This is a genomic window from Flavobacterium sp. CAU 1735 (assembly GCF_039888695.1).
Lineage (GTDB): Bacteria > Bacteroidota > Bacteroidia > Flavobacteriales > Flavobacteriaceae > Flavobacterium.
Map to the genome: position 1 here is coordinate 397,982 of NZ_JBDQQQ010000001.1, position 230,686 is coordinate 628,667.

A 230,686-nucleotide genomic window follows, 5' to 3' on the forward strand; every position below is an offset into this window, starting at 1 on the left:
TGTGTTTTAATAGCTTGCCAGTCTGTTTCCGGCTTGGTTTCGGAAGTAGGTTTGATGAGGTCGAAAGTAACCGGTCCGAGAAGTGTTTCGTTCTGAACCATTATATCATCACTAGTAACACCATTGATTTCAATTTTAGCGGAAGGAATTCCCTGAGCAATAAAATAATTTTTGACATCATTAGCCCGCGCATAACCCAGATTTGGGAAAATGGAATTATTGATTTCGTCTTTACGGGTAAAACCGGTGATCTTTAAGGTAGCTGTATTCTTTTCGAAAAAAGCCTTTAACGAATTGGTGCCGAGCGTGATCGAATCGTCAATAGGTAGTAATTTTTTAAAATCGTTCTTTAAAAAATTAAAATTGTTCTGTGTGGTAAAATGAAAATCGTTGCTGTTCAGGGCAAACGGATAGGTCGGATGGAGTGCGGTACTGTCCGGGCTGAGAATAACTGTCTTGTCTTTTTTAAGACAGGCAGTGCCACAGGGGACGCAACAAAATTGATGGTATAAAAAACAACCGATAATTAGGGTTGCCAGTATACCAAGAAGGTAAGTAGCTTTTTTTGACATATCGATCAAATTTGATTATATTCTCAAATTTAACCAAAAAAGTCTTTTATTTATTTGTTTTTAGTTAAAAAATACAGTGTAATGTTAATTAAGTTGCCATATGCTTGCGTTTAACACGCCTGCAAAAGTAACCCAGGCGAGATAAGGAAGTAACAGGTAGCCGGCTATTTTGTTGATCTTTTTAAAAGAAAGATAGGTTTCATAGATGATCAGCCATAATAATACCAATTCGACCAAGGCTAATAAAGTATTGTGGAGTCCGAAAAACAAATACGACCACAAGGCATTTAATCCCAATTGAATGGCAAAGAACAATAAGGCTCTTTTAACAGCATCGCGTTCAAAATCGATACGATTCCAAACCAGTCCGGCGGCAATTCCCATTAAAATATAAAGCGTGGTCCATACCGGAGGAAACAACCAGTTGGGCGGATTAAACGATGGTTTTACCAAAGTAGGATACCAGGTTTCAATACTGCCGCGGGTTACAATTCCGGAAAAATAACCTACCACCAGACAGGTTACCACGATCATTAATATACGGGTGATGTTTTTCATACTCCAAAAATAAGCGAATTCCGGCAATTTTTTCCAATTGATCGCTATTTCAAAAAAAGTATCTTTGCGTAAATTTTTAAGGATATGTTTTTAGAAAAAGATTTTGTTTACAACGGAACGTTGGATGGTGTGAAAAACGGGAGTTTCGAATGGAGTGCGCCCAGTAATATCGCTCTGGTAAAATACTGGGGGAAAAAAGAACACCAGATTCCGGCCAATCCGTCGGTGAGTTTTACGCTTAATAATTGTAAAACCATCACAAAAATGTCTTTTTCTAAAAAAGAATCCACTACCGATTTTTCGTTTGATCTGTTATTTGAAGGGAAAGAAAAAGAATCCTTTAGACCGAAAATTCAGAAGTTTTTCGAGCGAATTGAGACGTATTGTCCGTATCTGAAAAACTACCATTTTGTTATTGATACCTTAAATACCTTTCCGCATAGTTCGGGTATTGCTTCGTCGGCTTCTGGAATGGCGGCATTAGCGATGAATATCATGAGTCTGGAAAAGACCTTACATTCACAAATGGAAGAGGCCTATTTTTATAGTAAAGCGTCATTTCTGGCGCGTTTGGGATCGGGAAGTGCCTGCCGAAGCGTAAAAGGGAATGTCGTGGTTTGGGGGATGCATAAAGAAATTGAAGGGAGTTCCGATTTGTTTGGAGTGGAATTTCCGGGAACGGTTCATAAGAATTTTGAAAACTATCAGGATACGATATTGTTGGTAGACAAAGGTGAAAAACAAGTATCGAGTACGGTTGGACACGATTTGATGCACAATCATCCGTATGCCGAAAAGCGATTTGAGCAGGCACATGTTAATCTGTCGCAAATCAAAAATATCCTGGAGACAGGTGATGTGGATAACTTTATTAAAATCGTAGAAAGTGAGGCGCTCACGTTACACGCCATGATGCTCACTTCCATGCCGTATTATATCCTGATGAAACCCAATACGCTGGAAATTATCAACCACATCTGGAAATACAGAAATGAAACCGGAACACCGGTGTGTTTTACACTCGATGCCGGAGCAAACGTACACGTCTTATATCCGGAATCAGTCAAAGAAAAAGTATTGGCATTTATTCAGCAGGAATTAGTTGGCTATTGTCAAAACAGTCAGTACATTTGTGACGAAATTGGAAAAGGAAGCGAAAAGATCAATTAAAACTTTTTTTCACTACCTTTATACTAGATTTAGCGGTAAACCGTTTCTAAAGCAGGAAATACGTATATGAAAGGACCACTTTTTTACTCGAAAATTTTACTCTTCGGAGAGTATGGTATTATCAAAGATTCCAAGGGGTTATCCATCCCGTATAATTTTTATAACGGAGCCTTAAAAATAGCCGAAAACCCAACTTCGGAATCGATAAAATCAAATGCGGCTTTACAACGTTTTACAGCCTATCTGGAAGATCTTCAGGAAGAAAACCCGGAATTGGTTACCTTTAATATGGAAGCCTTAAATGCCGATGTAGCTCAGGGTATGTATTTCGATTCCAGTATTCCGCAAGGATACGGAGTGGGAAGTAGCGGTGCTTTAGTGGCGGCTATTTATGATAAATATGCCAATCACAAAATTACTGTACTGGAAAACCTGACGCGTGAAAAATTACTACAGTTAAAAAATATCTTTGCCCAGATGGAATCCTTTTTCCACGGAAAAAGCTCCGGATTGGATCCGCTTAACAGCTATCTGAGCCTGCCTATATTGATCAATTCCAAAGATCATATCGAACCAACCGGTATTCCGTCACAAAGTACCGAAGGTAAAGGAGCGGTATTCCTGATCGACTCCGGAATTGTAGGCGAAACCGCACCGATGGTGAATATCTTTATGGAAAACCTAAAAGATCAGGGTTTCCGTAAAATGCTAAAAACACAATTCGTAAAATATACCGATGCCTGTGTGGAAAACTTCCTGCACGGCGATGTGAAATCCTTATTTTCCAATACCAAAAAATTATCGAAAGTAGTGCTGAACAACTTTAAACCGATGATTCCGGAGCAATTCCACCAGGTATGGCAAAAAGGGATCGATACCAACGATTATTACCTGAAATTATGTGGCTCCGGTGGCGGTGGCTACATACTTGGATTTACTCAAAATCTGGAAAAAGCTAAAGAATCCTTAAAAGATTATAAGTTAGAGGTCGTTTATCAATTCTAATTTATAACTTTTCGGTCGGAAAATTCCGCGGACGATAAATTAATAGCCTAAACCATGCTTACCCGTAAATCCAAATTGACTTTGATGAAGATCCTCAGTTTGTTTTCTGTGGTACGCGGGTATAATATTCCGATTATTGTATTGGCGCAATACCTGTCGTCGATCTTTATTCTGGCCAAAGATGAACGCGCATTGGATGTGATTCTGGATTGGCGTTTGTTTATTCTGGTGTTTGTATCGACGCTAACGATTGCTTCCGGATATATTATCAATAATTTTTACGATGCACAGAAAGACCTGATCAATCGTCCGAATAAATCGATGTTGGATCGATTGGTAAGTCAGCAAACCAAGTTAAAAGTTTACTTCGGACTAAATTTTCTCGCAACAGGTCTGGCATATATCATATCCTGGCGGGCGGCTTTCTTTTTTGCAGCCTATATTTTTCTGATCTGGTTTTATTCGCATAAACTTAAAAAATACCCGATTGTCGGAAATCTGACGGCGGCAGTCCTTGCGGTAATGCCGTTTTTCGGAATATTGCTGTATTTTAAAAACTTTTACCACGTAATTTTTGCCCATGCGGGATTTCTTTTTCTATTGATCCTGATTCGTGAAATGATCAAAGATCTGGAAAATATCAAAGGGGATTTGGCATCCGATTATCAGACCATTCCGGTTCGTTTCGGAACAAACGTATCCAAAAAAATGATAACGGCTTTAACGATAGCAACGGTTATTCCGGTGTTTATCCTGGTCGAAAAATACGATGTAGGCTATATGGATATTTACTTTTATATAGCATTGATCATCTTGATGTACTTTATCCGGTTATTATGGAAATCGGAAACCCGGGAAGAATATGTTCAGTTGCATATCATCTTGAAAACGCTTATTGTAGCCGGCGTTTTCTGTATTGTACTAATTGAACCTGCGGTTTTGGTAAACGGAAAAAAACTACTGGCCGGACTATAACAATCTTTCAAAATACTTTTTTAACACACAAAGAGATAAATAGTATCTTTGCAAAAATTTTTTAGCGAAATGAATAACGGAAAAGGAAATAATAAAAGAGGTTCTTCCAACGGCAAACCGGGTTTTGGACCAAAGAAATCAAATGCGGCAGGGAAACCGAATTTTAAAAAAGACGATAGAAAAAGTAATTTCTCAAAACCGAAACCGGACTTTGAAAAAAAGCCGAAAGCGCCTAAAACAGCAGCTTCGGATGATATCCGTCTGAATAAATATATTTCTAATTCCGGTGTTTGCTCTCGTAGAGACGCTGATATTTATATCCAATCGGGGAATGTAAAAGTGAATGGAGAGGCGATTACCGAAATGGGATATAAGGTAAAACCGGGTGATGTGGTTAACTTTGACGGTACGGTGATTACACCGGAGAAAAAAGAATACATCCTGCTAAACAAGCCAAAAGGATTTACGACGGCTGGCGATGGCGACGGAAATACAACAAATGTATTGGATTTGGTACGCAATGCGACCAAAGCAAAATTACAGGCAGTTGGACGTATGGATAAAAGTACAACCGGATTGTTATTGTTTACAAACGATTCGGATATGGTACGTAAATTTACGGCACCAAACCAGCGTTCGTCAAAAGTATACCAGGTAACGCTGGATCGTAACTTGAAGTTCGAAGATCTTGAAAAAATCCAAAAAGGACTTACGATCGACAATTTTAGAGTGTATGTAGAGGAGATTTCGTATATCGAAAACGAACCGAAAAGTGAAATCGGCTTAAAGATGAAAACGTCTAATGTAAAAGTTGTACGTTCTATTTTCGAGCATCTGGAATATGATGTGATTAAAGTAGACCGTGTTGTTTTTGCCGGACTGACCAAGAAAAATTTGCCTCGTGGAAACTGGCGTTTTCTGACCGATCAGGAAATTATAAACCTTAAAAATATATAAATCCACAATCCTGAAGCTTGCTTCGGGATTTTTTTACCGTACTAATGACACCAGAAACATTACAATCGATTGCTTTTCGTTGGTTTGAAGCGTTCAATACCAAACAACTTGACAAATTATTATCGCTTTATGATGAGGAAGCGCAGCATTTTAGCCCGAAATTAAAAATCCACCAACCGGAAACAAAAGGATTGGTTGTGGGAAAAGAGGCTATGCGTGCCTGGTGGCAGGATGCGTTTAACCGTTTGCCAAGTTTGCATTATAAAGTGACATCGTTAACGGCTAATTCCGATCGTATCTTTATGGAGTATATTCGTCAGGTAGAAGGAGAAGACGATATGTTGGTTGCCGAAGTACTCGATGTGAAAAATGGAAAAATAATCGCTTCGCGTGTATACCACGGATAAAATAAAAGTCCCGTCATTGGCGGGACTTTTATTTTATGCGGTCTTCAGATTTCCCATTGAATATATCATACATGGCAATGGCTACGATGCCTAATACATTTAGGGTTGTAGTTCCTAAAAGAATGGTTAAGACGTTGTCGGATAAACAGTAGCTGTTATTATTGGCTGTCAAAATCGAACCAACTTTCCATAACCAGTAGCTTACAATTAATGAAGACCAAATTGCTAAGTATATCCGAAGGTTGGTGTTAATCGAATACCTTTTGTTTTTTAAAGCATTACAAGTGTATTTGAGATAGTTTTTCTGATTCTTAAATGTTTCTTCTTCTTTTTTTGATTTATCATCGGTGTCGTTTGATTCCGAAACGATGTAATTCAAATTATTTTTTAAATCAGACGGCATATTTATCCAAGTTGTTTTTTCTGATTTTGTTTTAAAAGGTATTTATAGTGTTCTTTTATATAGGTATCGGGTATTTGCAAAGAAAAGTAATCATTGTTTTTTATCGTATTCCATACGCACGACCAGGGAGAGTCTTCCTGATGGGTTTTGGCACTTAGTTCGATACCGTTGTATTGACCGTAGACTTCCCATATTTTGTCGAGAAAGTTTTCATCTTCCTTGTTACCTAAGGTGGGGGTTCCGTTGTATTTTTCGATTGGAGCGTTTCCATATCTTTTGTAGCGATGGTAAAGGCTGGGAATTACCGGGCCATATTTCCAAGCTTCCGGGTTTTCGTCTATTAGGGCGTTGTCTGTAATTCCGAGATACCAGCCATGAGCGATGTAGACCAGTTTGATTAGTTTCATGGGAGTTATGTTTTTGCCATCGCTATAGTTGGCTAGGAAGTAGTTGGCTATTTGTTTTGGACTGTACATGGCTTATATAAGTTAGATAACTAAGGTACGATTTATGCTTAGGGCTATAGCATTATTAATCAATTTGACTTCCGTTTTACCTCACAAGACCTCAAAAATTAATAAGTATGGATTGATATAAAAAAGAGGTTGTCTTAAATAGACAACCTCTTTTCGTTTAGTTTTTCAATAGTTTGTTACCATTGTTCAAACCGCGTTTGTTGAGTAGCGGTGTGATATTGGGTTCCTCGCCACGGAATTTTTTATAAAGGATCATTGGATCTTCTGTTCCTCCTTTTTCAAGGATGTATTTACGGAAGGCTTTGGCTTTTTCCTGATTGAATAGCGAAGTGCTTTTAAAGGCTTCAAACGCGTCGGTATCCAAAACACCGGACCAGATATAGCTATAGTAACCGGCCGAATAACCACCGGCGAAAACATGGTTAAAATATGTACTTCTGTAACGTGGAATAATAGAATTGATCAATCCGATTTTCTTCATGGAATTGGCTTCAAATGCAGTAGCGTCCTGTGTAATGGCTCCGGTTTGCGTATGGTATTCCATATCCAGTAACGAAGCAGCCAGGTATTCTATAGTGGCAAATCCCTGGTCGAAAGTACCGGATTTTTGTAATTTTTCAATCAGTGCATCGGGAATTACAGCTCCGGTTTGGTAATGTTTGGCATACATTTTTAAAACTTCAGGTTCGGCAGCCCAGTTTTCCATAACCTGAGAGGGTAACTCTACGAAGTCTCTTGGAACTGCAGTTCCGGCCATACTCTGGTAATTTACGTTCGACAATAAACCGTGTAACGCATGACCAAATTCATGGAAGAATGTTGTCGTTTCGTCAAATGTTAATAGGGTAGGTGCGTCGCCAATTGGTTTGGAATAATTACAAACAATTGAAATTACCGGAGGAATACGTTTTCCGTTTTCCATTTGTTGCGCACGGTAGGATGTCATCCAGGCGCCACCGTTTTTGGAAGCACGCGAATAGAAATCCATATATAAAGTACCCACCTGAGTCCCGTCTTTTTCCATAACTTTCCAAACGGTAACGTCTTCATGGTATTTCGGAACATCTTTTAGCTCTTCGAATTTCAACCCATAAAGATTTTCAGTTACTTTAAAGATACCTTGTTGTACATTCTGAATGCTGAAATACGGTTTTACTTCCTGCTCATCCAGATTATAACGTTCCTTACGGATTTTTTCAGCATAATAACGCCAGTCATACGGTTGTACGTCACCGGAAATACCATCGGCAACCATCATTTTTTTGATATCGGCAGTTTCTAGTTTTGCTTTTTCAAGGGCCGGTTTCCAAAGCTTGGTTAACAATTCGGTTGCTTTTTCCGGAGTTTTAGCCATACTTTCTTCCAATACATAGGCCGCATGGTTTTTATAACCCAGTAAGCGTGCTTTTTCACCACGAAGGTTAGCCATCTGGATCAGATTTTGTTTGTTGTCGAATTCGTTATTATTGTTGCCGCGGTTTTGATAAGCCGTCCAAATTTGTTTGCGCAGTTCGCGATTGGAAGCATATTGCAGGAAGGGCATTACACTCGAGTTACTTAGTGTAAATACCCACTTTCCGTCCTTTCCGGAAGCTTTGGCTTTGGCCGCTGCGGCAACGATCAGTTCGTCGGGTAAACCGGCTAGATCAGTTTTTTTATCAACCACCAGTTCGTAGGCATTGTTTTCTTTTAGAATGTTGTTACCGAACTTTAACGATAATAACGATAAGTCTCCGTTGATTTTACGCAGTTTTTCTTTGTCAGCATCCGACAGATTGGCGCCACTACGTACAAAAGCCTTGTATTTTTTCTCCAGTAAACGGGATTGTTCCGGAGTTAATTTTAAGGTTTTACGGGCATCCCAAACCGCTTTTACCCGGGCGAATAATTTCTCATTCAGATTGATATTATCATTGTGCTTAGACGATATTGGTGCCATTTCCTGTGCGATCGCCTGTAGTTGGTCGTTGGTATTGGCCGAACTCATATTACCAAAAACAGTCGCAACCCGGTTTAAAAGCTGCCCTGCATTTTCAAGCGCCAGAATGGTATTGTCGAAAGTTGGTTTGGCCGGATTATTGGCAATGGCGTCAATTTCCTGTTGGTGGATTTTAATACCTTCCAGTAAAGCCGGTTTAAAATGTTCGTTTTTAATCAAATGAAAAGGAGGAACTTCATAAGGAGTGTTGTACGCGGCCAAAAGCGGATTGGTTGGATCGCCGTTTCGCTTGGACTTGTCATCGTTCCCCGAAAGTAAAGACATTCCCACAGTTGTAAGAATCAGAACAGTTTTTGTAATCATGATGTTATTTTGATTAATTTAGTTATGTAAAAATAACAGAAAAAGTGATTACCGTCGGTTATGGCACATTTTGTTAACGAATTTTTATGAGCCGAATACGGAATATTCTGTTAAAATTTGAAAATTAGATAGTACTTTTGTAGTATGAAGCGCTCCCCTAAAAATATAATCCTCAAGACCCTTAAGATCACTGGAATCACAATCGGTAGCATATTGTTGTTATTATTCCTGATTCCGTTGCTGTTTCCGGGAACCATTGCCGAACAGGTAAAAAAAGCCGCGAATCAAAAACTGGATGGCGAACTGAATTTTAAAGAAACGCATCTGTCGTTTTATAAGCATTTTCCGTCGTTAACGGTTTCGCTGGATGAATTTTCGTTAAAAGGATCGGCACCCTATCGGAACGATACGTTAGTGGCGGCAAAAGAGGTGGCCTTCGGGATCAACCTGAAGCGGCTTATTTTCGACAATCAGGTGAGTATTGACGAGATCTATTTATCCGATGGACAGGCGAATATCAAAGTGGACGAACACGGACACGCGAATTATAATGTCTATATTTCGAATGCACCAAAAACAGCCGATACTACAGAATCGGCTTCCATTCGACTGGATCGGATCGAAATTAAAAATGTCGATTTAAAATACAACGACCTTTCGGCCAAAGTAGCGATCGATGCCAAAGATTTTAATTATATCGGAAAAGGTGACTTGGACAAGTCTATTTTTGATCTAACGACTAAGGCGCGAATCGGATCGCTGGATTTCGCTTTTGACGGGGAAACCTACCTGAAAAACAAAGTGGTTAATGCCGACTTATTGACGCGGATCAATACGAATTCCCTGTCGTTTGTTTTTAGACAAAATAACCTGAAAATAAACAAGCTTCCGGTTAAATTTATCGGGAAGCTCAACTTCCTGAAAGATGGATACGATATCGATATTCACGTAGAAACCCAAAATAGTAACCTAAACGATTTGTTCACAGCAATGCCACCGGCTTATGTAACCTGGCTGGAAAAAACAAAAGTGCAGGGGCAAACGGATGTGTTGTTCACGTTTAAAGGAATCTATAACGCTTCTCAAAATAAAAAACCCGATTTAGGATTGGCGGTTAACATCCGCGACGGTTATATCGCTTATAAAGATACGCCGTTTCCGACTTCGAATATCTTTTTAAAATTTAATACCCGAATGCCGTCGTTAAATCCGGATTTATTGGAAATCGATATGGATTCGATCCACTTTAATGTTGGAAAAGACTTTTTGGCTGGAAAACTGTATTCCAAAGGAACCAAACATATCAACGTAAACACGGATATGAAGGCCAAATTGGATCTGGAAAAATTAAACCGTGCTTTGGGATTGGAAAAGGTAGAAATCAAAGGATTGCTAACTACGAGTATCAAGGCCAAAGGCGATTATGATGCGGCTCAAAAACTATTTCCGGTTACCGATGGATTTTTAGCGCTACAAGGCGGACGATTAAAAACGCCGTATTATCCAAACCCGATCGATTCCATCCGAATCAATGCACGCATCAAAAATACAACCGGTAGTTATAAAGATCTGATGGTAAAGGTAACGCCGGCCTCTTTTCATTTTGAAGGCAACCCGGTGTTTGTTGCAGCCGATTTATCGAATTTTGAAGACCTGGCTTATAAAGTCAAAGCTAAGGGTGAAATTGACGTCGCAAAAGTCTATAAAGTATTCCGTCAGGAAGGACTTGATTTAAAAGGATATATCAAAGCCGATTTGTTTTTACAAGGAAAACAAAGCTATGCCACTACGGGTCAGTATGGTAAAATGAATAACAAAGGAACCTTGGTGTTACGGGATATTACGGCAAAATCGCAGTTTTTCCCAAAACCGTTCCTAATCAAAGAAGGCTTGTTCCGATTTGATCGCGACAAAATGTTTTTTAACGATTTTAAAGCGGGCTATGGACAGTCGGATTTTAATTTGAATGGTCAGTTACAAAATGTGATCAACTATGTATTGAACGATAAAAGTGTCCTTTCCGGAAACTTCGCGTTACAGTCCGATTTTCTGAATGTTAACGAATTTATGGCCTACAATCCGGATGGTGTCAAAACAAATAATTCCAAGGTCAATGCGAAAAAAACAAAACCGAAAGAACCAACTGGTGTTGTTGTCGTACCTACGAATCTGAATGTTTCGGTTGTAGCCAATGCTAAAAAAATAGACTACGACGGTTTGGTACTGAATGACATGTCTGGAAAAGCAATGGTCAAAAAAGGAAAAATCATGTTGCGTAATGCCGGTGTAGGGATTATCGGAAGTCGGATGACATTGGATGGTGTATACGACGATGTAAGTGCCGATAAAGCGAACTTTAGTCTGCGTTACCAGGCAAAAGATTTTGACGTAAACCGCGCCTATCGCGAAGTAAAACTATTCCGCGATTTAATGACATCGGCCGAAAAAGCCGAAGGTATAATAGGTGTCGATTACCGTTTACGCGGCGTACTCGATCAGAACATGCAACCGATTATGCCATCGTTAAAAGGAGACGGTGTGGTAACGGTTAAAAAAGTAAAAATAAAAGGACTGAAATTGTTTTCGGCTATCAGTAAAAAAACAGGATCCGATGGTATTGATAACCCGGATTTAAGTGAAGTAGAAATCAATTCGAACATTAAAAATAATGTGATCACTATTGATGAAACATTGATCAAAGTGGCTTTATTCCGTTTAAAATTCAAAGGGCAAACCAACTTTGCCGGTCAGATGAACCTGAGAATGCGTTTGGGATTACCGCCATTCGGGCTAATCGGAATTCCGGTTGTGATTACAGGAAACAAGGACAATCCTAAAATAAAAGTATTTAGTAAAACGGGTGAAGAAGTTCCGGAAACCGAATACAAAGGTACACCGGCACCGGCATCACCGCCAACACCTTCGGAACCAAAACCAAAACCGGAACCGGCGGCAACACCTGCACCGGTAACTCCGAAAGAATAATAAAAAGGCTGTCTTATGAGACGGCCTTTTTTGTGGAATTTAAAATCCGGTGGATTTTGATCTTTTCGAATAAAAAAAGTAGTAACTTAATTCCTATATTCAAAAATTCCCAAAAGAAAACAGATTTCAGGTTATTTAGTATTCATCGATTCTAAAATCACGACGATGGAAAACACAACTGTAACAAAAAGCCTCTTTTTCTGGATGATCATAACCAGTACGTTCGTACTGACATCCTGTTCCGGACTTCAATCTACCCGGATGCGATCACAATTGTATACGAGTAATTGTAATCAGCAAAATGTATACAATTACACCGTTGCCGAAATGCCCAAACCAATACACACACTCACGGTTGATACCGTTTTGGCGGCACAGCTCAGTTTTAAAAGTCTGAACGTGGCCAATGCAATCGGTGTATTGAATTTGTTGTCGGATTATGTCGCGATTCAAAAGCAGTATAAAAAGAACCCGAATATTGAAAACCGGTTAACGCAACTGGAGATCGTTCAAAAACTAAATCAGCGGATTAATATCGCGTCACTGGAAGTTTCGGCGGTATCGTCGGAAATGGATTGTGAAGAAGAACGTACCAGTCAGATTGCCGATTTTCTAAAAGGGAAAGAAGACGAAACCGAAAGTAAGTTAACTGTTGGCGCGATCGTAATCGGAGCTACCGGGGCGATTGCTTCCGGATTGTTAATCAACAAAGGGAACACCGGCGATTATATCGGATTGGGAACCGGGATCACCGAAGCAACCTTAGGGATGCTGATTCTGCGAAACAAACGCAGCATTGAGTTTTATCATAACCGGAACGCCTTGCGTGATATCTGGGAAGGTCGGCCGACCTCTTCTATTTTTCCGCCTACCGTTTGGTATTATCTGAATTATAGCAATCCAAGCGAACCGGAAAAAGTATCTTTCCGTCGGGAGATTATAGAAAAATGGATGAATTTTGGTCAGATTGCGGATGAGAAATCCAAAAAGAAAACCCAATTACTGGAATTGTATTTTGGAAATGGCGGTAAATATTCGGCTCAGGAATTGGACAACCGGGCCAATATGTACGATCAGCTGGAATCGCAAATCAACCTGATGAAACAGGATTTAAAAGCGCTGTCGATGGAACTGGAAAACCTGAAAATATAAGTAGAATATCTTCCGGACAAAAACTTTGCCCGGAAGATAAAGTTGTATTACCAGCCTAGATAATACGCCGGATCCAGCCATTCCGGACGTTCTAGTCCAAAATGAGTTTCCAGCATTTTTTCGGCTTCACATAGTGCGCCTTCAACCCATCCCTGCTGATCGGAATAGGCTTCCCCGCAAATATGAATTTGTTCTGTTGGTTTTGGTTGTCGCATGTATGGCATGACATTTTTAACCTCATATCCGGCTTTCCAGGCGTGATATCCGGCACCAAACGGATCGTCAGACCAGTCTCTGAAGTAGGTTACATACGGATCCGGGATTTCGACATCAGGGCCGTGTAATTCGCGTAACTGGTTCATCACTTCGTTTACCATCATTTGGGAAGCCTGAACGCTGTCCAGTTCGTGTAATTCTTTTAATGACGCTGAATTGGACGCTTTTACTTTAAAAAGAATTTTGTCGTCCGATAATGCTTTCCAGAACGTTTCGGTTTCCATATCACCATAACTACCTAATAACATCGAATTATCGGTATGCGTATCGGTACCAAAATAATAGCACTGGCGCATTGGTAAATCGGTTATGGAATGCCCGGAATCGATGCCCAGTTTTTTCCACCACGGATGCGGGAATCCCATCAGGATTTTAAAAGCCGGTTCCATGATCACCGAACGAATATTATTATTTAGCGTACTGTCTTCATTCACATTAAAAAAGAAGTTTTCCTGATCCAGTAATTCCAACGATCTACGCGGCATCGCCAATACGATAGTATTAGCGTAAACATGCCATTCCTCGTTGGTTGAAATGTTTAGGAACGTCAGCTGGTATTTGTGTGAATGTTTAAAAGCGTGCTCTTTTGTAAAAGTAATCAATTTGTTTTCGGACCAGATACAAGCGCCCGGATTGTCCATGTAGGTGTTGGCAATGGCGTAGGCAATACTGTCAAAACCTTCTTCAATGGTTTTATAAACGGTTCCTTCGGAGAAATCGCCCACCATATACGGGAAGGCTTCTGCCGAATTCCAGTTAATCGTATTGGAATAATAACCGCCGGCATTGGCTAAAAAGGTATAACCTTCCTGTGATACCTGATCCTTGATCAAATTCCAGAAACCGATATCGTTTACTTTCCGGCCTTCGTAAGGCGATCCTTTAAAATTATAGCGCAATTTCGGTTTGATATCATCCCATTGACGACTGGTGATTTCGAAAGTATACTCGTATTCGGATGTTTTTTTAACAAAATCCGAATAGTTTTCCCGGAACCACGGATCGGCCATCAACACATCATAAATGATTTTATTGAATAACTGGTCGGAACTAAAACCCAGATCGTCGTCATTCAGATAATAACGGGTGATCAGTTTTTTACCGGCATCCTGAGCCACATTCCAGGCATCCTGTTTAAAGCGTTCTTTTCGCAAATACATCAGTAATTTTGACGTGTCACCCATTGGAAACGGAACCGGGTTCATTTTGTCGACTAGCACTTGCTTGCGTTTGTTTAGATCCGGCTCGGTTAGCGGATAGCCTTCGATAAGCGTGGTTACGATTTCCTGAGAGGTAAGGTAACGCATTCCGCCCATTTCGCCCCAGAAATCCATTCCGGGCATAATCACCGATTCCAGTCGGCCGCCCAAACGATCGTTCAGATCAAAAATCTGAACCTGATCGGCGGTGAATTTTTTATCGGCTACCAGTCGGTAAGCCGTATATAATCCGGAAGTACCGGCGCCAACAATGGCGACTTCAATTTTTAAACCGGGTTCCATCCCCGGATTTAAAGGTGTGTTTTTATTCATAATGGTAGGTTTTGGTTAGTGGTTTGAAGCGCTCTAAAGAATTTATAGCCCAATTGGAAATTGGAAATATCGTAATCGGATTTGCCATCCAAAGCCATATCGGATAAGATTTTACCCAATAGTGGCGTAAATTTGGCCGCCCATCCGGTCGCATAGACCACGATATCTTCATGATTCGGAACGTAGCTCGGAGCAAAATCGATGATCAATTCTTTATTCGGAATTTTACTCAGCGCGATCAGACAGGTTGAGGTAAAGCAAGGTTCGGTATCCAGTCCGGTCATATGATTTTTGACCCATTCGGACGTATAATTTAATTCTTTTTCGTTCGGAATAAAGGAACGGTCGTACGGTTCGTCCAACGGTTCGATTACAAAATCGGGTGCCACGCGGATATAGTCGGGATGATCCCAGTCGACTTCCGGGAAGCCATAAAATTGATTGCCATTGTCGCCTTCGGCATTCTGGAAGACAAACCAGGTCGGGTATTGTACTTTTTCATCCGTCTTTTTAAAATAGGCGGAAGCCATATTCCAATAGGTCGCTTCAATGGTAAAATCCAATAAGTTGATCACGCTATTGATATACGGGCCGGGCGTGATGACGATTTTTTTAGCGGCATAATAGCCATTCGGAGTCGTTAGGTGAAACAAATCGTCTTTGCGTTCGATATGTGTCACAGGAGATTGTTCCAGTAAAGTCGTATTCGCGTCTTTTTTACAAAGTTCCAGTAAGGTTTCAATGGTCGCTTTAAAGTTGATACTCGCACCGTCGGCCTGAAATAAACCGGTGTAGTTATCCGGTAGGTTGCGGAAATGGTATTGTTCTTCGACTTCCTTGGCGGTCAGTTTGGTATAGGGAACGTTGAGCTCTTTTAAGGCAATTTCGGCTTTTGCAATATTTCCTTCGGTAGAATGTACCTCCGGATCGCCAAACCAAAGAGTGCCGACTTTATCAAGTAGTTCGGTTTCGGTATGGCTTTGTAATTCTTTCCAATAGGGTAACGAATCCAGCGCCATCTGAACCATATATTTTTCAGGATACGGAATACGGAATTGTCGGGAAACTCCTGCAGAACTTCCTTGTTGGTTTACAAAAGTAAACTGTTCCAGTACGAGTGTTTTGGCATTTCTTTTTCCCGAATAGTACGCTGTGGCCAGTCCCATAGCGCCACCACCGATCACGATCACGTCATAAACGTCATTTGCAGTAGTCTCCATAATAAGATGTAGGTTGTCTTGGTTATGAAGCTAAAATTAGGCGCTATCCGGGTAGGATTTTACAGTAGAAACACCTGTTTTGGACACTTTCTGGCGAAGCGGAAATAGAGGTATTCTTTGCGTCTCGGTGCTGCGTTTTATAAGGTGTACAGGAGCTGTACCAGGAATTTATTTTCGGTAAAAGTATTTTTGGTTTTAAAGAATTGATTTTTGTCGTCACGCTTGCTAAAAAACAAATTGTTCGCTTTCCCGGAGCTAAAATGCAGTGCCACCGAAATGTGTTTTGAAAACGAATAATGCAGTTCGATGAGATAGCCCATTTGGAGTGCTTCGGCTTTAAAATCCTGTATTTCATCAAAGGTTAGCGGTAGGTTTCCGGAAGAACCGATAAATTGAGATGTATAAGTAGCGGTGTTCACAAAAGCTCCGATAGAAGGCGTGAATTTGTTGATGTTGTAGTACAATTGAATGGGAAGTTGTAATTGGAGATTTTTAGTATCGATCCCTTTAAAAAGCTTTGGCAGATTGTTGTTTGTGAAATAATAGCCATTAAGCGCACCTTCATTTTGTGTAGCATCAAACGAAAACGAACCCATCCAGTAAAAGGCGTCAAATCCTATTCCAACAGAAAAATCGGAATTAAAAAGCGCTTTCCGGGTCCAGATTCCAAGACCAAGACCGACGGTGTTTGGTGCGTTCAGTTCTTTAAACAGACTATTTCGGGCGATACCCAGATGTAGTTTTCCGCCAAAAAACCAACTTTGTGCTTGCTGTTTTTCGATTCTTTTTTTATCGGTCACCAAAACAAGCGTATCAATCGCGATCTGGAATTTTTTTCCGTTTTGAATTAATTCCAGTTTGTCTTTTTTATCGGTTTCAGAAGTAAAAACCACTTTGTCTATTTTGGTAAAAGGTTTTTCTACAAAAACCGTGTCGTATACGATGACTTCCTCATATACAAAAACAGTATCGGTCTTTTTTTCCTGCGAAAAAGCAAAACCGGAAAAGATTAAAAAAAAGAGTAGGAGTTTATCGCGTAACATAAATAGTGTCTTTTTTTACAATTTGTTTTTTAATGACAACTACTTTCTGAGGTTCTTGTGGTGTCGAATCTTTTAGTGTTGTAACCACTGAACTTGCAGTTGTTTTAGGTGTGTTATTTTGTAAAACCGTTGCTTTTTCCGGTGTAGTAATCGTTTCAGTTTTATTCGGATTTGGAATTGTAATCGTCTGATTTTTTACCGAATCGACGGTGTTTACAAGTGACTGACTGGTACTGCTATTTGTAATCGCTTTTGGTTTTACTTCCGGAGTTTCTTGCACCGGATTAGTGTTGTTACGATAGGTATACGCATAAACAAAAATGCTAAGTATGCTGATCAAAACCAAGCTTGCTGCGATCGTTTTTACGGCAAAAGAGGTTTGAGATAAGCCGATAAAATCTTTTGGCAATGGCAATTTACCCGAATTTAATTCTAATTTTTTTTGCGGTTGTATTTCAAAATCCCGGAACGGTTTTCTATAATAGTTGGCAAACATCTGATTTCCGAAACCTAAGAAAAGTAAAAAAGCAACGCGACGTTTTTTCTTTTCATCAACTGGTTTTTCCTTTATTTTTTCGAGTAAAAAGGTCTGAATGGCTTTTCGGGCGCGGAACAAATGCGATTTTGAAGTCCCGGTTGAGATATTGAGTATTTTACCGATTTCAACATGTGAAAACTGGTCGATCACATAAAGGTTAAAAACCGATTTGTGATGTTCCGGCAATTGGTCAATTGCTTCCAATATATCGTTCTTTTCCAAATCGGAACTCAGAAGTATGCTTTTTGAATCTATTTCTGCGGTGTTCATAAGGGTAGTGGCATCAGCAATTTCACAGTCTTGGTCGGTTGAAAAGTTTATCTTTTTGGTTTCTTTTAAATGATGGATGGCCATGTTGATCACAATTCGGCTTAACCAGCCATTTATAGCGTTGGCGTCTTTTAGGGTGTTTTCTTTTTGGATGGCTACAATAAAAGAATCCTGAATAATGTCTTCGGCGGTGGCCAGATCTTTTATATACCTGCGACAAATCCCCAGTAATTTTGGGGATGTCTTGCTATAAATTTCGTTCCAGTTAAAGGTCGCCATCGTTTAATTTTGAACCACAAAAACCGACATAAAAGTACCCTCGGAATCATTGATGTGCATGGCTTCAACACCGTTAACAACCAAATGGCTGGTATAACCATCTCCAACGGCTACCTGCGTTATTTTGTAGGCACCACTGTTTTGAATTTTAAAATCGATAATACCGCCCAATTCCGGCTGACTGTTGTCGAAAGAAATTCCGTTTTTGTAAATAGTATTCGAACCATTGGTAACATACATATCCGTTGCAAACTGCATTTTTGTAATACCGTTGATCGGAGCAGGAAGTGACGTTTCAGCATTGGTGTTGATGTTTTTATAATAACCGGCATTATTCAATACTCCGAAAGCAAACATATCGCTACCATTTGTCGTCAGACCGTTTATAATCGAATTTGGGATTTCGTTAAAAACACTGTTTGCATAATAGCCATTAATGGTTAGACTACCATTTGCGGATGCTGTGATATAAACGCTATTGTTTTGAATTTTAATTTTTGGAAGATTCTGAACATAGTGACCATAGTTACGAACGGTAGTTTTAACACCGTTTTTCCAATAGGCAAGGGTATAGTCGTCGAAAGTGATAATCGGTTTTTTGGTATAACCCACAAAGTAAACATCGCTTCCAATTACTTCCATATCAGTGATGGTCATGACTTGTTCTTCATCGGTGCTTAAAGCGGCTTTCAGATTGGTAAGCACTCCGTTTTTCCAAAACATCGGAACGTTTTCAAGAGCGGTTGTTGTCGCTCCGATCCCAATTCCTAAAACATAGACATCGTTATTGGATACGATTATTTTGTTTGCCGTAGGTCCCGTAAAACCGTTGGAATCCAAAAAAACAGGCTGGTTGTTTTTCCAATAACACGCCTGATTGTCCTTCTGACCGGCAACATATACATCGGCGGAGTTCGTTGCTGTGGAATTTGAAATCAGGTCTTCACTACAGGAAATTTGTAATAACGCGGTGGCCAGTGTTAGAACAAGTAGTATTTTTTTCATAATAAAAATAAATTAGGGTTAATATAGTTTAATTTTATTATAAGAGTGAAAAAACGATAAGGGTTGCAGTAAAAAAATAAAAATATTTTAAAGCTTACTTCCGCCGGAATGACAGTCGCTGATTTGTAGTTGTAAAGCTGTGATTTTTTTGGAAAGTATATAAATAAAAAAAACCACTCGAGATGAGTGGTTTTTTGTAAGTGGTGCCTCCAGGAATCGAACCAGGGACACATGGATTTTCAGTCCATTGCTCTACCAACTGAGCTAAGGCACCGTCCTTATTGCGGTTGCAAATATAGAATCATTTTTCGGTTTTCCAACACTTTTTTATGGAAAAAAGACACTGTTTTTGTAACTGACTCAATGTTAAGGAATTATTTTTAAAATTATCGTTTTGGCTTGTTACTTAAATAAAAAGTTAACTCGGCATTATCGTAAAGTTCGCCGTGTAACAGGTAATCGCGATCGATTTCTTTTCCGTTAAGGGTGATTTTCTGGACATATACATTTTTTGGTCCTTGGTTAACCGTTTTTATTTTTAGCGATTTGCCGTTTTCAAAATGTAGCGTAGCGGCTTTAACCAACGGACTTCCGATGGCATACTGATCCGATCCGGGAAGTACCGGATAAAAACCAAGCGAACTAAATACATACCAGGCACTCATCTGACCGGCATCGTCGTTTCCGCACAAACCATCAATGGAATTGGAATACATCGTATCCATGATCATACGAACGCGCTCCTGCGTTTTCCAGGATTTACCGGTCCAGTTGTATAAATAAGGAATATGATGTCCCGGTTCGTTACCGTGTACATACGCTCCGATGATACCGTCGCGGGTAATATCTTCGTTTTTCTCGATGTATTTATCATCCAGTTTGATCGAAAACACCTGATCGAGCTGCGCGGCAAATTTATTTTTTCCGCCCATCATTTCAATCATGTGATCAATATTGTGAGGGACATAAAATCCGTAGTTGAGCGCATTTCCTTCGATAAAACCTTGTCCGTGGGTATCCAGTGGATCAAAAGGTTCTTTCCATTTCCCATCGCTTAATTTCGGACGCATATAACGGGTCGACGGATCGTAAACATTTTGGTAATTTTCAGAACGCTTCATATACTCTTGGTAAGCACTCGGGTTATTGGCTTTTTTGGCGATCTGCGCGATACACCAGTCATCATAGGCAAATTCCAGAGTTTTCGAAACGGAATTGCCGCTTTTGTCTTCCGGAACGTAACCAAGGCGCATATAGCTATCCAGTCCGTCGAAATACGGGACGGTAGCTGTGTTTTTTCCAGCGGTAAGCGCGCGGTTAAGGTCGACATCAGTGGTGTTTTTAGCAATGGCATCCGCAATTACGGAGATCGAATGATACCCAATCATACACCAGTTTTCATTGGCATAATGGCTCCATACCGGCAACATTTTATGGACACTTTGATCGTGATGTGCCAACATGGATTTGATCATGTCGTTATTGCGTTTGGGTTGTATCAGGTTAAACAATGGATGTAGTGCGCGATAGGTATCCCAAAGTGAAAAAACGGTATAATTGGTAAATCCATCCGATTCATGGATGTTCTGATCCAGCCCTTTGTATTTCCCATCCACGTCTTCGTATACAATCGGACCAAGCATGGTGTGGTATAAAGCGGTGTAGAATGTCTCTTCGTCTTCCGGTTTTTGGGTTTCGATGGTGATTTTGGAAAGTTCTTTATTCCATTTATCGCGGGTTTCGTGTCGGGTTTTCTGGAAATCCCAATGCGGAATTTCGGTTTTCAGATTTAATAACGCGCCTTCGGTACTCACCGGTGATAACGCGAATTTAACCTGGATTTTTTCGTTTTCCTCGGTTTTAAAGTTGAAATACGCACGGATGTTTTTGCCGGCCATTTCCGGGAAGTTTTCTTCTTCATTAAAACGACGGTAAAACCCATTATACGGACTGTTGTCGTATTTTTTATGACCGTAGGAAAGGAACGGTTTGGAAAACTGCATGGCAAAATATACGGTTCGGGTTCGTCCCCAACCATTGGTTTGGCGGTAACCGGTTATGGTCGAATCGTTTTCTACGCGGATAAACGTCCAGACATTTTTACCGTCGTAATTATAGATGTTATACACCAGATCCAATATAATGTGTGCCGATTCCGATTTTGGAAAGGTATATTGATGGAATCCGACGCGATCGCTTGCAGTTAGCTCGGCTTTGATATTGTAACGATCGAGTTTGACCATATAATAGCCGGGTTTGGCAAATTCGTTTTCATGGGAGAAATTCGAAAAATAACCGCTTCCGGGTTCGCTGGCTTTTCCGGGATTTAAATCGAGTTTCCCGGTGGTAGGCATAATCAGAAAATCGCCCAGATCGGCATGACCGGTTCCGCTAAAATGGGTGTGACTAAATCCGAAAATGGTCGTGTCGTCATATTGATAACCGGCACAATATTTATAGGCGTCTGGATTGTATTTGCCATCGACAAACATATTGGTATAATTGGTTTCCGGACTTAATTGCACCATTCCGAATGGGGTTGTGGCGCCGGGAAACGTGTGGCCCATTTTATGGGTTCCGATCATCGGATTGACAATATCGGCCGGTCCGGCAACGCGTTTCTGACTAAAGCAGACTGTGGTAGCCAGCAAAAGAAAAAGGGAAAATTTTGTAGACATGAGCGATCTGATAACAAAAATGATAGCTCAAAGATACTTTATTTTCGATTTCGGAAAGTTGAAAGGCTTGGTGTGGAATGAAAAATACTCGTTTAGATAATTTTTACTTGCTTTATGTCAGATTCCATTCGGCAAGCGTCTTGGTAAAAATATTTTTAAACGTTCCATTGCTTTTTTTTCCATTTGAAAGATAGTATCCTATAAAATGACTCGGATAAAAATCGTGCTTGCCAATAGTTATTTTGCAAAAGTAGTAGTTATTTCCGATCCGACTTTTGTGACTGTAAAATGCTCCGCTCCAAAAACCATTTAAGTTTTGACACATAGTCTCACCGATATATGCGGTTAATTTTGCTTCAAGGTCACATTTCGCGTCTTGGTAATTAAGGGGGAAAGTTTTTAAAATACGATCGATTTCTGATTCCAAACTTTGAAGGCTAAAATCAAGTTTATAGCCTAATGCCTGCATTTCTTTTGAAAATAAATAGGCGGTTAATTTTGGATTGTCAGGTTCGTTATGGGGTGTCATATAGTTATAGTGTGAATACCAAAACTAAACAAAAAACCCTTGAAATCGAAAGAAATCAAGGGTTTTGTAAGTGGTGCCTCTAGTATATCTGAATAATACAATATCATGTATTATTGTGTGCAAAATTGGCAAGCTTTAAGGTTTTAGGTTCTTTTAAAAAATTAAATAAATACTCATAACCAAGTATAAATAGTTGACCATTTTTAATAAATGCTTACTGAAAACAGTTGTACGAGAATCCTGTAATTAGATGTTTTTAAGTTCTGTATCATTTTTATATCTTATCAAAGCAACTAATAGAGACATGATTTATTGTTATGGAGGAATTCTTCTTTTTTGTTTACTTTGTCAAAGTATTGTTCTAGCATGCCATTGATTTAAGATTGAAAATAGAGTGTTATTAAAAATGAATGTTATTTTCTTGTGCTGTTAGTTGTTGTATTTAATTGATAACTCTTAAGCATTGCTGAGAGCCAATATTGTTTTTAAGGTTTATTGTTGTTAATTGGTTTCTTCTGCAAATTCACCTGAATTAATCCTTACATTAATTTTTGAACATATTTTTTTAAATTCATCTTTGTATATATCTTCTATTCTCGCTTTTAATTGATCAAATTGAAGCTCATCTACTTGATAAAGTGTTGCATCATGCATAGGAATTAAAAAGTCAACATTTCTTATTTCTTTACGAACACGAATGAGTGCATTTTTATAAATCAAAGATGCTGTTGACTGAATTACATGGCTTAAGGACCAAACATGTTCATCATTGAATGAATATCTATAATTCCCGAATACGCTACCTATTTTCTTCTTTGTTGATATTTCCACATCAATCTTTTGTTTGTACTGTTCTAATTTTTTGAATTTTTTAAAGAATCTTTTAGAATTTTCAGATAAAGTATTGTCTCCGTACATGTATCTATAAAAAATTATCTTAGCGTCAGAACGTAGGGTTTTATTTTCTAATACATTTTCTGCCAAATTACTATATATGTCTGTGTTATATAGTTCAATTAGATCTTTGTCATCACTAAGTGATGCAAGAATTCCAGCTTCAAATTGTGAATAATCAACATACAATAATTTCATTCCTTTATCAGGAATAATTATTGTTCTATTGGATTTTCTAAAATTTTGCAAAGATGGTTGACGCAAAATAACTCTTGAAGTTATAGTTCCAAATCCATAATAATCTGGGTATGTTCTTTCTTTTCCTCCCCAATGTGACAGTATGTAAATGAAACTGTCTAAATCTTGCTGTTTTCTAATAAGTTCATATAATAATTTTGAAACTTTATCTTCATTTCTATGAACTTTAAAAGTATATAAAGATGATTTGATAATATTATAGCCTTTTGATTTTAAATAAATCAGTTGAAATTTTTCATCATCTGGAGAGAAGATATTATGTTCAAGTTGCAAATCATTTTTAATCTTGTAGATTTCTTTTTCTAATTCGGAACACTTCTGTTTGGCAAGATTAGAGTCAATTCTTATTCCTTTCAATTGTCTTTCATAAATTATTTTATTTACATGAGTTTCAATTTTTTCAAATCGTTCTTTTTCAGTATTATCTTTTTCAAGAAGCCTAAGATATAATGTCGCCAGAAGTTCTAGGAGCATCTTGAAATTGCTTTCTTTCAATTCAAATTTAGAATCAATAACTCTATTATGTCTAAGAAAGTTTAATACTCTCCAATTTTTGAATTCACGAAATTCTTTACCTTCTTGTGACATTTGTTTGTCAAATGATTCTAAATCTATTATTCCAGGGAGTCTTTTAGATTCTTTAGATTTGAATTCTCGAATTAAATCACTTGTTTGAAAAGTTATATAGGTATTTTGAAAATTGTAAATAAGCTCATTTTTGTAATCATTAAAGTCATGAACATTTAATGAATGCCATTGTGAACCAATTAACATAGTAATATATTTGTTCATAATTAAATCGAATATAATTGTTCAAAAGACTCTTCGCTAGCATCGTCTTCGTCAAATCCTTGTACAAAAACTAAATCTTTGTACTTATACTTATTAGTGAATTCATGTGATTTGCTTAAAGTCTTATGTATCTTATCCATTTCTATGTTCTCTTCATCAAACGCTCTTAAAGAAATTAAGGCTATTCTATTTTGAAAATATCCATGAGTAGTAAAACCATCATTAAATTTTCTTAATAATACCTTTCTATATTTGTTGTCAATTGAACACATATATATAATCATCGATGCTATAACGGCTTTATTTGTTTCGTCGTTTTTTTCTATTTGTCTAACAGCATATTTTCGGAGCTTCGGAGTAGTACACTTATGTTTTGCAAGTAATAACCATACTTGGTAGGTTTGAAATGAGTAAGTATTATATTTTTCCTCCAAAACTATTTTTTCGAGATATTCTATGTAGTCATTTTTTATTTCTTCGCTTGAGATTAAATTTAAAACTTTACAGAGTTGGGATGTTATCCAAGGCTTGTCTATAAGACTTCTTAACCCTGTGAGGATATTAGCTTTAAATTGTGATTGCTCAGAATATAAATTAATATCTTTTTTTCCCAATAAAGCTATTGTGTTCAAGGCATAATTTAATCTTCTTGCTGAATCATCAGAATCATTTAAATCTGCATCACTGAAATTATCCTGAAGTAATTTTAGACTCAAATGAAAAGCATCATTCAAATATGCGTAATTTTCAGATCTACGTAATCTTGAAATTTTGTTAAGCTCTAAATCGAATAAGTCGTTATACTTGTTTCTGTTGTTTTCGTCTATGTTTGGATTTTCATTTTCTGTAAAACTAATTATATTCGTTTTTTGTGAATTCACAGATAAATGACAACGACGCAGTTCATATTCAAATGTTTGAAGGATTTTTCTAGCCTCATATTTATCAGAACAAAAAATACGAATATCATCCATGAATCTATAATAGGCTGTTACTTGATGTTCCATAAAAACATCAACTTGATTAAGATAAAATGATGCCAACAAAGAAGAAGCATCACTATTTTGTGGAAGGCCTAAGTCTTTTTTAGAAAACTTAGATAATATGTGTTTAAGTAATTTGGCAGCATTCTTCTCATTTTGAGTTTCACAAATTCGCAAGATCTTTTTATACAATAAGTTTTTGTTTATGTTGTCATAAAAATTAAGTAAATCAATTTCAATAACACAGTTATAAACATAGTTTCCTTTGGCGTCTTTCAAATTGGCACATTCGGCTAATTTGTACTTCATCTTTTTCCATTGCTCAACCCCATTAATTATTAAATGATTTTCTGAATATCGGTTATATCTTGCAGAATAGACGTTTGAAATCATATCTGAATCAAGTTTTTCAGCCAATACGCCCACAGTTGCCATATACATTAATCTATCAATAAAAGGGGATGTTAAAGCTTGCCTCAGGGTAAGTTTCTTTTTAGGTGCATAAAATTCTTCTGCGCGACATGCTTCATAATTGTCTGTTTGAAAAAGGTCTTCAAATTGTTTGAAGAAGTAATCTTGATTTAATAAGTCAATATATTTTAATGGATCATGATACCAGTCATCTTCAATATCCGTTTTAAGTCTACGCCTCGCAGATTCTAAGTTAAGACACACATTGTTTATATAAACTTGATGAATATCTATTATAGAATCTTTTATTTCTCTTTTATGAGAAGACGCTTCTGTGTCTAACTCAATCCTTTCTAAAGATTTTAATTTTTTATTAATTTTAGAGAAAGAAATATCGGAACAATCAATTGTGTCATTTTCAAAATCTTCATTTGGATATTTACATATTATACCATTTAAGATATTTTTATTACCTATAAACATACCTGCACCCGACATACCTGGTAAAGAAGTATGAGTTAGATTGTCAGTTGATTTAAATCGTCTAACTTCAATATCGTCTCGTTTAAAATTAAACTTATGAAGTTTATCAAGATTTGCAGAGAATGTTGCCCAAGAAAAGAATTCAAGATCACTATCTTCTAAACTATCAGAAACCAATATTGGGCGAAATACTATATCCTCATTTTTATTTATTATTATGACAGCAAAATCTTCTTCAAAAGTGATTAAATTTTTCTGAACATCTTCCTTTTTAATGTATTGAAGTCTTTTGAATTCATCTTTTGTAGAATGAAGTATTTCAATGCTTAATACATCGTCCATTTGAAAACTAGTTATTGACTCCTCTTGGAATATGTGTTTTGCTGTTAAAACATAATTATAATTACAATAATTAGGTGTGACATAGACTACTCCAGATCCAACACTTGGAACTCCACAAACGGAAGCATTAATTTTTACCCCACAAACTCTAAGGTTCTCAGATGCTAATGCCATATTTTTGATTATTAGGGATGATTGAAAAATTATAATGCTTTTTTTCCTGCTCTGTTATTTCAAGCTTATCTAGTGTCTCTTCATAATTAAAGATAAAATTGACTTTTTCTTTATCTCTATTTAGGAATTTTAGAAGTTTTAATAAAGACCTTTTATTCGGTAAAAAATGTTTATTTCCATTAGTCGATATGATATAATTATGACATTTTATTTTTTCAATTATCCTTTTATTTAAGCTTCTATAACTACCATGATGTGGTAATTTTATGTAATCAAAATAAGCTAGATTATTTCCATTTTCTTCTACCAACTTATTTATAATAAGTTCTAATCTATTTGGCGTCACATCTCCTGTAAGTAGTATTTTTTTGTTTTCACATTCTATTTTAACAACTACACTGCTTTTGTTTGAAACAGATTTATCTTGACTTTTATCATGTAAGTAGCTTTCCAATAATTGCATAGGGGATTTCCAATCACACTTAAAATCACTGGAAAGATAAACTCTTTTATCGTCTACATATTCTTCTAAATCTTCCTCATATGGGGAAAGAAAATCTATTTGCAAATCTGCAAAAGAGATAGGCTCATTTTTATTAGTAAACTTTTCCCAATTTACTTGTGTTTTCAATAAAAGTTCTTCTAATTCATGGGCCTGTTTATATGATATTAGTCTATCTTTTTTGGGAACTATTTTTCCCAATATTATTCTTGGAGAATTAAAAATTACTCGTTTTATAAAATTTTTTTTATCTCCAAAATCCCCATTAATAATACATTTCAATAAATCAATAATTCCTTTTATATGGTCGTCATCATGATGTGTAACTATTAATAAGTCGATAGATTCATCCTTTTTGTATATTTCATTTACTTCATTAAGTAGATATTTACTGTCGTTTCCTCCATCAACAATAATGTTGAAATTATTATGGTGAATTAAAATAGAATCTCCAGTTCCAGCTTTTAGAATTTTTATTTCCATTTCCAATGATTTATAATATCTGTTTAAATAACTTTGTGGGAAAGAAGCCACTATCCAAATGTAATTAATAATAATTAACTCTGTGCTTTTTGAAAGTTGGATTTCTTTCAAAGTTTTAATCAATTAATGAGCGATATTTATATTTAGATTATGTCTACAAGATTTCTTGTCAAAATTTAAGGTTAAGTGAGTGGTTCTTTATTTTGAAGCACTTGAAATAAGATAAGTGATTTTGATTAGAAAAAGAAAGATAAAATGAAAATCGTACAATTCGATTCTTTAAGTCCGTTTAAATACTGTTATACGCAGCAATCTTAAAGATGAAAAAAAACTTTCAGTTTTTCGGTTAAAAGTGATTGTTTGTGACGAGGGAATCTTTGTGAAGTCTTGCTGGTATTGATTTGACGAACTAAGTTTGATCGTTTTTTAATTTGTAAAACAAAAAACCCTTGAAATCGTAAGAAATCAAGGGTTTTGTAAGTGGTGCCTCCAGGAATCGAACCAGGGACACATGGATTTTCAGTCCATTGCTCTACCAACTGAGCTAAGGCACCGTCCTTATTGCGGGTGCAAATATAGGGGCATTTTTTATTTATCCAAAACAATTCGGTAAAAAAAATCTATTTGTATCTTTGAATTTTAATCGGAAAAATAATGCTTTTAGCAATAGATGTAGGGAATACCCGGATCAAAGTAGCTGTATTTGAAAAAGATAGCCTGCTGGATCAGGATGCGTTTGATAAAACAGAAGCCGTAAATCGGTTGTCGAAAATCCTGGAAAAATATACGCAAATAGAAAATGCGATACTTTCCAGAGTGGGATTTTTGGACGAAACGGTTCTAAAATGGCTGGAAAGTCGGCTAACATTGCATGTTATTACCCCGGATAGTCCGATGCCGTTTTATAATCGTTATGAAACGCCAAAAACATTGGGAATCGACCGAATGGTACTGGCTTCGGGTGCGGTATTTCAGTTTCCGAAACAAAACCGATTGGTAATCGACTCCGGAACCTGCATTACCTACGACTTTATTGATGCCGACGACAATTACCTTGGCGGCGCTATTTCGCCGGGACTTCGGTTGCGGTATGAATCCTTACATAATTATACGGCAAAATTACCGTTATTAACCCTTGAAAACCCGTCGGGCTTGATCGGAGGATCTACAAAACAATCGATTCATTCCGGTGTTGTGAACGGTTTTTTGTGTGAAGTTGACGGGCTCATCGAACGCTATCGTCAACAATATCAAGTTTTAACAGTAATTTTAACAGGAGGTGATACGGATTTTTTGGCTAAAAGCGTAAAAAACACCATATTTGCCAATCCAAATTTTCTATTAGAAAGTTTGAACCACTTATATCAATATACAATCAACAAATGATTAAAAAGATAATTCTAGGCACTAGTTTGCTTTTTTCTTCCGTAATTTTTGCACAGGAAGGTACCGCTTCACCGTATTCATTTTATGGTATCGGAGATGTAAAGTACCGCGGAACCCATGAAAATAAAGCCATGGGAGGGTTGGGGATCATACCGGATAGTATTCACCTGAATCTTCAAAACCCGGCATCGTTAACGGCCTTACGATTAACGACATTTTCGGTAGGAGCGACAAACCGTAGCACGACTTTTAAAACGGCATCGGAAAAAGAAACAGCAAGCAGAACAACATTCGATTATCTGGCATTGGGATTTCCGATTACTAAAAAAGCGGGTGTTTCGTTTGGAATAATGCCATATTCCTCTGTTGGTTATAAGGTGGATCAAACAACAACTACGCAATTATCAACCGGAGACATTGTAAATACGAACAAACGTTTTACCGGTGAAGGTGGTTTGAATAATGTATTCTTAGGATTGGGATATAAAATTACTTCGAAATTAAGTATCGGAGCCGATTTTCAATATAACTTCGGACGAGTGGAAACCAAATCTGTTGTTTTCCTGGATGATGTTTACCTTGGAAAACGAGAGATTAATACGACCCGTTATAGCGGTGTGGCATTTAACACCGGTTTGATGTATCAGGAAAAAATCAATAAAAAATACGACTGGTATAGCAGTTTTACCTATACGCCACAAAGTAATTTAAAAGCCGATAATAGCGGTTCGGTAGCGGCCATTACCTATTCGGGTACCGGAGCAGAATTAGAATCTGATAATGTGGCTTATGAAGCAACACAATCTACCTATAAATTACCGGCTAAGTATGCATTAGGAACCGGTTTTGGAATCGCAAAACAATGGTTTGTTGGTGCTGAAGTAACTTTCCAGGATAAAAGCAGTTTTGTAAATCGTTTTGATCAGATTACAAATGTTGGTTTCGAAAAAGCACAGCGTTATGTAATTGGAGGGTATATTACACCAAAGTTCAACTCGTTTACAAGCTATTTGGAGCGTGTAACCTATAGAGCTGGTTTTAGATATGAAAACACCGGTCTTGTGATCAACAATCAATCCGTTAAAGATTATAGTGTGAATGCCGGTTTTGGATTGCCAATCGGTCGAAGTCTTTCGAATCTGAATGTTGGATTTGAATACGGAACAAAAGGAACGACAAGTAGTAACCTGGTTCAGGAAAACTATTTTGGGATCTATATCGGACTGTCGGTAAACGACCTGTGGTTTAAGCGAACTAAATACGAATAGTATTCTGATGAAGGTACACTTTGGAAAATATTTTCTAACATTAGTCACAGTTCTCGCTGTGACTGTGTTTTTTTCATGCGAAAGCAATTTTAAAGACGTACAGCGTATCAATGCGGTACCGTTTTCTCCCATTGGAGAAGCCGAACATGTGAATTTAAAATATACCGATTCCGGTAAGATCAAAGCGATATTGGTAAGCCCGTTATTGCTGGATTTTTCCAATTTAAAATATCCGTATACCGAATTTCCGAAAGGCGTATTTGTAACCCTTTTTGATGAGCGCGGCAATAAAAGCTATGTAGAATCCGATTATGCGATTACCTACGCGAAAACCGATATTATCGATTTGCAGGGTCATGTAAAGATAACATCCAGTGATGGTAAAGTGCTGCAAACGGAACAATTGTACTACGATCAGAAAAATGAATGGTTTTTTACCGAGAAATATTTTAAATTTACAGATGCGAACAGTTACCTTGAAGGAAAAGGTATCGATTTTAGCAAAGATTTTTCAGTTATGAATGCCCAACAAAACAGGGGCGAGATTTCAAAGATAGAGTAATTATGGGATTATTAAAGTACGTCCACTATTTGTATTTGGTTTTAGCAGTATTGTTTATTTATGAAGGCGTACGGCGACAACAGGCCGGAGAAAGTTACCTGATTAATTTTCTTTTTGCGGCAGTAGCCATTTTTATGTTCTTCTTCAGAAGGCATTTTTCAAACAAGATGAAACGATAGGAAAACAATATGGAAATAGCGATAATCATAACGTGTCTGATTTTATCCGCGTTCTTTTCCGGGATGGAAATAGCCTATATCGCTTCCAATAAAGTTTACCTGAGTATCGAAAAAAAACAAAACACTTTTTTTTCAAAAATACTAACCCGACTCACCGAAAAGCCGGCTCATTTTATAGCGTCCATGCTATTGGGGAAAAGTATCGTTTTTACGATTTACGGTTATTTTTCCAGCGCTTTGGTGGTGCAGTTGCTTCGGGAACACGGCGTTTTATTAAACCCTTTTCAGATGATCGTGATGCAGGTGCTTATCGCAACCGCGTTGCTATTGCTTACATCCAGTTTTCTTCCGAAAGTTATTTTTCAGATTTATCCGAATACGCTGATTAAAGTGCTGGCATTGCCGGCCTATTGCTTTTACCTGCTATTTTCCGGGATTTCCAAGATTGTCGTAGCGATTGCCGATAAAGTCCTGATCCATGTTTTTAAACTCGAACGTAATAAAGATGTGTTGTATTTTAACCGGGGCGAATTGGGAACCTATATCACCGAACAGGTTAATGCGGCCGAAAACCAGCAGGAAATCGATACCGAAATACAGATTTTTCAGAACGCATTGGAATTTTCCGATGTTAAAGTGCGTGATATTATGACACCGCGAACGGAAATCGCTTCGGTGGAATTGTGCGATAGCGTTACAGAATTGCGGGAATTGTTTGTCGAAACCGGTTATTCCAAAATAGTGGTATACGAAGGCACGCTCGATAATAGTATCGGATATGTGCATTCGTTCGAGTTGTTTAAAAAACCAGCCGACATCCAGTCGGTTATGATACCGGTGGAATATGTGCCGGAAACGGTATTGATTAAAGAGGTGTTGGATCTGCTTACAAAAAAGCGGAAAAGTATGGCGGTGGTTATCGACGAATACGGAGGAACTGCCGGTATTGTAACGGTAGAAGATATTATCGAAGAATTATTCGGAGAAATTGAAGACGAACACGATCTGGAAGAACTGATCGAGGAAAAGCGAAATGATCATTCGTTTTTGTTTTCGGCTCGTTTAAATGTAGAATATGTTAACCAGAAATATAATATTAAAATTCCGGTAAGCGATTCCTATGTGACGTTAGGGGGATTCATTGTGCATGCGACCAAGGAAATACCGCAACAGGGACAGCAATTGGAGTTGTCCGGTTACCGGATTGTCATACGTGAGGCTTCCAATAAACGAATTGAATTAATCGAAGTTCGTATCAAAGAATAAAGAAATATCCAAATAAAAAAGTAAAAATATTTGAAAATATAGTGGGACATCTTTTATTATTAAATAGATAATTGTATTTTCGCCCACTGAATAAAAAAAATAATATCATAAAAGATGGCAGTTTTATCAAAAATTAGACAGCGTTCGATCCTTTTAATTGGAGTTATCGGATTTTGTTTGCTAGCATTCGTAATTGGAGATGTTGTTCAAAGCGGAGGATTTAAACAAAGTACACGCAATGTAGGTAGTGTAAATGGAGTGGATATCTCAGCTCAGGACTTTTTGCAAAAAGTATCTATGGCAGAAAAAAACGGCCAGGGTATGAGCAATACACAAGCTTCAAACGGAGTTTGGGAGCAGGAAGTGAAACAAATCCTATTAGACGCTGAATTTGAAAAAATCGGTTTAAAAATCGGAAAAGAGCAAATGATTAACGTAATCAAACAGAATCCTAACTTTGCTCAGGATCCAAGATTTTTAAATGCTGCCGGTCAGTTTGACGTAAATAAATTCAATGAATTTGTGGCCAGCATCAAATCATCACAGCCGGATCAGTGGAATAACTGGTTGGCGTATGAAAAACAATTGCAGCAAATGGCTACTGAGCAAATGTATTATACTATGGTTAAAGCCGGTCTTGTAACGACTAAGAACGATGGTAAATTTGCTTACGAAAGAGAAAACGACAAAGTTAATTTCGACTATGTAGCGGTTCCATATACTACAATCAACGATGATGAAGTAAAAGTTTCGGATAACGAAATTTTGGATTATGTTAAGAAAAATCCTAAAAAATATAAATCAGACAACTCTCGTGAGGTAGAATACGTATTCTTCGAAAACAAACCGTCTAAAGAAGACGAGGATGAAATGAAGAAAACAATCACAGGATTATTATCCGGACGTGTAGTTTACAACGATAAAACGGGAACTAACGATACGTTACCTGGTTTTAAAGGTGCTAAAAACGTAGAAGAGTTTGTAAATGCAAATTCTGATATCAAATACGATTCGTCTTATGTTGCGAAAAAAGACCTGCCATTGGAAAACCAGGAGCAGTTATTTAACCTTCCAACAGGAGAAGTATTCGGACCATACATCCACAACGGTTACTACTGTTTATCTAAAATGATGGGTAGAAAAGGTGGTGCTACTGCAAAAGCAAGTCACATTCTATTGAGCTATGCCGGAAAAATGCCAGGTATTACCAGAACAAAAGAAGAGGCAAAAGCAAAAGCAGAAGAATTGTTAAAACAAGCACAGGCAAATCCATCAAGCTTTGCGATGTTGGCAATGACAAATACAGACGATCCGGGATCAAAACAAACCGGAGGTATGTATGATAACATCCAGCCAGGTCAAATGGTGAAAACGTTCAACGATTTCGTATTCAACAACCCGGTAGGTAAAATTGGAATGGTAGAAACAGAATATGGTTTCCACGTAATTAAAGTAGACGATAAATACGATGCCGTTCGTTTGGCTACGATTGCAGAAAAAATCGAACCGTCTGAAGCAACTGCTGATGCGATTTATGTAAAAGCTACAAAATTAGAAGCAGAAGCTGCGGATAAAGATTTTGACAAAGTTGCAAAAGAAATGGGATTAACGGTAGTTCCGGCTATGAACGTTAAAGCTACAGACGAAAGTCTTCCGGGACTTCAAAACCAAAGACAAATTGTACTTTGGGCATTTGGAAGAGATACAAAAGAAGGTGCTGTTAAGAAATTTGACAACCTTGAAGGGCATATCATCGCAAAATTAAAAGGGAAAAACGAAACCGGTTTGATTTCTTTAGAAGAAGCAAAACAAACGGTATTACCAATCCTGAAAAACCAGAAAAAAGCGGAGAAAATCAAAGCTAAAATGCAAGGCGCTACTTTGGAAGCGGTTTCACAAAAATCAGGTGCTGCTGTTAACGTAGCTTCAAATGTGACAATCGACAACCCAAGTATCCCGAACATCGGACAAGAGCCTAAAGTTGTGGGAACTGCTTTCGGATTAGGAAACGGAAAAACTTCAAAATTAATCGAAGGTCAAATGGCTGTTTTCATGATCAGAACGAAAGACGTAGTAAAAGCTCCGGCTTTACCAAACTATGCTTCTTACACTACAAAAATCAAAACGCAAACACAAGGCGCTTCTTCATACCGTATAATCGCTGCCCTAAAAGCAGCTGCTAAAATTGAAGATAACAGAGCTGCGTTACAATAGTATACCGACTGTAGTCAATAAAAAAAGGCATCCGATGAAAATCGGATGCCTTTTTTTATGATGTTATTTTTTTATAAAATCATTTCAGAATAGGGAATAACAATCGGAAAGCCTTTCTCTTTAAAATAAGCCGTAGGATCATTTGGTGCTATGGCAAGTATAAAATCGCCGCCCCAGGCGCCAAGACTCTTTAAAACGCCTTTAAAATCGTTGAAAAAGCGTTCCTTAACGGTTTCCATTTCCAAAATATCACTTAGAATACTTTCGTGCTGATTGATCAACGAACCGAATTGATACAGATCGTTGGAAACAAGAATCGCTTCCGTTAGCGCATCGATTTTAGGGATCATTTTGTCAATACGTTGTTGTTTGTCGTAATAACTCATAATCGCCGATTTGCTACTTTGCTTCTGATTGAGATACACAAAATACAGATTTTGGCGAAACGATAAATCCAACTGTAAAGGGGTTACCATTGGTCGTTTAAAACGCGTCAATTGGTAAATAATAGGGGTATTGTTTTGAGCGCAGGCAATGTCGTAACCGCTACCGCCAAAACTGGATTCCAGTAAACGATAGGCATCCACCTGAAGCCATTGTGCGATATTGTTGATCAAAGTAGAAGAGGTGCCAAGTCCCCATAATCGTGGAAACGTTAAACGCGTCGTTACACTATATCCGGTATCGGAACTAAGAAAATCCGGATTAAGCTGAGCGGCTTCATACAAAATTTCGACCAATGTATTTTTGATTCCGGCTTGCGGTCCGAAATTTTCCTTATTGCGAATACTGTCAAACGAAATTTGATCCTCAAACCAGACACTGGAATCGGCATCATAACTTTGCCAGCGTATTATTTGCTCCGGGCCTTTTTCAATATCGAGAAACTGACCGTATTTTGTGGGAAGCGCAATTGCCTTCGCACCGTCCAGAACGACATATTCGCCGGTGAGCAGGAGTTTTCCGTTGCTGTAAAAAGTCTTTTTCAAAATGAATTATTTACGTAAAGATGCTAAATAGTCAACTACAGCCGAATGACTCACGGTGTTGTGTTCAAAATGAGTTGTGACAAGCTGACGTTCGGTTTCGGTAGCCTGAAACTGATTCAGGATATTCATCAAATGCATTTTCATATGGCCCTGTTGAATTCCGGTTGTCGTTAACGAACGTAAAGCGGCAAAATTTTGCGCCAGTCCGGCTACGGCTACGATTTGCATCAATTCCTCGGCCGATGGATGTCCTAACATTTCCAGTGCTATTTTAACCAGTGGATGTAAGCCGGTTAGACCGCCTACTGTTCCCAATGCCAATGGAATTTCCAGCCAAAAGGTAAAAATACCGTTTTCGACTTTGGCATGCGAAAGACTCGAATATTTTCCGTTTCGGGAAGCAAAAGCGTGTACGCCGGCTTCTACCGCGCGGAAATCATTTCCGGTTGCAATCACGACGGCATCGATACCGTTCATGATTCCTTTATTGTGTGTTACGGCGCGATACGGTTCGATTTCGGCGATCTGAACGGCACGAACGAACTTTTCGGCGAACTCTTCCTGCGAAATGTGTTTGTCTTCTTTTAAATCGGCTACCGGGCAGGAAACTTCCGCTCTAACAAGACAATTCGGAACATAATTAGACAAAATGCTCATTACGACCTGGATTTGCTTTTCCTCTTCGGAAAACGCGTCGTACTGAAGCGCTTCTTCTTTTAAGGTTTTGGCAAATTGCTCCAGACAGGAATTGATAAAATTGGCCCCCATACTGTCTTTGGTATTAAAAGTAGCATGAAGCTGGTAGTAATGCTCCAGTTCGCCGGTTTTATCGCGCAGGTTGATATCGATAATTCCGCCACCTCTTTTTTGCATGTTTTTCGTAATGCTTCCGGTTTCGGAAAAGAATTTCGGTTTGATGGTGTGGAAGAAGGCATCCAGTTTATCGGCAGCACCTTTATACATAAAGTGTACCTGACCGATTTTTTCGGTACTGATTACCGTGGTTTTAAAACCACCGCGATTGGACCAGAATTTAGCGGCTTTTGACGCTGCTGCCACGACGGAACTCTCTTCGATAGCCATTGGAATGGTCACATTTTTTCCGTTGATCAAAAAATTGGGTGCCACACCAAAAGGCATATAGAAATTGGAAATCGTGTTTTCAATAAACTCATCGTGAAGCTTTTGAAGGGCTTCGTCGGAATTCCAATATTGGGTGATAACTTGTTTGGCACTGTCCGGATTGTTAAAATGGGTATTCACAATCCAGTTGATTTTTTCTTCTTTCGACAACTTCGAAAATCCAGCAATAGCTTTCGTCATTTTTAGGCATCTTGAATTCTACTGCAAAGATAAGATTTCGAAAATGCAATCGGGGATAATTTTTAAAATACGTTTTTTTAAGGAAAAAATTACAGTAAAAACTTATAAAATTGACTTTAAATGCGAAAATTGAATTTGCATTTAACACATAAAGTTATGGCTAATTGATAAATTTTCACTAAAATTGGAAGTTTTTTTACCATTTGACAAAATGAATTACTTTAAAAAATCGTTATTTCTACTGTTACTGACTTCACTGTCAGCGGTAGCACAACAAAAAATTACGCTCGAAGAGATTTGGAGCGGTGCTTTTAGAACGCAGGGAATGACTGCTTTAGAAGCGATGAAGAACACGAATCAGTATACCGTTCTGAATTATGACCGGAATACGCGGTCGTCACAAATCGATCTGTATGATTTTGCCACACTAAACAAAGTCACCGCGCTAATCGACTCTAAAGATCACAAACAACTGGACGGAATAGACAGTTATAGCTTTAGCCCGGACGAAAAGAAAATTTTAATTGCGAATAATTCCGATCAGATTTTCCGCCATTCTTTTGTAGCCGATTATTTTATCTACGATATTGCCAAAAAGACCCTGACCAAACTGGCCGACTATAAAATTCAGGAGCCAACCTTCTCACCGGACGGGACTAAAATAGGATATGCACACGACAACAACTTATACGTGTACGACCTGACTACTCAAAAACACACTCAAATCACTAAAGACGGAAAGAAAAACCACATCATCAACGGTATTACCGATTGGGTGTATGAGGAAGAATTCTCGTTTGTACGTGCTTTCGACTGGAATGCGGGAAGCGATAAAATCGGATTTATCCGTTTTGACGAAACCGAAGTGCCGGAATTCTCTATGGACATGTACAATCAAGGATTATATCCGACACAATACGTATTCAAATATCCAAAAGCAGGAGAGAAGAATGCCGTTGTATCGTTACATGTATATGATGTAAAAACCGGAGCGACTAAAAAAATCAACCTGGATAAATACAACGATTTCTATATTGCCCGTATCAAATGGACAAATGAAGCGAATACGTTAAGTGCGCAAGTGTTAAACCGCCATCAGAACAATCTGGATCTTTTATTTGTTGACGGAAATTCCGGAGCGACAAAAATCGTTGTAAACGAAAAAGACAAAGCTTATGTTGATGTAACGGATAACCTAACGTTCTTAAAAGACAACAGTTTTATCTGGACCAGCGAAAAAGACGGATTTAACCATATTTATCACTACGATAAAAACGGAAAGTTGATCAACCAAATTACCAAAGGGAAATGGGAAGTGACCAACTACTACGGATTCGATACTAAGACGGGAACAATTTTCTATCAGTCGGTAGAAAACGGTTCTATCAACCGTGATGTGTACAGCATCAAATTAAACGGAAAAGACAAAAAGAGACTAACTACGGAAACCGGTACCAATGCGGCGACGTTTAGTCCGAATTTTGAGTACTTTATCAATTCGTTTTCAAGTGCTAAAAGCACACCGCGCTATACGCTTAACGAAAGCAAAACCGGGAAGCTTGTAAAAACCATCGTTTCGAACGAAGCTTTGGAAAGCAAACTGGCAAAATACGACTTACCAACAAAAGAGTTTTTTGAATTAACCACTGAAAAAGGAAACCGTTTAAACGCGTGGATTCTTAAACCGAAAGATTTTGACCCGAACAAAAAATACCCGGTATTTATGTACCAGTATTCCGGACCGGGATCACAACAGGTAAACAACGACTGGAACAATACCGATGATTACTGGTTTGCGATGTTAACGCAACAAGGGTATATCGTAGCTTGTGTTGACGGACGCGGAACCGGTTTTAAAGGGGCGGAATTTAAAAAATGCACCTATAAAGAATTAGGAAAATTTGAGGTAGAAGATCAGATCGATGCAGCAAAAGTAATCGGTAACTACCCTTATGTTGACAAAGCCAGAATTGGAATTTTTGGTTGGAGTTATGGAGGTTTTATGTCGTCGAACTGTATTTTCCAGGGGAACGACACGTTTAAAATGGCCATTGCTGTGGCTCCGGTTACCAGCTGGAGATATTATGACAGCGTTTATACAGAACGATACATGCAGACACCTCAGGAGAATGCATCCGGATATGACAACAATTCACCGATCACCCATGTGGCGAAATTAAAAGGAAACTTCCTTTTGATCCACGGAACGGCCGATGACAATGTACACGTACAGAATACCATGAAAATGGTGGAAGCATTGGTACAGGCAAACAAACAGTTTGACTGGGCGATTTATCCGGACAAAAACCACGGTATCTACGGCGGTAAAACCCGTTTGCAGTTGTATACTAAAATGACCAACTTTATCAAAGAAAAACTATAATTAAACCAAACCAAAAACCAAAAACGAAGCAAATGAGCGAACAGAATGTAAAACAAGGACATCCAAAGGGACTTTGGGTATTATTCGGAACCGAAATGTGGGAGCGGTTCAACTTCTATGGAATGCGTGCATTGTTAACCTTATTCCTGGTTAACTCCTTAATGATGAAAGAGGAAGAAGCTTCCTTAATTTATGGTGGATTTCTTGGTTTATGTTATCTGACACCTATGTTGGGTGGATTTATTTCCGACCGTTTTTTAGGAAACCGTAACTGTATTATGTTGGGTGGTTCGTTAATGGCCATCGGACAGTTATTGCTTTTTGCAAGTGCTACGGTATTTCCAAACAATTTAGAATTAGCCAAAACATTAATGTATGCGGCTTTAGGGGTTATCATTTTTGGTAACGGATTTTTCAAACCGAATATTTCCAGTATGGTGGGAAGTTTGTATCCAAAACAGGAAAAAAGCAAATTGGATACGGCTTTTACCATTTTCTATATGGGGATCAATATCGGAGCTTTCTTAGGACAATTTATCTGTCCGATTGTAGGTGACGTAAAAGATGCCGGTGGAATGCGTGACATCCATGCGTTCAAATGGGGATTCTTAGCAGCTGCTTTGGCAATGACCATTGGTACAGCGGTATTCTTCTTCCTTAAAAATAAATATGTGGTAACGCCGGAAGGAAAACCACTGGGAGGATTACCATCAGGACATGATGCTTCCGATTTCGAAGAAGGTGAAGCACAAAAAGCGAATTTCTCAACGACTTCATTAATCGTTGCGGTTATCGCTTTTGTAGGATTAGGATTTTTATTCCATTATGCAGTAGGACAAAACGTAATTTACTCGATGATTTATGCGAGTGGTCTTACATTGGCCGGATTGATTTTATCGGATAAATCATTAACAAAAATTGAAAGAGACAGAATCTTAGTAATTTATATCGTTTCGTTTTTCGTAATCTTTTTCTGGGCAGCTTTCGAACAGGCAGGTTCTTCGTTAACGTTTATCGCCGATAACCAGACCGATCGTAACTTCTTCGGATGGCAAATGCCACCGTCAATGGTACAGATCTTTAACGGATTATTCGTTGTAATGTTAGCCGTTCCGTTCAGTATCTTATGGGATAAATTAAGAGCCAAAGGAAACGAGCCGATTTCACCAATGAAACAGGCTTTCGGATTGATGCTAATTGCAGTGAGTTATTTTATTATTGCTTACAATGTAAAAGACCTTGGAAACAGTGGCTTATTGGCAATCAAATGGTTAATCTTATTATATTTAATTCAAACTTGTGGTGAGTTGTGTTTATCGCCAATCGGACTATCGTTAGTAGGTAAATTATCACCAAAACGTTTTGCATCCCTATTATACGGTGTATTCTTCTTATCGAATGCTTCCGGATATGCATTAGCAGGAACATTGGGATCGATCTTACCGGCAACGGGAGATAAATTCAAAAAAGCTCAGGAATTAGGAATCGACCTTCAGGCAGTTTTAGACAAAACCGTAACACCAACAGCTGAACAATTAAAATTATTGGCCGATAATCAAATCAGTGCGCAATACCGTGTATTCGCAGGATTTGAAATCCACAACCTATTCGAATTCTTTATGGTATTCGTAGTATTGTGTGGTGCTGCATCAGTAGTATTATTCTTATTGACTCCGGTTCTTAAGAAAATGATGCACGGAGTAAGATAATTTTAATCCCTTTAAAAAGCAGCTATGTGGAATAAACATCCAAAGGCATTGCCATTTTTGTTCCTGTCCGAAATGTGGGAACGTTTCGGTTATTATCTGATGATCGGTATTTTCACGCTTTATCTAAAAGACGTGGAAGCCGGTTTTGCAATGACCGAAAAAGAAGCCTCCGATTTATACGGAACTTTTATTGCATTAGTATTCTTAACACCCTTTTTGGGCGGATTAATAGCCGACCGTTATCTGGGGTATCGCAAATCGATTGTATTGGGAGGAATCCTGATGGGACTCGGTTATTTCTTGATGGGCGTGCATTCGATTACCGTATTGTATATTGCAATGACGCTGGTTATTGTTGGTAACGGATTCTTTAAACCGAATATTTCGACCTTGTTAGGAAACTTCTATTCCAAAGAAGAATACAAAGACAAAAAAGACGAAGGCTACAATATTTTCTATATGGGAATTAACGTAGGTGCCTTTATCTGTAACTTCTTCGGAGCAGCACTGCAAATCCTGTTAGGATGGCACTGGGCTTTTATGGCTGCCGGTGTGGGAATGTTTATCGGAGTATTCGTATTCCTGATGGGAACCAAGCATTATGCGGGTTATGATCATAAAAAAGGCGTACAGGAAGGTGATATGCCTTTCTGGAAAATCGTATTATTCATCTTGGTACCGTCGGCGGTATTTGGAGTAATCGGATGGTTGCTAAAAGGAGTGGCTTCCGAGTCCAATCCGGACAGTTATATCTTCGGATCCGATAGTACCGATGCCTTTATCTTTGCCTGTATTCCGGTAATATTGTTTTATTCCAGCTTATATTTTAAAGCAAAAACAGAAGACAAACGACCGATTGCGGCCTTATTGGCCATTTTCGGTGTCGTAATATTATTCTGGGCCGTTTTCAAACTAAACGGTTCGGCATTGACAACCTGGGCCGATCGTTATACCGATCGTCAGACAACCGGTACCACTTCAAAAGTGTTTAACGGATTAAAACTGGCCAAGGAAGTTGAGTACAAAAAAGACTCCGTCGAATTATACGATGCACAGTTCCGTTTGCAAAAAGAAAACGGAGTGGTTAAAAAAGAAGTCAATTATCCGTTATATTTTAGAAACGTAGCACCGGAAAAATTACCGGCCGAAGGATCGAAAGTAAGTTTATGGGCCACCAATTTAAGTCAGTCGATTAACCCGGGTTGGGTGATCATCTTAACGCCTTTGGTAGTCGCCTTTTTTACCTTCCTTCGCAGCCGTCGTAAAGAACCGTCAACACCAACCAAGATCGCTTTCGGTTTACTGATTTCAGCTTTATCGGTATTGGTTATGGTTGCAGCGGTAAAAATGGGCGGTAACGGAACCGAAAAAGTTAGCGTATGGTGGTTGGTAGCCAACTATGGCGTGATCACGATCGGGGAACTGTTTTTAAGTCCGATGGGATTATCAGTGGTTTCCAAGTTAAGCCCAACCAATATTACCTCGTTAATGATGGGAGGATGGTTTTTAGCAACGTCAATCGGAAACAAATTAAGTGGTGTACTGGCCAGTATGTGGGATACCTACGAAGACAAAACAGATTTCTTCTGGGTCAATTTTAGCTTATTGCTAACCGCATCCTTAATGATGTTTGTGTTGTTGAAATGGTTAAATGCCATTATGAAAGAAAAAGGAATAAATTAGCATATGAATACAAGAGAAACTTTAGAAGAAATACAAAGTTTTAAAGGCAAGTACCCCAAACAATTGTGGTACTTGTTTTTTAGTGAAATGTGGGAACGTTTCAGTTTTTACGGAATGAGAGGAATGTTGGTGATCTTTATGGTAAGCCAACTAATGATGAATGGAAAAGTGGCCAACCTGCAATATGGCGCCACACAGGCATTCGTATATGCCTTTACTTTTATCGGAGGATTATTTGCCGATAAAATCTTAGGATATCGTAAATCCCTGTTTTGGGGTGGACTTTTAATGATCGTGGGAAGTGTTATTCTGGCGATCGATCCGAAGCAGTTTTTCTTTTTCGGAATCAGCTTTACCATTGTAGGAACCGGATTCTTTAAACCGAATATCTCAACCATGGTTGGGAAATTGTATAAAGATGACGATATCCGTAGAGATGCAGGATTTTCGTTGTTCTATGCCGGAGTTAACCTGGGAGCTTTAATCGGTGGTTATATTTGTATCGCAGTTGCCAACGGAAGTATGCTAAGTAGTATGGTGCCGGAACATTTGCGTTGGAATGTAGCCTTTGGTTTTGCTTCAGTGGTGATGTTTATCAGTTTGATCACGTTTACGCAAACGCAGAAAAGCCTTGGTCCAATCGGACTTTCGCCGCTATTGCATCTGGAAACATCCAAAAGAAAGCTATACGAATACGCAACCTATATCGGATCGTTAATCGTATTGCCAATCATCATGACGATGGTGTCTAAAACAGAATACACCGACATCTTTATGTATATCATCGGGCCGTGTTCGTTATTGTATTTGTTCTATGAAATGAAAAACTACTCAGTAGCCGAAAATAAAAAATTATTAGCGGCCTTGGTATTTATCATCTTTTCGATTTTCTTCTGGGCGTTCTTCGAACAAAGTGGCGGATCGTTAAGCCTTTTCGCAGCCAACAACCTAAACAATACCATGTTCGGAATGAAATTCGATCCGAATGGTGTCAACAACTCGGCAAACTCTTTTTTTGTAATTGTCTTTGCTGCTTTTGTTGGAATGATTTGGTTGTGGATGGCGCGTAGAAAAATCGAACCAAATACCATCGTAAAATTCGGATTGGGCTTCCTGTTTTTAGCGGGTGGTTTCTACGTATTTTACTATACCAAATTCTTTGCCGATGTAAACGGTATGACCGGATTAGACTTGTTTACCTTCGGTTGGTTTGTGATCACCTTTGGGGAATTATGCTTGTCGCCGATCGGAATGTCGGTGATGACCAAATTATCACCCGAAAAATTACAGGCGGTATTAATGGGGATGTGGTTTTTGGCCAGTGCCTATGGACAATATCTTGCCGGAATATTAGGTGCCAATATTGCCGAAGCTTCCGAGCACGCCACCAACCTTGAAAAATTAAATATCTATGCCGATGGCTACAAGCAATTGGCTCTTTACGCCCTGATTGCAGGGATCATACTGATTGTTATTTCACCACTCGTTAAAAAACTAATGCAGGGCGTTAAATAACACAATAAATAAGCATACCATAATGGCAACAACTTCAGCAAACCCCGATTTTTTTAAAACCAAAGTATTAGGACACCCTTCAGGATTATTCGTATTGTTTTTTACCGAAATGTGGGAGCGTTTTTCGTTTTACGGAATGCGCGTATTATTGGTAAATTTCCTTACAATGGCCATAGTCGGAGTCGATATGCCGGGTTGGGGATGGAGTAGTGAAAACGCTGGCGCCTTATTTGGAACCTATGCCGGATTGCTATACTTAACCCCAATTTTGGGTGGAATGATAGCCGACCGTTATATTGGTTACCGTTGGGCAATTGTAATTGGAGCCGCCATTATGACCCTCGGTCACGCCGCTATGGCTGTAGAAACCGAGTTTATGCTTTACCTCGGATTGGGATTACTGGTTATTGGAACCGGATTCTTTAAACCGAATATGACCTCGATTATTTCCCAGATGTACAAAGACCTGCCGGAAAAAAAGGACGGTGCCTATACCATTTTTTATATGGGGGTTAATGCCGGTGCTTTTTTCGGAATGATGCTTTGTGGTTATCTGGCGGAAAAAATCGGATGGAGTTGGGGATTCGGATTGGCCGGTATCTTTATGTTATTAGGAACGTTGCAATTCTGGATGGCCAAACCGCTATTCGGAACCATTGGCGATGTACCGGATAAAGCGAAAAAAGATGCCGAAATCGATGCCACCGAAAAACGCAACCCGTTCACCGCAATCGATAAAATCCTGATCGTGATCACATCGCTAATTGGTGTGTTGTATATTTTTAACGATCCGTTATCCAAAATCGGAAAAATCAATATTTTGCCACAGGAATTTTTAGTGTCAAAAGAAACATTGACTGGACCATTGGTTGTAATTATAATCGGACTGGTGTTGTTCCTGTTTTTGGCAATCAGTCGTATTGTACGTTACGAACGTGTGGTACGCGATCGTATGTTTGCGTTTATCGTGTTTGCTTTTTTTACCGTTTTCTTCTGGTTATCGTTTGAACAGGCGGCAACGTCACTGGTTATTTTTGCCCGTGATTTTACCGACCGTGCACTGGATGGAAATTCATTGGTGATTTTTAATATCGTAAACACCTTACTAACGGTAATCCCACTGGCGATTATCACATGGGTTTTGGTTTTATTGTTTAAACAAACACGATCTCAGATTTTACGTTCGAACATTACCCTGTTTATCTGTTTCGGATTAATGTGGGGCATCGTAATCTGGATGTTATACCGCGAATTCACAAGTACAGCATCCGAAGTGACGGTTTCCTGGTTTAGTATCCTAAACTCCTTTTTTATTATTGTTTTTGCCTCGTTATATACCCGTTGGTGGGATAGTAAATACAACCCAAGTGCGGCGGTTAAATACGGATTGGGACTGATCATTATGGGACTGGGTTATGCCGTATTGGCCTATGGTGCGTCGGTGATTCCGCAGGGAGCCGTAGCCGGAACCGTACGCGTTAGTATGATCTGGCTTATCCTGGCGTATTTATTCCACACTTTAGGCGAATTGTGTCTGGCACCGGTAGGACTATCCTATGTGAGTAAATTGGTACCACCGCGAATGATTGCTTTTATGTTTGGAATGTGGTATCTGGGTATCGCCATCGGAAACAAACTGGCGGCTAGTGTTGGAGGAATGATCGATGATGTGGTTCGGGATTATGATATGACAACCTTTTTCCTGATCTTTACGCTGGTGCCGATTGTAGCGGGTAGTTGTATCATGTTATTGAATCCGGTATTGAAAAAATTAATGCATGGTGTTAAATAAATGTTTTAGTACATGAAAAAATTAGTTTTTGTATGCATATTTGCACTGGTTTCGATGCTAACAAACGCACAGGAAACATCGTTGGAATGGCATACGGATGTTAAAAAGGCGGTACAGCTTTCGCAAAAAGAAAACAAACCCCTTTTTCTGTTTTTTACAGGAAGCGATTGGTGCGGCTGGTGCATCCGATTGCAAAAGGAAGTGTTTTTTCAGCCGGAATTTGTTACTTGGGCTAAAGAAAATGTAATTTTGGTAGAATTGGATTTTCCACGGAGAAAAGCATTGGCACCCGAAGTGCAACAAACCAACAACCAACTGATGCAGTTATTTGGCGTTAGAGGCTATCCGACGGTATGGTTTGTAAAAGCAACGGAAAAAGAAGGAAAAATTAATTTCGAAAAACTGGGAAGTACCGGATATGTCGCTGGCGGACCGGCAGCCTGGTTAACAGGAGCAAATCAAATAATCAAAAAATAAAATAAAAAGCAATGAAAAAAATACTATTACTATTGTTCCTAACCGTTGGAGCAATTGCTGCCCAGGCGCAGGAAATCAAATGGATGACGTTTGATGAGGCAATCAAAGCCCAAAAGAAAAATCCGAAACCTATTTTTATGGATGTCTATACCGATTGGTGCGGACCGTGTAAATTATTAGACAAGAATACATTTAGCGACAAAACCGTTGCGGATTATATCTCGAAAAACTATTATGCCGTAAAATTTAATGCCGAAGGAAACTCGGAAGTAAACTACAAAGGCAAAAAATATACGAACCCGACTTTCGATGCGAACAGAAGGGGAAGAAACGGAATCCATGAATTTACCATGTTTTTACAGGTTCAGGGGTATCCGTCGATGTTTATCTTAGATAAAAAAGGAGATGTACAGTCACCATTGGTGGGTTACAGAACTCCTGAGGAATTGCTAAAAGATTTAAAAGGTTAATTGATACTAGCAATTGAAAAAAATCCCTTTTTACCGGTAGCGTAAAAAGGGATTTTTGTTTTCCGGCAACTCACTTCCCAACGAGCTGTTTCGCGTTTATAATTGGTACCATCGGCCAGAATCAATTTTGGTTGTACCAAACCAATCAGTCGATCGAGATTGATTTTTGGATGATTGATCAACACGACGATGTCCGGCTTTTGAATTGTGTCGTATATTCCATCGCCATCAACAATCAGGATTTTCTGATCGTTATAAAAAAGCGTATTCCGCAAGGGGTGTTGTTGAATTTCAGGATAAAACAATCCACTCCGATAAGATTGCAGGTTGCGGTTTTTGGTGATACAACTGTCGTTCGAATACACCTTAATGTGATTGTTGGTTTTGATCGTGATCAGCGTGTGTTGTTGCTGATGAAAGACAACCAGTTCCTCCTTGTTTCTGATCATATATAGCGTAAACCAATAGGTCATTTGCAATAGGATAAGTGTCGAAAGCAATCCCATTAATCGGATCGGAGTTCGTTTTCGGAACCATAAAAACAAAGCGATCATTACGATATAAAGAACAAACAGCAATTCGGTATTAAAGGAAAGATTACGAAGCGTTAGCGAACGGAAAGAAGCGATCCAGCCGATATACGCGTTCATGGTTTCGATCAGAAACGACAGTGCTTTTCCTAAAAATAAGATAAGATTTCCCGGGATAAAATTCAGGATTGTCAGTAGGATGCCGAGTGTCAGAATAAGGGTTGTCATTGGTAGTACGACCAGATTGGATGCTATAAATAATAACGGAATCTGATGAAAATAGTAAAGGCATAACGGAAGCACGCCAACCTGAGCGGCAAACGAAACCCATACGATTCCTATAACATAACGGAGAATCGGATTTTTCGGTAATCGGATTTTCTGAAAAATAGTTTGCAGGGAAATAATAGCAAAAACAGCCATATAACTCAGTTGAAAACCAATATCGAAAATAAAATTGGGTTTAATAGCGACTAATAATAACAGGGAAACCAAAATACCCTGAAAACTGTTTGCAGAGCGGTTTAAAAAAAGACCAAAGCTCAAAAAACTCAACATAGTTACCGAACGAACCACCGAGGCCGAAAACCCGGTTAGCAAGGCATAAAACCAAAGAAGCACTATTGGGATCAGGAGTTGTAGTGTTTTGCCATTTTTAATCCTTTTTAGCGGTTTTGTCAGGAAAAGGAGGATTCCGTATAAAAGTGCAATATGAAGTCCGGAAATAGCCAGAATATGCGTGGCACCGGCATTAGCATAGGCAGAGACGGTTTGAGGATCCATGTCCTGTCGTTGTCCCAATACCAACGCATTGATAATATGTTGTGTTTCCGGTTTAAAATGATGCTTTTCAAAACCTTCGAGTAAGCGATCGCGATACGCGGCGATCCGACTCGTAATGGTATTGGAATGGCCAATTACTATAAAATTGTCCCGATTCAGATACATCTGATGGAACACATTCCGTTTGGCCATATAATCGGCATAATTAAACTGAAAAGGATTTCTGTTTTTCGGTACAGCGGCTACAGCATCGTATAGAAGTATTTCGGAGCCAATTACAGGTTTGGGAAGGACAATTGTTTTGGGAGCATATAGTAAAAGGGTTCCGTTTGCTTTTTGGTGATTGATCTCCGACACCCTAAAAAGATACTTTTCAAAAGAAGCACTGGTTTTTAAACGTTCCGTGATAACGCCCCGGATCGGATAATGTCCATCATTGAGTAAATAATGACTATAATGTCCGTGTTTATTTGGCGCATAATGGAGCTGATGTGCAAAACTTCCGCTGAGAAAAGACAACAGATAAACACTAAGTCCGAAATAGTTTTGTTGTATAAAATGCCGGTTGGAATAGCCATAACAAACACAAAACAGGACAAATGAAATCGCAAGGGCTATAAAAAGGATCGTTGTGTCCGGTTTTGTATAAAAATCGACTACAATTCCGGATACAAAGCAACACGTAATTCCGAATATGGGATATCGCAATACCTTCATGGAAATAATAAGGTATTGAAAAATTGCGAAAAATAAAAACCGGGATTAGTTCACCATTCGGTTGGCCTGAACAAAAGAACGCTCGTAGTATGGCTCTTTTGTTGATGAAATGATCACACCGCTGGAAGTCGACGAATGGATGAATTTTATTTCGTCTTCGGCCACTTCTACAACCAGTCCGACATGATTAATGATGCGTCTGCCATTGGTTTTAAAGAAAACCAGATCACCGCGTTTAATATCTTTAAATTCGAGTTTTTCGCCCACTTTGGCCATGTCGTTGGAACTTCGGGGTAATTGCATGTCAAACGAACTGAAAACCGCCGTAACCAATCCGGAGCAATCCATTCCTTCGCGCGTTGTTCCGCCACCGCGATAGCGAACACCAAGATAATCCATCGCACTGTTGGTTAACTGTTCGGCCAGATAACTTTCATTCTCGTTGCTCACAATGATATCGTTTTCCGGAACATCACTGTCTACAATTTTTCGTTTTTTCTTATCCGTTTTTTTAGATTCGGACGGTTTGGCGTTTTTATCGGAAACGGCTACAGTTTTGGATTTTGTTCTTTCGGAATAGGTGTAAACTCCTTTTTTTTCGGCTTCTTTTTTAGAGGTGATAATGGTAGGAGCGGCAGTTTTACAGGAAACCACCAGAAATAATAAAACCAATACTTGTATAACCTTTCTCATATTCTCAAACGCTTTTCAACAAAATTAGGGAAATAATTTTTTCGGCTTATGTTAAATTATCCATAATTAAACGGGCGGTTTTGTCGCTTGCGCCTTCTCCGCCGAGCTTTTCTTCCAGCAAATCATAAGCAGCCAATACTTTAGAACGATGATTCGGCTCTAATATTTTATGCAGTTCCGCTTTAATTTTTTTAGGGTTGCAATCGTCCTGGATCAATTCGGTTACGACTTCCTGATCCATAATAAGATTGACGAGTGAAATATATTTTAAGGTGATAATGCGTTTGGCAATCTGATACGAAATCCAGTTCCCTTTATAAAGGACAACTTCCGGTACTTTAAAAAGCGCGGTTTCCAAGGTTGCGGTTCCGGATGTTACTAACGCCGCATGCGCCACGCTTAACAGATCGTAGGTTTTGTTCGAAATAAAATGTACTCTTTTGTTGGTCAGGAATTGTTTGTAAAATTCAAAATCCTGACTCGGCGCACCGGCAATCACAAATTGATAGTTTGGAAAACTGTCGACCGCCGATAGCATTTCGGATAACATTTTGGAAATTTCCTGTTTCCGACTACCGGGTAATAACGCAATGATCGGTTTGTCGTCCAGATCATGCTCTTTTCTAAATTTTTCGGTATCGGTTTTTGGTCGGTTATGAATCGCGTCAATTAACGGATGGCCTACAAAGTCGACCGGATACTGGTGTTTTTTTTCGTAAAAATCCTTTTCAAACGGAAGGATCACATACATTTTATCGACATCGCGTTTAATGGCATGAATACGGTTTTCTTTCCAGGCCCAGATTTGTGGTGAGATATAATAATGCGTTTTCATACCAAGCGCTTTTGCCCATTTGGCGATACGCATATTAAAACCAGGGTAATCGATAAAAATCAGCACATCCGGTTGGAACGCCAGAATATCGGCTTTGCAAAATTTGATATTAGTAAGGATCGTTTTCAGATTCATAACAACCTCTGCAAAACCCATAAAAGCCAGATCACGGTAATGTTTGACCAATGTTCCGCCGGCTTGTTGCATCAGATCGCCACCCCAAAAGCGGATTTCGGCTGTGGGATCGTATTTTAAAAGACTTTTTATCAGATTGGAACCGTGCAGATCGCCCGAAGCTTCCCCGGCAATAATATAGTATTTCATGTTGGTACGATTATAATAGAACGGTTAGAATGGCCAAAAAAAACGTTGCCAGTACAACACCGCGTGCCATTTCTTCTTTCTGAAATTTTAATAAAACAAAGAAACAAATCAGGTTGGCGATAGCGCCCAAGGTGATCACTTTTCCGGATAAATGCTGTTGACGGATAAAATGCAATCCTTCAATACTGCGGATATCGGTAAATAGCAACAGAAAAATTCCGGCGCCAATACAAGCGGCCACGATACCGATAAGAAATCCGATGATAAGATCTTTTTTAGCCATAGTTTTTTAAGGATTAAGATTCCAGGTGTTCAGTTGCTGGATGGCATGGTGCGCCGTTAAGTCAAATTGAACCGGAACTACGGAAATATAACCGTTGGCCAACGCCCATTCGTCGGTATCTTCACCTTTATCCTGATTGATAAATTCGCCGGTCAACCAATAATAATCTTTTCCCTGCGGATTGGTTCTTTTGTCAAAACGCTCTTCCCACATGGCTTTGGCTTGGCGACATACTTTGATTCCTTTGATTTCGTCTGCCGGTAATTTCGGTAAATTCACATTTAGAATAACACTGTCGGGTAATCCTTTTTCCAGTACTTCCAACGTGATTTTTTTAACAAAAGCCTTTACCGGTTCAAAATCGGCATTCCAGCTAAAATCCAATAACGAAAAACCAATGGCCGGAATTCCTTCGATACCGGCTTCTACCGCGGCACTCATCGTTCCCGAATAAATAATATTAATAGAAGAATTCGAACCGTGATTGATTCCCGAAACACAAAGATCCGGTTTGCGCTTTAAAATTTCATGTACGGCAATTTTGACACAGTCTACCGGAGTTCCGGAACAGCTGTATTCCATATCCAGATCAGCATCGATTTTGACTTTTTCAATATGGAGTGTGTTGTTAATGGTAATCGCATGTCCCATAGCCGATTGCGGACTGTCGGGAGCCACTACAACCACATCACCGATTTCTTTCATAACCGCAATTAAGGCGCGTATTCCGGGTGCGACAATACTATCGTCGTTGGTTACCAGAATCAAAGGTTTTTTGTTCATTTCGGGCATTTTTTTAAGTTTCGCTAAAGTACGCAATTTCTAAATTTGTTCTGGTACAATTTTTGATTTTTGAAATTTTAAGAAAGGGCTGATGATTCACTAATAAAAAGAAACCTTTAACAAAAAATTATCCGTATATTAAGAGAGTGGCGTCCTTTTTTATGTAATTTAGTTGAAAAATAGTAATGAATACTTTTTGGCAGTTTATGAAAAGAAATTATAAGATTGTATTGTTGATAACCGCTTTGTCAGCAATACTTTGGAGTTTTATGCCCACTAAAAAATCAGATCCGGAAAAAGACCGTCTTTTACTGGAATTGCTGACATTCGTGTTGGAAAAAGGGCATTATGATCCGGTGCAGATGGATGACGCGTTTTCAAAAAGTGTTTATAAAGAATATATCTCGGCTCTGGATCCTTCGAAACGATTCTTTGTCCAGTCGGATATCGACGAATTTTCAAAATACGAAACACAGATTGACGATATGATCCGCAATAAGGATCTGACCTTTTTTGACCTTACATATACCCGTTTGATGGAACGAATGGGAGAAGCTAAAGGCGTTTACAAAGACATTCTTGCACGTCCATTTAACTTTAATACAGAGGAACAAATCAGTCTGGATTATGACAAACAGCCGTTTTCAAAAAACAAAACGGAATTAAAAAACCGTTGGGAAAAACAGCTGAAACTAAATGTATTGTCTTCTGTAACCGACAAGCTGAAATTACAGGAAAAAGAGAAAGAAGATAAAGGAACCAAAAAAGAAGGAACAACAGCCAAAAAAGAATCCGATTCCAAGCCAAAAACCATGGAGGAATTGGAGAAAAGTTCCCGTGAAACGACATTAAAATCGTTGGATGAGTATTTTGGATTTATTGAGGAATTGGATCGTGATGACTGGTTTTCAGTTTATCTGAATGCAATTGTAGAACGATTTGATCCGCATACTTTTTATTTTGCACCAGACGACAAAGAGAAATTCGACATCAGCATTAGCGGAAGCCTGGAAGGAATCGGAGCCCGTTTGCAAAAGAAAAATGACTATACCGAAATTACCGAACTTATACCGGGAGGACCAGCATGGAGAGGAAAACAACTGGAGCAGGGTGATGTGATCATGAAAGTGGCTCAAGGAAATGCTGAACCGGTAGATGTGGTTGGAATGCGTTTGGACGATGTCGTGAAAAAAATCAAAGGTAAAAAAGGAACCGAGGTACGTCTGACCGTTAAAAAAGTAGACGGAACGATCAAAGTGATTCCAATTGTCCGCGAGGTGGTTGAAATTGAGGAAACCTATGCCAAATCATCGATTGTGAAAAAAGGGGATACTACTTACGGTATCATCAATCTTCCGAAATTCTATATCGATTTTGAGAATAAAGATAAAAGAGACGCTTTTAAAGATGTGGCTCAGGAAATCGAACGCCTTAAAAAGCAAAACGTTCAGGGAATTATAATGGATCTTAGAGACAATGGTGGTGGATCGTTACAAACCGTTGTAGATATGGTTGGTTTATTTATTGATCAGGGACCAGTGGTTCAGGTGAAATCGGCTAACGGTAAAAAAGAAGTATTATATAACAAACAGTCAAAAGTACACTGGGACGGACCGTTGGTGGTAATGGTGAATAATTTCTCAGCTTCGGCATCCGAAATTTTTGCAGCAGCTATCCAGGATTACAAACGTGGAGTTGTGATTGGAAGTAAACATACCTATGGAAAAGGAACGGTACAAAATGTTATCGACCTGAACCAGTTTATCCGAAGCAACCCTTACGGTGACTTGGGTGCGCTAAAAACAACCACGCAGAAATTCTACCGTGTTAACGGAGGTTCTACACAACGCGAGGGTGTATTGAGTGATATCGTAATGCCGGATCGTTATTCGTATATCGATATGGGTGAGCGTGATATCGACAATGCGATGCCATGGGATAAAATTGACCCGGCCAATTACCAACCGGTAAAAGGATTGGATTTTGCGCCAGCCATTGCAAAAAGTAAAGAGCGTATGGCGACAAACGAGCAATTCAAATTGATCGACGAAAACGCTAAATGGATTAGTTCCCGTAAGGATATGAATACATTGAGTCTTAACTTTAACAAGTTCCGCGCTGAAGAAACAGCAGTTGAAAATACCGCTAAAAAATTCAAAGCACTAGCCGATTATAAAAACAATTTATCATTCGGATCCTTACCTTACGAAAAAGAAATGTTTAAAAACGACACCGTACTGGCTCAAAAAAGAGAGCGTTGGCATGAAAGCCTAAGTAGCGATGTATATGTAGATGAAGCGTTGAATATCCTAAACGATATGAAAAGTAGTGGAAAAGATGTTAAAGGTTCCATCACATTAAAAGACAAAAAAAATAAAATAGTTGATAAAGTAAATTAATGAGTTTATCAAATCAATCGCTTACTGCTTTAGCGCTCCAGAAATTCCGTAGGAATTTTTGGGGCGTTTTCAGTTTTGTATTTATAGCCGTTCTGGTATTCATTTCCATTTTTGGCTATTTTTTAGCACCGGATACTACACAATATGCCAACTGGGGTGATTTGGCAATTCGCTCGAAAGAACCCGGTTTTAAAGTGACGATGTTACAGGTTCCGTTGGAAAACCAACCCGAAAGTCATTGGTATGATTATTTCACGGGCCATCCGGAAACGGTTATGCAAAAACCGATCAATAGTTATAAAATAGCAAACGACAGCTTGTATTTTGACGAGTATTCGGAAGATAAGAGTATTGTCATTTCCGATAAAATTCCATTATCGGCTTTTGGAAAAGCGGTTGATAATAAAACGATTGAAAAAGAATTTATCTCCCAAAAGAAATTCCTTTTAGGAACGGATAATCAGGGACGCGATTTGCTTAGCCGTCTGATCATCGGATCACGGGTTTCGATAGCCATCGGATTTGTAGCCGTTTTGATTTCATTGGTGGTTGGGATTTTCTTTGGTGCTTTGGCGGGTTATTACGGCGGAAAGATCGATGCGATGGTGATGTGGCTTATCAATGTAATCTGGTCGATTCCGACTTTACTCCTGGTCATTGCGATTACATTGGCCTTAGGAAAAGGATTCTGGCAGGTTTTTGTTGCCGTTGGACTTACAATGTGGGTCGAAGTTGCCCGTGTGGTCCGCGGTCAGGTTATGGGGATTAAAGAAATGCAATATGTAACCGCGGCACGCGCCTTAGGTTATACCAACAGTCGGATTATATTCCATCATATATTGCCAAACAGTATGGCACCGGTGATCGTAATTTCGGCGGCCAATTTTGCTTCGGCGATTCTGGTCGAAAGCGGATTAAGCTTTTTAGGATTGGGTGCCCAGTTACCCGTACCGAGTTGGGGCGCTATGATCAAAGATAACTACAATTATATCATCCTCGGAAAACCGTATCTGGCGATTATTCCGGGTGTAGCCATGTTGCTACTTGTTCTGGCCTTTATGATGATTGGAAATGCATTGCGCGATGCACTCGATGTAAAGACGTAATTTAATGATCTCAAAATAAAGTCGTTTACCCTATTTAGCGTTCAATTTTGTCCGGATGCTGTTCCCTTTTTAGAAAGTTGAATTTACAAAATTTGTAAATTATTGCCTTTTTTTGTAACTTTAACTAGTACAGGGTCTTATGTGGGGAATTGTGGCGGTCAATACGAAAGTGTTTAAAGAAATAAGTATTGAACGGGTTACAGATCAGGATTACAAAAAGATAACAAAGGCACGATTTTTCTTTAACTGGAAAACGGAACGACAAAACTGCGTATATAAACTAAGAATTTTAGAAAGTGAAGTTATTTTAGGATTGATATCACTAACACATTATCCAGAAGAGAGTCGAATCGAAATCAATCTTTTAGCCGTTTCAAAAGAAAATAGAGGTAAAGAAAAACAATATGATGACATAGCAGGTAATCTTATTGGTTTTGCTTGTAAGGAAGCTGTAAACCATTATGCTGAAATAGCATGTGTGTCACTAATTCCTAAAACGAAATTAAAAAAGCATTACATTACTAAATATGGAATGGAAGATGCCGGTAAACATATATGTTTAGAAGGATTGGCATTGTTTAGAATTATAGAAAAGTATATAGATGAAAGCGGAGAAATTAAATAAAAAATATTCACCGGAAGAACTTGCTGATTCATTTGTTTTTAGAAATAACCTAACGGTTGAACAAAAAGAAGAAGCTGCTGATGAGTTAAAACGGTTTAGGAAAAAGAATGTAAAGCCATTAACAGATAGTCAATTGCTATATGCACGCGTGCAGCAATTACGCTTTCAGATAGAAGATTATTTAAAATCAGATATTTATGATGCTGAGCTTTCTCTTCCCTTTTTTTTGAAGAAGTATATAAACCTCAGATATAAAATTAACAAAGATTTTGCTGAAGACATAAAGGTATCGGAATCAGAATTAAATTCGATTCTGAATATGGGGAAACCTCCAAGTAAGAAAATAATTATTCGTTTAGAACTACACTCTAATAATTTTATACCTGCATTATATTGGTATAAATTGTTGGAAAAAGAAAAGGAGTACGAAATACAAATAGATAAGAAGATCAGAAAAGAAGAAGCTAAGTATGTTCAGAATCGTTTGATTCTGGATTTCTAAATTAAAGAGGGCTGTTTCAATTTGAAACAGCCCTCTTTAATTTTATGAATTAGGCGTTTGGATTTAAATTTTTCAGGTTTAATTGGGCTTCCTGTAATTCAATTTTACGCTCTTTATTTTTGTTGGTTAGCTTTAACAGCTTTTTCTTCCATTTGATATCCTCTTCGGCAGTAAGCTTGTCTTTATCTTTTAAGGTTTTATACTTTGAAGACTGCTTGTCCAAATCCTTCTGACTGTCGGCTAATCTGTCGGTCGCTTTATGAACGTTTTTCTGAGCCTTTTCGATATCTTTTTTGGCTTTTTCAGCCTTCTGTAATTCTTTGGCCAGTCGTTTTTGTTCTTTTTCGGCCGCTTTACGTTGCTTTTCGGCTTCTTTAAGTGCTAATTCGTGTTCTTTAAGCTTTGCTTTTTCCAGTCGCTCTTTTTCTTCGTTAATCTTTTTTAAATCTTCAAGGCTTTGCGAAAGGTGGGTTTCGGCATTGTTGCTAACGGTTTCTTTCGAAATTTCCTGTCCAAAACTAAACTGTGTTGAAATAACAGCTAGTGCAACCATCAATTTTACTCTCATAGATACTACTTTTATTAATTTTAAAAGGGTTATAACTATTTATTATCTTTACAAATGTAACAAAAATCAAGCCATGCCTGCAGTAATAGCGATGAAACGACCTGTATTTCTGATAAAACTCCTTTTGGTGTTTTTTTTCTTGTTTTCATGTGATAAAAAAACAACAACGGCAATAGAAACATCCTTGTCCGGAGTGCCTGAAAAGGAAATTGTGACCGATGTCGATAGTACATCCGCTACTTTTACGATGGCAAATTTTGACTATTTTCCCACTTCGACCACCGGAGTGGTGATCAACCATGATGCGTATTCCTTTTCCTATGCCGAACCCTATGAACAAGCGGAATGGGTAGCCTATACGCTAACAAAAGATGATTTGTCCAACCGGGATTTTAAACGCCCGTTGTTTACCGAAGATAAAGATGTGAAATCCGGATCGGCGAGCTGGCGGAACTACAAACAATCCGGTTATGATAAAGGACATTTGTGCCCGGCCGGTGATCGGAAAAAGAACTATAAAATGTTTGAAGAAACATTTCTGACGTCTAATATCGCTCCGCAATTGCATCATTTTAACGATGGTGTCTGGAACCGACTGGAGCAAAAAGTACGGTATTGGGCTACGAAATACGATGGATTATATGTGGTAACCGGAGGCGTTTTGTCCGAAAATTTAAAAACCATCGGGAAAGAAAATGTCGCTGTACCGAATTATTTCTATAAAGTATTGATGACCAAAAAAGGGGATAAAATGATCGGATTCCTGGTTCCACATGCTGTAAGCGACCGACCGTTATACGAATTTGTAGTCGATGTGGATACGATCGAAAAACTCACCGGTATCGATTTCTTTCCGCAATTACCGGATGCTATCGAAAATAAATTTGAAAAAAACAGCGATTATAAAGCGTGGAGTTTTAATTAGACTACCATTCGTTTACTTTGTTAGCATCCATTTTCAGGAATACAAACAATAAAATGGTAAACGCCCATAAACTCGATCCACCATAGGAGAAAAAGGGTAGTGGTACTCCAATGGTTGGAAACATCTTGATCAGCATCGAAATATTTACAAAAAAGTGGGTAAACAGGAACGTTGCGACACAATAGCCATACACCCGGCTAAATTTTGTTTTCTGATGTTCGGCGAGGTAAATGATCCGCATAAAAAGGGTTACAAATAATATGATTACAACCGCAGCACCTACAAATCCCCATTCTTCACCAACAGTTGTAAAAATATAATCGGTATGCTGTTCCGGTACGAAACCACCTTTGGTTTGCGTTCCTTCGAGATAGCCTTTACCAAGCCAGCTTCCGGAACCAATGGCAATCATCGATTGGTTCAGGTTGTATCCTTCACGCTGCATGTTTACATCTTTTCCAAGAAGTACATTGATACGATCTTTCTGGTGGGCTTCCAATACGTTTTCGTAAACATAATCCACCGAGAATACAAATCCGGTTATCAATACAAAAATAATCCCGTAAACAAGCGGATTCCGATTGATACGACGGTTAAAGATATAGTGGATGATCATTATGATAAGCGCCAGTATAACGATAAATACCGGTTTGATAATCAAGGCAAGTATAAAGAGTATAATTGCGATAAAACCGGTCCAAAGATACCAACTTGGCAATCCTTCGCGATACAATACGAATGTCAGTGAAATAAAGATCATGGCACTACCGGCATCGGGTTGCAGAAGGATTAAAACCACCGGAAAACCAAATACAGCCAGTGCAATTATCTGGTGTTTAAATAGTTTAATGTTGATCTGCGTGTCACTCAGTAACTTCGCCAGAAGCAAAGCCGTGGCGGTTTTTACGAACTCAGACGGCTGGAAACCGAAACCACCAAACTGGTACCAGTTGGTTTGTCCTTTAATCGTCTTACCAAATGCAAATAGTCCAAGAAGGAGGACAATACCAAATGCATAAAAGACAATAGCATACTTTTCGAATATTTTGGCATCCACAGAAAGTATGGTGAAAATCAACGGGATGGTGAGCATGATAAAAAGCATCTGCTTACCATAGGTCTGACTTAAATCAAAAATTGAGGTTTCCTCAAGCGGTAACGAAGCCGAGTAGATATTCATCCACCCCATGACCACCAATACAATATAAATAAGTATGGTGATCCAATCGATATTATTCGCTACGCTCTGATTTTTCATTATCGGTTATTGATTGTAAAAGGTACACCACTGGTTACCTTGTCGTATTCATGTTGTAAACTGCCTTCCAGCATTCTTTTTTCCAAATCGGTACGGGTAATGGTCTTTTTCAGATATTTCTCAATCATCAAGCTGGAAATAGGTCCGGCCCAACGCGCACCCCAATAACCGTTTTCTACCAATACAGCGATTGCGATTTTCGGATCGTTTCGCGGTGCAAATGCTACGAAAACCGAGTGGTCGGTTAGCTGTACTCTTTTTCCGTTGATCTTGGTAAAGTTTTCGGCCGTACCGGTTTTACCGCAAATTTCAATTCCTTCTACACGAAGACTGGCTGCGGTTCCCATATTGTACACGTCGAATAAACCGTCGATAACCGGTCGGAAATATTGTTTGTCGATAGACGTAATGTGTTTGGTCGTAAACTTTTTGTCGATCTTATGTTTTTCAATTTTTCGAATAACGTGAGGCGTATAATAATAACCTTCATTGGCAATTGTGGCCATCATATTCGCCAACTGAATCGGTGTCATCGTTACCTCACCCTGTCCGATGGAATTGGAAATAATGGTCGTACTTTTCCAACCGCCATTCGGATACCAGCGGTCATAATAACGCGAAGTCGGGATGTGTCCTTTTCTTCCCGGCGGAAGATCGTAGCCCATAAAATTCCCCAATCCGAAACTTTTCATATGCGCACTCCAGGCGTCCACACCAAAACGCGGTTTGTTATATTTTTCGATCGTTCGTTTAAATACATTGGCAAAATAGGCATTACAGGATTTGTAAATACCGTTATGCAACTTGATATTTCCGCCCGGACAGTGACATTTCATAAAAGCACCTCTACCGTAGGAAAACCCGTGATGACAAACAAAGGTTGTGTTTTCGTCGATTACTTCTTCCTGAAGTCCGGCCAGACCGGTTAATATTTTAAAAGGCGATCCCGGCGGATATTCTGCCAGAAGTCCGCGGTCGTATAAAGGCTTTGCAATCGAATCGTTGTAAAGCATGGTATAATTTTTAGAACGCTCGCGACCTACCAAAATTGCCGGATCATAGGATGGTGCCGTCACCAAAGCCAGAATTTCACCGGTTTTGGGTTCGATCGCAACAATACCACCGCGTTTGTTTACCATTAAAGCCTCGCCATACTTTTGAAGTTCGGCATCGATGGTTAAAGTGATGTCTTCTCCCTGAACGGCAATCGTATCATAAATACCATCTTTATATGGGCCAATTTCACGGTTGAAACGATCCCGCTGTATGTATTTTACACCTTTGGTACCGCGTAAAACCTCCTCGTACATCTGTTCCACACCTTGCATACCAATCAAATCGCCGCTTTTGTAATACGGTTTCTTTTTGATGATATTATCGTTTACCTGTGTGATATAACCGAAGACGTTGGCGCCTACTGTCACCTGATAGTCTCGTAATGATCGCTTTAAAACTTCAAATCCCGAAAATTTGCGGATCTTTTCCTGAAAGGCCGCATATTCCATTTTGTTTAACTGAGCGATAAATACCGATGGTAGCATCGGACTGTAAACGCGCGCTTTTTCTATTTTTTTGATAAACTCCTCTTTGGAGATGTTCAGTAGATTGCAAAACTCAAGGGTGTCGATATTTTTAACATCCTTAGGTGTCACCATAATATCATACGACGGTTGGTTGGCTACCAATAGCTGACCGTTACGGTCGTAGATATAACCGCGTTCCGGATATTCATATTTGATTTTGATAGCATTATTATCCGATTTTTGGATATAAGAATCGTCTAAAATCTGTAGATAGAAAAGCCGTGCCATTATCAGCAATGCTGCAATAACAATCAAACCGGGTAATAAAAGTTTTCTCATCGTTTGCTAGGCTTAATTAAATAAATAATTATGATGCAAAGCAGTAAGGTAAATATAGTGCTTAGTAAAGTTCGTAATAAAATATCCCAAATAAAATTAAAACGGAATATTTCTAATAAATATAAGACTAAATGATGGGTGACTACGGCAATAAGAATAAATGAAAAACGTTCGGGCGTAAGTTTGTCGGTAATTTTAACCGTCTGATATTCGTAACTGACTCCGAATGAAAATTTAAAAAAGGTAGGTCTAAAATAAGCCAGGGTTACACAGGCAGCCGCATGTACACCTCCGGAATTGGAAAACATATCCATAACAAGTCCGAGGAAAAAACTGGCCACAAGCAAACCGGCTTTGCTACCGTTTACCGGGTACAAAATGATAAAAAGAATGTACGGATACGGATTGATAAAACCCAGAAAGTCGATGTTGTTAAAGACAACAACCTGTATGGCAAGCAGCACTACAAACCGTAAGCTATTTGTAATAAACGTACTATTCATTTTTTGTTTCTTCTTGTAATTTCTGGATTTCTTTTCGCTTTACATTTTCAATTACATACACGTGACCTAAGTTGGTCATGTCGTTAAATAATCGAATATTCAGGGTGTAATAATTGGTCGCTTTGTCGATATATACTTTGTCGATAACTCCGATAGGGATGTTTTCCGGGAAAATATCCGAAATACCTCCGGTTACAATGGTATCGCCTTTGCGAACCGAAGCCAAACGTGGTACATCGATCAATTGCGCAAATCCTACGTTTTTACCATTCCACGTTAGGGAACCAAAATGATTGGATTTTTTGATTTTAGCATTAATCTTAGACTTGATATTCAAGACACTTTGTACGGTCGAATAACTGTTGGAAGTCTTTTCGATCATACCCACGACTCCCAAACTGTTCACAACACCCATATCGGCATGAATGCCATCTTTTTCACCACCTAAAAGCGTCAGGTAATTTTCTTTACTGTTAAAAGTATTGTTGATCACCTTAGCATTATACACTTTTACATTTTCGATTCCGGACGGTTTTGGCAAAGCGCTTCCGGCCGTTAAAGAATCGGTATTGTTAAAAAGCAGTTTTTTCAACTGGGCATTTTCATTGGCCAGCTGGTTGTTTTGTTCGCGAAGGTTCAGGTATTCTTTAACGTTATTGATCTTTTCGTATACAAATCCGGTAAAGACATTCGCCGAACTAATATAGCGACTTCTGTGATAGGAATGGGATTGTATGGTCAATGATAAAGAAATGCCCAAAAGCAGCAAAAACAGTAACCGGTTACTGTTTTTTAATATAAAGTTAAAGATTTGCTGCATGAATTAGTTCTTTATTTGATAAGAATCCCTTTGAATTTCTGAATATTTTTTAATGCCATTCCTGTTCCTCTTACAACGGCTCGTAACGGATCTTCGGCGATATAAACCGGTAAATCCGTTTTTTGAGAGATACGCTTGTCAAGTCCTCGTAACATCGATCCTCCACCGGCCAGATAAATACCGGTATTGTAAATATCGGCGGCTAGTTCGGGCGGTGTTTGGGATAAGGTTTCCATAACCGCATCTTCAATACGCTGAATGGATTTATCTAAAGCTTTTGCGATCTCACGATACGAAACGTCTACCTGTTTTGGCTTTCCGGTTAACAAGTCACGTCCCTGAACCGACATTTCATCCGGCGGCGTATCCAGGTCTTCCGTAGCGGCACCGATAGCAATTTTAATTTTTTCAGCGGTACTTTCTCCAACAAAAAGGTTGTGTTGTGTTCGCATATAATATACGATATCGTTGGTAAACACGTCACCGGCAATTTTAACCGATTTGTCACAAACGATCCCGCCTAATGCGATCACGGCGATTTCGGTAGTACCACCTCCGATATCGACAATCATATTTCCTTTCGGTTGCATAATATCCACACCGATACCGATAGCCGCAGCCATCGGTTCGTGGATTAAGTATACTTCTTTTCCATTAACCCGCTCACAGGATTCTTTTACCGCACGCATTTCCACTTCCGTAATTCCGGAAGGGATACAAACCACCATTCGCAAAGCCGGTGTAAACATTTTTTTCTTTAGCGCCGGAATGCTTTTAATGAACAAACTGATCATTTTTTCCGATGCGTCAAAATCAGCAATTACACCATCCTTTAGAGGACGTATGGTTTTGATGTTTTCATGAGTCTTACCCTGCATCTGGTTTGCTTCTTTACCAACAGCAATAATTTTCCCAGAAACACGATCACGAGCAACTATAGATGGACTATCAACGACAACTTTGTCATTGTGGATAATAAGGGTATTTGCGGTACCTAGGTCAATCGCAATATCCTCAGTCATGAAATCAAAAAATCCCATACAAAAAAGGGTTTAATACATTTATAAATAATTAGCCTACAAAAATAATAAAATTAATGTTTAAAATGACGAACTCCGGTAAATACCATCGCAACTTTATTTTCGTTGCAATAGTTGATACTCAGTTCGTCTTTTATAGAGCCACCCGGTTGAATAACAGCGGTGATGCCGGCATTTTTTGCCAACTCAACACAATCCGGAAAAGGGAAGAAAGCATCGCTTGCCATTACTGCTCCGTTTAAATCAAAATGGAATGAATTTGCTTTTTCAACAGCCTGGCGTAATGCGTCTACCCGCGACGTTTGTCCGGTTCCGGAAGCGCACAACTGTTTGTTTTTAGCAAAAACGATAGTGTTCGATTTGGTGTGTTTACAGATTTTGGAGGCAAAAAGCAGATCTTCGATTTCCTTTGTTGTAGGTGCTGTTATGGTAACGGTTTTTAAGAGCTCTTTATTGTCTGTAATATTGTCTTTATCCTGAATTAACATTCCATTAAGACAGGTGCGTACCTGTTTTGTAGGTAATTCCACATCATTTTGGATCAGGATGATTCTGTTTTTCTTTTCTTCTAAAATAGCAATCGCTTTTTCGTCATACGCCGGAGCAATTACCACTTCGCAAAACAACTTGTTGATTTCTTCCGCAGCGGCTTCATCAATTTTTCCGTTGGCGATCAAAACACCACCGAAGGCCGAAGTCGGATCACCGGCTAAAGCATCCAGATAGGCTTCTTTCATCGTTTTACGCGTCGCTAATCCACAAGCATTGTTGTGTTTTAAAATCGCGAATGTCGGATCGTCATTTTTAAACTCATTCATCAGGTTTACAGCCGCGTCAACGTCCAAAAGGTTGTTGTACGAAAGCTCTTTTCCGTGTACTTTGGTAAACATTGCGTCGAAATCACCAAAGAAATACCCTTTCTGGTGTGGGTTTTCGCCATAACGCAATACCTGACCGTTGTCTACACTGGCTTTATAAACCGTTTCATCGGTGTTGAAATAATTAAAAATGGCACCGTCATAGTGTGACGAAACATGGAACGCTTTGGTAGCCAAAAGGCGTCTTTCTTCCAATGTAGTCGCCCCGTTTCCGTTAGTGATCATGTCAAGGAATAAGGCATATTCGTTTACTGAGGCAACGATAACGGTATCTTTAAAGTTTTTCGCAGCTGCACGGATCAGGGAAATACCACCGATATCGATTTTTTCGATAATATCGGCTTCGTTGGCTCCGGAAGCAACGGTTTTTTCAAACGGATATAAGTCAACAATAACCAAATCAATTTGTGGAATTTCGTATTCCTGCATCTGTTGTACATCGCCTTCATGATCCTGACGGTTTAAGATCCCACCGAAAATTTTCGGATGTAACGTTTTAACGCGTCCGCCTAAAATCGAAGGATAAGACGTTACATCTTCCACAGGAACTACCGGAATACCCAGATTTTTGATAAAATCTTCGGTTCCGCCGGTTGAATAAATCGTCACATTGTGGGCGTGTAATTTTCTAACGATAGGTTCCAGGCCGTCTTTGTCGAATACCGAAATTAAAGCCGATTGAATGGTTTTTGTTGTGTTCATTGTGTTGTTGTGTTTTTTAAAGGTGCAAAAGTAATTATTGTTAGACTAACATTCAAAAGAAAGGGCATTAGATTTTAGTCTTTTTTGATTTTTTTTCACGGTTTTTGATCTGATTCACAGCTTTATTGGACACAAAACTTTAAGCGATAGAAGAGAATCGGATACGGACCGGGTTTGGTTATGGTGGAACTATTGGGTATTTGTGTAAATTTTCTGTAACATTTGCGGTTTTTTACCTACTAATTGGCTAGGATATTGCTCAAAAAATACAGAATTTTACAAAAGTTAAACCCGTCACTATGTTGTTATACCTGAGACTGCTAAAAGAAAGTTTGAGTTTTGCACTCAATGCTTTGCGGAATAATAAATTGCGAACCCTGTTGTCGCTGTTAGGTGTTACAATTGGTATCTTTTCGATTATCGCCGTACTGGCGGCTGTCGATTCTATGGATCGTAAAATCAAAAGTGACCTTAGCGGATTGGATAAAAATACGATCTATCTAATGCGTTTTTCATTCGGACCATCGGATATACCACAATGGAAACGCGAGCAATTCCCGGATGTTACCTACGAAGAATTCGACTATTTGAAAAGGTCGTTAAACGATCTGGATAAGATTTCGTTTAATTTGTTTACCCGTAAAGAAAATATCAAATACGAATCGAGTACCGTAAGCAGTATTAATGTGACCCCGTGTACCAATGAGTTTATCGATATTGAAAAGCTAAAATTTGCGCAAGGACGTTTTTTTAACGAAGCAGAATCCAATTCGGGTTCGCCGGTAATCATTATTGGAAGTGAAGTGGCTACCGGATTGTTTGGTACGATGGATCCGATGGGTAAAAAAATACGTTTATACGGACAACGGTTTACGGTGATCGGCGTTTTAGACAAAGAAGGATCGAGTACTTTCGGACCGAGTAGAGACGTTTCGGTTTTCCTACCGGTAAATTTCCTAAGACGATTATACGGTGATAATAGCGATATGCTAACACCGGCGATTTTGATAAAACCGGTAAAAGGTGTGGATATTGAAGCTTTTAAAGGCGAATTGATCCAAAAGCTACGTACTTTCAGAGGACTAAAAACCGGAGATATCAATAACTTTTTTATCAATGTATTATCCGGATTCACGGATCTGATCGATAATATCGTCGGACAAATGAATGTGGTAGGCTGGATTATCAGTGGTTTTTCCCTGTTGGTAGGCGGTTTCGGAATTGCCAACATTATGTTTGTGTCGGTAAAAGAACGAACCAACCTGATCGGGATTCAGAAAGCTTTAGGAGCGAAAAATCGATTTATATTGTTCCAGTTCCTGTTTGAAGCCGTTATTCTATCGGTAATCGGAGGATTGGTCGGAATGCTTTTGGTCTGGATTATTGCTCTGGTATTGTCGAAAGTATTGGATTTTGAATTTGTACTTGGCTTCTGGAATATCATTATCGGAACCTCACTTGCCGCATTTATCGGATTGATTTCCGGAATTATCCCGGCGATTTCAGCCTCCAAACTGGACCCGGTAGAAGCCATCCGAAGCGGAATGTAATAATAAAAAAAACACCTGACAGGTTTTTAAAACCTGTCAGGTGTGAATACTATAGTATTTTAATACTATTATGCTGAAGCAGTCGCTACGTTTTTATCTATTTTATTTACCAATCCAACTAAAACTTTACCCGGACCTACTTCTGTAAACAAAGTGGCACCGTCGGCGATCATTTGTTGTACGGATTGCGTCCATTTTACCGGAGCGGTTAATTGTGTGATCAAATTCTTTTTGATTTCAGCAGGATCCGAAACGGCTTTTGCCGGTACGTTTTGGTACACCGGACAAATTGGAGTGTTAAATGTTGTTGCTTCGATAGCTGCAGCCAGTTCTTCGCGAGCCGGTTCCATCATAGGCGAGTGGAAAGCACCACCAACCGGAAGAATCAAGGCACGTTTTGCTCCGGCTTCTTTCATCGCTTCGCAGGCTTTTTCCACAGCGGTTAACTCACCGGAAATTACCAACTGACCCGGGCAATTGTAATTGGCAGCTACAACCACTCCGTCGATTGAAGCACATACATCTTCCACTACTTTATCCTCAAGACCTAAAACGGCCGCCATAGTAGATGGAGTGATTTCGCAGGCTTTTTGCATCGCCATGGCTCTTTGGGAAACCAATTTCAAAGCATCTTCGAACGATAAGGTTCCGTTGGCAACCAAAGCCGAAAATTCACCTAACGAGTGACCGGCAACCATTTCCGGTTTAAAGTCGTCACCAAGGGTTTTGGCTAAAATCACCGAATGTAAAAAAACAGCCGGTTGTGTTACTTTGGTTTCTTTTAATTGTTCGGCAGTACCTTCAAACATAATGTCGGTAATGCGAAAACCTAATATCTCGTTTGCTTTTTCGAATAGTTCTTTTGCCAGTGCCGAATTTTCGTATAATTCTTTACCCATTCCGGTAAACTGAGCACCCTGACCTGGAAATACATATGCTTTCATATTCTTCTCTGTTGGTTTTGTTTGTTATTGACAGGCAAAAATAGTGTTTTTTAGCATATTGGAAAGCAGATTGTTGCCGAGCCTGAAATAAGGAACCGTTGCAGTTTCCCTAAAAAGGTAGACTGCAACGGTTCTACTTAAAACCAGATTATGAAATAATTATTGCTGTACAAGTTGTAATTCGATGTTTAAACGAACGTCGTCGCTCACCAATACACCACCGGTTTCCAAGGCGGAATTCCAGTTTAAACCCCAGTCTTTACGGCTGATTTTTCCGGAAATGTTTAACCCGGCTTTGGTATTACCCCAAGGGTCTTTCATCAATCCGCTGAATTCTACCGGTAGTTTTACAAATTTAGTAACACCACGCAAGCTAAGATCTCCGGATAACTCATAAGTGTCGTCGTCTACTTTGGTAAAAGATGACGCTTTAAAAGTCAGTTTTGGATGGTTTTCCGCATCGAAAAAGTCAGCGCTTTTTAAGTGATTGTCACGATCGGCGTTTCTAGTGTCTACCGAATTCACATCGGCTGAAAAACTAATCGAAGCATTTTCGAAAGTATCACCATCGGTTGTGATTGAAGCGTCGTAGTTTTCGAATTTACCGGAAACATTAGTAAACATCATGTGTTTTACTTTAAATCCTATTTCTGAGTGTGTCGGGTCAATTGCCCATTTTGTAGTTGCCATAATAATATGTTTTAAAAGTTATAGTATTGTTTTAATTTTTTATTTATTCGATTTCCATTGGAACTTCCATTAATAGGAACTCCGCATCAGTAGTAGCCGTAATGGTTACTTTGTCGGTATTCCAGATTCCCAATCCGTCGCGGGTGTCTAGAGCCTGATCATTTACAGAAACCGCTCCTTTTAGTACGAAAACATAAAGTCCGTTTCCTTCTTTTTTAAAAGAGTACTCTTTTGCGATACCGGCGTCGAATTTTCCCATATGAAACCAGGCATCCTGATTGATCCAAACGCCTTCGTCATCCGGATTTGGAGAAAGTACCTGTTGCAATACATTATGTCTTTCGTCTTCGTTTAATGTGATCTGATCATAACGTGGCGCCACATTTCGTTTGCTTGGGAAAACCCATATCTGAAGGAATTTAACCTCTTTATCGGCGTTTTTGTTGTATTCGCTATGGCGTACACCGGTTCCGGCACTCATCACCTGGATATCGCCTTTTTTGATAACGGTTTTGTTACCCATACTGTCCTGGTGTTCCAAATCGCCTTCCAATGGAATACTAATGATTTCCATATTGTCGTGCGGATGTGTTCCAAATCCCATTCCGGCAGCTACGGTATCGTCGTTTAAAACGCGTAAGGCTCCGAAATGAACCCTTTCCGGGTTAAAATAATTAGCAAAACTAAAAGTGTGGAAACTTTGTAACCAGCCATGATTGGCGTTTCCTCTGGTGTTGGCTTTATGCAATACGATATTTTCCATAATCTTAGAGTTTGTGTTTTGAATATGATTAAATCCTACGGGTTCTTTTGGGTCGGAAATGGCTTCTTTGGCTAATGCCGTTCCGGTGATGACAGCTCCGGTTCCCAACAAACTTTTTTTGATAAAATCTTTTCGGTTCATAACGGTTATTTTGATAGTTCAAAGATACAACCGATTGATAACGAATACACTTAACCTAGATTAAGAAATGAAAAAATCCCCGTCACAGGTCGTTGAACGGGGATTGGAAGTTTATTTTTTGAGTAAACGGGCTTTCATCTTACTGAAAAACTCCGGAGTTACTCCTATATAAGAAGCGATTTGTTTTTGTGGTAGGCAATGGATCAGATCCGGATGCTTTTTGGTAAACTTGTCATAACGTGCTTCGGCCGTAAAACTAAGGTTGTCAATTAACCGCTGCTGATTGGCGACAAGTGAATTCTCGATCAGGATTCTAAAAAAGCGTTCCATTTTAGGAACTTCGTCATAAAGTCGCTCCTGATTTTCTTTGGACAACATAATAACTTCCGAATCTTCATTGGTTTCGATATACAATTGTCCGGGACGTTGCGACAGATAACTGTACATGTCGGCAATCCACCAACCGGGTGAGGCAAAACTCACCACATGTTCCACACCGTTTTCATCGATCGTATAACTGCGTAAAATACCTTTGATCACAAAATAGGAGTGAAGGCATATTTCGCCCTCCTTTAATAAAATGCTTTTGGCTTTATAGGATTGAAATTCCGTAGCCGACACCACGCGTTCCTGTTCTTCGGGCGTTAGTGTTACATATCGGGCAATTGTATTAAGGAGTAGGTTCATTTTTTAGGCGTTTACGTGTACGAAGGTTGCGATTTCTTTGGCTCTTTCGGTAATCGATTCGATAGGAGTTTCCAGTGTATCGCTGGTTAAAACAACCCCCATTCGACGATACGGTCTTGAAGTCGGTTTACCAAATATTCTGAAATCTGTTTTCGGTAAAGCGGCTACTTTTTCAATTCCGGTATAGGTTGGCTGTTCGGAATTTTCCGAAGCCAATATCACGGCACTGGCACCATTTTTTTCTAAGGTGATGGCTGCAATCGGCAGACTCAAAATGGCGCGCAGGTGTAATTCAAACTCGTTAAAATTTTGCGTTCCGGCTAAAGTTACCATTCCGGTGTCGTGCGGACGTGGTGATAATTCGGAAAAATAAACGCCTTCATCTGTTAGGAAAAATTCCACTCCAAATAATCCGGCACCACCTAAGGCTTCGGTTACTTTTCGGGCCATATCCTGTGCTTCTGCAATATCGTTATCCGATACGCGAGCCGGTTGCCAGCTTTCCTGATAATCCCCGCGTTCTTGTCGGTGACCGATTGGCGCACAGAAAAGCGTCGGGTTGTTATTTTGTGTTACGGTTAATAAGGTGATTTCGGAATGAAAATTTACAAAAGCTTCTACGATTACTTCCACAACATCGCCTCGGGAACCGTCTACGGCATATTGCCAGGCTTTAGCGATATCACCTTCCGATTTAATCGTCGACTGTCCTTTTCCGGACGACGACATTAAGGGTTTCACCACGCAGGGCATCCCAACTTCCGAAACGGCTTTTTCCAGTTCCGCAGCCGAAGTCGCATAACGGTAATTAGCGGTGCGCAGTCCTAAATCTTTAGCGGCCAAATCGCGGATAGCTTTTCGGTTCATCGTAAAGTTGGCTGCTTTGGCGGATGGAACTACAGTGATGCCTTGTTTTTCGTAATCGTAAAAACGTTCGGTACGTATGGCTTCAATTTCCGGTACGATAAAATCGGGTTGGTGTTTGGCTATTACAGCATCCAGAGCGGTACCGTCAAGCATGTTGATCACTTCATATCCATGAGCGACCTGCATGGCCGGAGCATTGGCATAGCTATCGACAGCGATTACGGTTTGTCCAATACGTTGTGCAGCAATTACAAATTCTTTTCCGAGTTCGCCGGAACCTAATAGTAGTATTTTTTTAGTCATTGTAGTGTGTTGTATTTTAGTAGTTTGTTGTTGTAAATTGTCGGCGTGACCGTTAAAAAAAAGTCCCGACAGAGTCGGGACGTAAATTTATGCTAAAACTTCCGAAGTTGCTACCGCTTCTTTAATGCGGTGCAAAGCTTCTTTTAGTAGATCGTCGCTGGTTGCGTATGAAAAGCGAATACAGTTCGGGTTTCCGAAAGCATCACCTGTTACTGTGGCTACATTGGCTTCGGCCAAAAGGTACATAGCGAAATCATCCGCATTGTTGATCAATGTACCACGCAATGTTTTTCCGAAGAAGGCAGATACATCCGGGAAAACGTAGAAAGCACCTTCCGGTACGTTAATTTTCATTCCTGGAATTTGTTTGATCAAACCAACAACAAGATCACGTCGTTGTTGGAATGCCTGAACCATGTGTTTTAATACAGTCGGATCGGCTTCAACAGCAGCAATCGTAGCGCGTTGCGCGATGGTATTCGCACCACTGGTTACCTGACCCTGCATTTTGGTACAGGCTTTGGCGATAAATTCCGGCGCACCGATATAACCGATTCTCCATCCGGTCATGGCAAAAGCTTTGGCAACACCGTTTACGGTAATGGTTCTGTCTAACATACCCGGAATAGATGCGATACTGCAATACGATCCAGTAAAGTTAATATGCTCGTAAATCTCATCCGATACGACATAAACCGAAGGATGTTTTTCCAATACAGCTACCAGTGCTGTTAATTCTTCTTTGCTATATACCGAACCACTTGGATTACAAGGGGAGCTGAACCACATCATTTTGGTTCCCGGTGTAATGGTTGCTTCCAGTTGTTCCGGAGTGATTTTAAAGTCACTTTCAATACTTGTCGGAACTTCTACCGGAACACCGCCGGCCATTTTGATGATTTCGTAATAACTAACCCAGTATGGTGCTGGTAAAATCACTTCGTCACCAGGGTTGATCATCACTTGTGCGATATTATATAACGATTGTTTTGCACCGGTAGATACTACAATTTGAGACGGTTTGTAGTCTAATCCGTTATCTCGTTTGAATTTTTTACAAATAGCTTCCTTAAGTTCCAGGTAACCTTCTACCGGAGGATACGAACTGTAATTATCGTGAATGGCCTGAATAGCGGCTTCTTTGATAAAGTCGGGCGTGTTAAAATCGGGTTCGCCAAGACTTAAGCTGATGATGTCTATTCCGGCGGCTTTTAATTCTCGGGCTTTGGCAGCCATGGCCAGGGTTTGCGATGTCGATAAATTATTAATTCTATCAGAAAGCGGATTCATAAAAATGATTTTGTTTTGAAGTTTATGGTTTATATGTAGTTTTTAAGCGATAGCCGGTTTTTGCCCCATTTCTTTTAAGTGTTTGAAATGCGAATAAACCGCAGAACGCATCGTTTGAAATTCGTAATACGGAAGGTTGCATTCCATTGCCGTTTGTTTTACGATTTCCCCGATTTTGCTATAGTGAATATGACTGATGTTCGGGAAAATATGATGCTCGATCTGGTGATTTAATCCACCGGTATACCAGTTGACAATTTTGTTTTTCGGTGCAAAATTGGCAGTTGTATATAATTGATGAACGGCCCAGGTGTTTTCCAATTCTCCGTTTTCGTCCGGTTGCGGGTGGTGAATGTCTTCTACAACGTGTGCCAATTGGAATACTACACTTAAGATTAATCCGGCGGTATAGTGCATGATAAAGAATCCTAATAATACTTCCCACCAAACGATTCCTAAAAGCATCGGAAGAATTAACCATAAGGCAAAATAAATGATCTTGGTAATAACCAATGTTGTCCATAGTTTAAACGGACTAGGGAATTCACCATACGATAATTTTCGTTTGATATAACGTCGCATTTGACGGAAATCGGTGGTAATCGCCCAGTTAAATGTCAGTAAACCATATAGGAAAATGGAATAATATTGTTGAAAACGGTGTACCGGTGACCATTTGGCGTGTTCGGTAAAACGGATAATTCGACCTGCGTCAAGATCTTCATCATGACCGTGGATATTGGTGTAGGTATGGTGCAATACATTGTGTTGTACTTGCCAGTTGTATACATTTCCGGCCAGGATATACATACTACCGCCCATAATCTTATTTAACCAGGGTTTTGAAGAGTAAGCGCCGTGGTTTCCGTCGTGCATAACGTTCATTCCAACACCGGCCATTCCAACGCCAATCAGAATAGTCATTAGTAAATGAATCCAAAGCGGCATGCTAATGGTTAAGATTAAAAAGTACGGAACCAGAAAGATACTAAACATGATAATGGTCTTCATGTGTAGTTTCCAGTTTCCGGTTTTCTTGATATTATTTTCCTTAAAATAATCGTTAACTCGTTTATTTAGTGTCCTGAAAAATTTTAAACTATCGGTTTTTGAAAAAAGTGGAGTCTGTTTTATCATAAGTTTATTAAAATGCAAAATTTTCGTTCAAAGGTAATTATTAATAGAAATGTAATAGGTTAAAAATGGAAAAAAATGATGGACAAAATGCTTACTTTTGTGGAAAATTTTGAATAATGCAGGATATTGTAAAGTATTTCCCTAATCTAACAGAAGATCAGGTTTCTAAGTTTCGTGAATTGGAAGTTTTGTATAAAGATTGGAACGCTAAAATTAATGTGATTTCGAGAAAAGATATAGACGAATTATACGAAAAACACGTATTGCATTCGCTGGGAATTGCGAAGATACAGGAGTTTAAACCGGGGTCGAAAATTATGGATGTGGGTACCGGAGGTGGTTTCCCTGGAATTCCGTTGGCGATACTTTATCCTGAAGTAGATTTCTATCTGATTGATGTGATTGCTAAGAAAATCCGTGTGGTAAATGAAGTAGCAACTGCTTTGGGATTGCAAAATGTCAAAGCCGAACAAATGCGGGCAGAAAACGTAAAAGAGGAATTCGATTTTATCGTAAGTCGCGCGGTGACCAATATGCCGGATTTTGTACAATGGGTAAAAGATAAGGTGAAGAAAAAACAAAATCACGAACTGAAAAACGGGATCCTTTATTTAAAAGGAGGCGATCTGACCGAAGAGTTACAGGATTTTCCAAAAGCAACGCAATATGATCTTGCCGATTATTTTAAAACAGAATTTTTTGAAACCAAAAAAGTGGTACACTTACCGCTAAAATATAAGGCGTAAAAACCTGATGGAATTATAAAATAAAAAAGCGTGCTTTAGCACGCTTTTTTTGTTTGATTTTATACACCTGACAGGTTTTTAAAACCTGTCAGGTGTAAAATGATGTTATATTATCCTAAGAATGGATATCTGTAATTTGTTGGTGGAACGAAAGTTTCCTTAATGGTTCTAGGCGATACCCAACGCATTAAGTTTAATACCGAACCGGCTTTGTCGTTAGTTCCGGATGCTCTTGCACCACCGAAAGGTTGTTGTCCTACAACAGCTCCGGTTGGTTTGTCGTTGATATAGAAGTTTCCGGCTGCATTTTCAAGGGCTTTTGTAGCCTGCTCGATAGCATAACGATCCTGACTGAAGATAGCTCCTGTTAAAGCATATTCAGAAGTGCTGTCTACTAAAGCAAGCGTTTCTTCCCATTTCGCATCTTCGTATACATAAATAGTCAACACAGGTCCGAATAATTCGGTTTCCATAGTGGTGTATTTTGGATTTGTAGTCACAATTACCGTTGGCTCGATAAAATATCCAATCGATTTGTCGTAGTTACCACCGGCAATAATTTCAGCATCGCTGTCTTTTTTCGCCTGATCGATAAATCCTGCTAATTTGTCGAAAGAACTTTCGGAAATTACAGCAGATACGAAGTTAGACGGATCTTCCGGTGATCCCATTTTCATGGAAGCAATATCGGTAACTAATAGTTCTTTAACTTCAGACCAGGTCGATTTTGGTAAATACGCTCTGGAAGCCGCGGAACATTTTTGCCCCTGATATTCGAAAGCACCTCTTGATAAAGCGGTAGCCACCTGAGCTGGAATAGCTGATGGATGTGCTACTACGAAATCTTTACCTCCGGTTTCTCCTACGATTCTAGGATATGTTTTGTATTTGCTGATGTTTTGTCCGATTTTAGCCCACATATCGTTGAAAACGCCTGTAGATCCTGTAAAGTGGATACCTGCAAAATCAGGACTTGCTAATAACGTATCGGAAATCATCGCGGAGTTACCATATACTACGTTGATAACACCTGCCGGTAAACCTGCTTCTTTGAAAACCTCAACAATTACATTCGCTGAGTAGATTTGCGTAGCACTTGGTTTCCATACCACTACGTTCCCCATTAAAGCTGGAGAAGCCGGTAAGTTTCCAGCAATAGCAGTAAAGTTAAAAGGAGTGATCGCGTATACGAAACCTTCTAACGGACGGTGCTCCACACGGTTCCAGATACCTTCGGAAGAAATCGGTTGTTCCGCATATACCTGCGTCATAAACTGAACGTTAAAACGTAAGAAGTCAATTAACTCACAAGCGGAGTCAATTTCTGCCTGGTGAACGGTTTTTGCCTGTGCAATCATCGTAGCCGCATTGATTTTAGCGCGGTAAGGACCTGCTAATAAATCGGCTGCTTTTAAGAAAATAGAAGCACGGTGTTCCCACGAAAGGGTGGCCCATTTTTTCTTTGCTTCCAAAGCGGTGCTGATCGCTTTTTCGATATGCTCTTTTTCAGCTTGGTGGTATTGTCCCACAATGTGTTTATGGTCGAATGGAGGTGTTAGGTTTTTGGTGTTCCCGGTACGGATTTCTTCACCACCTATATATAAAGGTACATCAACATTGGCGTTGTACAATTCTTTGAAAGTTGCTAAAACTGCATCTCTTTCCGGCGTACCCGGCGCATACGATTTTACAGGTTCGTTAACGGCTTTAGGTACATTATAAATTCCTTTTGGCATAACAATTTGTATTTATTAATTATCAAATTTTCGCGTAGCGAAGATACAAATTATTCACGAAAAAGGTATTTTTTGTGGTGTTAATGCTTTGGTAAAAAATGAATTAATTCAAGGCAAAAGGAGCGCTTAAACGGAATGTAGGAATTATTACACGGAACGATCGGGTTGAGGTAAAATTGATCATGTTAAAATACCCGCGCATGGCTCCAAATGGCGATGAAAGCAGGCATCCGGAGCTGTAGGTGTGTTTTTCACCCGGTTTCAGTACCGGCTTTTTACCGATCACGCCTTCGCCGTCAACAATCTCAAGATCGTTAAGGGAATCGTAAATCTCCCAGTGACGTGAGTTAAGTTGAACGGAATCCTTGCTTTGGTTTTCGATTGTGATCTCGTAACTAAAGGCAAAGTGAATCTTGTAGTTTTTGAAGTAAGTACCTTCAAAACTAGTCAGAACAGAAATTTTTATGCCTCTGGTTATTTGTGAAACCATAATTTTTCCGATTGGATTTTTGGGAAATAATTCCAAAAATAGCAAATATTTGAATCGATTCGGATAATTTTAAAACTTTTTTAATTCGTGATGTTTTCGGAAGTGGCAAAACCGCGCCCGATAATTTTGTCGTAACGGTCGTTGTTTCCGCGGTAATAAACGATCACAAAATAATTGTTTTCCGTTTGGTAGAAATTGCCGTCAATCGCATTCTGATTGTCGACTTTACCTTTGGCATCCAATTGTACATACTGGTAGTTTACAAACCCTTGTTTGAGTAAAATCGCTTTTTCGTAAACACCTTTCTGTGCGTTGAAGTCCATTTTGTTTTCCGGTGTCAACGCATAATTGTTAAACATCCCGTTTACATAGATATCTTTTTTATCGATGGTCGTTGGTGGAATCAATGTAAAATAAACCCAGGCATAATCGGCTTCGGTTTCGCCGTTTTCGGAACCAATATTACGGACGTAGAAACTACCGTTGATGTCCGGATAATAGGTGTACGGTTTATCGCCTCTCGGAGAATTGGCAAATAACAGGGAATTATAAATTTCACCGGAAGTCACCTTTCCTACGTTGTTGCCGGGATTGCGGATGTCTTTATTGTCGAAATATAAAAATTCGTTACCACCCCAAAACTGGGTTTCCTGATTGTAACGGTAAATCAGATCAGAACCTAACGTATATTGCGGTTTGATGTTTAAAATGGCATTGTCCCATCGTCCGTTTTGTAATAACGCGACTTTAATATTCTGAACCGGATTTTGCAGCGTGTTATTGTCGCCCATTTTGATGGTGAAATCCAGATTTTGTTTTTTCTCGATATCGGTCAGGTTACGGGAACGTTTGATTTGTAACGGAACGGAAAGGTTTTCTTCATAAACGATAAAACGTCTGGAAAAAACAAGTTCCTGGTTGTCGTTAAAAATTTTGATCATGTAATTACCGGATAATAATATACGGTTAAAACGATTCGGGAAGGCCTGTTTGTAATGCGAATAAATCTGGAGTGTATTAAAAGAATTCTGATACGTCATAATTCTCTGATTGTCCATTCCCTGAAGGTATTCCGACTTGGCCAGTATGGTTGGTGTCCAGTCGTAATTGTATTGGGTGATTGTATAATAATAATCGGCCTCGTTGCCAAATAAATCATCAAATTGTAATTCGAAAGTATCACCCAGACGAAACATCGGAATGGTGTTGGCACCACTTTGAACAAACGACACGGTTTTGATGTTGAACGGCGGATTGACTTCCTTTTCAACCTGGGAAAAAACGGAAGCAGAACCGGATAATACACAAGACAGAAGCAGTAAAAATCGTAGTTTTTTATAAAATAACATAGGGCTTTTTTGAATTGTCAGTGAGGTAAAGATAAACAATTCGCTACAACAATCCGTTAAAAAAGGTGTCCGCTATGGATTTTATTTGTGACAAACGGGAATTATTTCCCCTTTGGCCAGACAATACCGTTCTACGAGTTCCGGTGCAATTTTTTGGGTGTAATCTTCCTCGGTTACCGTAAAGCCCATACTGCGAAGCTTGTCGAAATAATCCCGTCCGTATACGCGCACATGATCATACTGACCAAAAATGGCGGCCCGTTCTTTAGGATCGGTAATGGAATCGTCTTCGAAAGTTGTGGCACGGTTTAAATCCTGCGGAATCTGGAAAATTCCCATCCCACCCGGTTTTAAAACACGGTATAATTCCTGCATGGCTTTGGTGTCGTCCGGAATATGTTCCAAAACGTGGTTGCACAAAATCAGGTCGTACGAATTATCGGCAAATGGAAGATTACAAATATCGGCCTTAACATCTGCCAGTGGCGAAAGGAGGTCGGTTGTGGTGTACTCTAAATTTTTCTGGTTTCGGAATCGTTTGTAAAAAGCCTGTTCCGGTGCAAAGTGCAATACTTTTTTAGGTGCGGTAAAGAAATCGGTTTCATTTTTCAGATACAACCAAAGCAAACGATGCCGTTCCAGCGAAAGCGTGCTGGGTGACAATACGTTATTCCGTTGGGTTCCGTATCCGTAAGGAAGGAAACTACGGAAGCTTTTACCATCGATCGGATCGGTAAAGGTATTTCCTTTCAAGGCCAAAGCCAAAACAGGACGTACAACATAACTCAGCCGGATCAGTAATGGTCTCGGAATGGTATTTAGTATAAATTTGAAAGCGGATTTCATGTACAGGAATTTATCATGCAGACACTATATAATAATAGTGTCTGCATGGGTCTTGTTTTAAAGTGCTAAAGCTTGTTTTCGGAATTCGTTTTCTTCGTTGGATTGAATACCTAATGCCTGATAAATGTATTGGAAAGTGGATAATAATTCCGGTTTTCCGTCTACTATAGCAACATCGTGTTCAAAATGCGCACTTGGTTTTCCGTCGCGGGTCGAAATAGTCCAACCGTCTTTCAGGTATTTGATATTTCGGGTTCCCATATTGATCATCGGTTCGATGGCAACAACCATTCCTTCTATAAAAAGTTTTCCGCGACCTCTTTTACCGTAGTTTGGCATTTCCGGTTCTTCGTGCATTTTACGTCCTAAACCGTGACCTACTAATTCGCGAACCACTCCGTATCCATGACCTTCGGCATATTTCTGAATCGCATTTCCAACGTCTTCCACACGGTTTCCGATTTTAAATTCACGGATACCTACATATAAGGATTCTTTGGTAACCTGAAGTAGTTTTTTCGTTTCGGGAGCAACGTCGCCAATTTCGAAAGTATAGGCGTGATCTCCGTAAAATTCATTTTTAATAACACCACAGTCAACGGAAACAATATCGCCCTCCTGAATCGGTCGGTCGGTTGGTAAACCGTGGACAACTTGGTCATTTACACTGGTCAATAAGGTCGACGGACATCCGTATAATCCTAAAAATCCCGGGATTGCCTGGTGATCCCTGATAAAAGTTTCGGCTAATTTATCCAGTTGAAGCGTAGTGATACCGGGTTTGATTTCGCCCGCAATCATCCCTAAGGTTTTGGAAACCAGTAGGGCACTCTCACGCATTAATTCTATTTCTTCTCTTGTTTTAGGAATAATCATAACGTTATTTTTCAGACTGCAAAAGTACAATATTCTGTTGATTATTTTTTAATTGAAATGCAGGTATGAGTTTTATCATATTTTCGTAACTTCTCTGAGTTTAATTTTACCTAAAAGTAAAGTGTATGAGCAAATATGTAACGGCAGCGGAAGCTGTTAAAGTAATAAAGTCAAACGATCGTATTTACGTTCAGGCGGCAGCGGCCACGCCAACGGTTTTGACTAAAGCGTTGGCCGAGCGGGCATCCGAACTGAGAAATGTAGAATTATGCCACTTGCATACCGAAGGAGAAGCGGCTTACGCGAACCCGGAACTGGCAGCAAGTTTTCATGTTAATTCCTTTTTTATCGGGCAGAACGTCCGACATACCATAGCATCCGGAAACGGATCGTATACACCGGTGTTTTTAAGTGAATTGCCACATTTGTTCCGGAAAGGTGTTATTCCGTTGGATGTGTCTTTTATTCATGTATCACCGCCGGATAGTCATGGATATTGTTCGTTAGGTGTTTCGGTAGAAGCGTCGATTGCCGCGGTAGAAAATTCCAAAATAGTGATCGCTCAGGTCAATCCGAATATGCCGCGAACCTTTGGCGATGGGATTCTACATGTTTCGGAAATCGATTATCTGGTTGAGGTAAATGAACCGATTCACGGACATGGCTCGAAAGAGATTAGTCCGGTTGAAGCTAAAATCGGGGAACTCGTAGCCGGGCTTATTGAGGACGAAAGTACGCTGCAAATGGGAATCGGCTCCATACCGAATGCCGTGTTGGCGCAATTGGTAAACCATAAAAACATGGGATTGCATACCGAAATGTTTTCGGATGGTGTGATCGACCTTATTGAAAATGATGTGATCAACTGTAATTTTAAAGGGGTTAACCGCGGGCGGGCTTTAGCAACCTTTTTAATTGGTTCGCAACGGTTATACGATTTTGTAAATGACAATCCGTTTATCGAAATGCGGGAATCATCCTATGTAAATGACACCTCGGTAATCCGTAGAAATCCTAAAATGATCGCGATCAACTCAGCGATAGAAGTAGACATTACCGGACAGGTTTGCGCCGATTCGATCGGAGCTAAAATGTATTCGGGTGTTGGCGGTCAGATGGATTTTGTTCGTGGTGCCTCACTCAGTAAAGGCGGAAAAGCGATTATTGCATTGCCATCAGTAACGAAAAGAGGGGAGAGTCGTATCGTACCGTATTTAAAACAGGGTGCCGGAGTAGTGACAACCCGTTCGCATGTGCAATATGTAGTTACGGAATACGGTATCGCCGATTTATACGGAAAAACGCTAAAACAACGTTCGGACGAACTGGTAAAAATTGCGCATCCGGATCACCGGGAATGGATTGACAAGGCGTATTATGAACTCAGTCATTTCAAATAAAATAAAAAAGCTCCATTCGGAGCTTTTTCTATTTTTGAATCGGATGTAAAAGCGAATGTTGTGTCATCGCAGCCGGTTTTTCGATACCCATTAACTCCAGTATGGTCGGAGCAATGTCACCTAAAATACCGTTATCGATGAATTGTAATTCCTTATCCACTAAAATAATCGGAACCGGATTGGTAGTGTGTGCCGTATTTGGCGTACCATCCGGATTGATCATGGTTTCACAATTACCGTGATCGGCAATTACAATAGTGGTATAATCGTTTGCTAAAGCCGTTTCGATGACTTCTTTTACGCAACGATCAACGGCTTCACAGGCTTTAATCGCAGCTTCCATGACACCGGTATGGCCAACCATATCGCCATTTGCAAAATTCAGACAAACAAAATCCACCTCGCCTTTTTGCAATTCCGGAATTAGCGCATCTTTAAGATCGAAGGCACTCATCTCCGGTTTCAGATCGTAGGTAGCCACCTTTGGCGACGGACATAAGAGTCGGCTTTCGCCTATAAAAGGTTCTTCACGACCACCGGAAAAGAAAAACGTAACATGCGGATATTTTTCCGTTTCGGCAATCCGGATTTGTTTTTTATGGTTTTTCTCCAGGATTTCTCCCAGCGTTTCGGTAATGTTTTCCTTATCGTAAATGACGTGAACATTTTTATAGGTATCGTCATAATTGGTCATCGTTACATAATACAAATCCAGTTTGTGCATGTTTTGCTCATGTAGGTCTTTTTGCGATAAGACTTCGGTTAACTGGCGCCCGCGGTCGGTTCTGAAATTAAAGAAAATCACCACATCGCCGTCTTTTACCGTCGCAATCGGCTGTTGTTGTTCGTCAACAATAACTATTGGTTCGATAAATTCGTCGGTCACATTATTATGATAAGAGGCCAAAACACTTAATACCGGATTTGTAGAAGGTGTTCCTTGTCCGTTTACGATAAGATCATATGCTTTTTTGATACGTTCCCATCTTTTATCGCGATCCATAGCATAATAACGTCCAATAATAGACGCCAGTTTGGCATTGGATCGATGCAGGTAATTTTCAAGATCTTCGATATATCGGGCACCCGATTTCGGATCGACATCACGACCATCGGTAAAAGCGTGCACAAAAACATTTTGTACGCCGGATTCCTGAGCGGCATCCAAAAGGCCTCTTAAATGAGACGTATGGGAATGCACACCACCATCGGAAACAAGACCTAAAAAGTGAACCGCTTTATGGTTCTTTTTGGCATATTCGAAAGCCGCCTGTACTTCTTTTTCGTTATTTAACGTTTTGTTCTGAACGGCCAGATTGATTTTGGCCAGATCCTGGTAAATAATTCTTCCGGCACCAAGGTTCATATGGCCCACTTCGGAATTTCCCATCTGACCTTCCGGAAGTCCGACATTTAAACCATCGGTACGTAACGAAGCATTCGGATATTGGGTATAAAGACTGTCAATAAAAGGCGTGTTGGCATTGTCGATTGCTGAAACTTTAGGATCGGGTGATTTTCCCCAACCATCCAGAATCATTAAAATAACTTTCTTTTTCATGTTTTGAACCATTTTTTGGCATTGTTGTAATCAATATAGTAGCGAAAACTAATTGATAGTGTGTTGTTAAGATTGTTGCTTAAAGTGTGCTCTAAATTATCAATAATATTTTTATTTAAGCGTCTTTCGGTGTGAATTGCGTTGTTGCGGTACAAAATTGACAACTGACTACCGGGTGCAAACCACCACGAATAGGATAAATCGAAATTCCAGATTTTAAAATTGGAGTTTTGGTTCTCATTATAGACCGTATTGGGAAGGAAATAACCATCGTCGGTTAGCGTAAGAAAAGTAAGATTTTCGGCATACGACCAGTAATAACGTGCCTTCAGATTAATCGTCATTCGGCTGTTAATTGAAAACTTTCCGGTTACGGTATTTTCAATAGTATTCCGGTTTCGATTGGCAAAGATGATCTGATCAGCATCAAAATCGACCCAGCCTTTTTCGTTATTTTGTCGGTTCCAGTCTATCGCGTAAATCAATGTAAACTGATCGCTAAAACGGTACCGCGGACTAATCCGGATTCCGAAATTACGACGCTTGTCCTGATCGTAAAAATCCACAAACAAATTGGCATCCAAAGCAAAAGGATAATTGTAATTGGTGGAAATATCAATCCAGTTAAACATATATTTTGGATTGTATACAAAGCGTCCGTCTTTGCGTGGCTGGTAAAAATCGAAGGTTTCAAACGGCGATACTAAAAAGCCGGCTCCGAAATAATGATTCTTTTTATCGGTAGTTTCCAGGTTAAATTCCAGCGAAGCTTCCTGCGGTTTTCCGGTTACATTTTCCAGTTCGGTATAGGTAATTGTGCTGATTTTAAATGTGTTAAAAGTTTTATTCGGATTCAGAATACGGTAACTGCCATTAAAAGTAAAGTTGTGGTAGTTGGTCATAAAAATAATACCCAAATCGTTGATGTCGTATTTGTCCGATATATAACTGGCATTGGTGCTAAAGCGATAATTACCGCTCGTTTTTCCAAAATTCAGATAGGCGGTATACCCGTTTTTAATTTCACCGAAATCGGTAACGTGACTAAACTTTACATTCCCGGAAAGATTATAGGTGTTGGCTTTGGTATTCAGATCAAAAAGCAAAGCACTCACATTGGCATCCCGAAAAGCACCTTCGCGAATTACGCTGGTATTGACTACCGAAACGGATGAATTTTTCCGGAATCGCTGATCCAGTACCAGAATATTATAGTTGGCCAAAGGTTCGACCACTTCAGATCGGATCGCTCCGGTTTCGGAATTTCGGATGGTCGCTTCGGCTTTTTCGGTAACCGCATTCATCACACCAATTCCGAGCCCTTTTGACGTCCGACCGGAAATTTTAACCGCATTGATCAGGTTTATTCGTGACGGATATTGTTGTATTTCTTCATTTTCGCCAACATCCGGTGAAGTAGACGGCGACCCGCCAATCCTACGGGAATAGAGTAAACTTCCTTTGTTGAACATATCGGTACCTTCGGTAAAAAAAGGTCGGTTTTCATTAAACTGCTGTTCAAACGGGCCAAGATTCAGGACGACATTGTCAAAGGCGGTTTGCCCAAAATCCGGTACAAGAATCGCATCCAGTGTAAACGAATCGTTGATCCCGTATTTGATATCCATTCCGGCTTTAAACTCGGTATTGGTACCGCTGGCTTTGTTGTTGTTTACATAATAGGAAGAATAGGGAATCAGAAACAGTCGGGTAGGCGGTTTGATATCCCGGATTCCTTCTAAAATCCCGGCTTGTGTAATGGTATTGCCGATCTTATTATCGATCCGATTCCACGTAAATTTTTGGCGATCCCGGCGGATTTCTCTAAAAAAATTAACGCCCCATATTTGTTCTTTTTGTTCGGAAAAACGCAAGGCGGCGTAGGGAATTTTCATTTCAACCGTCCAGCCATAATCGGTTAGCGCAACATTGCTATGCCAGATGCCGTCCCATGAATAATCTTCACCGCTTTCGGTGGCAATGCAATCCATTTGTGTTCCGGCGGTACTTACAAAAAAGCGAAAATCCTGTTGCCCGTCGTTATAACCATTAATAAAAATACCAAAAAAGTCGGAAGTGCCGAATTTGTCTCTTTCGGTGATTTCTTTTACAATTTTAGATGGATCATCATACAGAAAGGCGGCAATATAAATACCGTCGTCATCGTATAAAACCTTTACTTCGGTTCGTTTTTCGTAAGGCGCGGGATTACCGTTATCGGGTTGGAACGTGATAAAACCGGTTGCAGCTTCTGCGTTTTTCCATTCGTTTTCGTCGGGTTTTCCATCGACAACAATGGGACTTTTAAGTAGTGAAGCCTTTAATCTTTTTTTATTTTGAATATCGGGTGTAACCTCCTGTCCGAAAATAAATGTTGCATTTATGGCAATAAAAACGAAGAAAATTACGTTTTTCATTTAATTTTTGAGTTGAAATTAACAAATATACTTTTTTTAATTCTGTTTTGTAAGAATAAATGTTGTTTTAAATGTTAAAATGTGATAAAACGGAATTAAAATGTTAAAGTTAGGGGGTAAATGATAAAAAACATTTGGTTGTTTAAAATTTATCTATATTTTTGGGCTCGACACACAGTAATATAATTAATAGAGTATCAATGGCTTATAGAGTTTTGCCGGTTTTGTTCCTTTTTTTGTTGTCTTTTAAACCACTAAGCACAAAGGAAACAGACCCACCAAAGTTAGTAGCGGCCAACGCGAAAGCTTCGTTTGAATTAAAAGTTAAAAATTTATACACAGCGCTCAATCCACAGACGTTTGCAATGCCAAAACTGGAAAGTTTTTCCAAAGCATTGGAAGGTTTTTACCAGTTGAAGGAACAAGGGCTTATCAAAAAAGATATTTTAACTTTAATCGATTTTAGTTTGTCTTCCGCTCAAAAACGACTTTGGGTGATCGACATGGCTACCAACACCATTTTACTGCAATCGGTAGTATCGCACGGACGTAACAGCGGTGACGAATTTGCTACGCAGTTTTCTAACGAAAACAACTCCTTTAAGAGCAGTTTAGGTTTTTATGCTACCGGTGAAGTTTACCAGGGCAAACACGGAATGTCTTTGCGTTTGGATGGATTGGAATACGGGATCAATGACAATGCGCGCAATCGTGCCGTTGTAATGCATGGTGCTGATTATGCCAATGAAAACATTATTTCAAAACAAGGCCGATTGGGAAGAAGTCAGGGATGTCCTGCCGTTCCGGTTGCCCTTCACAAAGAAATTATCAATTTAATAAAAGATCAATCTTGTCTTTTTATTTATCACCCGTCACGTAATTACGAGAATAAATCAAAACTAATCTCGTAACTTGGCGTAGAGTTCGAAATCAAGATCATAAATATCGTTTCTGAATTGAAGCCCGTCTTTGTCCATCCATGCTGTCCAATACAGCTGATGCACAAAGGTGGGTTTTTTCAATACAATACTTTGCGTTTTATTAGACGCAATCATTTTATCCACACGTTCCTTACTCCAGTTGTTTTCTTCTTTTTCCAGAATAAATCCGGACAATTTAAATGGATCTTCTACACGAATACATCCCGAACTTAACGCTCTGTTATTGAGTTTAAAATAATCCCGGTGATTGGTGTCATGTAGATAAACCAGGTGTTTGTTGCTAAAATTAAATTTGATCAATCCTAAAGAATTATTCGATCCCGGTTTTTGCACATAGCGATAATTGTTGGATTTTCCGGCATTCCAGTTTTCCGGACTAACCACATTTCCTTTCATGTCGTAAATGGTGATTCCGGTTGAGGCAAAATAATTCAGGTTTCTGCTCGCCGATGGTGTCAGGTCTTCTTTTAAAATAGTTGGTGGAACCGTCCAGGTAGGATTGATCACCAAATTACTGAACTTTGACGATAATACCGGCGTACGTCTTTTGGCACGTCCCACAACCACCCGGTGATTCTGGATTGTATCGTTGTCGTTAACCAGATATAAATTAAAATCTGGAATATTAATAATCACATAGCTTTCGCCTAAATCCCTAGGGAACCAACGCCAACGTTCCAGATTGGCTATGATTTGTTTTTTTCGTTGTGCTTTCGAAAGATTCATCGCGGCTACGGTTCCTTTTCCGATTACGCCATCGGGTGTTAAGCCGTGTCGTTTCTGGAATTTTTTTACAGCCGACTGTGTTTTATCGTCGTAAACTTTTGTCAGGGAATCCGGTTTTTTATAGTCGCCCCAATAGGCCAGTCGCTTTTTGACGTCGATTATAGCCGCATTGGTATCGTTGGGAATCAATTTGTCCTTAACGGCAATATTTTTAAGATTGTCATTCGGCATGCTTTCGATTTTGCGAAGCGCATCTTTTAGTCTTAAATAGGCGATATGCTTTGGTTTTAGTGAATCCAGGCTTTCCAGAATGGTATGATTTTTTAGCGCATATTGTAATTTATGGTTAAGGTCGATTTCTTTCGGATACATATCCCAGTCGGAATATAATTTGGTCGGTTCCAGTTTGCCGTTGTACAAATGACTGGCCAGTTTATAGAAGATTTCCGTATGAAGGATATCATTCGCAATCAGGTCTTTTTCGGCCAGATTTTTATGATTGTTGTCGTGCTCAGTAATCGCACCAAAGTTGTAATCGTCCGGATTCAGGCCGTCCAGTTCACTGTTTTTAATGGATTCGCTCAAGGCGGTGCGATCCTTTTCCAGTGTCCATACGGTTTTATACAGGTTGTTTTTGTAGAATTGCTTTACAACATCCGAACTATTGGCAAAATAAGCGGAATCAATTGCAATGGCTTCGGGAAAAGCAAGCGGTGCCACTTTTACCGTGTCTTTGTGTGTAATTTGTTTGTCTGCAATAGCAGCCGGTTCCTTTTTGCAGCCAAAAAGAAACATGGGAACCAATAATAGACAGTAGCGTTGCAACATAGTCATATAAATTTATTCTATAAGTTACGAAAATAATAGCAAACTAAAAAACGTGTAGGTTTTTATACCATTTTCCTCATAACAAAATGTATGCCGATTGTTGGAATGTCAAAAGCATCACCGACAATTTCATATCCCATTTTTTTATAGAAATCGACAGCAGCTTCCCGCGCATTAAACCAAATAAGGGAACCGTTCTGTTCTTTTATACAGCATTCTGCTTCGCTAACAAGGCGTTCCCCATATCCTTTTTTTTGGAATTCGTCCAAAACTGCCATTCCCCGGAGCTGAAATTGCCCAACCTGAGGAAATAATTTGTGGCAGGAGGCAAAAATGGAAACAATTCCAGCGAGTTTACTGTTGTTGTATAACCCCAAATGTGTAGTTGTTTCCAAATCGTCTCCCTCAAAAATACAACTTTCTACAGGCTTACCCGGTCGTAAAACCGGCTGACGTACCTGAAAAGTAGTATTGCTGTTGATTTTTTTTACGAAAACCATTTTTGCTCTTCTGAATAAATTCAGACAATATAATTATTTTGACACATAATATAATTATAACATAGATGCAGGAAAAATGAAATAGTTGCTTCGAAAAAACTATTTTTTTTAAAATGGTGTCAAAAAAGTATTCCTATGCAACATTTTGAATGGCGATAAAGCCGGGGAATTTATTTTTTGGACTGCATTTTAAAAGCATTGTAAACCGCCTGGTGAATAACCGTAGCGTGTGTTTCGTCTGGCATATAGTCGAAAATTACTTTTGCATTTTGATGCGTTTTGATGGTCTGGTATAGCGATTCTACTTCCTGATACATTTTCAGATCTTCGGCTTTACTTGGAGCGCCAATATAGATCGTAACCGGATTTTTTAAATTTTTGGACAGTAACGTTCCGGCATTTTTTAATAAAGCTTGTTCGCCCCACCATAAACTCGGACTGATAATTATATAATTGCTAAACAACTGCGGACGTTTGATTAAAATTTCGGAAGCTATTAATCCGGCCAATGATTCTCCGATGACGGTTTTTTGCTCGTTGGTACGGTAGTTTTTCGCTATATACGGTTGTAGTTCTTTTTCAAGGAAATCCATATAATGTTGCGAGCCACCATATTGCGGAAAGCTACTCTTTTTAAAACCTTCTTTTTCGATAAAATCGGTGTTGGTTACGGCAAAAGTAAAATCTCTTCTTCGGTTTGTGTTTTCAATTCCAACCACAATGGAACCGGGTAGCCGATTCACCCACGATTGGGAACTGAAGCGTACGATGCCTGCTAGATGTATAAAATCCTCTTCCATACCACCGTCAAGAATATAAATCACCGGGTATTTTGCGTTAGGATCATCGTGATATCCTTCCGGAAGTGTAATATTGATGGTTCGGTTTTCATTTAAAATTTTAGAAAATAAAACATCCGCTTTTCCAATGATTAAGGATTTATCCTGAGCTTGTACAGCTATATTAGTAGCGAGTAGTAGAAAGCATGCTAGTAGTAGATTTTTTAAGAGGTATTTCATATAATAGGTATTTACTTTTTTAGGTTGAATGATTTTTAACGGGTTTCCAAATATCAGGCTTTATTTTTTTATTTCAGTGTACTGTAATCGGGCAAAAGTATCCGAAATAAAAAAGAAAAACAGTTACATATGTTGAGGTCGGATTTTTATTTTAGTTTGATACGACTCAACTGAGTGGGCGTAATGCCAAGGAAGGAAGCGATATGATGTTGTTTGAGTCGCGGTACTATCGCAGCATAGGAAGTCAGAAAGGTAGCGTAACGCACTTTGGCATCGTCGGATTTTGCGGAAATTTCCAACATCTCTTTTTCGATAATCCAGTTTTTTTCCAGATAATTAATGTAAAACAGGGCGATGTCGTGTCGTTCTGTCACTAATGCTTTAAAACGATCGGCCGGAATGGATAAAACGATACTGTCTTCCAACGCTTCAATCGAAAAATGACCGGGCGTTTGTGTTAGCAATGCCGATGCCGACGCGATAAATGTATTTTCGGGAAAGAATTTTTTAATAACCTTTTCGCCGTTATCCGTCAGAAAATAATAAGCAAAAAGACCTTTTACTACATAGTAATAGTGTTTTGGAATACTACCCGCGGTTAAAAGCGAACTGTTTTTGGAAATGCTGCTTTCGTGGCAAAGTGCTTCCAATAACGCAATACTTTCGGGTGTTAGAAGAGCGGTACTTTCAAGATTGGAGCGGAAGGAACTTACAGGCATACGATTTGGGGTATTTTCCATTTTGATAGCACTAAATTACAAAATCAAGGGACAGTATTTTTAAAAAAGTAACTGATTTTTGACCGCCATTTTTTATTTTTTGATGTTTTTTAAAACTATTTTTTGATAAAAATGAATAGGGAATTGGTGTGGTTTGAAATGCCTTTTTAAATAGTGATTGACTTAAATAATTGAAAATAAGAATGGTGCGGTTCGGCGCGAAGCCTTGTTTTGTCGGGTGTTTTAAACTGTCGAAACAATGTCCGAAAGCGACCTTTGCCGATTTTAATTTTTTTTAGAAAAAAATTGCAGGGGAGTAAAATTATTAATTATATTTGCACTCACAAAAGCGGAAGTAGCTCAGTTGGTAGAGCTCCAGCCTTCCAAGCTGGTTGTCGCGAGTTCGAGCCTCGTCTTCCGCTCTGCTAAAAACCTGATGGGGTTTTAAAAACCATTAAATGCGGAAGTAGCTCAGTTGGTAGAGCTCCAGCCTTCCAAGCTGGTTGTCGCGAGTTCGAGCCTCGTCTTCCGCTCTGAAAAACCTGATGGGGTTTTAAAAACCATTAAATGCGGAAGTAGCTCAGTTGGTAGAGCTCCAGCCTTCCAAGCTGGTTGTCGCGAGTTCGAGCCTCGTCTTCCGCTCCATAAAAAAAACCGAAACATTTGTTTCGGTTTTTTTGTTTTATACTGGTGTTATTTCAGATTGCTTAAATCGCTTTCAGGGGCAATTTCTTCCGGTTCCTGATTCTGACGGAACAAACGGGCGTGTAGCGCTCCTTTAAGTAGAATCGTATTTCCGCTTACTTCCAACCAGCTTCCTTCGCGCAATCCCAATACCGACTGCGAATTAAAATGATGAAATTCGTTAATGCGGGTTTCACGGGTTTCGCCCATATGGGTCGAATTAACATCCGGATCCAAATAATGTGGATTGATATTAAAGGAAACGAATCCCAATGTTTTAAAACTCGGTGGATATACAATTGGCATATCGTTAGTTGTTCCCATCGTTAGTCCGCAAATATTACTTCCGGCTGAGGTGCCAAGATAAGGTGTTCCGTTTTTGACAGCAGTTTCCAGTGCGTCGATAACTTTGGTTTGGTATAATTGACTAACCAATAAAAACGTATTTCCACCACCGGTAAAAATACCTTCTGCGACAGCTACAGCTTCGATCGGATTCTCATATTCGTGAATTCCTTTTACGGCAATATTGATTTTGGAAAATGCCTCGCGTACTTTTTCGGTATACGCTTCATGCGAAATCCCACCGGGACGGGCATAAGGGATAAATAACAAGGTTGTTACATTTTTAAAATGCGCAACCAAAGTGGGTAAAAGATAGTCCAGGTAACTTCCGCTGTGAAGTGTTGAAGTACTGGCAATTATAAGTTTTTTCATGGTGTTGGGTTCGGTTTGGGTCAAAGATACATTTAATTACAAAAAGAAAGTCAAATGTGAAATTCTCGCTTTTAACAAATTTTTACAAAGTTGTTGGCAATAAATTTGGAGAATAAGCAAATATTTTTACCCAATATATTCGAATTTAATAAAGAATAAAAAACTTTGAATGAAACACCAACTACTTTTTTTTTTATTGATGTGTACCACCCTGCTTTCGGCTCAAAATGAAAAACCGCTGAAAGGAAAACTTATAGCCGAAACAAATGGTGATGTAGAAGGGATTTCAGTTGTGAATCTGACCACGGAAAAGCATGTATTGTCCCGTAAAGACGGAAGTTTTACCATAACCGCTGCGGCCGGAGATGTGATACAATTTTCGTCTATTCAATATGAAGAAAAAAAGATAACCGTCAAAGAAATTGATTTTGAAGATGGGGAACTATTGCTGAAAATGGTAGCCAAAGTGAATAAATTAAGCGAAGTCTATATTGAAAAAAGTGGTATTACTTCCGAAAGCCTCGGAATTGTGCCGATGGGACAAAAACAATATACGCCGGCTGAACGCAAGTTAAAAACAGCGGGCGATTTTAAACCGATACAATTGCTAAATCTATTGGGAGGTGCTTTGCCCTTTGATCCGATTATTAATAAAATAACGGGAAAAACCGAACGACTTAAAAAGGAACTATCCGTTGAACAGCGCGAAATGCTAATGGATCGTTTAAAAGGCTGGTTCCAGGAGCCTTTTGTGACAGACGAACTTAAAATTCAACAGGAGTACGTGGACGGTTTCTGGTTGTATGCGATGGATGATGCCGGTTTTAAAAAAGCGGTAAACGAAAGAAATAAGACTTTGGCGACTTTTTTACTAACGGAGCTGGCTGTAAAATATAAAAAATTAATTTCCGAATAAATGTCCGGTAAAAAAGCATATTGCGAAAAGGCGCAACAAATGAATAAGATTTTTCCTTTGATTTTATTGGTAATTTCTGTAACTTCATACGCACAGAATACAAAAGTCCTGAAAGGGAAAGTTATGGCTGCGACATCGGAGTTGGACGGTATTCACGTGATCAATAAAAGAACGGAAAAAGCGGTAGTGACCGAAAAAGGCGGCTTTTTTGCAATAATGGCCCAACCGAATGACACGCTGATTTTTTCGGCAGTCCAATTTAAAGGTCGGCAAATCCGACTGGAGGAAAAGGATTTTAACGAGGAGTTGTTCTATGTCAAATTAGACGTGATGATACGCCAGTTAAAAGAGGTCGTGATCAATGAATATGGGAATATCAATTCGGAAAGTTTGGGATTGGTTCCGAGAGGACAGAAAAAATACACGCCGGCCGAAAGAAAATTAAAAACAGCCACCGGAACCGATGCGCAAATAGGAACGAATACGGTTGTAGGTCTTGATCCGTTGTTAAACTGGTTTTCCGGACGGACATCGATGCTGAAAAAAGAAGTTGAAATAGAGAAAAAAGAACTGTTCCGACAAAAGTTGGAAGGGATGTATGACGAAGAGTATTTTGTAAATACCTTAAAAATTCCACAGGAATATGTACAGGGATTTATCTTTTATGCTGTCGAAAACGAACGATTTACAGCAGCGATAAAAGCCAAAAACAAAACACTGGCTACGTTTTATCTGAATGAACTGGCCGTGCAATACCGAAAAATAATTACAGATGAAAAATAAACTGCTGCTTATCCTGTTGTTACTGACTTTTCAAGCGTTTTCACAAACCACTACCCGGGAACTGCTAAAAGGTCAGATACAAATCGATAGTCTCGATGCCGAAAATATTACGATTCTGAACACGGCAACCCGTATTAAAACGAATACCGGTAAAATGGGGGAATTCGAAATTTATGCCCGGGCGAAAGATACACTGGTTTTTTCGAGCCTTTCCTTTAGTCCGCTGATGGTTGTATTGGAAAAAAGAGATTTCGACATGCAAATTCTTCGAATCCGACTTACCGTTGAGGTAAACCAGCTAAACGAAGTAATTGTAAAACGACTTTCCGGGGATTTGGAACGGGATACCCGAAAATTAAAAGATCGAAGCCAGCGGATAGCCGTATCGGAGAATACCTTATTTCAGACCGATTTTAAAACCGATTATCTGACCCGACCTACTACACCGCCGGTAATTACCAGTATGAGCCCGCTCACGGGTGTCGACTTTATTAAGGTGGGGGAAATGGTGGGTCGCCTCTTCAAATCCAAACGCAAAACCGATACCGGAACTGCTACTTTTGTAACCGATAAGATTTTTGCCGATGCGGTAAGAGAAAGAGTATCCACGCCATTTTTTACCGATGTCTTAAAACTTAAAAAAGACGATATCGGACCTTTTTTAACCTATTGCGATCAAGGTGCGCTTACCCGTGAATTATTGGAGCCGCAACACGAATTTGAACTGATCGATTATCTGATCAGTAAAAATAAAACGTATCAACAGGCGAAAAAGAAATAATACTATCTTTGGAGGATGACAAAGTTGTTGCGATACGGTTTTTTATTCCTGCTATTGTTGAGTCTTAGCGCAGCGGGATTTCATAAATTCTATGTCTCCATCTACCAGGTTAATTATGTGCCGGAAAAAAAAGCCCTGCAGATAACCGCGCGGATTTTTACAGACGATTTGGAAAAAGCCCTCGAACGAAAAGTTAAGAAAAAGATTTATCTGGCCACTACAAAAGAAGCTCCGGAAGCGGAAGAACTTTTAAAAAAATACCTGACCGATAAATTGCATATCCGCATTAATAATACGGAAAAGGCGATCCGATTTCTCGGACGGGAAACCGAAGACGATGTTGTGATTTGTTATCTGACTGTGCCGGTAACCGAAAAAATTACATCGGTAGAAGTGTACAATACGGCACTGACGGAAATATATCCGGATCAGCAAAATATCATTCATACGAATATAAATAGTAACAAAAAGAGTCTTTTGCTGACCAATAGTAATCCAAAAGAAAAAATTGAATATTAGACTGTTATAACCATGAAAAAATCGGCATCTGTTTTTTCAATACTGGCTTTGGCAATTCCCTTAATGACCATGGGCCAGGATACAAAAAATTCGGGTAAAAGAGAACCCGGACATTACGACACGAACAAGTTTAGCCAGATGTATACCCAAATGGCAACTCCAAACATGTTCCGTACCGCATCCGGAGCACCCGGACCGGCTTACTACCAGCAACAGGCAGATTATAAAATCAAAGTCGAACTCGACGATAAAAATACCCGTCTGAGCGGCGAAGAAACGATCACCTATTATAACAATTCACCCGATCCGTTGGATTATTTATGGGTGCAATTGGATCAGAACGAAAAGAAACCCGATTCCAAATCGCCATTGGTGGAAAACCAGCGAATGGATGGCGCGATGACGCCCGACGGATTTACAAAGAAATTCATGCAACAGCCGTTTCAGGGTGGTTATAACATCGAATTTGTAAAAGACGCCAAAGGGAATCCGATGAAATATACAATCAATCAGACCATGATGCGTATCGACCTGGATAAAACCCTTAAAAAAGGTGAGAAAATCTCGTTTTCGATAAAATGGTGGTACAACATCAACAATTATAGAGTGGACGGAGGTCGTTCCGGATACGAACATTTTGATAAAGATGGAAACAACCTGTATGTAATTGCACAGTTCTATCCGCGTATGGCTGTTTATAACGATGTAGAAGGATGGCAAAACATGCAGTTCTGGGGCGAAGGAGAATTTGCCTTGCCGTTTGGTAACTTTGAAGTGAGTATAACCGTTCCGGCCGATCACGTAATGGAAGCCACCGGTGAACTGCAAAATAGAAAAGAGGTTTTTACAGCCGAACAGCTAAAACGCTACCAACAGGCCGAAAGTTCCTATGATAACCCGGTTATCGTAGTGACGCAGGCCGAAGCCGAACAACGATCCAAAACCGTTTCGGATCAGAAAAAAACATGGAAATTTAAAGCGACCAACGTACGGGACTTTGCTTTTTCGACGTCGCGAAAATTTATTTACGATGCGATGGCGGTAAAAATTGGCGGTAAAAACGTCATGGCCATTTCCTTATATCCACCGGAAGCGAACCCGTTATGGGAACAGTATTCTACCCGTGTGGTAGCACATACGCTAAAAAGCTATTCCAGCTATACCTTTGATTATCCGTATCCGAAAGCCGTATCCATTTCGGCCGAAGACCAGGGAATGGAATACCCGATGATCTGTTGGAATTACGGACGTCCTGATGAAAAAGGTTTTGTGAGCGACCGATTAAAATACGGTATGATGGGGGTAATTATCCACGAAGTAGGACATAACTTTTTCCCGATGATTGTTAACTCCGACGAACGTCAGTGGACTTGGATGGATGAAGGATTAAACACCTTTCTGGAATACCTTACCGAACAAAGTTGGGATAAAAACTTCCCGTCAAGCAGAGGACCGGCGGCTAAAATCGTACCGTATATGAGTGGTGATCAACGATTTTTGGAACCGATTATGTCCAATTCGGAAACGATCCATCAGTTTGGTGCCAATGCCTACGCAAAACCGGCTACCGGATTAAATATACTACGCGAAACCATCATGGGGCATGAATTATTTGATCATGCTTTTAGAACCTATGCCAACCGTTGGAAATTCAAGCATCCGACACCGGAAGATTTTTTCCGTACGATGGAAGACGCTTCGGCTGTTGATCTGGATTGGTTTTGGAAAGGCTGGTTTTACTCGACCGATTATGTAGATATTGGAATCAAAAATGTAAAACAATTCTATGTGTCGGAAGAACCAACCAAAGAAATGAAAGATTTTGCAGCCAAAAGAGGACGCTTTCTACAAGACAACGGACCATTTGTGTATTTGGTGTCCGATAGTAGTGAAGATTTTAAACCGGGTATAAAAAAACCATTTGTCATTCAGGACGTAAAACTACTGAACGATTATGTGGAAACCTTGTCACCGGAAGATCGAAAAAGCTTAAAAGCACCGAAATATTTTTACGAAGTTGAATTCGAAAAACCGGGAGGGATGATGATGCCAATCCTTGTGGATTTGGAATTTGAAGACGGAACAATTCAAAATTATGTATTTCCGGTACAAATCTGGCGCAAAGGAAACGAAGTGGTAAAACGCGTTTTTGCGACCGAAAAACCGGTTAAAAAGATACAACTGGATCCAAAACTGCAAACGGCCGATATCGATGTGACTAACAACGTATGGCCTAAAGAAACACCAAAATCGAAGTTTGATCAGTTTGAAAAAAACTAATAGAAGCACTCGAAAGAGTGCTTTTGTGTTAATAAAAGTCAAAAACCGGGAAATAAAAACGGAACTTCGTAAATTTGCTACTTATAACTTTCAAACTTATAGACAATGTTTGGTATCGGAGGCGGAGAAATATTCCTTATTATATTAGTCGTTTTAATGTTATTTGGTTCGGATAAAGTGCCGGAAATCGCAAGAACCCTTGGGAAAGGGATGGCGCAGATTAAGCACGCAACCAACGACATTAAAAACGAAATTCAAAAAAGTGCTGAAGAAAACGGCTTAACCAAAGATTTGGATTTTACCAAAGATCTGGATTTGGATCTGACCGGCGGTATTCGAAAAGAAATTGATAAAGCCAAAGAGGATATTGAAGATATTTCCGGACCGATAAAACGACAAATGTAATCTTGGAGCATTTAATTCAACTCGACAAACAATTACTGGTTTTTTTAAATGGCTTGGGTTCCGAACGTTTTGACGGACTCTGGCTGATCATTACCAAACAAGCCTATTGGACACCAATATTTCTGTATGTATTCTATCTGTTGTACAAAAAACTGGGTTGGAAACACATGTTATTGGTGATTTTCTCTCTAGCCTTATTGATCGCATTTACCGATCAGATGACGAATCTGGTAAAAAACAGCGTACAGCGTTTGCGTCCGTGTAACGATCCGGAAACCAAAGACATTATTCGTTTGGTTAAACAAAGTTCCTCGTTTAGTTATTTTTCGGGACATGCGGCCAATTCATTGGCATCGACTACATTTATAGTGTTGATTCTACGGAAATACTACAAATATGCCTTTTTGTTTTTCCTGTTTCCATTGATCTTTGCTTATAGCCGTATTTACCTTGGATTGCATTTCCCGGGAGACATTCTTTCCGGCTATATTTTCGGAATCGGAACCGGTTATTTGTTTTCAAAAATATATGAAGTATATCGGAAAAAATATTTTCCGGAGAGTATATAATTTTAGACCTGACAGGTTTTTTTGCAAACCGCTGAGAAACCTGTCAGGTCTGCATCGCATCTAAACAGAAAAGGGATTACAATTTGTAATCCCTTTTCTGTTTTAAAGTACACGGCTAACGGTCAATCCGTCGCGGATCGGCAATAAAACCGTTTCGACTCTTGGATCGTCTTTTAGTAGCTGGTTATACTCCAGTAATATTTTAGTACTCTTATCATTGGCTTTTACCGTTTCCAGAATTTTACCGGACCATAATACATTATCCGATAAAATAACACCGCCTTTATTCATTAACGGAACGATCATCTGGAAATAGTTGATATAGTTCTCTTTATCGGCATCGATAAAAACCAGATCAAATTTTTTATTTAATCCCGGAATAATTTCCAAAGCATTCCCCAAATGTTGGTGAATCTGGTTTTTCCATTCTGATTGATCAAAATATTTGCGCTGGAAATCGAATAACTCCTCGTTGATATCGATAGTGTCCAAAGTACCGTTTTCAACTAAACCTTCCGCCAGGCATAACGCGGCATAACCGGTATAGGTTCCGATTTCCAGAATGGACTTCGGGCGAATCAATTTGGAAAGTATACTCAAAACACGCCCTTGAAAATGACCGCTCAACATACGGGGTTGCAGGATTTTCTGGTGGGTTTCCTTATTTAAGGCGGCGAGCAAAGCCGGTTCGTTTTCGGAATGTGCCGCTACATAATCTTCTAAAGTCTCGGAGATAAAATGCATAACGTAAATTTTTTACAAAATTACAAATTACCAAAAGCAGAAACGACCAATTATACAAATTGTTACTAACTTTGTGCCATGCAAACGGAAAAGAAAGATATTAGAGCGTTAAGTAAAGAGCAGTTACGCGATTTTTTTGTAGCTCAGGGCGACAAAGCATTTCGCGGCAACCAGGTATACGAATGGCTATGGAATAAAGGCGCGCATAAATTTGACGATATGACCAATGTCGCCAAAGCAACGCGGCAGATGTTGGAGGATAATTTTGTGATCAACCATATTAAGGTCGATCAGATGCAACGTAGTGAAGACGGTACGGTAAAAAATGCGGTTCGTTTACACGATGGATTGATAGTGGAAAGTGTTTTGATTCCGACCGAAACGCGAACAACTGCCTGTGTATCCAGTCAGGTAGGATGTAGTCTGGATTGTAACTTCTGTGCTACGGCGCGTTTAAAACGAATGCGAAACCTGAATCCGGATGAAATTTACGATCAGGTCGTAGCAATTGACAACGAAAGTAAACTTTATTTTGACCGTCCGTTGTCGAATATTGTATTTATGGGGATGGGCGAACCGTTGATGAATTACAATAACGTAATGAAAGCAATCGATATGATCACTTCTCCGGAAGGTTTGGGAATGTCGCCAAAACGTATTACTGTTTCGACGTCCGGGATTCCGAAGATGATCAAAAAATTAGCGGATGACGAAGTAAAATTCAAACTGGCTGTTTCATTGCACTCGGCTATCGATGAAACCCGTTCGCAGATCATGCCTTTTTCTGAAAATTTCCCGTTAAAAGATTTACGCGAAAGTCTGGAATATTGGTATTCCAAAACCAAAAGCCGCGTAACCTACGAATATGTGGTGTGGAAAGGAATCAACGATGATAAAAAATCGATCGATGCATTGGTTAAATTTTGTAAATACGTACCGTGTAAAGTAAACCTGATTGAATACAACCCAATCGACGATGGTGAATTTCAACAGGCTCCGGCAGCGGCAATCGACGCTTATATTAGTGCGTTGGAACGAAACGATATTGTAGCAAAAGTGCGACGAAGTCGTGGAAAAGATATCGATGCGGCTTGCGGTCAGTTGGCCAACAAAGAAGCAGAAGCATAAAAAAAGCCCCTTAAAGGGGCTTTTTCAATGGTAATAACCATGTAATCTAAAGTGATAATCGAAGTTTCTTTTCCGGGATAAAGCTATTACGCTTTATATATTGATCAACATAAAATCATTTTCGACAGCCTTATTGATCAGATTGTTTTTCCTGTAAAATAGGACGAATGATTTGTTGGTAATTATATACTAACGTAAAAAAATAAAGTTTAGTATAAAAATTATCATTTTTTACTTTCCGACCAAATTGGTATATTTGAAACCGATGAAAATTGTAGAGCAAATAAAACAACCGATTGGTACAGAAATGGAACTTTTTGAAAAGAAGTTTCATGAATCGATGTCCTCAAAGGTTGCCTTGCTCAACAGAATTACCTATTATATTGTAAACCGAAAAGGGAAACAAATGCGACCGATGTTTGTTTTCTTAACGGCAAAAATGGTCTCCGGCGGAACCGTTAACGAACGTACCTATCGCGGTGCGTCGGTTATCGAATTAATCCATACCGCCACTTTGGTTCATGACGATGTCGTTGATGATAGTAACCGTCGCCGTGGCTTTTTTTCGATCAATGCTTTGTGGAAAAACAAAATCGCCGTTTTGGTGGGCGATTACCTGTTGTCCAAAGGATTATTGCTTTCGATCGACAACAATGATTTCGATTTGTTAAAGATCATATCCGTTGCTGTTCGTGAAATGAGTGAAGGCGAATTGCTTCAGATCGAAAAAGCAAGACGACTGGATATTACGGAAGACGTTTATTATGAAATCATCCGACAAAAAACGGCTACGCTGATTGCGGCTTGTTGCGCCTTGGGAGCCTGTGCGGTAAAACCCGAAGATACTGAAGTGGTAGAGCGGATGCGGAAATTCGGAGAATTGATCGGAATGGCATTCCAGATCAAAGATGATCTTTTCGATTATACCGATGATGCCATCGGGAAACCGACGGGAATCGACATCAAAGAACAAAAAATGACACTTCCGTTGATTTATGCACTTAACAATTGTACGACCAAAGAAAAAAACTGGTGCATTAATTCCATCAAAAACCATAATAAAGACAAGAAACGCGTTCGCGAAGTCATTGCTTTTGTAAAAGAACGGAACGGACTAATCTACGCCGAGCAAAAAATGGTGCAATTTCAACAGGAGGCACTTTCATTACTGCAAAATTTCCCGGATTCACCTTATAAAAACGCACTAACGTTAATGGTGAACTACGTGATCGAAAGAAAAAAATAAATTTTTTTTAAAATAATAGCACTGTAAAAGCTTGTTTTTCAGTGTTTTTCAAAAATTTTAAACTTTTTTGTATATCCCATACAACCATTTACAGAGCAAGCCCGTCTATAGTAATAGAAACATCTGATAATTATTTTGAGAGTAATCAACCTACATCAGGAAGAAAAGGAACTAATCGCGTTGGCAGTCGACAACAATCGACATGCACAGCATAAGATATATTCGCTTTTTGCTCCGAAGATGCTAAGTGTTTGCCGACAGTATTTAAAAGATGTTCATCTGGCGGAAGATGTGATGATCACCGCTTTTATGAAAGTGTTTACCAATTTAAAAGCATTCGAACATAAAGGCAGTTTTGAAGGATGGATACGACGGATTATGGTTAACGAATGTATCTCACACATCCGGGTACAAAAACCGGTAAAATTTACCGAAGACGAAAGTTATTTTGAAGAGCGGTTCAACGATATCGAAAGCCAATTGTCGGTAGACGATATCCAGTTTCTGATCGATAAATTACCCGACGGTTATCGTATGGTTTTTAATCTTTATGCGATTGAAGGGTATAAGCATCAGGAAATCGGAAAAATGTTGGGAATTAGCGAAGGAACATCGAAATCACAACTTTCGCACGCCCGGAAAATGTTGCAGGAACAAATTAACAAACTAAAAAATTATCAAAATGGAACCGAATAAATTAGAAGAGGATTTCAGAGATAAGTTGAATTCAAGAAAGATTCAACCCTCTGAAATGGCATGGGACAGATTGGATGCGATGCTTTCGGTTTCCGAAAAGAAAAAGCCGAAGCGTAGCTACAAATGGTTGTCTATGGCGGCGGTTTTTGTCGGAATGTTGTTCGTGGGAACCTTATTAATGGAACAACAAAAAGAAGATCTGAAAATAAAAGAAACAATAAAAACGGTTGCTAAACAAAAGCAGGATTCAATAACGTCGGAAATCAATACAACACCTTTGGCAATAGAAGAAGTTGTTTCGGAATCTGTTAAAAATGAAAAGAGCAACATTGCAGCTGTTGTAAAAACAAATGTTAAGTCAATAGTGAAAGCACAATCCGGTACCGCTATCGGGCAACAAACAACAACCGCTCCGGAAATACAAATTGTTGAAGTAACACCGCCAAAAGAAATCAAAAAGACAACCACCACGGTGGATGTGGAAAGCTTGCTGGCATCGGTAGATAAAAATGCTCCAACAAAAAGTACGATTAAAAAAGGGAATGTAAAAGTCGACGCCAATTCCCTGTTAAGTACTGTTGAAGGAGAAATCACTACCGACTATCGCGAAGGTGTATTTCAGACGATCAATCGGAATTTTAAAACCGTAAAATCGGCTGTAGCGAATCGCAATACCGAATAAATCAATCAATAAATCGAATAGTTAAAATTTAGAATTATGCAGAAAATTATTTTTTATGTAGTGGCTTTCGTATGCCTGGTGGTGACGAAAATCCACGCTCAGGAAAACTTTGAAAACCGTGCAAAAGTAATTGCCGCCAATATCGAGAGAATTACCAAAGAGGAAAAAGCCATCCTAAAAAACAAGGTAGACAGTATTAATGCGCGTTGGGAGCAAAATCAGATTACCCGTGAAGAAGCCGATACGCAAAAATTAGAAGCCGCCAATTACCACGCCAAGCGAATCGAAGAACGTGTAGCGGTAGAGGAAGCCAACTTAAACCTGTTGGTTAAAGAACAGGTAGATGGTAAAATCAAAGAGCGTGATACAACGAAAACAGATGAAGAAGGTTATTTCGTAGTAAAGTATAAAAAGGGTAAAAATAAATTTAAGTCCGGAGAAAAAAGAACCACAACACAGTTGGTCGTTGCAGGAGGTGTTAACAATGTTATGACCGATGGAGCTTTGGCAAATTCAAAATTCAGATATTGGGGATCCCATTTTTATGAAGTCGGATTAACGTTGAATACGCGATTGGCAAAAAACGATAACCTGTTACATTTAAAATACGGATTTTCGGCGGTGTACAACAATCTTAGACCTTCGGATAATCAGTACTTCGTGAAAAACTATGATCAAACTGATCTTGCGCCTTCATCGGTATGGTTAAAAGAATCCAGATTGCGCAACGTGCAACTAATCTTCCCGGTGCATTTGGAATTTGATTTTACACCGGTTAAGACCAATGATAAAGGTGAAAAAGTTTTTAGAACACATCAGAATTTTCGTGCCGGAATTGGAGGATATATCGGTGCTAATCTGAATACCAAACAGTTTTTGGAATACGAACGCGATGGTTATGATATTGAAGAAACCCAAAATAGTGGTTTTAATACCAACGGTTTTATATACGGTTTGAGTACTTATGTAGGGTATCGTTCGATGTCTTTATATCTAAAATACGATCTGAATCCGTTATTTAAAGATAATGCTACAAAGCAAAACAACATTTCATTGGGATTGCGTTTTGACTTCAATTAAAAATTAGGTTAGTTATACTTTTTTTATCAGGTGCTCATAATGGGCACCTTTTGTTTTTTAGTCTATACATATTTGTATAGAATAACTCCCGTATCGTATCTTTGTCGGACTATGATTGCACAGAATACTATAGATACCGTTTTCGAAACAGCCCGGGTTGAGGAAGTAATTGGCGATTTTGTCCAGTTAAAGCGAGCGGGAAGCAACCTAAAAGGGTTGAGTCCGTTTGTGGACGAAAAATCACCGTCTTTTATGGTCTCGCCGGTAAAGCAGATCTGGAAAGATTTTAGTTCCGGAAAAGGTGGAAATGTAGTGACGTTTCTAATGGAGCACGAACATTTTTCTTATCCGGAAGCCATTCGTTACCTCGCGAGAAAATACAATATCGAGATCGAAGAAACGGAGCAATCCAATGAAGAAAAGGAAGAAGCCAATGAAAAAGAAAGTATGTATCTGGTTTCCGAATTTGCACAGCAATATTTTCACAATATCCTGACGCTTTCCGAAGAAGGAAAAGCCATAGGTTATTCGTATTTTAAAGAAAGAGGATTTACCGCCGAAACAATCAAAAAATTTGGATTGGGATATTCGCCTGAAACCTGGGATGCGTTTACAAAAGAAGCGCTCGGTAAGGGATATCGTCTGGAATATCTGGACAAAACCGGACTTACAATTGTAAAAGAAGGCAAGCAATTCGACCGTTTTAAGGGACGGGTGATGTTTCCGATACAAAGTATGTCTGGGCGCGTATTGGGGTTTGGCGGTCGTATATTGACCAACGATAAAAAAGCGGCCAAATACCTCAACTCACCTGAAAGTGATATCTATCATAAGAGTAAAGTACTATACGGAATCTTCCATGCCAAACAGGCTATCGCCAAACAGGATAATTGTTATCTGGTGGAAGGGTATACCGATGTGATTCAGTTTAATCAGGCCGGAATCGAAAACGTAGTCGCTTCGTCCGGTACGGCTTTAACACCCGATCAGATTCGACTGGTAAACCGTCTGACCAAAAATATTACAGTCCTTTTTGATGGTGATGCGGCAGGTTTGCGTGCGTCTGTTCGCGGGGTGGATCTTATTCTGGAAGCCGGAATGAACGTAAAAGTATGTTCGTTTCCCGATGGAGAAGACCCGGATAGTTTTGCTAAAAAAACGCCATATGACGAATTGGTACGTTATCTGGACGAAAACGCCAAGGATTTTATTCAGTTTAAAGCCTCGCTTTTAATGCGGGAAGCCAATAACGATCCGATTAAAAAAGCCGAACTGATTCGCGACATGGTCACGAGTATTTCCAAGATTCCGGATCGTATCAAACGCGAAGTATATATACAGGAATGTTCCCGAATTATGGACATTTCCGAACAGGTTTTGGTGGATACGCTGGCGCAAATGGTGCAAAAAGATGTAGCCGATGCCGGAAAAAAACTAAAACAGGAGCAAAAGGAAAAAGTTTTCGAAGTGGTTAAAAACCAGGAGAGCATACAGGCGTCAAAAATAGATGTACTGTACGAACTGGAACGCAAACTGATCGAAATTCTGTTGCTATATGGAAATGCTGTAGAAGAATTTGAAGACGTTATTCTAAAAGCGAATGAAGAAGGTGAGATGACGGAAGTAAGTGAAATGAACAATTATAAAGTGTACCACCGAATTTACCTGAGTTTACAGGAAGATGAGGTTGAATTGGGTAACGAATCGTTCCGGGCGATTTATAATCACCTGATCAATTATTATCATCAGAATGAAACCTTTGAAATAGAGCAATATTTAATGCGACTGGAGCCGGAACTGGCACGTGAAGTGACAAATATCTTAATGGAAGATGAGCGCGAGGCATTGCATAACTGGGAAGTACAACAGATTATTGTAAAACAGAAAAACCAAACGATAAGTCAATACGTTTCAGAAACCATACTGACTTTACGTTGGTTTTTAGTAGACAGGATTATTAACGACCTTAAAAACTCCCTTAGTATGGAAGTTACGGCAGATAATTCGGAAATCCTGATGATGGCAGTAGACTACCAAAAATTGATCAATACTTTTTCAAAAAAGCTGGGACGCGTAATGTCGCGTTACAGCTAGACGATTTCTAATGTTTTGGCCTTATTGACCAAGTCTACCAGATTCGTTACATGTAATTTGGTTAGTAAACGAAGCTTGTAGGTACTAATTGTTTTCTCGTTTAAATTCAACAGTTTGGCAATCTCCTTGTTTTTCTTTCCATCGCTTAAATAGCGTAATACTTCGATTTCCCGGGATGATAATTTGCGGTAAAGTCTGTCGGTTTTACGTCCTTTGTTTAGAAGTGCAAGGTTTTTACGAACGGCCTCACTAAAGATAATGTTCCCGACAAAGACGCTTTTTATGGCAAACTCTAATTCTTCCAGTTTCGAGTTTTTATGCATATAGGCCGAAACACCGGCTTTTAATGCATTGGGTGCGTAAATTTGTTCAGCTAAATTTGTAAAAATAACAATCTTAGTGTTCGGGTACTCTTTGGTTAAGGTTTTAACGGTGCTAATGCTCGTTAAACCGTCCAATTCCAAATCTAAAACAACGACATCTACGTTCTTTTTCCGTAGTAATTCCTCTAGGCCATATAAATTACTAACAACTCCGACAAAATTGATCTCCGAATTATCCTTGAAAAAGGACTTCACCCCATACTGAACGACGGGATGATTATCTGCTAAACAAACTTTTATCATCTTCAATAGGTTTTAATAGTAATTATCTGTAAAGTTACTAAAAAAAATATAAACGATTGATAATCAGTGAAAGAAAATTATTTCAAATCTTCAGGGATGTTGCAAACCGGTATTGGGTTCATTTTGTGTTGGTTAGCAGTGTTAAGTCTACGGTAAATTCTCATAACTTCGTGTTCTCTTCCTACAAAATCGTTTTCAGTCTTACCATTTTTGTATGCTAGCATAGCAAATTCCAATTCATCGTAGCTCGCGCCCAACTGATCTTCGTCACTTCGGTCGTCTCCAAATAACCCGTCTGTAGGTTTTGCCTGAATAATGCTACCGGGTACATTTAGGTATTGTGCCAATAAACGAACTTCCGATTTCATCAGGTCGGCAATCGGACTTAAATCAACACCGCCATCTCCGTATTTGGTAAAAAAGCCTACGCCGAAATCTTCGATCTTGTTTCCGGTTCCGGCAACCAAGGCACTATGCAATCCGGCAAAATAGTAAAGCGTGGTCATGCGCAGTCGGGCGCGGGTATTGGCTAGAGTAAGGTTTAAAATGGCCTCGTTATCCGAAGATGGGACTTGTTGTTTAAAGTTTTCGAAAACCGGAGTCAGATCAGAAATCACACTGGAAACATTCTCAAAACGTTTTTTAAGCTGATCAATATGTTCCTGACCTCTTGAAACCTGACTGGCGGCCTGGTGGATCGGCATTTCCACACATAAAGTCGGTAAACCGGTCTGCGCGCATAACGTTGAGGTTACGGCCGAATCGATTCCACCGGATATTCCCACAACAAAACCTTTAACGCGGGCTTGAGTGGCATAATCTTTTAGCCAGTTTACAATATGCAGGTTGATTTTTTCAGCTTGAAAGGAGTTTGTAGGGACCATAGAAATATTATGAAGATTTTATAAAACGGTAATGTTATATTTGCAAAAAAATAATTGCGATAAAAATAACAAAAAATTAGCCGTGATTATCCGAGTGATGCAATCAAATAGGAATAGGGCTAAAACTTAATTATAAATTCACAGAGGCATGAAAAAATATTTGACAGGGGTTTTTATGGTTTTGGTACTGATCGCCTGTAAAAAGGAAGATAAAGTGGCAAAGGAAGTGGATAAGATCCCGGTGAAGGTAGAAATCGAACGATTTGATAAGGTTTTTTACGAATCTCCGGTTTCCGATTTTCCAAAAATCAAACGGGAATTCCATTATTTTTTCCCGGCAGGGAATCCCGATACGGTTTGGACCAATAGAATGCAAAATCCGTTAAACCGCGAATTATATGGCGAGGTAAAGAAAAAATATCCAAACAACAATGCCTTTGAAGGTGATCTGGTGGATTTGTTCAAACACATTCAATATTACTTCCCGGAATATAAAACGCCGAAAGTGGTTACATTGATATCGGAAATGGACTATGAGAACAAAGCTATTTTTGCGGATAGTCTAGTGATCATCTCATTAGATATGTATTTGGGGAAAGACAATCGTTTGTATGAATTCCCACAGTATTACAAACAAAACTTCGAACCGTCGCAAATGATGCCGGATATCGTGGCGAGCTTGGCGGCTAAAAAAATAAAGACAACAGACGATCGTTCCCTATTGGCGCAAATGATCTATTTTGGCAAAGAGTTGTACATGAAAGACCTGATGTTGCCGGATATGTCGGATGCGGATAAAATTGCGTATACCGAAGAACAACTAAAATGGTGTCAGGAAAACGAATCGGAAATGTGGAAATATCTGGTAAACGAAAAACTATTGTACGATACCAATCCGAAACTAACACAACGTTTTATATCGACGGCGCCTTTTTCCAAATTCTATCTGGAAATTGATGCGGAATCACCGGGAAGAGTTGGAACCTGGTTGGGATGGCAAATTGTACGTTCGTATATGAAAAACAATCCGGACGTAAACTTACAGCAATTGCTGGTGACCGATGCAAAAGAAATATTTGATAACTCAAAATACAAACCCAAAAAATAATGGCAAAGAATATTAAATCCGAAATAAAAATACAAATTGAACTGGACGAAAACCGCGTTCCGGAAAAATTAAAATGGAAAGCACAGGATGGTGGTGTAGAAGCTGCCGAAGCCAAAGCAATGTTGTTGGCAATGTGGGATAGTAAAGTGCAGGAAACATTACAAATCAACCTGTGGACAAAAGACATGCCGGTAGATGAAATGAAAGTGTTTTTTCATCAGACTTTAGTGGCTATGGCGGATACGTATCACCGTGCTACCGATGACGAAAAAATGACGGAAACCATGCGGGACTTCTGCGATTATTTTGCAGAAAAGCTGGAATTGGGTAAAAAATAAAAAAGAAAAAGCGGTTGAAAAACCGCTTTTTTTATAGATCATTATTTTTAAAAATACCGTCGTTCACGCCATCGATAAAATCCAATAGCGGTTCGCGGCCAACAACGTCTAGCGAAGAGGTGATAAAATGCTGTGGCATTTCTTCCCAATTATTCGCCAATAATGCTTTGCGATATGCCGCAATATTTTGTTCCACTTTTCCTTTACTGATTTTGTCGGATTTGGTAAAAATGATACAAAACGGCACTTCGATTTCACCAAGGTAATTGATAAATTCCAAATCGATTTTCTGGGCTTCCAATCGGATGTCAATCAAAACAAAGGCACAAACCAATTGTTCTCTTTTTTCGAAATAATCGGTGATAAATTGTTGGAACGTTTCTTTTGCTTTTTTCGAAACACGCGCATAACCATAACCTGGTAAATCGACCAAAAACCAGTTATTATTGATTTTAAAGTGGTTGATCAATTGCGTTTTTCCGGGTCTTCCCGAAGTTTTTGCCAGATTCTTATGGTTGGTCAACATGTTGATCAACGAAGATTTTCCAACGTTGGATCGTCCGATAAAAGCGTATTCCGGTAAAGGTTCTTTCGGGCATTTGCTTACTTCAGAATTACTGATGACAAATTCGGCAGTATTAATTTTCATGGTTTCCGGATTTCAGATTTGTTTTAAAAAAGCATTCGGTACTTTTTTGGAGTACCGAATGAAAGTATATTATAAGTTGGCTTTTTTGAGCCACTCCAACATTAGTCGGTTAAATTCGTCCGGATGTTCCATCATCGCGGCATGTCCGCATTTGTCAATCCAGTATAAATCGGAATTTGGCAAAAGTCGGTTAAACTCTTCGGCTACATCCGGTGGCGTTACTTTGTCGTTTCGTCCCCAGATAATTCCGGTTGGCGTATCCATTTTCGGAAGATCTTTAGCCATATTATGACGAATTGCACTTTTGGCAATCGCCAACGTTTTTAAAAGTTTCATTCGGTCGTTCACGGTCGCATACACGTCGTCAACAATTTCTTTAGTGGCAACTTTCGGATCGTAAAAAACATCCTCCGCTTTTTTTCGGATATAGTCATAATCGCCGCGTTTCGGATAGCTTTCGCCCATAGCGCTTTCATAAAGTCCGGAACTTCCGGTTATCACCAGTCCGGCCATTTTTTCCGGATACATTTTAGTGTGATATAGGGCGATATGACCGCCAAGGGAATTTCCTAAAAGGATTACTTTTTCGTAGCCTTTATACGTAATAAAGTCTTTTACAAATTTTGAAAAAGCCTTCACGTTGGTTTTTAAAATACTGTTGGTGTAAAGTGGTAACTCGGGAATAACAACCTTGTAGCCATGTTTTGGAAAAAAATCAGCGACTCCGTCAAAGTTACTCAGTCCACCCATTAGTCCGTGTAAAATAATGATAGGCGTGCCTTCTCCTGCTTCAAAATAACGGTATTTGCCCTCTTTTTTTAACGTATGCTCCATGTATTTATGATACGGTTTCAAATTCTCACAAATATAGGACTTTCTAAAGAAATAAGAAGTTTTGAAAGGTAAAATCGAAAATACTTTGCCTTTAAGAAATTGTAACGCGTTTTTGTAACAGTAACCTGTTAATTATCAGTTGATTTTTGTAAATAAAAATCAAAAAAGGGTGATTTTTTTTGGGTTTTGGGTGATTATTAAAAATGTGTATAAAAATGAAGCTTTTTTTAAGGATAATGATGTGATTAAAGGAAAACAATGCAATATTCTTAATGATTAGAAATGAGAACATTAGTGAAATTTCCTATATTTTAGGTTTTGAGTGTAAAAACTTATCAACAAAGTGGGAATATGTGGTAAAAAGTGGTAAAAAAATCTGTACTTTTGCTATAAATCAAATCAAAAAGAGCGAATCTTGACCAACATAATCGGGACATATGAGTGTAAAATTGATTCAAAAGGAAGGCTAATGGTGCCAGCTCCTTTGAAGAAACAATTGCCTGCTCCAACCGATGGTTTTGTGTTAAAACGCTCCATTTTTGATCAGTGTGTAGAGTTGTGGCCAAAGGCAGAATGGGATATCATGATGTTGAAAATCAACAAATTGAACCGTTTTGTAAAAAAGAACAACGACTTTATTCGAAAGTTTATGGCCGGTGTGAAAATGGTGGAGATCGATGATGCCGGACGACTATTGATAACAAAAGATCTGATTGAATATGCGGGAATTTCCAAAGATTTGGTTTTGACCTCAAAGGTAAATATCATCGAGATCTGGGACAAGGATTTGTATGAAAAATCAATATCAGGAGACGATATGGATTTTGCAGACCTGGCCGAAGAAGTAATGGGTAATTTAAATGACGACGACAATGGAATATCATAATCCGGTATTATTAAAAGAAACGGTTGGTGGGTTGAATATAAAACCGGATGGTATTTATGTGGATGTAACCTTCGGTGGAGGTGGTCATTCACGGGAAATCATGCGTCATCTTGGGCCAAACGGAAAATTGTTTGCCTTTGATCAGGATACCGATGCATTGGCGAATGTAATAGATGATGAACGATTTACGCTGATCAATGAAAACTTTCGCTATATCAAACGGTTTTTGCGTTTTCACGGCGTAAAACAAGTAGATGGAATATTAGGTGATTTGGGGGTTTCGTCTCATCAGTTTGATGTTCCGGAAAGAGGATTTTCAACCCGATTTGATGCCGAACTGGATATGCGAATGAATCAGAAAGGGGAATTGAGTGCTTTTCATGTGGTAAACGAATACGACGAGTCGGATTTAAAACGGATGTTCTTTGATTATGGTGAATTGAAAAATGCCGGAGCGCTTGCGAATACAATTGTAACAGCGCGAAAAGAAAATCCGATCCGCAATACCGAACAATTAAAAAAAGTGTTAAGCCGCTTTTTACCGGCACACAAAAGCAATAAAATTCTGGCGCAAATCTATCAGGCGATACGTATAGAAGTAAACCAGGAAATGGACGTGCTAAAAGAGTTTTTAGAACAGTCGCTGGAACTGTTAAAGCCGGAAGGGCGTTTGAGTGTGATTTCCTATCATTCGTTGGAAGACCGACTGGTAAAACGCTTTATGCGAAACGGAATGTTTGAAGGAGAACCGGAACGCGATTTCTTTGGAAGATTTGAAGTGCCATTCCAATTAATAGGAAAACTGATCGTGCCTACGGAAGAGGAAATTGCGATAAACAACCGGGCACGGAGTGCTAAATTAAGGATCGCTGAAAAACGCTGAAACAAACCCAAACACGAAGAGTCATGATGAAAGAAGGCGTATATAGTTTGTTAAAAGCAAAGTTCCTGATTAGCGATGATGCGTTGAAAAATTGGCGCTTTATCGTTTTTCTGATTTTATTGGCTATGATAATGATTGCCAATTCACACCGATACGAACAGAAAACATTTCAGATAACCGAGTTGACAAACGAGGTAAAAGAATTGCGATCGGAGTTTGTAGATCGCAGATCGGAATTGATGGAGCTCAAAATGGAATCCACAATATCGGCCGAAATGGAAGAAAAAGGAATTCAGCCGTCATCAGTTCCGCCAAAAAAGATAAAAGTTAAAGAAGAAGAAAAGAATATTCTAAAAAAAATATGGCAGTAGAAGATAAAAATATCTCTTACCGAATCTATCTGGTAGCCTTCGCGATTTTCGTGATGGCTATTTTCGTTGCTATAAAGCTAACGAATATCCAGTGGGTGGAAGGAGAATATTATCGAAAACTGGCCAAAGAGCGTACGGTTAAAAACTTTGTCATTCCGGCAAATAAAGGAAATGTGTATTCGGCTGACGGAAGCTTACTGGCGACTTCGATTCCGAATTACACGATTCGCTTCGATGCGGTAGCGCCCAAAAAAGAAGATTTTGACAAAAATGTAAAACCGCTTACGGATTCGCTTTCCGGATTATTAGGAAAACCGTCGAGTTATTTTCAAACCGAATTGCGCAGAGCCCGTGCCAATAAAAACCGCTACTATCTGTTAGCGCGTAAGCTAAGCTATACGCAATATATGAAAATGAAAAGCTTTCCGCTTTTTAATCTGGGTGCCTATAAAGGAGGAATGATCACCGAGCAAAAAACGGTACGCGAACATCCGATCGGGAAAATTGCCGAGCGAACCATTGGTTATGAACGTCAGGATGAAGGTGGAAAAGAAACACGAGTGGGAATTGAAGGTGCTTTTGGAGCGTATCTGAATGGAAAAGACGGTCAGCGTTTGATGCAGAAAATTGCCAAAAATCAGTGGAAACCGATTAGTGATAATAACGAAATAGAACCACGCGACGGTTACGATATTATTTCAACGATCGACGTATATATTCAGGATATCGCGCACCATGCGTTGTTAAAACAACTGGAATTATACGAAGCTGATCACGGTTGTGTGGTGGTGATGGAAACGAATACCGGTGAGATCAAAGCGATTTCCAATTTAGGAAGAACCAGCGACGGTAGTTATTACGAAACGATCAACTATGCGGTGGCCGAATCGCACGAACCGGGATCAACTTTTAAACTGGTGGATCTGATTGCGTTACTGGATGACCGAAAAGTAGATACCAGCAAAGTATACGATTCCAAAGGGGGTGATATTACCTATTACAACCGTCACGTTCGCGATTCCAAAAGAGGTGGGTATGGAAAAGTTAGCTTGGCCAAAGGATTTGAAGTATCGTCAAACACCGTAATGGTTCAGGCCGTTTACGACAATTATAAAGACAATCCGCGCCAGTTTGTAAACCGTATCAACAACCTTGGATTGGATCGTCCGTTAGGATTACCGTTTAAAGGAGAAGGAAAGCCTTTTATTCCGCAACCGGGCGAAAAAGGATGGTCGGGAGTGGCTTTACCCTGGATGGCTTTTGGTTATGGTGTTTCGATTACACCGTTGCAAACGTTAACCCTGTACAATGCCGTAGCGAACAACGGTGAAATGGTAAAACCGCAATTTGTAAAAGAAATCAAAGAATGGAATAAAACCATCAAAAAATACGATAAACAGGTGTTGAACCCAAAAATCTGTTCAGACGAAACGCTTAAAAAAGTACATGCCATTCTGGAAAATGTGGTCAAACGCGGAACGGGTTCCAAACTGTATTCAAAAGATTTTTCGATGGCCGGAAAAACGGGTACCGCTCAGGTGGACTACCATAAAGGCGACGGACAAATGTATTATGCCTCGTCGTTTGCCGGATATTTTCCAGCCGACAAGCCGAAATATTCCTGTATCGTAGTGGTGCACAAACCGAACACGTCAAAAGGATTGTATTACGGAGCCGATGTAGCCGGACCGGTTTTTAAGCGTATCGCGCAAAAAATATTTACCGATGTACCATCGACAAACGAAGTGAAAAAATTAAACCGCAAAATCCTGAATCAGGAGCAAAGCTATGCGGCCTACTATGATAAAGTACAGAAAAAAGAAAACATCGTACCGAATGTAAAAGGAATGACCGGAATGGATGCGGTGGCGTTGTTGGAAAATTTCGGACTTAAAGTGAAAATAAAAGGAATAGGAAAAGTAAAACAACAGTCCATTTTACCGGGACAAGCCTTTACGAAAAACCAAGTAATAACATTAGAATTATCGTGACAGCCCTAAAAAATATATTATATAAAGTAGCGATCGAAGCGGTAAAAGGCACGACCGAAGTATCGGTTGGCAAAATTGAATTCGATTCCCGAAAAATAGAATCGGACGATGTATTTGTTGCGATCAAAGGAACCGTTTCCGACGGACATGATTTTATTGAAAAAGCAATCAGCCTGGGTGCGATAGCGGTAGTTTGCGAAGTGGTGCCGGAAACAACCCACGACGGAATTACCTATGTTCAGGTAGAAGATACGAGTTTGGCCTTAGCGTATATGAGTGCAAACTATTACGGCGATCCGTCGGCCAAATTAAAACTGGTTGGTGTTACCGGAACGAATGGAAAAACAACCATCGCGTCCTTGTTATATCAGATGTTTAAAAAGGCCGGCTATAAAGTTGGATTGCTGTCAACCGTAAAAATTTTAGTCGATAACAAAGAATATAAAGCTACACATACCACACCGGATTCATTAACGATCAATCACTATATGAATGAAATGGTCGAAGAAGGTTGTGATTACTGTTTTATGGAAGTGAGCTCGCACGGGATTCACCAGAAACGTACCGAAGGTTTGCATTTTACCGGAGGCGTTTTTACCAACCTGTCGCACGATCATTTGGATTACCATCCGACATTTGCGGAATACCGCGATGTTAAAAAATCATTTTTTGACAACCTACCGAAAACCGCTTTTGCGATTACTAATATCGACGATAAAAACGGCCCGGTGATGTTGCAAAACACCAAAGCTAAAAAGCGTACCTACGCCCTAAAAACCTACGCGGATTACCGGGCGCAGATTTTAGAAAATCAGCTTTCCGGTTTGTTGCTAAAAATAAACGAACAGGAAGTATGGGTTCGTTTAATCGGTTCGTTTAACGCCTATAACCTTTTGGCTATTTATGGCGTGGCAATCGAATTGGGGATAGAAAGTCAGGAGGCATTACGACTGTTAAGCGAACTGGAAAGTGTTTCCGGACGTTTCCAGTATATCGTATCCGCGGGAAATATCACCGCGATTGTGGATTATGCGCATACGCCCGATGCTTTGGAAAACGTATTAAAAACGATAGAAGATATCCGTACCAAAAACGAACAACTGATCACGGTTGTAGGATGTGGCGGCGATCGCGATACCACCAAAAGACCAATTATGGCGAACATTGCTTCAACAATGAGCGATAAAGCCATTTTTACGTCCGATAATCCGAGAAGTGAAAAACCGGAAGCCATTATCGATGACATGGAAAAAGGAGTGGAACCGCAAAACTATAAAAAAACGGTATCGATTGTGGATCGCAAACAGGCTATCAAAACCGCCTGTCAGCTTGCACAACCCAATGATATCATCCTGATTGCCGGGAAAGGACACGAAACCTATCAGGAAATTCAGGGTGTACGTCACGATTTTGACGATATGAAAACGGTAAAAGAACTATTAGAACAACTTAATAAATAACCAAATGCTGTATTATTTCTTTCAATATTTAGATAAAACCTTAGATATTCCAGGAACAGGAGTTTTCCAGTATATCACCTTCCGATCGGGTTTGGCTATTATTTTGTCGCTAATGATCTCCACGATTTTCGGAAAACGAATCATCAATTTTCTGCGAAAACAACAAATCGGAGAAACCGTTCGTGAATTAGGACTGGAAGGCCAAAAAGAAAAAGCAGGAACACCAACGATGGGAGGATTGATTATTATCTTTTCGACGTTGATTCCGGTATTTTTATTAGCAAAACTAGACAATGTTTATGTGATGTTGCTAATCGTAACCACCCTTTGGATGGGAACCATTGGTTTTATCGACGATTATATCAAGATATTTAAAAAAGACAAAGAAGGACTAAAAGGGAAATTTAAAGTTGTTGGACAAGTAGGATTGGGAATCATCGTAGGTTCGGTATTGTATTTCCATCCGGGTGTAACGGTGCGAACCGACACGGCTACCAGTAATATTTTTCAAACGCCGGGAACGACAACCATTGCTCCGGCGCTAACAGAAGAAAAATCAACAGCGACTACGATTCCGTTTTTTAAAAATAACGAATTCGATTATGCCGAATTATTAGCCTGGACGGGCGATGGCTACGAAAAATATGCCTGGTTAATTTTTATCCCGGTTGTGATTTTTATCATCACGGCGGTTTCCAACGGTGCCAATCTTACCGATGGAATCGACGGACTGGCAGCGGGAACATCGGCCATATCGGTGCTTACGCTCGGGATTTTTGCCTTCGTTTCCGGTAATATCATCTTTTCGAATTACCTGAATATTATGTATATCCCGAATTCCGGGGAAATGACGGTCTATATCGCGGCCTTTGTAGGGTCGCTCATCGGTTTTCTCTGGTACAACACCTATCCGGCAAGCGTATTTATGGGCGATACCGGAAGTTTAACCATCGGAGGGATTATTGCGGTTTTGGCTATCGCGGTACGTAAAGAATTATTGATCCCGGTATTGTGCGGAATTTTCCTTGCCGAAAACCTATCCGTAGTAGTACAGGTGGCCTATTTTAAATATACAAAAAAGAAATACGGCGAAGGAAGACGAATCTTTCTGATGTCGCCTTTGCATCACCATTATCAGAAAAAGGGCTATCACGAAAGTAAGATCGTAACCCGTTTCTGGATTGTGGCGATTTTGTTAGCGATTTTCTCATTGGTTTCATTAAAATTAAGATAGTATGAGACTAGTAGTATTAGGAGGCGGAGAAAGCGGTGTTGGCACTGCGATCTTAGGAAAGAAAAAAGGATATGAAGTATTTCTGTCCGATTTCGGAAAAATAAAAAACAACTATAAAGAAGTGTTGATTCTGAACCAGATTCCCTGGGAAGAAGAAACCCATACGGACGATTTGATTCTGAATGCTAATGTGGTTATGAAAAGCCCTGGTATTCCCGACAAGTCGCCGATTGTAAAAAAGCTAAAGGAAAAAAATATTCCGATTATCTCGGAAATCGAGTTTGCTAACAAATTTACAGATGTGGTAACGGTTGGAATTACCGGAAGTAACGGAAAAACCACCACGACCATGCTCACGCATCACCTGTTGAAACAGGGCGGATTAAATGTAGGTTTGGCCGGAAACATCGGAAAAAGCTACGCCTGGCAGATCGCCGAAAACAAATTTGAAGCCTATGTTTTGGAATTAAGTAGTTTTCAGCTCGACGGGGTTATCGATTACAAACCGCATATTGCTGTAATCACGAACATCAGTCCGGATCATTTGGATCGCTATAATTACGACTACAGTCAGTATATCGAAGCCAAATTCAGGATTACCAAAAACCAGACGGAAGACGATTATCTGATTTATGATGCCGATGATGAAGCCATAACCGACTGGCTGAGCAAAAACAAAATACGAGCAAAGAAAGTCCCTTTTTCACTCACAAAAACACTGGAAGAAGGCGCTTACATAAAAGACGATACGATTTATACCAACATCAACAACGAGACATTTATCATGCCAATAAACGAACTATCATTAGAAGGAAAACATAACGTAAAAAATGCAATGGCAGCAACTACAGTAGCGCAATTGATGCGTATCCGAAAAGCAACAATCCGCGAAAGTCTGTCCGATTTCCAGGGAGTGGAACATCGTTTGGAAAAAGTACTGAAAATACAAAATGTACAGTATGTAAACGATTCCAAAGCGACCAATGTAAATGCGACCTTCTTTGCTTTGGATAGTATGACTACGCCAACCGTATGGATCGTTGGAGGTGTGGATAAAGGAAACGATTATGCCGAATTAATGCCGTTGGTACGTGAAAAGGTAAAAGCAATCGTTTGTTTGGGTGTAGATAATTCCAAAATAATCGAAGCCTTTGGTAACGTAGTGGACGTAATGGTGGAAACCACCAGCATGACCGAAGCGGTAAAGATTGCCCAGAAAATGGCCGAAAAAGGGGATACGGTTTTATTATCACCGGCTTGTGCCAGTTTCGATTTATTTGAAAGTTACGAAGACCGTGGAAAGCAGTTTAAAAACGCCGTACAAAGTCTTTAAAAAATAAAAAAAGAATAACAATGAAAGCATTATTAACCAATTTAAAAGGAGATAAAGGGATCTGGGCATTTGTGTCCCTGTTGGCCCTGTTTTCTTTTATGCCGGTTTTTAGTGCCAGTACGAACCTGGTTTATGTGGTGGGAAAAGGCTCAACGGTAGGATACCTGATGAAGCACCTGGTGCATATTTTTATCGGTTTCTGCCTGATCTATTTCGTACATAAAACACCCTACCATTATTTTAAGGCGATTTCGAAAGTAGCCTTACCGATAGTGGTGTTATTACTGGCTTATACGATGGTTCAGGGAACAACAATTGGCGGTGCAAATGCCAGTCGTTGGATTCAGGTTCCGTTTATTGGAGTCAGTTTTCAGACCTCGGCACTGGCGCTAATTGTGCTTATGGTATATGTGGCCCGTTACCTGTCGAAAATCGAAGGAAAAGAATATACGTTTCAGTCGTCACTTTTTGAACTTTGGTTGCCGGTTTTTTCAGTAATAATATTAATTTTGCCGGCCAATTTTTCCACAGCGGCCTTGATCTTTTCAATGGTGTGTATGTTGGTTTTCGTAGGGAAATACCCAATGAAATACCTCGGAATCATTGTCGGTGCGGGATTAGTAGGATTGATCATGTTCGTTCTGGTCGCCAAAGCCTTTCCGGATGCCATGCCAAACCGTGTGGATACCTGGATGAGTCGTATCGAACGATTCAGTTCGGATGAACCGAATGAGGACGATTATCAGATTGAAAAAGCAAAAATTGCAATCGCTTCCGGGAAAATTTACGGATTGGGACCGGGAAAAAGTGTACAGAAAAACTTTTTACCACAATCGTCGTCCGACTTTATTTTCGCGATTATCGTGGAGGAGTACGGACTGTTGGGCGGATTGGCGATTTTGTTTATGTATCTGATGCTGTTCTTTCGTTTTTTGATCACCTCGCATAAAGCGCCAACCATGTTCGGAAAATTACTGATCGTTGGCCTCGGCTTTCCGATTATTTTCCAGGCTTTGGTCAATATGGGCGTAGCGGTGGAATTACTGCCTACAACCGGTCAGACCTTACCGTTGATCAGTAGCGGGGGAAGTTCGATCTGGATGACGTGTATTGCAATCGGGATCATTTTAAGTGTGACGAAAAAAGAAGAAGAAATCGCTCAGGAAGAAGAAGAAAAACGACAACGGGAAGAAATTCTGCAGCGCCTTATTGATAAGGAAATGGAAAAAGAAGAAGTGGTTGAAGAGGATTATTCCATCGAGACTGTGGGAGACAACCCGATGAATGCCGTTTTAAATAAAGAATAATAGTTGTAAGCAACATCAAAATAAAATGAAAGAGAACCCTAAATTCATAATTAGCGGAGGCGGAACCGGAGGACATATCTATCCGGCTATTGCTATTGCCAACGAATTGAAAGTTCGCTTTCCGAAAGCCGAAATCCTGTTTGTGGGTGCGAAGGATAAAATGGAGATGCAAAAAGTACCACAAGCCGGTTATCCGATTAAAGGATTATGGATTGCGGGAATTCAGCGAAAATTGACATTACAAAACCTGATGTTTCCGCTAAAACTGATTTCCAGTTTAACCAAATCATACGGGATTTTAAAACAATTCAAACCCGATGTGGTTATCGGAACCGGAGGTTTTGCCAGCGGAGCCGTATTAAAAGTCGCTGCCGGAATGAATATCCCAACCGTGATTCAGGAACAGAATTCCTTTCCGGGAATCACGAATAAATTGCTAGGGAAAAAAGCCAATGCAATATGTGTGGCCTACGAAAACCTGGAGCAGTTTTTTCCAAAAGATAAAATCCGGTTAACCGGAAATCCGGTTCGTCAGGATCTGATTTCGGTAGCCGAAAAAAGAAATGAAGCCATAGCGCATTTCAAACTCGATCCGTCCAAAAAAACACTATTGGTATTGGGTGGAAGTTTGGGCGCCAGACGAATCAACCAGTTAATCGCAAAAGAGATCGATTGGTTACTGGAACAAGGAGTTCAGATCATCTGGCAATGCGGAAAGCTTTATTTTGAAGAATACAAACACTTTTCTGAAAAAGAAAATGTACAGGTTTTGGCCTTTATTGATCGTATGGATTTAGTATATGCGGCGGCCGATATGGTGATTTCCCGTTCGGGAGCATCATCGGTTTCGGAGCTTTGCATCGTAGGGAAACCGGTTATTTTTATTCCGTCGCCCAACGTAGCCGAAGACCATCAGACAAAAAATGCCAAAGCGATTGTCGATAAAAAAGGAGCCTTGTTGTTAAAAGAATCCGAACTGGACAATCATTTTGAAACCACGTTTAAAGGCTTGCTGGAAAACGAAGAACAAAGAAAAGAATTAAGTGACACGATTAAACAATTGGCCTTACCCAACGCAACAAAGCAAATTGTGGATGAGATTGTCCGATTGATACGATAACCAAAAGAAATTGATTGCAGAAGCATGAATTTACCGCAAATACATAACGTATATTTTATCGGAATAGGAGGCATCGGAATGAGTGCTTTGGCCCGTTATTTTAAAAACATCGGGAAAAATGTAGCCGGATATGATAAGACACCGACGCACCTTACGGCCGAATTGGAAGAAAGTGGTATTGCAATCCATTTTGAGGATAATGTGTCTTTGATTGACGAAACCTTCCGGAATAAAGAAAATACCCTGGTGGTGATTACGCCGGCAGTGCCAAAACAGCATGCGGAATGGAATTATTTTCTGGATAACGGATTTGTGGTCAAAAAAAGAGCGGAAGTATTGGGAATCATTACCAAAGATACGTTTTGCTTCGCGGTAGCCGGAACACATGGAAAAACCACCACGTCCAGTATTTTAGGACATGTTTTGTATGAAAGCGGTGTCGATATGACGGCCTTTTTGGGTGGAATTGTGGAAAACTATAATTCCAACCTGATTGGAAACGGAAAAACGGTAACCGTAGTGGAAGCCGATGAATTCGATCGTTCGTTTCTGCATTTACACCCGGATATCGCTTGTGTGACGTCGATGGATGCCGATCATTTGGATATCTATGGTGATAAAGCCTCGATTGAAGCGTCTTTTATAGAATTTGCGAATAAAGTAGCCGATAAAAAACAACTGTTTGTAACCAATGGCCTGCCGATCGAAGCAGTGACGGTAGGAATTGACGACGATGCACAGTTTACGGCAAAAAATATACGAATTGTAGACGGTTGGTATGTGTTTGATGTTACCACACCTACCGGAGAATTAAAAGACATCAAATTTGGATTGCCCGGCAGACATAATCTGACCAATGCTTTACTGGCGTTGGCGATGGCAAAAACCTACGGGGTTTCGGATAGCGATATTGCAAAAGCCCTGTTGAGTTTTAAAGGAGTGCGAAGACGTTTTTCGTTTCAGATTCGTAAGCCGGAGTTTGTGTATATTGACGATTATGCGCACCATCCAACCGAAATTAATGCGGTACATCAGGCGGTTCGCGAATTGTATCCGGGGAAAAAGGTACTGGCGGTATTTCAGCCGCATTTGTACAGTAGGACCCGTGATTTCGCAGATGATTTTGCTAAAAGTCTGTCGCAATTTGACGAAATTCTGTTGATGGATATTTATCCGGCGCGGGAATTGCCAATGGAAGGGATTACCTCCGAATGGTTGTTAGGGAAAATCGAAAACAGTAACAAAAAACTGATTTTAAAAGAAGCTCTGATTCCGGCACTGGAAAATAGCGATGCACCGGTAATTGTAACGATAGGAGCAGGTGATGTGGGGGAAATGGTGCCCGATATTCGAAAAGCATTAGAAGTAGTAAAAAAATAAAAAAACGATGAAAAAAATAAAATGGACAGATGTAAGATTGGTACTCATGATTGGAGTAGTGATTTTCCTGTACTCATTTTCATCGAAGCGAAATGAAACCCGTTATCTGCAAAAAACAGAGGTTCGGTTTAAAGGTGAAAATAACCTTTTCATCACGCCTGAAACGGTTGATAACTTGTTAATACAAAATTTTAACAAAGTTACGAGCATAAGGAAAGATAAGCTAGATTTGAATAGATTGGAGCATATTCTCGACAGTAATGAAATGATAGCCAAAGCAGAGGTCTTTGCCACTATTGACGGGACTTTAGAGGCGGTCGTGACACAGAAAACACCGGTAGCACGGGTCGATGACGGAGAGCGTTCTTATTATATTGACTATGAGGGAAATCAGATGCCGTTGTCGGATAATTTTGCAGCTCGGGTTCCGTTGGTTTCAGGTGAAATAAACACCGAAAACAAAGGCAAACTGACCGAAGTACTCCGGAAAATTTATGACGATGAGTTTTTGAAAAAAAACATCACCGGAATACAAATTTTGCCCACAGGAAGTCTGATTATGACTAACCGGAATTACAATTATCAAATCCTTTTCGGAAGAACGATAAATGTTGACAAGAAATTTGACAACTATAAGGCCTTTTTTCAACATGCGATAAAAGACACCCTTATCGGGAATTATAAAACAATTAATCTGAAGTTTACACAACAAGTAGTGTGCACCAAATATTAGACTATGGAAAAAGAAAGTATTGCAGTAGGTTTGGATATTGGGACAACCAAAATTGTCGCCATGATCGGCAAGAAAAATGAGTACGGCAAATTAGAAATTTTAGGGGTTGGAAAATCCAAAAGCCTTGGTGTGGCGCGCGGAGTTGTAAACAATATTACGCAGACAATTCAATCCATTCAGCAGGCCGTTTTGGACGCTGAGGCGGATTCGGGATATAAAATCAACGATGTGGTGGTAGGCATAGCCGGTCAGCACATTCGCAGCATTCAGCACAGCGACTATATCAGTCGTCACAATCCGGAAGAAGTGATTGGTGATGCCGATATTGACTTATTGATCAATCAGGTGCACAAATTGGCCATGTTGCCGGGTGAGGAAATCATCCACGTGTTACCACAGGAATTTAAAATCGACGGACAATCGGAAATCAAAGAACCTATCGGGATGTATGGTGGCCGACTGGAAGCGAGTTTTCACGTGGTAGTGGGACAGGCGTCTTCCATCCGAAATGTGGGACGTTGTATTAAAAGCTCCGGTTTGGATTTGTCCGGTTTAACATTGGAACCATTGGCGTCGGCTGATGCGGTGTTAAGTCAGGAGGAAAAAGAAGCCGGTGTAGCGTTGATTGATATCGGAGGCGGGACAACCGACCTGGCCATTTTTAAAGACGGTATCATTCGCCATACGGCAGTAATCCCATTCGGAGGAAATGTGATCACCGACGATATTAAAGAGGGTTGTTCGATTATTGAAAAACAAGCCGAGTTGTTAAAAGTAAAATTCGGATCGGCCTGGCCGGGCGAAAACAAAGACAACGAAATTGTTTCGATACCGGGATTACGAGGACGCGAACCGAAAGAGATATCGTTAAAAAACCTTTCGAAAATCATCCACGCCAGAGTTGTGGAAATTGTAGAGCAGGTTTTCGCGGAGATCAAAGCCTACGGACACGAAGATCCGAGAAAGAAACTGATCGCCGGAATTGTATTAACAGGAGGTGGCGCTCAGTTAAAACACATCAAACAACTGGTGGAATATATCACCGGAATGGACACCCGGATCGGTTATCCGAACGAGCATCTGGCCGGAAATTCCGATGAAGAAATCTCCAGTCCGTTATATGCCACGGCAGTAGGATTGGTGATGAACAGTATCCGAAATAATACGAAAAGTGCAACGCCACTGGCCGAGATTAAAAAGGAACAACCAAAAGTTGAAATCAAACCACAACCGGTTAGAATCGAACCGGAACCGGAAGAGATTGAAGAAGAAATAATAGCAGAAGCAGCGCCGTTAAAGCCGATTAATGTAAGAAATGACGTAGATTCAGAATCTACCAAAGAAAAGATTAAAAGAGGCTTTTTCGACAAATATATAGATAAGATTAAGGAATTTTTAGATAACGCAGAATAAAACCGATACGATATGAACAGCAACTCAGAATTTGGAAGCATTGCATTTGATTTGCCAAAAAACCAATCAAATGTGATTAAAGTTATTGGTGTAGGTGGCGGTGGTAGTAATGCCATTAACCACATGTTTAAACAAGGAATTAAAGGAGTAGATTTCGTGGTTTGTAATACCGATTCACAGGCATTGCAAAGCAGTTCGGTTCCGAATAAAATTCAACTTGGCGTTAACTTGACAGAAGGGCTTGGAGCCGGAGCAAATCCAGAAGTAGGACAACAGTCGGCTTTGGAAAGTATCGAGGAAATTGAAAAAATGTTGGACGTAAATACCAAAATGGTATTTATTACGGCCGGTATGGGTGGTGGAACCGGAACAGGAGCCGCACCGGTAATCGCGCAATTGTCCAAAGAAAGAGATATCCTGACTGTAGGAATTGTAACGATTCCATTCCAGTTTGAAGGAAAAGTACGTCAGGAACAAGCCTTATTGGGAGTAGAAAGACTTCGCAAACAGGTGGATTCGTTAATCGTTATCAACAACAATAAATTAAGAGAAGTATACGGTAACTTAGGATTCAAGGCCGGATTCTCCAAAGCGGATGAAGTATTGGCAACCGCTTCACGAGGAATCGCCGAAGTAATTACACACCACTATACGCAGAATATCGACTTAAAAGATGCGAAAACCGTATTGTCCAACAGTGGAACCGCTATCATGGGATCGGCTATAGCAAACGGCGAAAACAGAGCGAAAGATGCGATTGTGGATGCATTGGATTCTCCGTTGTTAAACGACAACAAAATTACGGGAGCTAAAAACGTATTATTATTGATCGTATCCGGAACCAACGAAATCACGATTGACGAAATCGGAGAGATAAACGACCATATCCAGGAAGAAGCGGGCTACAATGCTAACATCATCATGGGGGTTGGTGAAGATGAATCGTTAGGTGACGCTATTGCGGTAACCATCATTGCTACGGGATTTAACGTAGAGCAACAGGCGGAAATCGTAAATACAGAGCCAAAAAAAATTATTCACACCTTAGAGGGTGAGCAAAAATTGGTTCAGGATTTATCGGCAACCGGATTTGTACCATCATTTGACTTCTCAACTCCGGTTGAAAAAGCAACGGCACAAGCGATGATCAATGATATTATTGCTGAACAACCGGAAGAAAAAATCGTTTTCGCTTTAGAAGAAGAAGTGGAAGTGGAAGAAGTATACGAAAAAAAACAACCGACGGCAGTAATTGAAGAAGAATTAGAATTGCCAACGGCTGATTTTATCAATAACCTGGATGTGTTTTTCGAAATCGTTTCACCGGTAAAAGAGGAAGCTCCGGCCCCGGTTATGCGGGACGTTCGCGAAATTGAGGTAATCGAACCGCAGTTTGTACTGCCAAAAGTAGAAGAGCAAATTGCCTTTTCATTCGACTTACCAGTAACAGCAGTTCAGGACAGAGTTGTTTTCGATCTTAGCAATGAAACCAAAGATATCAAAGTAAACCAACCGGTACAGGTGGTTCCGGTAACGGAAGTAAACCAGTCGGGAGTGGTGAAATACTCTTTGGAAGATTATATGGAGAAAGAAAACGAACTGTTGGCTTCCAAAGCGGTTGAACCGGTAAAAGAAGAACCGGTTGCGGAAGAGTTAAACTTTACGATGCGAAAAGTAGAGCCGGCTCAGACACAATCCAGCTTCGACGAGATTTCTCCGGTTGAAATGACAATCGAGGAAACGTTGCGAATGAGAGCCGAAGAGCGCAAAAGAAAAATGAAAGAGTTCAATTACAAATTCAATAACAGCGCTTCCCGCGTGAATGAATTGGAAAAAGAACCGGCATATAAAAGAATGGGAGTCGATTTAAACGCCGCTTCTGTTGATAATAGCAAATCGCGTATGTCATTGGGAATGGATAGTAACGACGACTTACAGTTGCGTTCGAACAACTCTTTTCTACATGATAACGTAGACTAACTAACCTACATTTGAGAAACCTTTAACCCGAAATCAAACCCGATTTCGGGTTATTTTTTATATCTTCGCAAAGCATTCCGGAACAAAGAATGTCGTACAAATGGCATTTTGGAAATCACTTTTTCGGATCAATAAACGAAAATTAAACCATTAAAAATATGAGCTTACAGACTAAGATCATGGACGAAATGAAAACCGCCATGAAAGCCAAAGATACCGTAGCGCTAGAAGCCTTACGTGCCATTAAATCGGAAATTTTATTAGCGCAGACTTCCGGAACAGGTCAGGAATTAAAAGAAGAAGACGAAATAAAAATATTACAAAAACTGGTAAAACAACGAAAAGACAGTGCGGCTATTTTTAGCGAGCAGGGTCGTGCGGATTTAGCAGAGCCGGAATTGGCTCAGGTTGCCGTGATCGAAAAGTTTTTACCGGCACAATTGTCTGAAGCAGAGGTAGAAGCAATTATTACAAAAATCATTGCCGACGGTGGTTTTTCCGGAATGGGAAGTATGGGACAGGTAATGGGCGTTGCTTCTAAAGAATTGGCTGGAAAAGCCGACGGAAAAACAATTTCAACAATTGTAAAAAAGCTTCTGGCATAATTTGCAAAAATCAAATCAGATTGTTTTCTTTGCAATCTGATTAAAAATGGCCGCGTAGTTCAACTGGATAGAATATCAGATTTCGGCTCTGAGGGTTGGGGGTTCGAACCCCTCCGTGGTCACCTAGTCTCCAAAAGAGTTTTTCTTTTTTGGAGACTTTTTTTGTTTTATAAGTTGCTGATTTTAAGGGTAATTGAATAGAAAAAGACGAAATGGATTAAAAATTGGATTGGTACATCCAAGCATATAAATGCCATCAGTTTTAATACTGCCGTTTATTGGAGTAATGTGCCTCTGTTAAAGCCTACCGTTTCCCTATATAACTGGGGGGGATGTATCTGTTTTGCTTTTAAAAACCCTGCTGAAATAATATTCGTCATCATAGCCAAGTTCATGGGCAATTTCCTTTACTGTTTTGTTGGTAAGGTATAATTCTCTTTTTGCTTCGACGATGATTCTTTCGGTGATCAGATCAGAAAGTGTCTTATTAAAATGACTTTTAGCCGTGCGTGCCAGTACTACAGGTGTTACATGTAGCATATTGGCATATTCGCTTGCGGAATGTTTTGTCCTAAAATTATCTTCAATCGCATTTCTTAGGTTTTGTATAATGAGAAGCTGCTTCTCATTACCATTTATTTCTTTTATCGTTTGCTGTTCCAGTTTTATCCGGGTAGCAAAAACCAAGAATATCTTTAAATAAGAGACAAGAACTTCGTCTTTCCTCAAAGCATCTACTTTCAATTCATTGACAATCTCTCTGACGATATTCATCAATGTTTGTTTGCTGTTTTGATCAAGAAGTATAAACGGCTGTTGATAGATGTTGTTAAACAAAATTCCATTTGCTGCAATCTCTTTATGATGTCTATATATGCAGAAGAAATCATGATGGAACTGGATCGAAATACCAGTAATCGGGCCATCAGAAGCCAACATGAAAGGCTGGTAAGGATAAAAGGCAAACAAAGTATTTTCTTTGAACGAATACTCGCAAAGGTCAACTTTAGCAAGGCCTTCTCCCGAGGTTATAATGATTAGAGTGAAGTAGTTATTGCGTTGAATATGATCAAAATAACTGCTGTTGTCAAACTCAAATATTTTGAATGAGAGGTTGCCATTTTGCTGGTTGACAAGTGTATATACAGATTGCGATAGCATAATTATTTAATCCTTGTTTAATAATTCCTGAAACTGGGCATTGAGTTCATTACATTCTTTGAGACAAACATTGCTGATTACTTTTGGTTTACTGCCCCATTTTGGAACGTCTTCTGTAGCCAGAACATTATATTTTGAAGTAAAGCCGCCTACATAAGGAACCGATGTGCCATAAATGATTGTACCTATTTTGTGATGACGGATCATATAAGAACACATAATACAGGGTTCATGTGTGGTATACAGTTGTGCCAGATGTAATTTATCTGCATGCCCATTTTTTAGAGCATCTCTAATAGCCAGGATTTCAGCATGGTTGGTAATATCCCCGGTAGATTTTCCTGATTCGATACCTGTACCGATTATTTTTCCGTCAATTACAATAAGTGCCCCCACAGGCGGATTGCCGGAATTAAGAGCACTTGTGGCCAAATCCAAACATTGACGCATGAACTGTTGCGAATCATCCTGCATAATTTATTATTTAAGTTGTTGTCCAGCTACGCTAAATTACTCAAAAAAGTAATGTCCTTGGATGCGCCTTTGCTCCATTTTATGCGCTGGATGATTGAAAACTGCCCTCTGAGGGAAAAAGAGGGCAGTGGAAAATCTGGATTAGAAAATCAAAATATCGTAACCTTCTTTTTTAAGGTTCACAAAGCTTGGAAGGCCAGGAGTTCCTGGTACCGCGTTATCATTTAAAAGTTCATAACCAGATATTTCTGTACCAAACACAGCAACGCAGCCTTTAGAAAGACCATGTACATGGTCTTTTACTTCTTTGTAAAGTGCATTCACTGGGTGTTCCGGTTTTTCAAGATGTTCTGGCCATCTGATACCTGCGCCTTGAAAAATAATTTTTACATCGTCACCTTCGTGTTTGAATTCATACGCTGATGCTAAGGCATTGAATACGCGTCCTAATGCTTCCTCTGAACCTGCTTTTGGATCGGAAAGAATAATAATAGCTGTTTTTTTCATTTTTGAATCGTTTTTATTAACAATACAAAGGTCTTACAGCAGGACCTGCAAAAGAATGGAGAAAATCTACTTTATGATGGAGATTTTTTTCGTGCGATTTCTCCTCAAAAGGCTCCAAAAGATCAGGTTCAAAACATCCATGATAAAGTAAAAATCATCCATTTTTCACGATTCAGTTTCTCAACAACTTTGCATCCGGTAACATTTCAATTAAGAACTTTAAAAAAAAATAATATGTCTGTTTCTGATTTATTTAAACCGCTTACTTTACTACACGGCTCAGCAATGAGAAACCGTTTTATGCTGGCACCATTAACAAGCCAGCAGAGTGAATTTGATGGTACCGCTTCAAAATACGACCAATATTGGATGGAACAGCTTGCCCAGGGCGGTTATGGGTTGATTCAGACCAGTGCTTCTACGGTAGAAGCGGGAGGCATTGCATTTGAAAGGCAGCTAGGTATTCATAGCGACAACCACTTGACGGGGCTGACCAAAATGGCTTCAGCGATTCGTGACGGCGGTGCGTTATCTGCTGTACAGCTACATCATGCGGGACATCGTGCCAAACCTTCAATTGGGGGAATCCCAGCTCCGGCTTCGAGTAAGACTTTGGAAGGAATTAAAGCAATCACGACTGAAGAAGTAGAGCGGATTCGCGATAGTTTCATAGCGGCCGCAAAAAGAGCTCAAATGGCAGGATTTGATGGAGTCTCTGTCCACGGAGCCTTTGGATGGATTCTTTCCGAATTTATGTCGCCCAATTTGAACGACCGTAAAGACAAATACGGAGGAAGCTTGGAGAATCGTGCACGTTTTACGATTGAGGTCATCGAAGGAATTCGGAAAGTCTGCGGATCAGATTTCCAAATTGGCTGGCGTTTATCGATTGAGCGTTACGGGCTGCTTTTAGAAGAACTGAGGGAAGTAACTGCTGATATTTTCGATCGAGAATTAGTCGATTATTTGGATTTAGCACTTTGGGATTCAGCCCAAATCGTTCGTGATGGTGCTTTTAAAGGTAAAACGATGTTAAGTGTTTTTACAGATCTTCCACGTAAGGGTGTTCGTGTAGGTGCAGCAGGTAAGATAATGAGTGCACAGCGTGCAGGGGAACTTCTGGATGAGGGCTGTGATTTTGTGCTAATTGCACGTGCTGCGATTTTACAGCGAGATTTCCCTCTTCAGGTAAAGGCAAATCCAATGTATGACAGCCCGCAATTGCCTGTAATGGCAGACTATCTGAGGCAGGGTGGATTAAGCGAACGTTTTATCGAAACCATGAGAGGCTGGCAGACTTTTGTAAAGGCAGGTTCATTGTAAATGTTTTTTTCTAAAAAAGGGTAGTGACAAATGGTGCGGATTTAATGAAAAGTTGTTCTTTTAGATCGTTAAAGACTTTAAATAAATTTGTAACTGATATATTATTAGATGATTATGAGGTAGGGTTTCAGAGCCTGACTCTCTACAACTACCGTCTAAAATCATACAGCGTTAATTCACTAAGGAATTTCAAATCTTCCAATAATTGGTTCGAATTTTGTGTTATAAGGTTTTTTTGTTTTGTAAATTATTGATTTTGAATCATTTAATTTATAGCGTACCTATTGCGGTTTTCCAGGAAGTCGTAATGACATGCGCATATTTAAAACTACCATTGACACTAGAAAAGCTAATGGTGGAAATCTTGTTGTTGAGAAATGGTGCTTATTCTACACATTGATGTGAATAAATAGAGCGGACACGAGCAAGATGCTCGCACCAGCAGGGGTAAAAAATATGCTACAAAATAAGTGTTTTTATGGCACGAAACAAAATTACAGCTCCAGCATAATCCGCTAAAAATGAATTTTTAAATCTATTTCCTTTCCTCCTTTTTGTTTGTCTTTTCGATATATTTGCAGACACCCCTAATTTATTTACTCATGAAAATATACCAGGATTTTTTTGATACGCTTAAAAAATATTTACTGCTTTTAGAAATTGATAAAAAAAAGGGGATTGTCGGATGCAATGATCAAGATATTGAAAAGCTAAAGAATGAAAAAGGCGCAATTCCTGCGGCTTATGAAGCTTATTTGAGAAGTATCGGAAAAAAATTCTTATTCGAATTTATGGATGCTGAAGATATGGCTTTTGAAAGCTTGGACTATATCAATTCTTTTGCGAATGAAGTATTTAAAGAAAATGCTTTACAAATAGAAAAGGATTTTTTTGTTATTTCTGAAAGGCGAAATGACTATATTTCTCTAATCTATTCGGATGAAGAAAACCCCGAAGTATGGATTATGAGTGAGTATTGGGATGAAAAAGACGGCGAAAATCTTTCCGTTCGAACCAATAGTTTTACAACATTGATGCTTATTTTTTTCCAACAAACGCTGCGTAATCATACGGCGAGTTTTCATTTTATTCCCAGTACGATTAAAAATAAAGAAGCGTACTTCCGGGAAAAATATCAAAACTGGCTGAACGGTTTAAAAACAATAAAAAACATCATCGATCAGTATCCAAATGATAACAATTTGATCAACGAACTAAACAGTTCCTTTTTAGATTATTATATGGCAAATGAGGACGCCATAACCGGAGCTTTAAACAAATCGGAATCCGTTGAAGAAAAGGAGGCTGACATAATTACTGATCCGTCATATTTACCCGAAACAGCGAAGAAGAAAAGTTTATTTGAAAAACTAAAAGATCTTTTCGGGTAACAACAAATTTATAGATAACCATTTAGTGAATGTGCAAACAAAAAGTTGAGTAAAAGTTAAACTACATTTTTATAATTGTTTAGCTTTTTATTCGTTTCATCTGAAAATTTTCTTACTCTTAACAAACTAGGTTTTCCATAGTTTAATGCATGTTTTTGCTCGAATGGATCAGAAAGGTCAATGAGTAGCGTTGATTTAATAGTGTTATTGCATTTGTAATGAGGTGTTTATATTGTAGATGTGACAACAACTGCCTAATGATGACAGTAATTATGTTACCAAAACGTTACCATTTATTGAGAAAAAATATTGAAGGGCTATAAATAGGGTTATACAGGAAAGAGGTTCAATACCCTCTTTCTCTGCAACTATCTTCTAAAATCATGCAGCGATTAATTCACTAAGGGATTTCAAATCTTCCAATAATTGGTTCGAATTTTGGATCATAAGGTTCACAAAAAAGCCTGCAAAATTTTTGCAGGCTTTTTTGTAGGCTTAAAACTAATGTAGAATTTGTAGGTAAAATCTGTTTTTACATATTGTAATTCCTTGAAAAATAGTTTTTTTCAACGCAAAAAAAAAGTGTAGTTTTGGAGAAACATAAGACCTTATGAAGCTTTCTTTAGCCTATCTTTTTAGTTTGCTTATTTCAGTTTCCGGACTGGCTCAGATACAAAAAGCAAATCGTAATAATGATTCCTTTTCAAGCATCGATTCCGTACTGACAAGCGTTTTAAAAGACCAACATATTGCAGGTTTTGCAGTGGCTGTAGTAAAAGGAAATGACGTGATTTATAGCAAAGGATTTGGTTATCGCGACGTCGAAAACAAAAAGCCGGTCACAACCAACACGCTTTTTGCTATAGGTTCCAGTAGTAAGGCTTTTACGGCTTCTTTATTGGGGTTGCTTAGAAAAGAAGGCAAACTGACATTCGAAGATAAGGCGGTCGACTTGTTGCCGCAGTTGCGCTTTTATAATAACGAAATGAACAATCAGATTATTCTAAGAGATCTGATGGCACACAGAACGGGACTTTCCCGATACGATTTATCCTGGTATTTATTTAACACCAAAAATAGAGATAGTATTATTTCACGTGTCAGGTATATGCAACCGAGCGCAGCTGTTCGCGAAAAATGGTTCTATAATAATTTTATGTATCTGGCACAGGGTATGATTGCAGAGCGGTTTAGTGGTAAAACATGGGAAGAAAATATAAAAGAAAAACTTTTTATTCCATTGGAAATGACCCGTTCGAATACCGATATTAAAACGTTTCAGAATGATAGCGATGCCGCTTTACCCTATACGTTAGAAAAAGATAATACGATTAAAAAGATCGATTACTACAACATTAACGGAATGGGACCGGCAGGAAGTATCAACAGTAGTGTAAACGATATGGCCAACTGGTTAAAGGTGTGGATTAACGACGGATCTTTTAAAGGAAAAGAAATCCTGCCAAAAAACTACATCACCGAAGCGATGAGTTCTCAAATGGTTATGAGTGCTGATTTGCCGGATAAGCATAGCGACATTTTTTTAGCCAATTATGGTTTGGGTTGGATGATCGGTTCCTATAGAGGACACTATGTAGTAGAACATGGCGGTAATATTAACGGGTTTTCGGCGAATGTTGCCTTTTTCCCTTCGGATAAGTTAGGGATTGTTGTCCTGACAAATCAAGATGTATCGAAAGTTCCGATGATAGTTTGTAATTCTATTGCGGATAGAATGCTCAATTTAAAACCGGAGGACTGGAATGGTGAAGTAAAAGCAACAGCTGCAGAAAAAGCACTTCAGGCAAAAAAGGAAACTAAAAAGATGCCCGTCCCAAATACAAAACCATCACATCCTTTAAAAGATTACGCAGGATCCTTTACGAATCCTAGCTATGGAACCATCAAAATAGCTTTTCGGGATAAGAGTTTGTATACAAAATTAGGAGAAGAGGAAATCATACTGAAACACTTTCATTATGATATTTTTGATCCAAGGTCAATAGATAAAAACGGAAAAGTGGATGCCGAACAGAGTACGATGATGTTTAATTTTGCTACCGATGTCGACGGTAAAATCCAGACGATAGGAATTTTTATGAATGATTACGAAAAACCGGTGCTATTTGATCGGGATGTAAACAAAAAATAACTAAAATACCAGGGTATAGATTTTCAATTAAAAATTCAGATTTATACCTAAAGTTCACAAAAAAAGGACAAACCATTGGTTTGTCCTTTTCTACTTTATAGACTTCTGCTTTAGGAATAATCGTTTCATACTATTATGGTGGTACTTGTTCGTTTGTATATATTCTAACGAACTTTTAGCTCAAAATAATTCCATTTATGTCTTATCATTATGTATTCTTCTTTTATTTGAGAATATTTGGTTATGGTCTAATTTATAGTGAATTATGAAAGCAATTTTTAAAATATGGATTTTTATACTCCTGATTTTATTTATAGGTTGCGAGCTGAAAGAGAAAGTTGTAAGCCATACAAAAAAAATAAAAGTAAGGGAAGCGATTCTGGAAAAATGGTTTGATCAAAAGAAACTTTCAACGGCTTCTAATAAAAGGTATTCCGGAGAGGACTTGTCAAAAATGTTCCGGGAAAGTCACGCTTACAAGTCGCGCTGTTTTGAACGTAGGAATACTATTGAATCACCTACTGATAGACATTCAAACCACTGTTTAAAAAGTTTAATTCCGGATCAGAAACGGCTAAATAACGAGTCGCATTGTAACCAACTTAACGACTTGTTTAAGAGTGTTAAATTTAAAAAAGCGATTCGATATTTGAAAATGCCTCAAGTACTGGATGGCGTAAAGGAACAAGGTTTTAATTTGTCTGTAAATGAAAAGAAAAGTCTTGTAGTATCGGAAGTGCCCGAAAAAAATACAGGAAGTAATCATGTCAACTATTCGAAATGTCCCTTATTATTTGGTGGGATACATTGTCATCTTAAAAGTTATTATGCAATGTTTTCGGCTACCGATCTCTTTATGTTGGATAAATTCTATTCCGGACATAATTTTATAAGAAACAATGGAAACCGCGATCCATCACTGCCCGTTCATTTACTGGTTTCTAATATCGGCGTTTATGCAATATCGGCTGATAATCTTCAGACCTTAGAAAAACTAAGAGAAATTTATTCGAATAATGTTAGAAGAAAAAACTTTAGACAAAGTTTAGAAAAGAAGTATAAAAAAATAGAAAATAAGAGTTTTCCTATAAGAAATTACCAAAATGCATTTTTAGAGTTTTTACACGAAAATGATCTGGAAGTTTCGTTGTATAAAGCCAATAATGAGCTAACAAGTTGGCATAAATTAGTACTTAAAGTAGATTCAGGGGCAAAGACAATAGCAAAAAGCACTTATCTAAAACAATCTTGTGATTGCTTGTAAATGGAACTGTTGTAAAGGTGGAAACCATTACAAAGCAACCTTCTTTTTAATCGGACGCAAAATCAATTTTCGGGAAAACAGGGAATACAAAGAGAAACAATAACGTTTGATAGAAACAAATAAAAATCATTTCTTTGTAAGAATCAGTAAAAACTCCTTTTCTAAATTTCTTGATCATTGCTATGAAAGCGCTTTATTTTTTGGTTGCGGCTTCCGCGGAGGAAGATGATTTGATCGTGATGTGGAGTGCTATGGCGATTGTTCTGATGATCTTGTTGGCGTATGGTATCCGATTGGTCGAACTGTTTTATGCCTATTTTTTTAAAAAGCCTTTTTACGTCCATTTTTATCTTTTTCCACAGCAATTAACCGATAAAGAATTGTTTGTGCTACAAACTCAATTTCCGTTTTACCGGAAGTTATCGCCAAAATACCAGGTCTATTTTGAACATCGTGTCAAACGTTTTATCTCAAAATACCAATTTATCGGTCAGCAAGGGCAACCAATCACCGAAGAAGTTAAAGTATTGATTGCTGCAACTTCGGTGATGCTCACTTTCGGGATGCGCAACTACCTGTATACCGTTTTTACTAAAATTGTAGTCTTTCCTTCAAAATATTATTCGGCATTAAATCAGGCGTATCATATAGGGGAATTTAACCCGGCATTAAAAACAATAGCTTTTTCCTGGGAAGATTTTGTCGCCGGTTATCAGGATGCACACGACAACCGTAATCTGGGATTGCATGAATTTACTCATGCGCTACATTTTCAGTGTGCTAAAAGCAATCATGTGAGCGCCATATTATTTGAAAAAATGTTTGCAAAAATCTTGCAGGAATTAAAAAATCCGGAGTATAGTGAGCAAATCCGGGAATCGGGTTATTTTAGGGAATACGCTTTTGAAAACCGATATGAATTTCTGGCCGTATTGTTGGAACACTTTTTTGAAACCCCGGAAACATTCCGCGATCATTTCCCGATAGTATATGATCATATAAAAAAGATGATTAACTTTAGAGAACGCTAAGACAGGGTTGAAAAAACAACAAAAAGATGCCGAAATGTTGTGACTACATTATCAGATATTTAAAATTCTAAAAATAGTGTTAAATTAAATTTAATGTAGGGACGAATACAGCATTTAAAAATTAGCTTTGTTGTTTATACAAATAAAGCAATACAAAAAACTACATTACGATACTATGAAAGGTAAACATATTGTATATCTCGTTCTGATTATAGTGTTGGGCGGAATGATATTCTATCGCGTTTCGGCCAATAAAGAAAAAGGGGATGGCGGTAAAAAAGGCGAAGGTAAAAACGCTACAAAAGTCTCCGGAATTGTGTTGAAACCACAAGTGTTTTCCGATAATTTATCCCTGTCGGGTTCCATTGAAGCGAACGAACAGGTGGAAATCAGAAGTGAAGTTTCCGGAATCGTGGAAAGTATCAATTTTAACGAAGGAACCCCGGTAACACAGGGACAGGTGTTATTTAAAATTAACGATAGCGAACTTCGGGCACAACTGGCGCAGGCCAAAACCCAACAGGCACTGGCTGCGGAAAACGAAAGAAGAGCCCGCTTGTTATTGCAAAAAGAAGCCATCAGTCAGGAAGAATACGATACGGCCAACGCCACACTGCGTTCTACTCAGGCGCAAACGCAACTGATTCAGGCACAATTAGCCAAAACCAGTGTAAAAGCACCTTTCTCCGGAAAAATAGGATTACGGGCGATTTCAAAAGGAACCTATGTAACACCAACAACCGTAGTGGCGAACCTGGTCAACATGAGTCAGGTAAAAATCACCTTTTCAATACCGGAAAAATACGCAACCCAAATGAAAAAGGATGCGACTATTTCGTTTACGATAGCCGGATCAAAAGATGTCTTTAAAGCCAAAATATATGCCATCGAACCGGGTGTGGACGTTTCGACCCGAACCCTTCAGATGCGGGCACTGGCACAAAATCCGGATGGAAAATTACTACCGGGAACCTATGCCGATGTTGCACTTCCGCTGGAAAGCATTAATGATGCCTTGTTGGTGCCAACCGAAGCGTTGATTCCGATTCAGAACGGTAAAAAAATATTTATAGCCGAAAAAGGTAAAGCCAAAGAAGTTATTGTAGAAACCGGACCGCGTACGGCCAAAGATATCCTGATCACATCGGGCTTAAAAACGGGCGACACGGTATTGACCAGTGGTGTGATGACACTTAAAAACGATATGCCGGTTAAAGTTGCGATCAAAAACTAATGCGAAGCCTCACCTATTAAAGCACTGAAACATGAGTTTATCTACGACAAGTATCAAAAGACCGGTTTTAACGATCGTAATCAACCTGATGTTGATATTGTTCGGAATCATCGGATATACCTATCTGGGCGTACGGGAATTTCCTTCGATCGACCCGGCGCAGATATCCGTTCGAACCAGTTATACCGGAGCTAATGCCGATATTATTGAGTCGCAAATTACCGAACCGCTCGAAAAAGCGATCAACTCGATCGACGGTATTCGGAATATCACTTCCTCGAGTAATCAGGGAAGTAGTAATATCACGATTGAGTTCAACCTTGATAAAAATCTTGAAGAAGCCGCAAACGACGTAAGGGACAAAGTGTCGCAGGCGGTACGAAGCTTACCACAGGACATCGATGCGCCGCCGGTGGTTTCGAAAGCCGATGCCGATTCGGATCCGATTATTACAATGACGGTTCAGAGTGATAATAAAAACGTACTGGAACTAAGTGATTATGCCGATAACGTGATTGCACAGCGTTTGCAAACCATTCCGGGCGTGAGTAGCGTACAGATTTGGGGACAACGTAAATATGCGATGCGTTTGTGGATCGATCCGGTAAAACTGGCTTCCTATGGTTGTACGGTTTCCGATGTGCGCGAGGCCTTAAACAAACAAAATGTAGAATTACCTTCGGGGAAATTAACCGGAGACAATACCGAACTTACGGTAAAAACGATCGGGAATTTATCAACCGAAGAAGAATTTAATAAAATTATCATTCGTGCCAATGGTGACAATATCGTTCGTTTGAGCGACGTTGGAAAAGCCTCTCTGGAAGCCGAAAACCTGGAAACAAAACTGAGCGATTCCGGTCAGCCGATGGTTGGTTTGGCGATTATTCCACAGCCGGGAACGAATTATCTGGACATTGCCGAAAAGTTTTATGTGCAATACGACCAGCTCAAAAAAGACTTACCGAAAGATTTTAAACTGAATATCGCCATCGATAATACGGTTTTCGTTAAAAAAGCAATTTTGGAAGTAGCCGAAACCCTGTTGTTATCGGTTATCCTTGTAGTATTGATCATTTATGTGTTTTTTCGGGATTGGGCGATTGCCTTCCGACCGTTGATTGATATTCCGGTATCACTGGTTGCGACCTTCTTTATCATGTATATTTTCGGATTCTCGGTTAACGTATTAACCCTATTGGCGATCGTTCTGGCAACCGGTTTGGTGGTTGACGACGGTATCGTAGTAACCGAAAATATCTTTAAAAAAGTAGAAGAAGGAATGTCGCCGATTGAAGCGGCTGTAAAAGGTTCGAACGAAATCTTTTTTGCCGTGATCTCGATTTCCATTACGCTGGCCGCGGTATTCTTACCGGTAATTTTCCTTGAAGGATTCGTAGGACGTTTGTTCCGGGAATTTGGAGTGGTGATCGGTGCGGCAGTATTGATATCGGCCTTTGTATCGTTAACGCTAACACCAATGTTAAATGCCTACCTGATGAAAGGTGGCGAGCAGAAAAAAACAAAATTCTATAACCTGACCGAGCCGTACTTTGAAAAAATGAACAAAGGCTACGCAGCGTCATTGGTTACCTTTTTAAAGCGCAAATGGCTAAGTTTTCCGATTTTGATTGGATGTATCGGATTGATTGTATTATTCTTTAAAACCTTACAAAAAGAAACGGCACCGTATGACGACCGTAGTTATATCACCATGCGGGTAACCGCACCGGAAGGAGCGACCTACGATTATATGGATCGTTTTATGAGTGAGCTAACCGATTTGATTAATGACTCGGTACCGGAGAAAAAAGTTAGTTTGATCATTACATCACCCGGATTTGGATCGGCTTCTGTAAATAGTGGTGTGGCACGTTTGTCATTAGTAGAACCGGATCAGCGAAAAAGATCCCAAAAAGAAATCACCGATGATTTGTCGAAATGGACCCGACAGTATTCCGAAGCCAAAGTAGCGGTTTCCGAATCGCCGACCATTGCTGTAAACCGTAGAGGAGGACTTCCGATACAATATATTATTCAGGCGCCGAACTTTAAAAAACTGGAAGAAAAAATTCCGGAATTTATGGACGAAGTGGCCAAAGATCCGACGTTCTCGATTACGGATGTAAACCTGAAATTCAACAAACCGGAGATTTATGTGAGTATCGATCGTGAAAAAGCGGAGAGTATGGGGATCTCGGTTATTGATGTAGCGCAAACTTTGCAACTTTCATTGAGTGGTCAGCGTTTTGGTTATTTTATGATGAACGGAAAGCAATACCAGGTAATGGGGCAATTCGACAAAAAAGACCGTAGTGCGCCAATGGATTTGACATCGATGTTTGTTCGTAACAAAGACGGAAAGCTGATTCAATTGGATAACGTAGTGAAAATTGAAGAACAAAGTAGTCCGCCTCAGCTTTATCATAACAACCGTTATATGTCGGCTACCGTTTCGGCGGGATTGGCACCGGGTAAAAGTCTTGGTGATGGTATTGATGCGATGGAACGCGTAAAAGCAAAAGTGCTGGACGATACTTTTACAACCGATTTAGGGGGAGAATCCCGTGACTTTGTGGAAAGTAGTTCGAATACATCATTCGCTTTCGGACTGGCTTTACTGTTGATTTTCCTGATTCTTGCCGCGCAGTTCGAAAGTTTTATCGATCCGTTTATTATTATTTTAACCGTTCCGATGGCGGTTGCAGGAGCCTTGTTTTCCCTATGGCTATTTGGTCAGACGTGGAATATATTTAGTCAGATTGGTACGATTATGTTAATCGGACTGGTAACGAAAAACGGTATCCTGATCGTCGAATTTGCGAACCAACTCCGGGAACAGGGTAAGAGCAAATACGATGCGATTGTAGAAGCCGCCGAATCCCGTTTGCGTCCGATTTTAATGACCAGTTTGGCCATCGCATTAGGAGCCTTACCGATCGCGTTATCGTTGGGTGCTGCTTCGCAAAGCCGTATGGGGATGGGAGTGGTAATTGTAGGAGGAACCATCTTCTCGTTAATATTGACATTATTTGTGATTCCGGCGATTTACCTGATGTGGTCGAGAGAGCGTAAACACCGCCCGGAATTTGATAATATTAAAGACTAATTATGAAACATTATCTGTTTGTTATATTCGCAATTGCAACGACAAATCTGGTAAAGGCACAGGAAATTCTGACTGCCAAGGAAGCCGTTGAGATCGCGTTAAAAAACAATTACGACATTCTGATCGCGACAAATCAGGCGAAGATCAGTGAAAAAAATGTAGGGGCTGCCAATGCCGGGATGTTGCCAAGGTTGGATGCAACGTTGACAAAGAATAATAATCAGCAAAATTCAACACAAACGCAGGCTGATGGTACACAAAGAGAATTGAATAATGCCAAGAACAATAGTTTGAACTATGGTGTTACCTTAGGCTGGACCATATTTGATGGTTTGCGTATGTTCGCACGTTATGATCAATTAAAAGAACTTGAAAAACAAGGGGAAACACAATTAAAATCGGCTATTGTGACCAAAGTGGCCGATGTGTTGTCGACCTATTACGATTTGGTACAGCAACAACAAATGCTGGCAACATTGGATACCGCTGTAGTGATTTCAAAACAACGACTACAAACAGCAGATAATCGTTATAAAATTGGAAAGGCATCCAAATTGGAAGTTTTAAATGCTCAGGTCGATCTCAATACTGATGTGACGAATCTGGTCAAGCAAAAGCAATTGTATGCGAATACCATAACGCTGCTAAACGAATTACTCGTTCGCGACCGAACCACGACGTACCGAGTTGAGGAAACGGTTCATATTGATAGCAAATTGGAATTGAAAAATTTGATGAGTCTGGCCGAAAAGCAAAACCCGGATATTCAGTTAGCTATAATTAATAAAAGGGTTGCCGAACTGGATTTAAAACAGGTAAAGGCCAATAGGTATCCTGTGATCAAATTAAATACGGGCTATAATTTTGCCGAAACGGAATCCAGTCTTGGTTTCGTTACCCAATCTTCTTCCAAAGGATTTAACTATGGATTAAGTGCGACATTGAACATCTTTAACGGGTTTTTGCAACACCGCAATGAGAAAATTGCCAACCTTCAGGTTGAAAACACACAATTCCTGTTGGACAAGCAAAAACAGAGCCTGAATACGCAATTAACAACCGTATTTCAATCGTATTTGACCAATTTGGAGTTAAAGGAGTTGGAAGAAAAAAACGAAGACATAGCGCGACAAAATCTGGATATTACGCTGGATAAATTCAAAATAGGAACGATTACTACGATAGAATTCCGAAACGCGCAGTTAAACTACATTACCGCTCGTACCCGTCATAATGCGGCGCGTTATCAGGCGAAAATTTCCGAAGTGGCTTTAAAAGAACTAACCGGGTCGGTTACATTTTAATAGGCATATAGTAGGTGACAGAATATGATTTTTGTCAATGTTTTTGTAATTTTATTGGGCTAAATTAGTTCATAATCAAAAACATATAGCTATGAAACATCGTGTTCCTGTATCGTCTATTATGACTAAAAATGTGGTTAAACTCAACCTTACGGACGATTTAACCAAAGCCGAAATGCTTTTCAAAAAAAATAACATCAGACATATCCCGGTGGTAAATGGAAATGCCATTATCGGGATGCTGAGTTATACCGATCTGTTGCGAATTTCGTTTGCCGATGCAATTGACGACGACGACGAAATTATCGATATTACCGTTTATAATATGTTTACCATAGAACAGGTGATGGCCAAAAAACTGGTTACCATTTCTCCGGATACGACCATTAAAGAAGCAGCCGAAATATTGGCAGCAAAAGAATTCCATGCTTTACCGGTAGTTGAGGGAGATTTACTGGTTGGTATCGTTACTACGACTGATTTAATTAAATATTTAATTAATCAATATTAAATTTTATTAAAAACAATATAATATTCAAAATAATTGTTAATTTTAATTGATCAAACAATTAATTGGATATTATGAAAAAAACTACTCAAAAGAAATTTTTGGCCATGTTAACACTGGCTTTAATGGGACTTACTGCTTCCGCGCAGGGGTTTTATACAAATGGCGGACTCACTACGGGAACGACAACCACTAACGGTTCGACTGCATCACCAACAGGATATACTTGGAGTGAATTGCAATCGGTAGGTGGGGTTTCGAATACGAACCTGGGATTCGGTGCTATTTTTAGTACGACTGGTAGTAACCTTCGTATTGCAGATAACTTCACGGTGACTTCGACGATGAATTTAACGACTGTGGATTTGTTTTGCTATCAGACAAGTTATGCAGGAACGACACCTCCAATTGATCAAATGCGTGTTCAAATTTGGAATGGAGATCCGTCTGTAGTAACATCGACGTTGGTAGCGGGTAATATGACAGCCAATATTTACAATGCTGGTGCCAGTGGGGAAGCCAATATGTATCGTATTGGAAACAATACGCCTGGAACAACACGTAAATTATGGCGTATTAGCGGGAACCTAACAGCTACTCTGGCACCGGGGACCTACTGGATAGATTTTCAGGTGCACGCTACTAATGATTCGTCGATTTTCTTTCCAGCTGTTACAGTACCGGGCTCGCTTAGTTTAGCAGGTTGGAATGCAAAACAGTACAGTGGTACGGCTTGGGCCGGAATTGTAGATGCCGGATCGACGCAGGCGATGGATATGCCTTTTATTCTGAACTATCAGGCTTTCTTAGGTACTGAAAGCTTTGTAACGAATAATAAAATGCTATTATATCCGAACCCGGCCACAAATGTGTTGAATCTTAAAGTGAACTATAATGCGACTCAGGCCGTTCCGGGACGTGTTGAAATTTACGATTTAAAAGGGGCAAAAGTGTTGGATCAGAAATTGACATTGGCAGATGCTGACAATTATCCGGTAAACATTGAAGCGTTAAACAGAGGTGTTTATCTTGTGAAGACTTTTGATGTCGATAACAATGAGATCGTAAAAACAAAACTGGTTAAAGAATAAGATTTATTGATCATAAGATAATAAAAAAGCAGCCCGGAGAGGCTGCTTTTGTTTTTTATAAAGAGGTAATCTTTTTTAAATCGGCAATCGTTGCAATTGGATCGGAAGTCTTAAAAACATAGCTACCGGCCACCAGAACATCGGCTCCGGCCTCGATTAGCTGTCGGGCGTTCTGATTGGTTACACCACCGTCAATTTCGATTAAAGTCGAAGCGTTATTTCGGTTGATGATTTCTTTTAACTGTTTGATTTTTTTATACGTGTTTTCAATAAACGACTGACCTCCAAATCCGGGATTAACGCTCATTAAACAGACCATGTCGATATCGTTGATCACATCTTCTAATAGTGCTACGTTGGTATGCGGATTTAAAGCAACTCCGGCTTTCATGCCTTCGGCTTTTATCGCTTGTAAGGTACGGTGTAAATGCGTAGAAGCTTCGTAGTGAACCGTAAGAATATTGGCGCCAAGATCTTTAAAAGTTTTGATATAACGATCCGGATCGACAATCATCAGGTGAACATCAATCGTTTTACGGGCATGTTTGGTAATGGCTTCCAGAACCGGCATTCCAAAAGAGATATTCGGGACAAAAACGCCGTCCATAATATCAATATGAAACCAGTCGGCCTCACTGTTGTTGATCATTTCGATGTCACGTTGCAGATTGGCAAAATCCGCTGCAAGGACAGAAGGGGCAATTATGTTATGTTTCATTGTGTTGTGTTTGTTTGCAAAGATAGCGAAATGTTGGATTATGATGGTTGACGGATGAAAGAATTGCAAAAGTAGGGGAAAGGCTAAAAAAGCAAAACTCCGGTAATCAGCCGGAGTTTCAATCATCAATCAAAAAACGAACAGTTATTGAAACTGTTGTTGCGTTTAATATTTTTAGTACGAATGTTCAATTTTATAAAGATATAATAAACATTCTATTTTTTCCTAATTTTTATCCTAAATATGTTTTTAGGATTTTACTTCTGGACGTATGTTTTAATCGACGGATTGCTTTTTCTTTGATCTGACGTACACGTTCCCGTGTCAGGTCAAAAGTCTCTCCGATTTCTTCCAGTGTCATCGGATGTTGATCACCTAATCCGAAATACAGACGAACCACATCGGCTTCACGAGGTGTTAACGTTTCCAACGCTCTTTCGATTTCCGTACGTAACGATTCGTGAATCAATTCCCGATCCGGGTTTGGTGATTCACCGGAACGCAATACGTCGTAAAGGTTAGAATCTTCTCCTTCCACTAACGGAGCATCCATCGACAGGTGACGACCGGAGTTTTTCATACTCTCCTTAACGTCATTAACCGTCATGTCCAGTTCTTTTGCAATTTCCTCTGCAGAAGGAGCACGTTCGTTAGATTGCTCTAACAAAGCATACATTTTATTGATCTTATTGATCGAACCAATCTTGTTTAAAGGCAACCTTACAATACGGGATTGTTCCGCTAAAGCTTGTAAGATCGACTGACGAATCCACCAAACGGCATAGGAAATGAATTTGAAACCACGTGTTTCATCAAAACGTTGTGCCGCTTTAATTAACCCCAAGTTCCCTTCGTTAATCAAATCGGGTAAAGTCAAACCTTGATTCTGATACTGTTTAGCTACCGAAACCACAAAACGCAAGTTCGCCTTGGTTAGTTTTTCTAAGGCTCTCTGGTCTCCGGCTTTAATTCTTTGTGCTAATTCTACCTCTTCATCAGCGGTAATCAAGTCAACTTTTCCAATTTCTTGTAGGTACTTGTCTAAGGAAGCAGTTTCACGGTTAGTAACCTGCTTGGTAATTTTAAGTTGTCTCATTTAAGAATCTCCTCTTTTTAAGTATTCAGTAATTATACGTAATGGGTTGTAAAAAAGTTACAAAATTTTTTAATTTTTTTTAAAACAGCGTAAATTCTTTGTAAAGACTTTGTTTTTAAGGGGTTACTTTTTTTTGATAATTATAAACTTTGGTCGCTTTTTCCGAATGGAACACTAAAAAAGATCGAAAGGTAGTAAGCTACTTTTCTGCAGATTGCAATCGGTTTTTAATAATCGATGGCAACCTCGTTTTTTAAGCGATCCATATAAAAGTCAATTTTATGTAAGGATTTATTAAAGAATTGTTTGCGATCTTTTGTGCCGGATACATTTAGCGACTTGGAATTTTTAATTTGGTTTAAAAAGAACCGTAATGTTCCGGAGCAGGTTTCGGAATCGTCGGTTATAAGATAACCCAACATGGTATATGGAATGAACAACGATTGTTTCTTATTGTCCGTTAGTAATACATTGTTATTTAAAATTAATAATTCATTATAATAGATATTGTACAACGGATCGTTTAGGCATTTTTTTTCGGCTTTGTATATAATGGCTTTTAAATCGTCGTACAAAGCGATTGCATTTTGAAAACTAACGAGTCCGGATTCGAAAAAATACAGGATTTGTTGTAGCGTACTATTGATGGTCGTGTCGTTCCAGATTTCATGTACTTCAACGGATTCGTATACTTTTTTCAGCGTTTGCGTATATTCGGACAACTGACCGTCAATTGAAAATTTCTCGAAGGATTGCTGATTTTTATTTCCGGTTAGAAGATTGATCCAGACATAGAGCTTGAATTTGGATAATAAAGTACCATCTGCCGTATAAAAGAGCGGAATATCTTTGGCCGAGTAATACATTTTTGTTTCGGAAAGGGACGTAAATAATTGTAACTTCTCGGACGAATGTTTAAAATAAGCAATCATATCTTCGATAGAATGAATCTCCCTGGTTTTTTCGACGATTACTTTCTGATCACGAAAAAACAGTTTATCCATAGAGATTTTATAATGCCCACAAAGGGTAACGGTTTCTTCTATGGTAAATTTACTTTTTTGTGAAATCCGCCGATGCGCGGCATCATAACTGATATTTAAAACGGAAGCGAGTTCGCTAATGAGCGAAGTGTGATCCGATAGTTGTTTTCGGATTGCTTTTAAAAGGATCTCCTGTTCTTTCATAATTTGCGATAATCACAAATTTAAAATTTTTAAATAACATTAAGTACAATTATGTATGTGAAAATTGCAATAGGTTTGACTATCAATTTTAAACGCTAAAATTATGAAACTACAATTTGTCGCTTTTTTTATCCTGTTGCTCTCCAACACGGTTTTGGCTCAGGATACCATAATGGTTACCACCGAAAATCGACAGGTACCATTGGCTGGTGAAGAACATAAAGAAGTATATGCTCAGGAACAATCTGAAAGTATGAACACGCGGGACAGCATTCGGATATTTAGTCTTTCTCCGATTCATAGACGCGTTAAAAAAGTAAATGGACTGACATTAGGAGTAGGGCATTACCGGAACAGTAGGATCAAATTTCAGGAAGTAAATGGTTTGAACATCGAAGCAAGTCCTATAGCTGCTGCGCTAATTACATTTGGGCTTGGGATTACTATTGAAGGTTTTTTTGTAGCAGCCAGAAAGGAACCTTTTGAGAGTTATTCTATAAGCAGGAGTTTTTTGAACAGAGAAGATACCGTAGTAAACACCAGGATTAATGGATTAAATATAAGTTCGGGCGGATTTCTGCAAGGGGCGCAGGTTAATGGTTTAAATATTTGTGTGGTTTCGGCAATCAATAAAATGAATGGTGTTTCGGTTACCGGAGCGATTTTGAGTGCCGGAAAGATGAATGGGATTTCAATTTGCGGGATTGCAAACATGGTCGACACCGGAAACGGTTTGCAACTGGCTATTTCGAATGTGGCAAAGGATTATCGCGGTTTGCAAATCGGTTTGTTTAACAATGCCAAAAACCTGAGAGGGGTTCAATTTGGATTATGGAATACAAACGGAAAAAGAAGACTCCCTTTTGTGAACTGGCAATTTAAAAGTTAAACGATGAAAAAGATTCCTATTATACTGATCGTATTCCGGTTCCTTTTGGGACCGGTTATGATTGCGCTGACTTATCGTTTTGGAGCAGCCATACGTTTTGAGCTGGTGGTTTTAATCATTTTGGGTTTGTTATCGGATATTTTCGACGGCATCGTAGCCCGTAAAGCAGGTGTGTCGTCACCGGAATTACGGCGAATGGATAGTCAGACGGATTTGGTTTTCTGGTTGTGTGTGGGATGGTGTTCGTGGTTATTACAACCGGAAATTATTATAGAATACAAAATTCCGATAGCAATTGTGTTTGTTATGGAAGCGATGACCTACGTGATTAGCTTTGCAAAGTTTGGAAAAGAAACGTGTACCCATGCTTTTTTGTCAAAATTATGGGGATTGACACTACTCACGGTTTTTGTTTCGATCATTGGTTTTGGCTATGGCGGATGGGCGATGAAAACAGCGGTTTTTTTCGGATTGGTATCACATATCGATGTTTTTTTGATCATTCTTTTATTGCCCAAATGGACGTATGATGTTCCCAGTTTTTATCATGCGTACTTAATCCGCAAAGGAATAGCTTTTAAAAAGAATGCTCTTTTTCATGAATCGGAAAAATAAAAAAAAGGCTAGTACAAATGCAATACTAGCCTTTTAATAAAATGGTACACTATTCCTATTCTATCCAGAAAGGCGGTATTATATTAGAGGAGAAAGAGGTACAATCGCCACACTCTATAGGGGTTATATCATAAGCGTCAGGAGCTTGTGCATAATTATAAATAGCCATCAGATTGTTGTTTAGATATGAATTGAGAGCAGGTGCGTTACATAAACCACCACCATAACAATATAAAATAGGTATGATACGACAATCTACTTTATAAGGCGGTAATGGTTCTCCCGGAAAAAGATCGGCATAATTAAAGTAAATTCGTTTGGATGAAACGGTCGACACATCGAAGAAACCGATGACTTTTTCATTAGGATTATTTACCGATGTAATATTTCCGCGAAGGTATCCGGGTTGATTCGGTGAAAGGATACTGCCGCCATCGGATATTTTTTTTAAGTTTTTGTAATAATTGTACGCATGTAGGTTTTGTACATATTGGCGCACCAGAATAGTATAACGGTGACTCATAATATAATTCTGGTTACTGATAAAACGCACCGGGAAATCGACACTGTTTTCTATAGTTTTACCTTTATCTAATAATAAGATTTCGGTTGATTTATCGATACTGTAACAAATTCGGGCTTCTTCAGTGCGTGGAACCATCGTTACCTTAAGGTCATACAGACTTGGGCCGGAAACAACACCTCTAAGATGAATCCATCTTGGCGCGATCACTTTATAACTCTCTTCATATTCATAACGGTAAAATTGCGACGCGTTATTCGGATCTGGACTTTTTGCCCGAATTTCCACGCCTCTTATATTGTCAATGGTTGTTACATTGGCGGTTACGTCTTCTAACGGATTGTCTGGCGGCAAAATCTCTTTAGTGGAGACATATTTTTTACCGTCGCTGGTAATTACCGTTAGTTGGTACTGTTTTCCGGGAACGGCCTGAAAAGCATTAACTGAAGTATAGGTACGGTTACTTTCTGCAAAAGGATATTCATTTCCGTCGCTGTCGGTTATCGTCACATCGGCATTTTCTTCAAATACCGGTCCGAAATCTTCAAAGCGATAGGTTCGGAACACTTTTACGGTTTGTTTTTCAAGAATATTGGTGATGGTGGCTTCAATGACCACGGCATCTTCAAAAGTGTCCGTTTTCATTTTATACGGATCGGTACAATTGGTCAGACCAAAACCGATCAGTAGCAGGAATACGAATTGGGTTACAAATTTTGTTTTCATAACGTATGGGTGTCATTAAATGGTGAATATAGGGAATAGAGGAGCCCTGACATTCCGAAAACGGAATATCAATTCTTGATTTACGCTATAGATAAAGTAAGCCGGATTATAGAGCCGGCTTACCTGTAAAATTAAAATTGTATGAGAGATTATGGTATTTCGATATAATCTTTGGTATAAACTGGTTCTCCTTTTTCGGTAAAACCTTCCAGGATAATCTCAAAAACACCTTTTATATCAGAACTGAAAAAAGAAATTGTCATCGGTTCCTGACCAACGTTCAGATTCGGGAACCAGGCCAATTGGTAGCGGTAATCCGGGATTCGCTCCAGATTATGTGTTCCGTCGTATTTCGGACTGTAATAGGTTTTCTTTTTCTGCGGTCTGTTGATTTCTGTTTTTTTAATAAAATCACCCGAAGCTTTTGTCTGATAGTCGAAATTTTTAGTAATGATATTTACAATACCACTATACATAATTGGCCCATAGATGTACGCCTTATTGACGATGGATATTTTATGAATATTATTGGTGTTGTACTGAAATAATTCATCACTATTCTGAATCAACAATCCATCAACCAGAATCAAAGGATTATCAATAGAACCATCGTTAGTAGCGGTATTTCGTAGGTGTAGGGAATACTTACCGCTATTTTCGCGGAAGAACAGTTCCGGTACTACTTCGGTTACCGTTTCTTTAAAAGAAGAAAAACGGGTGTAATCGTCCAGAAAATAATCTTTTTGCAACGGATGATAAAAAGGTTGCGTACGCGGCGCTATTTCGAGACTATCTCTTTTTTTCGAATAATAGGCATTTTCAATCTGATTGGCTGTAGAGCGTTCTTCGATAGCGGCTTTATAGGCTGGGTTCAGCGTAAAAGCTTCCGGGAAACGCAACTGCGACAAATCGACATTTTGCATATCGGTTAATTGAAGTATGTAGTCGTCATGTTCGGAATCGACCACCTGTATAACAGCGTTATTGGTGTTCGGATAACGGTCGAGAGCGAAAAAGAATTTTCCGTCTTTATCGGTAATGGCCAGCTTCGTTTCAGACGATTTTCCGGGTAGCGATAGTGCAATATTTTTATTATGAACCTCTTGATTGCTTTTTGAAGTGATTTTACCGGTAAGCAATTCGCCTCTTAATTCCGGAATATGTAACGTACCGCTGCCAGCCATAGGTATGTTATTCGCATTCGAAATAAAAGATTGCGGTGTTAATACGGATGGGTTTGTAAGTGCATCTACTTTTCGAACAGAAAGCGAATAAACACCTTTGCTGCCTTTGGTTAGAGGATTAATAGTAAGATTGACCTTTTCGCGATTTCCATAGCTTTTTTTATCACTGTTTAGTGCGATGAAATTGCTGGAAACTTTGTCATTGGTATTTTTAAGTGTCAGACTTTCTTTGGTAATCGGATTTTTTCCTACCAGGAATGGATTGACAACCACCATATCTTGCTGGAAAAATGCAGCTCCGTTATTGTTAAGCATCCAGTTGGTATAGGCAATAAGCTTATAGTTTCCTGTTTTTAATGTAGTAGGGATAAAGAAATCGCCTTGCGCTACACCATTGTCCAAATGTATTTTTTGTTTTAAGACACTTTTTTTATCGGCATCGATTACTTCGATGTACGCTATTTTACTGATAGTGCTGCTTGTATTATTGCCGGCATTAAGGCAATATAGACTATAATAGCAGGATTCACCTGTTAAAAGCATCGTTGTATTGGAATGCACATAAATGCGCTCCAAAGCCGCAACCGTGAGGTTACTTTTTTTAGAACTGCCTTGTGCGATACTGTTATGACTAAAGAAGCAGCTTGCTCCTATTAAAATCAGAGGTAAAATATTTTTTCTCATTCCCAGAATGAAGGTATTACGTTAGACGAAAATGTAGTGCAATCACCACATGGTGCTGGTGTTAGCGTATAGGTAGGGGCATCCTCAAATTTATAGATAACCATCGTATTGTTATTGATATAACCAACTATCGTAGGACCACCACAGAATGGATTCATAGGCGAAAAACAATACTCCAATACCCGTTCGGTACAGTTTACTTTATAAGGAGGTAACGGTTTACCTGGAAACAGATCGGCATAATTAAAGAAAATTCGTTTGGATGAAACCGGTGAAACATCAAAGAACCCGATTACTTTTTCATTGGAATTGTTTACCGATTTTATATTTCCGATAAGGAAACCCGGTTGATTAGGAGACAGTATATTCCCTCCGGAACCCGCTAGTTTTTTTAAGGCTTTGTAATAATTATAGGCATGTGCATTTTGTACATATTGACGTACCAGAATACTATAACGATGACTCATGATATAATTCTGGTTACTGATAAAACGTACCGGGAAATCGACACGGTCTTCTGCGGTTTCGTTAGTGTTTAGCTGTAAAATCTCCAACGATTTATCCGTGCTGTAACAGGTTCTGGCTTCTTCCGTACGCGGTAACATAGTTAATATGGGCTGATTTGGATTTGGCCCGGAAAAGAAAGCTTTTGCGGTAATCCATTTCGGAGCTACAATTTTATAGGTTTCTTCATATTCGAAACGATAATATTGAGAACTACCGCTAGGATTGTAGCTTTTTGCGCGGATTTCAACACCGGTAACGTTATCGATGGTTGCTACGTTGGCAGTTACCTCTTCTAATGGACTGTCTGTTGGTAGAATCTCCTTGGTTGACGTGTATTTTTTACCATCGCTTGTGATTACCGTTAGTTGGTATTGCTTACCCGGTACGGCCTGAAATTCATTAACCGATGTATACACGTTGTTGCTTTGTACAAAAGGATATTCAACGCCATCACTGTCAGTTACAAAAACATTGGCATTTTCTTCAAAAGTAGGGCCGAAATCTTCAAAACGGTAGGTTCTGGAAACTTTTATGGTTTGTTTTTGAAGGATGTTTGTAATAGTTGCTTCCACGACTAAGGCATCTTCAAAGGTATTGGTTTCCATTTTATACGGATCGGTACAGTTGGTCAAACCGATACAGATAAGAAATAGCAATGTTAGTCTGGTTAAAAATATTTTTTTCATAACGTATTCGTCTCGTTAAAATCTGAAATTATAAGTAATAGTTGGAACAGGGATCGAGAAGATAGAAGTTTTATATCCTTTAACCTGTCCGTTTTCTGTTACAAAGTATACGGAATACGGGTTGTTACGTCCCAGAACGTTATAAACCGAGATATTCCAGAAACTGTGTGCCAGTTTTTTAATTTTATGGTTGCCTTCAATATTTAGACCGATATCCATACGGTAATAGTCTGGAATTCGGAATTCATTTCGATCACTATACAGCGTATATTCTGCATTTCCAAACTGGTACTTTCCTACAGGATAGGTAATAGGTCTACCGGTTTGATAAATGAAATTCATGGATAAACTGTAGCGTTTTGTAAATTTATAATTTAATACGGCACTAAAATCATGTGGTTTGTCAAAATTTGCAGCAAAGAAAGCGCCGTTGTTTACTTTTTCCTCATCAAATGGACTGTCCAGTTTGATCAAAGTTCTGGAATAGGTATATCCAACCCATCCGTTAAGTTTTCCGGTAGTTTTCTTTAGCAATAATTCGATACCATAGGCTTTTCCTTCACCTTGTAATAATTCGGTTTCGATGTTTTTGTTTAGCATGATTTCGGCACCTACTTTATAATCCAGTATGTTGTTCATACGTTTGTAGTAACCTTCTAAACTCACTTCATACATTTCGTCTTTAAATGTCTTGTAGGCACCCAAAGAGATCTGTTGCGCATCCTGCGGTTTTACATTGATATCGGATAATTTCCATACATCGGTTGGCGCCTGTGTCGTGTTGCTTGATAAAAGGTGCATGTACTGATACGTTTTATCATAACCGGCTTTGATCGAAAAATCGTCGGTAAAAGCATATTTAATAGCTAATCTTGGTTCAAATCCACCGTAGGTTTTTACGACTTCATTGTTGCCAAACGTTTGGATTTCGGCAACGGTTTCATTGCTTTTTGGTAATCCTTCTTCGTAAATACGTTGGTTGGACGCACCCAAAGCTGCAAATACAGAATAACGCAATCCGATATTAAAGGATAGCTTGTCATTGAATTTAAAGTTGTCGGCGATATAAAGAGCCGATTCCAGTCCTTGTTGTTTGTCAAGTGCGATAGGAACCAATTTCGAATTTTCGCCGATAGGATCCATGAAACCAGGATTTACACCGTATAGTTTACTGGAGATACCATAATTGAAAGTATGCTTTTTATTATAGTCATAGTTAAACTTCAACTGTGCTTGTGTTTCGTCAATTTTATAACCATAGTTAAACGCTCTCTGGCTTTCGGCTTTATCAAAATCAATATTGAATTTATATTCCGAATTAGTCAGAATTAAGGAACCTTTGTGTTTTTCATTAAAATTGTGATTCCATTTCAAAGTTGCCAGTCTGTTACTGTATTTGTAAATCGAATCCGAAGTGATACTAAAAGCATCACGGCTGTAATAGAAAGTCGCCTCAATATCGTTATTGTCGTTAATTTTATGATTGTATTTTGTAATAATATCAAAGAAATTCGCCTGACTGTTTTTTAAGGATGGCTCGTTAAGCGATTTTAAAATCCAATCGGAATAGGTAGCACGACCACCAACCAATAAACTTGATTTTTCTTTTACAATCGGAGTGGTCACCATTAAATTACTGGTCACAGGTCCAATACCACCTTCTCCGGAGAATTTGGTTGTATTTCCTTTTTTTGTAGAAATATCGAAAACAGATGATAATCTTCCTCCGAATTCAGCCGGGATACTACCTTTATAGATATCGGCTTTGTCGATGGTGTACGGATTAATAGCCGAGAATAAACCGAAGAAATGCGCCGGATTGTATAGCGTGGCATTATCCAACAGGAAAAGGTTTTGATCCTCTTTACCACCACGAACGTTCACACCTGAAGAACCTTCACCAGCCGATTTAATACCCGGAATAGTGGTGGCAATTTTTAGAATATCGCGTTCTCCCAATACGGTTGGAACGTTTTTAAGATCTTTTATGTCGATTGAAGTTACACCGGCGATTGCGGCTTTGGCGCCTTCTCGTTTTTTACCACGTACGTTAACCTCTTCCAATAGGGTAACATTTTCGGTGATGTTTAAGTTAAGTGTACCATTGTTGTACATCATAATTTTACGCGTCACTTTTTTATGGGTAAAGGATTCTACTTCCACCACATTTAAACCCGACGGAAGTTGTATACTATAGTGTCCGGTATCATCGGTCATCGCTGTAGCTTCGTTGTTTGGGGTTTTTATGATCACATTGGCAATTGGCTCTCCGTTTTTGGTGTTTTTGATATAGCCGGAAAGCTCAAACGTTTTTCGTCCGCTTACTTTCGCTTCTTTTCCGATTAATGAAACGGAATTGTTTTTAGAATCGCCACTGGTAGCGTCGTCATATTGTTGGTAAAATACAGGATCACCCTGAATCACCACTTCGTCACTTTTACGCGTAGTGGTTTCGCCAAAATAATTGTCGGCCAGCTTGGAATAAATAATACTATTGTTGGTAAGAATTACATTATTCTTATCGACAAAAAAGTTAAGGTCAGTATTACTAAAAACTTCAGTCAGGATTTCATCTAGTGATGCCTGATTAAAATTTTTGGTGATACGAATGTTTTTATAAATCTCCAGCCAGGAGTTGTCGAAATAGAATTTATAGCCAGAGGCAGCTTCTATTTTGTTCAAGGCTGTCGGGACATCAGAATTGTTCAGTTCCAGGGATAATTTTTGTTTTTCCTGAGAAAAGGCAGCCTGACTGTACACGAGGATGAACAGAGCAAGTAAAATTTTCTTCATTACGGATGGTTAGTTTCGAGTAGGGAATTGATTTTGTGGATTAGATCGTCATAGAATAGGTATTTGTTTTCCTTTTCCTGTGATTTGTTTTGACTGTACAAATCGTTAATTTTCTTTTTCAGGTCCGGAAATAAGGCGATAAGATCGCTTTTGGAAGCTATTTTGTGATAGGTGTCATTACGATAGATATAATACTCATTATTGTCTTCAAACTCATTGTATGTACGGGTACCATTAACGAGTTCCCGTCTGTCTTTATGATGTTTGATATAGAAATTAAAGTTGTTGCCTTTTAGATTTTCTTCATAATAACCTTTTATAAAAGTGATCATTGGGGAAACCTTTTTTCCAAGATTGACAAACTTTTTGTTGTTGATTGTAAACGCATCTACATTTTGCGGAATAAGCTCGATCCCGATATTTCCGGACTCGATTGATGGTTTGTAAACCAAATTATCCTGATATAGGTCGTATTTTATCTCTATGTCATAATAATATTGATTTTCATACAATACAGTCGCCTTAAGCGGCGTGTCTGATAAATAATAGCGATGCTTCCCGTTTAAAAGAGGATAGGGATTGGTGTGATAGTAACCATTATTAATGGCTAAGCCTTGTTTGCCAACAAGACTGTCATGCATTTTTGTAATATACCGTTCTTCGGACTGTGCCTGAGTTTTATAAAAACCAAAAAATAGGGTGTAAATTATTATAATGCATAATTGTTTGGGTGGGTTTTTGAGGATCATTTATAAAATAAAAGTTTTGATTGATAATATAGCAGACTGCCAAAAGTAGGAATAATATCGAATCAAAAAATTATTTTGAAAACTTTAACATTTTTTCTCACAAAAGGGAAATAAAAGTAAAAGCCCCGATTCAATAAAGGATCAGGGCTTTTTATGAATTAATTTTATAAAAAATTAACCTTGTTGCGGTGTGTCTTTTTTCTCCTCCGGTTTGTTTTCTCTTGGAGGTCTTGGCAATAAAGCTTTTTTAGAAACTTTTGCTTTTTTGGTTTTCGGATCGATACCCATGTACTTCACGTCAAATACATCTCCGATTTTAATTACATCGGCTACGTTTTCAACGCGTTTCCAGTCTAATTCCGAAACGTGAAGTAAGGTTTCTTTACCCGGTACAAATTCTACTACTGCTCCGAATTCAAGAACTTTAACCACTTTTACAGTGTAGGTTTCGCCTTCTACAGGAGAGAAAATAGTATTTTGGATCGAGCTGATCGCTTTTTCCATTCCGGCAGCATTGGTTCCAAGGATTTCGATGATACCCAAATTACCTTCTTCGTTGATAACGATAGTAGTTTCGGTTTCAGCTTGTAAAGCCTGGATGTTTTTACCACCTGGTCCGATAACGGCACCGATGAAATCTTTAGGGATTTCAATTTTAATAATTTTCGGAGCTTTCGGTTTAACGGTAGGGTTTGGCTGTGCAATAGTTTCGGTAATTTTACCTAAAATATGCAAACGTCCGTCACGAGCCTGTTCAAGGGCTTTTTCCATGATGTCGTACGCCAATCCTTCGATTTTGATGTCCATCTGACAAGCCGTGATACCATCGGCAGTTCCGGTAACTTTAAAGTCCATATCTCCTAAGTGATCTTCATCACCAAGGATATCAGATAATACAGCCCAACGGCCTGTTTTATCGTCTGAGATAAGTCCCATTGCAATACCCGAAACCGGCTTGCTGATTTGAATACCGGCATCCATCAAAGCTAGTGTTCCGGCACAAACCGTAGCCATCGAAGAGGAACCGTTCGATTCCAATACTTCTGATACTACACGGATAGTGTAAGGACAATCAGCAGGAATCATATTTTTTAAAGCACGTTGTGCTAAGTTTCCGTGACCTACTTCTCGACGGGAAGTTCCTCGTAAAGGTTTTGCTTCACCGGTTGAGAATGGTGGGAAATTATAGTGAAGATAGAATCTTTCTTCTCCTTGTTCAGAAGGTAAATCAATAATATTCGCTTCTCTTGAAGTTCCAAGAGTAACGGTAGCTAATGCTTGTGTTTCACCTCTGGTAAATACAGCCGATCCGTGTGTAGAAGGAAGGTAGTTTACTTCGCTCCAGATAGCGCGGATTTCAGTAGTTTTTCTTCCGTCAAGACGTAATCCTAAATCTAAAATTACATTACGAACGGCTTCTTTTTGTGTTTTAGAAAAGTATTTGGAAACCAAATCTCCGTTTTCTGCTAATTCTTCTTCTGTAAACAGAGCGATTACTTCTTCTTTAACAAGGGCGAATTTTTCACCTCTTTCTTGTTTTGAAGTTCCTTCCTGTGCGATTGCATAGCATTTGTCGTAGGCAGCTTCTTTTACTTTTGCATAAATAGCCTCATCATTTTTCTCCTGCTCATACGTACGTACTTCGGTAAGACCTAAAGCAGCACGTAGTCTGATCTGTGCATTGATTTGCGCTTTAATGGCTTCGTGTGCAAATTTGATTGCTTCCACCATTTCTTTTTCGGAGATTTCTTTCATTTCTCCTTCTACCATGGCAACGGAATCCAAAGAAGCTCCGATCATCATGTCGATGTCCGATTTTTCTAAATCCTGTTTGCTAGGGTTGATCACGAATTTTCCGTCGATACGACCCACACGTACTTCAGAGATATACGTTGAAAATGGAATGTCGGAAACAGCTAATGCAGCAGAAGCAGCCAAACCGGCTAATGAATCGGGCATCACATTTTCGTCGTGCGACATTAATTGGATCATTACCTGCGTTTCAGCATGGTAATCGTCCGGGAATAACGGGCGTAAAACACGGTCAACAAGACGCATGGTTAAAACTTCGCTATCACTTGGACGTGCTTCACGCTTAAAGAAACCACCCGGAAAACGTCCGGCTGCGGCAAATTTTTCGCGATAATCTACTGTTAATGGTAGGAAATCTACTGGACTGGCAGTACGGGCAGATACAGCAGTAGCTAATAACATTGCATCGCCCATACGAACCACGACAGAACCGTCTGCTTGTTTGGCTAGTTTTCCTGTTTCGATAGTGATTGTTCTTCCATCACCTAAATCGATAATTTCTTGGGTAACCTTAGGAACCATAAAATTAATTTTAATTCTTAATTAGACAAATGGGTTTTAGTTGTGTTGTTGTCGTTGTTGTTGTGTAGTTGTCTAATACCCAATGAAAAACCAAACTTTTTTCTGTCAAAATATACAAAACAAAAAGAGGCGCGCAGGCGCCTCTTTTCAGTGATTATTTTCTGATGTTTAATTCTTTGATAATCTCACGATATCTGTTGATATCTTTTTTCTTTAAGTAGTCAAGAAGACTTCTTCTTTTACCTACCAATTTCACTAGCGAACGCTCTGTGTTATAATCGTGACGATTAATTTTTAAGTGTCCGGTTAAGTGGTTAATTCTGAATGTGAATAACGCAATCTGTCCTTCTGCAGAACCTGTGTTAACTGCATTTCCACCGTGCTTTGCGAAAATGTCCGCTTTAACTTCTTTAGTTAAATACATGCTAATATTATTTAAATGATTATTATGTAGTGAATTAGGACATGTCCTATTTCGTGTGCAAAGGTAGCTTTATTTTTGGAACTAACAAATAAAAACAGGAAACAATGTTAAAAAAGTTGTGCAACTTCCTGATTTACAAATTCCAAAAAACGCTCGTCTTCCGCTGTGAACGGATCCAGTACATGCGAGTCGATATCGATCTGACCAATATTGACACCATTTACAAAAAGCGGTACCACGATTTCCGATTTTACCGTAAGACTACAGGCGATATAATTGTCCTGTGCTTTTACATCCGGAACCACAAAGTTCTGATTGGAAACCGCCACTTGTCCGCAAATACCTTTTCCAAACGGAATTACAGTATGATCGGTTGCAGCGCCAACATAAGGGCCTAATACCAGTTCTTCCTTATCGCCGTTGCGGAAATAAAAACCAACCCAGTTGTAATATTCAATATGATCCTGTAAAAGCTGACAGATGTTTTTCAATTTTTCATCTCTGCTATCATTGGCATCGGCTACAATTGCCTTTACTTTTGGTTCTAATTCTTGAAATTTCATAACATTCTTTTTGCAAAAGTATTTATTTGGAGCATTTTAATTTTTATATTTTTGTTAAAAATAAAGCGGTTTGAAAAATCTATTCCTCCAGTATAAGCCATTTTTTATCTTTCTGATGAAATTTCTGTTGCTCTATATTGTACTTACAGTGGTGTATAAGTTGTACCTCGGTCAGTATGATGCCGAGAAGTTTCAAACCGATGGCGTTACGACTTCGGTGGCTTTTCAGGTCGAAAAAACAATAGGCTTTCTTGGAGAACCGGTAACAACCGCGCCGAGTACTAAGGATGCATCGGTAGTAGTCCTGTTGCGCGACAAACCGATAGTGCGAATCATCGAAGGATGTAATGCGGTGAGTATTATGATTTTGTTCGCGGCTTTTATCTTTGCTTTTTCATCGGGTTGGAAAAAAACCTTCCTATATATTGTTATCGGAATTGCTCTGATTCATATCCTTAATGTTTTAAGGATTGTTTTATTAACGATAGCTATAGATCGTTATCCGGAGCAGGAGCATTTACTGCACGGAGTGGTTTTTCCGTTGTTTATCTACGGTGTTGTTTTTTTATTATGGGTACTTTGGGTTCAGAAATTCTCCGGATATGCTACAAAACGTGTGGAAAAATAAGCAAACTATTTTAGGGATTCTGTTAGCGGTTGTATTGTTGGCCGTTATCCGGGCTTTTGAAAACGAACTTTTCTACGATCCGTTTCTGGAGTTTTTTAGAGGGACTTTTCAGAATACGGTTTTACCAACTTACGAAACCGGGCGATTGGTAGTTAGTCTGTCATTGCGGTATTGGCTCAATACCGGGATATCCTTATTTATTATTTATATTGTTTTTAGAGAAAAATCACTGCTCCAACTTTCCGGGATATTGTATGTCTTCTTTTATATAGTACTATTAATGGTTTTTATCATAATGCTAAGAAGTTCGGAGAAACCGGATTATATGACATTGTTTTACATTCGTCGGTTCTTGATTCAGCCGTTGTTCCTGTTATTATTCCTGCCAGCATTTTACTATCAAAAGAAAAAATCGTAATATTTTTTGTACCTTTAAAGAAATGAAAAATCTATTTAAAGGATGAAAGTTGTTAAACAGTCGGGCGATATCGTGAAATTCGACAGTGAAAAACTGAAACGTTCCCTACAAATGTCCGGAGCCAGTCCGGAAAAAATAGAAGAGATTCTCAATATAATTGTCAATCAGCTTTACGATGGGATGCCTACCCGGAAAATAAACCGCCAGGCTTTTCAGCTATTAAAAAAGACATCAAAAGTACACGCGGCCCGTTATAATCTTAAAGCGGCGGTTCAGGCGTTAGGGCCGGCCGGTTTTTTCTTTGAAAAATATGTGGCATTATTGTTCCAAAATGAAGGATATGCTGCCAAAACCAATCTGGTTTTAAACGGGAAATGTGTGACACATGAGGTGGATGTGCTGATTAAAAAAGACCAACGGATCGGAATGGTCGAATGTAAATTTCATAGCCGGAATGATATTAAATCGGATGTAAAAGTGCCGATGTATATTTTGTCCCGGTTTAACGATTTGAAAAGTAAGACCCATTCTATTTTTAGTCAGAGTGATACCATTACCCGATGTTGGGTGATTACCAATAACCGATTTACAACCGAAGCCCTGCAATTTGGACGGTGTTCCGATTTAAAGATGGTTAGCTGGGATTATCCCGAAAAAGAAAGTCTCAAATTTAAAATAGAGGAAAGTGGCCTTTTCCCGATTACCTGTCTGACAACCCTGACGCAAAGCGAAAAGGAAAAATTATTGATCACCGGAGCTTTGCTGGCATCCGATATATCGGATAACAGTCAGTTGCTGGAAGATATAAATGTACATCCGAACCGCATTAAAAACATAATCCGGGAAGCTTCGGCATTATGCGAACACATCGGAAATCAAAGTAAAATTTTTAATGATTAGCGTATGAAAGTTCAGTTTTTAGGTGCCGCTGGTACGGTAACCGGTTCCAAAACACTTATCGAAAGTGATAATGGTACTCGCATTTTGGTTGATTGCGGTTTGTTTCAGGGTGGAAAATTATTGCGGAGTTTTAACTGGAATCCACTATCCGTATTACCTTCAACCATCGATTATGTATTGCTCACGCACGGTCATTTGGATCATTGCGGATGGTTACCACGATTGGTTAACGAAGGATTTGATGGAAAAATATTCTGTACCGGGCCTACCAAGTCGATCAGTAATCTGATTTTGCAGGATAGTGCCAAGATTCAGGAAGAGGAAGCCGAAAAAGCCAATAAAGAACACTATTCAAAGCACGACCCGGCCGAGCCGCTCTACACGGTCGAACAAGCCGATAAAGTACTACCGCATTTTAAAGTCATCGCCATCGATACGCCTTTTGAATTGGAAGCGGGCATAACGGCGACCTATTTTTATGCGGGTCATATTCTGGGTGCTTGTTCCATTACATTGGAGATTGATGGAAAAAAACTCGTGTTTTCAGGCGATATCGGACGCGACAATGATGTATTGTTGTATCCGCCGGTACATCCGAAAGAAGCCGATTATATTTTTCTGGAAAGTACCTACGGAAACAAAAAGCATCCGGACAACGATCCGAAAGCCGAATTGGAAGCCTGTATTAACGAAACCTACGAAAATGGTGGTAATGTGGTGATTCCGAGTTTTGCGGTCGAAAGGGCACAAAGTATCATGTATCTGATCTGGCAGCTTAAAAAAGAAGGGCGAATACCCGATATGCCGTATATTATTGATACACCAATGGGAATTAAAGTGCTGGATATTTTTACCGACAATGAAAAATGGCACAAACTGAAATGGGAGGAATGTACCGGAATGTGCGAAATGTTTACGATGATCACCAATTATGAAGAAACAATCGAAGCGATCTACGACGATCGTCCGAAGGTAGTAATAGCCGCCAGCGGAATGATCACCGGAGGACGTGTTTTAAGTTATCTGGAACGCTATATCGTCCGACCGGAAACGACCGTTGTTATCGTAGGTTATCAGGCCGAAGGAACCCGTGGTCGAAAATTACTGGAAGGCGAAAAGGAAATAAAAATTTACGGACGTTATTATCCGGTGGAAGCAAAGGTTGTCGAGATTGAAGGCTTATCGGCACATGGCGATCAGGACGATTTGGTAAACTGGCTGTCGGAACTGGAAAATAAACCGAAAAACATATTTCTGGTACATGGCGAAGCCGACAGTTTTACCGAATTAAAAGCGACCATCGAAGCGAAATACGGTTATGAATGTATCATTCCGGAACTGGAACAAAGTATCGAATTATAAAGTCATTAACACAGTACTACAAAAAAAGTACTATTTTTGTGGCAATGAAAATTAAAAAGCACATTAGTATACTTATAGCAATGCTGATATTGGTCTCCAATGTCGGACTCGCTTTTAATGTGCATTATTGCGGTGGTGAAATCGCCTCGGTTTCATTGGCCTACAAATCGGAAATGCCGTGTATGGAAACATCCGATTCGGACAGTTCCTGTTGTGCCGCCACCGAAAAAAAAGACAGCTGTTGTTCCAATAGTAAAGTCGACTTAAAGAAAAGTACTACCGATAATATTATTGTAAAAAGCTTCCAGCTTGACTTGGGTGCTTTTACCATTGCCGATAACTGGAAACCGGTTGTCGATAGCGAAGTGGAGGAAGTAGTGGTAAAAAGCGATATTCCGTCTTTTTACTGCGATAGTAACGCGCCACCACTCTTTAAACTCTACTGCCAGTATATTTTTTACGCCTGATTTTTAATGCTTTGAAATCCTGCGCACGTTGCGCATACCTTACATTCAAACATTAAAAATTAAATTATGCACAAGAACTTTATGTTTTTTCTGCTGCTGTTTGTCAATTTTGTAACAGCGCAAGAAAATGTAACAGGTACGATTACCGATGAACACAATCTGCCTGTAATTGGAGCTTCCGTTACCTGGAAGGATACCACAATTGGAGTAACCACCGACGAAAACGGTGCTTTTAGTCTTCCGTATTCCAAAGACAACCATCTATTGGTGATCAGTTATGTGGGTTATGAAACACAAACACTTGAAATTCACGAACCGAAAGCGGTTAAAATAAATATTAAACCCTCAAAAACACTGGGCGAGGTTGTTGTACAAACCAAGCGAAACAGTCTGCAGAAATCGTATGTTAAAACGGCTAATGTCGTTACGATGAGCAGTAAAGAATTGCTTAAGGCGGCTTGTTGTAACCTTTCCGAAAGTTTTGAAACCAATCCGTCGATTGATGTGAACTTTTCGGATGCGATTTCCGGAAGTAAGCAGATCAAAATGCTGGGATTAACCAGTCCGTATATTCTGATTGCCGAAGAAAATATTCCTTCTGTACGCGGTGCATCACAAGCGTATGGTTTGTCTTTTACACCGGGAACCTGGGTCGAAAGTATTCAGGTGACCAAAGGAGCCGGAAGCGTGGTAAATGGCTATGAGAGTATCTCCGGTCAGATCAATACCGAATTGATCAAACCTGCGAATGATATTCCGTTTTTTCTGAATGCCTATGGATCGACCGACAGTCGTTATGAGTTAAATACCCATTTTAATAAAAAAATATCCGACAAATGGAGTAGTAGTCTTTTCCTGCATGGAAATGCGCGTGTCGCTAAAAACGATATGAATAACGATGGTTTTCTGGACAATCCTTTGGGAAAACAAATCAACGTGCTCAATCGTTGGCAATATAGTGATGCCGAAAAAGGCTGGGTAAGCTTTATCAATCTTCGCTATATGCGTGATGAAAAACAAACCGGACAAGTAGATTTTGATCCGGATCGGGATAAATTTACCAACAACTATTGGGGTTCCGAAATCAATACCGATAAAGTAGACCTTTCCACAAAAATCGGATATGTATTTCCGGATATGCCGTACCAGAGTATCGGATTCCAGAACTCTTTTAATTACCACAAACAGGAGTCTTATTTTGGGTTTAATCAGTATAATATTCAGCAAAACAGCTTTTATTCCAATCTGATTTTTAACTCGATTATCAGCAATACACTGAATAAATTTTCGACCGGATTAAATTTTACTTCCGATGATTATAACGAATACGTATTTGTAGGATCAGGCATGGATGTGAGTCGTCGTGATAACTCTATCGGAGCTTTTTTTGAATATACCTACGACAATACGGATAACTTTAGTTTGGTTGCCGGAGCGCGTTATGATGTTCACAACCGATTAGGGGCTTTCTTTACACCGCGTTTGCACCTGCGATACAATCCGTGGGAAAAAGCGGTTTTCAGAGCGTCGGCGGGAAGAGGAAAAAGAAGTGCGAATATCTTTGCCGAAAACCAACAACTGTTTGCTACTTCAAGAGCGTTTAACATTCTGAATACAGGTGGAAAAATTTACGGATTGGATCCGGAAATCGCCTGGAATTATGGGGTGAGCTTTATGCAGGGCTTTAGTCTTTTTGGGAAAACAGCTGAGGTAAGCGTCGACTTTTATCGTACCGATTTCGAAAATCAGGCGGTAGTCGATTTATATGCGAGTCCGCAACAGGTATTGTTTTATAATTTAGACGGGAAGTCGTATGCGAACAGCTTGCAATTGGAGTTTAACTACGAATTTTTCAAGCACCTGAACCTGCGTACGGCCTATAAATATTATGACATCCAGACGGATTATTTAAGCGGAGCCAAAGAGCGTCCATTGCAAGCCAAACATCGTGTTTTCGCGAATCTGGCCTACGAAACACATATCAAAGAAAAAGGACAACAATGGAAATTTGACTTTACCTATAACTGGATGGGAGAACAACGTTTACCCAATACAGCCGACAACGCATTATTACGCGACCGTTTGCCGGATTATTCACCGTCATTTTCGGTAATGAATGCCCAGATTACCCGAACCTTTTCCAGTACGTTCGAAGTATATGTAGGAGGTGAAAACATTGGAAATTATAAACAGAAAAAAGCTATTTTAGGAGCGGAAAACCCATTTGGTCCGTCATTTGATAGTTCGATTATCTATGCACCGGTATTCGGACAGATGTATTATGCCGGATTGCGATTTAAAATTAAATAACTAAAATTAGAAACCATGAAAAAAATAATAGTAGTGCTTTTACTGTCGTTAGTAGGATTTGCGGCACAGGCACAGGAAAAGAAAAACAAAAATGGAAAACACGATATTGCTGTAAAAGGGAATTGCGAGATGTGTAAAAAGCGTATCGAAAAAGCAGCTTATGCGGTTCCGGGTGTTAAATCGGCGATATGGACGGCCGATAGTCAATCGTTACATGTGATCATGAACGAAGAAAAGGCGACGCCGTTACAGATTCAGGAATCGATAGCCAAAGCCGGACATGATGCCGGTGAGGTAAAAGCCAGCGCCGATGATTATGGCAAGTTACACAGCTGTTGCCAATATGAACGATAAAATTAAAATCCCGATTCGAAAGAGTCGGGATTTTTTTATGAATGAATCGAAATAACGATACTGTGACTAAATCATCATTGTAAAGGACAAGAAGGGAATTGCGTGGCGATGAGCTGTTGAAAATGAATATATTGTGTTTTGTTTTTAAGATGGACGGAGTGTTAAATGATTTTTAAAGTTCGGATATTTTCAGAACTTTTTGTACTTTTGAAATGAGGATAATAGGACGGAAAATAATTTTAAAATTAAAATGGAAGAATATCGGAAATAAAAAACTGGGTAATGCAATTGATCAATTACTAACAGATTTAGAAGCATTCGATTTTAAAGTTGCGACTATAACGAATAGTAGAAAAGATGCAGATTGTGTACATAGTGAAGGTTTTTATTTTTTTAATATTCATATCCATAGAACACTAATTCTGATAGAACTGGATGATGAAGGAGAGGCGACCATTGTTTGGGCCGGATCACATCAGGAATATGAAAGGACTTTTAAAAACAATAAAGCCACTATTGAGAAATGGTTGCGTGCTAAAAATTATATCGAATGATAAATACCGATTTTACAATAGAAGAATTTATCAAGAAAGGGGAAATCACTGATGAACTGGAATTGGAACGCGCGTTAATTGCCGACCGAAAACTCCGACTACTGGCAAAAGATAACCTATATTTTAAAAACCTTAGAAAAAAACTAAGAAATTTAATTGAAGCATACGAACGCAAAGAGTGGTCGGATATAGGACAATTAACGGATGAAAAACTGGCAGAAAGTGTCTTTTGGGAAAACGTAGCGGAACAGGAACGGATTTTTATGGAAAAAAGAAAACAACAAATCCGAAAAGAATTAAAAATCCGGAATCTGACGCAACAAGATCTGGGACATCTATTAGGGCATAAAAGCAAAACACATATGTCGGAATTAATGAACGGAATAAAACCGTTTACCTTAAAAGATTTGGTACTGATAAATCAATTGTTGCGGATCGATATAAAAGAATTGATTCCTGTTTTTCTATCAAAAGAAGATACGATTCGGATACAATCGGCAATGGCGGAACTGGGTAAACCTCAGATCAAATTATGCAGCTAGAATAAAATAAAACAGGTACTTCTTCTATAATCTAAACGAGATACCGTTATCCTACTGCAGGAATGAAAAATTAAAATCCCGATTCGAAAGAATCGGGATTTTGTTATAAAAAACATAAAAATACCGGGAATGTAGCCATTCCGACTGCGTTTTCCATGGCATTTTGACTCGAAAAAGGTATATTTGTGACAATAGGTCGGGAGTGATAAAAATCCAATTTTAGAGGAGCAATGTTATGGAGAGGGATTTTCGAAACCGACTGCCTATCGCCTGAAAACTCACTTTACTACATTTATGAAAACAACTAACATTTTAGCGACAGGATTGCTGCTGCTAGGGTTTTGTATGCCACAACATTTGCAGGCTCAGGACTTTTTTAAAGACAGGAAACTCAACCTGAACGAAGACGGTTCCAATTATGTAAAATTTACATTCCTTACTCAGGCCTGGTTACGTCATCAGGATTTTAATCCCGGATCGACAATCAATGGAGTAGCGCAGGATAACGGTACCGATATCGGAATCCGCCGCTATAGAGTACAAATGTACGGTCAGTTAACGGATCGTGTCTTTATTTATACTCAATTCGGCGAAAACAACTTTAACAATATGTCCGATCGGAAAGTGGGCTTTTTTGTACACGATGCGATGGGGGACTATGCGATAGACAAAGAAAAGCTGTCTTTGGGTATGGGATTATCGGGTTGGAGTGGACTGGCGCGTTTTGCATCGCCTTCGGCCGGAACGATTCTTGGCGTAGATGCACCCTTGTACCAACAAAGTACCAATGATGTAACTGATCAGTTTTTGCGAAAGCTATCGGTATTTGCCAAAGGAAAACTCGGGAAATTGGATTACCGTATTGCAATGGCCAAACCGATGAACATTCAAAAATCGGCTAACTATAACCCAACCGTTACGACCAATGCCACTTTTTCTTCCGAACCGCCCAATATGCAATGGAACGGTTATTTCCAGTATCAGTTTAAAGACCAGGAGTCCAATCAGACGCCTTATATGACCGGAACCTATTTAGGAAAGAAAAAAGTGTTGAATGTCGGCGCCGGATTTATCTATCAAAAAGACGCTATCTGGCGACTGGGAACAACCAATGATACGATTCGTGAAAATATGGTGCATTTGGCCGCAGACGTATATTACGATGCTCCGATAGGCAGTAGAGGGGAAGCGATTAGTGCTTATGGTAGTATCACACATTACGATTTTGGTAAAAACTACACCCGTAATGCCGCGGTGATGAATCCTGCAAATGGTACCAAAGACCCGACTATTTTAAACGGAAGCGGTAATGGTTTTCCAATGTATGGCACCGGAACCATTTTTTATGGTCAAATCGGATACAAGCTAAAAGATAATTTGATCGGAAAAACGACTTTAATGCCGTATGCTTCATTACAACATGCGAATTATGAACGACTCAATCGCGCGATGCAGTTTTACGATGTAGGGGTCAACTGGTTATTGTCCGGACATACGTCCAAATTTACCGTTGCTTATCAAAGTCGCCCGGTTTACCATACAAACGGTGATTACCTGGATCGAAAAGGTGCGATCATTGCGCAATATCAGGTGTTCTTTAATTAAGACTATAAAAAAACCGAAGTGCTAACTTCGGTTTTTATTTTATAACTGGATAGTTTTTTCTTCGGAAATAAGCTCTCCGTCAGAACCAATACCTTCAATCTTTACTTTAATGCTTTTCTGGTTGTAATTCGGAATAGAAAAAAGGAAATCTCCATTTTGATCCGTTCGGACATCCGGAATCCAGTTAATCGTTCCGTAGTTGATAAATCCTTCATCATAATCCTGATAATACGGATTTTTAAAATCTTTCGGATCCTGAGCGGCTCTTTTTACAACGTAGGATTGGGCTTTTGATGCCGCTTTGTCTGTTCCCATATAGCGTTTGGTATAAATACGGATAAAACCGCTTCCACCTTCCATGCCCATTCCATAGCCACTTTTACTGATATAGATTTCGTCGACCATATCCAATGACATTCCAATAAGCATTGTTAAATCCGGTTGTAAAGGTACATCATCTACAAAAATGGCAGGGGAAGGATTACCTCTCAGGGATCGGGTAATTCGATTGTTAATATAAACAGAACCGTTTTGATAGATCACATCAAAGCCGTTGGCGCCGATAAATGAAAGGATTTCGCGATACGAAGCAAAATCACCACTACTGATTTTGTAGCCTCTGGCCATGGAATTGTTATACCGGCCTATATTTTTTAAAGGAGGTGGTGTTTTTGCTTTTTTCTTAATAGTCACATTATCCAGCTGAATTGCTTTTTTATTTTGGATTTGAGGTATTGCAAGTGTTTTGGTTTCTGTAACAGCATCGATATGACATTGAAAATCTGGTTTTGGAAGCGGCTTTAAAAATGGGCTTTGTCCGTCGAGAACCTGAATTGACATAGGGAGATTTTCGGTCATCCCATTTTTGTTATATAAGGTTAAGGATACGGAAGCCGAATCGTACAAGATAGCATTGTTAAAAATAAATTCGTTTTTATCGTTGATATCCGATTTTTTTCGGACACTATTATAAAAAGAACCCATTTGTACGTAGTAGTCACCTTTATTAGTGATTTTTTTATTGATTGTTCCTTTAATGGTAACTCCAACTTCAGATTTATAGGTTTCGGTCGGAATGGGAGACTTTGAAATCGTTTCAAAATCGTACTTTGGTTTTTGTGTGATCAGATACGTATCCAGTTCATAGTGCTTTCCTTTTGAAAAATCGGAAAGATAATAGGACGTATTGGCTATCATAGGGTTGTCCAGATAGGTTGAAAATACAAAGTTGTCGTATAAGGATCGTGCATTTCCGATAGCGGCTGTTTTTTCGGGTAACACAGATATGCTTAGACTGCCAAAAGGAATAGTGGACTTGCCTTTAAAATAGAGCGTGTCATTTCGGGTTTCCGATAGGGATATTGTTGCTTTTTTGACCAGATCATACGGTTTAAAAATAAGACGCTCGGCTAACTTTTTATTGTTGGCATCAATCAGTACCAAAGTATTGATTCCGTTGTAAAAATGTTGGTTATCGATGGTGAATGTATCTTCCGTTGTACCTTTTTTAAGCGTCAATTTTTCAATCAGAGACACTTTTTCGTCCTGTTGGATTATAAGCGAAAGCGGTATATCGGAATTGGACGGACTTGAGGTTTTGAGTGTTAAGAAAGCTCTGTCGGACGATGTGTAATTATTGATACTAAATGTGAAATTCGAGGTTTTAAAAGTCGGTAATGCAAAAGTTTGTGTGTTGTTTCCGATGGTAAAAACCGCTTTGTAAGGCGCGTTATAATTTTGAAGTAAGTCAAATCGGCCGATACCTTTTTCATTAGTCGAAAAACTGGTTACTACTATTCCTTTGGCATTTATGACAGAACCGTTTTTAACGGCAATGGGATTTCCGTTACAATCGGTTATTTTAATAGCAATCGTGTTTGAGTTGTTTTCTAAAAAGACGCCGCCTTCAGGGAAGAATTGTACTGTAAGTGCCTTCAGGTTCGCAACGGTATTTGTGTTGACAGTAGTTGCATCAACGGGATTTAAGATCGTAATGGGGTATACCGTGGATTCATCTTCCTGAAAATTATTCATAAAGTTGGTATACACCCTGATATAATACTTTCCGGATTTAATTTTTTTATCTGGTCGGATATAGCCTTCGAAGGTTCCATAGCTGAGATAGTACAATTCTGATTGTATTTTTAGGCCTTGTTCGTCTAGTAAATCTATATAGATATTGGTTGTTTTGGTGGATGGTATTTTGCTTTTCTCTTCGATAAAATAGCCTTTAAACCAAATGCTTTCCTCATTCAGATATACCGTTTTGTTGAGATGCAAGTGAATTTTTTCCCGATCGGATTTAAAATAATTACTGTAGCTTGTTGTAATCTCTTTTTCGCGTTCGGTACCCGTTGTCGTTTGCGCCTGACTGCCATAGTATGTCATCATGACAAGAAAAATCATAAAGTAAGGTAATGATTTAGTCATAGTAGGTTTTTTCTCATTTTTGTGAAAATAAATATACAAAAAAAACCGTCACAATTTGTGACGGTTTTTTAAGATCTATTTTTAAGGAATTTTACATCATTCCCGGCATTCCGCCACCCATTGGCATTGCGCCAGCAGCGTTTTCCTCTTTAATTTCAATTAAGGCACACTCTGTAGTCAGGATCATACCCGATACCGAAGCAGCATTTTCAAGAGCTACACGGGTTACTTTTTTCGGATCGATAATTCCGGCTTTTAGCATGTCTACGTATTCGTCTGTTTTAGCGTTGTATCCGAAACTGTCTTTACCTTCGGCTACTTTGGCTACAACAACCGAACCTTCCAATCCAGCGTTTTCAACAATAGTACGTAACGGCGCTTCAACAGCACGGGAAACAATCTGAACTCCGGTTGCTTCGTCGGCATTATCGGCTTTAATATTAGCTAAAACCATTTTAGCACGTAATAAAGCAACACCACCACCGGCAACAATTCCTTCTTCAACTGCAGCGCGAGTTGCATGTAAAGCATCATCCACACGGTCTTTTTTCTCTTTCATTTCCACTTCAGAAGCAGCACCAACATATAATACCGCTACACCACCTGCCAGTTTCGCAAGACGCTCCTGTAATTTTTCTTTGTCATAGTCGGATGTAGTTGTTTCCATCTGAGCCTTAATCTGGTTCACACGGTTTTTAATCATATCCGCTTCACCGGCACCGTTAACAATAGTTGTATTGTCTTTGTCGATGGTTACTTTTTCACACGTTCCCAACATATCCAACGTTGCGTTTTCAAGGTTGTATCCGCTTTCTTCAGCGATAACGGTTCCGCCTGTCAGGATGGCAATATCTTCCAACATTGCTTTTCTTCTGTCGCCAAATCCCGGTGCTTTAACCGCAGCGATTTTTAAAGCTCCTCTTAGTTTGTTTACCACCAAAGTAGAAAGTGCTTCACCGTCTACGTCTTCAGCAATGATCAACAATGGTTTACCCGATTGTGCCACTGGCTCCAGAATTGGTAATAACTCTTTTAAAGACGATACTTTTTTGTCGTATAAAAGGATATAAGGTCTTTCTAATTCCACTTCCATTTTCTCCGGATTGGTCACAAAGTAAGGCGATAAATACCCTCTGTCGAACTGCATTCCTTCTACTACATCCACGTAAGTGTCGGTACCTTTTGCTTCTTCAACGGTAATAACACCTTCTTTTCCAACTTTTCCGAAAGCAGTAGCGATTAAATCACCAATTACATCGTCGTTGTTGGCAGAAATAGAGGCAACCTGTTTGATTTTATCTGTTGAGCTACCTACTTCCTGTGCTTGTTTCTGAAGATCGGCCACAATAGCTTCTACCGCTTTGTCGATACCTCTTTTTAAATCCATTGGATTGGCACCAGCCGCTACGTTTTTAAGACCTTCTTTAACGATAGCCTGTGCTAAAACCGTTGCAGTAGTTGTACCGTCACCGGCTAAATCGTTTGTTTTTGAAGCCACTTCTTTTACCATTTGCGCTCCCATGTTTTCCAAAGTGTCTTTTAATTCCACTTCTTTCGCCACAGAAACCCCATCTTTTGTTACAGTTGGTCCACCAAATGATTTGCTGATGATTACATTACGCCCTTTAGGACCTAAGGTTACTTTTACTGCGTTTGCCAATGCGTCCACACCGCGTTTTAAACCATCACGTGCTTCAATATCAAATTTTATATCTTTTGCCATTTTATGTCTTTATTTTAATTTATTATTTCGTTTTGGGTACCTATTAGATGATCGCCAAGATATCATCTTCTCTCATGATCAGGTAATCTTTACCGTCGAATTTTAAATCGGTTCCAGCATATTTTCCGTATAAAACAGTGTCACCAACCTTAACAGTTAGCGGTTCGTCTTTTTTACCGTTTCCTACAGCTACCACAATACCTTTCTGAGGTTTTTCCTTAGCTGTATCAGGGATGATAATACCGGAAGCAGTTTGCGTTTCAGCAGCTGCAGGTTCCACGATAACGCGATCTGAAAGGGGTTTGATGTTTAATGCCATAATGCTATGTTATTTTATGTTATTATTATTTAGATGCAATTTACTTTTCAGAAAGTATGCCAATTGCTAAAACTGACAGTTTTTTGTAAAAAAAAATGCCAGCACTGACAGGCTGGCATTTTTCTAGCGATTGCTATATCTTATTTTTTAGCTTCTTCTGTTGGAGCTGCCGGAGCTGCTGCGTCAGTCGCTGCTGGAGTTTCTGTTGCTGCTGCCGGAGCCGCTGCTTTATCAGCTGCAGGTTTTGCCGGAGCTGCTGCTGGAGCTGGTGTACTATTGTCAATTAATTTAGAACCATTGTCACCCATACTTCCTGTAAAGCTTAAGCTGGATAATAAAATCAATACGATTAAGGCTGTAGCCAATGTCCAGGTACTTTTGTCAAGGAAATCATTTGTTTTCTGAACACCACCCATCATTTGAGAACCACCAAGGCTTGATGATAATCCTCCACCTTTAGGGTTTTGAACCATGATAACCACAATAAGTAAAAAACAAACGATTGTTATTAGTACTAAAAAAACTGAAAACATATTTTAATTTTTTAATTGTTATTTTGTTGTAATATCTTAATATCCGAAATTCGGTCTGCAAAGAAATGACTTTTTTCTGGATATTTCAAAATTAATATTTCATAAGCTTGAATTGCTTTCTGATATTTTTTTTGTTCAAGGTAAACTTTTGCCAGTGTTTCGGTCATCAGGTAAGAGGTGTCCTGCGAGGATTTCTCAATGTTTACGGGAGCTGATGGCGTATTTTTGACAGGCGTTATTTTTGGATTTGTCTCAATAAATTTGTCGATCAAATCTAATTTTTTCTTTTTCTCCGGATCAATTTCTTCTAAATCGGCTGGTTTTTCACGGTCGATAGGGCTGAATTTGGCCAGTTGTAACCATTCCTGGAACGAATGTTTTTCTTCTTTTGAGAATTCCAACGGTTTGCCGATCTCCAGTTTTTCTGTAGCCGATTCAATTCCTGACGGTTCTGTTACGACCGGTTCCACTTCCGGTAATTCGGTTTCTACTATAGCTTCCGGTTCGGCTACGCGTATAGACGAACGGATGGATTGCTCCAAAGCTGTTTCTACTTTGGGTTGCTCGGTAACGGATACTTCCGGTTCGGGCGTTTCTAGTTCCGGTTCGGCTTCTTTAATAGAAGAGCGAATGGATTGTTCCAACGGATCGACTTCCGGAACCGTTATTTTGTCTTCTTCCGGTATAACAACTTTATACTGGTTGACAATGATATCGTGGATTACGGCTTCTTTTTCCTCAAAAAAAGCCTGCTGGATTGCGGTGAAATTATTTGAAGTAATAAATTCAAACAGTATACTCCGGTCAGTGGTATAAGCGGCTGTCTTTTTTAACTCCTGATTATAACGAAAACTGTTTTCATCGTAAAGCCCTTTAAGGTGAATTGCACGAGCCGCCTGAAAATAAGGGAACTGATGCAAAACCGCCTCCAGTTCGACCGTTTGCCGGGACTGGATGTTTTGGGGTTTGTTGAGTAAATAGGTTAAATCGTTTACGTTCAAAATAACAGTTTTAGAGTGTTACCACTTTGCTAGTGACTGGTTGAATACATCCTGAGTAATCCTTTCGAAAACAACATTCAGGGCTTCCGATAAACGGGAACCTACCAATTGCTCATTTCCAGGGAAATCATAATAGAACGAGAATCTTTTTTCGAAATCATCGTCCGATTTATTTTTATTGGTGAAACGTACGTTTACAGTGATCGATAGTCTGTTCTGATCGGCACCCTGATTGGCATTCGATCCCATAGGTGTGATACGGTAATCGGTGATTTCACCTTCATAAATCAGATCGCCACCGGTATTGGTAAGACTCAGGTTCGTTTGATTCTGAATAATCTTTTGCAGTTCGAGTGTAAAAATTCGTTCGATACCCGGTTCAACCAAAGCGGCATTATTTTGAAAATAATTTACCTGAAATGTTTTGGCGTCTATTTTTCCGGTTCCGGTAAAATTATAAACGGAACAGCCGGTTAACAATAACAGGATCGGGACAATTAATATGTGTTTAATAGCTTTCATTGTATTACAAATCGAATTGCTTGATTTTTCGGTATAAAGTTCGTTCGGAAATTCCAAGCTCGTCTGCGGCGGCTTTTCTTTTTCCTTTATTGCGTTCCAGTGCTTTTTTGATCAGTTCGATTTCCTTCTGATCCAGTCGAAGGGAATCTTCTTCCTCAACTGCTTCGGCGATCAGATAATTTTCATCGTCATCGTCGTCAAATTCTTCCTGAATGCTTTCCGAAGGCATCGGAATCACTTCCAGACTGGTTTGTTTTTCAAACGGAATTTCAGTTTCTTCGGCAGAACCATAAATGCGTTGGATCAGGTTTTTATTACTTTCCTGTACCTTGTTGGTATTCCCGTTTTGCATTAGTTCCAGCGTCAGTTTTTTCAGATCGTTCAGATCGCTTTTCATGTCGAAAAGAATTTTGTAAAGGATTTCCCTTTCGGAACTGAAATCGCTGTCGGCTTTTTTCTCGCTGATGACTGAAGGCAGATTGCTACCTTCCATCGGTAAATACGATTGTAAAGTGGCGAGTGAAATATCGCGACTGGTTTCCAATACGGAAATCTGTTCGGCTACATTTCGCAACTGACGGATGTTTCCACTCCAGCGGTATTTGGTAAGCCATTGTACGGCACCTTCGTCTAATTTTAAAGGTGGCATTTTGTATTTATGAGCAAAATCGGATGCAAATTTCCGGAAAAGCAGGTGAATGTCCTCTTTTCGTTCGCGTAGGGGTGGCAGGTTGATTTCTACGGTACTCAAACGATAATACAGATCCTCACGGAATTTTCCTTTTTCGATGGCGCTAGTCATGTTGACATTAGTAGCCGCCACAATACGTACATTGGTTTTTTGCACCTGAGAAGAACCTACTTTGATAAATTCCCCGTTTTCAAGTACCCGTAACAAACGCACCTGAGTGGTTAGCGGTAATTCGCCTACTTCATCAAGGAAAATCGTACCACCGTCGGCCACTTCAAAATAACCTTCACGGGTTGCGGTTGCACCGGTAAATGCTCCTTTTTCGTGTCCGAACAATTCACTGTCGATCGTTCCTTCCGGGATAGCACCGCAGTTCACGGCGATATATTTCCCGTGTTTCCGATGGGAAAGGGAATGGATGATTTTCGGAATACTTTCTTTACCTACACCGCTCTCACCGGTTACCAATACCGAAATATCGGTTGGGGCAACCTGTATGGCTTTTTCGATGGCGCGATTGAGTTTCGGATCATTTCCGATGATTTCAAAACGCTGTTTTATGGCTTGGACGTTTTCCATGACAGAGGTTGTTTGGGTTATATTGATAGAATGGACCGGTTTACAACATTAATTCATGTCGGAATAACCGGTTGCTTCTCCTATTAGCGTTGCGGTAGTGCAATCGTTGATTTTTACCATAACAAAATCACCTACTTTGTAGTTTTCTTTAGGGAAAACAACTACCACATTCTCCGAATTTCTTCCGGACCAATGGGCGTCAGATCTTTTGGATGGTTTTTCGATTAGCACTTCTACCGTTTCGTTTAGGAAACGAGATGTTCGTTTATGACTCAGTTTTTGTTGTAAATCAACAATTTCCTGTAAACGACGTTTTTTAATTTCTTCCGGAACGTCATCCTCCATTTTACGAGCTGCCAGGGTTCCCGGTCTTTCGGAATAGGCAAACATATAACCGAAGTCATATTCTACATATTCCATAAGGGTTAAGGTGTCCTGGTGATCTTCTTCCGTCTCCGTTGGGAAACCGGTGATCATGTCCTGTGAAATGGAACAACCCGGAATAATGGTTTTGATTTTATCGACTAATGTCATGTACTCTTCACGAGTATGCTGACGGTTCATTTCCTGTAAAATTCGTGTACTTCCGGATTGTACCGGTAGGTGGATATAATTACAGATATTAGGATGTTTAGCGATGATATGCAATACTTCTTCGTGCATATCCTGTGGATTGGAAGTCGAAAAACGGAAACGCATTTTAGGATGTGCGATGGCACACATGTCCAATAACTGGGCAAAATCTACCGCAGTTGCTTTTTGCATTTCGGTTGCTTTTTCAAAATCTTTTTTCAATCCGCCACCATACCATAAATAACTATCCACATTCTGACCTAAAAGTGTTACTTCTTTAAAGCCTCTACTGGCCAGATCGTTGATTTCTTCGAGGATACTTTGCGGTTCACGGCTACGTTCGCGACCACGGGTAAACGGCACTACGCAAAACGTACACATATTGTCACACCCTCTTGTGATCGACACAAAAGCGGTGATTCCGTTGCTAAGTAAGCGCACAGGAGAGATGTCACCATAGGTTTCGTCTTTAGACAAAATAACATTGATGGCATCGCGACCTTCGTCTACCTCTTTTAAAAGGTTTGGAATATCTTTATAGGCATCCGGGCCAACCACCATATCCACGATTTTTTCCTGTTCGAGGAATTGGCTTTTCAGACGTTCGGCCATACAGCCCAAAACGCCCACTTTCATACCCGGATTTATTTTTTTTACGGCATTGTATTTTTCAAGACGTTTTCGCACGGTTTGTTCTGCTTTGTCCCGAATAGAACAGGTGTTTACCAGAACCAAATCGGCTTCTTCCAGTTTTTGGGTTGTATTATACCCTTCGTTGGCCAAAATTGAGGCAACGATTTCACTGTCGGAAAAATTCATGGCACAGCCATAGCTTTCGATAAAAAGCTTTTTGGAATTTCCTTCTTTATTTTCGAGAACAAGACTGGTTCCCTGTTTGTTTTCTTCAATAACCTTTTCCATATAGCACTATAGAGTGTAAATCTTCATAATCTGCAAAGATAGTATTAAATTTTATTTTCTGACAAGATGACATATTTGTTTAACACAGATTTTCGATTGTGCTGAAAAAGGCTTGAAATGGCTATTTTGACTATCTTCTGAAAAGATCCCGGAACTGGTATAGCAAGCGTTCCAGTAAGCGAAGGTCTTCGGTGATGATATCGGCCGTTCCACCCATTTCCTGTTGAAAGGTGATCTTTTTATGGTAGGATGTGTTTAAGCCTTTCGGAAGGGAAACGTCAATCAGTAAAAGGCCATCTTTGTCGGGTGTTAGTGAAATGGATTTTACTTTTCCTTTAACGATACCGAATTCGCGATCGGGATAATTCAGTAAACGGATATTGACATCCTGATTGGGTTTTAATTTTCCGGCATTGACGGTTCGCGCTTTTACTTTACCTATATATTGTGTCGATGATTCCGGAATTACGGTAAAAACATTTTCACCCACATTGATAGTTTGATTTTCTTTCCAAATTTGCAAATAGGACACTTCGCCTGGAATGGACGAACGAAGTACATACGCCAGGTCCCAATCGGCAATAGCTTTTCGCAATTGGTTATAGGATTGCGCCATATTCCGGAAAAAGATAATCTGGTCTTTGGTCTCGTTAATTTTAGTCGTTTTACTACTGCGATTGAGTTCGTTTAACGACGAATGCAATTGCGAGATCTGAGAGTTCAGGCTTTTTATGTTTTTTTCATTTTGCAGGTAATCGATATTTTTGGTTTCCCATTCCTGTAATGCGATGACACCATTGTCGAATAGTTTTTTATAGCGCTCCAGTTCTTTTTTCTTAAGCTGTAATTCGGTTTGGGCAATCGAGGCCTGTTGTTCCAAAAGCCCTAAGCGTTCTTTTAGCTGAATGGCTTCATACCGTTGTGCATTGTTTTCAACGCTATACGGTTGTAAGTCTTTATTCAGTTCGTAGTTGGCGTAGTCTTTTTCGAAAAGAGCAAAAACACTGGAAATATCCCCCAATTGTAGGGCGTTTAATTTTTCAAACGGAAATTTAAAATCCGGATTGATTTTTAACGTATCGGTAATGCTTTTTAAAAGAAAAACATCCGGATAACTGGCGGTATTTTCAATAACGGCCAAAGGAGTATCCTTTTTGACTTTGCTGCGATCCGAAACCAATATTTTTTCGATGCGACCCGAGGTTCGGGCGATCAGTTTTTCGGGCGGTGTTTGGGTTGTTATGGAAATTTCGGTGGTTACGATATCCGGATAACGGACAAACCAGGACAGAATTAACATTAACGATAGGATAATGAAAATTACAATATTGCCCCATCGGATCATCCAATGTGGTACCTGCGATAGTATTTCCTGAACTTCTTCGCTTCTTAACTTTATATCTGTACTTCTATTTTGAGGCATTTGATCGATTTTTTAGTTTAATTACCCAGTTGCAATTGGTTTTTAACCAAACGGTAGTAATTTCCGCGACTGTCTACAAGTTCGTCATGGCTTCCGACTTCAATAATCCGTCCTCTGTCCAATACCACAATCTGATCGGCATTCATAACGGTACTTAGTCGGTGAGCGATAACCACTACGGTTTTATCCCGGAAAAAGAGATCCAGTTTTTGCATGATTTCCCGTTCGTTATTGGCGTCCAGTGCGGAAGTTGCTTCGTCGAAAAATAGCATTTCCGGATTTTTATAAACAGCACGGGCGATCAGTAAACGTTGTTTTTGTCCGGTACTCATTCCAGTACCTTCCATTCCGATTTTCGTATTATAACCCAATGGAAGTTCCTCGATAAATTCCTGTATGTTGGCTACATCGGCGGCGTATACCAGTCGCGCTTTATCTACTTTATCGGCACCAAGGGCGATGTTGTTCGCAATCGTATCATTAAAGATATAACCTTCCTGCATGACACATCCAATATGCGAACGCCAGGTTTTTTGGGACATGTTTTTAAGATTGGTTCGGCCTAAAAAGATCTCTCCGGAATTCGGATCGTAAAACTTCAACAAAATTTTCATTAAAGTGGTTTTTCCGCTACCGCTAACTCCAACAATGGCGGTTACCTTTTTGGCCGGAATGGTCAGGCTTACATCTTCCAAAACCGGCATATCGGAACCGGTATATCGGAATGAAACATTTTTGATATGTAAGGTTTCATCTTTTGGGAAATCGTGTATTTTTTCATCTTCATCCTGAGTTTCATCGTCTTTTTCGTGTATTTCCGATAAACGAGCCAGTGAAATCTTTGCATCCTGTGCTTCCCGTATAAAGCCGATTAATTGTAATATAGGACCATTTAAACTTCCTACGATAGAACTGATCGCCATCATCATCCCCAGTGTAATGGCTCCGTCGATAACCAATTTGGCCGAAAGGAAAATGATCAGAATGTTTTTTAGTTCGTTGATAAAATTGGAACCGATCGACTGTGTTTGTTCCAATACAAGACTTTTCATAGACACTTTAAACAAGCGCGCCTGTATATATTCCCAACCCCATCGTTTTTGTTTTTCGGCATTGTGCAGTTTAATCTCTTGCATTCCATTGATTAGCTCAATTACTTTACTTTGCTCCTGACTGACTTCCGAAAAACGTTTGTAATCGAGATCCTCCCGTCTTTTCAGGAAAAGCGTCACCCATAGGAAATAGAAAAAACTACCGATAAAGAAAATAGCAAAAATCGTCAGATTGTAATATGCCAAAACCGCACCCATGATGATCATGTTTACAAAAGAGAATAATACATTCAGGGAAGACGTCGTTAATATCCGTTCGATTCGGTGATGATCACTAATACGTTGCATAATATCCCCGGTCATTCGTACGTCGAAAAACGAGATTGGCAGGTTCATTAGTTTGATAAAGAAATCCGAGATCAGGGAGATATTGATACGGGTCGAAAGATGCAGTAAAATCCAACTTCGGATAAACTCCAGTCCGGTTTTTCCAAAAAATAAAAACAACTGCGCAAACAAAACCATATAGATAAAATGGATATTCTGATTCTGGATACCCACATCGACCACACTTTGGGTTAAAAAGGGGAAGATTAATTGCAAGCAACTTCCGGCCATTAATCCAATGATCAATTGAACGAGGAAGGTCTTATAACGTAATACGTATCTAGAAAGCAGTCCGAAGCCAAAAGCTTTATTATTGGTGTCGGATTCGAATTCATTCTGGTAAAACTTCGGGGTAGGCTCGATTAGCAGCGCAATACCTTCTTCGGTGGTTTCGGTGACATTATTGCCGATCCAGAATTTAAGAAATTCCTCTTTATCGTATTCCAAAAGTCCGTGTGCCGGATCGGAAACATAGAGTTTGTTTTTCTTTACCTTATAGAGAACCACATAATGGTTGTTGTTCCAATGTAAAATACAGGGAAGCGGTACATCCTGTAGTTTTTCCAGTGAAATTCGCACACCCAGGGTACGGAAACCGATTCTTTCGGCGGCATCACTCAGCGATAACAGATTGCTCCCTTCCCGGGTTGTTTCGGAAAGCGCTCTTAGTTTCTGAATATTGATAACCTTTTTGTAATGCTTGGCAATTATTTTAAGACATGTAGGACCACAGTCTTTGGAATCGGCTTGTTTATAGAATGGGAATTGCGACATTATTTGTTAATGTTAGTTACAATGATGCATAATGCGATTGTAAGTATGTTCGTTTTGTAGATAATTCTCGATATTCACAAATATATAAATATTGTTAAGGAAAGTTTTAAATTTATTTTTTTTATTCAAAAAGTTAAATAGTAACTTTAAAGTTGAATTTTTATAAGCAATAATACTTTATGGCATTTTGTTTTAATGGGTTTTACTCCTGTTTAATCAAAACACGGTTATCATTAGATTGGATATAAGAGGCAATAAAACAACTTTACTATTTTAATTGTTTATCCATATACCGGTGTTTATTTTTTCTACTTTTTTCAGATCTATTGAAAAAAAGGACTTATTGGAAATTACTCCAATTTCTTCTAACGATTTGTAATCTTTGTCTCCTTTCCATTTTGAAATGTAGGGATTATAAAGACATTCCTCTTCAAAATAATAGGTACTGTTGTTTCTTTTTCTTGGAATTCTATTATCAATACACATATATCGAAATTCACAATCTTTACAAATATCAATTTTATCTTTATTAATATTCCATATGTTTTTATAGCGGTTGCTTTGAACTATTTCTATTAAATCAATATTTTTAGTAAGATTTGAAAAAATATATTCTCCTTCAATACCATTCTTGATATTTCCATCTTTGTCAATGTATAGTTTTCGATTGTAGTAGGAATTAAATCGTAACGATTCTGAAAATGTATTGATGTTAATGAGAAAAAAGGGACTAAAAAAAGAAGGGATATTGTATTGTTTTTTATTATAAAAATTAATATCAGTGATTTGTTTTATTTCTTTTTTGATTCTCCTCTTAAAAGATAAATAGCTTACACCAGGTTTTTTTCTAATGTGTAAATCAATTGATTTAAAAGTTGTAGCGCTGATTTTTTCCTTAAGTAATGAGTGTAATACTTCCAGATTATCGTAATTCTCAATTCTAATTAATAAATGTTTGCAGTTAAGCTCTTCTAATATTTTAAAATCAAAACTAGAAGTTGTTTGACTGATGTCAATGATTGTATTGCTTATCAATGACGGATTAGTCCATTTGAAATTTATTTTAGGAAATCTATCTTTGAATTCTTGAGGTATAAAAAAACAATATTCTTTTTCAATTAAATAGTTAAGCCATAATTTTTCATTGGCATCAAGCTGATCAATTATAGTGTCCCGATTCATGTTTTCAAAAGAATAAAGTTTATTTACAACGGCTAAAGGCAAAAAATCGTAAGTATTTCTGGGTAGGTCGTATATACATGATCTGTTAAAGCCATTAATAACTGGAGTTTCGGCTTGAAACTTTAAAATCATGGCATTTCTAAAATTAAAGGCTTATGATACTTCATTTTTAAATAGAAATCTGTTGCGTATAATTTAGATACGATATAGTTATGCGATCGTATCGATTTTTGATTTGGTTCGAATTTTCCAAGCCTAAAAAACAATGGCAATAATTCAATTTGATGATGTTCCATATTTTGAAATTTTATTTAATTCTTTAGCAATCTGTTTTTCGAGATAATAATTACAGGGTTTTGAAACTTGCCCAAATTGCCCAATAGGATTGACTTCCAAAAAAACATATTCACTATTTACAGATACTAGCATGTCTATTGAGCCACTGTTTAGTTTCAAGGCCTTCATTAATTTTACTAGTTTTATTTCTACGGATCTAGGTAATTTAAACGGAGGAGTTCTATTGGGTTTCTCCTTATTATAGTTTCTAAAATCTACGGATGTTTTTGGGTCGTTTTGAGAAAATATGGCGCTTGAATAAAAAGTGCCCATTAAGTAAAAAATCCGTAATTCAAATAATTTGCAAATATGTTCCTGAAATAAACTGGGAAAAAAATCTTTTGGTAATAGATTAAAAATTTTTTTAGTAACAATGTTTGTTGTTGAGTTAAAAGATTCATTTTTATTATGGATAAAAATTCCCTGAGAAAAATTTTTAGTAATAATTTTTGAATGTTTTCTCATAAAATGGGAAACGGCGGTTTTTTTAGTAGCGATTAAAGTATCCGGAATGTTTAAACCAAAAGTTGTAGCTAATTTCAAAACATCTAATTTATTTATAGTGAGATCATGATGATTATTGATTGATTTTTTGCGGATATAATTCGTGAATAGTTTATGAATTTCATTTGTTTCAACTTGTAAATGTCTGTTGATTTGTCTGTCAAGGATGTTGTTTTCAATAATTTTACCAATGAAAATACTGTAATGACTTCTTCTGTACCAAAAAGCGGTAAAATCGTGTAGATTATAACTTTTTTCATTGATCGAAAATTCAATGTTAAATTGAGAATTACCAATAGTGACCGATTTGTAGGTAATAATGTCATTAACCGAGATTCGTAAAAAAGGAATATCGTAATATCTTAACCAGTCGATTACGTCATTTGTCGACAAATCATCGGGAGCGCTTAAAATCAGTACCATTTAAACTCGGATTTAATTTTTTTTGCAAAATCAGGATCTTTTACAGGAATTTCGGCATCGCTTTTCCGATAATAATCCGGTATGTTTTTAATACTGATCAAACCGAAAACCTGATACCCATAATGTAAATAGGAGAGGTTGTCGTAATTCCTAAAAATCATATAGCCAATCTGATCTTTTAAATAGGCCTTTTTGTAATAGGGATAAAATAAGGCCCAATAATTATTGTAATTAGCCTTGGCTTGTAAGTTATGGATTTCAACTATTCCAAATTCTTTTTGAACTAAGGCGAACGATTTAGCAGTTGGAAGATTTTGGTGTTTTTGAGTGATATGATGGAGCGTACTGGCATTCTTGTAGAAATAACTGGAGAGTAATTTCATATTTCTTTCTTTCTGAATGGAATCTAAACCTGGTATTTCCGAAACATTGGCAGCATAACTATTTACCAGTTGATCTTTCATGGCCAATTCATTTAGCTTTCGCAGATCAATCTGTTTTTCGAAATTATTTTTTAGCCATCTTGCATGGCATTTGAGATACATTTTTTTAAACCATTTTGATAAATCACCTTTCATGATTGAATTATAATACTTTTCGTCTCCTGACATATAAGCTACATTAAAACCGTATTTTTCGACTAATAGAGACAGTTCCTTTTTAAAAAAAGGAATGTCATTATGTGTAAAACTGTTATTTAATAACCTGTATTTAAAATCAGGCTCATAACCGCCGCTTTGTCGTTCCAACTTTAAAACATTTTTTTTCAGTATGGCATATTCGATTTTACTTGAAATAGAATCGTGTATAAAAACATCTCTTTTGTTTTGGCTTACGGAATAGAAGCAGATAAAGTATAAAATGAGTGTGAAGTGTGTTTTTTTCATAAACTTTTAAAAGTGATGAGACGAATTTTTTTTGCCTCATTTTGAATGTTAATAATGCATTTTGTTAATCACACCAGTCTTGTCCTACTTGAGTAGGGGTAGAATCGGTAAATACATCTGTACTTCCAACATTGTCTCCGCAGTCTTGACCGCCCATGGTACACTCTGTATCTCCGGTTGCTCCGGATTCTACTGGACCTGATGATATATAACCACCATTAATTATTCGTTGCGATCGCTTTAGGATTCTCGCATCTTCAAACTTTTTGAATAATTTTGATTCAAATTTTCCCATAATATTATAGATTAGATTAATACTTTGTATGACCGAATTTGAGGAACTCAGCAAATAATCAGAGTTTAGTTAGTCAATAATATTTATTGCTGTCTAGAAATTAATTCAAGAAAACTAAATAGGTTGGGATTGGTTTTATTCAAATGTAGGAACAGTTTTTTAGCATTATATTACAAGAGTACTACGCAAAGACACACAGTAAATACGCAAATACCCGCAAATACCGTTTGAAGCAAAAAAAGAGCTGTTACAGGTAGTGGTGGTATGGAAATAGTTAAAAGAAAAAGATAATAAACAAAGAATCCTACAAACCACGTCATGTAGTTTGTAGGATTCGAAAGATAAAATAGTGCTGTTTTTTTAAATAAAAAGTGTTTTAGGTTAAATACCGCTGGCTTTAGTTTACAGTAACTAAAATATTGGTTTCTCGAAATTGCTCAATCATTTCATCGGCAAATAGGATAAATTCTTGTGTTTTGTACTCATTCGGATAATAATAGCTATTAATAAAGGTAGCCGGGGTGTATAAAATCCCGTTGGTATCACACCAATTACGATGGGATTGTAGTAATTGCAACTTGTCCGGACTTGGATTCCCGGATTTGTTTTCCCATTCCGAAATATCCTTTTTGTCAAACCAGTCCTTTAACAGGAGTAAAGCCTGTTTTGGGTTATGAGAATAGGCATCCAATACCGCTAATGCAATTTTGGTCGATAGCATGTCGGGTTTTTCATACGGAACACTAAAAATAAACTGGATCTGGATGTCCGTTCCGTATTTTTCCAATAGCGTGTAATAAGCTTTAAAAGCATCGGTGCAATAGCCGCAGAGAGGATTTGTTACGGCCTGAATCGTAAGAACCGGATTATCGGAACCAAATCGCACATGATGCTGTTGCGGGATACTAGTATTATTGGCCAATTGTTTCTTATATAATAAGGAGGTAAAAAGACCGTAGTTTCGTTTGAATTTAAAGAAATCCATTTCACTTTTCTTTAAAGCGATGTTTTTTTCGATCAGCGCTTTCGTATAGTTTATTCCTAAATGTACCAGTGTTATGCATAATAAGGCTTTGATCCAGTAGGCGGCGTTAAAAGTAAAAGTGAACGGAGCTGTGAAAGCAAAACCCATTTCGAGAACAAGTAGCAAAGCGGTTGCCAAACAAAGGGCGCACCATTCTTTTAAAACGAATGCCTGACTGTATAATGAATACAAAAGGGCCGGTATTGCGGCGAATAAAGCTATCGAAAAAAAAGTCGTATCAAAACCGATAAAAAGCAATACCATCAATTGGGATACAAAAAAGACACCGGTAGCAGTACTAAGTGAAATCAGACCTAAAAAGCGAACTTTGGAATTGATGATGTTGGAACAACTCCCTTTTTCATTTAATGTGTTGCACAAAGTGGTCGTAATCGTATCCCGAATGCCCAGTTCTTCTTTAGTGATCAGCCAGCTTATATAAATGCCGATAATTGCCAACAAACCGATGACTGTTGCTATAAGCGAAAAGGGATAGAGCAGCGTCAGTAGCGTTAAAGCAGCGGCGATTCCTAAAAAGACTAATGTTTGTCTGTTTTTGGTATTTGATGGCGCCGTATTCTTTTCTACAACAATAATCGTCCCGGACCAAATCTTTTTAAAGTCGGCATAGCTATACTGTTGTAGTTTCTTTTCCGTGCTCTTACAGCTAATACGATTTTGGGTTTTATGTACCGAAACAAAAATGCTTTTACCTTCTATATTGATTAAGGTCAGGAAAAACTCAGGAAGTTGTTCCAGTGCTTCAATAGGAACGGTGGCTGCCAGGTTTTCAATACCAAAATAGTCGAATGTATCCGAAACCGACCGAAAGCTAGGGTAATCCTCGTGAGATAATAGTTGAAGATTCAGATCCTCTTTGTTTAAAAAGTGTGAATTTTTGAGTAGAAAATCATTTATAAGGTTTATGAAGGAGGGCATATCGTAATTTTTTGGTAAGAAATGTGAATACTTTTCTCAAAAATCATCATAAAGTGCGTTTGTCCAAAATTTTAAATGTTAATTTTTTTAACTTTTTTGATTATTTATAAACAAAAGTGGTGATAATGTGTGAAATGTTTTCTCGTTGTCGTTTTTAGAAGTCTGAGGATAAATGGTGGTTTGATTTTTTAAATCAGGTGGTTTAAAACGATTGTTGGAATGGAATAAATGCGGTTGTTACGGATCGTTATTAACAAAGAAATGGGAATAAATAAATAGGTTTTAAAAAATCAAAAAATGTAATATTTAAAAAAATCATATACTTTTGCGGAACAAACAGAAGAAGTATGGCAAAGAATTTAGTGATTGTGGAGTCGCCTGCCAAGGCAAAAACGATAGAAAAATTTCTAGGAAAAGACTACCAGGTGGAATCAAGTTACGGACATATAGCGGACTTGCCATCAAAAGAAATCGGTGTGGATATTGATAACAATTTTAAACCGAAATATGAAGTTTCTTCCGATAAAAAAGCGGTAGTTAAAAAACTAAAAGATCTTTCCAAGTCAGCAGAAATTGTTTGGTTGGCTTCCGATGAGGACCGCGAGGGAGAGGCTATTGCATGGCACTTGGCGGAAGAACTAAAATTGGATCAAAGCAAGACAAAACGTATCGTTTTTCACGAAATCACTAAAACAGCTATTCAAAAAGCAATTGAAAACCCGAGAGGTATCAATTATGATCTTGTAAATGCGCAACAGGCGCGACGTGTTCTGGATCGTTTGGTTGGATATGAATTATCGCCGGTTCTTTGGAAAAAAGTAAAAGGCGGTTTATCAGCCGGACGGGTACAATCGGTTTCCGTACGTTTAATAGTTGAACGCGAACGCGAAATTCAGGACTTTAAAGCAGAAGGATCGTATAGTGTTTCGGCCGAATTTGCTAATGAAGCCGGAAAAACATTTAAAGCAAAACTGCCACATAATTTCAAAACGAAACAAGAAGCCGAAAACTTCTTAAAACAAAATATCGGATCGGACTATAAAGTTTCCGATCTGGAAACAAAGCCGACCAAAAAATCACCGGCTGCGCCATTTACCACTTCGACTTTACAACAGGAAGCGGCTCGTAAGCTGTATTTCCCGGTAGGGGTAACGATGATGTTGGCACAACGACTGTATGAAGCCGGATTGATCACTTATATGAGAACGGATAGTGTAAACCTGTCGCAGGAAGCTATGACAGCTGCCGAAGCAGAGATCATCCGTTCCTATGGAAAAGAATTCAGTAAGCCGAGAAACTATGCGACCAAAACAAAAGGAGCGCAGGAAGCACACGAGGCCATCCGTCCTACGGATATGTCGTTGCATTCGGTAAATATCGACCGTGATCAGGCGCGTTTATATGATCTGATCTGGAAACGTACGCTGGCATCGCAAATGAGTGATGCGCAGTTGGAGCGAACCAATGTGAAAATTGTCGCAAGTAACCACAAAGAAGTATTTGGAGCGGTAGGTGAAGTATTGCTTTTTGAAGGTTTCCTAAAAGTATACCTGGAAGGGAATGACGATGAGGAAGAAGAACAGGAAGGAATGCTACCGGCTTTAAAAATCAATGAAAAGTTAACCAATAATTATATTACGGCAACCGAGCGTTTTACGCGTCCGCCGGCACGCTATACCGAAGCATCACTGGTAAAGAAACTGGAAGAGTTAGGTATCGGACGTCCGTCGACGTATGCGCCGACCATTTCGACGATCATCAACAGAAATTATGTTGAAAAAGGAAGTTTTGAAGGTCAGGAACGTAAATATGCCATGTTAACATTGAAAGGTGATAAAATCGCTGATCAGGAATTAAAAGAGAATTTTGGCTCGGATAAAGGGAAATTGGTTCCAACTGACATCGGAATGATCGTAAATGACTTCCTTGTTAAGAATTTTGAAACTATTTTAGATTATAACTTTACAGCCAAAGTAGAGCAGGATTTCGATGAGATCGCTGCCGGAAACGAAGATTGGGCAACCATGATGCGTGTTTTTTACGATCACTTCCATCCAACCGTGAAAAATGTAGAAGAAAATGCCGAAAGAGAATCTGGAGAACGTATTTTGGGTGTCGATCCGAAAACGGGAAAACAAGTAAGTGTTCGTTTGGGTAAATTCGGACCGATGGCACAAATCGGAGATGTGGACGACGAAGAAAAACAATTCGCCAGCTTACGACCGGAACAGAATATTGGAAACATTACATTAGAAGAAGCTTTAAACTTATTTTTATTGCCTAAAAATCTGGGTACCTATAAAGGAGAAGAGGTAGAAGTGAATAATGGTCGTTTTGGACCGTATGTTCGCTTCGGAAGTGTGTTTATTTCTTTGCCAAAAGGAGAAGAACCATTGGATGTTTCATTGGATAGAGCAGTGGAGTTGATCAAAGAAAAAGAACAAGCCGATGCACCGATTGGAACCTATAAAAACGAACCGGTACAAAAAGGAGTGGGGCGTTTCGGGCCGTTTATCAAATGGAATGGAATGTTTATCAATGTAAATAAAAAATACAATTTTGATAACCTGTCTCAGTCGGATATCGTAGCATTGATCGAAGAAAAACTACAAAAAGATATCGATAAAGTAGTTCATAATTGGGAAGAGGAAGGCATCCGTGTTGAAAAAGCACGTTGGGGTCGTTCGGTAATCCTGAAAGGAAAAGTGAAAATCGAACTTTCAAAAGATGTGGATGCGTCGAAGTTGACATTGGATGAGGTGAAGGAGATGATCGAGAAAAAAGCGCCCGCCAAAAAGACGGCTGCCAAGAAAACCACAGCCAAAAAAGCAACCACTAAAAAAGCAACCACAACGGCTAAAAAGAAATAAGAAATGGCATTTGATTATATTCAACCGGTTGATGCCGAATTTTTAGAATTTATTCAGGGATTAAACGTTCAGACCTTAGGTCGGAAAGTGGTCTTTCATACCGAAACGGAATTCCCTAATATAGAGAATGCGGCAATAGCTATTATTGGTGTTGTTGAAAACAGAGGATTTGCCGGTCATAATGATACAATCGAGCTAACCGCGATCCGAAAAGCGTTTTATCAGCTGTTTCCGGGAAACTGGGGCGCAGAAATTATCGATTTAGGGAATGTTGTCGCCGGAAGTTCTTCCGAAGATACCTATTATGTATTGAAAACAGCCGTTGCGCATCTGATTAAGAATAAAGTAATTCCGGTAGTAATCGGCGGTTCTCAGGATCTGACTTATGCCATCTACAGAGCATACGACCAGTTGGAGCAAATGGTAAACCTTGTTGCCATCGACAATCGTTTTGATTTTGGAAAAGAGGAAGAACAATTGGCCGGTCATTCGTATTTAACGAAAATGATCGTTGAAGAACCGAACAACCTCTTTAATTATAGTAATGTAGGGTATCAGACCTATTTTAACTCGCAGGAAGAAATCGACCTGATCGAGAAATTATATTTTGATGCCTATCGATTAGGAGAGATCAGTAATAATTCGACTATTGCAGAGCCGGTTTTTCGCGATGCCGATTTGGTCAGTCTGGATCTGACTTCGGTCAAATCGAGTGCCTCGGGTAACTTTACCCAGTTTATGCCAAATGGTTTTAATGGTAAAGAAATCTGTATTCTTTCCCGTTATGCGGGGATTAGTGATAAGGTGTCTGCTTTTGGTATTTTTAATCATAATAGTACCGAAGCAGAAGCGATGCTGATTGCGCAGATTTTATGGTATTTTGTGGAAGGATATCATTACCGTTCGAAAGAATATCCGTTTGGAAGTCGGGAGGAGTATTCCCGCTATATTGTGCCGTTGGAAGACGAAGAATTGATTTTCTATAAAAGCGATAAAACGGACAGATGGTGGATAGAAATACCCTTTTTAACAAGTTTTAACAATAAATTAAAAAGAAACACGTTATTACCTTGCACATATGAGGATTATTTGGGCGCAACAAACCATGAAATCCCCGAAAGATGGTGGAAGGCGCAACGTAAAAATATGGTTTAATTAACGTGTTCGTAACGTTGAATGTTTAAAAAACGTTTATTTAAACCCTAAATTGTGTTTTATTGTTTTTTTTAAGTTTTTTTTAATAAAATTTTTGTTTTTTAGAAAATAAATAAATAGGTTTACGCCCTTAAAAATATAAATACTATTAACCCAAATTTATATGAAGAAGTTCATTGCATTAACAGCTGTTGTATCCTTATTTTTCAGCTGTGGTTCTAACGACAGAGGTGAGCTAGTAGGAGTTAAAGGAAAGAAATGGCATCCGGAAAAGCCGTATGGTATGACTTTGGTTCCTGGTGGCGCTTTTATCATGGGTAAGTCTGATGATGATTTAGCCAACGTTCAGGACGCACCGACAAAAACGGTAACAGTTCGTTCCTTTTACATGGATGAGACGGAGATTACGAATAGTGAGTATCGTCAGTTTGTCGAATGGGTAAAAGATTCTACAATCCGTGTTCGTTTAGCTATCTTGGCTGATGAGCAGGGTATGAAGCCAGGTTCTGGAGGAAATAAAGGTGGAAGTATTGGAGATTTCGCTTTTAGTGACCAGGATCCTGCAAAAATGTCTGCATACGACAAATACATGTATGAGAATTATTACAGTGTAGGAACTGATGAAGATCCTTATGCTGGAAGACGTCTTAACAAAAAAGTAAAGTTACATAAAGACCCGCAAAAATACCCGGATGAGTATTATGTTGAGGTTATGGATTCTTTGTATTTGCCTGCAAGCGAGTCGTATAACGGTTTGAGAACTTTCGATGTTTCGAAGTTGAAATTCCGTTACACCTGGATGGATATTCAGGCGGCTGCTAAAGATAAAAGCACTACAAGTAGCAGATCTAAAAGAAGTAAATTTATCAAAACTGAAAATCAGTTAATCTATCCGGATACTACCGTTTGGATTAAAGACTTCGCGTATTCGTATAACGAACCAATGCACAATGACTATTTCTGGCACCAGGCTTATGGGGATTATCCTGTAGTTGGAGTTAGCTGGAAACAAGCGAAAGCATTTTGTGCTTGGAGAACGTTAAACAAAAACTCCTACATCAAAAAGAAAAAAGGAAGAGATCAGGTGAATTCATTCCGTTTGCCAACTGAGGCAGAATGGGAATATGCTGCCAGAGGTGGTTTAGAATCTGCAACTTTCCCTTGGGGTGGACCTTATGCACACAATGACAGAGGATGTTATTTGGCAAACTTCAAACCAAGCCGTGGAGATTATGCAGCAGACGGTGCGCTTTACACTGTTGAAGCTAAATCATACGAGCCAAACGATTTCAACTTGTACAACATGTCTGGTAACGTAGCCGAGTGGACTGATTCATCTTACGATGCAGCTGCTTATGACTATGTGTCGACAATGAATCCAAATGTTCCGGATGCTAAAAACCAACGTAAAGTAGTTCGTGGTGGATCTTGGAAAGATGTTTCTTACTATTTACAGGTAGGTACACGTAACTTCGAATATGCAGATACTGCTAGAAGTTATATCGGATTCAGAACGGTACAGGATTACATGGGAGCACAAGCTACCGGAAACAGACCGAACTAAAATTCACAAAATAATTCAACTTAACTCAATTTTAAAATTTAACCAATTTTTATTTATAATTAACTTAACTAACTAAAATTTTATTTTATTATGGCACTACCTAAAAAAGTTATGAATTTTGCCTATGGTATGGGGGCAGCAGTTGTAATCGTTGGAGCTTTATTCAAAATTATGCACTGGCCAGGTGCGAGCCCGATGCTTATTATTGGTCTTGGAGTTGAGGCTTTCATCTTCGCATTATCAGCTTTCGATCCAGTTGAAAAAGAATTAGATTGGTCTTTAGTTTACCCTGAATTAGCAGGTGGAGAAGCTAAAAAGAGAGATGTGAAAAAAGCGGAAAACCCAACTGAAGCGCAAGGATTATTATCTCAGAAATTAGACAACATGTTAAAAGAAGCTAAAATTGACGGTGAGTTAATGTCAAGCTTAGGTAACAGCATCAAAAACTTCGAAGCTGCTGCTAAAGGAATTGCTCCAACTGTTGATTCAGTTGCTTCTACTAAAAAATATGCTGAAGAGATGTCATTAGCTGCGGCTCAAATGGAATCATTAAACAGCATGTACAAAGTACAATTAGAAAGTGCTACTCGTAATGCAGAGATCAACAAAGAAGTTGCAGAAAACAACTTGAAATTAAAAGATCAAATGCAATCATTGACTGCAAACTTATCTTCATTAAACAACGTTTACGGCGGAATGCTTTCTGCAATGAGCAACAGAAACTAATTAGTTGCATTATTTATTAATCTTTAAAACTAATTAGAAAGAAATGGCAGGAGGAAAATTAACCCCTAGACAGAAGATGATTAACCTGATGTACCTGGTTTTCATCGCAATGTTGGCATTAAACATGTCAAAAGAAGTATTATCCGCTTTTGGTTTGATGAACGAAAAATTCGAAACAGCTAATACAGCTGCTACAGAAACGAATTCACTTACATTAGGCGCGTTAGGTACTAAAGCTGCTGATAACCCGACTCAATTCGGAGAAGCTAAAAAGAAAGCGGATCAGGTAGCGGTTATTACTAAAAATTTCTATGATTACATCGGAAAATTAAAAGCTGATGCAACTGCAGGAGTTGAAAAAAACAAAGACGGAAAACTTCCTTACGAAGCTATGGATAAAGGTGACAAAATCGACGAAGGTTGGTTTAGTGGTGACGGATATTCTGCTAAAGGAAAAGAAATCTCAAGTACTATCGATAAGTACAGAGCAGATATGAAAGCGATTATCGGAAACGATGCAAAATACAAAGCTATTGTTGCTGAAATCGATTCTAAATTCAATACTGCTGATGTAAAAGACGGAGAAGGTGTAACTAAAAAATATTTAGATTATAACTACAAAGGATTCCCGTCAATCGCTTCTTTAACGAAGTTATCGGCTATGCAGAATGACGTAAAAGTTATCGAAGCAGAACTTTACAACGCATTTTTAGGAAACACTGCAATGGCAGCGGCTTCTATGAAAAATTACAAAGCGTTCGTAATGATGGACAAATCAGCGTTCTTCCAGGGAGAGCAAGTTACAGGACGAGTAGTATTAGGTCGTTATGACGAATCTACTGTGCCAAAAGCGGTTTCTGTAAACGGAGCTTCTACAACAATCGAAAACGGATCTGCAGTATTCAAAATGGCTGCTGGAAGCGTTGGAGATAAAGATATTAAAGGTAAATTTACCTTTATGGAAGACAACAAACCAGTTGAAATCGAAATTGCAGGAAACTATGTAGTAGTTCCTAAGCCAAACCAGGCTATCGTTTCTGCTGATAAAATGAAAGTTGTTTACCGTGGTGTTCCGAATCCAATTTCGGTTTCTGTACCAGGTATCTCTTCTGATAAAGTAAAAGCGTCTGCTCCAGGTATGGCTGCAGCTGGAAAACCAGGTCAGTACAACCTTACACCAGGTGCTGGAAGTGATGTAACAATCAACGTTACAGCTACTATGCCTGACGGAAAATCATTCAGCAGTAAAGAAGTATTCCGTATTAAAGGATTACCTTCTCCAACTGGAAAAATCCGTGGTGAAGTTGCTGCTAAAGGAGCTAAATCTAACTTAGAGGTTTGTACAATCTCTGCTGAATTAGAAGATTTCGACTTCCCTGTTACTGTAAACGTAACACAATTTAACATCAGAGTACCAGGTCAGCCAACTATCGTGGTTTCCGGAAACAAAATGGATGCACGTGCTAAGGCAGCAATTGCTAAAGCTAGCAGAGGTGATATCGTTGTTATCTCTGAGATCAAAGCTAAATTCGTTGGTTTAGATCAAATGCCAAAAAGAGTTGCACCTTGTACATTTGAAGTACAATAAAAACGACCAAGTTTGAGTTTATAATTACTTAAATAGTATATAAAGAATAAAAAATGAATTGGAGAAATTTTTCATTAGTAATTGCATTTACTTTTAGCTCAATTGCAACTTTTGCACAGTCTAATCTTTTAAATGCAAAAACCCCGGCTGAGATCGGTAAAAAAACCGCAGCACAGTTAAATGCAGATAACGACAAGCCGCTACCTTACGGATATGTGGATGATCGTGATGTATTAATGGGAAAAAAGATTTGGGAAATTATCGACCTTGATGAAAGAGTTAACTTCCCATTGTATTACCCTATTGAAGGGAACTTAGGTCCGGATAGAAAACCATTATATGATGTGTTGGTAGAAGGAATTAAGTCAGGTAAGCTTACTGAAATCTATGATGATAGTTATTTTACAACTAAAAAATCATTAAAAGATATCGAAGCCTCCCTATTCAGAATCGATACAACTGATGCCGGTAAAGAGCAGTACAACAGCTTCACGGCAAAACAGAAAAAAGCTGGTGCTAAAATTTCTGAAGAGTATATCAACAAAACAGAAATCGCAGCAGTTCACGTATCCGATTATAAAGTTGTAGGATACTGGTATTTCGATACCCGTCAGGGAGAATTAAAATACCGTATTTTAGGAATTTGCCCAATTGTTCCGGACGTGTATACAATGGACAAAGAGGAGAAAGAATACATTGATTTGTTCTGGGTTTACTTCCCATCGGCAAGAGATGTATTACACAGTAGCAAAGCCTTTAACGATAAAAACTCGGCAATGCCAATTACGTTCGACCACCTGTTAAATTCAAGACGCTTTAGCGGTGTGATTTACAGAGAAGAAAACGTTTATGGAGACAGACAAATTGACGAGTACGTAAAAGAAAATGCACAGATGCAATTATTGGAATCAGAACGTGTAAAAGAAAAAATCCGCAATTTCGAACAGGATATGTGGAATTACTAAAAAATAATTTCTCCAATTTCATAAAAACTCTTACCCAACCGGTAAGAGTTTTTTATTTTTGTAGTATGGTAGATTATTTGATTGTTGGTTCCGGAATTGCCGGTATTTGTTTCGCAGAAACGCTATTGCAAAACGGAAAAACCTTTAGGGTATTGGAAGATAATTCCACATCGTCGTCGCGAGTGGCGGGAGGATTGTATAATCCGGTTATTTTAAAACGTTTTAGCCAGGTTTGGATGGCCACTGAGCAATTGGACTACGGCTTGCCTTTTTATGCGGCTATCGCCAAAAGAATCGGTGCGGAATTTGATTTTAAAATACCGATCTACCGGAAGTTTGCTTCCATAGAAGAACAGAACAATTGGTTTCATGCGGCCGATAAACCGAATCTGGCACCATATCTGTCAGCCGATATAATTCATCGGAAATACCAATCGATTACGTCCGATTTCGGTTTTGGAGAAGTACGTATGACGGGTTATGTCGACACGGCTGTATTGTTGAATTCCTATAATCGTTATCTCGAAGAAAACGAGCTGTTGCTTAAAACACACTTCGATCATTCGAAATTGGTAACCCATGACGATTTTGTACAATATGAGACATTATCCGCGCGACATATTGTTTTTGCGGAAGGTTTCGGGATGATTCACAATCCGTTTTTTAATCATCTGCCATTAGATGGAACCAAAGGCGAATTATTGGTCATTAAAGCACCGGACTTAAACCTGGATGTGGTTTTAAAATCCAGTATTTTTATCCTTCCTATCGGTAACGATTTATTTAAAGTAGGCGCAACGTATAATTGGGATGATAAAACCGATTTGCCAACCGAAGCCGGGAAACAGGAATTAGTGGAAGAACTCAAAACACTGATCGATTGCGAATTCGAAATTGTCGATCATTTTGCCGGTGTACGACCAACAGTAAAAGACCGGCGCCCGCTTATTGGAACGCATCATGTCTATCCTAATGTACACCTGTTAAACGGACTCGGAACCCGCGGTGTAATGTTAGGGCCATTTCTGGCGGATAAACTCTTTGAATCGATCGAAAAGAAAACGGCATTAGATGCTCAGATCGACATCAAACGTTTTTATAAAAAATTAGGAATCCGTTTGGATTCCTAAGCTTATACCGTGTCGTTTTTATCGATATGTTGTTTCCAGTTTTTGTCGTAATGCACAAAAATGTTGATCCAGATGTTTCGGGACAAACGCATAATCACCGGCATAAAAACGATTAGAGTTGCAATAATGGCTATAAATGCGGTTTTAAGACTGGTTCCCAGAAAAATATGGGAAATAACAAATGCCGCTACTCCAAAAGCAATACCAACACCATAACTCACATACATCGCACCGTAAAAGAAAGACGGTTCGATCTTATAATAGGTTCCGCAATGACTGCATTTTTCGTGCATGGTAAAAACATGACTCAGTTTATACGGATTTTTCTCTACATACATGTTTTCTTCCTGGCATTTTGGGCAACTACCCGTTAAAATGCTGTTGAGTTTGCTTCCTTTTTTAAACATTTGTAAAAATTTTAGTAAAGGTACGTCTTTAAAAAATTACCTTTGTAGCCTTTGTAACAAAATTATGCTAAATATACACAATTTATCGGTTTCTTTCGGGGGAACGTACCTGTTCGAGGAAGTTACTTTCCGACTGGGAGCGGGTGATCGCGTTGGGCTTGTTGGAAAGAACGGAGCCGGAAAATCGACCATGCTCAAAATCCTATCGCGGGAATTAGGCCCCGATTCAGGAAGTATAGCTACAGAAAAAGAAGTAAAACTTGGTTTTCTAAAACAGGACATCGACTTTGTAAAAGGAAGAACCGTTCTGGAGGAAGCCTATCAGGCTTTTGAGGATATAAAAAACGCAGAGCTAAAGATGGAAGAAATCAACCATCAGTTAGTGACGCGTACCGATTATGAAAGTGAAAGCTATTCGGAACTTATCGAACAATTAAGCGATGTAACACATCATTACGAAATATTAGGCGGTTATAACTATGTGGGCGATACGGAAAAAGTATTGTTGGGATTGGGTTTTAAACGCGACGATTTTGATCAGCTAACGGATACCTTTTCCGGTGGATGGCGGATGCGTATCGAATTGGCCAAATTATTATTGCAAACAAACGACATATTATTACTGGATGAGCCTACGAACCACTTGGATATCGAGAGTATCATCTGGTTGGAAAGTTTCCTGCGAAACTTCCCGGGTGTAGTCGTTATTGTTTCGCACGATAAAATGTTTTTGGATAATGTAACCAATCGTACCATTGAAATTTCATTAGGGAAAATATACGACTTCAGTAAGCCTTATTCGGAATACCTGATTCAACGTCAGGAAATCCGTGAAAAGCAGTTGGCTACGCAAAAAAATCAGGCTAAAAAGATTGAAGAAACGGAAAAACTAATTGAAAAATTCCGGGCCAAAGCCTCAAAAGCTTCGATGGCGCAATCGTTGATCAAAAAGCTGGATAAGGTAGAACGCATCGAAGTCGACGAAGATGATAACTCGGTAATGAGTATTTCATTTCCGGTATCCGTTACACCGGGTCGTGTAGTGGTTGAAGCCGAGCACGTGACCAAAAGTTACGATGAGAAAACCATCTTAAAAGAGATTTCGTTATTGGTCGAGCGTGGTAGTAAAATCGCATTTGTCGGACAAAACGGTCAGGGGAAATCGACTTTTATTAAAGCGATTGTAAATGAATTCGAATACGAAGGAACCATCAAACTCGGACATAACGTACAATTGGGGTATTTTGCGCAAAATCAGGCCGAATATCTGGATGGCGAGAAAACCCTTCTGGATACCATGATCGAAGCGGCAACGGACAGCAATCGTTCGAAAGTACGCGATATGTTGGGCGCCTTTTTATTCCGCGGCGATGATGTCGAGAAAAAAGTAAAAGTACTGTCAGGAGGAGAACGCAACCGATTGGCGCTTTGTAAGCTGTTATTACAACCGATTAACGTGTTGGTAATGGATGAGCCGACGAACCACCTTGATATCAAGTCTAAAAACGTTTTAAAGGCCGCTTTACAGAAATTCGAAGGAACGCTGTTACTGGTATCCCACGACCGTGATTTCTTACAGGGAATGGCGAATATCGTTTATGAATTCAAAGATCAGAAGATACGGGAATACTTGGGTGATATTAATTTCTTCTTAGAACAGCGTAATGTACAAAACATGCGTGATGTAGAGAAGAAAGACGTTGTCAAAGAAACGGTGGTACAAAAAGACAATAAAGCCCTTTCGTATGAAGAGCAAAAGAAACAAAAAGCCCTTCAGAACAAGCTGAGTAAAATTGAAAGTCAGGTTCAGGAACTGGAAAAAGAAATCCGAAAAGACGATAAAGCGCTGGCAGAACACTACGAAAAACTAATGCAGGATGCGTCTTTTTTTACAGCCTATGAAAAGAAGAAAAAAGAATTAGAACAACTTTTGGAAGAATGGGAAAATGTTCAGGAAGAAATAGAAAGCAATAGCTAGAAATAGAAAAAGAGTGGTTTATAGCCGCTCTTTTTTATTTAAACGGATTGCGTTCCTGCCAAAGGGTTTCCGGTTCCAGTGAACGGAATAATTTTGAAATATAACGGTTAATAAAAGCATTTTCGTGCTGAATATAACCGAACATTTCCTGCGGTTTTGCACCTACCGAACTCTTGATTTCAAGAGCTGTACGGGCAAAAACAATCTTCTTATAGCCTTTGTTTACCGAATAGCCAACCATATCGTAAAGCATATTCAGATACAGCATCTTTTCCCGTTGGTGTTCGTCATCATATCCCAGAAAATACGTGTCGATGGTTGAGCCGTTTTTTATCAGTGTATTAAAACCGATCAGTTTATTATCCAGAAAATAACCGTAAAATAAAAACCGATCACCCAATAATTTCTTGAGCTTAAAAAAATGATTTTCGGCCAGGAAAAAAGTATTAAAAGGCGCATTACGCGCTACATTCTGATACAAACAATGAATGGTGTCGGAATGCTTTTGGATGTCATCCAGACTAAACTTTTGTTTCACAATGTCTGTTGCCTTTTTTCGCGCTCTTTTGTATTGATCCCGGTATTTTTTTGTTAGTGCCTCTACATAATCCGTTTCGTGATGCCAGTTTTCCGGGATGTTAAAAAGCATATTGGGTTGAGTGGTAAACCGGTAAAATGAAGCAAATTCGGGAATCGCAAAAGAAGCGGTATCGTATTCGGAAAAATCCTTAAAAACGGTCAAATGGATCTTTGTTTTTTGTTTTCGGAAGTGTTCCTTTAATGCTTTTGTAGCCTGTAATAATAGTGTAATGGCTTGCGACGGTTCCATTTTTTCGTTTAAAACAAAAGCATTCTGACCGGTAAGCATGTTGTTTCCGATAAAGAGCACATGCGCACTAAAGTTTCGGAACACAAAATTGCGGGCCGATGTTTTAAAACAGTTATCCCTTTCGCCAAACGATTCGACTTTGTTTAAATCCAAAAACTGCGATAAGGCAATTCCGCATAATTCGTCTTGTTGGTATAGGCCGATATAATGACAAACCATATTGGCAGGAGCCGATTTTTCCAGAACGGTACTATACGCTTTGCTAAGAAAAATATTAGAAACAGCGATATCGTCCCAATTTTCGGGGAGTTCGCTGGCAGTAGTATAAATTTTATAGGTAAAGTCTGTTATCACAAAAAATGAATCGCTCCACAAATGTAGAGCGATTAGTATATAAATAAGTGTTAAAAGATAAAATTTTCTATTTCATAGCACAAATTATTCCTCCCATAATCATACAGCTAACGACCCAGAAACCACCGGCAATCAGTGTATATTTCCAGGATCTGCGTTCAAAAAGGGCGCCGGTTCCTACCACTGGTAAGGCAAAAAATAAGCCGGCAAAAAAGCCGTGTAACATTCCGTGTTTAAAAGTGCGGAAAGCATCCCCGTAATCGGTCATAAAGGCTTGGTACGATGGTTTGGCTACTGAAGGATCGCCGCCTATCATTCCTAAAGCTCCGAATTGGTGAATCGTTAGCATCTGAAGGATAAAAGAAATAAAGAAAGCATAGACAATAGCCATTCCGAATATAACAGCCATATTGCCTGTTTTTACTTGCTCTTCTGTTAAATGGGCTTCTTTCATCCAAATAGTACCGAAAACTTTCGGATTATACCATATAAATCCAACTACCAAAGTAGATAATGCGGCTAATAGTAGCGCTAAAAAGTTAATTTCCATAATTTTTTGTTTTTTGTTGTATAAATGTATAAAAATTAACAGTGTCTTTTTGTTTTTTATTTTAAATCATTTTTTCTACTGAAAATAGAATATTTTAATTGCTTTTCAAGTATTCTGTGAATTCAAAAAATAGCATACGCAAACCCACTCAAAAAATAATAAATAATAAATTTAAATTATTGATTTTTAGTGTTTTATGATTTTTTTTATTCTTGTGTATAGCTGCGTAGTCGATTTTTTCTTTCGTTGTTTTTTTTGCGGTTACTTTGCCTTGTGAATGATTCAGAAATTGACGGGAATACAAATATTAAAGTCGATTTCAGATGCTTTTAAAGCGTTAAAAATAGTCACAATCTTTATTTAAGATTTGTGTCCGATTGAAGAGAAAATGTCCTTGATTAAGGATCAATTATTAGCTTAATTATTTTTTCATAATTACTTAAAAATAAAGTTTTTTGGGGTTAAACAGTTGTTAATGAGACACCCGTTGTATTCTTGGAATTGATTGGGGGAGTTAGTTTTAAAGATTAGGGTGTCTCTTAACTATTTAAGCTCATTTTGCTAATGATTAGGAATATAGTTTAGTAGTTTTTATAAATTATTTGAATAAAGTTTTTTGGGGTTAAACAGTTGTTAGAGAGATATTCCATTACATCCTGAAAATTAATTGGGGGAGTTAGTTTTAAAGGTAGGATGTCTCTCAACTGTTTTAAGTCGGGAAGTCACTTTTTTTAAAAAAAATATAGCATAATTGTTTATATCAATTATTTAAGATAAAGTTTTTTGGGGTTAAACAGTTGTTAAAGAGGCATCCTTTATAGTCTTAAAATTAATTGGGGGGTTAGTTTTAAGACAGGATGTCTCTTAACTATTTTAGTTTACAATGATTTTGATCTGTCAAAAATATAGGTATACCATAGCTGATTGCCTCTTCTGCTTTCGGAAGGATTTCTTGAATGCTATTGCGAAGCTGTTTCAGCAGTGTCTGCGTTTTTTCAGGAAAGCTATTAATATAATGATCAATTTCTGATGTCGTTTTAATAATCAAAACTTTAAAAGAAAGGATTATAACGTTACAATTCTTTTACAGAAACCTATATTCAACAGCCATTTTAATGAGCTCCGCGACATTTTTAGCACCAAATTTTTGAAGAAGATTACGACGATGGGTTTCAACGGTAAGCGGACTTACAAATAATTCATCGGCTATGGTAACGGTGGTTGCACCATTAGCGATTTTTTGTAAGATCTGTTTTTCTCTTTTTGTCAATACAGGAATGGCTTTCCATTCGTTTTGGGATGGTTTCATCATGATCTCCTTTGCCTCTTTGCTAAAAGCCAATTTCCCTTCTAAAGCTTCCGAAATACAGTTTAGCAACTCATTGGCATCAGCATTTTTCAGTACATAACCACCAGCTCCGTTTTGAAGTAGCTGCATCATAATACTTCGTTCCGCCTGATTACTCAGCCCTAAAATAACCGTTTCAGGTGTTTTTTTCTTAATGATTTTACAAAGTTCAATCCCGTGGTAGTCGGGAAGCATAATGTCGAGTAATACAATATCCACTTGATTATTTTCCAGAAAATCGAGAAATGACTGGCCATTAGTAAAACTAACGGCAGTAATGCGGGAATCGCTTTTTAATAGCGTCTTTAGACCTTCGATCACAATTGGATGATCATCTACAATGGCCAGAATAATTTTTGAAGAGTCAGACATGTAATTCGATGTTTATTGTGGTTCCTTCGCCAGGAGCCGAATGAAGTTCAACCGTTCCGTTTAGATATTTTGCCCGATTTTGAATATTGGTAACTCCAATTCCTTTTTTCTGTTCCAGAATACTTTTGTCAAAACCGGTACCATCGTCTTCTACTGTGATAAAGAACGTTTTTTCATTTTGACTGCATTGTACCATAATGTTTCCGGCATTTGCGTGGCGAATGGCATTGGATAGTGCTTCCTGAATAATACGATAAATAATTACCTGAGTGGCGATTTCCATTTCGGGATCAATATTAAAAGACTCGTAACTGATGGAGCTATCCTGAGATTCGAGAGATTCACATAGGTCTTTTAAGGCTGTTTCCAAGCCAAATCGAAGCAATGTTTCCGGCATCATATTACGGGCAATACGACGCAATTCGGTAACAGCATTGTCGAGTTGACCGATGATTTTTTGAATTTCTACCGGATTCGGATTTTTTTTAGTATCGCTCATTTCACCGGATAGTTTTATTTTGATTCCGGCAAGCATTCCCCCTAAGCCGTCATGAAGGTCACGGGCTACTCTTCGACGTTCCCGTTCTTCGCCTTCCAACATGGCTTCTGTCGTGGATAAAAGTTGTTGTTGATGTAACTCTTTTAACTGTTGCTGGTGATTGATTTCTTTTTGTTCCGATAGTTTTTTCTGATTCCGATAGAAAGCAAAAGCTAATACGGCAATCGCCAGAAAAAATAAGGCTGATGCACCGAGCAAACTGCTAAAAAGTCGGTTGTTACTGGCTGCGAGGTCTGCTTCTTTTTTATCGGTTTCCAAAGCTGTGATTTTTTTCTGGTTTTCAGCATTTTGAAATTGGACTTCCAGTTCGTTGATTTTTTCTTTGAGTTTACTGTTATTAATACTGTCGCTTAGCTGACTGTACTTTGTTTGCCATTGATAGGCTTCTTTCAGATTCCCCATTTTTTCATTAACAGAGGCCAATTGGGTATAAAACATTTTCCGATTGTTTACTTCGGTCGCCAGATTCCCCTCTTTTAAAAGCTTTAATAAAAGATCCCGGGCATTTTTATATTCTTCCAATTGCAGGTAAATATCATACTTTCTGAAAGTAAGCATTTGGAGTAAGGTGGATTGGTTTAGGCTTTGAGCGAGAACAATTCCTTTATCGAGACTTTTAATAGCGTTGTTAAAGTAGCCTTTCGAAATAAGATACAAGCCTTCGTTATAGTAATAATAGGGGTACTGTGTCGATTCTTTATGCGGTTCCAAAATGACTTTGGCCTTATCCAACATTATTTTGGCGGTTTCATTATCGCCTTTATAAATAAAATTACTCACCGCACCGAGGTAGGCAAGCATGAGTTCGGAAGATCCCGGCTTATTTTTTTCGAGTAAACCGATTGCTTTTTTGTTATAGGCTTCCGCTTTGTCAAACTGAGCATTATACATAAAAAGGGTTCCCAGTTGCGAATAATAATGCGCCATTTTTTCGGATTTACCAGACTGTTGCGCCAGTGGAATTGATTTGTTTAATAGGATGTCGATTACAAATGAATCTCCTTTTTTGTTACGTTGAAGAATAGCATAGTTGTACCAGGCTGCAGCTGCAGTTTCATAACTGGCGGCTGTGCGGAATACTGTTAGTTTTTGAGTGGCTTTGCGTAGTGATAATTGTGCTTTTTCCGGATTGATTGCCGAAAGATGTTGTCCTTCATAAAAAAAATACAAAGCATTTAGATAGGAATTCTTAGCGGCCAGTTGTTTGCCTTTGGTCAGGAACATCCGACTTTTAACGGTGTCTTTGGCTCGCCAGTAATCGGAAAGCAAAAAACTGGCATTGGCTTTAATACTATCGACGGATCTGGAATAAACAATCTGATGAAGACTATCGGCATAGGTTTTTTCATTAACGGGTAATAACTGTTGTGCCGTAACGGAAAATAAAAAACCGTGTAGTATAAAGAATAGCCATAATAGTCTACGGGGAACTAGGAACCGTTGCATGGAATATATTAATTTTTTCGGATGATAAAATAAGAATTTTCCTCTAAAAACATTCTTTTTAAAGATATAAAATCCTTCAAAGATTGGAAAAACATCGCAAAAAGCCATGCAAAGGGAATAAAATACTGGAAAACCATTAGAAAAAAATACTCATTTTCTGCGATTGTTGCTGTTTTGGCAGGAATCTAACTTTGCTTCAGTAAAAGATTATAACCATTTAGACATTTTATATTATGAGAAAGAAGATTTTAACGACGTTAGTATTGACCATGGCCTTCGGATTAATTTCTACATCGTGTAGCAGCGATGGAGACGGTTCTGGTAATGCAACAGGAGGAAGTAGCAAAATGGTACGTTATAAAGCAATTGCGTCCGATAATGCAAAAATTGATGTTATTGCCTATACCAATGCACAAGGGGATATGACAACCCATACGGATATAAATGCAACTACATGGGAAAGTCCGGAAATCAGCATGCCGGCATCGGTACAAGCGATTTCGTTTGGAGGATCGGCTACTGTAGCGACACAGGGAGAAACAGGGACACTTAAAGTACAAATCATTGTTAATGGAGAAGTGGTAAAAGAAAACATATCAACCGGATCGGTTATGTCGGCTTCAACAACTTTGTATTAATTTAAAAGTATAAAGAATTTACAATAAGTATGTAATGACAACCGGGTTTCGTAATACTAGGCGATCCCGGTTTACGAATTTCCATATCGTTGTTTTTAGAATAACTAATGTAAAACTGCTTTAAAAGCGTTTCAGTTATTTTGCCTGATTTAAACAAACGAGTAGGTTTCTAATACTTATAGATACGACTTAAATAACAAAATAACCTGCCAGATTTATTATTTTCTGACAGGTTATTTTTATTGTATAAAAATGTTTTACAAGATTTTTAAATAGTAGTATTTACTGTTTTTCGACAGTGAAAAGTACATGAGGACTGTCTCCTTTATCGATATGTCCGGTTAATCGAAGTCCATTGTATGTTCTGTATATCGAAGGTCGGGTACTGTTATAACTCAAATTACCATAGTTGATTTCTTTAAAATCAACCAATACATTATTGGTATATGCCCATGACCATGGGACATAAGTTCCAAAGCTGATATCTTGTTTGCCATGTTTATAAGTTAGCTCATTGTATACTCCGGTAGCACTCTGAGACTTATGTTGTGCCAGAATTACGGCGTACTTATGAGCTGGAATTACGGATGGTTGCTTAGAGAAAAAACTACTGCCGTACCATGAACTTCGGTCTTTATAAACTAAGTTCTTGTCACTTTTGTTATGAATTATGATTTTAGCGGTTAGACCTGTTCCGTAAGCCTTTTTTAATCCGTCAACCATTTTACGGGCAGATTCATAATCGCTAGTGATATAGTCTGATGTATTAAGAGAATTGTTTAGATTGGATAAAGTACTAATGGTAAACTCTGCATAATGAGGTCCGTAGGAAAGTGGTGTGATTTTTCCGGAGATTTCAAGATTACCCAGTCGTTTCGTCATAGTAGGTCTGCTATGGTAGTTTAATTCTACATTATTGAATTCCGAAAAATTCACCAGCACATTACTACTTCTACAACTCATACCTAAATGCCACTGGGGCAAATAGGAGCCAAAACATGTCGTAATATTCTCATATTGATAAACGGATTCGTTGTATACACCTGTTTGTAAAGCATTTATGGTTCCGGAATAAATAATAGCATATTTTTTTGGAGGAATAGTGTAAGGAGCAGTATTTATAAAAAAACTATTTCCCCATGCTATTTGTTTTTTGAAAATTAAATCTTTGTCTGTATTGTTGTAGACGATGGAATATAGGCTCCAAAGATTAAAAAAATCAAGCTCAGAACATATTTTAAAAGCCTCTTGTTTTGAGTTGGTTATATGAATTTTTTCATTGGCATAATTCGACATAAAAGATAAACTGGATTTGGCAGTAGAGACGGCCAATTTTGAAGTCGAAATAGGTTCGTTTTGTTCTTGTAAAAAATCGTCTTCCTGACAATTTACAAACAATAGTAAAGATAAAAGTGTAGATACTAGTAATAATTTACGAATCATGATGATACTATTTAAGTTAATATACGTTTTGTTGTCAATAGCAAAAGTGATAAATCCTCTATGTCGGGCTTTTGAAGGAGATTTTATCTGTGATTGTATGTGCATTGACCAAGAATAATTCAGTTGAATTTGAACTATTGCTTTATTCTTTAGTCTGAATGCTTTTCGGGAAAGATTTTCGGGTGTTCTTGTGCAAAATATATATCAAGGAGAGATAGTACTACGATAGTAAACTTGTAAACATCAAGCATAAATCAAAGATACATCTAAGGATATTGAATCGCAATGCGACGACTTTAATTTACGTTTTCTAGGGCTGATTTGACTACTTGTAGGGAAATAGTTTAAATGTCCCATTTTGAGTATGTTGTATTTTTAGAAAAGTTATGTATTTTCGTTTATGACACATAGAATTATCCGATTATGAAAACACGATTGCTGCTGCTGTTTCTGGTTGTAAGTGGACTATCTTGCCAAAATACGGATAAAACCAGTATGGATAAAGAGTCAGAAAAGACCGAAATGACATTTGATAAAGAACGGTGGCGTGTAACCAGCGATGAAGCGTATGCCTATAGAGATAAAATGGTTAACGATCTGATCAATAATAAGAAGTTGAAAAAACTGAAAAAGAAAGCAATTCTGGAACTATTGGGTACGCCGGATCGCACAGATAGTGGTTATTTGTTTTATACCATTCGTCAAAAACGGATGTTTATCCTGCCATTACAAACCAAATCAATGGTTATAAAACTGAAGGAAAATGACAGTGTTGAATGGATAAAAATGCACGAATAGCAAAAAAATGGTAGATTATATACTAAAATAAAGAATGATGCAATTAGAAATAAGGAAAGAAGATAAAAATGATTTTGAAGCGGTTTTTAAGCTCATTGAAAATGCTTTTGAAAATGTTGTATTTAGTGATCACCGGGAACAGTTTTTGGTGGAACGCTTGCGGAATTCGGATGCTTTCGTACCGGAGTTGTCTATTGTTGGAGTGTTAGAAGGTAAAATTGTAGGGTATATTTTACTGACGAAAATAGTGATCAAAGCCAATAATGGAGTCGAAACCGAATCGTTGGCATTGGCGCCTGTGGCTGTTTTACAGGATTTCCAGAAAAAAGGAGTCGGAGGTCAGCTGATTCGGGCGGCACATGACAAAGCCCGTACAATGGGTTTTGGTTCGGTTATTTTATTGGGACATGAAAAGTATTATCCAAAGTTTGGTTATCAAATGACAAGTCAATATGGAATACGATTGCCTTTTGATGTTCCTGAAGAAAACTGTATGCTGATTGAATTGATTCCCGGAGCACTAAAAGAAGTGTCGGGAGTTGTGGTGTATCCAAAAGCATTTTTTGAGTAATAATGCGTAAGTTGTTTGTTTCGAATTAAGGTTAAAATTATCTATGGTTTCGATTTTTTGGATCCAATGGTATAGTGACTGTCTTTTCGATATCCAGTATCGTCCCGTTTTCTGACTGTTGATTGTAGAATACCAATTTGTCTTCGTATGGTGCTACAAAATTGTAAATGGGGGGAATTAGCACCTTATTAGTACTCGATAAAAGACCTCATTTTCCACCTTTTATATCCAATGTCCTTTATCATTGATTACTTTCCGGGCTTTAAAAACTTTTCTCTTTTTAGAGCTTCAGTTTTAGAAGTAAAGAAGTCACATAAATTACCTTCCAAGGCCTAAATTTTATAGTAAACCCTTTTGTCGCAAGGGAATTGTGGGACTTAAATTAGAAGTAAAGCCTGTGTACGTTTTATTAAACTTTTCGGAGTAAAGAATATAAACAACAAATTCTGCCATATCTAAAGTGTTATAAATAAAAAAGCCCCTATAAAATATAGGGGCTTCCTGAGTAGCGGGAACAGGACTCGAACCTTTGTCCGCCGTGGCGGATATGAACCTGAACGAGCTACCTATTGCTCTATTCCGTGCTGTGTGTTAGTATTCTCAGGCTGTTTCCTTAGTAGGGGAAAGGGGACAGATTTAAATTAAAAAAGCCCCTGTAAAAATATAGGAGTTTCCTGAGTAGGGGGAACAGGACTCGAATCTTTGTCCGCGGCGGCGGATATGAACCTGAACGAGCTGCCTATTGCTCTATTCCGTGCTGTGTGTTAGTATTCTCAGGCTGTTTCTTTTAGGGGAAAGGGGTAGGCTTAAATCAAAAAAGCCCCATCAAAATGTTGATGGGGCTTCCTGAGTAGCGGGAACAGGACTCGAACCTGTGACCTTCGGGTTATGAGCCCGACGAGCTGCCTACTGCTCTATCCCGCGATGTGCGTTTGTATTCTCAGTATGTTTTCTTAGTAGCGGGAACAGGACTCGAACCTGTGACCTTCGGGTTATGAGCCCGACGAGCTGCCTACTGCTCTATCCCGCGATGTTTCGAGTGCAAAACTACAACGAATATTTGGATTGACAAGACTTTTTTTAAAAAAAATAAAAATTCGACTCTTATTCGCCTGATATGCCTACCTTTGTAGGCTAAAATTTTTACTATGGCACACAAAGCAGGTTTTGTTAACATCATCGGGAATCCCAATGTCGGTAAATCGACATTGATGAATGCCTTTGTTGGCGAACGCTTATCTATTATAACTTCTAAAGCACAAACCACCCGTCACCGTATTCTGGGAATTGTAAACGGAGACGATTTTCAAATCCTGTTTTCCGATACACCGGGAATCATCAAACCGGCGTATGAATTACAGTCGTCGATGATGGATTTTGTAAAATCCGCTTTCGAAGATGCCGACGTACTGGTATATATGGTCGAAATAGGAGAGAAGGAATTAAAAGACGAAGCGTTCTTTAATAAGATCATCCACGCCAAAATCCCGGTATTGTTGTTGTTAAACAAAATCGACAAATCCAACCAGGAACAACTGGAAGAGCAGGTAAACCTTTGGAAAGAAAAAGTGCCGAATGCCGAGATTTTTCCAATTTCAGCTCTTGAAAATTTTAATGTGAGTACCGTATTCGACAGAATTATCGAATTATTACCGGAATCGCCGGCCTATTATCCGAAAGATGCGTTAACCGATAAACCGGAACGTTTCTTTGTAAACGAAACCATCCGTGAAAAAATTCTGTTGCATTACGAGAAAGAAATTCCGTATTCCGTAGAAATCGAAACGGAAGAATTTAAAGAAGACGATGATATCATCCGAATCCGGGCCGTAATCATGGTTGAACGCGATACGCAAAAAGGAATCATCATCGGACATAAAGGTGCTGCGATCAAAAAAGTTGGAATCGAAGCCCGACAAGACCTTGAGAAATTCTTTGGAAAGAAAATTCATATCGAAATGTTCGTAAAAGTTAACAAAGACTGGCGAAACAGCAGTTATCAGTTACGTCGTTTCGGATATAACAATAAATAAAAATACCAAAATAGAAACAGTGTTGTAGTTAGGATAAGGCCGCTACAATTAAAATAATGTACTTTTGCAAAAAATAAAGAAAGATGAATAATATCGTAGCCATAGTAGGAAGGCCCAATGTTGGAAAATCCACTTTTTTTAACCGATTGATTCAGCGTCGTGATGCCATAGTCGATTCGGTAAGTGGTGTAACCCGCGACCGTAACTACGGAAAAAGTGAATGGAATGGAAAAGAGTTCTCGGTGATCGACACCGGAGGATATATTAAAGGTTCCGACGATATTTTTGAAGGCGAAATCCGCCGTCAGGTAGAATTGGCCATCGATGAAGCCGATGCGATCATTTTTATGGTCGATGTGGAAGAAGGCATCACTCCGATGGACGATGAAGTGGCAAAACTGTTGCGTAAAGTGACCAAACCCGTTTTGCTTGCCGTAAACAAAGTAGACAATGCTATGCGTGAAAAAGACGCATTCGAATTTTATAACCTTGGACTGGGCGAATACTATACCATTGCCGGAATGAACGGAAGTGGTACCGGTGAATTACTGGACGCTTTGGTAGAATTATTACCGGAACTTCCGGATGCTGTGGAAGAGGAAAATCCGCTACCGCGTTTTGCTGTAGTAGGACGACCAAATGCAGGAAAATCATCGTTTATTAATGCGCTGATCGGGGAAGACCGTTTTGTGGTAACCGATATCGCCGGAACAACCCGTGATGCAATCGATACCAAATACAACCGTTTCGGATTTGAATTTAACTTAGTAGATACGGCTGGAATCCGTAGAAAAGCCAAGGTAAAGGAAGATTTGGAGTTCTATTCCGTGATGCGTTCCATTCGTGCGATCGAACACAGTGATGTTTGTATCCTGATGATCGATGCTACCCGTGGTTTTGAAGGACAGGATCAGAGTATTTTCTGGTTGGCCGAAAAGAACCGTAAAGGCGTTGTGATCCTGGTAAATAAATGGGATTTGGTAGAAAAAGATACCATGTCGACACGTGATTATGAAGCCCGAATTCGTCAGGAGATTGCACCTTTTACCGATGTGCCGATCCTGTTTGTATCTGCATTGACCAAGCAACGACTTTTAAAGGCTCTGGAAACTGCTGTTGAGGTATTTGAAAATCGTAAACAACGTATTGCGACTTCAAAATTCAACGAATTGATGTTGCCAATTATCGAGCATACGCCACCACCAGCTTTAAAAGGAAAATACATCAAAATTAAATACTGTATGCAGTTGCCAACACCAACACCTCAATTTGTGTTTTTTGCCAATTTACCACAGTATGTTAAAGATCCGTACAAACGTTTTATCGAAAACAAATTACGCGAGAATTATAACTTTTCAGGGGTTCCAATTGATATTTATTTCAGACAGAAATAGTTTGTTAAAGTTTCTATAAGAATTTTCGTTATTATACGTGAAATCATTTCTTTTGCGGTTGTTATGTTTACATATTAACCGCAATTTTTTTTATACTAATGCAAAAAATCACCTTACTTTTTGCGTTTTTGTTGATAAGTTGCCTGTCCTTTGCTCAAAATAATATGGTGCTAAAAGGGAAGGTAATAGACAAAAACTCAGGATTACCAGCCGAATCGGTTACCGTTTATCTTTCGGTTGTAAAAGATTCGACACTTATTGACTACACGATTACCAACAAAGCGGGGAATTTTGAATTCAGCGTTAAAAAAAATAGCCAACCGGTTTTTCTAAAGATATCGATGATCGGATATCAGGATTATAAACAGGAAATGGACGGGATAAACGCATCCCATGATTTTGGAACGATCGCTCTTGTCGAATCTCCTAAAACACTGGGTGAAGTGATTGTAAAAACCGAAGCACCGCCAATCCGGATTAAAAAAGATACCTTAGAGTTTAATGCAGCCTCGTTTAAAGTGCGTCCGGATTCCAATGTCGAAACCTTATTAAAACAATTGCCGGGTGTTGAAGTTGATAACGGTAAAGTGACGGTCAATGGAAAGGAAGTTAACCAGATATTGGTAAACGGCAAACCGTTTTTCGATAAAGACGGGAAGATTGCCTTACAGAGTTTGCCATCCGAAATCATCAATAAAATACAGGTAACCGAAACCAAAACGAAAAAAGAAGAGCTCTCCGGACAAAAAGCCAGTTCGAATAATGCTACAATTAACCTGACGATAGATGAAGATAAAAACAAAGGATTTTTTGGGCGATTTACCGGAGGATATGGAACCGACAGCCGCTACGAAAGCAGTGCGTTGGTCAATTATTTTAAAGGAAACCGTAAAATCAGCTTTTTAGGATCATCAAATAATATCAATTCGGCCGGATTTTCAATGAATGAAGTTTTCGACAATATGAGCGGAGGACGTAATGCGTCGGTGAATATTGGCGGAGATGGTAGTTTTGGGGTTAACGGGATGAATTTTGGCGGTGGAAAGGGAATTACCCAATCCAATATGGCCGGGTTAAATTATGCCGATCAGTTTTTTAAAGGATTTGACGTAAGCGGTAATTATTTTTATACCGATGCCACGTCAAAGAACGACAATAAAAGCCGGTATCAGAACTTTCTTCCGGATCGGACGATTATAACCGAATCAGCCGGAAACACGCGTGAAGATAAGTATATGCATAATGGAAGTCTTATTATTGAATATAAAATCGATTCGACGGCAACTGTATATGTTTCGCCACGATTTTCCAAAGGCAACTCCAAATATAAAAGCCAGTCGGAAGAGGCGACGATGAACGAAAACAACCGTGTTTTGAACGATAGTGACAGTAACTTGTATAACGAAAGCGACAGTCAGAGTTTTTCGAATTCCATTAGTTTTAATAAACAGTTTGCAAAAAAAGGAAGAAGTCTTGGGATTGATCTCGATAATTCCAATTCCAAAGATATCGGTAGTAACCTTAATCAGTCCAAAACCCGTTTCTATGACGACAACGGCGCTTTGCTTCGAACCGATAACCGGGATCAGATTCGGTATAACCGGAACTTTAACGACCGTGTGGAGATTGATCTGGAATATCTGGAACCGGTTATGGATTCCGTACGTTTAAAGCTAGCAGTGGATTATAGCTGGAATAAAGCATTGGATAATAAAACAGCCTATAACTTTGATGAGACTACAGGAGATTACACGATGCAAAACGATACGCTTTCCAATTTCCTTCGATCCACAACAACTACGATAAACCCAAAAGCGGGAATCAATATCGAAAAAAATAAATTCTTCCTGAGTAGTTATTTCGGAACCAATATTACCCGTTTGGATAACGAATCGTATTACCTGTATCGAAATACCAAATTGATACGGGATTATATACTGCCATCGGCTTCGCTATATATGAGCTACAAACTGTCGAAAGCCAAATCGTTTTCGATGAATTATTCCTATCGGGTTTCATTCCCGTCGGCCGTTCAGATGTTACCGGTAGATGACCCGTCAAATGCTTTGGTAAGTTATATTGGAAATCCGGATTTAGATCCAACCAAAAGCCATTCAGCCGGAATTTATCTTCGAAACTATAATTATGCTACCCGATCGGGTTATAGCTTTTCGGTTACAGGTCAGTATTACGACAGCCAGATTATATCATCAACCATTTATGATGAAAGTGCGAAACGTTTTACGACCTATCAGAATATATCCGGAGGATTTAACGTAACGGGAGGCGGAAACTGGAGTAAAAGCTTTATCGTTGATATGCATAAATTCCGAATTGGTATTTCGCCGAATCTAAGCCTTACAAAAGATAAAGGATATACCAACGGCGAACTGTTTGATGCGTTGAACTACCGTTTTCGCACCCGATTTAATTTGAATTGGGATTATGGTGAATTACTAACGGTGACACCATCGTACACGTATTCGTATAACGTGACCAATTATACCAATTACAGTGTTAACTCGGCGTCCAACTATACGCATCAGTTCAATCTGCAAACCACAAGTTACTGGCCTAAAGGACTGGTAATCGGGAATGATTTTGGATATACGTATAACTCGGCTATTTCCGACGGTTTTAAAAAGGATTTTTACCTGTGGAATACCAGTGTGGGCTATAATTTCTTTAATGACAGAATGTTGTTTAAGGTTAAAGTGTACGATTTACTGAATCAAAACCAAAGTGCCATCCGAACGATTGGAGCTACCAGTATCCGGGACGAGGAGAATACGGTATTAAAACGTTATGCGATGTTTTCGCTGACATATAAGATTGAAAAATTTGCCGGAAAAGAGAAAAAAGGCAGCCGTGGAAGACCGGGAGCCTTTTAAAAAGATAAAAAAAATGAGAAGCTGTGAAAACAGCTTCTTTTTTTGGTCAGTCCCGAAGTATATTTGCTAAAAAATTGAAAAAGAAAGATGAAATATTTTTATGCCGGAATTGTGCTCTCCGCCTTATTTGGATGTGAGCCCGAACGAAAGAACTACGATCTCAGGATGTTGCCGCGGGAATGGGTGCGGCTCACAAAAACAGCAAAAGGTCTGGTTGTCTATAATACCTGTGATTCCGGGAATTTATTGTTAACGATTACGCATACCGGTGAAAATTCGGAAATCTTCCTTCACGGTCAGCAGGAAGATCAGGAATATCAGGTTTTAAATACCTACCAGTCGGGCGATACGATAGTAGCGGTAACAAAATGGAAAGACGGAAAAGATGTACAGAGTTTTAAATTCCTTCCGGCCGAAAAGGAGAAACACCTGGGACGTTGGATTACGACATTTCCAACCGGATTTACCTCCGATAATATATTTGTAACCACCGAAAAACAAAACCATTATCCCAAAGTCGACCAACCCTGTCGGGAATGTTGGGGCGATGAATGTGATTAGACTACCGTTTAAAACCTGACAGGTCTCGAAGACCTGTCAAGTTTGTTATAGATATAGAAAGCGACTTTAGGTCGCTTTTTTTGTACGTATTTTGGGATAATAAAATCGGTATAAATACTTGTTTTTAAGGTGATAGGAGCATTTTTATACAAAACAGTATGGAAGTGTTTTTGAAATCTATTAATATTGATCATAAACTTGTTTAATAGCGATCATTATGACAAAAAATACGACACCATTACTTTCCAATTTGCCAATTGAAAAATTGACTTCGGAAACCGATTTTTTAAATATTCTGGACAAAGGAACATTGATCAAAGATTTTTTAATTGGAAGTCAGGGGAATTTGAAAGATATTAAAATGTATGCGTTATATGGCGATTGGGGAAGTGGGAAAAGTAGTTTGATGAAATACCTTGAAAAAGAACTTCGGGGAGAATTTAATACCTTCTTTTTTGAAGCCTGGGAATTCGAAAAAGATGAGAACCTAGCCATGTCTTTATTGGAATTTATCACGTATAAGTCAAATAGTACATCTGAAAAATTTTATGATGGACTGGTAAAATATGGCGGACGAATTTTAAGAGGATTGGCGAAGTCGGTAAAAGTGAATATTCCTTTATTTGTAAATGGACCGTCAATAGAAATAAATCCGTCTGCATTAGCAGAGGAATTAAATCAGAAAGATCCGATAACATTTTTTCAGGCTCTCGACGGATTTAAGACAGAGTTTCGACGATTGGAAGATTATATAACAGGAGAACAAAAGCCAAAGTATAACATTGTTTTTATTGACGATCTGGATCGTTGCGAACCGGAGCAGGTTTTAAATCTGATGTCGGCTATTAAATTGTTTTTTACCTATGGCGAAAAAACACTGTTCTTCTGTGGTATCGATAAACAGGCTGTGGAAGCCGCGGTAAAAACCAAATATGGAGATGTAGTGAAATCGAACGAATATCTGGAAAAGATATTTGATATTTCGTTTACGATGCCAAAACATAACGATGTCCAGAAGTTGATCAATCATTATTTTGATGAAACAACATACAGACTAGATATACTTGCGTATGAAATTAACAATATGGTTCATACTTTCTTTGATGCTCTGGAATTTAAGAATCCAAGAAGAATAAAAAAGGTGCTGAATAAGTATCAGATATTAAGGGAGTTTATAAGGATTAAGAAAAGTGAAGATTATTTAACCCCGAATATTGATATGAAAGATGGAGTCGTAGCAAGCCATTTTGAAACATTATTAGTATTGTATTTGATAATTCTACATGAATTTTATCCAACAGAATTTGACAACTTTTTAAACTTTGAAAAAATTAAAAAAGTTACTTTAAACAGTGTAGATAACAGATCAAGTGTATCAGAAGATATTAAAGCTGCGGCTAAAGATAATTATAGTAAAGATAAGTTAGATAGTATTATTATTCGGGTATCTGCGGATATTGAGCGATTTAATATTTGTCTTTTTCCGTCAAATATTGATGGGGTTAATGGAGATGCGTTGGCAATGGATTCATGGAGCCACATCATTGCAGATGGTAATAATGTTGATTATTTATTTTATAAATATATAAATCCGTTAAATCCTGGTATATGGCTTGATAGATCTGGTAATGCCTCTTTGCAAGATATAAAACGATTAATTAAAAATTTATTGTGAGTTATCTTAAGTGTTAAACCTGACAGGTCTCGAAGACCTGTCAGGTTTAATAAAACTCATTCTCTTTTGAATACTCTTTTTCCAGTATAAAAAATAGGCTTGGTTTTTATACTCCCTCTCCTGTTCCAATGCCTTAGATAAATTGTCATTTGCTTTTTGCAAGGTGGCAATCATAGTTTTTTGTCGTATGACGACATCTCTTGATGATTTTTGTTTTCTCTTGGAATCTATATTTTGAGAATTTGAGAAATAACCCCATACCTTATCTGTCCTACACTTCTCACAGTGTTACGGTTGTTTCTAATACTACCTGCATAGCATGGAGGAATTTTTCAATTAAAATAAAACAGTTTTTCTGTAAACAAAATGAATAGTAACGGGGAATGACCTTAAAAAATCATACTTATTAAAGAGATATTACTTCTAGGCATTAGAATCAGCACACAATATTTTGAATACTATTCGATATGTTGTTTTTATGATCAAATTGTTGATGATAATGATGTCGGGATTGATTTTTTTTGATTTTAAATGTTTGTAAACTATTGAGGGGTCAAAGCCATACAAAACGGACTCAAGTATAGATGTATTTGGATTTTCTGTCTGAGGATTCTGTAAATTAAGAATAAGCATAAAGTGCTTTTATCAGTGTTTTATCTGCTTTTTTCTAAATATAAATATGGAATTTTTAAACGTTTAATATGAAAACAATAGTACAAAAAATTAAAATTGGAGTTGTTGTTTTGAGTACAACACTATGGTGTCTTTCCTGTAGTAATGAGATGGAGAATTACAAGGAATATCCGCAGGATCAGTTAAAATCGGCTTCAGGCAGGTTAAGTGAAGAGGAATCAGTTACTGAGACAGTAAATCAAGAAGAACTGGACAGGCTTTTGGAAGGAATGAAATTAGAATTTGTATATACGGCTCCCATTATTGCAGAACATCGTCTGAATGTGCCTGAGAGTAAGAGTAAGAGTAGAGTAGTTCTTAGAGAGAAAATGACACCGGATCACATCAAACAATTGGGGTATGATACCGAAGAACAAGTATTGGAAGTCTTTAAACTTAAAAGATACAATAGGGAAAAACCGAATGGAGTTGCGATTAATGATTATCAAACCTGTGCTATTCTTGAAACGCCTATAGCTGTTGATGGAGGTCCTTGCAAAATTTTCGAACCCTGTAAAGATTTGGGTGGGAAATTTTGTGTTTATATAACGTTAGGAATGCCAAAGATTACCCCTGTGGGTGATGAAAATTCAGAATATAGAACAACCAGAACCATCATTGATAATGATTCTGATGAGGAAGATTTGTTTAAAAAAACGTACACTATTACTCAGGGAACATCTACAAAATGGGACGTGGAAAGATCAATCGGACTTAAATTAGGACTAAAAGTGGGGATGTCGTTAGGAGAAACTTCTATAGAAGTTTCTGTAGGTATGGCAACGAAAAAAGGAGGGACTAAAGACGAAAAAAGAGAAATAAAAGAAGAATATACAACTAAAATACCGGCAAGAAAGAAAAAACAAATTCTTATAGTAGAAGAAATAAAAACACAATATCTTAATTATCAGATTCCGGTGAAGTTAGAAGGATCTGCAGGATTACTGATGCACAGACGGCCTTTTAGGCGAGGTGCTTCGGCGTCTATTTTATTAAAAGGGAAAAAACTGATGGAAAAAGGAAACATTAAGGTCGAAAAGGCAATCGATTTTTATATTTATTCTAAAATACTGGACTAAAAAATGTCTTTCCATTCTGAAAATAGAAATGCAGAACATTATTATTCAGGGAAAGCCTATTAAAACAAAAGCCGGAACGAGTCCGGCTTTTTTTATATAATTGTCTCAGTATGTTACCAACTTCCTCCGGCTCCGCCACCGCTAAATCCGCCGCCGCCAAAGCCGCCACCGAATCCACCGCCGCCAAAACCGCCACCGGAACTTCCTCCTCCAAAACCGCCACCGCCACCGCGGCCAAGGCTGCTCAGGATGATCATGTCCAGTAAATCCGGTCCGCCGCCACCGCCAATTCCACCATTACCACCGCCACCGGACTTACGTCCTCGCGCTAATACGATAATCAGGATGATGACAATAATGATAAAAATAAAGATTCCGGCTACACCGTCGTCGGATTTGTCGCCTTTACGGGTGCCTTTGTATTTCCCTTTTAGTACGTCTACTATCACATCGGTACCTTTGTCAAGACCGTTATAGTAACTACCGGCTTTAAATTCCGGAATAATTACTTCCCGCGTGATTTCGCCTGCAATACCAGCCGTTAGCCGATCTTCCACACCATAACCCGGAGAAATCCAGATACGACGCTCGTTTTTGGCCAGCAGTATAAAAATACCATTATCCTCTTTTGCCTGTCCGATACCCCATTGATGTGCCCATTTCGGGGTTAATATTCCGATATCCTCGCCTTTTAACGACTCGATAGTAGCGACTACAATCTGCGTTGAGGTCGAATCGGAATAACGAATCAGTTTTTCTTCCAGGCTTTGTTTTTCCTGCGGGCGCAACATATTGGCATAATCGTAAACGCTCGTTTGAAATTTTGGTTTTTCCGGAATGGTAAACTGTGCCGAAACCGGTTGCAGCAGTAAAAAGAATACCGGCAACAACAGGCTTTTAATAAATTTAGCAATACAATGTGTCATTTATCCTTTGGATATTTCGTTCGATAATTCGTTGGTATCGTCACTTTCAAAAGGAAAATACTGTTTCAGACGTTCACCGGCTTTGATGATACCATCCACCAAACCGTCTTTATAACGTCTGTTTTTGAAGTGTTCAATCACGATGTCTTTGGTACAGTCCCAAAAATCGTCTTCCACGACCTTATGAATGCCTTCGTCGCCGATAATGGCAAAAGTATGATCGGAAACCCCTATGTAAAACAAAACGCCGTTTCGGGCTTTGGTTTTGTCCATACCAAGGGAGTAAAAAACCTCCTGCGCTCTTTCGACCGGAGGTTTTTCGCTATGATCTTCCAGATGGACTCTGATTTCCCCGGAAGTATTTTGTTCGGCAATCTGAATCGCGTTGACGATTGCACGTTCTTCTTCCGGAGTCAGGAAATTTTCAGTAGCCGACATCGTTTTTTAGAATTTTACTTCAACCGGTTTTTCAGCACCTTCTACAGCATTGAAATACGCTTTTTCTTTAAATCCAAACATTCCGGCAAAAATACTGTTCGGAAACATTTTGATATGACTGTTATAACCTTTAACCGATTCGTTAAAACGTGTTCTGGCCGTTAAAATCTGGTTCTCAGTACTAGCCAGCTCGTCCTGAAGTTTTAAGAAGTTTTGGTTTGCTTTTAAATCCGGATATTGTTCCACAGTAACCAATAAACGCGATAAAGCCGAAGAAACACCACTTTGTGCTTTGTTGAACTCAGCCAATTGTTCCGGTGTGATATTCGAAGGATCGATTGTCGTTTTAGTTGCTTCCGAACGGGCTTTTACTACTGCTTCCAAGGTACTTTTTTCGAAATCGGCCGCGCCTTTAACCGTGTTAACCAAATTGCCGATAAGGTCATTTCGTCGCTGATAAGAGGTTTGTACGTTACCCCATGCTTCCTGTGAAGCCTGGTCCATTTGAACAGCTGTATTGTTGATGCCTTTAGCCCAAAAATAGACTACAATAATCAGGAATACAATAATTCCGGGAACTAACCATTTTTTCATAATTACTTTTTTTTTAGATTGTTTTTGTGCTATTAGTCGTATGTTAACCTGGTCCGTTACAGGTAGGTTTTCTTAAAGAATTGTTATAATTCGTTTTTAATATTCAATAATTGAATTTTGATAGCTTCTAATTTACGAATGATTTCGAATTTATCCAGCGTTTTTTTCTGAGCTTCTTTTAAATGAATTTTAGCACCTTCGAGTGTGAATCCGCGTTCTTTTACCAGATGGTAAATCAATTGCAGGTTTTTTACATCTTCCGGAGTAAACATCCGGTTTCCCTTTGCATTTTTTTTCGGTTTCAGAATATCGAATTCCTTATCCCAAAAACGGATCAGGGAAGCATTTACGTTGAATGCCTTGGCGAGTTCGCCAATACTGTAATATCTCTTTTCTGGTAAGTCTAAATGCATTAGTCGAGGGATTGGTTTTCTTGGTTAGCTAATTGTGAAATTAAAACATATTCTTTGGCCGAAATCGAACCGTAATAGAAATTCAGCGGATTCACCACCGCTCCGTTTTTATGAACTTCATAATGCAGGTGAGGCGCTTCCGAACGTCCGGTACTGCCCACATATCCGATGATGTCACCTCTTTTAACGCGTTGACCCGGTCGAACATTGTATTTGCTCAAATGGGCATATAAGGTTTCATAACCATAGCCATGCGTAATTTCGATATGATTCCCGTATCCGGAAAGCGAATTATCGGCTCTGCGCACCACTCCGTCGCCGGTAGCAAAAATCGGAGTTCCGGTTTTGGCCGAAAAATCCATTCCGGCATGGAACTTCCGCACTTTGGTAAACGGATCACTCCGGTATCCGAAACCGGACGCCATATGTTTTAAATCTTCATTTTTTACCGGTTGGATAGCCGGAATAGCCGAAAGAAGCTTTTCTTTGTCTTTGGCCAGTTTTAATATTTCGTCGAGCGAACGCGATTGAATAACCAATTGTTTGGTGATCACATCCACACGGCGGGTTGTATTCATAACCAGATCCGAATTGTTATAGCCTTCCAACGCTTTATAACGGTTGATTCCGCCAAAACCGGCGCGACGTTGTTCATCGGGAATCGGAGAGCTGTTAAAATAGACCCGGTAAAGGTTGTTGTCACGCTCTTCCAGATCGCTTAACACATCGTCCAACTGATCCATCTTTCGGTTTAGAAGCGCATAATTGATTTTTAAATTCTCAATTTCACGGGCTTGTAATTTATCTTTGGGTGTTTCGAAAAACGGGGTGTTAATCAGTACGACAAAACACAAAAAACCGAATAAAGCCGATGCGACTAAGAACAAACTGATATATCCCACACGACGCCCTTTTTTGGGTTTGATTTTTTGATAGGCTAATTTTTCAGAATCGTAATAATATTTTACCTTCGACATTTTCTAAAATATACTATTTTTGTACCTTATAAAAAGTTAAACGGCAACCTTTTGTAAGGTTAGACGAACAAATTTAATAAATGTTTCTGTAAAATACTTTCCCCGAATCAACATTTAGCTTGTTTCTTGTGAGTTACGTAACGATATGTTAAGTGTAAGTTGATGATAACAGGAAGTATAGGTCGGAACCTTTATTTAATTTTAAGAAGAATTTAATACAATACGGGCGAAGTCAATTCGCGTCAAATAATGCAGTATATGAAATCACAAGACGTCAGAAAACAGTTTCTCGACTTTTTTCAAAGCAAAGGCCACCTGATTGTGCCTTCGGCTCCGATCGTTTTAAAAGACGATCCTACTTTGATGTTCAACAATTCCGGAATGGCTCAGTTTAAAGAGTTTTTCCTGGGGAATGGAACACCGAAAAGCGCCCGTATAGCCGATACTCAGAAATGTCTTCGCGTATCCGGGAAGCACAACGACCTGGAGGAAGTAGGAATTGATACCTACCACCACACGATGTTCGAAATGTTAGGAAACTGGAGTTTCGGCGATTATTTTAAAAAAGAAGCGATCAACTGGGCCTGGGAATTATTAACCGAGGTGTATAAGATCGATAAAGATATTTTATATGTAACGGTTTTCGAAGGGAGTAAAGAGGAAAATGTTCCTTTTGATCAGGAAGCCTACGATATCTGGAAAACCCTTATTTCGGAAGACCGAATCCTGTTAGGAAACAAAAAGGATAACTTCTGGGAAATGGGCGATCAGGGACCATGTGGACCGTGTAGCGAAATTCACGTAGACATTCGTTCGGCGGAAGAAAAAGCAAAAGTACCCGGGAAAGATTTGGTAAACGCTGATCATCCGCAGGTAGTGGAAATCTGGAACAACGTATTTATGGAGTTTAACCGTAAAGCCGATGGATCACTGGAAAAATTACCGGCACAACACGTCGATACCGGAATGGGATTTGAGCGTTTGTGTATGGTATTACAAAACGTAAAGTCGAATTATGATACCGATGTGTTTTCACCGCTGATTGAAAAAGTAGAAAAGCTAACCGGTGCAAAATACACGATTAAAGCAAAAGACGAAGACGAAGAAAAAATAAACATTGCGATTCGAGTTATCGTGGATCACGTACGTGCCGTAGCCTTTGCTATTGCCGACGGACAGTTACCGTCCAATACCGGAGCAGGTTATGTGATCCGTCGTATTTTACGTCGTGCGATCCGTTATGCGTTTACCTTCTTAAATAAAAAAGAACCATTCATTTACGAACTGGTACAGGTATTAAGCGATCAAATGGGGGCTTTCTTCCCGGAAATCACGGCTCAGAAATCACTGGTGATGAACGTGATCAAAGAAGAAGAGGCGTCTTTCCTTAAAAAGTTAGAACAAGGATTGCATTTGTTGGAAAACGTAATTGCCGAAACCGATGGTATTATCGTTTCCGGAGAAAAAGTATTCGAATTATACGATACATTTGGTTTTCCAAAAGATTTAACCGAACTGATATTACGAGAGAGAGGTTATAATTATGATGAGGCCGGTTTTGAAGCGGCAATGAAAATACAAAAAGACCGTTCCCGTGATGCTTCCGAAGTTTCGACAGATGACTGGACAATTTTGGTAGATGGAAATGTTGAAACCTTTGTAGGTTATGATCAGACGGAAAACGAGGTGAAAATCACCCGTTTTAGAAAAGTAGATAGTAAAAAAGACGGAAAATTATATCAGATTGTCCTGGATAACACGCCTTTCTACCCGGAAGGTGGTGGACAGGTTGGTGATAAAGGTGTTTTGGTATCGGCTAACGAAACCATCGAAATTATCGACACCAAAAAAGAAAGCAACCTTATTTTACATTTTGCGAAACAATTACCGGAAAATATAAACGGAACATTTGACGCAAAAGTAAATAAAGAATTACGCAATCAGTCAGCCAACAGTCACTCGGCGACACACTTGTTACATCAGGCTTTACGTTCGATTTTAGGAACGCATGTGGAGCAAAAAGGATCGTTGGTTGCTCCAAATTACCTTCGTTTTGACTTTTCGCATTTTGCAAAAGTGACCGATGAAGAGTTAAAACAGGTTGAAGATTTCGTAAATGCACGAATCCGCGAACAATTGCCCTTAATCGAAAGAAGAAGCATTCCGTTTGCGCAGGCGATTGAAGAAGGCGCGATGGCTTTATTTGGTGAAAAATACGGGGATAATGTACGTGCAATTAAATTTGGCGATAGTATGGAGCTTTGTGGCGGAATCCACGTGCCGAATACAGCCGATATCTGGTACTTTAAAATCACAAGTGAAGGTGGTGTTGCGGCCGGAATCCGTCGTGTGGAAGCGATTACCAACGAAGCGGTAAAAGACTTCTTTGCCTCGCAGGAAAACACGTTAAAAGAGATCAAAGAAACCCTGAAAAACCCACAGGATGCCATTAAAGCGGTTGTTTCGTTACAGGATGAAAATGCGAAACTGAAAAAACAGTTGGAAGCATTATTAAAAGAAAAAGCGAAAAACCTAAAAGGAGAATTAACCGGAGAACTTCAGGAAATCAATGGCGTTCGATTCTTAGCAAAACAGGTGGATTTAGATCCAAACGGAGCGAAAGACCTGGCTTACGAATTAGGAAATCTGGGAACCAATTTATTCCTGTTACTGGCGACAGCAGACGAAGGGAAACCAATGTTAACCTGTTATATTTCGAAAGAACTGGTAGCCGAAAAAGGGCTTAACGCCGGACAAGTAGTACGCGAACTTGGAAAATACATCCAGGGTGGCGGTGGCGGACAACCCTTCTTCGCAACAGCAGGAGGTAAGAATCCGGGCGGAATCAAAGAAGCTTTGGAAAAAGCCGTTGATTTCGTAAAATAGATTTAAGATCACTAAAGATAAAAAGACCCGAAGCATGCTTCGGGTTTTTTGTTTGCAGTAAAATGACGTAATAATCCTTAAGTTTGTAGAAACAAATGCAATCATGAAATTCAGAACACAAATACCCATTTCAAAGAGCAATAATCCGATCGATTATAGGTCGCAGGTGGTGTCTTTGGGTTCGTGTTTTGCGGTCAATATGAGTGAAAAACTGGATTATTTCCGGTTTCGGAATTATTGTAATCCGTTTGGAATACTATTTCATCCGCTGGCGATCGAAAAAGCGATTGATTTTGCCCTACAGGAAAAACAATTTATCCAGGAGGATATCTTTTTTTATAACGAACAATGGCATTCTTATGATGTCCATTCGGATCTGAATGCGACCGATTCGGAACAATTGTTACAAAACCTTACTAAGGCAGCATCCGAAACCCGAAACCGACTTGCCATTGCGACACACGTTTTGATTACCTTAGGAACGGCCTGGGTGTATCGAAAAACGGAAGACGATAAAATAGTAGCCAATTGTCATAAAGTCCCGCAAAAGCAGTTTAAAAAAGAATTATTGTCGGTTGCTGTTATTCAGGAAAGTCTGGAAAAGATAATTGCGGGGATTTCTCAATTAAATCCAAAAGCGCAGTTTGTTTTTACCGTTTCGCCGGTACGCCATAGTAAAGACGGTTTTGTGGAAAATCAATGGAGTAAAGCCAATCTGATCACGGCTGTTCATCAGGTGATTTCGGAAACGCCAAATACAGTTTATTTTCCAAGTTATGAAATCATGATGGACGAATTGCGGGATTATCGTTTTTATGCCGAAGACATGCTACACCCGAATGGAATTGCGATCGACTATATCTGGGAACGTTTTACGGAAACCTGGATCGCAGAAACGACCTGGCCGGTTATGAAGGAAGTCGATAGTATTCAAAAAGGACTGGCGCATCGTTCGTTTAATCCCGATTCGGAACAGCATCTCCGTTTTCTGGAAAATTTAAAAATAAAGATTACTAAATTAGTAACAGAATATCCTAATATTTCTTTCGGATAGTTATTCGGAATTTCCCCCTTAAAATAACAAATTAAGATGCTTCCAATTGGAGGCCTCTATGTGTTTTGTGTTATAACAAAGGGAAAGTATATGCGTTATAAATTGCTCTTGGATGAAAGTGGTGATCATGGGCTAAACAAAATAGATCCGGGTTTTCCGGTATTTGTTTTGTGTGGTGTGCTTATTTCAAATAGGGAATATCGTAAGTTGAAAGTAAAACTGATGTCGCTAAAGCTGAAATATTGGAATAGCGATAATGTTATTCTACATTCCAGAGATATCAGGAAATGCTATAATGAATTTGCATTATTATTTGATTTAGGTATCAAAGAACGCTTTTATTCTGATCTGAATACGATTATGACAGAATTGGATTATACTGTAATAGCATCGGCTATCAAAAAAGAAAAGTTTATACAATGCCATGGAAAGTTAAAAGACGATGTATATGAAGTGGCACTTTCTTTTGTAATGGAAAGAGCCTTATTTTGTTTGGAAGGAAAAAAAGAAGATAAGGTTGCCTTAGAAATCGGTATTGAAAAGAGAGGACAGAAAGAAGATCGGAAATTAGCGACTCATATAGCGGCAATAAGAAATAATGGAACCTATTATGTTAGGGGTAATAGATTCAGAAACATTGGAGCAGAACCTCATTTCTTTTCTAAAAAAGAAAATATAAGTGGACTTCAGATTGCGGATTTACTGGCTTACCCGATTGCAAGAAAAATTATAAGTCCGGAAAGTAAAAATCCAGCCTTTGAACTAATAAAACCTAAAATATATCAGAAAGACGGTAAATTGCACGGGCTTAAGATATTCCCATAAAATAAAGGACCTATCATTACAATATGACAGGTCACTTTACCGACCGGGAGACACCCCAATCCATATACAAATGTAGTGAAATAGATCTAGGAAACCAATTTTTGATTACCTTTAAAGTCAAATAGATTGACTCCTTTTTTAACTTTTAAAGCTCTAATAAAACGATTTATTTTAGAAAAAGGATGTTTGCTTTTTGCAATGTCCTATAGATTATATATTATTATTGCGTTTTACTATGCCACGAAAAACTTCAGAAGAAACACAGATCAAAAACATGTTAGTGCCCGTAGTTCAGGCGTTGGCGCGTTCCGGGAAAATGATGTATTTGCTGATTTTTATAATCATCGGATTTGTAATCTATAAATGGGTAACCTCTGAAAAGAATACCACTTCGACCGAATACAATACCAATTTGATTCAGCAGCAGATTAAAAACGTTGGAAAACTGGTTGTGACAGAAGGGCATTATGCCCAAGTAATGACCTATAAAGACCAACAAAAATACCTGATGAACCTGTTGACGTTCGAAAAAAAAGCTTTGATTGTGATCAATGCTGATGTAACGGTGGCTTATGATTTACGTCAGGTGAAATATGATATTGACGAAAAGAACAAAACCATTACGATAGTCAGTATTCCGAAGGAAGAAATCAAGATTAGCCCGGATATTCAGTTCTATGATGTGGATCAAAGCCGGATGAATCCGTTTACCGGAGACGATTACAATAAAATCAGTAAAAAAGTAAAAGAAGATCTGGCGCGTAAGATGGAAACATCGACCTTAAAATCGAATGCCAAGAACCGATTGATTAGCGAATTGTCTAAAATTTTAATCCTGACGAATTCTTTAGGGTGGAAATTACAATATGAAAACCAGGTGTTGGAAAATGAACAACAGTTGGGAGAACAAGTGAAATTATAAAAGAATAGTTCTGATAAAAAACAACCCTATCAGATTCTGGCAGGGTTGTTTTTTTATAAATTCGATAAAGAAAATAGCATTACAGTTTGCTTTCCAGGCTATTCCAGCCGCCACCGTTGATCACTTCGATATTGTTTTGCTTTAATACTGTTGCAGCTTGTGCACTTCGCATTCCGGAACGACAACAGGTGATCACCGGTTTGTTCCATTTTTTGATGGTAGCGATTTCAGAACTGATCCGTTGTAAAGGGATGTTCCGGGAATTTGGAATATGTCCGCCGGCAAATTCTTCTGGTGTTCGTACATCAAGAATGATGGCGCCTTTGGCTACAAATTCCTGTATCATTTCATTTTTATTGCCCAATCCTAATAAATCTAAAAGTCCCATAACTTTAATTTTTATCAAAGGTACGGGACTTTCAGGTATAGGGTTGTAACAATTGTTACGGATTTAATTTACGCTTTCGTTTTCGAAAATAAGTTCGAGTCCGTTGCTAATCAAATGAGCAACTTCCGGACGCGTCGTTTTTAACAGTTCCAAATGGGCTAAAACTTTATTTTCCAGAGCATGGTTGTTGTTTTTATGAGCCAGTTCGGCAATTTCAACAGACAATAACCAGTCTTTCGGATGTTCGTTTTGAAGGGTTTCAAAAATGGCATCCGGGTTTCCGGTGGTTTTTCCTTCGCGGATGTCGCGGATATTTTGGTATAACGCTTCCAGTTTTAAACGTTCCGGTGTTTTTTGCGCTTTAATGGTTTGCGATGATGGCACATGTGTAATCAAATCGAAGCTTTTAACATCGGCCGGACCTGAAAAAGCAGCAATGATTTTCTTTCCGACAGCCATATCATAAATACCCCATTCCGGTTGGAATAATACGGTGTCGTTATGTGTCACCGTACAGTTTTTAAAGCTGATGGTGATGATTTTGCCCTGTAAATTTCGGGAACCGGTAATGATTTCTCCGGAAACTTTGATATTTCCTTCAAATTCAAGCGTAACAACCTGTCCTTCGAATATGGCATAGGCACTTAAATCCCTTGGACTCATGTCTTCGATAGCCAGATTGATTCCTTTTAATTTCCCGATCGGACTTCCGAAACCTTCGGCATGGTATTCGGTACCATGGCCAACCAGTTCTTTTTCGCGGTAGGATAAGGCTGTTTTTCCGGTTGTCTGAATATAAACCGGTTTACCTTCGTGTTCGATCACATTGGTGAAAACACCTGAAACCTGAATACCGGTACTCAATTCAATAGTTCCTAAGGCTTTGGAATGAATTAATTTCTGAATTCCGGATAATCCGCCGGTACGCAATGCCATTTTATTGGCAAACTCTTCCAGTACGAGGTTGAGGTGTGCAAAATCAGGCGTTACATACAATTGCGGTTGCGGTTTGGTGATGTCAAAACTTTGATTGGCCGCACTGATATCGTATGGGATTTTCTTTACATTATCGGTCATACACCAGGCACTTTCTCCAATAGAGGATAGAAGTCCGGCACCATAGATTTTCGGATTGTCTACGGTTCCGATTAAACCGTATTCCACGGTCCACCAGTGTAAGTTTCGGATTTGTGCCATTTCGGACAATTCACCCATATCGTTTTGTAACTCGTCGACACGCTTTTCGGCGGCTTCGATTTCGTTTTGCGGTGTACCTTCGGCTTCTTTCAGAATCGAAAGCAAACGAATCGCTTCATACATTTCGTAATCCCGTGCCGATGAAATGGCTTTACAACCGATTTCACCAAAACGACGCAGGTATTCGGCATATTCCGGATTGGCAATAATAGGGGCGTGACCGGCTCCTTCGTGAATAATATCGGGAGCAGGTGTATATTCGATATGTTCCAGCTGGCGGATATCGGACGCAATAACGAGTACGTTATACGCCTGAAATTCCATAAAAGCATTGGGTGGGATAAAACCGTCTACGGCAACAGCAGCCCAACCGATTTCTTTTAGGATACGGTTCATACCATACATATTCGGGATACTTTCGATAGAAATTCCCGTCTGGCGAAGACCATCCAGATACGAGCTGTGGGCTACTTTTCCGAGGTAATCCACATTTTTACGCATCACATAGCGCCAAACGGCCTGATTAATCGGAGTATACTCGTCATAATCCTGCGGTTTGATAAATTGCTTCAGATGCTTGGGTAAGCGCTCAATTAAGGGATTGGTTTCAAACGATGGATTCATGATTAAAAATTGTTGCTGTTTGGTGTAAAATTACGAAATCTTTAGGGAGTTAGCAATTGGAATTTCAATCCCGGAATTATATTGCGTTATTTTTAATGTATTCTATTTTATAATGAAACATGGCTGCCATTTTTGCAGCCCTTTCTTTGGCTTCCTCGGCGATTGGTCCGGCAAAAAGGGAATCGACCGTAGCGGTAAATATCGTAAGCCAACGGTTAAAATGCGTGGCGTCTACGGGTAAAAGCGCGTGTGGCGGGAAAGGTCGGCCGGAATAGGTGTGGTTATCCAGTAAAATGCTTTCCCAGAACCGGTACATTTTGGCCAGATGTTCCGGCCAGCGGTCTTGTATTTTACTATTGAAAATCGGTCCGATATAATCGTCCTGCTGTACTTTTCCGTAGAAAGTATCGACCAGTGCTTGTACGTCTTCGAAAGTGCTGATATCGTTCATGATAGTGATAAAAAAGCCTACACAGGGTAGGCTTTTTAGTTTTATAGTGAATTACATTATTTTTTTTGCGGTGGAAACTGCATCAGAATTTTAGAAACAAATTCGTTGATGCGTTCTTCTTTTTTCTCACGGTTTCGCGTTAAAACACCGGTTCCGATACCTTGCCAGATCAATTCTTTTTTACGGGCATCAATCAGGTCGATATAAAGGGTTCCTTCGGTTGTGGTACTAACGGTGCTGTAACTTGGTCCACCCCAGCCCCATCCGTAGCCATATCCCCAACCCCAACCGGTATTGAACTGGCTCACGTTAACCTGTTCGCTGGATTTGGTAAAAATATTAACCAACATATCCGGATTGTCGCTTTTTGTAAAGCCTTTGGCGGTCATCTGATCGTCAATGGCGCGAAGGATACGTCGTTTGTCTAAATCGGAAATCTCAACTTTATCGATTCCATCTTTATGAAAGGCATAGGTTTTATACTGACTAAAGTCGGTTCTGTTATCAAAATCGGATGCTACTCTAACGGAGCTGCAGGAGCTGATGACCAAGAGTAGTAGTATCGGGAGGTATTTTATTGCTTTCATAATGTAATTAGGTTTTTATGATTAACTAAAATAATGATTCATCAACAAGATTCGGGATGGTCACTTTTAGTAAAGGTTGCGATTCCATGGCTCTTTTAATGGCAAAAACTGCGCCTTCGTTTCGCGCCCAGCTTCTTCTGGCAATCCCGTTGTTTACATCCCAGAAAAGCATTGATTCTAAACGTTTTGATGCTTCTTTAGTACCGTCAAGAACCATGCCAAATCCACCGTTAATTACTTCGCCCCATCCAACGCCACCACCGTTGTGAATGGATACCCAGGTAGCGCCCCGGAAACTGTCGCCGATTACGTTATGAATGGCCATATCGGCTGTAAAACGGGAACCGTCATAGATGTTGGATGTCTCGCGATAAGGGGAATCAGTACCGGATACATCGTGGTGATCACGTCCTAAAACCACATATCCGATTTCGCCACGGGCAATCGCCTGATTAAAGGCTTCGGCAATTTTGGTACGTCCTTCGGCATCGGCATACAAAATACGCGCCTGCGAACCAACCACCAGTTTGTTTTCCTGTGCGCCTTTGATCCAACGGATATTATCGGCCATCTGCTGTTGGATTTCGATAGGAGCGGTTTGCATCATTTCTTCCAAAACCTGACAAGCGATAGCATCTGTTTTGGCTAAATCGTCCGGATTTCCGGAAGTACAAACCCAACGGAATGGTCCGAAACCATAGTCAAAGCACATTGGCCCCATAATGTCCTGAACATAGCTTGGATATCTGAAATCGATACCGTTTGGCGCCATTACATCGGCACCGGCTCTGGAGCTCTCCAAAAGGAAGGCATTTCCATAGTCGAAGAAATAGGTGCCTTTGGCCGTGTGTTTGTTGATCGCTGCCGCATGTCGGCGTAAGGTCTCCTGTACTTTTTCTTTAAATAGCACCGGTTCGTTGGCCATCATGGCG

General features: G+C 39.0%; 199 protein-coding genes and 8 tRNA genes (2 of these 207 cut by a window edge). 105 read left to right on the forward strand and 102 right to left on the reverse strand.

Annotated features, from left to right (window positions below; all coding sequences use genetic code 11):
- Both AAFN64_RS02020 and AAFN64_RS02025 read right to left on the reverse strand, forming a co-directional pair.
- Positions 1-572, reverse strand: partial view of an OmpA family protein gene (locus AAFN64_RS02020; protein ID WP_347759117.1) — the 5' portion only. It extends 343 nt beyond the left edge of the window; only the first 572 of its 915 coding nucleotides appear in the window; the start codon lies at positions 570-572; the stop codon falls past the left edge of the window.
- A gap of 84 nt (positions 573-656) precedes the next feature.
- Positions 657-1,130 carry a TspO/MBR family protein gene (locus AAFN64_RS02025; RefSeq protein ID WP_347759118.1) on the reverse strand — a complete coding sequence of 158 codons (474 nt, stop codon included), beginning with the start codon at positions 1,128-1,130 and terminating at the stop codon, positions 657-659.
- Positions 1,131-1,214: 84 nt separating this feature from the next.
- Here AAFN64_RS02025 and AAFN64_RS02030 point away from each other — a divergent pair, with 84 nt between their 5' ends.
- The 5 genes from AAFN64_RS02030 (at position 1,215) to AAFN64_RS02050 (ending at position 5,644) form a co-directional block, all read left to right on the forward strand.
- A complete protein-coding gene (locus AAFN64_RS02030; RefSeq protein WP_347759119.1) occupies positions 1,215-2,300 on the forward strand; it encodes a diphosphomevalonate decarboxylase in 1,086 nt (361 codons plus the stop codon).
- A gap of 66 nt (positions 2,301-2,366) precedes the next feature.
- Positions 2,367-3,305 (forward strand): mevalonate kinase, encoded by a 939-nt coding sequence (locus tag AAFN64_RS02035; RefSeq protein WP_300486296.1) that lies wholly within the window; start codon positions 2,367-2,369, stop codon positions 3,303-3,305.
- 54 nt (positions 3,306-3,359) lie between these two features.
- Complete coding sequence (locus AAFN64_RS02040; protein WP_300486298.1) at positions 3,360-4,280, forward strand: geranylgeranylglycerol-phosphate geranylgeranyltransferase; 921 nt, start codon at positions 3,360-3,362, stop codon at positions 4,278-4,280.
- Between the two features lie 69 nt (positions 4,281-4,349).
- A complete protein-coding gene (locus AAFN64_RS02045) occupies positions 4,350-5,237 on the forward strand; it encodes a pseudouridine synthase (RefSeq protein WP_300486300.1) in 888 nt (295 codons plus the stop codon).
- A 44-nt stretch (positions 5,238-5,281) separates the two neighbouring features.
- A complete protein-coding gene (locus tag AAFN64_RS02050; RefSeq protein ID WP_300486302.1) occupies positions 5,282-5,644 on the forward strand; it encodes a nuclear transport factor 2 family protein in 363 nt (120 codons plus the stop codon).
- A 28-nt stretch (positions 5,645-5,672) separates the two neighbouring features.
- Here the strand turns inward: AAFN64_RS02050 and AAFN64_RS02055 are convergent, their stop codons facing one another.
- The 3 genes from AAFN64_RS02055 to AAFN64_RS02065 form a co-directional block, all read right to left on the reverse strand.
- Positions 5,673-6,023, reverse strand: coding sequence for a hypothetical protein (locus AAFN64_RS02055; RefSeq protein ID WP_300486304.1), 351 nt, complete (start codon positions 6,021-6,023; stop codon positions 5,673-5,675).
- 26 nt (positions 6,024-6,049) lie between these two features.
- Positions 6,050-6,454, reverse strand: coding sequence for a type II toxin-antitoxin system antitoxin SocA domain-containing protein (locus AAFN64_RS02060; protein WP_300486306.1), 405 nt, complete (start codon positions 6,452-6,454; stop codon positions 6,050-6,052).
- A gap of 226 nt (positions 6,455-6,680) precedes the next feature.
- A complete protein-coding gene (locus tag AAFN64_RS02065) occupies positions 6,681-8,825 on the reverse strand; it encodes a M3 family metallopeptidase (RefSeq protein WP_347759120.1) in 2,145 nt (714 codons plus the stop codon).
- 144 nt (positions 8,826-8,969) lie between these two features.
- Between AAFN64_RS02065 and AAFN64_RS02070 the strand changes: the two genes are divergently transcribed.
- Positions 8,970-11,810 (forward strand): AsmA family protein, encoded by a 2,841-nt coding sequence (locus AAFN64_RS02070; RefSeq protein ID WP_347759121.1) that lies wholly within the window; start codon positions 8,970-8,972, stop codon positions 11,808-11,810.
- A gap of 165 nt (positions 11,811-11,975) precedes the next feature.
- A complete protein-coding gene (locus AAFN64_RS02075) occupies positions 11,976-12,962 on the forward strand; it encodes a hypothetical protein (protein ID WP_347759122.1) in 987 nt (328 codons plus the stop codon).
- A gap of 47 nt (positions 12,963-13,009) precedes the next feature.
- Here AAFN64_RS02075 and AAFN64_RS02080 read toward each other — a convergent pair whose 3' ends face one another.
- The 12 genes from AAFN64_RS02080 to AAFN64_RS02135 form a co-directional block, all read right to left on the reverse strand.
- On the reverse strand, positions 13,010-14,770 hold the full coding sequence (locus AAFN64_RS02080; protein ID WP_347759123.1) for an FAD-dependent oxidoreductase: 1,761 nt from the start codon (positions 14,768-14,770) through the stop codon (positions 13,010-13,012).
- A complete protein-coding gene (locus AAFN64_RS02085) occupies positions 14,767-15,990 on the reverse strand; it encodes an FAD-dependent oxidoreductase (protein ID WP_347759124.1) in 1,224 nt (407 codons plus the stop codon). The genes AAFN64_RS02080 and AAFN64_RS02085 overlap by 4 nt, the downstream gene beginning before the upstream one ends.
- Positions 15,991-16,127: 137 nt before the next feature.
- Complete coding sequence (locus AAFN64_RS02090; protein ID WP_347759125.1) at positions 16,128-17,033, reverse strand: hypothetical protein; 906 nt, start codon at positions 17,031-17,033, stop codon at positions 16,128-16,130.
- On the reverse strand, positions 17,020-18,120 hold the full coding sequence (locus AAFN64_RS02095; protein ID WP_347759126.1) for a sigma-70 family RNA polymerase sigma factor: 1,101 nt from the start codon (positions 18,118-18,120) through the stop codon (positions 17,020-17,022). Before AAFN64_RS02095 ends, AAFN64_RS02090 begins: the two co-directional genes overlap by 14 nt.
- A gap of 3 nt (positions 18,121-18,123) precedes the next feature.
- Entirely contained in the window at positions 18,124-19,125 is a 1,002-nt protein-coding gene (locus AAFN64_RS02100; RefSeq protein WP_347759127.1) for a hypothetical protein, read from the reverse strand.
- A 201-nt stretch (positions 19,126-19,326) separates the two neighbouring features.
- Positions 19,327-19,399: transfer RNA gene (locus AAFN64_RS02105), tRNA-Phe, on the reverse strand.
- 112 nt (positions 19,400-19,511) lie between these two features.
- Positions 19,512-21,803: a GH92 family glycosyl hydrolase gene (locus AAFN64_RS02110; RefSeq protein ID WP_347759128.1), complete on the reverse strand. Its 2,292-nt coding sequence runs from the start codon at positions 21,801-21,803 to the stop codon at positions 19,512-19,514.
- A 112-nt stretch (positions 21,804-21,915) separates the two neighbouring features.
- Entirely contained in the window at positions 21,916-22,272 is a 357-nt protein-coding gene (locus tag AAFN64_RS02115) for a hypothetical protein (protein ID WP_347759129.1), read from the reverse strand.
- A 561-nt stretch (positions 22,273-22,833) separates the two neighbouring features.
- Positions 22,834-24,276: a DNA polymerase gene (locus tag AAFN64_RS02120; protein ID WP_347759130.1), complete on the reverse strand. Its 1,443-nt coding sequence runs from the start codon at positions 24,274-24,276 to the stop codon at positions 22,834-22,836.
- Between the two features lie 2 nt (positions 24,277-24,278).
- Positions 24,279-26,669, reverse strand: a complete 2,391-nt coding sequence (locus AAFN64_RS02125; protein WP_347759131.1) for an RNA-directed DNA polymerase — start codon at positions 26,667-26,669, stop codon at positions 24,279-24,281.
- On the reverse strand, positions 26,653-27,765 hold the full coding sequence (locus tag AAFN64_RS02130; protein WP_347759132.1) for an MBL fold metallo-hydrolase: 1,113 nt from the start codon (positions 27,763-27,765) through the stop codon (positions 26,653-26,655). The genes AAFN64_RS02125 and AAFN64_RS02130 overlap by 17 nt, the downstream gene beginning before the upstream one ends.
- A gap of 370 nt (positions 27,766-28,135) precedes the next feature.
- Positions 28,136-28,208 (reverse strand) — tRNA-Phe (locus tag AAFN64_RS02135).
- A gap of 100 nt (positions 28,209-28,308) precedes the next feature.
- On the opposite strand from AAFN64_RS02135, the gene AAFN64_RS02140 reads away from it, so the two are divergent.
- From AAFN64_RS02140 to AAFN64_RS02165, 6 genes are all read left to right on the forward strand, one after another.
- Positions 28,309-29,040, forward strand: a complete 732-nt coding sequence (locus tag AAFN64_RS02140) for a type III pantothenate kinase (protein ID WP_347759133.1) — start codon at positions 28,309-28,311, stop codon at positions 29,038-29,040.
- Positions 29,037-30,308 carry a hypothetical protein gene (locus AAFN64_RS02145; protein ID WP_300491278.1) on the forward strand — a complete coding sequence of 424 codons (1,272 nt, stop codon included), beginning with the start codon at positions 29,037-29,039 and terminating at the stop codon, positions 30,306-30,308. Before AAFN64_RS02140 ends, AAFN64_RS02145 begins: the two co-directional genes overlap by 4 nt.
- A 7-nt stretch (positions 30,309-30,315) precedes the next feature.
- Positions 30,316-30,870 carry an LPS export ABC transporter periplasmic protein LptC gene (lptC, locus tag AAFN64_RS02150; RefSeq protein WP_347759134.1) on the forward strand — a complete coding sequence of 185 codons (555 nt, stop codon included), beginning with the start codon at positions 30,316-30,318 and terminating at the stop codon, positions 30,868-30,870.
- A 2-nt stretch (positions 30,871-30,872) separates the two neighbouring features.
- Positions 30,873-31,049: a hypothetical protein gene (locus AAFN64_RS02155; RefSeq protein WP_168732751.1), complete on the forward strand. Its 177-nt coding sequence runs from the start codon at positions 30,873-30,875 to the stop codon at positions 31,047-31,049.
- A 9-nt stretch (positions 31,050-31,058) separates the two neighbouring features.
- A complete protein-coding gene (locus AAFN64_RS02160; protein WP_347759135.1) occupies positions 31,059-32,315 on the forward strand; it encodes a hemolysin family protein in 1,257 nt (418 codons plus the stop codon).
- Between the two features lie 114 nt (positions 32,316-32,429).
- Positions 32,430-34,529, forward strand: a complete 2,100-nt coding sequence (locus AAFN64_RS02165) for a peptidylprolyl isomerase (RefSeq protein ID WP_347759136.1) — start codon at positions 32,430-32,432, stop codon at positions 34,527-34,529.
- A gap of 71 nt (positions 34,530-34,600) precedes the next feature.
- Here the strand turns inward: AAFN64_RS02165 and AAFN64_RS02170 are convergent, their stop codons facing one another.
- Complete coding sequence (locus tag AAFN64_RS02170) at positions 34,601-35,518, reverse strand: GYDIA family GHMP kinase (protein WP_347759137.1); 918 nt, start codon at positions 35,516-35,518, stop codon at positions 34,601-34,603.
- A gap of 6 nt (positions 35,519-35,524) precedes the next feature.
- Positions 35,525-36,841, reverse strand: coding sequence for a hydroxymethylglutaryl-CoA reductase, degradative (locus AAFN64_RS02175; protein WP_347759138.1), 1,317 nt, complete (start codon positions 36,839-36,841; stop codon positions 35,525-35,527).
- Between the two features lie 211 nt (positions 36,842-37,052).
- Here AAFN64_RS02175 and AAFN64_RS02180 point away from each other — a divergent pair, with 211 nt between their 5' ends.
- Genes AAFN64_RS02180 through AAFN64_RS02210 form a run of 7 tightly spaced genes read left to right on the forward strand, consistent with a single transcriptional unit; the run spans position 37,053 to position 46,870 of the window.
- A complete protein-coding gene (locus AAFN64_RS02180; RefSeq protein ID WP_347759139.1) occupies positions 37,053-39,224 on the forward strand; it encodes a DPP IV N-terminal domain-containing protein in 2,172 nt (723 codons plus the stop codon).
- Positions 39,225-39,256: 32 nt separating this feature from the next.
- Complete coding sequence (locus tag AAFN64_RS02185; protein WP_300491292.1) at positions 39,257-40,933, forward strand: peptide MFS transporter; 1,677 nt, start codon at positions 39,257-39,259, stop codon at positions 40,931-40,933.
- A 24-nt stretch (positions 40,934-40,957) separates the two neighbouring features.
- Complete coding sequence (locus AAFN64_RS02190) at positions 40,958-42,616, forward strand: peptide MFS transporter (protein ID WP_347759140.1); 1,659 nt, start codon at positions 40,958-40,960, stop codon at positions 42,614-42,616.
- A gap of 3 nt (positions 42,617-42,619) precedes the next feature.
- Positions 42,620-44,131, forward strand: coding sequence for a peptide MFS transporter (locus AAFN64_RS02195; RefSeq protein ID WP_347759141.1), 1,512 nt, complete (start codon positions 42,620-42,622; stop codon positions 44,129-44,131).
- A gap of 22 nt (positions 44,132-44,153) precedes the next feature.
- Positions 44,154-45,923 carry an oligopeptide:H+ symporter gene (locus AAFN64_RS02200; RefSeq protein WP_347759142.1) on the forward strand — a complete coding sequence of 590 codons (1,770 nt, stop codon included), beginning with the start codon at positions 44,154-44,156 and terminating at the stop codon, positions 45,921-45,923.
- 12 nt (positions 45,924-45,935) lie between these two features.
- A complete protein-coding gene (locus AAFN64_RS02205; protein ID WP_300491300.1) occupies positions 45,936-46,400 on the forward strand; it encodes a thioredoxin family protein in 465 nt (154 codons plus the stop codon).
- A gap of 11 nt (positions 46,401-46,411) precedes the next feature.
- Entirely contained in the window at positions 46,412-46,870 is a 459-nt protein-coding gene (locus AAFN64_RS02210) for a thioredoxin fold domain-containing protein (protein ID WP_347759143.1), read from the forward strand.
- On the opposite strand, the gene AAFN64_RS02215 is transcribed toward AAFN64_RS02210, so the two are convergent.
- The 5 genes from AAFN64_RS02215 to surE are packed head-to-tail and all read right to left on the reverse strand — an operon-like array spanning position 46,867 to position 51,818.
- The gene (locus tag AAFN64_RS02215; RefSeq protein ID WP_347759144.1) at positions 46,867-48,900 is read right to left on the reverse strand and encodes a ComEC/Rec2 family competence protein; all 2,034 of its coding nucleotides are present in this window, start codon (positions 48,898-48,900) and stop codon (positions 46,867-46,869) included. The two genes, AAFN64_RS02210 and AAFN64_RS02215, sit on opposite strands and share 4 nt — an antisense overlap.
- A 45-nt stretch (positions 48,901-48,945) precedes the next feature.
- Positions 48,946-49,593 (reverse strand): C40 family peptidase, encoded by a 648-nt coding sequence (locus tag AAFN64_RS02220; RefSeq protein WP_300491307.1) that lies wholly within the window; start codon positions 49,591-49,593, stop codon positions 48,946-48,948.
- Between the two features lie 46 nt (positions 49,594-49,639).
- Positions 49,640-50,752, reverse strand: coding sequence for a lipid-A-disaccharide synthase (lpxB, locus tag AAFN64_RS02225; protein ID WP_347759145.1), 1,113 nt, complete (start codon positions 50,750-50,752; stop codon positions 49,640-49,642).
- Positions 50,753-50,762: 10 nt separating this feature from the next.
- The gene (locus AAFN64_RS02230) at positions 50,763-51,035 is read right to left on the reverse strand and encodes a hypothetical protein (protein WP_347759146.1); all 273 of its coding nucleotides are present in this window, start codon (positions 51,033-51,035) and stop codon (positions 50,763-50,765) included.
- A gap of 6 nt (positions 51,036-51,041) precedes the next feature.
- Positions 51,042-51,818, reverse strand: coding sequence for a 5'/3'-nucleotidase SurE (surE, locus tag AAFN64_RS02235; RefSeq protein WP_347759147.1), 777 nt, complete (start codon positions 51,816-51,818; stop codon positions 51,042-51,044).
- A gap of 185 nt (positions 51,819-52,003) precedes the next feature.
- Between surE and AAFN64_RS02240 the strand changes: the two genes are divergently transcribed.
- From AAFN64_RS02240 to AAFN64_RS02255, 4 genes are all read left to right on the forward strand, one after another.
- Positions 52,004-54,217 carry a carboxy terminal-processing peptidase gene (locus AAFN64_RS02240; RefSeq protein ID WP_347759148.1) on the forward strand — a complete coding sequence of 738 codons (2,214 nt, stop codon included), beginning with the start codon at positions 52,004-52,006 and terminating at the stop codon, positions 54,215-54,217.
- On the forward strand, positions 54,217-55,323 hold the full coding sequence (locus AAFN64_RS02245; protein ID WP_347759149.1) for an ABC transporter permease: 1,107 nt from the start codon (positions 54,217-54,219) through the stop codon (positions 55,321-55,323). Before AAFN64_RS02240 ends, AAFN64_RS02245 begins: the two co-directional genes overlap by 1 nt.
- 139 nt (positions 55,324-55,462) lie before the next feature.
- Entirely contained in the window at positions 55,463-55,948 is a 486-nt protein-coding gene (locus tag AAFN64_RS02250; protein WP_347759150.1) for an N-acetyltransferase, read from the forward strand.
- Complete coding sequence (locus AAFN64_RS02255; RefSeq protein ID WP_347759151.1) at positions 55,926-56,450, forward strand: hypothetical protein; 525 nt, start codon at positions 55,926-55,928, stop codon at positions 56,448-56,450. The genes AAFN64_RS02250 and AAFN64_RS02255 overlap by 23 nt, the downstream gene beginning before the upstream one ends.
- A gap of 49 nt (positions 56,451-56,499) precedes the next feature.
- On the opposite strand, the gene AAFN64_RS02260 is transcribed toward AAFN64_RS02255, so the two are convergent.
- Positions 56,500-57,018: a hypothetical protein gene (locus tag AAFN64_RS02260; protein WP_347759152.1), complete on the reverse strand. Its 519-nt coding sequence runs from the start codon at positions 57,016-57,018 to the stop codon at positions 56,500-56,502.
- Positions 57,019-57,265: 247 nt separating this feature from the next.
- On the opposite strand from AAFN64_RS02260, the gene AAFN64_RS02265 reads away from it, so the two are divergent.
- Positions 57,266-57,943 (forward strand): DNA/RNA non-specific endonuclease, encoded by a 678-nt coding sequence (locus tag AAFN64_RS02265; RefSeq protein ID WP_300491371.1) that lies wholly within the window; start codon positions 57,266-57,268, stop codon positions 57,941-57,943.
- A 1-nt stretch (position 57,944) separates the two neighbouring features.
- Here AAFN64_RS02265 and rodA read toward each other — a convergent pair whose 3' ends face one another.
- From rodA to purH, 6 genes are read right to left on the reverse strand one after another with little or no spacing between them, the layout of a single operon-like run.
- Positions 57,945-59,201, reverse strand: coding sequence for a rod shape-determining protein RodA (gene rodA / locus AAFN64_RS02270; protein ID WP_300491322.1), 1,257 nt, complete (start codon positions 59,199-59,201; stop codon positions 57,945-57,947).
- The gene (gene mrdA / locus AAFN64_RS02275) at positions 59,201-61,063 is read right to left on the reverse strand and encodes a penicillin-binding protein 2 (RefSeq protein WP_300491324.1); all 1,863 of its coding nucleotides are present in this window, start codon (positions 61,061-61,063) and stop codon (positions 59,201-59,203) included. The genes rodA and mrdA overlap by 1 nt, the downstream gene beginning before the upstream one ends.
- Complete coding sequence (locus AAFN64_RS02280) at positions 61,060-61,566, reverse strand: rod shape-determining protein MreD (RefSeq protein WP_300491326.1); 507 nt, start codon at positions 61,564-61,566, stop codon at positions 61,060-61,062. The genes mrdA and AAFN64_RS02280 overlap by 4 nt, the downstream gene beginning before the upstream one ends.
- Positions 61,559-62,386, reverse strand: a complete 828-nt coding sequence (gene mreC / locus AAFN64_RS02285) for a rod shape-determining protein MreC (protein ID WP_347759153.1) — start codon at positions 62,384-62,386, stop codon at positions 61,559-61,561. The genes AAFN64_RS02280 and mreC overlap by 8 nt, the downstream gene beginning before the upstream one ends.
- An 11-nt stretch (positions 62,387-62,397) precedes the next feature.
- Complete coding sequence (locus tag AAFN64_RS02290) at positions 62,398-63,426, reverse strand: rod shape-determining protein (protein ID WP_136402146.1); 1,029 nt, start codon at positions 63,424-63,426, stop codon at positions 62,398-62,400.
- A 53-nt stretch (positions 63,427-63,479) separates the two neighbouring features.
- Positions 63,480-65,006, reverse strand: coding sequence for a bifunctional phosphoribosylaminoimidazolecarboxamide formyltransferase/IMP cyclohydrolase (gene purH / locus AAFN64_RS02295; protein ID WP_347759154.1), 1,527 nt, complete (start codon positions 65,004-65,006; stop codon positions 63,480-63,482).
- A gap of 299 nt (positions 65,007-65,305) precedes the next feature.
- On the opposite strand from purH, the gene AAFN64_RS02300 reads away from it, so the two are divergent.
- Positions 65,306-66,556, forward strand: coding sequence for an ABC transporter permease (locus AAFN64_RS02300; protein ID WP_300491333.1), 1,251 nt, complete (start codon positions 65,306-65,308; stop codon positions 66,554-66,556).
- 68 nt (positions 66,557-66,624) lie between these two features.
- Here the strand turns inward: AAFN64_RS02300 and fabD are convergent, their stop codons facing one another.
- The 7 genes from fabD to AAFN64_RS02335 all read right to left on the reverse strand — a co-directional run bounded on the left by fabD (position 66,625) and on the right by AAFN64_RS02335 (position 73,378).
- Positions 66,625-67,500: an ACP S-malonyltransferase gene (gene fabD / locus AAFN64_RS02305; protein WP_347759155.1), complete on the reverse strand. Its 876-nt coding sequence runs from the start codon at positions 67,498-67,500 to the stop codon at positions 66,625-66,627.
- A gap of 159 nt (positions 67,501-67,659) precedes the next feature.
- Positions 67,660-68,190, reverse strand: coding sequence for a YceI family protein (locus AAFN64_RS02310; protein WP_300491337.1), 531 nt, complete (start codon positions 68,188-68,190; stop codon positions 67,660-67,662).
- A gap of 43 nt (positions 68,191-68,233) precedes the next feature.
- A complete protein-coding gene (locus AAFN64_RS02315; RefSeq protein WP_300491373.1) occupies positions 68,234-68,953 on the reverse strand; it encodes a pirin family protein in 720 nt (239 codons plus the stop codon).
- A gap of 252 nt (positions 68,954-69,205) precedes the next feature.
- Positions 69,206-69,781, reverse strand: a complete 576-nt coding sequence (locus tag AAFN64_RS02320) for a Crp/Fnr family transcriptional regulator (protein ID WP_347759156.1) — start codon at positions 69,779-69,781, stop codon at positions 69,206-69,208.
- Positions 69,782-69,784: 3 nt separating this feature from the next.
- Positions 69,785-70,966 (reverse strand): formate-dependent phosphoribosylglycinamide formyltransferase, encoded by a 1,182-nt coding sequence (gene purT, locus AAFN64_RS02325; RefSeq protein ID WP_347759889.1) that lies wholly within the window; start codon positions 70,964-70,966, stop codon positions 69,785-69,787.
- Positions 70,967-71,038: 72 nt separating this feature from the next.
- Entirely contained in the window at positions 71,039-72,241 is a 1,203-nt protein-coding gene (locus tag AAFN64_RS02330) for a pyridoxal phosphate-dependent aminotransferase (protein WP_347759157.1), read from the reverse strand.
- A gap of 42 nt (positions 72,242-72,283) precedes the next feature.
- On the reverse strand, positions 72,284-73,378 hold the full coding sequence (locus tag AAFN64_RS02335) for an acyl-CoA desaturase (RefSeq protein ID WP_300491343.1): 1,095 nt from the start codon (positions 73,376-73,378) through the stop codon (positions 72,284-72,286).
- A gap of 116 nt (positions 73,379-73,494) precedes the next feature.
- On the opposite strand from AAFN64_RS02335, the gene rsmG reads away from it, so the two are divergent.
- Positions 73,495-74,124 carry a 16S rRNA (guanine(527)-N(7))-methyltransferase RsmG gene (gene rsmG, locus AAFN64_RS02340; protein ID WP_347759158.1) on the forward strand — a complete coding sequence of 210 codons (630 nt, stop codon included), beginning with the start codon at positions 73,495-73,497 and terminating at the stop codon, positions 74,122-74,124.
- Between the two features lie 110 nt (positions 74,125-74,234).
- Here rsmG and pruA read toward each other — a convergent pair whose 3' ends face one another.
- The 5 genes from pruA to map form a co-directional block, all read right to left on the reverse strand.
- Positions 74,235-75,860, reverse strand: a complete 1,626-nt coding sequence (pruA, locus tag AAFN64_RS02345; RefSeq protein WP_347759159.1) for an L-glutamate gamma-semialdehyde dehydrogenase — start codon at positions 75,858-75,860, stop codon at positions 74,235-74,237.
- A gap of 103 nt (positions 75,861-75,963) precedes the next feature.
- Positions 75,964-76,350, reverse strand: coding sequence for a Co2+/Mg2+ efflux protein ApaG (apaG, locus tag AAFN64_RS02350; RefSeq protein ID WP_136402904.1), 387 nt, complete (start codon positions 76,348-76,350; stop codon positions 75,964-75,966).
- A gap of 80 nt (positions 76,351-76,430) precedes the next feature.
- Complete coding sequence (locus AAFN64_RS02355) at positions 76,431-77,699, reverse strand: DUF5103 domain-containing protein (protein WP_300491350.1); 1,269 nt, start codon at positions 77,697-77,699, stop codon at positions 76,431-76,433.
- Positions 77,700-77,780: 81 nt separating this feature from the next.
- Complete coding sequence (locus AAFN64_RS02360) at positions 77,781-78,545, reverse strand: methyltransferase domain-containing protein (protein WP_347759160.1); 765 nt, start codon at positions 78,543-78,545, stop codon at positions 77,781-77,783.
- Between the two features lie 57 nt (positions 78,546-78,602).
- Positions 78,603-79,421: a type I methionyl aminopeptidase gene (gene map / locus AAFN64_RS02365; protein ID WP_347759161.1), complete on the reverse strand. Its 819-nt coding sequence runs from the start codon at positions 79,419-79,421 to the stop codon at positions 78,603-78,605.
- A 125-nt stretch (positions 79,422-79,546) separates the two neighbouring features.
- On the opposite strand from map, the gene AAFN64_RS02370 reads away from it, so the two are divergent.
- Positions 79,547-80,821 (forward strand): acetyl-CoA hydrolase/transferase C-terminal domain-containing protein, encoded by a 1,275-nt coding sequence (locus AAFN64_RS02370; protein ID WP_300491356.1) that lies wholly within the window; start codon positions 79,547-79,549, stop codon positions 80,819-80,821.
- A 28-nt stretch (positions 80,822-80,849) separates the two neighbouring features.
- Here AAFN64_RS02370 and gpmI read toward each other — a convergent pair whose 3' ends face one another.
- Both gpmI and AAFN64_RS02380 read right to left on the reverse strand, forming a co-directional pair.
- Entirely contained in the window at positions 80,850-82,382 is a 1,533-nt protein-coding gene (gene gpmI / locus AAFN64_RS02375; RefSeq protein ID WP_347759162.1) for a 2,3-bisphosphoglycerate-independent phosphoglycerate mutase, read from the reverse strand.
- Entirely contained in the window at positions 82,379-84,799 is a 2,421-nt protein-coding gene (locus tag AAFN64_RS02380; RefSeq protein WP_347759163.1) for a DUF5916 domain-containing protein, read from the reverse strand. Before AAFN64_RS02380 ends, gpmI begins: the two co-directional genes overlap by 4 nt.
- A 200-nt stretch (positions 84,800-84,999) precedes the next feature.
- On the opposite strand from AAFN64_RS02380, the gene AAFN64_RS02385 reads away from it, so the two are divergent.
- Positions 85,000-85,710, forward strand: a complete 711-nt coding sequence (locus tag AAFN64_RS02385; RefSeq protein WP_300491362.1) for a murein L,D-transpeptidase catalytic domain family protein — start codon at positions 85,000-85,002, stop codon at positions 85,708-85,710.
- Here the strand turns inward: AAFN64_RS02385 and AAFN64_RS02390 are convergent.
- The 4 genes from AAFN64_RS02390 to AAFN64_RS02405 form a co-directional block, all read right to left on the reverse strand.
- The gene (locus AAFN64_RS02390; RefSeq protein ID WP_347759164.1) at positions 85,699-87,294 is read right to left on the reverse strand and encodes a L,D-transpeptidase family protein; all 1,596 of its coding nucleotides are present in this window, start codon (positions 87,292-87,294) and stop codon (positions 85,699-85,701) included. The two genes, AAFN64_RS02385 and AAFN64_RS02390, sit on opposite strands and share 12 nt — an antisense overlap.
- 62 nt (positions 87,295-87,356) lie before the next feature.
- Positions 87,357-87,794, reverse strand: coding sequence for a GNAT family N-acetyltransferase (locus AAFN64_RS02395; RefSeq protein ID WP_300491365.1), 438 nt, complete (start codon positions 87,792-87,794; stop codon positions 87,357-87,359).
- Positions 87,795-87,964: 170 nt separating this feature from the next.
- Positions 87,965-88,813 carry an alpha/beta hydrolase-fold protein gene (locus tag AAFN64_RS02400; protein WP_347759165.1) on the reverse strand — a complete coding sequence of 283 codons (849 nt, stop codon included), beginning with the start codon at positions 88,811-88,813 and terminating at the stop codon, positions 87,965-87,967.
- 146 nt (positions 88,814-88,959) lie between these two features.
- The gene (locus tag AAFN64_RS02405) at positions 88,960-89,553 is read right to left on the reverse strand and encodes a Crp/Fnr family transcriptional regulator (RefSeq protein WP_347759166.1); all 594 of its coding nucleotides are present in this window, start codon (positions 89,551-89,553) and stop codon (positions 88,960-88,962) included.
- Positions 89,554-89,881: 328 nt separating this feature from the next.
- On the opposite strand from AAFN64_RS02405, the gene AAFN64_RS02410 reads away from it, so the two are divergent.
- From AAFN64_RS02410 to AAFN64_RS02420, 3 genes are all read left to right on the forward strand, one after another.
- A tRNA-Gly gene (locus AAFN64_RS02410) sits at positions 89,882-89,954 on the forward strand.
- Between the two features lie 38 nt (positions 89,955-89,992).
- Positions 89,993-90,065 (forward strand) — tRNA-Gly (locus AAFN64_RS02415).
- 36 nt (positions 90,066-90,101) lie between these two features.
- Positions 90,102-90,177, forward strand: a tRNA-Gly gene (locus AAFN64_RS02420).
- A gap of 48 nt (positions 90,178-90,225) precedes the next feature.
- Here the strand turns inward: AAFN64_RS02420 and pepE are convergent.
- Positions 90,226-90,933, reverse strand: coding sequence for a dipeptidase PepE (gene pepE / locus AAFN64_RS02425; protein ID WP_347759167.1), 708 nt, complete (start codon positions 90,931-90,933; stop codon positions 90,226-90,228).
- A 169-nt stretch (positions 90,934-91,102) separates the two neighbouring features.
- Between pepE and AAFN64_RS02430 the strand changes: the two genes are divergently transcribed.
- The 7 genes from AAFN64_RS02430 to AAFN64_RS02460 all read left to right on the forward strand — a co-directional run bounded on the left by AAFN64_RS02430 (position 91,103) and on the right by AAFN64_RS02460 (position 97,186).
- On the forward strand, positions 91,103-91,849 hold the full coding sequence (locus AAFN64_RS02430; protein ID WP_347759168.1) for a hypothetical protein: 747 nt from the start codon (positions 91,103-91,105) through the stop codon (positions 91,847-91,849).
- A gap of 39 nt (positions 91,850-91,888) precedes the next feature.
- The gene (locus AAFN64_RS02435) at positions 91,889-92,632 is read left to right on the forward strand and encodes a hypothetical protein (protein ID WP_300486066.1); all 744 of its coding nucleotides are present in this window, start codon (positions 91,889-91,891) and stop codon (positions 92,630-92,632) included.
- Complete coding sequence (locus AAFN64_RS02440) at positions 92,622-93,413, forward strand: hypothetical protein (protein ID WP_347759169.1); 792 nt, start codon at positions 92,622-92,624, stop codon at positions 93,411-93,413. The genes AAFN64_RS02435 and AAFN64_RS02440 overlap by 11 nt, the downstream gene beginning before the upstream one ends.
- A gap of 15 nt (positions 93,414-93,428) precedes the next feature.
- Complete coding sequence (locus AAFN64_RS02445) at positions 93,429-93,932, forward strand: DUF6702 family protein (RefSeq protein WP_300486070.1); 504 nt, start codon at positions 93,429-93,431, stop codon at positions 93,930-93,932.
- Positions 93,933-93,944: 12 nt separating this feature from the next.
- Positions 93,945-96,212 carry a M1 family metallopeptidase gene (locus AAFN64_RS02450; RefSeq protein ID WP_347759170.1) on the forward strand — a complete coding sequence of 756 codons (2,268 nt, stop codon included), beginning with the start codon at positions 93,945-93,947 and terminating at the stop codon, positions 96,210-96,212.
- Positions 96,213-96,317: 105 nt separating this feature from the next.
- Positions 96,318-96,617 carry a twin-arginine translocase TatA/TatE family subunit gene (locus AAFN64_RS02455; RefSeq protein ID WP_136402173.1) on the forward strand — a complete coding sequence of 100 codons (300 nt, stop codon included), beginning with the start codon at positions 96,318-96,320 and terminating at the stop codon, positions 96,615-96,617.
- On the forward strand, positions 96,617-97,186 hold the full coding sequence (locus AAFN64_RS02460) for a phosphatase PAP2 family protein (RefSeq protein ID WP_347759891.1): 570 nt from the start codon (positions 96,617-96,619) through the stop codon (positions 97,184-97,186). Before AAFN64_RS02455 ends, AAFN64_RS02460 begins: the two co-directional genes overlap by 1 nt.
- A 102-nt stretch (positions 97,187-97,288) precedes the next feature.
- Here AAFN64_RS02460 and AAFN64_RS02465 read toward each other — a convergent pair whose 3' ends face one another.
- On the reverse strand, positions 97,289-97,930 hold the full coding sequence (locus AAFN64_RS02465; RefSeq protein WP_347759171.1) for an O-methyltransferase: 642 nt from the start codon (positions 97,928-97,930) through the stop codon (positions 97,289-97,291).
- Positions 97,931-98,008: 78 nt separating this feature from the next.
- On the opposite strand from AAFN64_RS02465, the gene rlmN reads away from it, so the two are divergent.
- The 6 genes from rlmN to dnaG all read left to right on the forward strand — a co-directional run bounded on the left by rlmN (position 98,009) and on the right by dnaG (position 104,856).
- On the forward strand, positions 98,009-99,058 hold the full coding sequence (rlmN, locus tag AAFN64_RS02470; RefSeq protein WP_300486078.1) for a 23S rRNA (adenine(2503)-C(2))-methyltransferase RlmN: 1,050 nt from the start codon (positions 98,009-98,011) through the stop codon (positions 99,056-99,058).
- Positions 99,059-99,323: 265 nt separating this feature from the next.
- Positions 99,324-100,304, forward strand: a complete 981-nt coding sequence (locus AAFN64_RS02475) for a polyprenyl synthetase family protein (RefSeq protein WP_300486080.1) — start codon at positions 99,324-99,326, stop codon at positions 100,302-100,304.
- Between the two features lie 135 nt (positions 100,305-100,439).
- Entirely contained in the window at positions 100,440-101,000 is a 561-nt protein-coding gene (locus tag AAFN64_RS02480; protein WP_347759172.1) for an RNA polymerase sigma factor, read from the forward strand.
- Entirely contained in the window at positions 100,987-101,682 is a 696-nt protein-coding gene (locus tag AAFN64_RS02485; RefSeq protein ID WP_347759173.1) for a hypothetical protein, read from the forward strand. Before AAFN64_RS02480 ends, AAFN64_RS02485 begins: the two co-directional genes overlap by 14 nt.
- A 36-nt stretch (positions 101,683-101,718) precedes the next feature.
- Complete coding sequence (locus tag AAFN64_RS02490; RefSeq protein WP_347759174.1) at positions 101,719-102,762, forward strand: hypothetical protein; 1,044 nt, start codon at positions 101,719-101,721, stop codon at positions 102,760-102,762.
- A 111-nt stretch (positions 102,763-102,873) separates the two neighbouring features.
- Positions 102,874-104,856, forward strand: a complete 1,983-nt coding sequence (gene dnaG, locus AAFN64_RS02495) for a DNA primase (RefSeq protein WP_347759175.1) — start codon at positions 102,874-102,876, stop codon at positions 104,854-104,856.
- Here the strand turns inward: dnaG and AAFN64_RS02500 are convergent.
- Complete coding sequence (locus AAFN64_RS02500; RefSeq protein WP_136402182.1) at positions 104,853-105,482, reverse strand: response regulator transcription factor; 630 nt, start codon at positions 105,480-105,482, stop codon at positions 104,853-104,855. The genes dnaG and AAFN64_RS02500 overlap by 4 nt on opposite strands.
- 77 nt (positions 105,483-105,559) lie before the next feature.
- Positions 105,560-106,366: an NAD(+) synthase gene (gene nadE / locus AAFN64_RS02505; protein WP_347759176.1), complete on the reverse strand. Its 807-nt coding sequence runs from the start codon at positions 106,364-106,366 to the stop codon at positions 105,560-105,562.
- A gap of 148 nt (positions 106,367-106,514) precedes the next feature.
- Between nadE and gldB the strand changes: the two genes are divergently transcribed.
- Together gldB and gldC are read left to right on the forward strand one after the other, a co-directional pair.
- Entirely contained in the window at positions 106,515-107,474 is a 960-nt protein-coding gene (gldB, locus tag AAFN64_RS02510) for a gliding motility lipoprotein GldB (protein ID WP_347759177.1), read from the forward strand.
- On the forward strand, positions 107,474-107,812 hold the full coding sequence (gene gldC / locus AAFN64_RS02515; RefSeq protein WP_300486096.1) for a gliding motility protein GldC: 339 nt from the start codon (positions 107,474-107,476) through the stop codon (positions 107,810-107,812). Before gldB ends, gldC begins: the two co-directional genes overlap by 1 nt.
- Before the next feature lie 31 nt (positions 107,813-107,843).
- On the opposite strand, the gene yihA is transcribed toward gldC, so the two are convergent.
- Together yihA and AAFN64_RS02525 are read right to left on the reverse strand one after the other, a co-directional pair.
- The gene (gene yihA / locus AAFN64_RS02520) at positions 107,844-108,461 is read right to left on the reverse strand and encodes a ribosome biogenesis GTP-binding protein YihA/YsxC (RefSeq protein WP_300486098.1); all 618 of its coding nucleotides are present in this window, start codon (positions 108,459-108,461) and stop codon (positions 107,844-107,846) included.
- Between the two features lie 69 nt (positions 108,462-108,530).
- Positions 108,531-109,295, reverse strand: a complete 765-nt coding sequence (locus AAFN64_RS02525; RefSeq protein WP_300486100.1) for an alpha/beta hydrolase — start codon at positions 109,293-109,295, stop codon at positions 108,531-108,533.
- Between the two features lie 415 nt (positions 109,296-109,710).
- Here AAFN64_RS02525 and mraZ point away from each other — a divergent pair, with 415 nt between their 5' ends.
- From mraZ to AAFN64_RS02600, 15 genes are all read left to right on the forward strand, one after another.
- A complete protein-coding gene (mraZ, locus tag AAFN64_RS02530) occupies positions 109,711-110,181 on the forward strand; it encodes a division/cell wall cluster transcriptional repressor MraZ (protein WP_300486102.1) in 471 nt (156 codons plus the stop codon).
- Positions 110,156-111,064 (forward strand): 16S rRNA (cytosine(1402)-N(4))-methyltransferase RsmH, encoded by a 909-nt coding sequence (gene rsmH, locus AAFN64_RS02535; protein ID WP_347759178.1) that lies wholly within the window; start codon positions 110,156-110,158, stop codon positions 111,062-111,064. Before mraZ ends, rsmH begins: the two co-directional genes overlap by 26 nt.
- A gap of 26 nt (positions 111,065-111,090) precedes the next feature.
- On the forward strand, positions 111,091-111,435 hold the full coding sequence (locus AAFN64_RS02540) for an FtsL-like putative cell division protein (protein WP_300486132.1): 345 nt from the start codon (positions 111,091-111,093) through the stop codon (positions 111,433-111,435).
- Positions 111,426-113,426, forward strand: coding sequence for a penicillin-binding protein (locus AAFN64_RS02545; RefSeq protein WP_347759179.1), 2,001 nt, complete (start codon positions 111,426-111,428; stop codon positions 113,424-113,426). The genes AAFN64_RS02540 and AAFN64_RS02545 overlap by 10 nt, the downstream gene beginning before the upstream one ends.
- Positions 113,423-114,886 (forward strand): UDP-N-acetylmuramoyl-L-alanyl-D-glutamate--2,6-diaminopimelate ligase, encoded by a 1,464-nt coding sequence (locus tag AAFN64_RS02550; protein WP_300486108.1) that lies wholly within the window; start codon positions 113,423-113,425, stop codon positions 114,884-114,886. The genes AAFN64_RS02545 and AAFN64_RS02550 overlap by 4 nt, the downstream gene beginning before the upstream one ends.
- A 4-nt stretch (positions 114,887-114,890) precedes the next feature.
- Positions 114,891-116,120 carry a phospho-N-acetylmuramoyl-pentapeptide-transferase gene (gene mraY / locus AAFN64_RS02555; RefSeq protein ID WP_347759180.1) on the forward strand — a complete coding sequence of 410 codons (1,230 nt, stop codon included), beginning with the start codon at positions 114,891-114,893 and terminating at the stop codon, positions 116,118-116,120.
- Between the two features lies 1 nt (position 116,121).
- A complete protein-coding gene (gene murD / locus AAFN64_RS02560) occupies positions 116,122-117,453 on the forward strand; it encodes a UDP-N-acetylmuramoyl-L-alanine--D-glutamate ligase (protein WP_347759181.1) in 1,332 nt (443 codons plus the stop codon).
- Between the two features lie 20 nt (positions 117,454-117,473).
- The gene (locus tag AAFN64_RS02565) at positions 117,474-118,760 is read left to right on the forward strand and encodes an FtsW/RodA/SpoVE family cell cycle protein (RefSeq protein ID WP_347759182.1); all 1,287 of its coding nucleotides are present in this window, start codon (positions 117,474-117,476) and stop codon (positions 118,758-118,760) included.
- 25 nt (positions 118,761-118,785) lie between these two features.
- Positions 118,786-119,880, forward strand: coding sequence for an undecaprenyldiphospho-muramoylpentapeptide beta-N-acetylglucosaminyltransferase (murG, locus tag AAFN64_RS02570; RefSeq protein WP_347759183.1), 1,095 nt, complete (start codon positions 118,786-118,788; stop codon positions 119,878-119,880).
- A 24-nt stretch (positions 119,881-119,904) separates the two neighbouring features.
- A complete protein-coding gene (gene murC, locus AAFN64_RS02575) occupies positions 119,905-121,260 on the forward strand; it encodes a UDP-N-acetylmuramate--L-alanine ligase (RefSeq protein WP_300486116.1) in 1,356 nt (451 codons plus the stop codon).
- Positions 121,261-121,267: 7 nt separating this feature from the next.
- On the forward strand, positions 121,268-121,993 hold the full coding sequence (locus AAFN64_RS02580; RefSeq protein ID WP_300486118.1) for a cell division protein FtsQ: 726 nt from the start codon (positions 121,268-121,270) through the stop codon (positions 121,991-121,993).
- 3 nt (positions 121,994-121,996) lie between these two features.
- Positions 121,997-123,406, forward strand: a complete 1,410-nt coding sequence (gene ftsA, locus AAFN64_RS02585; protein ID WP_300486120.1) for a cell division protein FtsA — start codon at positions 121,997-121,999, stop codon at positions 123,404-123,406.
- 12 nt (positions 123,407-123,418) lie between these two features.
- The gene (gene ftsZ, locus AAFN64_RS02590; protein WP_347759184.1) at positions 123,419-125,386 is read left to right on the forward strand and encodes a cell division protein FtsZ; all 1,968 of its coding nucleotides are present in this window, start codon (positions 123,419-123,421) and stop codon (positions 125,384-125,386) included.
- 158 nt (positions 125,387-125,544) lie between these two features.
- Complete coding sequence (locus AAFN64_RS02595; protein ID WP_347759185.1) at positions 125,545-125,991, forward strand: GatB/YqeY domain-containing protein; 447 nt, start codon at positions 125,545-125,547, stop codon at positions 125,989-125,991.
- 48 nt (positions 125,992-126,039) lie between these two features.
- Positions 126,040-126,113, forward strand: a tRNA-Arg gene (locus AAFN64_RS02600).
- A gap of 193 nt (positions 126,114-126,306) precedes the next feature.
- Here the strand turns inward: AAFN64_RS02600 and AAFN64_RS02605 are convergent.
- From AAFN64_RS02605 to AAFN64_RS02615, 3 genes are all read right to left on the reverse strand, one after another.
- Positions 126,307-127,152 (reverse strand): helix-turn-helix transcriptional regulator, encoded by an 846-nt coding sequence (locus AAFN64_RS02605; protein ID WP_347759186.1) that lies wholly within the window; start codon positions 127,150-127,152, stop codon positions 126,307-126,309.
- A 6-nt stretch (positions 127,153-127,158) separates the two neighbouring features.
- Positions 127,159-127,626 carry a nucleoside deaminase gene (locus tag AAFN64_RS02610; RefSeq protein WP_347759187.1) on the reverse strand — a complete coding sequence of 156 codons (468 nt, stop codon included), beginning with the start codon at positions 127,624-127,626 and terminating at the stop codon, positions 127,159-127,161.
- A gap of 141 nt (positions 127,627-127,767) precedes the next feature.
- Complete coding sequence (locus AAFN64_RS02615; protein ID WP_347759188.1) at positions 127,768-128,133, reverse strand: DsrE family protein; 366 nt, start codon at positions 128,131-128,133, stop codon at positions 127,768-127,770.
- Positions 128,134-128,367: 234 nt separating this feature from the next.
- Here AAFN64_RS02615 and AAFN64_RS02620 point away from each other — a divergent pair, with 234 nt between their 5' ends.
- From AAFN64_RS02620 to AAFN64_RS02665, 10 genes are all read left to right on the forward strand, one after another.
- Positions 128,368-129,456, forward strand: coding sequence for an NADH:flavin oxidoreductase (locus AAFN64_RS02620; protein ID WP_347759189.1), 1,089 nt, complete (start codon positions 128,368-128,370; stop codon positions 129,454-129,456).
- A gap of 602 nt (positions 129,457-130,058) precedes the next feature.
- On the forward strand, positions 130,059-130,847 hold the full coding sequence (locus tag AAFN64_RS02625; RefSeq protein ID WP_347759190.1) for a hypothetical protein: 789 nt from the start codon (positions 130,059-130,061) through the stop codon (positions 130,845-130,847).
- Between the two features lie 610 nt (positions 130,848-131,457).
- On the forward strand, positions 131,458-132,999 hold the full coding sequence (locus AAFN64_RS02630; RefSeq protein WP_347759191.1) for a serine hydrolase: 1,542 nt from the start codon (positions 131,458-131,460) through the stop codon (positions 132,997-132,999).
- Between the two features lie 265 nt (positions 133,000-133,264).
- Complete coding sequence (locus AAFN64_RS02635; protein WP_347759192.1) at positions 133,265-134,263, forward strand: hypothetical protein; 999 nt, start codon at positions 133,265-133,267, stop codon at positions 134,261-134,263.
- A gap of 182 nt (positions 134,264-134,445) precedes the next feature.
- A complete protein-coding gene (locus AAFN64_RS02640) occupies positions 134,446-135,294 on the forward strand; it encodes a zinc-dependent peptidase (RefSeq protein WP_347759193.1) in 849 nt (282 codons plus the stop codon).
- Between the two features lie 175 nt (positions 135,295-135,469).
- Entirely contained in the window at positions 135,470-136,528 is a 1,059-nt protein-coding gene (locus AAFN64_RS02645; protein ID WP_347759194.1) for an efflux RND transporter periplasmic adaptor subunit, read from the forward strand.
- A gap of 31 nt (positions 136,529-136,559) precedes the next feature.
- Positions 136,560-139,637: an efflux RND transporter permease subunit gene (locus AAFN64_RS02650; protein WP_300486392.1), complete on the forward strand. Its 3,078-nt coding sequence runs from the start codon at positions 136,560-136,562 to the stop codon at positions 139,635-139,637.
- A gap of 2 nt (positions 139,638-139,639) precedes the next feature.
- Complete coding sequence (locus AAFN64_RS02655) at positions 139,640-140,941, forward strand: TolC family protein (protein ID WP_347759195.1); 1,302 nt, start codon at positions 139,640-139,642, stop codon at positions 140,939-140,941.
- Positions 140,942-141,032: 91 nt separating this feature from the next.
- Positions 141,033-141,452, forward strand: a complete 420-nt coding sequence (locus tag AAFN64_RS02660; protein ID WP_300486396.1) for a CBS domain-containing protein — start codon at positions 141,033-141,035, stop codon at positions 141,450-141,452.
- Between the two features lie 71 nt (positions 141,453-141,523).
- Entirely contained in the window at positions 141,524-142,540 is a 1,017-nt protein-coding gene (locus AAFN64_RS02665; RefSeq protein ID WP_347759196.1) for a T9SS type A sorting domain-containing protein, read from the forward strand.
- Between the two features lie 55 nt (positions 142,541-142,595).
- On the opposite strand, the gene rpe is transcribed toward AAFN64_RS02665, so the two are convergent.
- From rpe to AAFN64_RS02680, 3 genes are all read right to left on the reverse strand, one after another.
- Complete coding sequence (gene rpe / locus AAFN64_RS02670; RefSeq protein ID WP_347759197.1) at positions 142,596-143,258, reverse strand: ribulose-phosphate 3-epimerase; 663 nt, start codon at positions 143,256-143,258, stop codon at positions 142,596-142,598.
- Positions 143,259-143,490: 232 nt separating this feature from the next.
- A complete protein-coding gene (locus AAFN64_RS02675; RefSeq protein ID WP_020212501.1) occupies positions 143,491-144,354 on the reverse strand; it encodes a sigma-70 family RNA polymerase sigma factor in 864 nt (287 codons plus the stop codon).
- A gap of 227 nt (positions 144,355-144,581) precedes the next feature.
- Entirely contained in the window at positions 144,582-145,541 is a 960-nt protein-coding gene (locus tag AAFN64_RS02680) for a hypothetical protein (RefSeq protein WP_300486403.1), read from the reverse strand.
- A 103-nt stretch (positions 145,542-145,644) separates the two neighbouring features.
- On the opposite strand from AAFN64_RS02680, the gene AAFN64_RS02685 reads away from it, so the two are divergent.
- Complete coding sequence (locus tag AAFN64_RS02685; protein WP_347759198.1) at positions 145,645-146,430, forward strand: hypothetical protein; 786 nt, start codon at positions 145,645-145,647, stop codon at positions 146,428-146,430.
- A 3-nt stretch (positions 146,431-146,433) separates the two neighbouring features.
- Positions 146,434-147,045: a CDP-alcohol phosphatidyltransferase family protein gene (locus tag AAFN64_RS02690; RefSeq protein WP_347759199.1), complete on the forward strand. Its 612-nt coding sequence runs from the start codon at positions 146,434-146,436 to the stop codon at positions 147,043-147,045.
- A gap of 55 nt (positions 147,046-147,100) precedes the next feature.
- Here AAFN64_RS02690 and AAFN64_RS02695 read toward each other — a convergent pair whose 3' ends face one another.
- From AAFN64_RS02695 to AAFN64_RS02730, 8 genes are all read right to left on the reverse strand, one after another.
- Positions 147,101-148,294 (reverse strand): DUF4249 domain-containing protein, encoded by a 1,194-nt coding sequence (locus AAFN64_RS02695; RefSeq protein WP_347759200.1) that lies wholly within the window; start codon positions 148,292-148,294, stop codon positions 147,101-147,103.
- A gap of 149 nt (positions 148,295-148,443) precedes the next feature.
- Complete coding sequence (locus tag AAFN64_RS02700; RefSeq protein WP_347759201.1) at positions 148,444-150,162, reverse strand: hypothetical protein; 1,719 nt, start codon at positions 150,160-150,162, stop codon at positions 148,444-148,446.
- On the reverse strand, positions 150,159-151,355 hold the full coding sequence (locus AAFN64_RS02705; protein WP_300486413.1) for a DUF4249 domain-containing protein: 1,197 nt from the start codon (positions 151,353-151,355) through the stop codon (positions 150,159-150,161). Before AAFN64_RS02705 ends, AAFN64_RS02700 begins: the two co-directional genes overlap by 4 nt.
- Before the next feature lie 15 nt (positions 151,356-151,370).
- Positions 151,371-154,148, reverse strand: a complete 2,778-nt coding sequence (locus AAFN64_RS02710) for a TonB-dependent receptor (protein ID WP_347759202.1) — start codon at positions 154,146-154,148, stop codon at positions 151,371-151,373.
- Entirely contained in the window at positions 154,148-154,897 is a 750-nt protein-coding gene (locus tag AAFN64_RS02715; RefSeq protein WP_347759203.1) for a hypothetical protein, read from the reverse strand. Before AAFN64_RS02715 ends, AAFN64_RS02710 begins: the two co-directional genes overlap by 1 nt.
- A 174-nt stretch (positions 154,898-155,071) precedes the next feature.
- A complete protein-coding gene (locus AAFN64_RS02720; RefSeq protein WP_300486418.1) occupies positions 155,072-157,231 on the reverse strand; it encodes a polyribonucleotide nucleotidyltransferase in 2,160 nt (719 codons plus the stop codon).
- A 154-nt stretch (positions 157,232-157,385) separates the two neighbouring features.
- The gene (gene rpsO / locus AAFN64_RS02725) at positions 157,386-157,655 is read right to left on the reverse strand and encodes a 30S ribosomal protein S15 (protein WP_300486419.1); all 270 of its coding nucleotides are present in this window, start codon (positions 157,653-157,655) and stop codon (positions 157,386-157,388) included.
- 107 nt (positions 157,656-157,762) lie between these two features.
- Positions 157,763-158,218 carry a GAF domain-containing protein gene (locus AAFN64_RS02730; protein ID WP_347759204.1) on the reverse strand — a complete coding sequence of 152 codons (456 nt, stop codon included), beginning with the start codon at positions 158,216-158,218 and terminating at the stop codon, positions 157,763-157,765.
- Between the two features lie 70 nt (positions 158,219-158,288).
- Here AAFN64_RS02730 and xrtF point away from each other — a divergent pair, with 70 nt between their 5' ends.
- The 10 genes from xrtF (at position 158,289) to AAFN64_RS02780 (ending at position 167,358) form a co-directional block, all read left to right on the forward strand.
- A complete protein-coding gene (gene xrtF, locus AAFN64_RS02735) occupies positions 158,289-158,846 on the forward strand; it encodes an exosortase family protein XrtF (protein ID WP_347759205.1) in 558 nt (185 codons plus the stop codon).
- Positions 158,821-159,264, forward strand: a complete 444-nt coding sequence (locus AAFN64_RS02740) for an exosortase F system-associated protein (RefSeq protein WP_347759206.1) — start codon at positions 158,821-158,823, stop codon at positions 159,262-159,264. The genes xrtF and AAFN64_RS02740 overlap by 26 nt, the downstream gene beginning before the upstream one ends.
- A gap of 42 nt (positions 159,265-159,306) precedes the next feature.
- Entirely contained in the window at positions 159,307-160,164 is an 858-nt protein-coding gene (locus tag AAFN64_RS02745) for an ATP cone domain-containing protein (RefSeq protein WP_300486427.1), read from the forward strand.
- Between the two features lie 3 nt (positions 160,165-160,167).
- Positions 160,168-161,526, forward strand: a complete 1,359-nt coding sequence (locus tag AAFN64_RS02750) for an MBL fold metallo-hydrolase (RefSeq protein ID WP_347759207.1) — start codon at positions 160,168-160,170, stop codon at positions 161,524-161,526.
- A gap of 44 nt (positions 161,527-161,570) precedes the next feature.
- Positions 161,571-161,993, forward strand: a complete 423-nt coding sequence (locus AAFN64_RS02755; RefSeq protein WP_300486431.1) for a hypothetical protein — start codon at positions 161,571-161,573, stop codon at positions 161,991-161,993.
- A 66-nt stretch (positions 161,994-162,059) separates the two neighbouring features.
- Positions 162,060-164,303 (forward strand): TonB-dependent receptor, encoded by a 2,244-nt coding sequence (locus tag AAFN64_RS02760; protein WP_300486433.1) that lies wholly within the window; start codon positions 162,060-162,062, stop codon positions 164,301-164,303.
- Positions 164,304-164,318: 15 nt separating this feature from the next.
- On the forward strand, positions 164,319-164,657 hold the full coding sequence (locus AAFN64_RS02765; RefSeq protein WP_300486435.1) for a cation transporter: 339 nt from the start codon (positions 164,319-164,321) through the stop codon (positions 164,655-164,657).
- 212 nt (positions 164,658-164,869) lie between these two features.
- The gene (locus AAFN64_RS02770) at positions 164,870-165,211 is read left to right on the forward strand and encodes a type II toxin-antitoxin system HigB family toxin (RefSeq protein WP_347759208.1); all 342 of its coding nucleotides are present in this window, start codon (positions 164,870-164,872) and stop codon (positions 165,209-165,211) included.
- Positions 165,208-165,753, forward strand: coding sequence for a helix-turn-helix transcriptional regulator (locus AAFN64_RS02775; protein WP_347759209.1), 546 nt, complete (start codon positions 165,208-165,210; stop codon positions 165,751-165,753). Before AAFN64_RS02770 ends, AAFN64_RS02775 begins: the two co-directional genes overlap by 4 nt.
- 294 nt (positions 165,754-166,047) lie before the next feature.
- Positions 166,048-167,358 carry a hypothetical protein gene (locus tag AAFN64_RS02780; protein ID WP_347759210.1) on the forward strand — a complete coding sequence of 437 codons (1,311 nt, stop codon included), beginning with the start codon at positions 166,048-166,050 and terminating at the stop codon, positions 167,356-167,358.
- A 39-nt stretch (positions 167,359-167,397) separates the two neighbouring features.
- On the opposite strand, the gene AAFN64_RS02785 is transcribed toward AAFN64_RS02780, so the two are convergent.
- The 15 genes from AAFN64_RS02785 to AAFN64_RS02855 form a co-directional block, all read right to left on the reverse strand.
- The gene (locus tag AAFN64_RS02785) at positions 167,398-169,788 is read right to left on the reverse strand and encodes a hypothetical protein (protein ID WP_347759211.1); all 2,391 of its coding nucleotides are present in this window, start codon (positions 169,786-169,788) and stop codon (positions 167,398-167,400) included.
- A gap of 91 nt (positions 169,789-169,879) precedes the next feature.
- Positions 169,880-171,511, reverse strand: coding sequence for a chaperonin GroEL (gene groL, locus AAFN64_RS02790; RefSeq protein ID WP_347759212.1), 1,632 nt, complete (start codon positions 171,509-171,511; stop codon positions 169,880-169,882).
- A gap of 43 nt (positions 171,512-171,554) precedes the next feature.
- Positions 171,555-171,830 carry a co-chaperone GroES gene (locus AAFN64_RS02795; protein WP_300486444.1) on the reverse strand — a complete coding sequence of 92 codons (276 nt, stop codon included), beginning with the start codon at positions 171,828-171,830 and terminating at the stop codon, positions 171,555-171,557.
- Positions 171,831-171,970: 140 nt separating this feature from the next.
- Positions 171,971-172,363 carry a preprotein translocase subunit SecG gene (gene secG / locus AAFN64_RS02800; RefSeq protein ID WP_347759213.1) on the reverse strand — a complete coding sequence of 131 codons (393 nt, stop codon included), beginning with the start codon at positions 172,361-172,363 and terminating at the stop codon, positions 171,971-171,973.
- A gap of 11 nt (positions 172,364-172,374) precedes the next feature.
- Complete coding sequence (locus tag AAFN64_RS02805) at positions 172,375-173,364, reverse strand: tetratricopeptide repeat protein (protein WP_347759214.1); 990 nt, start codon at positions 173,362-173,364, stop codon at positions 172,375-172,377.
- An 18-nt stretch (positions 173,365-173,382) separates the two neighbouring features.
- A complete protein-coding gene (locus AAFN64_RS02810) occupies positions 173,383-173,886 on the reverse strand; it encodes an LptE family protein (protein ID WP_347759215.1) in 504 nt (167 codons plus the stop codon).
- A 4-nt stretch (positions 173,887-173,890) separates the two neighbouring features.
- Positions 173,891-175,156: a sigma-54 dependent transcriptional regulator gene (locus AAFN64_RS02815; protein WP_347759216.1), complete on the reverse strand. Its 1,266-nt coding sequence runs from the start codon at positions 175,154-175,156 to the stop codon at positions 173,891-173,893.
- Positions 175,157-175,204: 48 nt separating this feature from the next.
- Positions 175,205-176,650 carry a tRNA (N6-isopentenyl adenosine(37)-C2)-methylthiotransferase MiaB gene (gene miaB, locus AAFN64_RS02820; protein WP_347759217.1) on the reverse strand — a complete coding sequence of 482 codons (1,446 nt, stop codon included), beginning with the start codon at positions 176,648-176,650 and terminating at the stop codon, positions 175,205-175,207.
- Between the two features lie 130 nt (positions 176,651-176,780).
- Positions 176,781-178,073, reverse strand: coding sequence for an HlyD family efflux transporter periplasmic adaptor subunit (locus tag AAFN64_RS02825; RefSeq protein WP_347759218.1), 1,293 nt, complete (start codon positions 178,071-178,073; stop codon positions 176,781-176,783).
- A 17-nt stretch (positions 178,074-178,090) separates the two neighbouring features.
- Complete coding sequence (locus AAFN64_RS02830) at positions 178,091-180,286, reverse strand: peptidase domain-containing ABC transporter (protein ID WP_347759219.1); 2,196 nt, start codon at positions 180,284-180,286, stop codon at positions 178,091-178,093.
- A gap of 273 nt (positions 180,287-180,559) precedes the next feature.
- Entirely contained in the window at positions 180,560-181,600 is a 1,041-nt protein-coding gene (locus tag AAFN64_RS02835; protein ID WP_347759220.1) for a hypothetical protein, read from the reverse strand.
- 144 nt (positions 181,601-181,744) lie between these two features.
- Positions 181,745-182,731 (reverse strand): grasp-with-spasm system ATP-grasp peptide maturase, encoded by a 987-nt coding sequence (gwsG, locus tag AAFN64_RS02840; RefSeq protein WP_347759221.1) that lies wholly within the window; start codon positions 182,729-182,731, stop codon positions 181,745-181,747.
- On the reverse strand, positions 182,722-183,618 hold the full coding sequence (locus tag AAFN64_RS02845; RefSeq protein ID WP_347759222.1) for a hypothetical protein: 897 nt from the start codon (positions 183,616-183,618) through the stop codon (positions 182,722-182,724). The genes gwsG and AAFN64_RS02845 overlap by 10 nt, the downstream gene beginning before the upstream one ends.
- Before the next feature lie 64 nt (positions 183,619-183,682).
- Entirely contained in the window at positions 183,683-183,913 is a 231-nt protein-coding gene (locus AAFN64_RS02850; protein WP_347759223.1) for a hypothetical protein, read from the reverse strand.
- Between the two features lie 397 nt (positions 183,914-184,310).
- A complete protein-coding gene (locus AAFN64_RS02855) occupies positions 184,311-185,876 on the reverse strand; it encodes a vitamin K epoxide reductase family protein (protein WP_347759224.1) in 1,566 nt (521 codons plus the stop codon).
- 347 nt (positions 185,877-186,223) lie between these two features.
- Here AAFN64_RS02855 and topA point away from each other — a divergent pair, with 347 nt between their 5' ends.
- The 7 genes from topA to AAFN64_RS02890 all read left to right on the forward strand — a co-directional run bounded on the left by topA (position 186,224) and on the right by AAFN64_RS02890 (position 195,874).
- Complete coding sequence (topA, locus tag AAFN64_RS02860; protein WP_347759225.1) at positions 186,224-188,746, forward strand: type I DNA topoisomerase; 2,523 nt, start codon at positions 186,224-186,226, stop codon at positions 188,744-188,746.
- 3 nt (positions 188,747-188,749) lie between these two features.
- A complete protein-coding gene (locus AAFN64_RS02865; protein WP_300486465.1) occupies positions 188,750-189,901 on the forward strand; it encodes a formimidoylglutamase in 1,152 nt (383 codons plus the stop codon).
- Positions 189,902-190,064: 163 nt separating this feature from the next.
- The gene (gene gldK, locus AAFN64_RS02870; protein ID WP_300486467.1) at positions 190,065-191,465 is read left to right on the forward strand and encodes a gliding motility lipoprotein GldK; all 1,401 of its coding nucleotides are present in this window, start codon (positions 190,065-190,067) and stop codon (positions 191,463-191,465) included.
- 87 nt (positions 191,466-191,552) lie between these two features.
- On the forward strand, positions 191,553-192,191 hold the full coding sequence (gldL, locus tag AAFN64_RS02875) for a gliding motility protein GldL (RefSeq protein WP_256553045.1): 639 nt from the start codon (positions 191,553-191,555) through the stop codon (positions 192,189-192,191).
- Positions 192,192-192,234: 43 nt separating this feature from the next.
- Positions 192,235-193,779, forward strand: coding sequence for a gliding motility protein GldM (gene gldM / locus AAFN64_RS02880; protein WP_347759226.1), 1,545 nt, complete (start codon positions 192,235-192,237; stop codon positions 193,777-193,779).
- 53 nt (positions 193,780-193,832) lie between these two features.
- Positions 193,833-194,744, forward strand: coding sequence for a gliding motility protein GldN (gldN, locus tag AAFN64_RS02885; RefSeq protein ID WP_300486471.1), 912 nt, complete (start codon positions 193,833-193,835; stop codon positions 194,742-194,744).
- A gap of 65 nt (positions 194,745-194,809) precedes the next feature.
- The gene (locus AAFN64_RS02890; protein ID WP_347759227.1) at positions 194,810-195,874 is read left to right on the forward strand and encodes an FAD-dependent oxidoreductase; all 1,065 of its coding nucleotides are present in this window, start codon (positions 194,810-194,812) and stop codon (positions 195,872-195,874) included.
- A 2-nt stretch (positions 195,875-195,876) separates the two neighbouring features.
- Here the strand turns inward: AAFN64_RS02890 and AAFN64_RS02895 are convergent, their stop codons facing one another.
- Positions 195,877-196,281, reverse strand: a complete 405-nt coding sequence (locus AAFN64_RS02895) for a DUF983 domain-containing protein (protein WP_347759228.1) — start codon at positions 196,279-196,281, stop codon at positions 195,877-195,879.
- A 64-nt stretch (positions 196,282-196,345) separates the two neighbouring features.
- Here AAFN64_RS02895 and AAFN64_RS02900 point away from each other — a divergent pair, with 64 nt between their 5' ends.
- A complete protein-coding gene (locus AAFN64_RS02900) occupies positions 196,346-198,259 on the forward strand; it encodes an ABC-F family ATP-binding cassette domain-containing protein (protein ID WP_347759229.1) in 1,914 nt (637 codons plus the stop codon).
- A 34-nt stretch (positions 198,260-198,293) separates the two neighbouring features.
- Here the strand turns inward: AAFN64_RS02900 and AAFN64_RS02905 are convergent, their stop codons facing one another.
- The 4 genes from AAFN64_RS02905 to AAFN64_RS02920 all read right to left on the reverse strand — a co-directional run bounded on the left by AAFN64_RS02905 (position 198,294) and on the right by AAFN64_RS02920 (position 203,717).
- Complete coding sequence (locus tag AAFN64_RS02905) at positions 198,294-199,442, reverse strand: 8-amino-7-oxononanoate synthase (RefSeq protein ID WP_347759230.1); 1,149 nt, start codon at positions 199,440-199,442, stop codon at positions 198,294-198,296.
- Between the two features lie 67 nt (positions 199,443-199,509).
- Positions 199,510-199,992 (reverse strand): DUF1761 domain-containing protein, encoded by a 483-nt coding sequence (locus tag AAFN64_RS02910; RefSeq protein WP_300486481.1) that lies wholly within the window; start codon positions 199,990-199,992, stop codon positions 199,510-199,512.
- A 1,084-nt stretch (positions 199,993-201,076) separates the two neighbouring features.
- Positions 201,077-201,712, reverse strand: coding sequence for a response regulator transcription factor (locus tag AAFN64_RS02915; protein ID WP_300486484.1), 636 nt, complete (start codon positions 201,710-201,712; stop codon positions 201,077-201,079).
- Positions 201,705-203,717 (reverse strand): sensor histidine kinase, encoded by a 2,013-nt coding sequence (locus AAFN64_RS02920; RefSeq protein ID WP_347759231.1) that lies wholly within the window; start codon positions 203,715-203,717, stop codon positions 201,705-201,707. The genes AAFN64_RS02915 and AAFN64_RS02920 overlap by 8 nt, the downstream gene beginning before the upstream one ends.
- A 233-nt stretch (positions 203,718-203,950) precedes the next feature.
- Here AAFN64_RS02920 and AAFN64_RS02925 point away from each other — a divergent pair, with 233 nt between their 5' ends.
- The gene (locus AAFN64_RS02925; protein ID WP_300486490.1) at positions 203,951-204,355 is read left to right on the forward strand and encodes a hypothetical protein; all 405 of its coding nucleotides are present in this window, start codon (positions 203,951-203,953) and stop codon (positions 204,353-204,355) included.
- 282 nt (positions 204,356-204,637) lie between these two features.
- Here AAFN64_RS02925 and AAFN64_RS02930 read toward each other — a convergent pair whose 3' ends face one another.
- Positions 204,638-205,903, reverse strand: coding sequence for a hypothetical protein (locus tag AAFN64_RS02930; protein ID WP_347759232.1), 1,266 nt, complete (start codon positions 205,901-205,903; stop codon positions 204,638-204,640).
- Positions 205,904-206,221: 318 nt separating this feature from the next.
- On the opposite strand from AAFN64_RS02930, the gene AAFN64_RS02935 reads away from it, so the two are divergent.
- Positions 206,222-206,596 carry a hypothetical protein gene (locus AAFN64_RS02935; RefSeq protein ID WP_347759233.1) on the forward strand — a complete coding sequence of 125 codons (375 nt, stop codon included), beginning with the start codon at positions 206,222-206,224 and terminating at the stop codon, positions 206,594-206,596.
- 37 nt (positions 206,597-206,633) lie between these two features.
- Entirely contained in the window at positions 206,634-207,167 is a 534-nt protein-coding gene (locus AAFN64_RS02940) for an N-acetyltransferase (RefSeq protein ID WP_300486510.1), read from the forward strand.
- An 851-nt stretch (positions 207,168-208,018) separates the two neighbouring features.
- Here the strand turns inward: AAFN64_RS02940 and AAFN64_RS02945 are convergent.
- Both AAFN64_RS02945 and AAFN64_RS02950 read right to left on the reverse strand, forming a co-directional pair.
- Positions 208,019-208,091: transfer RNA gene (locus tag AAFN64_RS02945), tRNA-Met, on the reverse strand.
- 33 nt (positions 208,092-208,124) lie between these two features.
- Positions 208,125-208,197, reverse strand: a tRNA-Met gene (locus AAFN64_RS02950).
- 118 nt (positions 208,198-208,315) lie between these two features.
- On the opposite strand from AAFN64_RS02950, the gene era reads away from it, so the two are divergent.
- From era to AAFN64_RS02980, 6 genes are all read left to right on the forward strand, one after another.
- On the forward strand, positions 208,316-209,200 hold the full coding sequence (gene era / locus AAFN64_RS02955) for a GTPase Era (RefSeq protein ID WP_300487943.1): 885 nt from the start codon (positions 208,316-208,318) through the stop codon (positions 209,198-209,200).
- An 83-nt stretch (positions 209,201-209,283) separates the two neighbouring features.
- Positions 209,284-210,594 (forward strand): ribosome biogenesis GTPase Der, encoded by a 1,311-nt coding sequence (der, locus tag AAFN64_RS02960; RefSeq protein WP_300487940.1) that lies wholly within the window; start codon positions 209,284-209,286, stop codon positions 210,592-210,594.
- A 164-nt stretch (positions 210,595-210,758) separates the two neighbouring features.
- Complete coding sequence (locus AAFN64_RS02965; protein WP_347759234.1) at positions 210,759-213,485, forward strand: outer membrane beta-barrel protein; 2,727 nt, start codon at positions 210,759-210,761, stop codon at positions 213,483-213,485.
- A gap of 87 nt (positions 213,486-213,572) precedes the next feature.
- Positions 213,573-214,046: a hypothetical protein gene (locus AAFN64_RS02970; RefSeq protein WP_300487934.1), complete on the forward strand. Its 474-nt coding sequence runs from the start codon at positions 213,573-213,575 to the stop codon at positions 214,044-214,046.
- A gap of 217 nt (positions 214,047-214,263) precedes the next feature.
- Complete coding sequence (locus tag AAFN64_RS02975) at positions 214,264-215,721, forward strand: P-loop NTPase fold protein (RefSeq protein WP_347759235.1); 1,458 nt, start codon at positions 214,264-214,266, stop codon at positions 215,719-215,721.
- Positions 215,722-216,422: 701 nt separating this feature from the next.
- Positions 216,423-217,472: a hypothetical protein gene (locus AAFN64_RS02980; protein WP_347759236.1), complete on the forward strand. Its 1,050-nt coding sequence runs from the start codon at positions 216,423-216,425 to the stop codon at positions 217,470-217,472.
- A gap of 113 nt (positions 217,473-217,585) precedes the next feature.
- Here AAFN64_RS02980 and AAFN64_RS02985 read toward each other — a convergent pair whose 3' ends face one another.
- The 5 genes from AAFN64_RS02985 to AAFN64_RS03005 form a co-directional block, all read right to left on the reverse strand.
- On the reverse strand, positions 217,586-218,398 hold the full coding sequence (locus AAFN64_RS02985; RefSeq protein WP_347759237.1) for a TPM domain-containing protein: 813 nt from the start codon (positions 218,396-218,398) through the stop codon (positions 217,586-217,588).
- Complete coding sequence (locus tag AAFN64_RS02990; protein ID WP_300487922.1) at positions 218,399-218,836, reverse strand: TPM domain-containing protein; 438 nt, start codon at positions 218,834-218,836, stop codon at positions 218,399-218,401.
- A 6-nt stretch (positions 218,837-218,842) separates the two neighbouring features.
- Complete coding sequence (locus AAFN64_RS02995; protein ID WP_347066203.1) at positions 218,843-219,430, reverse strand: LemA family protein; 588 nt, start codon at positions 219,428-219,430, stop codon at positions 218,843-218,845.
- Positions 219,431-219,513: 83 nt separating this feature from the next.
- Complete coding sequence (locus tag AAFN64_RS03000; protein WP_300487915.1) at positions 219,514-219,843, reverse strand: MerR family transcriptional regulator; 330 nt, start codon at positions 219,841-219,843, stop codon at positions 219,514-219,516.
- A complete protein-coding gene (locus AAFN64_RS03005; protein WP_347759238.1) occupies positions 219,843-220,820 on the reverse strand; it encodes a M23 family metallopeptidase in 978 nt (325 codons plus the stop codon). The genes AAFN64_RS03000 and AAFN64_RS03005 overlap by 1 nt, the downstream gene beginning before the upstream one ends.
- A gap of 258 nt (positions 220,821-221,078) precedes the next feature.
- On the opposite strand from AAFN64_RS03005, the gene alaS reads away from it, so the two are divergent.
- The 4 genes from alaS (at position 221,079) to AAFN64_RS03025 (ending at position 226,507) form a co-directional block, all read left to right on the forward strand.
- A complete protein-coding gene (gene alaS / locus AAFN64_RS03010; RefSeq protein ID WP_300486060.1) occupies positions 221,079-223,706 on the forward strand; it encodes an alanine--tRNA ligase in 2,628 nt (875 codons plus the stop codon).
- Between the two features lie 103 nt (positions 223,707-223,809).
- On the forward strand, positions 223,810-224,760 hold the full coding sequence (locus AAFN64_RS03015) for a GSCFA domain-containing protein (protein WP_347759239.1): 951 nt from the start codon (positions 223,810-223,812) through the stop codon (positions 224,758-224,760).
- Positions 224,761-224,796: 36 nt separating this feature from the next.
- Entirely contained in the window at positions 224,797-225,585 is a 789-nt protein-coding gene (locus AAFN64_RS03020; RefSeq protein WP_347759240.1) for a DUF3800 domain-containing protein, read from the forward strand.
- Positions 225,586-225,904: 319 nt separating this feature from the next.
- Positions 225,905-226,507 (forward strand): DUF4230 domain-containing protein, encoded by a 603-nt coding sequence (locus AAFN64_RS03025; protein ID WP_347759894.1) that lies wholly within the window; start codon positions 225,905-225,907, stop codon positions 226,505-226,507.
- Positions 226,508-226,586: 79 nt separating this feature from the next.
- Here AAFN64_RS03025 and AAFN64_RS03030 read toward each other — a convergent pair whose 3' ends face one another.
- The 5 genes from AAFN64_RS03030 to AAFN64_RS03050 all read right to left on the reverse strand — a co-directional run.
- Complete coding sequence (locus AAFN64_RS03030) at positions 226,587-226,895, reverse strand: rhodanese-like domain-containing protein (protein WP_347759241.1); 309 nt, start codon at positions 226,893-226,895, stop codon at positions 226,587-226,589.
- Between the two features lie 63 nt (positions 226,896-226,958).
- On the reverse strand, positions 226,959-228,716 hold the full coding sequence (locus AAFN64_RS03035; protein ID WP_347759242.1) for an aromatic amino acid hydroxylase: 1,758 nt from the start codon (positions 228,714-228,716) through the stop codon (positions 226,959-226,961).
- 76 nt (positions 228,717-228,792) lie between these two features.
- Positions 228,793-229,167 (reverse strand): group III truncated hemoglobin, encoded by a 375-nt coding sequence (locus AAFN64_RS03040; RefSeq protein WP_347759243.1) that lies wholly within the window; start codon positions 229,165-229,167, stop codon positions 228,793-228,795.
- 56 nt (positions 229,168-229,223) lie between these two features.
- On the reverse strand, positions 229,224-229,754 hold the full coding sequence (locus AAFN64_RS03045) for a DUF4136 domain-containing protein (RefSeq protein ID WP_300486046.1): 531 nt from the start codon (positions 229,752-229,754) through the stop codon (positions 229,224-229,226).
- Between the two features lie 25 nt (positions 229,755-229,779).
- Positions 229,780-230,686: the final stretch of a urocanate hydratase gene (locus AAFN64_RS03050; RefSeq protein WP_347759244.1), read on the reverse strand. The gene runs 1,079 nt beyond the window's last position; only the last 907 of its 1,986 coding nucleotides appear in the window; its start codon lies off the right edge, out of view; its stop codon occupies positions 229,780-229,782.

Coding starts and splice junctions, on each gene's coding strand:
- AAFN64_RS02465 (WP_347759171.1), bottom strand. CDS start 97,930: ATGCATTTTATCTCCGAGACTTTAGAAGATTATGTAGCGGCACATTCC.
- AAFN64_RS02525 (WP_300486100.1), bottom strand. CDS start 109,295: ATGGAGCATACGTTAAAAAAAGAGGGCAAATACCGTTATTTTGAAGCA.
- AAFN64_RS02630 (WP_347759191.1), top strand. CDS start 131,458: ATGAAGCTTTCTTTAGCCTATCTTTTTAGTTTGCTTATTTCAGTTTCC.
- AAFN64_RS02025 (WP_347759118.1), bottom strand. CDS start 1,130: ATGAAAAACATCACCCGTATATTAATGATCGTGGTAACCTGTCTGGTG.
- AAFN64_RS02980 (WP_347759236.1), top strand. CDS start 216,423: ATGAAAACAATAGTACAAAAAATTAAAATTGGAGTTGTTGTTTTGAGT.
- dnaG (WP_347759175.1), top strand. CDS start 102,874: ATGATTGCACAGAATACTATAGATACCGTTTTCGAAACAGCCCGGGTT.
- AAFN64_RS02440 (WP_347759169.1), top strand. CDS start 92,622: ATGAAAAATAAACTGCTGCTTATCCTGTTGTTACTGACTTTTCAAGCG.
- purH (WP_347759154.1), bottom strand. CDS start 65,006: ATGAACACAACAAAAACCATTCAATCGGCTTTAATTTCGGTATTCGAC.
- AAFN64_RS02705 (WP_300486413.1), bottom strand. CDS start 151,355: ATGAAAAAAATATTTTTAACCAGACTAACATTGCTATTTCTTATCTGT.
- AAFN64_RS02245 (WP_347759149.1), top strand. CDS start 54,217: ATGAGTTTATCAAATCAATCGCTTACTGCTTTAGCGCTCCAGAAATTC.
- AAFN64_RS02155 (WP_168732751.1), top strand. CDS start 30,873: ATGGGATTATTAAAGTACGTCCACTATTTGTATTTGGTTTTAGCAGTA.
- pepE (WP_347759167.1), bottom strand. CDS start 90,933: ATGAAAAAACTTATAATTGCCAGTACTTCAACACTTCACAGCGGAAGT.
- AAFN64_RS02485 (WP_347759173.1), top strand. CDS start 100,987: ATGGAACCGAATAAATTAGAAGAGGATTTCAGAGATAAGTTGAATTCA.
- AAFN64_RS02400 (WP_347759165.1), bottom strand. CDS start 88,813: ATGAAATACCTCTTAAAAAATCTACTACTAGCATGCTTTCTACTACTC.
- lptC (WP_347759134.1), top strand. CDS start 30,316: ATGAAGGTACACTTTGGAAAATATTTTCTAACATTAGTCACAGTTCTC.
- AAFN64_RS02380 (WP_347759163.1), bottom strand. CDS start 84,799: ATGAAAAACGTAATTTTCTTCGTTTTTATTGCCATAAATGCAACATTT.
- AAFN64_RS02390 (WP_347759164.1), bottom strand. CDS start 87,294: ATGTTGCAACGCTACTGTCTATTATTGGTTCCCATGTTTCTTTTTGGC.
- AAFN64_RS02210 (WP_347759143.1), top strand. CDS start 46,412: ATGAAAAAAATACTATTACTATTGTTCCTAACCGTTGGAGCAATTGCT.
- ftsZ (WP_347759184.1), top strand. CDS start 123,419: ATGAACAGCAACTCAGAATTTGGAAGCATTGCATTTGATTTGCCAAAA.
- nadE (WP_347759176.1), bottom strand. CDS start 106,366: ATGGTCCCTACAAACTCCTTTCAAGCTGAAAAAATCAACCTGCATATT.
- AAFN64_RS03030 (WP_347759241.1), bottom strand. CDS start 226,895: ATGGGACTTTTAGATTTATTAGGATTGGGCAATAAAAATGAAATGATA.
- pruA (WP_347759159.1), bottom strand. CDS start 75,860: ATGCCAAAAGGAATTTATAATGTACCTAAAGCCGTTAACGAACCTGTA.
- AAFN64_RS02260 (WP_347759152.1), bottom strand. CDS start 57,018: ATGAGAGTAAAATTGATGGTTGCACTAGCTGTTATTTCAACACAGTTT.
- AAFN64_RS02280 (WP_300491326.1), bottom strand. CDS start 61,566: ATGAATAGTACGTTTATTACAAATAGCTTACGGTTTGTAGTGCTGCTT.
- AAFN64_RS02085 (WP_347759124.1), bottom strand. CDS start 15,990: ATGGAGACTACTGCAAATGACGTTTATGACGTGATCGTGATCGGTGGT.
- AAFN64_RS02370 (WP_300491356.1), top strand. CDS start 79,547: ATGAGCAAATATGTAACGGCAGCGGAAGCTGTTAAAGTAATAAAGTCA.
- murD (WP_347759181.1), top strand. CDS start 116,122: ATGAGACTAGTAGTATTAGGAGGCGGAGAAAGCGGTGTTGGCACTGCG.
- rlmN (WP_300486078.1), top strand. CDS start 98,009: ATGCAAACGGAAAAGAAAGATATTAGAGCGTTAAGTAAAGAGCAGTTA.
- gldK (WP_300486467.1), top strand. CDS start 190,065: ATGAAGAAGTTCATTGCATTAACAGCTGTTGTATCCTTATTTTTCAGC.
- AAFN64_RS02185 (WP_300491292.1), top strand. CDS start 39,257: ATGAGCGAACAGAATGTAAAACAAGGACATCCAAAGGGACTTTGGGTA.
- AAFN64_RS02335 (WP_300491343.1), bottom strand. CDS start 73,378: ATGATAAAACAGACTCCACTTTTTTCAAAAACCGATAGTTTAAAATTT.
- AAFN64_RS02255 (WP_347759151.1), top strand. CDS start 55,926: ATGAAAGCGGAGAAATTAAATAAAAAATATTCACCGGAAGAACTTGCT.
- AAFN64_RS02750 (WP_347759207.1), top strand. CDS start 160,168: ATGAAAGTTCAGTTTTTAGGTGCCGCTGGTACGGTAACCGGTTCCAAA.
- AAFN64_RS02315 (WP_300491373.1), bottom strand. CDS start 68,953: ATGGAAAATATCGTATTGCATAAAGCCAACACCAGAGGAAACGCCAAT.
- map (WP_347759161.1), bottom strand. CDS start 79,421: ATGATTATTCCTAAAACAAGAGAAGAAATAGAATTAATGCGTGAGAGT.
- AAFN64_RS02740 (WP_347759206.1), top strand. CDS start 158,821: ATGCTACAAAACGTGTGGAAAAATAAGCAAACTATTTTAGGGATTCTG.
- AAFN64_RS02760 (WP_300486433.1), top strand. CDS start 162,060: ATGCACAAGAACTTTATGTTTTTTCTGCTGCTGTTTGTCAATTTTGTA.
- AAFN64_RS02190 (WP_347759140.1), top strand. CDS start 40,958: ATGTGGAATAAACATCCAAAGGCATTGCCATTTTTGTTCCTGTCCGAA.
- gldC (WP_300486096.1), top strand. CDS start 107,474: ATGGCAAAGAATATTAAATCCGAAATAAAAATACAAATTGAACTGGAC.
- AAFN64_RS03015 (WP_347759239.1), top strand. CDS start 223,810: ATGAAATTCAGAACACAAATACCCATTTCAAAGAGCAATAATCCGATC.
- rpe (WP_347759197.1), bottom strand. CDS start 143,258: ATGAAACATAACATAATTGCCCCTTCTGTCCTTGCAGCGGATTTTGCC.
- AAFN64_RS02045 (WP_300486300.1), top strand. CDS start 4,350: ATGAATAACGGAAAAGGAAATAATAAAAGAGGTTCTTCCAACGGCAAA.
- AAFN64_RS02475 (WP_300486080.1), top strand. CDS start 99,324: ATGAAAATTGTAGAGCAAATAAAACAACCGATTGGTACAGAAATGGAA.
- AAFN64_RS02825 (WP_347759218.1), bottom strand. CDS start 178,073: ATGCCTCAAAATAGAAGTACAGATATAAAGTTAAGAAGCGAAGAAGTT.
- AAFN64_RS02640 (WP_347759193.1), top strand. CDS start 134,446: ATGAAAGCGCTTTATTTTTTGGTTGCGGCTTCCGCGGAGGAAGATGAT.
- AAFN64_RS02815 (WP_347759216.1), bottom strand. CDS start 175,156: ATGGAAAACGTCCAAGCCATAAAACAGCGTTTTGAAATCATCGGAAAT.
- gldM (WP_347759226.1), top strand. CDS start 192,235: ATGGCAGGAGGAAAATTAACCCCTAGACAGAAGATGATTAACCTGATG.
- AAFN64_RS02500 (WP_136402182.1), bottom strand. CDS start 105,482: ATGATAAAAGTTTGTTTAGCAGATAATCATCCCGTCGTTCAGTATGGG.
- AAFN64_RS02685 (WP_347759198.1), top strand. CDS start 145,645: ATGAAACTACAATTTGTCGCTTTTTTTATCCTGTTGCTCTCCAACACG.
- gldN (WP_300486471.1), top strand. CDS start 193,833: ATGAATTGGAGAAATTTTTCATTAGTAATTGCATTTACTTTTAGCTCA.
- AAFN64_RS02700 (WP_347759201.1), bottom strand. CDS start 150,162: ATGAGAAAAAATATTTTACCTCTGATTTTAATAGGAGCAAGCTGCTTC.
- AAFN64_RS02145 (WP_300491278.1), top strand. CDS start 29,037: ATGATTAAAAAGATAATTCTAGGCACTAGTTTGCTTTTTTCTTCCGTA.
- AAFN64_RS02970 (WP_300487934.1), top strand. CDS start 213,573: ATGAAATATTTTTATGCCGGAATTGTGCTCTCCGCCTTATTTGGATGT.
- fabD (WP_347759155.1), bottom strand. CDS start 67,500: ATGAAAGCATATGTATTTCCAGGTCAGGGTGCTCAGTTTACCGGAATG.
- AAFN64_RS02620 (WP_347759189.1), top strand. CDS start 128,368: ATGTCTGTTTCTGATTTATTTAAACCGCTTACTTTACTACACGGCTCA.
- AAFN64_RS02835 (WP_347759220.1), bottom strand. CDS start 181,600: ATGATTTTAAAGTTTCAAGCCGAAACTCCAGTTATTAATGGCTTTAAC.
- AAFN64_RS02195 (WP_347759141.1), top strand. CDS start 42,620: ATGAATACAAGAGAAACTTTAGAAGAAATACAAAGTTTTAAAGGCAAG.
- AAFN64_RS02680 (WP_300486403.1), bottom strand. CDS start 145,541: ATGAAAGAACAGGAGATCCTTTTAAAAGCAATCCGAAAACAACTATCG.
- AAFN64_RS02665 (WP_347759196.1), top strand. CDS start 141,524: ATGAAAAAAACTACTCAAAAGAAATTTTTGGCCATGTTAACACTGGCT.
- AAFN64_RS02175 (WP_347759138.1), bottom strand. CDS start 36,841: ATGACGAAAGCTATTGCTGGATTTTCGAAGTTGTCGAAAGAAGAAAAA.
- AAFN64_RS03035 (WP_347759242.1), bottom strand. CDS start 228,716: ATGAATCCATCGTTTGAAACCAATCCCTTAATTGAGCGCTTACCCAAG.
- AAFN64_RS02240 (WP_347759148.1), top strand. CDS start 52,004: ATGAATACTTTTTGGCAGTTTATGAAAAGAAATTATAAGATTGTATTG.
- AAFN64_RS02075 (WP_347759122.1), top strand. CDS start 11,976: ATGGAAAACACAACTGTAACAAAAAGCCTCTTTTTCTGGATGATCATA.
- AAFN64_RS02830 (WP_347759219.1), bottom strand. CDS start 180,286: ATGTCGCAATTCCCATTCTATAAACAAGCCGATTCCAAAGACTGTGGT.
- gwsG (WP_347759221.1), bottom strand. CDS start 182,731: ATGGTACTGATTTTAAGCGCTCCCGATGATTTGTCGACAAATGACGTA.
- AAFN64_RS02940 (WP_300486510.1), top strand. CDS start 206,634: ATGCAATTAGAAATAAGGAAAGAAGATAAAAATGATTTTGAAGCGGTT.
- AAFN64_RS02430 (WP_347759168.1), top strand. CDS start 91,103: ATGAAACACCAACTACTTTTTTTTTTATTGATGTGTACCACCCTGCTT.
- AAFN64_RS02900 (WP_347759229.1), top strand. CDS start 196,346: ATGCTAAATATACACAATTTATCGGTTTCTTTCGGGGGAACGTACCTG.
- AAFN64_RS03000 (WP_300487915.1), bottom strand. CDS start 219,843: ATGCATTTAGACTTACCAGAAAAGAGATATTACAGTATTGGCGAACTC.
- gpmI (WP_347759162.1), bottom strand. CDS start 82,382: ATGAAAAAGAAAGTTATTTTAATGATTCTGGATGGTTGGGGAAAATCA.
- AAFN64_RS02080 (WP_347759123.1), bottom strand. CDS start 14,770: ATGAATAAAAACACACCTTTAAATCCGGGGATGGAACCCGGTTTAAAA.
- AAFN64_RS02205 (WP_300491300.1), top strand. CDS start 45,936: ATGAAAAAATTAGTTTTTGTATGCATATTTGCACTGGTTTCGATGCTA.
- rpsO (WP_300486419.1), bottom strand. CDS start 157,655: ATGTATTTAACTAAAGAAGTTAAAGCGGACATTTTCGCAAAGCACGGT.
- era (WP_300487943.1), top strand. CDS start 208,316: ATGGCACACAAAGCAGGTTTTGTTAACATCATCGGGAATCCCAATGTC.
- AAFN64_RS02930 (WP_347759232.1), bottom strand. CDS start 205,903: ATGCACATACAATCACAGATAAAATCTCCTTCAAAAGCCCGACATAGA.
- AAFN64_RS03040 (WP_347759243.1), bottom strand. CDS start 229,167: ATGAACGATATCAGCACTTTCGAAGACGTACAAGCACTGGTCGATACT.
- AAFN64_RS02540 (WP_300486132.1), top strand. CDS start 111,091: ATGAAAGAAGGCGTATATAGTTTGTTAAAAGCAAAGTTCCTGATTAGC.
- AAFN64_RS02895 (WP_347759228.1), bottom strand. CDS start 196,281: ATGTTTAAAAAAGGAAGCAAACTCAACAGCATTTTAACGGGTAGTTGC.
- AAFN64_RS02990 (WP_300487922.1), bottom strand. CDS start 218,836: ATGTCGGCTACTGAAAATTTCCTGACTCCGGAAGAAGAACGTGCAATC.
- AAFN64_RS02330 (WP_347759157.1), bottom strand. CDS start 72,241: ATGAATCCGCTTTCTGATAGAATTAATAATTTATCGACATCGCAAACC.
- yihA (WP_300486098.1), bottom strand. CDS start 108,461: ATGAAAATTAATACTGCCGAATTTGTCATCAGTAATTCTGAAGTAAGC.
- lpxB (WP_347759145.1), bottom strand. CDS start 50,752: ATGAAATACTATATTATTGCCGGGGAAGCTTCGGGCGATCTGCACGGT.
- AAFN64_RS02060 (WP_300486306.1), bottom strand. CDS start 6,454: ATGAAACTAATCAAACTGGTCTACATCGCTCATGGCTGGTATCTCGGA.
- AAFN64_RS02250 (WP_347759150.1), top strand. CDS start 55,463: ATGTGGGGAATTGTGGCGGTCAATACGAAAGTGTTTAAAGAAATAAGT.
- AAFN64_RS02030 (WP_347759119.1), top strand. CDS start 1,215: ATGTTTTTAGAAAAAGATTTTGTTTACAACGGAACGTTGGATGGTGTG.
- AAFN64_RS02215 (WP_347759144.1), bottom strand. CDS start 48,900: ATGAAGGTATTGCGATATCCCATATTCGGAATTACGTGTTGCTTTGTA.
- AAFN64_RS02715 (WP_347759203.1), bottom strand. CDS start 154,897: ATGATCCTCAAAAACCCACCCAAACAATTATGCATTATAATAATTTAC.
- AAFN64_RS02200 (WP_347759142.1), top strand. CDS start 44,154: ATGGCAACAACTTCAGCAAACCCCGATTTTTTTAAAACCAAAGTATTA.
- AAFN64_RS02220 (WP_300491307.1), bottom strand. CDS start 49,593: ATGAGAAAGGTTATACAAGTATTGGTTTTATTATTTCTGGTGGTTTCC.
- AAFN64_RS02165 (WP_347759136.1), top strand. CDS start 32,430: ATGGCAGTTTTATCAAAAATTAGACAGCGTTCGATCCTTTTAATTGGA.
- AAFN64_RS02675 (WP_020212501.1), bottom strand. CDS start 144,354: ATGAGACAACTTAAAATTACCAAGCAGGTTACTAACCGTGAAACTGCT.
- AAFN64_RS02755 (WP_300486431.1), top strand. CDS start 161,571: ATGAAAATTAAAAAGCACATTAGTATACTTATAGCAATGCTGATATTG.
- AAFN64_RS02775 (WP_347759209.1), top strand. CDS start 165,208: ATGATAAATACCGATTTTACAATAGAAGAATTTATCAAGAAAGGGGAA.
- AAFN64_RS02385 (WP_300491362.1), top strand. CDS start 85,000: ATGGCTTATAGAGTTTTGCCGGTTTTGTTCCTTTTTTTGTTGTCTTTT.
- AAFN64_RS02690 (WP_347759199.1), top strand. CDS start 146,434: ATGAAAAAGATTCCTATTATACTGATCGTATTCCGGTTCCTTTTGGGA.
- AAFN64_RS02610 (WP_347759187.1), bottom strand. CDS start 127,626: ATGCAGGATGATTCGCAACAGTTCATGCGTCAATGTTTGGATTTGGCC.
- AAFN64_RS03005 (WP_347759238.1), bottom strand. CDS start 220,820: ATGTCGAAGGTAAAATATTATTACGATTCTGAAAAATTAGCCTATCAA.
- alaS (WP_300486060.1), top strand. CDS start 221,079: ATGAAATCACAAGACGTCAGAAAACAGTTTCTCGACTTTTTTCAAAGC.
- AAFN64_RS02355 (WP_300491350.1), bottom strand. CDS start 77,699: ATGTTATTTTATAAAAAACTACGATTTTTACTGCTTCTGTCTTGTGTA.
- AAFN64_RS02040 (WP_300486298.1), top strand. CDS start 3,360: ATGCTTACCCGTAAATCCAAATTGACTTTGATGAAGATCCTCAGTTTG.
- AAFN64_RS02625 (WP_347759190.1), top strand. CDS start 130,059: ATGAAAATATACCAGGATTTTTTTGATACGCTTAAAAAATATTTACTG.
- AAFN64_RS02810 (WP_347759215.1), bottom strand. CDS start 173,886: ATGAAAGCTATTAAACACATATTAATTGTCCCGATCCTGTTATTGTTA.
- AAFN64_RS02795 (WP_300486444.1), bottom strand. CDS start 171,830: ATGGCATTAAACATCAAACCCCTTTCAGATCGCGTTATCGTGGAACCT.
- AAFN64_RS02035 (WP_300486296.1), top strand. CDS start 2,367: ATGAAAGGACCACTTTTTTACTCGAAAATTTTACTCTTCGGAGAGTAT.
- AAFN64_RS02100 (WP_347759127.1), bottom strand. CDS start 19,125: ATGAAAAAAATACTACTTGTTCTAACACTGGCCACCGCGTTATTACAA.
- AAFN64_RS02300 (WP_300491333.1), top strand. CDS start 65,306: ATGTTGTTATACCTGAGACTGCTAAAAGAAAGTTTGAGTTTTGCACTC.
- AAFN64_RS02645 (WP_347759194.1), top strand. CDS start 135,470: ATGAAAGGTAAACATATTGTATATCTCGTTCTGATTATAGTGTTGGGC.
- AAFN64_RS02310 (WP_300491337.1), bottom strand. CDS start 68,190: ATGGCAACTACAAAATGGGCAATTGACCCGACACACTCAGAAATAGGA.
- AAFN64_RS02405 (WP_347759166.1), bottom strand. CDS start 89,553: ATGGAAAATACCCCAAATCGTATGCCTGTAAGTTCCTTCCGCTCCAAT.
- rodA (WP_300491322.1), bottom strand. CDS start 59,201: ATGAAAAATCAGAGCGTAGCGAATAATATCGATTGGATCACCATACTT.
- AAFN64_RS02450 (WP_347759170.1), top strand. CDS start 93,945: ATGAAAAAATCGGCATCTGTTTTTTCAATACTGGCTTTGGCAATTCCC.
- AAFN64_RS02050 (WP_300486302.1), top strand. CDS start 5,282: ATGACACCAGAAACATTACAATCGATTGCTTTTCGTTGGTTTGAAGCG.
- gldB (WP_347759177.1), top strand. CDS start 106,515: ATGAAAAAATATTTGACAGGGGTTTTTATGGTTTTGGTACTGATCGCC.
- AAFN64_RS02910 (WP_300486481.1), bottom strand. CDS start 199,992: ATGGAAATTAACTTTTTAGCGCTACTATTAGCCGCATTATCTACTTTG.
- der (WP_300487940.1), top strand. CDS start 209,284: ATGAATAATATCGTAGCCATAGTAGGAAGGCCCAATGTTGGAAAATCC.
- AAFN64_RS02650 (WP_300486392.1), top strand. CDS start 136,560: ATGAGTTTATCTACGACAAGTATCAAAAGACCGGTTTTAACGATCGTA.
- AAFN64_RS02265 (WP_300491371.1), top strand. CDS start 57,266: ATGGCAAATTTTGACTATTTTCCCACTTCGACCACCGGAGTGGTGATC.
- AAFN64_RS02720 (WP_300486418.1), bottom strand. CDS start 157,231: ATGGTTCCTAAGGTTACCCAAGAAATTATCGATTTAGGTGATGGAAGA.
- AAFN64_RS02920 (WP_347759231.1), bottom strand. CDS start 203,717: ATGCAACGGTTCCTAGTTCCCCGTAGACTATTATGGCTATTCTTTATA.
- AAFN64_RS02695 (WP_347759200.1), bottom strand. CDS start 148,294: ATGAAAACAAAATTTGTAACCCAATTCGTATTCCTGCTACTGATCGGT.
- AAFN64_RS02455 (WP_136402173.1), top strand. CDS start 96,318: ATGTTTGGTATCGGAGGCGGAGAAATATTCCTTATTATATTAGTCGTT.
- AAFN64_RS02160 (WP_347759135.1), top strand. CDS start 31,059: ATGGAAATAGCGATAATCATAACGTGTCTGATTTTATCCGCGTTCTTT.
- AAFN64_RS02745 (WP_300486427.1), top strand. CDS start 159,307: ATGAAAGTTGTTAAACAGTCGGGCGATATCGTGAAATTCGACAGTGAA.
- AAFN64_RS02730 (WP_347759204.1), bottom strand. CDS start 158,218: ATGAAATTTCAAGAATTAGAACCAAAAGTAAAGGCAATTGTAGCCGAT.
- miaB (WP_347759217.1), bottom strand. CDS start 176,650: ATGGAAAAGGTTATTGAAGAAAACAAACAGGGAACCAGTCTTGTTCTC.
- rsmG (WP_347759158.1), top strand. CDS start 73,495: ATGCAGGATATTGTAAAGTATTTCCCTAATCTAACAGAAGATCAGGTT.
- ftsA (WP_300486120.1), top strand. CDS start 121,997: ATGGAAAAAGAAAGTATTGCAGTAGGTTTGGATATTGGGACAACCAAA.
- AAFN64_RS02655 (WP_347759195.1), top strand. CDS start 139,640: ATGAAACATTATCTGTTTGTTATATTCGCAATTGCAACGACAAATCTG.
- murG (WP_347759183.1), top strand. CDS start 118,786: ATGAAAGAGAACCCTAAATTCATAATTAGCGGAGGCGGAACCGGAGGA.
- AAFN64_RS02710 (WP_347759202.1), bottom strand. CDS start 154,148: ATGAAGAAAATTTTACTTGCTCTGTTCATCCTCGTGTACAGTCAGGCT.
- AAFN64_RS02855 (WP_347759224.1), bottom strand. CDS start 185,876: ATGCCCTCCTTCATAAACCTTATAAATGATTTTCTACTCAAAAATTCA.
- mraY (WP_347759180.1), top strand. CDS start 114,891: ATGCTGTATTATTTCTTTCAATATTTAGATAAAACCTTAGATATTCCA.
- secG (WP_347759213.1), bottom strand. CDS start 172,363: ATGTTTTCAGTTTTTTTAGTACTAATAACAATCGTTTGTTTTTTACTT.
- AAFN64_RS02845 (WP_347759222.1), bottom strand. CDS start 183,618: ATGAAAAAAACACACTTCACACTCATTTTATACTTTATCTGCTTCTAT.
- AAFN64_RS02580 (WP_300486118.1), top strand. CDS start 121,268: ATGAAAAAAATAAAATGGACAGATGTAAGATTGGTACTCATGATTGGA.
- AAFN64_RS02635 (WP_347759192.1), top strand. CDS start 133,265: ATGAAAGCAATTTTTAAAATATGGATTTTTATACTCCTGATTTTATTT.
- AAFN64_RS02120 (WP_347759130.1), bottom strand. CDS start 24,276: ATGAACAAATATATTACTATGTTAATTGGTTCACAATGGCATTCATTA.
- AAFN64_RS02545 (WP_347759179.1), top strand. CDS start 111,426: ATGGCAGTAGAAGATAAAAATATCTCTTACCGAATCTATCTGGTAGCC.
- murC (WP_300486116.1), top strand. CDS start 119,905: ATGAATTTACCGCAAATACATAACGTATATTTTATCGGAATAGGAGGC.
- AAFN64_RS02140 (WP_347759133.1), top strand. CDS start 28,309: ATGCTTTTAGCAATAGATGTAGGGAATACCCGGATCAAAGTAGCTGTA.
- AAFN64_RS02985 (WP_347759237.1), bottom strand. CDS start 218,398: ATGACACATTGTATTGCTAAATTTATTAAAAGCCTGTTGTTGCCGGTA.
- AAFN64_RS02605 (WP_347759186.1), bottom strand. CDS start 127,152: ATGCTATCGCAATCTGTATATACACTTGTCAACCAGCAAAATGGCAAC.
- AAFN64_RS02290 (WP_136402146.1), bottom strand. CDS start 63,426: ATGGGATTTTTTGATTTCATGACTGAGGATATTGCGATTGACCTAGGT.
- groL (WP_347759212.1), bottom strand. CDS start 171,511: ATGGCAAAAGATATAAAATTTGATATTGAAGCACGTGATGGTTTAAAA.
- AAFN64_RS02230 (WP_347759146.1), bottom strand. CDS start 51,035: ATGGCTAAAAAAGATCTTATCATCGGATTTCTTATCGGTATCGTGGCC.
- AAFN64_RS02915 (WP_300486484.1), bottom strand. CDS start 201,712: ATGTCTGACTCTTCAAAAATTATTCTGGCCATTGTAGATGATCATCCA.
- AAFN64_RS02070 (WP_347759121.1), top strand. CDS start 8,970: ATGAAGCGCTCCCCTAAAAATATAATCCTCAAGACCCTTAAGATCACT.
- AAFN64_RS02115 (WP_347759129.1), bottom strand. CDS start 22,272: ATGCAGGCATTAGGCTATAAACTTGATTTTAGCCTTCAAAGTTTGGAA.
- AAFN64_RS02435 (WP_300486066.1), top strand. CDS start 91,889: ATGAATAAGATTTTTCCTTTGATTTTATTGGTAATTTCTGTAACTTCA.
- AAFN64_RS02090 (WP_347759125.1), bottom strand. CDS start 17,033: ATGTTACGCGATAAACTCCTACTCTTTTTTTTAATCTTTTCCGGTTTT.
- AAFN64_RS03025 (WP_347759894.1), top strand. CDS start 225,905: ATGTATTTGCTGATTTTTATAATCATCGGATTTGTAATCTATAAATGG.
- AAFN64_RS02615 (WP_347759188.1), bottom strand. CDS start 128,133: ATGAAAAAAACAGCTATTATTATTCTTTCCGATCCAAAAGCAGGTTCA.
- AAFN64_RS02975 (WP_347759235.1), top strand. CDS start 214,264: ATGACAAAAAATACGACACCATTACTTTCCAATTTGCCAATTGAAAAA.
- AAFN64_RS02490 (WP_347759174.1), top strand. CDS start 101,719: ATGCAGAAAATTATTTTTTATGTAGTGGCTTTCGTATGCCTGGTGGTG.
- surE (WP_347759147.1), bottom strand. CDS start 51,818: ATGAACAAAAAACCTTTGATTCTGGTAACCAACGACGATAGTATTGTC.
- mreC (WP_347759153.1), bottom strand. CDS start 62,386: ATGCAGCAAATCTTTAACTTTATATTAAAAAACAGTAACCGGTTACTG.
- AAFN64_RS02180 (WP_347759139.1), top strand. CDS start 37,053: ATGAATTACTTTAAAAAATCGTTATTTCTACTGTTACTGACTTCACTG.
- mrdA (WP_300491324.1), bottom strand. CDS start 61,063: ATGAGAAAACTTTTATTACCCGGTTTGATTGTTATTGCAGCATTGCTG.
- AAFN64_RS02785 (WP_347759211.1), bottom strand. CDS start 169,788: ATGACTAAATCATTACCTTACTTTATGATTTTTCTTGTCATGATGACA.
- topA (WP_347759225.1), top strand. CDS start 186,224: ATGGCAAAGAATTTAGTGATTGTGGAGTCGCCTGCCAAGGCAAAAACG.
- AAFN64_RS03020 (WP_347759240.1), top strand. CDS start 224,797: ATGCTTCCAATTGGAGGCCTCTATGTGTTTTGTGTTATAACAAAGGGA.
- AAFN64_RS02865 (WP_300486465.1), top strand. CDS start 188,750: ATGGCATTTGATTATATTCAACCGGTTGATGCCGAATTTTTAGAATTT.
- AAFN64_RS02935 (WP_347759233.1), top strand. CDS start 206,222: ATGAAAACACGATTGCTGCTGCTGTTTCTGGTTGTAAGTGGACTATCT.
- AAFN64_RS02925 (WP_300486490.1), top strand. CDS start 203,951: ATGAGAAAGAAGATTTTAACGACGTTAGTATTGACCATGGCCTTCGGA.
- AAFN64_RS02595 (WP_347759185.1), top strand. CDS start 125,545: ATGAGCTTACAGACTAAGATCATGGACGAAATGAAAACCGCCATGAAA.
- apaG (WP_136402904.1), bottom strand. CDS start 76,350: ATGGTTTCACAAATAACCAGAGGCATAAAAATTTCTGTTCTGACTAGT.
- AAFN64_RS02360 (WP_347759160.1), bottom strand. CDS start 78,545: ATGAAATCCGCTTTCAAATTTATACTAAATACCATTCCGAGACCATTA.
- AAFN64_RS02320 (WP_347759156.1), bottom strand. CDS start 69,781: ATGAACCTACTCCTTAATACAATTGCCCGATATGTAACACTAACGCCC.
- AAFN64_RS02850 (WP_347759223.1), bottom strand. CDS start 183,913: ATGGGAAAATTTGAATCAAAATTATTCAAAAAGTTTGAAGATGCGAGA.
- AAFN64_RS02445 (WP_300486070.1), top strand. CDS start 93,429: ATGACAAAGTTGTTGCGATACGGTTTTTTATTCCTGCTATTGTTGAGT.
- AAFN64_RS02565 (WP_347759182.1), top strand. CDS start 117,474: ATGAAAGCATTATTAACCAATTTAAAAGGAGATAAAGGGATCTGGGCA.
- AAFN64_RS02965 (WP_347759234.1), top strand. CDS start 210,759: ATGGTGCTAAAAGGGAAGGTAATAGACAAAAACTCAGGATTACCAGCC.
- AAFN64_RS02660 (WP_300486396.1), top strand. CDS start 141,033: ATGAAACATCGTGTTCCTGTATCGTCTATTATGACTAAAAATGTGGTT.
- AAFN64_RS02995 (WP_347066203.1), bottom strand. CDS start 219,430: ATGAAAAAATGGTTAGTTCCCGGAATTATTGTATTCCTGATTATTGTA.
- AAFN64_RS03045 (WP_300486046.1), bottom strand. CDS start 229,754: ATGAAAGCAATAAAATACCTCCCGATACTACTACTCTTGGTCATCAGC.
- AAFN64_RS02110 (WP_347759128.1), bottom strand. CDS start 21,803: ATGTCTACAAAATTTTCCCTTTTTCTTTTGCTGGCTACCACAGTCTGC.
- AAFN64_RS02770 (WP_347759208.1), top strand. CDS start 164,870: ATGAGGATAATAGGACGGAAAATAATTTTAAAATTAAAATGGAAGAAT.
- AAFN64_RS02065 (WP_347759120.1), bottom strand. CDS start 8,825: ATGATTACAAAAACTGTTCTGATTCTTACAACTGTGGGAATGTCTTTA.
- AAFN64_RS02890 (WP_347759227.1), top strand. CDS start 194,810: ATGGTAGATTATTTGATTGTTGGTTCCGGAATTGCCGGTATTTGTTTC.
- AAFN64_RS02095 (WP_347759126.1), bottom strand. CDS start 18,120: ATGGCGACCTTTAACTGGAACGAAATTTATAGCAAGACATCCCCAAAA.
- rsmH (WP_347759178.1), top strand. CDS start 110,156: ATGACGACGACAATGGAATATCATAATCCGGTATTATTAAAAGAAACG.
- AAFN64_RS02395 (WP_300491365.1), bottom strand. CDS start 87,794: ATGGTTTTCGTAAAAAAAATCAACAGCAATACTACTTTTCAGGTACGT.
- AAFN64_RS02765 (WP_300486435.1), top strand. CDS start 164,319: ATGAAAAAAATAATAGTAGTGCTTTTACTGTCGTTAGTAGGATTTGCG.
- AAFN64_RS02125 (WP_347759131.1), bottom strand. CDS start 26,669: ATGGCATTAGCATCTGAGAACCTTAGAGTTTGTGGGGTAAAAATTAAT.
- AAFN64_RS02780 (WP_347759210.1), top strand. CDS start 166,048: ATGAAAACAACTAACATTTTAGCGACAGGATTGCTGCTGCTAGGGTTT.